The organism is Bifidobacterium moukalabense DSM 27321 (assembly GCF_000522505.1).
Taxonomy (GTDB): domain Bacteria; phylum Actinomycetota; class Actinomycetes; order Actinomycetales; family Bifidobacteriaceae; genus Bifidobacterium; species Bifidobacterium moukalabense.
The window spans coordinates 56,618-287,303 of the sequence record NZ_AZMV01000004.1 but is presented as its reverse complement, the minus strand read 5'-3'; the positions used below and the strand labels follow the sequence as shown (position 1 = coordinate 287,303).

The 230,686-nt window shown below is 59.3% G+C and carries 199 protein-coding genes, 9 tRNA genes and 7 pseudogenes (2 of these 215 cut by a window edge); 73 read left to right on the top strand and 142 right to left on the bottom strand.

What is annotated here, in order from left to right; all coding sequences use genetic code 11:
* The 3 genes in view from BMOU_RS05300 to BMOU_RS05290 are tightly spaced (at most 33 nt apart) and all read right to left on the bottom strand, a layout consistent with a single transcriptional unit that may run on beyond the window.
* On the bottom strand, positions 1 to 195 hold the start of the coding sequence (locus BMOU_RS05300) for a hypothetical protein (protein WP_034875491.1). It extends 414 nt beyond the left edge of the window; 195 of the gene's 609 nt are visible here — the first part of the coding sequence; its start codon is at positions 193 to 195; the stop codon falls past the left edge of the window.
* Positions 164 to 739: a hypothetical protein gene (locus BMOU_RS05295; RefSeq protein WP_034875489.1), complete on the bottom strand. Its 576-nt coding sequence runs from the start codon at positions 737 to 739 to the stop codon at positions 164 to 166. The genes BMOU_RS05300 and BMOU_RS05295 overlap by 32 nt, the downstream gene beginning before the upstream one ends.
* 33 nt (positions 740 to 772) lie before the next feature.
* Positions 773 to 1,540, bottom strand: coding sequence for a hypothetical protein (locus BMOU_RS05290; RefSeq protein ID WP_034875487.1), 768 nt, complete (start codon positions 1,538 to 1,540; stop codon positions 773 to 775).
* Between the two features lie 300 nt (positions 1,541 to 1,840).
* Here BMOU_RS05290 and BMOU_RS05285 point away from each other — a divergent pair, with 300 nt between their 5' ends.
* Complete coding sequence (locus BMOU_RS05285) at positions 1,841 to 3,262, top strand: flotillin family protein (protein ID WP_200864825.1); 1,422 nt, start codon at positions 1,841 to 1,843, stop codon at positions 3,260 to 3,262.
* Between the two features lie 428 nt (positions 3,263 to 3,690).
* On the opposite strand, the gene BMOU_RS05280 is transcribed toward BMOU_RS05285, so the two are convergent.
* Positions 3,691 to 4,281, bottom strand: a complete 591-nt coding sequence (locus tag BMOU_RS05280; protein WP_081738500.1) for a TetR/AcrR family transcriptional regulator — start codon at positions 4,279 to 4,281, stop codon at positions 3,691 to 3,693.
* Positions 4,282 to 4,476: 195 nt separating this feature from the next.
* On the opposite strand from BMOU_RS05280, the gene BMOU_RS05275 reads away from it, so the two are divergent.
* Both BMOU_RS05275 and BMOU_RS11400 read left to right on the top strand, forming a co-directional pair.
* Positions 4,477 to 5,259, top strand: coding sequence for an alpha/beta fold hydrolase (locus tag BMOU_RS05275; RefSeq protein ID WP_200864824.1), 783 nt, complete (start codon positions 4,477 to 4,479; stop codon positions 5,257 to 5,259).
* 16 nt (positions 5,260 to 5,275) lie between these two features.
* Positions 5,276 to 5,605 (top strand): hypothetical protein, encoded by a 330-nt coding sequence (locus BMOU_RS11400; RefSeq protein WP_200864823.1) that lies wholly within the window; start codon positions 5,276 to 5,278, stop codon positions 5,603 to 5,605.
* Between the two features lie 221 nt (positions 5,606 to 5,826).
* Here the strand turns inward: BMOU_RS11400 and BMOU_RS05270 are convergent.
* Positions 5,827 to 5,903: transfer RNA gene (locus BMOU_RS05270), tRNA-Pro, on the bottom strand.
* A 182-nt stretch (positions 5,904 to 6,085) separates the two neighbouring features.
* Between BMOU_RS05270 and BMOU_RS05265 the strand changes: the two genes are divergently transcribed.
* The 6 genes from BMOU_RS05265 (at position 6,086) to BMOU_RS05240 (ending at position 13,803) form a co-directional block, all read left to right on the top strand.
* On the top strand, positions 6,086 to 7,534 hold the full coding sequence (locus BMOU_RS05265) for a UTP--glucose-1-phosphate uridylyltransferase (protein ID WP_034875485.1): 1,449 nt from the start codon (positions 6,086 to 6,088) through the stop codon (positions 7,532 to 7,534).
* A 139-nt stretch (positions 7,535 to 7,673) separates the two neighbouring features.
* The gene (locus tag BMOU_RS05260) at positions 7,674 to 9,587 is read left to right on the top strand and encodes a helix-turn-helix transcriptional regulator (RefSeq protein WP_034875483.1); all 1,914 of its coding nucleotides are present in this window, start codon (positions 7,674 to 7,676) and stop codon (positions 9,585 to 9,587) included.
* Between the two features lie 12 nt (positions 9,588 to 9,599).
* Entirely contained in the window at positions 9,600 to 9,917 is a 318-nt protein-coding gene (locus BMOU_RS05255) for a hypothetical protein (protein WP_034875481.1), read from the top strand.
* A 19-nt stretch (positions 9,918 to 9,936) separates the two neighbouring features.
* Positions 9,937 to 12,543 carry a DEAD/DEAH box helicase gene (locus BMOU_RS05250; RefSeq protein WP_034875479.1) on the top strand — a complete coding sequence of 869 codons (2,607 nt, stop codon included), beginning with the start codon at positions 9,937 to 9,939 and terminating at the stop codon, positions 12,541 to 12,543.
* Between the two features lie 94 nt (positions 12,544 to 12,637).
* The gene (locus BMOU_RS05245) at positions 12,638 to 12,985 is read left to right on the top strand and encodes an RNA polymerase-binding protein RbpA (protein ID WP_003841738.1); all 348 of its coding nucleotides are present in this window, start codon (positions 12,638 to 12,640) and stop codon (positions 12,983 to 12,985) included.
* 104 nt (positions 12,986 to 13,089) lie between these two features.
* Complete coding sequence (locus tag BMOU_RS05240) at positions 13,090 to 13,803, top strand: HAD hydrolase-like protein (RefSeq protein WP_034875477.1); 714 nt, start codon at positions 13,090 to 13,092, stop codon at positions 13,801 to 13,803.
* A gap of 147 nt (positions 13,804 to 13,950) precedes the next feature.
* Here BMOU_RS05240 and BMOU_RS05235 read toward each other — a convergent pair whose 3' ends face one another.
* The 5 genes from BMOU_RS05235 to BMOU_RS11700 form a co-directional block, all read right to left on the bottom strand.
* Positions 13,951 to 14,334 (bottom strand): hypothetical protein, encoded by a 384-nt coding sequence (locus BMOU_RS05235; RefSeq protein ID WP_034875474.1) that lies wholly within the window; start codon positions 14,332 to 14,334, stop codon positions 13,951 to 13,953.
* A gap of 77 nt (positions 14,335 to 14,411) precedes the next feature.
* Positions 14,412 to 15,032, bottom strand: a complete 621-nt coding sequence (locus tag BMOU_RS05230; RefSeq protein ID WP_034875472.1) for a MerR family transcriptional regulator — start codon at positions 15,030 to 15,032, stop codon at positions 14,412 to 14,414.
* Positions 15,033 to 15,133: 101 nt separating this feature from the next.
* Positions 15,134 to 15,571, bottom strand: a complete 438-nt coding sequence (locus BMOU_RS05225) for an FHA domain-containing protein (protein ID WP_033488966.1) — start codon at positions 15,569 to 15,571, stop codon at positions 15,134 to 15,136.
* A 61-nt stretch (positions 15,572 to 15,632) separates the two neighbouring features.
* Positions 15,633 to 15,833, bottom strand: coding sequence for a hypothetical protein (locus BMOU_RS05220; RefSeq protein ID WP_034875468.1), 201 nt, complete (start codon positions 15,831 to 15,833; stop codon positions 15,633 to 15,635).
* A 98-nt stretch (positions 15,834 to 15,931) separates the two neighbouring features.
* The gene (locus BMOU_RS11700) at positions 15,932 to 16,063 is read right to left on the bottom strand and encodes a hypothetical protein (RefSeq protein ID WP_268744945.1); all 132 of its coding nucleotides are present in this window, start codon (positions 16,061 to 16,063) and stop codon (positions 15,932 to 15,934) included.
* Positions 16,064 to 16,499: 436 nt separating this feature from the next.
* Here BMOU_RS11700 and BMOU_RS05215 point away from each other — a divergent pair, with 436 nt between their 5' ends.
* The gene (locus BMOU_RS05215) at positions 16,500 to 16,877 is read left to right on the top strand and encodes a hypothetical protein (protein WP_235143713.1); all 378 of its coding nucleotides are present in this window, start codon (positions 16,500 to 16,502) and stop codon (positions 16,875 to 16,877) included.
* A gap of 827 nt (positions 16,878 to 17,704) precedes the next feature.
* On the opposite strand, the gene BMOU_RS05210 is transcribed toward BMOU_RS05215, so the two are convergent.
* From BMOU_RS05210 to BMOU_RS05195, 4 genes are all read right to left on the bottom strand, one after another.
* Positions 17,705 to 17,780, bottom strand: a tRNA-Val gene (locus tag BMOU_RS05210).
* A 46-nt stretch (positions 17,781 to 17,826) separates the two neighbouring features.
* Positions 17,827 to 17,898: transfer RNA gene (locus BMOU_RS05205), tRNA-Val, on the bottom strand.
* Positions 17,899 to 17,941: 43 nt separating this feature from the next.
* A tRNA-Cys gene (locus tag BMOU_RS05200) sits at positions 17,942 to 18,012 on the bottom strand.
* A gap of 27 nt (positions 18,013 to 18,039) precedes the next feature.
* Positions 18,040 to 18,112, bottom strand: a tRNA-Gly gene (locus BMOU_RS05195).
* Positions 18,113 to 18,341: 229 nt separating this feature from the next.
* Here BMOU_RS05195 and BMOU_RS05190 point away from each other — a divergent pair.
* Complete coding sequence (locus BMOU_RS05190) at positions 18,342 to 19,163, top strand: PAC2 family protein (RefSeq protein ID WP_034875464.1); 822 nt, start codon at positions 18,342 to 18,344, stop codon at positions 19,161 to 19,163.
* 104 nt (positions 19,164 to 19,267) lie between these two features.
* Here the strand turns inward: BMOU_RS05190 and uppP are convergent, their stop codons facing one another.
* Positions 19,268 to 20,149, bottom strand: coding sequence for an undecaprenyl-diphosphatase UppP (gene uppP, locus BMOU_RS05185; RefSeq protein WP_034875462.1), 882 nt, complete (start codon positions 20,147 to 20,149; stop codon positions 19,268 to 19,270).
* Positions 20,150 to 20,294: 145 nt separating this feature from the next.
* Here uppP and BMOU_RS05180 point away from each other — a divergent pair, with 145 nt between their 5' ends.
* The gene (locus tag BMOU_RS05180; protein ID WP_034875461.1) at positions 20,295 to 21,086 is read left to right on the top strand and encodes a fructosamine kinase family protein; all 792 of its coding nucleotides are present in this window, start codon (positions 20,295 to 20,297) and stop codon (positions 21,084 to 21,086) included.
* Between the two features lie 105 nt (positions 21,087 to 21,191).
* Here the strand turns inward: BMOU_RS05180 and dnaJ are convergent, their stop codons facing one another.
* The gene (dnaJ, locus tag BMOU_RS05175; RefSeq protein ID WP_034875459.1) at positions 21,192 to 22,340 is read right to left on the bottom strand and encodes a molecular chaperone DnaJ; all 1,149 of its coding nucleotides are present in this window, start codon (positions 22,338 to 22,340) and stop codon (positions 21,192 to 21,194) included.
* A 52-nt stretch (positions 22,341 to 22,392) separates the two neighbouring features.
* Positions 22,393 to 23,535 (bottom strand): heat-inducible transcriptional repressor HrcA, encoded by a 1,143-nt coding sequence (gene hrcA, locus BMOU_RS05170; protein ID WP_034875457.1) that lies wholly within the window; start codon positions 23,533 to 23,535, stop codon positions 22,393 to 22,395.
* Between the two features lie 374 nt (positions 23,536 to 23,909).
* On the opposite strand from hrcA, the gene tkt reads away from it, so the two are divergent.
* Together tkt and tal are read left to right on the top strand one after the other, a co-directional pair.
* Entirely contained in the window at positions 23,910 to 26,018 is a 2,109-nt protein-coding gene (gene tkt / locus BMOU_RS05165; protein WP_034875455.1) for a transketolase, read from the top strand.
* A gap of 90 nt (positions 26,019 to 26,108) precedes the next feature.
* The gene (gene tal / locus BMOU_RS05160) at positions 26,109 to 27,212 is read left to right on the top strand and encodes a transaldolase (RefSeq protein ID WP_034875453.1); all 1,104 of its coding nucleotides are present in this window, start codon (positions 26,109 to 26,111) and stop codon (positions 27,210 to 27,212) included.
* Between the two features lie 92 nt (positions 27,213 to 27,304).
* On the opposite strand, the gene BMOU_RS05155 is transcribed toward tal, so the two are convergent.
* From BMOU_RS05155 to BMOU_RS05090, 14 genes and pseudogenes are all read right to left on the bottom strand, one after another.
* A complete protein-coding gene (locus BMOU_RS05155) occupies positions 27,305 to 28,846 on the bottom strand; it encodes an aminotransferase class I/II-fold pyridoxal phosphate-dependent enzyme (RefSeq protein WP_081738499.1) in 1,542 nt (513 codons plus the stop codon).
* A gap of 158 nt (positions 28,847 to 29,004) precedes the next feature.
* Positions 29,005 to 29,865, bottom strand: a complete 861-nt coding sequence (locus BMOU_RS05150) for an HAD family hydrolase (protein WP_235143712.1) — start codon at positions 29,863 to 29,865, stop codon at positions 29,005 to 29,007.
* A gap of 80 nt (positions 29,866 to 29,945) precedes the next feature.
* The gene (gene secG, locus BMOU_RS05145) at positions 29,946 to 30,194 is read right to left on the bottom strand and encodes a preprotein translocase subunit SecG (protein ID WP_003840168.1); all 249 of its coding nucleotides are present in this window, start codon (positions 30,192 to 30,194) and stop codon (positions 29,946 to 29,948) included.
* Positions 30,195 to 30,305: 111 nt separating this feature from the next.
* On the bottom strand, positions 30,306 to 31,100 hold the full coding sequence (tpiA, locus tag BMOU_RS05140; protein WP_034875451.1) for a triose-phosphate isomerase: 795 nt from the start codon (positions 31,098 to 31,100) through the stop codon (positions 30,306 to 30,308).
* A 122-nt stretch (positions 31,101 to 31,222) separates the two neighbouring features.
* On the bottom strand, positions 31,223 to 32,428 hold the full coding sequence (locus BMOU_RS05135) for a phosphoglycerate kinase (RefSeq protein WP_034875449.1): 1,206 nt from the start codon (positions 32,426 to 32,428) through the stop codon (positions 31,223 to 31,225).
* A 130-nt stretch (positions 32,429 to 32,558) separates the two neighbouring features.
* Complete coding sequence (gene whiA / locus BMOU_RS05130; protein ID WP_034875447.1) at positions 32,559 to 33,509, bottom strand: DNA-binding protein WhiA; 951 nt, start codon at positions 33,507 to 33,509, stop codon at positions 32,559 to 32,561.
* 150 nt (positions 33,510 to 33,659) lie between these two features.
* Positions 33,660 to 34,598 carry an RNase adapter RapZ gene (rapZ, locus tag BMOU_RS05125; RefSeq protein WP_034875444.1) on the bottom strand — a complete coding sequence of 313 codons (939 nt, stop codon included), beginning with the start codon at positions 34,596 to 34,598 and terminating at the stop codon, positions 33,660 to 33,662.
* The gene (locus BMOU_RS05120) at positions 34,598 to 35,545 is read right to left on the bottom strand and encodes a shikimate dehydrogenase family protein (RefSeq protein WP_034875443.1); all 948 of its coding nucleotides are present in this window, start codon (positions 35,543 to 35,545) and stop codon (positions 34,598 to 34,600) included. The genes rapZ and BMOU_RS05120 overlap by 1 nt, the downstream gene beginning before the upstream one ends.
* A gap of 63 nt (positions 35,546 to 35,608) precedes the next feature.
* The gene (uvrC, locus tag BMOU_RS05115) at positions 35,609 to 37,930 is read right to left on the bottom strand and encodes an excinuclease ABC subunit UvrC (RefSeq protein ID WP_034875441.1); all 2,322 of its coding nucleotides are present in this window, start codon (positions 37,928 to 37,930) and stop codon (positions 35,609 to 35,611) included.
* Between the two features lie 2 nt (positions 37,931 to 37,932).
* Positions 37,933 to 40,867, bottom strand: a pseudogene (gene uvrA / locus BMOU_RS05110) (excinuclease ABC subunit UvrA).
* A gap of 107 nt (positions 40,868 to 40,974) precedes the next feature.
* Entirely contained in the window at positions 40,975 to 44,466 is a 3,492-nt protein-coding gene (locus tag BMOU_RS05105; protein ID WP_235143711.1) for an ATP-binding protein, read from the bottom strand.
* Positions 44,463 to 45,170: a DUF4194 domain-containing protein gene (locus BMOU_RS05100; protein ID WP_034875439.1), complete on the bottom strand. Its 708-nt coding sequence runs from the start codon at positions 45,168 to 45,170 to the stop codon at positions 44,463 to 44,465. Before BMOU_RS05100 ends, BMOU_RS05105 begins: the two co-directional genes overlap by 4 nt.
* Positions 45,171 to 45,173: 3 nt before the next feature.
* Positions 45,174 to 46,688, bottom strand: coding sequence for a DUF3375 family protein (locus BMOU_RS05095; protein WP_034875437.1), 1,515 nt, complete (start codon positions 46,686 to 46,688; stop codon positions 45,174 to 45,176).
* Positions 46,689 to 46,868: 180 nt separating this feature from the next.
* Positions 46,869 to 48,095 (bottom strand): MFS transporter, encoded by a 1,227-nt coding sequence (locus BMOU_RS05090; RefSeq protein WP_034875738.1) that lies wholly within the window; start codon positions 48,093 to 48,095, stop codon positions 46,869 to 46,871.
* A 494-nt stretch (positions 48,096 to 48,589) separates the two neighbouring features.
* Between BMOU_RS05090 and BMOU_RS05085 the strand changes: the two genes are divergently transcribed.
* Positions 48,590 to 48,958 carry a cupin domain-containing protein gene (locus tag BMOU_RS05085; protein ID WP_034875435.1) on the top strand — a complete coding sequence of 123 codons (369 nt, stop codon included), beginning with the start codon at positions 48,590 to 48,592 and terminating at the stop codon, positions 48,956 to 48,958.
* A gap of 52 nt (positions 48,959 to 49,010) precedes the next feature.
* Here BMOU_RS05085 and BMOU_RS05080 read toward each other — a convergent pair.
* Both BMOU_RS05080 and BMOU_RS05075 read right to left on the bottom strand, forming a co-directional pair.
* Positions 49,011 to 49,086 (bottom strand) — tRNA-Gly (locus tag BMOU_RS05080).
* Between the two features lie 112 nt (positions 49,087 to 49,198).
* Positions 49,199 to 50,206 carry a VanZ family protein gene (locus BMOU_RS05075; RefSeq protein ID WP_034875433.1) on the bottom strand — a complete coding sequence of 336 codons (1,008 nt, stop codon included), beginning with the start codon at positions 50,204 to 50,206 and terminating at the stop codon, positions 49,199 to 49,201.
* Positions 50,207 to 50,525: 319 nt separating this feature from the next.
* On the opposite strand from BMOU_RS05075, the gene BMOU_RS05070 reads away from it, so the two are divergent.
* The 3 genes from BMOU_RS05070 (at position 50,526) to BMOU_RS05060 (ending at position 53,579) form a co-directional block, all read left to right on the top strand.
* The gene (locus tag BMOU_RS05070) at positions 50,526 to 51,188 is read left to right on the top strand and encodes a YczE/YyaS/YitT family protein (RefSeq protein ID WP_034875431.1); all 663 of its coding nucleotides are present in this window, start codon (positions 50,526 to 50,528) and stop codon (positions 51,186 to 51,188) included.
* A 159-nt stretch (positions 51,189 to 51,347) separates the two neighbouring features.
* Positions 51,348 to 51,734: a DNA alkylation repair protein gene (locus tag BMOU_RS05065; protein ID WP_235143710.1), complete on the top strand. Its 387-nt coding sequence runs from the start codon at positions 51,348 to 51,350 to the stop codon at positions 51,732 to 51,734.
* A 219-nt stretch (positions 51,735 to 51,953) separates the two neighbouring features.
* Positions 51,954 to 53,579 carry a malolactic enzyme gene (locus tag BMOU_RS05060; RefSeq protein ID WP_034875429.1) on the top strand — a complete coding sequence of 542 codons (1,626 nt, stop codon included), beginning with the start codon at positions 51,954 to 51,956 and terminating at the stop codon, positions 53,577 to 53,579.
* Between the two features lie 104 nt (positions 53,580 to 53,683).
* Here BMOU_RS05060 and BMOU_RS05055 read toward each other — a convergent pair whose 3' ends face one another.
* From BMOU_RS05055 to BMOU_RS05045, 3 genes are all read right to left on the bottom strand, one after another.
* A complete protein-coding gene (locus BMOU_RS05055; RefSeq protein ID WP_051428920.1) occupies positions 53,684 to 55,288 on the bottom strand; it encodes an ATP-binding cassette domain-containing protein in 1,605 nt (534 codons plus the stop codon).
* A 91-nt stretch (positions 55,289 to 55,379) separates the two neighbouring features.
* Entirely contained in the window at positions 55,380 to 55,772 is a 393-nt protein-coding gene (locus BMOU_RS11570; protein ID WP_235143708.1) for a GNAT family N-acetyltransferase, read from the bottom strand.
* 55 nt (positions 55,773 to 55,827) lie between these two features.
* Positions 55,828 to 56,433, bottom strand: a complete 606-nt coding sequence (locus BMOU_RS05045; RefSeq protein ID WP_034875425.1) for an isochorismatase family protein — start codon at positions 56,431 to 56,433, stop codon at positions 55,828 to 55,830.
* 255 nt (positions 56,434 to 56,688) lie between these two features.
* Here BMOU_RS05045 and BMOU_RS05040 point away from each other — a divergent pair, with 255 nt between their 5' ends.
* Both BMOU_RS05040 and BMOU_RS05035 read left to right on the top strand, forming a co-directional pair.
* Positions 56,689 to 57,405 (top strand): AAA family ATPase, encoded by a 717-nt coding sequence (locus BMOU_RS05040; protein ID WP_034875424.1) that lies wholly within the window; start codon positions 56,689 to 56,691, stop codon positions 57,403 to 57,405.
* An 82-nt stretch (positions 57,406 to 57,487) separates the two neighbouring features.
* The gene (locus tag BMOU_RS05035) at positions 57,488 to 59,089 is read left to right on the top strand and encodes an ABC-F family ATP-binding cassette domain-containing protein (protein ID WP_034875423.1); all 1,602 of its coding nucleotides are present in this window, start codon (positions 57,488 to 57,490) and stop codon (positions 59,087 to 59,089) included.
* 32 nt (positions 59,090 to 59,121) lie between these two features.
* Here BMOU_RS05035 and BMOU_RS05030 read toward each other — a convergent pair whose 3' ends face one another.
* Both BMOU_RS05030 and BMOU_RS05025 read right to left on the bottom strand, forming a co-directional pair.
* Positions 59,122 to 60,147 (bottom strand): cation diffusion facilitator family transporter, encoded by a 1,026-nt coding sequence (locus BMOU_RS05030; RefSeq protein ID WP_034875422.1) that lies wholly within the window; start codon positions 60,145 to 60,147, stop codon positions 59,122 to 59,124.
* A gap of 85 nt (positions 60,148 to 60,232) precedes the next feature.
* Positions 60,233 to 60,946 (bottom strand): GDSL-type esterase/lipase family protein, encoded by a 714-nt coding sequence (locus BMOU_RS05025; protein ID WP_034875734.1) that lies wholly within the window; start codon positions 60,944 to 60,946, stop codon positions 60,233 to 60,235.
* A 216-nt stretch (positions 60,947 to 61,162) separates the two neighbouring features.
* Between BMOU_RS05025 and BMOU_RS05020 the strand changes: the two genes are divergently transcribed.
* On the top strand, positions 61,163 to 62,284 hold the full coding sequence (locus BMOU_RS05020; protein WP_034875421.1) for a 5-methyltetrahydropteroyltriglutamate--homocysteine S-methyltransferase: 1,122 nt from the start codon (positions 61,163 to 61,165) through the stop codon (positions 62,282 to 62,284).
* Between the two features lie 65 nt (positions 62,285 to 62,349).
* On the opposite strand, the gene BMOU_RS05015 is transcribed toward BMOU_RS05020, so the two are convergent.
* The 4 genes from BMOU_RS05015 to bsh form a co-directional block, all read right to left on the bottom strand.
* Positions 62,350 to 63,108 (bottom strand): carboxymuconolactone decarboxylase family protein, encoded by a 759-nt coding sequence (locus BMOU_RS05015; RefSeq protein ID WP_034875420.1) that lies wholly within the window; start codon positions 63,106 to 63,108, stop codon positions 62,350 to 62,352.
* 69 nt (positions 63,109 to 63,177) lie between these two features.
* On the bottom strand, positions 63,178 to 64,227 hold the full coding sequence (locus BMOU_RS05010; protein ID WP_034875419.1) for a zinc-dependent alcohol dehydrogenase family protein: 1,050 nt from the start codon (positions 64,225 to 64,227) through the stop codon (positions 63,178 to 63,180).
* A gap of 41 nt (positions 64,228 to 64,268) precedes the next feature.
* Positions 64,269 to 64,739, bottom strand: a complete 471-nt coding sequence (locus BMOU_RS05005) for a MerR family transcriptional regulator (RefSeq protein WP_081738497.1) — start codon at positions 64,737 to 64,739, stop codon at positions 64,269 to 64,271.
* Positions 64,740 to 64,959: 220 nt separating this feature from the next.
* A complete protein-coding gene (gene bsh, locus BMOU_RS05000) occupies positions 64,960 to 65,910 on the bottom strand; it encodes a choloylglycine hydrolase (RefSeq protein ID WP_034875417.1) in 951 nt (316 codons plus the stop codon).
* 267 nt (positions 65,911 to 66,177) lie between these two features.
* Between bsh and BMOU_RS04995 the strand changes: the two genes are divergently transcribed.
* Positions 66,178 to 66,250: transfer RNA gene (locus BMOU_RS04995), tRNA-Asn, on the top strand.
* Between the two features lie 95 nt (positions 66,251 to 66,345).
* Here BMOU_RS04995 and BMOU_RS04990 read toward each other — a convergent pair.
* Complete coding sequence (locus tag BMOU_RS04990) at positions 66,346 to 67,047, bottom strand: ABC transporter ATP-binding protein (RefSeq protein ID WP_034875416.1); 702 nt, start codon at positions 67,045 to 67,047, stop codon at positions 66,346 to 66,348.
* A gap of 92 nt (positions 67,048 to 67,139) precedes the next feature.
* Here BMOU_RS04990 and BMOU_RS04985 point away from each other — a divergent pair, with 92 nt between their 5' ends.
* The 4 genes from BMOU_RS04985 (at position 67,140) to BMOU_RS04970 (ending at position 71,543) form a co-directional block, all read left to right on the top strand.
* Positions 67,140 to 68,936, top strand: coding sequence for a bifunctional ADP-dependent NAD(P)H-hydrate dehydratase/NAD(P)H-hydrate epimerase (locus BMOU_RS04985; protein WP_034875414.1), 1,797 nt, complete (start codon positions 67,140 to 67,142; stop codon positions 68,934 to 68,936).
* A gap of 82 nt (positions 68,937 to 69,018) precedes the next feature.
* Complete coding sequence (locus BMOU_RS04980; protein ID WP_034875413.1) at positions 69,019 to 69,792, top strand: gamma-glutamyl-gamma-aminobutyrate hydrolase family protein; 774 nt, start codon at positions 69,019 to 69,021, stop codon at positions 69,790 to 69,792.
* A 68-nt stretch (positions 69,793 to 69,860) separates the two neighbouring features.
* The gene (locus tag BMOU_RS04975) at positions 69,861 to 70,496 is read left to right on the top strand and encodes an HAD family hydrolase (RefSeq protein WP_034875412.1); all 636 of its coding nucleotides are present in this window, start codon (positions 69,861 to 69,863) and stop codon (positions 70,494 to 70,496) included.
* Positions 70,497 to 70,619: 123 nt separating this feature from the next.
* On the top strand, positions 70,620 to 71,543 hold the full coding sequence (locus tag BMOU_RS04970) for a LysR family transcriptional regulator (RefSeq protein WP_034875411.1): 924 nt from the start codon (positions 70,620 to 70,622) through the stop codon (positions 71,541 to 71,543).
* 60 nt (positions 71,544 to 71,603) lie between these two features.
* On the opposite strand, the gene pyrE is transcribed toward BMOU_RS04970, so the two are convergent.
* The 8 genes from pyrE to BMOU_RS04930 form a co-directional block, all read right to left on the bottom strand.
* On the bottom strand, positions 71,604 to 72,299 hold the full coding sequence (gene pyrE / locus BMOU_RS04965; RefSeq protein ID WP_171001970.1) for an orotate phosphoribosyltransferase: 696 nt from the start codon (positions 72,297 to 72,299) through the stop codon (positions 71,604 to 71,606).
* Between the two features lie 25 nt (positions 72,300 to 72,324).
* Complete coding sequence (locus BMOU_RS04960) at positions 72,325 to 73,278, bottom strand: dihydroorotate dehydrogenase (RefSeq protein ID WP_034875409.1); 954 nt, start codon at positions 73,276 to 73,278, stop codon at positions 72,325 to 72,327.
* Positions 73,279 to 73,282: 4 nt separating this feature from the next.
* On the bottom strand, positions 73,283 to 74,098 hold the full coding sequence (locus BMOU_RS04955) for a dihydroorotate dehydrogenase electron transfer subunit (RefSeq protein ID WP_034875408.1): 816 nt from the start codon (positions 74,096 to 74,098) through the stop codon (positions 73,283 to 73,285).
* A gap of 69 nt (positions 74,099 to 74,167) precedes the next feature.
* Positions 74,168 to 75,130 carry an orotidine-5'-phosphate decarboxylase gene (gene pyrF / locus BMOU_RS04950; RefSeq protein WP_034875407.1) on the bottom strand — a complete coding sequence of 321 codons (963 nt, stop codon included), beginning with the start codon at positions 75,128 to 75,130 and terminating at the stop codon, positions 74,168 to 74,170.
* Entirely contained in the window at positions 75,130 to 76,548 is a 1,419-nt protein-coding gene (locus BMOU_RS04945; RefSeq protein ID WP_034875406.1) for a dihydroorotase, read from the bottom strand. Before BMOU_RS04945 ends, pyrF begins: the two co-directional genes overlap by 1 nt.
* A 3-nt stretch (positions 76,549 to 76,551) precedes the next feature.
* Positions 76,552 to 76,977: an aspartate carbamoyltransferase regulatory subunit gene (locus tag BMOU_RS04940; RefSeq protein WP_034875405.1), complete on the bottom strand. Its 426-nt coding sequence runs from the start codon at positions 76,975 to 76,977 to the stop codon at positions 76,552 to 76,554.
* Positions 76,977 to 77,939, bottom strand: a complete 963-nt coding sequence (gene pyrB, locus BMOU_RS04935; protein ID WP_171002086.1) for an aspartate carbamoyltransferase — start codon at positions 77,937 to 77,939, stop codon at positions 76,977 to 76,979. The genes BMOU_RS04940 and pyrB overlap by 1 nt, the downstream gene beginning before the upstream one ends.
* Positions 77,940 to 78,072: 133 nt before the next feature.
* Positions 78,073 to 78,771, bottom strand: a complete 699-nt coding sequence (locus BMOU_RS04930) for a pentapeptide repeat-containing protein (RefSeq protein WP_034875401.1) — start codon at positions 78,769 to 78,771, stop codon at positions 78,073 to 78,075.
* A 117-nt stretch (positions 78,772 to 78,888) separates the two neighbouring features.
* On the opposite strand from BMOU_RS04930, the gene BMOU_RS04925 reads away from it, so the two are divergent.
* Positions 78,889 to 79,161: a hypothetical protein gene (locus BMOU_RS04925; RefSeq protein ID WP_034875399.1), complete on the top strand. Its 273-nt coding sequence runs from the start codon at positions 78,889 to 78,891 to the stop codon at positions 79,159 to 79,161.
* A 57-nt stretch (positions 79,162 to 79,218) separates the two neighbouring features.
* Here the strand turns inward: BMOU_RS04925 and BMOU_RS04920 are convergent, their stop codons facing one another.
* The 3 genes from BMOU_RS04920 to metE form a co-directional block, all read right to left on the bottom strand.
* Complete coding sequence (locus BMOU_RS04920) at positions 79,219 to 82,311, bottom strand: bifunctional [glutamine synthetase] adenylyltransferase/[glutamine synthetase]-adenylyl-L-tyrosine phosphorylase (RefSeq protein WP_034875397.1); 3,093 nt, start codon at positions 82,309 to 82,311, stop codon at positions 79,219 to 79,221.
* A gap of 94 nt (positions 82,312 to 82,405) precedes the next feature.
* Positions 82,406 to 83,245 carry a methylenetetrahydrofolate reductase [NAD(P)H] gene (metF, locus tag BMOU_RS04915; protein ID WP_034875395.1) on the bottom strand — a complete coding sequence of 280 codons (840 nt, stop codon included), beginning with the start codon at positions 83,243 to 83,245 and terminating at the stop codon, positions 82,406 to 82,408.
* Positions 83,246 to 83,262: 17 nt separating this feature from the next.
* Positions 83,263 to 85,569: a 5-methyltetrahydropteroyltriglutamate--homocysteine S-methyltransferase gene (metE, locus tag BMOU_RS04910; RefSeq protein WP_034875393.1), complete on the bottom strand. Its 2,307-nt coding sequence runs from the start codon at positions 85,567 to 85,569 to the stop codon at positions 83,263 to 83,265.
* A 190-nt stretch (positions 85,570 to 85,759) separates the two neighbouring features.
* Between metE and BMOU_RS04905 the strand changes: the two genes are divergently transcribed.
* The gene (locus BMOU_RS04905) at positions 85,760 to 86,131 is read left to right on the top strand and encodes an acylphosphatase (protein WP_235143707.1); all 372 of its coding nucleotides are present in this window, start codon (positions 85,760 to 85,762) and stop codon (positions 86,129 to 86,131) included.
* A 483-nt stretch (positions 86,132 to 86,614) separates the two neighbouring features.
* Here the strand turns inward: BMOU_RS04905 and BMOU_RS04895 are convergent, their stop codons facing one another.
* The 9 genes from BMOU_RS04895 to lepA form a co-directional block, all read right to left on the bottom strand.
* Positions 86,615 to 87,172: a SixA phosphatase family protein gene (locus tag BMOU_RS04895; RefSeq protein WP_034875389.1), complete on the bottom strand. Its 558-nt coding sequence runs from the start codon at positions 87,170 to 87,172 to the stop codon at positions 86,615 to 86,617.
* 87 nt (positions 87,173 to 87,259) lie between these two features.
* The gene (locus BMOU_RS04890) at positions 87,260 to 88,315 is read right to left on the bottom strand and encodes a tRNA (adenine-N1)-methyltransferase (protein WP_034875386.1); all 1,056 of its coding nucleotides are present in this window, start codon (positions 88,313 to 88,315) and stop codon (positions 87,260 to 87,262) included.
* An 88-nt stretch (positions 88,316 to 88,403) separates the two neighbouring features.
* Positions 88,404 to 89,252 carry an ABC transporter ATP-binding protein gene (locus BMOU_RS04885; protein WP_171001953.1) on the bottom strand — a complete coding sequence of 283 codons (849 nt, stop codon included), beginning with the start codon at positions 89,250 to 89,252 and terminating at the stop codon, positions 88,404 to 88,406.
* A 121-nt stretch (positions 89,253 to 89,373) separates the two neighbouring features.
* Positions 89,374 to 90,618: a glycogen synthase gene (gene glgA, locus BMOU_RS04880; protein WP_034875382.1), complete on the bottom strand. Its 1,245-nt coding sequence runs from the start codon at positions 90,616 to 90,618 to the stop codon at positions 89,374 to 89,376.
* Positions 90,619 to 90,774: 156 nt separating this feature from the next.
* Complete coding sequence (locus BMOU_RS04875; RefSeq protein WP_034875380.1) at positions 90,775 to 91,236, bottom strand: DUF2975 domain-containing protein; 462 nt, start codon at positions 91,234 to 91,236, stop codon at positions 90,775 to 90,777.
* Between the two features lie 187 nt (positions 91,237 to 91,423).
* Positions 91,424 to 92,971 (bottom strand): glutamate synthase subunit beta, encoded by a 1,548-nt coding sequence (locus tag BMOU_RS04870; RefSeq protein ID WP_034875378.1) that lies wholly within the window; start codon positions 92,969 to 92,971, stop codon positions 91,424 to 91,426.
* Between the two features lies 1 nt (position 92,972).
* A complete protein-coding gene (gene gltB / locus BMOU_RS04865) occupies positions 92,973 to 97,544 on the bottom strand; it encodes a glutamate synthase large subunit (RefSeq protein ID WP_034875730.1) in 4,572 nt (1,523 codons plus the stop codon).
* Positions 97,545 to 97,735: 191 nt separating this feature from the next.
* A complete protein-coding gene (gene hemW, locus BMOU_RS04860; protein ID WP_034875376.1) occupies positions 97,736 to 98,956 on the bottom strand; it encodes a radical SAM family heme chaperone HemW in 1,221 nt (406 codons plus the stop codon).
* On the bottom strand, positions 98,956 to 100,836 hold the full coding sequence (gene lepA, locus BMOU_RS04855; protein WP_034875374.1) for a translation elongation factor 4: 1,881 nt from the start codon (positions 100,834 to 100,836) through the stop codon (positions 98,956 to 98,958). The genes hemW and lepA overlap by 1 nt, the downstream gene beginning before the upstream one ends.
* Before the next feature lie 156 nt (positions 100,837 to 100,992).
* On the opposite strand from lepA, the gene rpsT reads away from it, so the two are divergent.
* Entirely contained in the window at positions 100,993 to 101,253 is a 261-nt protein-coding gene (rpsT, locus tag BMOU_RS04850) for a 30S ribosomal protein S20 (protein ID WP_003840264.1), read from the top strand.
* 173 nt (positions 101,254 to 101,426) lie between these two features.
* Here rpsT and BMOU_RS04845 read toward each other — a convergent pair whose 3' ends face one another.
* From BMOU_RS04845 to BMOU_RS04835, 3 genes are all read right to left on the bottom strand, one after another.
* Positions 101,427 to 102,164 carry a trimeric intracellular cation channel family protein gene (locus BMOU_RS04845; RefSeq protein ID WP_034875371.1) on the bottom strand — a complete coding sequence of 246 codons (738 nt, stop codon included), beginning with the start codon at positions 102,162 to 102,164 and terminating at the stop codon, positions 101,427 to 101,429.
* A gap of 207 nt (positions 102,165 to 102,371) precedes the next feature.
* Positions 102,372 to 103,499: a branched-chain amino acid aminotransferase gene (locus tag BMOU_RS04840; RefSeq protein WP_034875369.1), complete on the bottom strand. Its 1,128-nt coding sequence runs from the start codon at positions 103,497 to 103,499 to the stop codon at positions 102,372 to 102,374.
* Between the two features lie 224 nt (positions 103,500 to 103,723).
* Positions 103,724 to 104,329, bottom strand: coding sequence for a 50S ribosomal protein L25/general stress protein Ctc (locus BMOU_RS04835; RefSeq protein ID WP_034875367.1), 606 nt, complete (start codon positions 104,327 to 104,329; stop codon positions 103,724 to 103,726).
* Positions 104,330 to 104,590: 261 nt separating this feature from the next.
* Here BMOU_RS04835 and BMOU_RS04830 point away from each other — a divergent pair, with 261 nt between their 5' ends.
* Positions 104,591 to 105,589 (top strand): alpha/beta hydrolase, encoded by a 999-nt coding sequence (locus tag BMOU_RS04830; protein ID WP_034875365.1) that lies wholly within the window; start codon positions 104,591 to 104,593, stop codon positions 105,587 to 105,589.
* Between the two features lie 12 nt (positions 105,590 to 105,601).
* Here the strand turns inward: BMOU_RS04830 and BMOU_RS04825 are convergent, their stop codons facing one another.
* On the bottom strand, positions 105,602 to 106,015 hold the full coding sequence (locus tag BMOU_RS04825) for a GNAT family N-acetyltransferase (protein ID WP_034875363.1): 414 nt from the start codon (positions 106,013 to 106,015) through the stop codon (positions 105,602 to 105,604).
* A 95-nt stretch (positions 106,016 to 106,110) separates the two neighbouring features.
* Positions 106,111 to 106,239, bottom strand: a complete 129-nt coding sequence (locus tag BMOU_RS11695) for a hypothetical protein (RefSeq protein ID WP_268744944.1) — start codon at positions 106,237 to 106,239, stop codon at positions 106,111 to 106,113.
* Between the two features lie 220 nt (positions 106,240 to 106,459).
* On the opposite strand from BMOU_RS11695, the gene BMOU_RS10995 reads away from it, so the two are divergent.
* Positions 106,460 to 107,539 carry an AraC family transcriptional regulator gene (locus tag BMOU_RS10995; protein WP_081738496.1) on the top strand — a complete coding sequence of 360 codons (1,080 nt, stop codon included), beginning with the start codon at positions 106,460 to 106,462 and terminating at the stop codon, positions 107,537 to 107,539.
* Here BMOU_RS10995 and BMOU_RS04815 read toward each other — a convergent pair.
* The 4 genes from BMOU_RS04815 to BMOU_RS04800 form a co-directional block, all read right to left on the bottom strand.
* A complete protein-coding gene (locus BMOU_RS04815) occupies positions 107,441 to 108,169 on the bottom strand; it encodes a LysE family translocator (RefSeq protein WP_034875359.1) in 729 nt (242 codons plus the stop codon). The genes BMOU_RS10995 and BMOU_RS04815 overlap by 99 nt on opposite strands.
* Before the next feature lie 176 nt (positions 108,170 to 108,345).
* Entirely contained in the window at positions 108,346 to 111,018 is a 2,673-nt protein-coding gene (locus BMOU_RS04810) for a bifunctional amino acid transporter/iron-containing alcohol dehydrogenase (RefSeq protein WP_034875357.1), read from the bottom strand.
* Positions 111,019 to 111,106: 88 nt separating this feature from the next.
* Complete coding sequence (locus BMOU_RS04805) at positions 111,107 to 111,697, bottom strand: cytidylate kinase-like family protein (protein WP_034875355.1); 591 nt, start codon at positions 111,695 to 111,697, stop codon at positions 111,107 to 111,109.
* 50 nt (positions 111,698 to 111,747) lie between these two features.
* The gene (locus BMOU_RS04800) at positions 111,748 to 112,965 is read right to left on the bottom strand and encodes an aspartate aminotransferase family protein (protein WP_034875353.1); all 1,218 of its coding nucleotides are present in this window, start codon (positions 112,963 to 112,965) and stop codon (positions 111,748 to 111,750) included.
* 312 nt (positions 112,966 to 113,277) lie between these two features.
* Here BMOU_RS04800 and BMOU_RS04795 point away from each other — a divergent pair, with 312 nt between their 5' ends.
* Positions 113,278 to 114,441: a PucR family transcriptional regulator gene (locus BMOU_RS04795; RefSeq protein WP_034875351.1), complete on the top strand. Its 1,164-nt coding sequence runs from the start codon at positions 113,278 to 113,280 to the stop codon at positions 114,439 to 114,441.
* A 119-nt stretch (positions 114,442 to 114,560) separates the two neighbouring features.
* Here BMOU_RS04795 and BMOU_RS04790 read toward each other — a convergent pair whose 3' ends face one another.
* The 3 genes from BMOU_RS04790 to BMOU_RS04780 all read right to left on the bottom strand — a co-directional run bounded on the left by BMOU_RS04790 (position 114,561) and on the right by BMOU_RS04780 (position 115,946).
* The gene (locus tag BMOU_RS04790; protein WP_034875350.1) at positions 114,561 to 114,932 is read right to left on the bottom strand and encodes a fluoride efflux transporter FluC; all 372 of its coding nucleotides are present in this window, start codon (positions 114,930 to 114,932) and stop codon (positions 114,561 to 114,563) included.
* Positions 114,929 to 115,357, bottom strand: coding sequence for a FluC/FEX family fluoride channel (locus BMOU_RS04785; RefSeq protein ID WP_034875348.1), 429 nt, complete (start codon positions 115,355 to 115,357; stop codon positions 114,929 to 114,931). The genes BMOU_RS04790 and BMOU_RS04785 overlap by 4 nt, the downstream gene beginning before the upstream one ends.
* A gap of 181 nt (positions 115,358 to 115,538) precedes the next feature.
* Entirely contained in the window at positions 115,539 to 115,946 is a 408-nt protein-coding gene (locus BMOU_RS04780; RefSeq protein ID WP_034875346.1) for a cupin domain-containing protein, read from the bottom strand.
* Positions 115,947 to 116,113: 167 nt separating this feature from the next.
* Here BMOU_RS04780 and BMOU_RS04775 point away from each other — a divergent pair, with 167 nt between their 5' ends.
* Positions 116,114 to 117,139: an aldo/keto reductase gene (locus BMOU_RS04775; protein WP_034875344.1), complete on the top strand. Its 1,026-nt coding sequence runs from the start codon at positions 116,114 to 116,116 to the stop codon at positions 117,137 to 117,139.
* A 113-nt stretch (positions 117,140 to 117,252) separates the two neighbouring features.
* Here BMOU_RS04775 and BMOU_RS04770 read toward each other — a convergent pair whose 3' ends face one another.
* The 3 genes from BMOU_RS04770 to BMOU_RS04760 all read right to left on the bottom strand — a co-directional run bounded on the left by BMOU_RS04770 (position 117,253) and on the right by BMOU_RS04760 (position 121,814).
* Positions 117,253 to 118,650, bottom strand: coding sequence for an MATE family efflux transporter (locus tag BMOU_RS04770; protein ID WP_081738495.1), 1,398 nt, complete (start codon positions 118,648 to 118,650; stop codon positions 117,253 to 117,255).
* A gap of 72 nt (positions 118,651 to 118,722) precedes the next feature.
* The gene (locus BMOU_RS04765) at positions 118,723 to 119,748 is read right to left on the bottom strand and encodes a LacI family DNA-binding transcriptional regulator (RefSeq protein ID WP_034875340.1); all 1,026 of its coding nucleotides are present in this window, start codon (positions 119,746 to 119,748) and stop codon (positions 118,723 to 118,725) included.
* Between the two features lie 2 nt (positions 119,749 to 119,750).
* A complete protein-coding gene (locus BMOU_RS04760) occupies positions 119,751 to 121,814 on the bottom strand; it encodes a glycoside hydrolase family 31 protein (protein WP_034875338.1) in 2,064 nt (687 codons plus the stop codon).
* Positions 121,815 to 122,002: 188 nt separating this feature from the next.
* Here BMOU_RS04760 and BMOU_RS04755 point away from each other — a divergent pair, with 188 nt between their 5' ends.
* On the top strand, positions 122,003 to 122,671 hold the full coding sequence (locus tag BMOU_RS04755; protein ID WP_034875728.1) for a TetR/AcrR family transcriptional regulator: 669 nt from the start codon (positions 122,003 to 122,005) through the stop codon (positions 122,669 to 122,671).
* 154 nt (positions 122,672 to 122,825) lie between these two features.
* Complete coding sequence (locus BMOU_RS04750) at positions 122,826 to 124,076, top strand: MFS transporter (RefSeq protein WP_034875336.1); 1,251 nt, start codon at positions 122,826 to 122,828, stop codon at positions 124,074 to 124,076.
* A gap of 168 nt (positions 124,077 to 124,244) precedes the next feature.
* Here the strand turns inward: BMOU_RS04750 and BMOU_RS04745 are convergent, their stop codons facing one another.
* Genes BMOU_RS04745 through BMOU_RS04735 form a run of 3 tightly spaced genes read right to left on the bottom strand, consistent with a single transcriptional unit; the run spans position 124,245 to position 127,151 of the window.
* Positions 124,245 to 125,690 (bottom strand): NAD(P)(+) transhydrogenase (Re/Si-specific) subunit beta, encoded by a 1,446-nt coding sequence (locus BMOU_RS04745; protein ID WP_034875334.1) that lies wholly within the window; start codon positions 125,688 to 125,690, stop codon positions 124,245 to 124,247.
* Complete coding sequence (locus tag BMOU_RS04740) at positions 125,691 to 125,996, bottom strand: NAD(P) transhydrogenase subunit alpha part 2 (RefSeq protein ID WP_003809446.1); 306 nt, start codon at positions 125,994 to 125,996, stop codon at positions 125,691 to 125,693.
* Positions 125,997 to 126,005: 9 nt separating this feature from the next.
* Entirely contained in the window at positions 126,006 to 127,151 is a 1,146-nt protein-coding gene (locus BMOU_RS04735; protein WP_034875332.1) for an NAD(P) transhydrogenase subunit alpha, read from the bottom strand.
* A 249-nt stretch (positions 127,152 to 127,400) separates the two neighbouring features.
* Between BMOU_RS04735 and BMOU_RS04730 the strand changes: the two genes are divergently transcribed.
* Positions 127,401 to 129,437: an AMP-dependent synthetase/ligase gene (locus BMOU_RS04730; protein ID WP_034875330.1), complete on the top strand. Its 2,037-nt coding sequence runs from the start codon at positions 127,401 to 127,403 to the stop codon at positions 129,435 to 129,437.
* Between the two features lie 241 nt (positions 129,438 to 129,678).
* On the opposite strand, the gene era is transcribed toward BMOU_RS04730, so the two are convergent.
* From era to BMOU_RS04700, 6 genes are all read right to left on the bottom strand, one after another.
* Positions 129,679 to 130,680: a GTPase Era gene (era, locus tag BMOU_RS04725; protein WP_034875329.1), complete on the bottom strand. Its 1,002-nt coding sequence runs from the start codon at positions 130,678 to 130,680 to the stop codon at positions 129,679 to 129,681.
* A complete protein-coding gene (locus BMOU_RS04720; protein WP_034875327.1) occupies positions 130,673 to 132,094 on the bottom strand; it encodes a hemolysin family protein in 1,422 nt (473 codons plus the stop codon). The genes era and BMOU_RS04720 overlap by 8 nt, the downstream gene beginning before the upstream one ends.
* 32 nt (positions 132,095 to 132,126) lie before the next feature.
* Positions 132,127 to 132,672, bottom strand: a complete 546-nt coding sequence (gene ybeY, locus BMOU_RS04715) for an rRNA maturation RNase YbeY (protein ID WP_034875325.1) — start codon at positions 132,670 to 132,672, stop codon at positions 132,127 to 132,129.
* Positions 132,662 to 133,804, bottom strand: a complete 1,143-nt coding sequence (locus BMOU_RS04710) for a PhoH family protein (protein ID WP_034875322.1) — start codon at positions 133,802 to 133,804, stop codon at positions 132,662 to 132,664. The genes ybeY and BMOU_RS04710 overlap by 11 nt, the downstream gene beginning before the upstream one ends.
* Positions 133,805 to 133,845: 41 nt before the next feature.
* Complete coding sequence (locus BMOU_RS04705; RefSeq protein ID WP_034875320.1) at positions 133,846 to 134,181, bottom strand: histidine triad nucleotide-binding protein; 336 nt, start codon at positions 134,179 to 134,181, stop codon at positions 133,846 to 133,848.
* A 74-nt stretch (positions 134,182 to 134,255) separates the two neighbouring features.
* Positions 134,256 to 135,053 (bottom strand): 16S rRNA (uracil(1498)-N(3))-methyltransferase, encoded by a 798-nt coding sequence (locus BMOU_RS04700; protein ID WP_034875318.1) that lies wholly within the window; start codon positions 135,051 to 135,053, stop codon positions 134,256 to 134,258.
* Between the two features lie 119 nt (positions 135,054 to 135,172).
* Between BMOU_RS04700 and BMOU_RS04695 the strand changes: the two genes are divergently transcribed.
* The 3 genes from BMOU_RS04695 to glgC all read left to right on the top strand — a co-directional run bounded on the left by BMOU_RS04695 (position 135,173) and on the right by glgC (position 137,579).
* Positions 135,173 to 135,260: transfer RNA gene (locus BMOU_RS04695), tRNA-Leu, on the top strand.
* Between the two features lie 59 nt (positions 135,261 to 135,319).
* Entirely contained in the window at positions 135,320 to 136,186 is an 867-nt protein-coding gene (locus tag BMOU_RS04690) for a TrmH family RNA methyltransferase (protein ID WP_034875317.1), read from the top strand.
* A gap of 148 nt (positions 136,187 to 136,334) precedes the next feature.
* On the top strand, positions 136,335 to 137,579 hold the full coding sequence (glgC, locus tag BMOU_RS04685; RefSeq protein WP_034875315.1) for a glucose-1-phosphate adenylyltransferase: 1,245 nt from the start codon (positions 136,335 to 136,337) through the stop codon (positions 137,577 to 137,579).
* Between the two features lie 76 nt (positions 137,580 to 137,655).
* Here the strand turns inward: glgC and BMOU_RS04680 are convergent, their stop codons facing one another.
* From BMOU_RS04680 to aroC, 11 genes and pseudogenes are all read right to left on the bottom strand, one after another.
* The gene (locus tag BMOU_RS04680) at positions 137,656 to 138,246 is read right to left on the bottom strand and encodes a metal-sulfur cluster assembly factor (protein WP_034875314.1); all 591 of its coding nucleotides are present in this window, start codon (positions 138,244 to 138,246) and stop codon (positions 137,656 to 137,658) included.
* Positions 138,247 to 138,367: 121 nt separating this feature from the next.
* Positions 138,368 to 138,919: a Fe-S cluster assembly sulfur transfer protein SufU gene (sufU, locus tag BMOU_RS04675; protein ID WP_034875312.1), complete on the bottom strand. Its 552-nt coding sequence runs from the start codon at positions 138,917 to 138,919 to the stop codon at positions 138,368 to 138,370.
* Between the two features lie 6 nt (positions 138,920 to 138,925).
* Positions 138,926 to 140,200: a cysteine desulfurase gene (locus BMOU_RS04670; RefSeq protein ID WP_034875310.1), complete on the bottom strand. Its 1,275-nt coding sequence runs from the start codon at positions 140,198 to 140,200 to the stop codon at positions 138,926 to 138,928.
* Positions 140,197 to 140,976, bottom strand: a complete 780-nt coding sequence (gene sufC, locus BMOU_RS04665) for a Fe-S cluster assembly ATPase SufC (RefSeq protein WP_034875308.1) — start codon at positions 140,974 to 140,976, stop codon at positions 140,197 to 140,199. The genes BMOU_RS04670 and sufC overlap by 4 nt, the downstream gene beginning before the upstream one ends.
* 20 nt (positions 140,977 to 140,996) lie before the next feature.
* Complete coding sequence (gene sufD, locus BMOU_RS04660) at positions 140,997 to 142,220, bottom strand: Fe-S cluster assembly protein SufD (protein WP_034875306.1); 1,224 nt, start codon at positions 142,218 to 142,220, stop codon at positions 140,997 to 140,999.
* Positions 142,221 to 142,225: 5 nt separating this feature from the next.
* Positions 142,226 to 143,680: a Fe-S cluster assembly protein SufB gene (gene sufB, locus BMOU_RS04655; RefSeq protein ID WP_137648276.1), complete on the bottom strand. Its 1,455-nt coding sequence runs from the start codon at positions 143,678 to 143,680 to the stop codon at positions 142,226 to 142,228.
* Between the two features lie 201 nt (positions 143,681 to 143,881).
* Positions 143,882 to 145,543, bottom strand: a complete 1,662-nt coding sequence (locus BMOU_RS04650; protein WP_034875302.1) for a CTP synthase — start codon at positions 145,541 to 145,543, stop codon at positions 143,882 to 143,884.
* Between the two features lie 126 nt (positions 145,544 to 145,669).
* Positions 145,670 to 150,783, bottom strand: a pseudogene (gene pulA / locus BMOU_RS04645) (type I pullulanase).
* A gap of 389 nt (positions 150,784 to 151,172) precedes the next feature.
* Complete coding sequence (locus BMOU_RS04640; protein WP_034875300.1) at positions 151,173 to 151,622, bottom strand: type II 3-dehydroquinate dehydratase; 450 nt, start codon at positions 151,620 to 151,622, stop codon at positions 151,173 to 151,175.
* A 31-nt stretch (positions 151,623 to 151,653) separates the two neighbouring features.
* Positions 151,654 to 153,273: a bifunctional shikimate kinase/3-dehydroquinate synthase gene (locus tag BMOU_RS04635; protein WP_034875727.1), complete on the bottom strand. Its 1,620-nt coding sequence runs from the start codon at positions 153,271 to 153,273 to the stop codon at positions 151,654 to 151,656.
* A gap of 12 nt (positions 153,274 to 153,285) precedes the next feature.
* Positions 153,286 to 154,479: a chorismate synthase gene (aroC, locus tag BMOU_RS04630; protein WP_034875298.1), complete on the bottom strand. Its 1,194-nt coding sequence runs from the start codon at positions 154,477 to 154,479 to the stop codon at positions 153,286 to 153,288.
* Positions 154,480 to 154,499: 20 nt separating this feature from the next.
* Between aroC and BMOU_RS04625 the strand changes: the two are divergent.
* A pseudogene (locus BMOU_RS04625) lies at positions 154,500 to 154,996 on the top strand (prepilin peptidase).
* 14 nt (positions 154,997 to 155,010) lie between these two features.
* Here BMOU_RS04625 and mltG read toward each other — a convergent pair.
* The 6 genes from mltG to BMOU_RS04595 all read right to left on the bottom strand — a co-directional run bounded on the left by mltG (position 155,011) and on the right by BMOU_RS04595 (position 160,821).
* On the bottom strand, positions 155,011 to 156,192 hold the full coding sequence (mltG, locus tag BMOU_RS04620; protein ID WP_034875296.1) for an endolytic transglycosylase MltG: 1,182 nt from the start codon (positions 156,190 to 156,192) through the stop codon (positions 155,011 to 155,013).
* A 12-nt stretch (positions 156,193 to 156,204) separates the two neighbouring features.
* A complete protein-coding gene (gene ruvX / locus BMOU_RS04615; protein WP_034875294.1) occupies positions 156,205 to 156,660 on the bottom strand; it encodes a Holliday junction resolvase RuvX in 456 nt (151 codons plus the stop codon).
* Between the two features lie 10 nt (positions 156,661 to 156,670).
* Positions 156,671 to 159,349 (bottom strand): alanine--tRNA ligase, encoded by a 2,679-nt coding sequence (gene alaS, locus BMOU_RS04610; RefSeq protein WP_034875292.1) that lies wholly within the window; start codon positions 159,347 to 159,349, stop codon positions 156,671 to 156,673.
* Positions 159,350 to 159,437: 88 nt separating this feature from the next.
* Positions 159,438 to 159,674 (bottom strand): hypothetical protein, encoded by a 237-nt coding sequence (locus tag BMOU_RS04605; protein ID WP_034875290.1) that lies wholly within the window; start codon positions 159,672 to 159,674, stop codon positions 159,438 to 159,440.
* A complete protein-coding gene (locus BMOU_RS04600; protein WP_034875288.1) occupies positions 159,674 to 160,060 on the bottom strand; it encodes a DUF948 domain-containing protein in 387 nt (128 codons plus the stop codon). The genes BMOU_RS04605 and BMOU_RS04600 overlap by 1 nt, the downstream gene beginning before the upstream one ends.
* A gap of 86 nt (positions 160,061 to 160,146) precedes the next feature.
* Positions 160,147 to 160,821 carry a histidine phosphatase family protein gene (locus BMOU_RS04595; RefSeq protein WP_034875287.1) on the bottom strand — a complete coding sequence of 225 codons (675 nt, stop codon included), beginning with the start codon at positions 160,819 to 160,821 and terminating at the stop codon, positions 160,147 to 160,149.
* A gap of 53 nt (positions 160,822 to 160,874) precedes the next feature.
* Here BMOU_RS04595 and BMOU_RS04590 point away from each other — a divergent pair, with 53 nt between their 5' ends.
* The gene (locus tag BMOU_RS04590; protein ID WP_034875285.1) at positions 160,875 to 161,252 is read left to right on the top strand and encodes a phage holin family protein; all 378 of its coding nucleotides are present in this window, start codon (positions 160,875 to 160,877) and stop codon (positions 161,250 to 161,252) included.
* Positions 161,253 to 161,364: 112 nt separating this feature from the next.
* Here BMOU_RS04590 and rpsD read toward each other — a convergent pair whose 3' ends face one another.
* The 5 genes from rpsD to BMOU_RS04565 form a co-directional block, all read right to left on the bottom strand.
* Positions 161,365 to 161,991, bottom strand: a complete 627-nt coding sequence (rpsD, locus tag BMOU_RS04585; RefSeq protein ID WP_003841914.1) for a 30S ribosomal protein S4 — start codon at positions 161,989 to 161,991, stop codon at positions 161,365 to 161,367.
* Positions 161,992 to 162,246: 255 nt separating this feature from the next.
* Positions 162,247 to 163,056 carry an ABC transporter ATP-binding protein gene (locus BMOU_RS04580; RefSeq protein WP_034875281.1) on the bottom strand — a complete coding sequence of 270 codons (810 nt, stop codon included), beginning with the start codon at positions 163,054 to 163,056 and terminating at the stop codon, positions 162,247 to 162,249.
* 2 nt (positions 163,057 to 163,058) lie between these two features.
* Positions 163,059 to 164,270, bottom strand: coding sequence for an ABC transporter permease (locus tag BMOU_RS04575; RefSeq protein ID WP_034875280.1), 1,212 nt, complete (start codon positions 164,268 to 164,270; stop codon positions 163,059 to 163,061).
* A gap of 1 nt (position 164,271) precedes the next feature.
* Entirely contained in the window at positions 164,272 to 164,670 is a 399-nt protein-coding gene (locus BMOU_RS04570) for a DUF4418 family protein (RefSeq protein WP_034875279.1), read from the bottom strand.
* A gap of 93 nt (positions 164,671 to 164,763) precedes the next feature.
* Positions 164,764 to 167,352, bottom strand: a complete 2,589-nt coding sequence (locus BMOU_RS04565) for an ATP-dependent helicase (RefSeq protein ID WP_137648277.1) — start codon at positions 167,350 to 167,352, stop codon at positions 164,764 to 164,766.
* Between the two features lie 186 nt (positions 167,353 to 167,538).
* On the opposite strand from BMOU_RS04565, the gene BMOU_RS04560 reads away from it, so the two are divergent.
* From BMOU_RS04560 to BMOU_RS10705, 12 genes are all read left to right on the top strand, one after another.
* Positions 167,539 to 168,120, top strand: a complete 582-nt coding sequence (locus tag BMOU_RS04560; protein WP_034875278.1) for a xanthine phosphoribosyltransferase — start codon at positions 167,539 to 167,541, stop codon at positions 168,118 to 168,120.
* A gap of 39 nt (positions 168,121 to 168,159) precedes the next feature.
* Positions 168,160 to 169,536: a nucleobase:cation symporter-2 family protein gene (locus BMOU_RS04555; protein ID WP_137648172.1), complete on the top strand. Its 1,377-nt coding sequence runs from the start codon at positions 168,160 to 168,162 to the stop codon at positions 169,534 to 169,536.
* Positions 169,537 to 170,471: 935 nt separating this feature from the next.
* Positions 170,472 to 171,773, top strand: coding sequence for a hypothetical protein (locus tag BMOU_RS04550; RefSeq protein WP_051428919.1), 1,302 nt, complete (start codon positions 170,472 to 170,474; stop codon positions 171,771 to 171,773).
* A complete protein-coding gene (locus BMOU_RS10725) occupies positions 171,770 to 172,966 on the top strand; it encodes an HNH/ENDO VII family nuclease (RefSeq protein WP_051428918.1) in 1,197 nt (398 codons plus the stop codon). Before BMOU_RS04550 ends, BMOU_RS10725 begins: the two co-directional genes overlap by 4 nt.
* A gap of 11 nt (positions 172,967 to 172,977) precedes the next feature.
* Positions 172,978 to 173,367 (top strand): SMI1/KNR4 family protein, encoded by a 390-nt coding sequence (locus BMOU_RS04540; RefSeq protein WP_034875276.1) that lies wholly within the window; start codon positions 172,978 to 172,980, stop codon positions 173,365 to 173,367.
* A 597-nt stretch (positions 173,368 to 173,964) separates the two neighbouring features.
* Positions 173,965 to 174,123, top strand: coding sequence for a hypothetical protein (locus tag BMOU_RS11320; protein ID WP_161631972.1), 159 nt, complete (start codon positions 173,965 to 173,967; stop codon positions 174,121 to 174,123).
* Between the two features lie 479 nt (positions 174,124 to 174,602).
* Complete coding sequence (locus BMOU_RS11215) at positions 174,603 to 174,797, top strand: hypothetical protein (RefSeq protein WP_051428917.1); 195 nt, start codon at positions 174,603 to 174,605, stop codon at positions 174,795 to 174,797.
* A 5-nt stretch (positions 174,798 to 174,802) separates the two neighbouring features.
* Positions 174,803 to 175,267 carry a hypothetical protein gene (locus tag BMOU_RS04535; RefSeq protein WP_051428916.1) on the top strand — a complete coding sequence of 155 codons (465 nt, stop codon included), beginning with the start codon at positions 174,803 to 174,805 and terminating at the stop codon, positions 175,265 to 175,267.
* A 3-nt stretch (positions 175,268 to 175,270) separates the two neighbouring features.
* Positions 175,271 to 176,437: a hypothetical protein gene (locus tag BMOU_RS04530; protein ID WP_034875275.1), complete on the top strand. Its 1,167-nt coding sequence runs from the start codon at positions 175,271 to 175,273 to the stop codon at positions 176,435 to 176,437.
* Positions 176,438 to 176,506: 69 nt separating this feature from the next.
* On the top strand, positions 176,507 to 176,857 hold the full coding sequence (locus BMOU_RS10715; protein ID WP_235143706.1) for a DUF262 domain-containing protein: 351 nt from the start codon (positions 176,507 to 176,509) through the stop codon (positions 176,855 to 176,857).
* Entirely contained in the window at positions 176,835 to 177,242 is a 408-nt protein-coding gene (locus BMOU_RS10710; RefSeq protein ID WP_051428914.1) for a hypothetical protein, read from the top strand. The genes BMOU_RS10715 and BMOU_RS10710 overlap by 23 nt, the downstream gene beginning before the upstream one ends.
* Positions 177,243 to 177,303: 61 nt before the next feature.
* Positions 177,304 to 177,516, top strand: coding sequence for a hypothetical protein (locus BMOU_RS10705; protein WP_137648174.1), 213 nt, complete (start codon positions 177,304 to 177,306; stop codon positions 177,514 to 177,516).
* A 423-nt stretch (positions 177,517 to 177,939) separates the two neighbouring features.
* On the opposite strand, the gene BMOU_RS11565 is transcribed toward BMOU_RS10705, so the two are convergent.
* The 3 genes and pseudogenes from BMOU_RS11565 to BMOU_RS04510 form a co-directional block, all read right to left on the bottom strand.
* Positions 177,940 to 178,254 (bottom strand): site-specific integrase, encoded by a 315-nt coding sequence (locus BMOU_RS11565; protein ID WP_235143732.1) that lies wholly within the window; start codon positions 178,252 to 178,254, stop codon positions 177,940 to 177,942.
* A 223-nt stretch (positions 178,255 to 178,477) separates the two neighbouring features.
* Positions 178,478 to 178,606 (bottom strand): annotated as a pseudogene (locus tag BMOU_RS11815) (tyrosine-type recombinase/integrase); the annotation flags it as partial.
* 30 nt (positions 178,607 to 178,636) lie between these two features.
* The gene (locus tag BMOU_RS04510; RefSeq protein WP_034875272.1) at positions 178,637 to 178,843 is read right to left on the bottom strand and encodes a hypothetical protein; all 207 of its coding nucleotides are present in this window, start codon (positions 178,841 to 178,843) and stop codon (positions 178,637 to 178,639) included.
* 198 nt (positions 178,844 to 179,041) lie between these two features.
* Between BMOU_RS04510 and BMOU_RS04505 the strand changes: the two genes are divergently transcribed.
* Positions 179,042 to 179,371, top strand: a complete 330-nt coding sequence (locus BMOU_RS04505) for an XRE family transcriptional regulator (RefSeq protein WP_137648175.1) — start codon at positions 179,042 to 179,044, stop codon at positions 179,369 to 179,371.
* A gap of 221 nt (positions 179,372 to 179,592) precedes the next feature.
* Here BMOU_RS04505 and guaA read toward each other — a convergent pair whose 3' ends face one another.
* Complete coding sequence (gene guaA / locus BMOU_RS04500) at positions 179,593 to 181,155, bottom strand: glutamine-hydrolyzing GMP synthase (protein ID WP_034875270.1); 1,563 nt, start codon at positions 181,153 to 181,155, stop codon at positions 179,593 to 179,595.
* Between the two features lie 456 nt (positions 181,156 to 181,611).
* Between guaA and BMOU_RS04495 the strand changes: the two genes are divergently transcribed.
* The 3 genes from BMOU_RS04495 (at position 181,612) to BMOU_RS04485 (ending at position 187,277) form a co-directional block, all read left to right on the top strand.
* The gene (locus BMOU_RS04495) at positions 181,612 to 184,089 is read left to right on the top strand and encodes a phosphoketolase (RefSeq protein WP_034875268.1); all 2,478 of its coding nucleotides are present in this window, start codon (positions 181,612 to 181,614) and stop codon (positions 184,087 to 184,089) included.
* A 168-nt stretch (positions 184,090 to 184,257) separates the two neighbouring features.
* Complete coding sequence (pta, locus tag BMOU_RS04490) at positions 184,258 to 185,958, top strand: phosphate acetyltransferase (RefSeq protein ID WP_034875266.1); 1,701 nt, start codon at positions 184,258 to 184,260, stop codon at positions 185,956 to 185,958.
* Positions 185,959 to 186,047: 89 nt separating this feature from the next.
* On the top strand, positions 186,048 to 187,277 hold the full coding sequence (locus BMOU_RS04485) for an acetate/propionate family kinase (RefSeq protein ID WP_034875264.1): 1,230 nt from the start codon (positions 186,048 to 186,050) through the stop codon (positions 187,275 to 187,277).
* A 120-nt stretch (positions 187,278 to 187,397) separates the two neighbouring features.
* On the opposite strand, the pseudogene aroA reads toward BMOU_RS04485, so the two are convergent.
* A pseudogene (gene aroA, locus BMOU_RS04480) lies at positions 187,398 to 188,751 on the bottom strand (3-phosphoshikimate 1-carboxyvinyltransferase).
* 195 nt (positions 188,752 to 188,946) lie between these two features.
* Positions 188,947 to 189,020: transfer RNA gene (locus tag BMOU_RS04475), tRNA-Pro, on the bottom strand.
* Positions 189,021 to 189,126: 106 nt separating this feature from the next.
* Between BMOU_RS04475 and BMOU_RS04470 the strand changes: the two genes are divergently transcribed.
* A complete protein-coding gene (locus BMOU_RS04470; protein WP_034875262.1) occupies positions 189,127 to 190,296 on the top strand; it encodes a hypothetical protein in 1,170 nt (389 codons plus the stop codon).
* 79 nt (positions 190,297 to 190,375) lie between these two features.
* Here BMOU_RS04470 and glgX read toward each other — a convergent pair whose 3' ends face one another.
* From glgX to BMOU_RS04420, 10 genes are all read right to left on the bottom strand, one after another.
* On the bottom strand, positions 190,376 to 192,499 hold the full coding sequence (gene glgX, locus BMOU_RS04465) for a glycogen debranching protein GlgX (protein WP_034875260.1): 2,124 nt from the start codon (positions 192,497 to 192,499) through the stop codon (positions 190,376 to 190,378).
* Between the two features lie 99 nt (positions 192,500 to 192,598).
* Complete coding sequence (locus tag BMOU_RS04460) at positions 192,599 to 193,228, bottom strand: NUDIX domain-containing protein (protein ID WP_034875258.1); 630 nt, start codon at positions 193,226 to 193,228, stop codon at positions 192,599 to 192,601.
* Positions 193,229 to 193,230: 2 nt separating this feature from the next.
* Entirely contained in the window at positions 193,231 to 194,136 is a 906-nt protein-coding gene (locus BMOU_RS04455; RefSeq protein WP_034875256.1) for a Nif3-like dinuclear metal center hexameric protein, read from the bottom strand.
* A gap of 21 nt (positions 194,137 to 194,157) precedes the next feature.
* Positions 194,158 to 197,010 (bottom strand): DNA polymerase I, encoded by a 2,853-nt coding sequence (polA, locus tag BMOU_RS04450; RefSeq protein WP_034875254.1) that lies wholly within the window; start codon positions 197,008 to 197,010, stop codon positions 194,158 to 194,160.
* Positions 197,000 to 197,776: an ANTAR domain-containing response regulator gene (locus tag BMOU_RS04445; RefSeq protein WP_034875252.1), complete on the bottom strand. Its 777-nt coding sequence runs from the start codon at positions 197,774 to 197,776 to the stop codon at positions 197,000 to 197,002. Before BMOU_RS04445 ends, polA begins: the two co-directional genes overlap by 11 nt.
* Positions 197,777 to 197,982: 206 nt before the next feature.
* Positions 197,983 to 199,110 (bottom strand): low temperature requirement protein A, encoded by a 1,128-nt coding sequence (locus BMOU_RS04440; protein WP_034875250.1) that lies wholly within the window; start codon positions 199,108 to 199,110, stop codon positions 197,983 to 197,985.
* A 206-nt stretch (positions 199,111 to 199,316) separates the two neighbouring features.
* Complete coding sequence (locus BMOU_RS04435; protein WP_034875248.1) at positions 199,317 to 200,033, bottom strand: TraX family protein; 717 nt, start codon at positions 200,031 to 200,033, stop codon at positions 199,317 to 199,319.
* On the bottom strand, positions 200,030 to 201,556 hold the full coding sequence (locus tag BMOU_RS04430) for an ABC transporter permease/substrate-binding protein (protein WP_034875246.1): 1,527 nt from the start codon (positions 201,554 to 201,556) through the stop codon (positions 200,030 to 200,032). The genes BMOU_RS04435 and BMOU_RS04430 overlap by 4 nt, the downstream gene beginning before the upstream one ends.
* Complete coding sequence (locus BMOU_RS04425; protein WP_051428911.1) at positions 201,544 to 202,314, bottom strand: ATP-binding cassette domain-containing protein; 771 nt, start codon at positions 202,312 to 202,314, stop codon at positions 201,544 to 201,546. The genes BMOU_RS04430 and BMOU_RS04425 overlap by 13 nt, the downstream gene beginning before the upstream one ends.
* A 103-nt stretch (positions 202,315 to 202,417) precedes the next feature.
* Positions 202,418 to 203,404 (bottom strand): zinc-binding dehydrogenase, encoded by a 987-nt coding sequence (locus tag BMOU_RS04420; protein ID WP_235143705.1) that lies wholly within the window; start codon positions 203,402 to 203,404, stop codon positions 202,418 to 202,420.
* Positions 203,405 to 203,869: 465 nt separating this feature from the next.
* Here BMOU_RS04420 and BMOU_RS04415 point away from each other — a divergent pair, with 465 nt between their 5' ends.
* Entirely contained in the window at positions 203,870 to 204,625 is a 756-nt protein-coding gene (locus BMOU_RS04415; RefSeq protein ID WP_034875244.1) for a C40 family peptidase, read from the top strand.
* A gap of 51 nt (positions 204,626 to 204,676) precedes the next feature.
* Here the strand turns inward: BMOU_RS04415 and BMOU_RS04410 are convergent, their stop codons facing one another.
* The 5 genes from BMOU_RS04410 to BMOU_RS04390 all read right to left on the bottom strand — a co-directional run bounded on the left by BMOU_RS04410 (position 204,677) and on the right by BMOU_RS04390 (position 210,607).
* Entirely contained in the window at positions 204,677 to 205,477 is an 801-nt protein-coding gene (locus BMOU_RS04410; RefSeq protein WP_034875242.1) for an alpha/beta fold hydrolase, read from the bottom strand.
* 94 nt (positions 205,478 to 205,571) lie between these two features.
* Positions 205,572 to 206,162 carry a TMEM175 family protein gene (locus tag BMOU_RS04405; RefSeq protein ID WP_034875241.1) on the bottom strand — a complete coding sequence of 197 codons (591 nt, stop codon included), beginning with the start codon at positions 206,160 to 206,162 and terminating at the stop codon, positions 205,572 to 205,574.
* A gap of 302 nt (positions 206,163 to 206,464) precedes the next feature.
* Entirely contained in the window at positions 206,465 to 208,219 is a 1,755-nt protein-coding gene (locus BMOU_RS04400) for a 1-deoxy-D-xylulose-5-phosphate synthase (RefSeq protein WP_034875239.1), read from the bottom strand.
* A 203-nt stretch (positions 208,220 to 208,422) separates the two neighbouring features.
* A complete protein-coding gene (locus BMOU_RS04395) occupies positions 208,423 to 209,427 on the bottom strand; it encodes an aldo/keto reductase (protein ID WP_034875237.1) in 1,005 nt (334 codons plus the stop codon).
* Positions 209,428 to 209,812: 385 nt separating this feature from the next.
* Positions 209,813 to 210,607 carry an SDR family NAD(P)-dependent oxidoreductase gene (locus BMOU_RS04390; protein WP_034875235.1) on the bottom strand — a complete coding sequence of 265 codons (795 nt, stop codon included), beginning with the start codon at positions 210,605 to 210,607 and terminating at the stop codon, positions 209,813 to 209,815.
* A 600-nt stretch (positions 210,608 to 211,207) separates the two neighbouring features.
* Between BMOU_RS04390 and BMOU_RS04385 the strand changes: the two genes are divergently transcribed.
* Positions 211,208 to 212,560 (top strand): site-specific integrase, encoded by a 1,353-nt coding sequence (locus BMOU_RS04385; protein WP_051428910.1) that lies wholly within the window; start codon positions 211,208 to 211,210, stop codon positions 212,558 to 212,560.
* A 105-nt stretch (positions 212,561 to 212,665) separates the two neighbouring features.
* On the opposite strand, the gene BMOU_RS04380 is transcribed toward BMOU_RS04385, so the two are convergent.
* From BMOU_RS04380 to BMOU_RS11555, 3 genes are all read right to left on the bottom strand, one after another.
* The gene (locus tag BMOU_RS04380; protein ID WP_051428909.1) at positions 212,666 to 212,998 is read right to left on the bottom strand and encodes a type II toxin-antitoxin system RelE/ParE family toxin; all 333 of its coding nucleotides are present in this window, start codon (positions 212,996 to 212,998) and stop codon (positions 212,666 to 212,668) included.
* Positions 212,991 to 213,191, bottom strand: a complete 201-nt coding sequence (locus tag BMOU_RS04375) for a hypothetical protein (RefSeq protein WP_034875233.1) — start codon at positions 213,189 to 213,191, stop codon at positions 212,991 to 212,993. The genes BMOU_RS04380 and BMOU_RS04375 overlap by 8 nt, the downstream gene beginning before the upstream one ends.
* 104 nt (positions 213,192 to 213,295) lie before the next feature.
* Positions 213,296 to 213,949, bottom strand: coding sequence for a TMEM43 family protein (locus BMOU_RS11555; RefSeq protein WP_235143704.1), 654 nt, complete (start codon positions 213,947 to 213,949; stop codon positions 213,296 to 213,298).
* Here BMOU_RS11555 and BMOU_RS11550 point away from each other — a divergent pair.
* Positions 213,939 to 214,190 carry a hypothetical protein gene (locus BMOU_RS11550; protein ID WP_081738493.1) on the top strand — a complete coding sequence of 84 codons (252 nt, stop codon included), beginning with the start codon at positions 213,939 to 213,941 and terminating at the stop codon, positions 214,188 to 214,190. The genes BMOU_RS11555 and BMOU_RS11550 overlap by 11 nt on opposite strands.
* A gap of 256 nt (positions 214,191 to 214,446) precedes the next feature.
* On the opposite strand, the gene BMOU_RS04365 is transcribed toward BMOU_RS11550, so the two are convergent.
* From BMOU_RS04365 to BMOU_RS04360, 3 genes and pseudogenes are all read right to left on the bottom strand, one after another.
* Positions 214,447 to 215,085 (bottom strand): class I SAM-dependent methyltransferase, encoded by a 639-nt coding sequence (locus BMOU_RS04365; protein WP_051428908.1) that lies wholly within the window; start codon positions 215,083 to 215,085, stop codon positions 214,447 to 214,449.
* Positions 215,086 to 215,180: 95 nt separating this feature from the next.
* Positions 215,181 to 215,267 (bottom strand): annotated as a pseudogene (locus tag BMOU_RS10975) (Fic family protein); the annotation flags it as partial.
* Between the two features lie 41 nt (positions 215,268 to 215,308).
* A complete protein-coding gene (locus BMOU_RS04360; protein ID WP_034875231.1) occupies positions 215,309 to 215,743 on the bottom strand; it encodes a hypothetical protein in 435 nt (144 codons plus the stop codon).
* Between the two features lie 222 nt (positions 215,744 to 215,965).
* Between BMOU_RS04360 and BMOU_RS04355 the strand changes: the two genes are divergently transcribed.
* Together BMOU_RS04355 and BMOU_RS04350 are read left to right on the top strand one after the other, a co-directional pair.
* Complete coding sequence (locus BMOU_RS04355) at positions 215,966 to 216,223, top strand: DUF4160 domain-containing protein (protein ID WP_235143703.1); 258 nt, start codon at positions 215,966 to 215,968, stop codon at positions 216,221 to 216,223.
* 16 nt (positions 216,224 to 216,239) lie between these two features.
* Complete coding sequence (locus BMOU_RS04350; protein WP_034875227.1) at positions 216,240 to 216,488, top strand: DUF2442 domain-containing protein; 249 nt, start codon at positions 216,240 to 216,242, stop codon at positions 216,486 to 216,488.
* Here the strand turns inward: BMOU_RS04350 and BMOU_RS11810 are convergent.
* The gene (locus BMOU_RS11810; protein WP_235143702.1) at positions 216,481 to 216,831 is read right to left on the bottom strand and encodes a hypothetical protein; all 351 of its coding nucleotides are present in this window, start codon (positions 216,829 to 216,831) and stop codon (positions 216,481 to 216,483) included. The genes BMOU_RS04350 and BMOU_RS11810 overlap by 8 nt on opposite strands.
* A gap of 315 nt (positions 216,832 to 217,146) precedes the next feature.
* Here BMOU_RS11810 and BMOU_RS10970 point away from each other — a divergent pair, with 315 nt between their 5' ends.
* The 6 genes from BMOU_RS10970 to BMOU_RS04320 all read left to right on the top strand — a co-directional run bounded on the left by BMOU_RS10970 (position 217,147) and on the right by BMOU_RS04320 (position 223,290).
* On the top strand, positions 217,147 to 217,335 hold the full coding sequence (locus tag BMOU_RS10970; RefSeq protein WP_235143701.1) for a hypothetical protein: 189 nt from the start codon (positions 217,147 to 217,149) through the stop codon (positions 217,333 to 217,335).
* A gap of 1 nt (position 217,336) precedes the next feature.
* Positions 217,337 to 217,714, top strand: coding sequence for a transcriptional regulator (locus BMOU_RS04340; protein WP_034875225.1), 378 nt, complete (start codon positions 217,337 to 217,339; stop codon positions 217,712 to 217,714).
* Positions 217,715 to 218,279: 565 nt separating this feature from the next.
* A complete protein-coding gene (locus BMOU_RS04335; protein WP_034875223.1) occupies positions 218,280 to 218,660 on the top strand; it encodes a MobC family plasmid mobilization relaxosome protein in 381 nt (126 codons plus the stop codon).
* A gap of 2 nt (positions 218,661 to 218,662) precedes the next feature.
* Complete coding sequence (locus tag BMOU_RS04330) at positions 218,663 to 220,291, top strand: relaxase/mobilization nuclease domain-containing protein (protein WP_034875220.1); 1,629 nt, start codon at positions 218,663 to 218,665, stop codon at positions 220,289 to 220,291.
* A 42-nt stretch (positions 220,292 to 220,333) separates the two neighbouring features.
* A complete protein-coding gene (locus BMOU_RS04325) occupies positions 220,334 to 221,365 on the top strand; it encodes a PcfB family protein (protein ID WP_034875218.1) in 1,032 nt (343 codons plus the stop codon).
* An 11-nt stretch (positions 221,366 to 221,376) separates the two neighbouring features.
* Positions 221,377 to 223,290 (top strand): hypothetical protein, encoded by a 1,914-nt coding sequence (locus BMOU_RS04320; RefSeq protein WP_034875216.1) that lies wholly within the window; start codon positions 221,377 to 221,379, stop codon positions 223,288 to 223,290.
* 148 nt (positions 223,291 to 223,438) lie between these two features.
* Here the strand turns inward: BMOU_RS04320 and BMOU_RS11540 are convergent, their stop codons facing one another.
* Positions 223,439 to 223,576 (bottom strand): hypothetical protein, encoded by a 138-nt coding sequence (locus BMOU_RS11540; protein ID WP_160118290.1) that lies wholly within the window; start codon positions 223,574 to 223,576, stop codon positions 223,439 to 223,441.
* 335 nt (positions 223,577 to 223,911) lie between these two features.
* Here BMOU_RS11540 and BMOU_RS04310 point away from each other — a divergent pair, with 335 nt between their 5' ends.
* Positions 223,912 to 224,445 carry a hypothetical protein gene (locus BMOU_RS04310; RefSeq protein ID WP_051428906.1) on the top strand — a complete coding sequence of 178 codons (534 nt, stop codon included), beginning with the start codon at positions 223,912 to 223,914 and terminating at the stop codon, positions 224,443 to 224,445.
* 14 nt (positions 224,446 to 224,459) lie between these two features.
* On the opposite strand, the gene BMOU_RS04305 is transcribed toward BMOU_RS04310, so the two are convergent.
* Positions 224,460 to 224,681, bottom strand: coding sequence for a hypothetical protein (locus tag BMOU_RS04305; RefSeq protein ID WP_034875213.1), 222 nt, complete (start codon positions 224,679 to 224,681; stop codon positions 224,460 to 224,462).
* A 188-nt stretch (positions 224,682 to 224,869) separates the two neighbouring features.
* Here BMOU_RS04305 and BMOU_RS04300 point away from each other — a divergent pair, with 188 nt between their 5' ends.
* The 3 genes and pseudogenes from BMOU_RS04300 to BMOU_RS04290 all read left to right on the top strand — a co-directional run bounded on the left by BMOU_RS04300 (position 224,870) and on the right by BMOU_RS04290 (position 227,400).
* Positions 224,870 to 225,205: an aminopeptidase gene (locus BMOU_RS04300; RefSeq protein WP_235143700.1), complete on the top strand. Its 336-nt coding sequence runs from the start codon at positions 224,870 to 224,872 to the stop codon at positions 225,203 to 225,205.
* Positions 225,202 to 225,561, top strand: a complete 360-nt coding sequence (locus BMOU_RS10700) for a hypothetical protein (protein WP_051428905.1) — start codon at positions 225,202 to 225,204, stop codon at positions 225,559 to 225,561. Before BMOU_RS04300 ends, BMOU_RS10700 begins: the two co-directional genes overlap by 4 nt.
* Positions 225,558 to 227,400 (top strand): annotated as a pseudogene (locus BMOU_RS04290) (VirD4-like conjugal transfer protein, CD1115 family). Before BMOU_RS10700 ends, BMOU_RS04290 begins: the two are co-directional and overlap by 4 nt.
* Positions 227,401 to 227,423: 23 nt before the next feature.
* Here BMOU_RS04290 and BMOU_RS11745 read toward each other — a convergent pair.
* The 3 genes in view from BMOU_RS11745 to BMOU_RS04275 are tightly spaced (at most 13 nt apart) and all read right to left on the bottom strand, a layout consistent with a single transcriptional unit that may run on beyond the window.
* A complete protein-coding gene (locus tag BMOU_RS11745; RefSeq protein ID WP_034875212.1) occupies positions 227,424 to 227,960 on the bottom strand; it encodes a hypothetical protein in 537 nt (178 codons plus the stop codon).
* Between the two features lie 13 nt (positions 227,961 to 227,973).
* On the bottom strand, positions 227,974 to 229,743 hold the full coding sequence (locus BMOU_RS04280) for a lytic transglycosylase domain-containing protein (protein ID WP_034875211.1): 1,770 nt from the start codon (positions 229,741 to 229,743) through the stop codon (positions 227,974 to 227,976).
* 5 nt (positions 229,744 to 229,748) lie between these two features.
* Positions 229,749 to 230,686 carry the 3' end of a VirB4-like conjugal transfer ATPase, CD1110 family gene (locus tag BMOU_RS04275; protein WP_051428904.1) on the bottom strand. The gene runs 1,441 nt beyond the window's last position, so the window shows 938 of its 2,379 coding nt (coding positions 1,442–2,379); its start codon lies off the right edge, out of view — the gene reads right to left on this strand; its stop codon occupies positions 229,749 to 229,751.

Sequence of the window (230,686 nt, the reverse complement as noted above, 5' to 3'; positions counted from 1 at the left end):
CGCCTGCTTCGCGGCTTGCAACCAGTCGTTGCCGTTGTATTGGTAGGCGGCGACTTGTGCCTCAAGTTCCGGCCATGTCTTTTTCAAGGTGGCGGTGTTGGCCTCATCGGTCGTGTAGGTTTCACCGTTTTCGCCGGTGAGCGTGATGGTCACACCCAGTGCCTCATGGTTGTTGAAATGCCGCTCGACCTGCATGACATCGTTTTTCCGGGCGGCGATGATATTGTCCAATTCGCTGGTCTGCACGCTGTACACCGAGTCGTCGGAATTTTTTATAGTTGTCATATTTCAGAAGAATGGCCGCGTAGTCGAGAATGTACTTCTTGGTGCTGTCGGACCATTCCATCTGGTTTTGCTTGATGAATCCATCCGCATCGGTCTCGATGGCGCTGGTGACGCTCTCGGAAAGATTATGAATGTAGTCGATGGCGTCCTGGTAGGTGGGACGTTCCTTGATGTTGTACCACAGGTCGATGCTTCCGGCTTTCGGCTTGTTGTCGTCGCTCTGCATCCTGCTTGTGGCCTCATCGATGATGGCGCTGGACCTCTGGCTGATGTAGAGGGTCAGTCCGCCGAAAAGAAGCACGATGATGAGTACCGGCACCATGATGACGCTGATCACAATCGCCGCGACGCCGCCGCCGCTGATGCGCTTGTACGGCTTGCGCGGTGGCTGGTTGTATGGCTGTTGCGGCGGCCATACGTAAGGCGATGGCCGTCCGGGTTGCTGTTGCGTCATTCCATTCTCCTTCACTCGGTTTTGTGAGTCCGCTCAGTTTTGTGAATCGTCTTCGCCGCTGGCGCCGTCGCCTATGGTCTCGTTCCAGTGGGCGAGCGCGTAGTCGATATCGGCTTGGGAGAAGCCGGAATACTTCAATCCCGAGGTGATGAACTTCCTGTCGTTCTTCTCTGATGGATCGTTGTATTTGAATCCGCTGATTTCCGCACGACGCAAGGCGTTTCGACCCCAGTTGGCATTGATGTTGTTCAATGCCCATGTTGCGGTGGGCTCATCGAACTCGCCTATGAGCGTGGAGCAGACGCCTGATCGTGACTCGCCTCGGTGTTCATCCGCCAGTCGCTCCGCTTCACGCAATGCCTTATCGGAGTCCAGACCCGTGGTCGGCTGAGCATTCGCGGTAGTGCACCAGGAGCTTCGCGCCGTAGTGGTGAGCGCCTGTTCCTCGTGCCTTACCGTATGTCCGAGCATGATGGAACAGGAAACGCACATGCCAATCATCAGCAGCACGATGACGCCGAGAACGATATACGGTATCTTGGTCGTCGGCTGCTTGGCCGCGACCTGCGGCGGATGCGTGGAGTATGTGTACGGGGTTTGCGGGTACTGGTTGTACGGCCTTTGCCCGTAGGCATTCCATCCCTGCTGGTTCGTGATGGGCCGGCCGTATTGGTCTTGGATCGGCTCACCGTGCTGGTTGAACTGTGGCGGAGCCGCGGTTTGCGGCGGTACGTTCGGATTGTCGTGGGGAGGATTTCGCCGATGTCTCTGCTGTTCGCTGTACTGCCCGTAGTCGCCCATGTGCTTTCCCGTTCTTCGTCGCCCTCGTGGTAGTGGCCTATCGAAAGGTCATCAATCGTTAGTTTAGGATATCTTACTATTTCTAGGAGAAAATCTCGGAAAAACATTCATTTAAACACTGAAAGACAAAAGGATTATCTAGGACTTATGTCCGTCGCATATACGGGGGTGCCCGTTTCACTCCGGTGTATGGTGAAGTGTATGCCCTGCTCATGCGGGCATACCGGGCCTGAATCCCTACGCTCTGCCGGTTGCATTGGTCCCCGCACATGCGGGGCGTTCCGAAGAAAGGAAAAGAAGTTGCCGACAGCACTGATAATCGGCGTGGTCGCCGTCGTTCTCATTATCGTTCTCGCCACTGCGAGCTACAAGGTGTGCCCGGCCAACAGGGTCATGGTCATCACCGGTCCAGGCGGACGCCGCTTCGTATCAGGCGGCGCCGCATTCATCATCCCGTTCATCATGCGGGTGGACTGGCTGAGCTTGGGAGCCGTCCAGTCCCTGCTGAAAACCGACACCCCGATTCCGACCAAGGACGCGATCCTCATCGACGTGAACGCGGTCGCCAACTTCCAGATCGCCTCCGAAACCATGACCATGGACGAAAACGGCAAGCGGATCAAGGCACTGGAGAACGCGGCCAAAAACTACCTGAACCAGTCGAAGGACAAGATGGAGAAGGACGTGACCCAGGTCCTTCTCGGCAAACTACGTGAGGTCATCGGCAAGACCGAGCTGAAAGAGCTGATGGAGAACCGTGACACATTCGCCACCACGGTTGCCGAAAGCGCCAAAATCGACATGGAACGGCTCGGCCTGCAACTGACCACCTTCAACATCCAGGACTTCACCGACCGGCAGAACGTCATCGTCAACATGGGCGCCGAAATGGCGGCGGAAATCCAACGGAACGCGAAGCTCGCGGCGATTAGGGCCGAACAGGACGTGGCCATCCGCCAGAACGAGCTCGACCTGAAGAACGCGGAACTGCAGACCGCCGCGGACAAGGCGAAGGCCGAAGCCGACGCGGTCAGGGGAATCACGGCCGCCGAACAGTCCAAGACGTTGAAGGTCAAGGAGCAGGAGGCGGAAATCGCCGCCGCGGAAAAGAGGGCCGTACTCGCGCAGCGCAACGCCGAGGTCAAGGAACAGGAGCTGAACGCGACCGTCCGCAAGCAGGCCGAAGCCGACCGTTATGCCACCGAGCAGAAGGCCGACGCGGAACTCTACGCGACACGGAAGAGCGCGGAGGCCGAACTGTATCGTCGCCAGCAGGAGGCGCAAGCCACCCAGGCCACCGCAGACGCCGACGCCCACGCAACCAGCGTGCGCGGCAGCGCGGAGGGAGAGGCGGCACGCGCCAGGGGCGTCGGCGAAGCCGAAGCCATCCGCGCCCAAGGCGACGCGTACAACAGCATGAACAACACGTTCATCCTCGCCCAGCAGTACATTGCCATCCTGCCCGAAATGGTCAAGGCGGCGGCCGAGCCGCTGACCAAGGTCGACCACATCACCATGTACGGAGACGGCAACGGCACCAGGCTGGTCGGCGAAACCGTCAATAATGTGAGCCAAATCAGTGAGGGACTGTCACAGTCCCTGGGCATCGACCTGAAAGGCTTGTTGAACAGTGTCGTGGCGGGACATGCGGCGGGCGACGCGCTGAAACAGTCCGCGCCAAAGCCCGTGTCCGAATCGGCTTTGGACGCCCATGGTCTCTGATATCCGGTCCATGATCCGGACCCGGGCGGGCACCTCCTCCACATGCGTGAGGGGTGCCCGCCTTGGCATACAGTCGGGCGATCCTGCGCCTTTGCTTTTCGTACCGGCCGGAGCCGGAGCCTTTGCGCTGGCGGGAGAGTTTCCTTTGCTGCCGCCGGAGTGCTTTGATCCGATGTGACGGTTCCTTCGGGTTACGGATGCGGCGGCGTTCGCCGTCATCGTAGACGATGCTGCCGAGCTCGCCCCAATAAATCCATCGTGGCTTTTCTGTCGAATGGCGCGTAGTCCTGTTCCTTGACCTGGGTGACGAAGCTGACGTACCAGCGGCCGCTTGGCTTATGGATGACGGTGCATGAGGACGGTTCGGACGGCGATCCGTACTCCATTTCGTTTCCGAAGAGGCTTACCGATGCTTATAGTGCAGCGAATCAGGCGGGGCGTTTTCTATTGGGCATTTGAAAAACCTTGATGAGTTCGCCGAGCGCCCTAAAGATATCATCGGCGATTTCAGAAGAGCTCTTAGGATTCTCTTCCATAATCCGATGGATAATAATATTGGAATAACCACCGACTGTGAAATAATACATATCATCCAAGGAAAGATCAGGCTCATCCGCCCTGATACGCTTCCATACGGCGCTTCCCATATACATTCGCTCGTTCACCCGATTGAAATTCTCTATCAAGCGGTAGTGCCTACGATCCCTGATCAATAGTCTCAATCGTTCCCTATTCTTGAAAAAATAATCAAGATTAATGATCATCATCTTCTTAAGTGATGTTTGTCTTATGATCTCATCTTTCAGTTGATAGTATCTCGTAACGAATTGATCATAATAAAATTCCAAAATGTCATCTTTATGCTTGAAATAACGGTAAAACGTACGCTTGGAGACTCCCGCCTCATTCAATATTTCATTCAACGTCAACTCATCAAACGTGTTATCGGGCAACAGCGTAAAAACAGCGTCCACAATCTTCGTTTTGGAGGTCTCTATTTGCCACTCCTTGCCATTCATTCTCCGTTTCCTCCTTCTACTCGGCGTCATTATTTCGTGTTACCACCTGTATAGCGTACAGCCGCAAAATTCCGATTCCTGCCGCCACTTTCGGATCGGATCAGTGGCTCTTGTAAGGTCAGAACTTGTATCTCGCCACGCATTCGTTACTGTGTTGATACGTCTCCATCGTAACGAATGCCAAAGAGGAGCGGTATGACCATCGAAAAATACACAGGAATCGAAAATTTCGATTTTCAGATTCTCAGACTGACGGGTGAATTGAAAAAAAGATATCCGACCATCGCGGAAGATCTTGAAACGATCCGTCAGATTGACCATGATTTCGAAACATGGTATCAATGGTGGTCCCAAAGAGCGGAACATTACCGATCGATAGGGCAATTCGAAATCGCCATGACCTATTATCGGGCCAGCCTATTTTATCTTAACTTTGATGACACCCGCAAGCAAGAAACCTATCTAAAATATAGGGATTGTCTTGAATTATTCCACAGCAATGACGGATTCCAATTTCACCGCATCCCCTACTCCAATGGCTATTTGCCAGCCGTCTTCATTCCCAAGGAAAACGCCACGAAAACTCTTCTGGTAATAGGTGGGTCCGATTCCTATATGGAGGAACTGGTGTCTTGGTTCCTGCCTCTGCAAGAAAACGTGGACTATAACCTGTTACTATTCGATGGCCCCGGTCAAGGTTCCGTCCCCTTCCAAAAACTTTATTTGGAGGCGGATTATGAAAAGGTCGTCAAACAGGTTCTGGACTATTTTGCATTGGAGGAGGTGGACGCCATCGGCCTTTCCTGGGGCGGCTACTTCGTTTTGAAGGCGGCATCACGTGAACAACGAATCAATAAATGCATCGCCTTTGACATCTTCTACTCCGCAATGGATACCCTCAAATTGCAAACAAGTCCGGTGGAATATTCCTTGCTGAATATAGGTCTCCTGCTCAAACAAAAAAACGCTCATCAATAGGGTGATCGGCCGAAGAATGACGAACGATCTCAACTTAAGATGGATGGTGCAGCATGGCCAGAACATAACGGGGCAGACCAATCCGTTCGACATGATAAACCAGATCAAACGGCATAACATCTCGCCCTATCTGGAACTCATCAAGCAGGACTGCCTGCTACTGGCGGGAAGCCATGATATGTACGTTCCGAGCTATCGGCTCAAAGAGATGGAAGCACGGATGGTCAATGCCAGAAAGCTGACGACACGCCTGTTCACCGAAGAGACGGGCGGCGTTCTACATTGCCAGATCGACAATATCAGCGTCGCCTTTGAGGAGATACAGAACTTCCTGACCAGCAAATGAACGAGGAGCGGAATCGCCGGCCACTCGCACGAACCGGCGATTCCGTTCTGCCATCGAATAGGCCAGACAAGTCAAAAAGGCCCTATACACCTATACACGCAAGGCCGATAAGCATCCGCCAAATCCAGGCAAAGCAAGAGCGGAGACTGCCCAAACTTGCCCAAACATACGCAAACGGCGGCATTCCGAAGGTCCTGAAATCGTTGGAATTCCGCCGTTTTTGGTCGGACCAGCGGGATTTGAACCCGCGACCCCTTGACCCCCAGTCAAGTGCGCTACCAAACTGCGCTATGGTCCGAACGGTGCAAAGCACCAAGTGAGAAATTTAGCATATCTCCTGGTGATTTTCAAACGCAACGTGTCGCGCAGATGTCGTACGTGTGTCATTTGTGATGAATCGCACACCGTCGCGTGGTCATTTACCCCCGATAACCGTGAGGTGCCGTAAGATGGCTACACTGTTACTAGAGATGATGCCCGATGCGGAAGGGAACCACATTGACTGAGGACGTATTCGAACAGTCCGCCGTAAAGATGCGGGAACACGGAATGACCGATATGGCCATCGCCCAGTTCAAACGCCTGTATGAGGTCTGGCGTAACGAGGAGGCCAGCAGCTGGATTCGTGAGGATGAGGTCGAACCGCTTACCGGCGTGCCGAGCTTTCATGACGTGTACGAGACCATCAACCATGACAAGGCGGTCGACGCCTTCGCACAGACCGCCTTCCTGAAGCTCAACGGCGGCCTTGGCACCTCCATGGGCTTGGATTGCGCCAAATCATTGCTACCGGTACGCCGACATAAGGCCCGTCAGATGCGTTTCATCGACATCATCATCGGTCAGGTGCTCACCGCCCGTACCCGTCTGGGCGTGGAGCTTCCACTCACCCTGATGAATTCCTTCCGTACGTCCGACGACACCATGAAGGTGATGCGGACCAACAAGAAATTCCACCAGGATGAGATTCCGATGGAAATCATACAGCACCAGGAGCCGAAAATCAGCGCCAAGACCGGTTCACCGGTCTCATTCCCCTCGAATCCCGAACTTGAATGGTGCCCGCCGGGGCATGGAGACCTGTTCTCCACCGTGTGGGAGTCAGGCCTGCTTGACAAGCTCGAGGAACGGGGCTTTAAGTATCTGTTCATTTCGAACTCCGACAACCTGGGGGCACGTCCCTCGCGTACGCTCGCCCAGCATTTCGAGAATACCGGTGCGCCGTTCATGATCGAGGTAGCCAAACGCACGCCGGCCGACCGTAAGGGCGGCCACATCGTACGCGATAAGACGACCGGACGTCTTATGCTGCGCGAAATGAGCCAAGTGCATCCCGACGACAAGGATGACGCACAGAACATCGACAAATATCCGTACTTCAACACCAATAGCATCTGGGTGCGCATCGATGCGTTGAAAGCCAAGCTTGCCGCGTATGACGGCGTATTGCCGCTGCCGGTGATTCGCAACAGGAAGACCGTGGATCCCACCGATCCGACCAGTGAACCGGTCATCCAACTGGAAACCGCCATGGGTGCAGCCGTCACGCTGTTCGACGGTGCGACCTGCGTGTGCGTGGATCGTATGCGTTTCCTGCCGGTCAAGACCACGGACGATCTGTTCATCATGCGTTCCGACCGTTTCCATCTGACCGACCAGTATGAGATGGAGGACGGCAACTACATTTTCCCCACGGTGCATCTCGACGCGCACTACTACAAGAACATCCATGATTTCGACACACGTTTCCCGTATTCCGTGCCTTCGCTTGCCGCCGCCAATTCGGTGACCATCGAAGGGGATTGGACCTTTGGCAGGGACGTCATGATGTTCGGCGACGCGCGGCTTTCCGATCAGGGTGAGCCGAGCTATGTACCGAATGGCGAATACGTTGGGCCGCAAGGCGTCGAGCCGGATGATTGGGTCTGAAACAAGGCTATGCCCAACACGAAAAACGTTGTTTTTTCGTAAATTGAACGCGATATACGCGAAAACCCTCTATCATGGAATGAGGTGTGGCATGTGGACCACACACTTACAACGAAACGTTAACGAGACGTGAGGACTAATGGCAGAGGGCAGTAACGGAAGGCGGCGTTTTTCCGACAAATGGGGCAAGCACGAGCTCGACGTATTGGCCGTGTTGTCTTCAGCTTTCCCGCAATGGCTCACCTCCCGTCAGATCGCCCAGCGCGTGAAGGCGTACGCCGATTCCTACGGCGAGCTGGCCGACCAGGCGGCGAAGGCGGCATTCGCCAAGCAATTTCAGCGCGACCGCGCCAAACTGGCCGCCATGGGCATCGCCATCGAATCCCGACAACCGGAATATTCTTCGAAATCCGAAGGCCAGGATTTCGCTTCGTATCGTCTGCAATTGGGCGATGAGCCGCGTGTTCGGCTGCGTTTCGCGCAGGAAGACCTTCCCGTGCTTGCCGCGGCGAACTATCTGGCTCGTTCCATGTCGATTTCCTCGACCCCCGTGCAGCAGGTGCAACACACCTCCCGTACGGCACCGCGTGTGCCTCAGACCCCGATTCCGGGTCTCGGGCTTGATTCCATCGCTCCGGGCCTTGGTACGCAGGCCATTCCCGACGAACTCGTCAAGGTGGTCGATCAACGCCGTTTCGCCGCAACCGTGGATGTCGACGGCGAGCATCTGAATGTCGCCTACACCGATTCGGATGACCTGGCCATGTTCGTGCTCAGCCACCCGGGTGCATGCATCGTGAGCCCGCAGGAGGCCGTTGATGCGTTCAACCGCCGTCTGAACGCCGCGACACAGTTCCAGCCGGCCGATGAATCCGCCGGTGCCAATCGCTCCACCGTCGTCTCTCCGGAAATCAGCCGCAAGAGCGCGGATGATGACGAATCGGAGGAAGGCAAGGGCCGCCAGAAGAAGAATTCCGCGTTCCAGACCGGCAGCGAAGTCGACCGCAGATTGCGTCTGATGCTGTTCCTGTCGGCGCATCTCGGCGAGGAATACTCGTTGGAGGAGCTTGCCGAACGTTTCATCGGCAAGCCGAAATCCGATGATGAGATGAAGAAGTACGTCAACGTCATCCATAAGGACATCAACACGCTTACCACGGTGTCGGATGATGGTGAAATGGCGGGTAGCCAGTTCTTCGATATCGATTGGTCCCTGCTGGATGCCGAAGGCATCGTATCCGCCACGAATTCACTGGGGCTGGAGCGCCTCGCCGGCATCTCCCAGCAGTATCTGAGCATGCTGACCGCTTCGGTGAGCTATCTGGCGCATTCGCCGCTGTTGCCGGATAGGCAACGCAGCCAGGCTGAATCCTTGTATCGTCGTCTGCGCCAGCACGTCGAGCCAGGTCAGATGCCTTGGCTCAGCCTGACCGGCTATGAAATGGAACCCCGCAGCTTCTCCATCGTCAAGAACGCCATCGCAAAGGGTGCCCTGCTTGACATGGAATACACCGATGGTGCCGGAAACACCCGTCGCAAGCTTGTCGCCCCCGACAAGATCTTCGTCGATGAAGGTGTGTATTTCGTTGCGGTATGGACCGACGTGGCCAATGCCGCGCCGAAGGACAGGCTGCGGTTCGTCAGGAAAGACACCACCATCAATAAGGCCAATGGCAAGCCTCGCATCTGGCAGGTGCTGCGCATCTCGCGCATTGAGAAGGCCGAGTTGGTCGAACCGATCGAAAAGGTCGATATTCCGGATGTGCCAGTATCCGAGCTGCGTAAATGGAGCTTCGATAACGGCACCGCAGCCGTGTTCATCACCAATCAGTCCGATCTGCCATTCATCGACCGTCTTCCCGGCGCCACCGTCGAGCAGTGCGGGGATGGCAAAAAGGTGCATCTGATTGTCTCCTCCGATTCTTGGTATGTCGCCTTCTGCATCGCACATGCCCGTCATATCACCGCGGTTGCGCCGGAGACCCTGCGCACGATGATCGTCGCGCGAGCCCAGCATGAGCTCAGCATCGGCGGTCATGAGAACGAAGACTGATCGGAGAACGACATGCCTTGGTGGATCTGGCTTCTGCTTGTTCTGTTCATGCTGGCAATGATCGTCGCGGGATGCATCTATGTGGTGTTGCACGGCTATCATGCGTTCAAAGACATTGCGCAGGTGGGAGGCCGTGTCGGCGAACGCTTCGGGGCCATGCAGAATACGCTGCCCGAGGAGGAGGCGAATTCCGCGCCTTTCTTCACCAGACCATTGCAGGATGCCGCGAATCGCTACGTAGACGCCCATGCTCAGGTCATCAAACGTCGCGAGGCGAAACGTGAGCGCCATGCCGCTCAGTGGGGTCGCTGGAACCACTTCAACGATTAAGCAATACCTATAAGGAATCATGACTCATCATCGTCACCGGCACAACGGTTCCGTGGATGCTGCAAGCACCGACGAGACCATGAAGCCATCACCGGCACAACGCTATGCCGCATTCAAGCAGACCCAACGCAGGCAGGCCACGGTCGCCGCGCGATTCGCGCAGTCCATGCCATTCGAGCTTGACGATTTCCAGATGGAGGCCAATGAGGCGCTGGAATCCGACAGCAATGTGCTGGTGGCCGCTCCGACGGGAGCGGGCAAGACAGTAGTTGCTGATTTTGCCATATATCTAGCTCAGGAACGTAATGTCAAGGCGTTCTACACCACGCCGATCAAAGCGCTGAGCAATCAGAAATACCACGATCTGGTGGATCAGTATGGGCCGGATAGGGTGGGCCTGCTCACCGGAGACACGTCCATCAACTCCGAAGCCGACATCGTGGTCATGACCACCGAAGTGTTGCGCAACATGTTGTACGAGCACTCCATGACACTTGGGGCGCTGCGTTATGTGATTCTCGACGAAGTGCACTATCTTGCGGACCGGTTCCGCGGACCGGTATGGGAAGAGGTGATTATCCATCTGCCGCAAAGCGTGAAGATCATCGGTCTTTCCGCCACGGTGTCGAATGTCGAGGATTTTTCCAGTTGGATAGCCTCAGTACGAGGGGATACCAAGCTGGTCGTTTCGGAGAAACGCCCCGTTCCGTTGGAGCAGCACGTACTCGTGCAGGCGGATGACCGCACCGAGCCGGAACTCATTGACCTGTATCGCCGTGACGCGAACGGCGATCAGACCGTCAAGCTCAACGCGCAGCTGATGAATCGTCTCGACCAGCTCGATCGCCAGGCGGCACGCAGGCAAGGGGAGCAGCGCCCCGATAGGCGCAGGGGCAAGGGAAAGGGCACCTGGCGAGGGCAGGAACCCTCCCATAAGGCGGAACGCCATACCCCCAAGCGCTGGGCCGTGGTCGACGAGCTGAACTTTCTCGATATGCTGCCCGGCATCTATTTCATCTTTTCCCGTAATGGCTGCGATCGGGCCGTCGAACAATGCATCAACGCCGGATTGGAGCTGACCGACGGCGATGAGGTGCGCCGCATCCGACGTATCGTCGATGAGATGATTGAGGGTCAGCTCAGCCAGGAGGATCTGAAGGCCCTGCATTTCTCGCAGTTCCGTTTCGCGTTGGAGGAGGGCTTCGCGCCGCATCATGCCGGCATGATCGCCCTGTTCCGTCAAATCGTCGAACGATTGTTCGAAGAGGGGCTTGTCAAAATGGTGTTCGCCACGGAGACGCTGGCCTTGGGCATCAATATGCCAGCGCGTTGCGTAGTGGTCGAAAAACTTGAAAAATATGACGGCACCGGGCATGTCGGCCTCACACCGGGGGAGTTCACCCAGTTGACGGGCCGCGCGGGACGCCGTGGCATCGACACCATCGGCCATGCCGTGGTTGTCGATCATCACGGCTTTGTACCGGCCACCGCCGCCGCGTTGTCCAGCAAACGTGTATACCCGTTGCATTCCAGCTTCAGACCCACCTTCAATATGGCCGTCAACCTGCTGAACTCCAGTGACTACGAAACGGCCCGCGTTACGCTTGATCATTCGTTCGCGCAATGGGAGGCCAATGAATCGGCCTGGCGGCTCGAAGCCCAGATGGATGCGTTGACAAAGGCCCTGGAAGGTTACGAACGTGCCTTCACCTGCGAATTCGGCGACTTCACCGATTTCATGCGTCTGCGCATGCGCTTGAGCGAACTGGAGAAGAACGAACGCCGTCGGCTCAAGCATGAGGTTTTTCGTACCCAGAACGAACGCAGCCATGCGTTTATGGATCTTGATGCGAAGATCGCGGCGATGCGCAAGTTGGATCGCAACCATCCGTGCCGCAAATGCCCCGATCTGCAGCAGCATCTCAAATGGGGGCATCGTTGGGCGCGTGAGATGCGCGAGCTGGAACGCGTGCGGCATCGTTACGAATCACGCACCGGGTCGGTGGCGCGGCAATTCGACCACATCTGCACCGTGCTGGAGGAACTCGGCTATCTGGAATACGGCTCAGCTCAGTCACAGCACGTGGACTACCGACTGACCGAGCATGGTCAGCTGTTGCGCCATCTGTACAGCGAACTTGATCTGGTGCTGGCGCAGGCGATCGATGAAGGGGCCTTTGAAGGTCTTGACGCGCCTGAACTGGCCAGTGTCGTATCGTCACTCATCTATGAGGCACGCGGGGGGAGCGGGGGAGAGCCACGCCATTATCCCGGCGGCATCCAAGGCAACGTGGCCGTTTGCGCGGCGCAGCTGCGCGGCATACACGCGAAGATCGCCATGCTGTGCGAAGACCATGCCCTTGATGAGCCCAGGCCGCTCGATTTCGGCATCGCCGACATCGTCTACGAATGGGCCCGGGGCGAGAGCCTGTCGCATGTGTTGTACGGCACCGACCTGACCGGAGGTGATTTCGTGCGCAACTGCAAACGATTGGCCGATGTACTTCAGCAGATCGCCGTCGCCGAACCGTATCTGGCGGAACATGCCGGAACGCTGGCCACGGTGGCCAGACAGGCAATGGAAGCCGTGAATCGTGGCATCGTCGCGTATTCAGGAGTCGACTGACACCCGTCCGAACACCAGAGTCATTGGAATAATCAACACGTCCGAACTGTTCTGTAGCGTAGACAGAGCAACGATTCAAGGAGGCAAAGGCAATATGGCAGAACGCAGTCTGCGAGGCATGAGCATCGGCGCGAAATCGCTGGAATCCGATGACAACGTGGATTTCGCGGCACGCAATGACATCGCATATGTATGTCCGAAAGGCCACCGAACCATTCTGCCTTTCGCTGAAGGCGCCGAAGTGCCCGACGAATGGGAATGCCGCTGCGGTGCGGTAGCGCATCGTGAAGGCGACGAGGATCGTCAGGCCGATGAAATCAGCAAGCCGACCCGCACCCATTGGGATATGCTGCTGGAGCGTCGCAGTGAGGACGAACTCAAGACCCTGTTGGAAAAGCGTCTGCAGATGCATCGTGACGGCTGGTTCCCGGATTACGAGTGACCTGCGGTTGAACAACACCTGAACGCCCTGCCCGGTCATCACGGCCGGGCATAATTATTGCCTGTATCACAACACAATCAAGGAACCAGAGGAGAACAAACCTCATGTCTGAACACCCGATGAAAGTCGTACTGCTCGATCTCGACGGCACATTGACCAAATCCGACCCGGGTATTATCGGCTGCGTGGTCAGAGCCTTCCAGGAGATGGGGTATCCGGTTCCCGATGACGACGAACTGCAACGCTTCATCGGTCCCGCCATCAGCGAATCCATGCAACGCAACGGCATTCCGGACGATGAGCTCGACAGGGGCGTGGCGATCTATCGTAGATATTACGCCGACGAAGCGGTGTTTGACGATCCCAACAATCCAGGGCAGAAAGTGCCAGGTCGCCTCAACAACACCATCTATGGCGGCATTCCCGAACAGCTCGCCAGGTTGCGCGCGGACGGATACCAGCTGGTCATCGCCAGTTGCAAACCGCAGTACCAATGCATTCCGATTTGCGAACATTTCCATCTCGATACCATGGTCGACGGCATCTATGGAGCCAGCAAGGATAATTCCCGCCTCGACAAGGACCAGGTGATTCGCTGGGCGTTCGATCACATCGGCTATGACGAGTCCGCCGGAGACAAGGCTTTGATGGTCGGCGACCGCTGGACCGATGCCGACGGCGCAAAGGCGTGCGGTTTGGACTGCCTGGGATGCGGTTGGGGCTACGCCGAACCTGGCGAGTTGCAGAAGCACGGCGCATATCGCATCATCGACACCGTGGATGAATTGGCTCAGGCCGTCGAGGAGTACTTCAACTAAACTACCGATAATGTACGTTATGTCAGAAAACAATCTTTGATCGGTCTCTTCATGATGTAGCCCGGTTATATCGGCACGTCCCTTCGGACTTTGCCCGACATAACCGGGCGTTTTCTTGCGGTCTCGCCTCGCTGGCCGCAGACATCATCATTCGGATTCGTCGGCAGGCTTGCCGGTCTGGTTGAGTCTGCGTTCCATTTCGCTTTTCATGCCTTTTCTGGCCTGTAGGTACATGAACGCCAGCTCGGCGGCGATCAGCGCAATCATAACCGCTGCGGACGGCCATCCCAGATGTTCGTAAAAGCGCTGGAATCGCATCGCCATGTTTTCCCTGAATAAGGAATACAGCGGGTATGGCAACGCCCCGATCACCAATGATGTGAAATGTAATCCGATAATCGACCAGCGCACCGGGTATACCGGGCGGTCCTTATGCGAGAACAGGCCGCCACGAATCGAACAAATCGAACAAATGTTCACTGCTATGACGGCGGCGATGATCCAAAGCAGAGCCGGCAGAATATCGAGCATGCGCCACTCCCCTGATGTCTATCTCATAACCATTCGATTGCCTAGGCTGCCATCTTACACAAGGCCCATGGTCACATCTATCTACCGACGGCCCTGGCCTTACGTTGCGCCTCAAGTTTTTTCCGCATGCGCATGGCCGCAATGTCATCGATTGGCCGTTTGCCGTCCATACCGGTCTGCAGTTTCGTCAGGTCGACATATTCCTCATGTTCCAGCGCATCCCTGATCTGCCGCCACAACGAGCCCACGGACACCCCGAATATCGCCTTACCGCTTTGCAACAGCTCGATCATCTGCTCACTGGTGGTGCATTCATGTACTTCCTGACCATCGCACATGATGGTAATGCCCTCCAGCTGTTCGGTCGTACGCTGTGTGAGGAATCCGATGGCCGTGGTCACGTTCTGCAGGTTGATGCCGGCATCCAGCAGTTTCTTGGAGACCGCCAGAACCACCACATCCTTAAACGAATACAGTCGCCGTGAACCGGATCCGTGCGAAGGCGTAATGGATGGTTCCACGATCTGCTTTCGTGCCCAGTAGTCAAGCTGCCGATAGGTGATCCCTGCCACCTTCGACGCCACGGTGCCACGATAGCCTCGTGTGACTTCCTGCATATCGGCCACGGGAAACAACTCCCCCTGTACCACATGCGGCGCGCGCAGACGCAACTGCGTTGTTGACTCTGCATCACTCATCGCGTTCTCCCTATGAACATATGGCTACGCCCATGAGCATTCGTACGAAGCCCATGGGCGCGATGCTGCTGTTCACAGTCTATCCCGCAACATGCGGGATATCAGGCAATGACGGCGGAGTTGGTGAAATAGACCAGGCGAAACTTGCCGATCATGATTTCATCGCCATTGTTCAGCTGCTTCTGGTCGACGCGTTGGCGATTCACGTACGTACCGTTCAGGCTGCCGGCATCAATGACGGAATACGCGCCATTGACCCTGCGGAATACGGCGTGGGAACGTGAAACCGTGGAGTCATCCAACAGAATGTCCGCACGCGGATCGCGGCCCACGGTAATCTCATCTTCATCGAGCAGATAGCGTGAACCGGAAACCGCTCCCCTGGTTGAAATCAGCAACGCCGTGCCATCGGACAGACGCATGATCGTATCGAGATCCTCCTTTGTCAGAGGACGATCGCCAGTGGAGGTTACCGGTACAGTGATTGCAGGAAGACCGATGATGGTCGTTTCGCCTGCGCTTGGAATCGGATCAGTCATACTCGCCATTCTATACATTCCCTTTGCAAATAGCCTGCATTGTCTGGGCCATGGTCACGAATCATACACTGCTTTCACGCGCCGCCTTGTCGATGATCGACACGAACTCGTCATGCGGCAGCATATCGTCATAACTACGCCAACGACGTTCCAGCTCCTTGTTCGCTTCGTCGTGTTGCTTGCCTCCCAGTGTGGCGTAGGCCTTCAGCTCGTTCGGGCCCATATCTTTGACTGGTTGGTTGAGATTCAACGATTCGTTCATAACCGCCCATTCTAATGCCGCGAACCATACCAAAACATGAAAATCGCCTGACGGCACCAAATGTGCCGTCAGGCGATCGAACGGATGTGCGACTAGTTTCAGCGCTGCTGATCGAGCATCTCCTGCAGGGCCTTGTTTACCGACGGAGAGCCGGCGGCCATGGACAGGGTGTTGATGCCGCTCATTTCGAAACCGCGCTTGATCGCGGAGAAGATCTTGTTCTTGTTCATGTTGTGTTCCTCGATTCCTATTAAGACTGTCTGTTATCGATCACCGATGTCGGTTGTGTTGTGAAGCTGCGTGGCGGACCGGTTCAGCGGTTGTTGAGCAGCTCGTGCAGAGCCCTGCCCGCAGCCGGAGTGTTGACCGCCATCAGACCGTTGATTTCGAAACCGCGCTTGATCGCGGAGAAGATCTTGTTGTCGTTCATGTTGTTTCCTTACTTGTTTATATTCTGTGGCGCACCCTGCGCCCCGCTATCTTCTGTTGTGTACGTTGTCCACTATAGAGGCCCATTCGGTGAAAGTCATGGTCTCTTCGTTCGATTTATTGTATTTTCGTCGGTTCTTCTTGACATTTAGCAAAAGAAAAGGTCGGAAAACTCCGTGGCCCATTCCAGTCCGAGGTCGAGGTTTCACCGGTCATATACCAGCGTGCGATCGCAACATGTTCGATATAATTCAAATATTTCCTGCAAGGAGAGTCAAAAACCATAAAAGGTCAGGAAAACATGTCATGAAAGAGTATTTCCGCTACTACACTCCCGTACTGGTTCTCATGGGCATCTCCTTGCTCCTGTTCCTTGCGGGAGCCGGGTTGGAGATACTCTTCAAAGAGGTCTGGAACAACATCACTGGTTTGGAGATGGATGACATGGGAGGCTATACGTTTCTTTTCTCGGCACCACTGATAATGATGGGAGCCCTTTCGGGTTTCCTGCTACGCCGCGCGTCACTGCTGCTCCTGATCATATCCGGATTCGTCTTCTGCATCATGACCCTCACACGTCTCTACAAGCGTCATCGGAACAGGAACGGCCGATAGGCGAACCTCGAGTCGCGGATGACCACATCCCTTTGTTAATCGACAGGATTATGCTGCCAGCGAGTTCACATGCGCAATCATCCGAAACGACCGAATATCGAATGCCGTCATTGGCATGAATCGGGATCCAGATACATGCCAACCGCCATGTTCCACAGGCTCGCGGCGATATGGACGTCCACATCGGCACCGCCTCTGCCGTGCGGCAGAAACCTCCTCGGACACCGGTATCTCCAAGCAGGGCGCCCGTGCGAGTCCCTGCAGCGTTCCACAATCGGACGGCGATGGCATTTCGGGCAAGGCAGCAACACCCGCGGCAATGCTTCGGAAGTTTTCCCGTCCATAAGTGACTCTCCTGGGCTTTGTCTTCTATATACAACAAGGAACACATGGAACGGTACCCGCCCCAAGGTGGAGTCCGTTCCCGCCTTGGCCTGTTGGGAACAGTCGGAAGACCTCTCCTGAACCAAAAGACCGTGCCGAACATGAACATACCGTTTTTTCGACGCAAGGAGGAACACTGTTCGCTATAGGCGTGGGCATGTGGCGGATGGGTGCCTTGCGGACAGGGACTCAGCCGCCGACCGGCAATCCTGTCCGGCTATATTTCACGTGGCTATATTTCACGCCTTCCGTCGCGACCCCCAACCAGTCGCAGTACCATCCAGGTGTTCCGCTGGCCATCCGACGTGCTCGTACCCATCTATCAGCCCGAAATGCGCATCGGAATCTGGTTGCCGATTTCCAAAAGCTGTCATCCATGTACAAGGAGACGCTCTGACGAATAATGTAGTTCCAACAGAAAAGCCGCCCTCAAGGACGGCCCATGGTGGGTGATATAGGAATCGAACCTATGACCCCTTCCGTGTGAAGGAAGTGCGCTAGCCGCTGCGCCAATCACCCATGTTGATTTATAAGGAGTCTTGATTTATAAGGAGTCAGACTCCAGTGGGCGATACAAGATTCGAACTTGTGACCCCTTCCGTGTCAGGGAAGTGCGCTACCTCTGCGCCAACCGCCCGGGTCGTATTCACTTCACAGAACAGATGGTCCTGTTTCATGAGAGGTGGGTACGAGAGTCGAACTCGTCTATACGGCTTTGCAGGCCGCTGCCTAACCGCTTGGCTAACCCACCACAAAGGTCGACATATCGGAACCTTAGAGCGGACAACGGGACTCGAACCCGCGGTCTCAACCTTGGCAAGGTTGCGCTTTACCAACTAAGCTATGTCCGCATGTTCCCTGCAGTATCACTGCCTGAGCACGAGTATCTACTATAACCACATCCATGTGATTTGCAAGTCAGCGTGTCGCATGGCGAAATCCCATATCCCTAACACCACCCTTGAAGTGAGGAATGGAAATCGTGAATCCTTGTGTTTCAGGCTATTCACCGATGGCATAAGCATTCTGCCACCCCACGATTTCGCGCTACATTTATTCCTATGTGTGAAGGAGCCGAACATGACTAAGACGATAATGCTTGCTGCGTTCGAGGGGTGGAATGATGCCTGCCAAGCGGCCACGAACGTCATTCGCCATCTGGTCTCTCGTTATGATTCGCAGGAGGTGCGTCATATCAACGACGAGGGCTTCTACGATTACCAGGTCGCCCGTCCGATGATCTACTCGGTACAGGGTCATCGACGCATCATCTGGCCGCAGACCACTTTTTACGACATCACGGTCTCCCCTGAACTGCACTTTCTTGCGCAAATAGCCCCGGAGCCGAACTACCGATGGGAGGAGTATTGCCGGAAGACGCTGCGTATAGCCGAGGATTATGATGTGAACGAAGTCGTGACCATAGGCTCCATGTTCGCCGATTGCCCGCATACCAGACCGCTTCCGCTGGACATATCCAAGGGTGACTGCGAATGTGAGCTCGACAAGAGATACAACGGTCCGATCGGTATACCCAACATCCTCGATGCGATTGCCGCCGACGGCGGTTTCTCCACCACTTCGATGTGGGTATCGGTTCCGCAGTACTTCAACAACGTTGAATGCATGCAGGGCACCTTGGAACTGATCCACGCGCTGTCCATACTGCTGGAGCAGCCCCTTAATGAGGGAGACCTCGCCAGAAAGGCCGCCCAATGGCGCAAGGAAGCCGATGACATGGTCGAAAACATGCATACCGGCGATTACATCCGACAGCTTGAACACGAATATGATCTCAGTGTCAAGGCCCAGGAGATCACATCGAACGGCGCTCCAGCCTGCGAACAGCTCATCCGTGAGGCGGAGGCTTTTCTTAAGGACCAGCCTTTCGCCGGATACTGATTCGATCCGCGCCCGCAATGGCGGAAGATACAGACATGGAAAGGTCCCGACCACCTTACGATGGTCGGGACCTGTGATATCCGGGCGACTGCGACGCGGCACGGCTAGGCCGCGGTCACCTCCAACGGGGAGATGACACCGCAGATCAGCAGCAGCGCCACGATCACCGCAAGCGCGATGCGGTAGATGGCGAAGGCCTTGTAGGAAAAGGTGGATACGAACTTCAGGAAGCCGATGATCACCACATAACCGACGATGAAGGCCACTATGGTGGCTGCGATGGTGGCGCCCCAGCCGGGGAACATGCCCGCATCGCCTGCAGCCACATCCTTGACCGCGGAGACTGCCTCGAGAATGCCTGCGCCGAATACGGCCGGAATGGCCATCAGGAAGCTCACACGCACGGCCGCCTCACGGGTATAGCCCATGGCGCGGCCGAAGGTAATGGTGCCACCGGAGCGGGAGACTCCAGGAATCAAGGCAAGCATCTGGCCGATGCCGAAAACCAGGGCATCCTTCCAGGTCATCTCCTCCATGGTCTTGATCTGCCTGGCGCGGGCGTCGACCACCCACAGCAGCACGCCGAACAGTGCCAGCACGGTCACGGTGATCCATAGGTTGCGCAGTGAGGTCTCGATGACATGCTTGAACAACACGCCTGCGATGAGAATCGGCATGGTGCCGAGAATAATGAACCAGCCCATCTGCGTGTCACGGTTATGTGCGCCCATACGGCTCCTGAAGTCCTTGCCTTCCCTGCCGAATAGGGAACCGAACCATGCGCCGAGGATACGGATGATGTCACGGCGGAAATACAGGATTACGGCTAATTCCGTGCCGATCTGGATGATGGCGGTGAAGGCCGCACCAGGGTCCGACCCCAGCATCAGATCACCGATGATGCGGATATGCGCACTGGAGGAAACCGGCAGGTATTCGGTCAGTGCCTGCACCAGTCCCAGAAAAATCGCTTGGAAGAAATTCATGAACCCTCTTTATGTGTTCGTCTGTTTTCCGAGCACCAGCGTAGCGAATGGGGTCTAAATTTCCCATCGATTTCACAGGGTTGTCTCAATCCGCGCACACAATGGGAGCATCAATCACAACCAATGCGATACCAAGGAGCATGACATGGGGAAATATCGCAAAAGCAGGGCATTCAGTCCGGACGGCTTCTTCGAATGTGAGGGCCGTGGCCTTCAATGGCTTGGCGAGGCGCATTCCCACGGTGGTCCCCGCGTGGTCGAAGTCTACGATTGGGGCAAGGATTTTCTTGATATCGAACGCGTGAACGCCTGTTCCCCCACTCCCAAGGCAGCCTATGATTTTGGTGCCTCTCTGGCTCGTATGCACGACTTCGGAGCGGAGTTCTTCGGCTCGGCGCCTGACGGTTATACGGGTACCTGTTATTTCGGCCCATTGCAGGATCCGGTTCCCATGGATTGCGGCACTTGGACCGACCCGGCCACCTATCTGGCGGAAGGCCGCCTTCGCCCGATGGTCGAACTCGGCATTCATCGTCGAGAACTCACCGATGCCGATATGGATCTGACCGAAGAGGTGATTCGAGCGCTCCCTGAAATCCTTGGCCGTGCGGCCATGGATAAGCCGGCGCGGGTACATGGCGATCTCTGGAGTGGCAACGTGATGTGGACTGCCGACTCCGGTTCCGTCGAAGCCGTATTGATCGATCCTGCCGCGCATGGTGGTCATCGTGAGGAGGATCTTGCCATGCTTAATCTTTTCGGTATGTCCTACCTCACCGAGATTCTGGACGGCTACCAGTCGGTGCATCCGCTGAAGGCAGGTTGGCAGGAGCGTATCACGCTGTGGCAGCTGTATCCGATTGCCGGCCATTGCGTCTTCTTCGGTGGCGGATATGTCAGCCAATATCGTGCCATGTGCAGGTCGCTGCTGCGATGAAACACACCGTACCGTTTACATAAAAGGGTGTTTCGGAACATGTGTTCCGAAACACCCGGATATGTTTAGGGCCCCTTTTTAGGGCCCCTTTGGAAAATCCGTACGCTAGCGCAACGCATCCTTGAGCTTGGAGAAGAAGCCCTTTTTCGTTCCGGCGGTTGGGCGCGCGCTTTGCGACACATGGGATGCACCCGAATCATGGCTGGCAGCGAACCGTTCCATCAGGGAACGCTCGTCATCACTGAGCTTGGTCGGAATCTGCACCACGACATGCGCCACGAGGTCGCCACGGTCGCCATTGCCGTTCATATGGGTAACGCCGAGATTCCTCAGGGTCACGGTATCCTCCGGCTGGCATCCGGCGGGAACGCTGACGGACTGCGGGCCATCGAACGTATCGATCTCAAGGTCATGGCCCAATACGGCCCAGCTCATCGGCACCTGAATCCAGCAATGCAGGTCATCGCCGTCACGTGTGAACGTGTCATCCGACGAGATGCGCACATCGACATACAGATCGCCCGCAACGCCGCCGTTCTCGCCGACTTCGCCCTGATTGGCAAGACGAAGTCGCGTGTTGTTGCCGATGCCTGCGGGAATGGAGACTCCGACATTGCGCGTGGTACGCACACGGCCATGCCCCAGGCAGGAGGGACATGGGTTTTCGATGACGGTGCCGTGCCCCTCGCAACGTTCGCAGGGGGCGGTGGTCATCATCTGGCCGAGCATGGTCCTGACCACACGTTGTGCAAATCCCTTGCCATGGCATTCAGGGCATTGTGTCGGCTGGGTGCCTTTCTGGCAGCCCGTACCGGCGCATTCCTGGCATAGGCCGAAGGTGTTGATCCTCACATGCGCGGTGTCGCCGAACACGGCCGTCTTCAGATCGATGGTCACATTGGCCAGGGCATCACGACCGGGCTGGGTACGCGGACGTGGCCCCGCCCCGGTGCCACCGCCGAAGGCGCCGCCGGTGAAGATGTTCAGGAAATCCCCCATGTCCCCGAATCCGGCGCCTCCAAAGCCTCCTGAGCCGCCGTTGGGGTCGTTCGGATCGACGCCGGCATCGTACATCTGCCGTTTCTGCGGGTCGGACAGCACCTCATACGCGCTGTTGACCTCCTTGAATTTGTCTTCGAATTCCGGCCCCGCGATATCGGGATGATATTTGCGGCTCATCTTGCGATAGGCCTTCTTGATCTCATCGTCACTGGCAGATCGGTCAACGCCCAGTACTTCGTAGTAATCCGTCACAGTCGTTCTTTCTCCCTATTGGTTCCGCGTGTCATTGTGCCATAAGGCGGGGTCAGTCGTTCGTATGGTGTTCATCGTGTGCAAGAAATGCCGTAAGGTAACGGGCGACCGCCCTGACGGCCGCCATGGTGGTCACGTAATCCATATGCGTCGGTCCGATGGACCCAACGAATGCCACCGGTTCTGAGGTGGCTGCCGTCTGGTCGCCATCGACATTGCCGTAATCGTCGTTCCCGCCGTGGCCATCAGCATCTGGACTGCCTGCGTTTCCGGCATTGCCGGCGGAAGTACGGCCGTAGCCACTGGTGACCACCGAGGCGTGCAGCAATCCCGGTGTATGGGTCTCCGAGCCGATGGCCACACCGACCCCATCGGATTGTGTGGTTTCGCTCAACGAGCTCATCAGTTTCATCAGCACGACCTGCTCCTCCAATGCGTCGAACAGTGGCGCCAGGTCGGCGACAGTATGCTGGTGCGCCAGCTGCGACGTGCCTGCCATATACAGCTCTCCCGCACGTTCGTCATCCGCCATGCCGTCGAGGGCCCGCGCCAATGCCTCCGTCAGAGCGCTGATGGAACGGTATTCGCTACGTGACTCCATCTGACGCACGCAATCGGCGGTCTGGGCCAACGAGACCCCGGCGCATTGCGTGTTGATCTCATTGACCAGATGGGCGAGCGTGGTCATATCCGGCAAATCGACGATGTTGAGGATATGCTGGGCCACGCGCCCGGTATCGGTGATGACCACCGCCAGCAACGTGGTAATGGAGACCGGCACGATTTCGACATGCCGTAACGTCGACTTGGACAGCGACGGCGCCGCGACCACCGCCACCTGCCCGGTGATCTGTGCAAGCAGGCGCGCCGCACGTTGCAACGTATCCTGAAGATTGACCGACCCCGACAGGAAACTGTTGATGCCTCGGCGCTGCGCTTCGGACAACGGCATGACGGTCGCCAACCGGTCCACGAAGTAGCGGTATCCCTTTTCCGTAGGGATCCTGCCTGCCGAGGTGTGCGGCTGAATCAGATAGCCCTCATCCTCCAATGCGGCCATATCGTTGCGCACCGTCGCCGAGCTCACTCCCAGATCGTGGTCTCTGGTCAGCGTGGTCGAGCCGACGGGTTCCTGCGAACGAATGTAGTCCTCAACAACGGCGCGCAGCACCAGCATGCGTCTCGACTGCGCCATGCATCCCCCTTAATATAAAAGAATAAGCATATACGGCATGATCGAACAGGATTGGAACGTGCCGCCTCACGATAAATCTCCTGATACTGTTTTAGCACTCCCGGCCCCGGAGTGCTAATCGTTCGCTTCGGGAGTATTGCCGCCATATCCCCCATACTCGTTCTTCCCGAACGATCGACGCATCCCCAAGCGAACAGCGCAAACGCACGGGAATGTTCATTGTGAGCGTTAACAGAACACAACTTACCAAAACACGCCAAAATTTCACTGCTACGTCACCTCACATCGCTACTATGGAATACGCAATGTGAGGGCGTCAAGCGCTCGGCACAAGCCGGATACGCGGCCCGACCAATTGGAAGGAAAGTAATCCTATGACCGAATTCAAGGAGACCGAGCTGGACGAGCGCGCCATCAAGATGGCCAAGGTCCTGTCGGCCGACGCGGTTGAGCGTGCGGGACACGGCCACCCGGGTTCCCCCGTTTCCCTGGCGCCCATCGCCTACACCCTGTACCAGCACTTCATCAAGCACGATCCGAACGATCCCAAGTGGGAAGGTCGCGACCGCTTCATCCTTTCCGGCGGCCACGCCTCCCTCACCCAGTACGTTCAGCTGTACTTCTCCGGCTACGGCCTGACCCTGGACGATCTGAAGAACTTCCGCGGCGGCGCCGACACCCGCACCCCGGGCCACCCGGAGTACGGCCTGACCCCGGGCATCGAAATGACCACCGGCCCGCTGGGCCAGGGCTTCGCCTCCGCCATCGGTTTCGCCTATGGCCAGCGTTTCGAACGCGGCCTGCTCGATCCGGAAGCCCCGGAAGGCGAATCCCCGTTCGACCACAACATTTGGGTCATCTGCGGTGAAGGCGACATCGAAGAGGGCATCTCCGGCGAAGCCGCATCCCTTGCCGCCAACCAGCAGCTGGGCAACCTGACCGTGATCTTCGATGCCAACCGCATCCAGATCGAAGGCGACACCAACCTGGTGCTGGCCGAGGATGTGCTCAAGCGCTTCCAGGCCTACGGTTGGTACACCGACGAGTTCAGCTTCATCCAGCCCGATGGCTCCTACAAGGAAGACGTCGACGGACTGGCCGAGACCATCGCCAAGGCACAGGCCGCCGCGCCGAACCAGCCGAAGCTCATCAAGGTCGACACCCTGATCGCATGGCCGACCCCTGGCAAGACCAACGATCCGTCTTCCCACGGTTCCAAGCTGGGCGCCGAGGCCGTTGCCGGCCTCAAGAAGCTGCTCGGCTACGATCCGGAAGAGTCCTTCCACGTCGACGAAGAGGCGCTGGCCCACGCCCGCAAGGTCGCCGAGCGCGGTCTCGAGGCCCACAAGGAATGGGACGAGAAGTACGACGCATGGCGCAAGGCCAATCCGGACAAGGCCGCGCTGTACGACCGCATCAAGGCCGGCGAACTTCCGGAGGGCTTCGACAAGGCCATCGATGACCTTGAGGCCACCTTCGAAGTCGGCAAGGGTGTCGCCACCCGTGGCGCCTCCGGCTCCGTGCTGAACGCCATCGCCGCTGTCATGCCGGAACTCTGGGGCGGCTCCGCCGACCTCGGCGGCTCCAACAAGACCGATCTCAAGGGTGCCGCCACCTTCGCCCCGGAGGAGTGCGCCACCAAGCAGTGGCCGAACTGCAACAAGTATGGCCGTCAGCTGCACTTCGGCGTGCGCGAGTTCACCATGGGCACCGTCACCAACGGCATCCTTCTGGGCTCCCATACCCGTCCGTTCGGCGGCACCTTCTTCATGTTCTCCGATTACGAGCGTCCGGCTGTGCGTCTGGCCGCCCTCATGGAGATTCCGAACCTGTACGTGTGGTCCCATGATTCCGTCGCCGTCGGCGAGGATGGCCCGACCCACCAGCCGATCGAGCATCTGGCCTCCTTCCGCGCCATCCCGCAGCTCGAGGTCGTTCGTCCGGCCGATGCCTATGAGACCGCCGAGGCCTACCGTGCATTCTTCGAAAAGAAGAACACCCTCCCGACCGCTATGATCCTGACCCGTCAGGGTGTCCCGGTTCTTGCCGAGACCGCCGAGAAGGCCAAGGAAGGCGTGAAGAAGGGTGCCTATGTACTCGTCGACACCGAGGGCACGCCGGATGTCATCATCATGGCCACCGGCTCCGAGGTCCAGTGGGCCGTCGCCGCCGCCAAGACCCTGGCCGGTGAAGGCGTCAAGGCCCGCGTCGTGTCCGTGCCGTCCCTCGAGTGGTTCGAGGAGCAGGATGCCGAATACAAGGAAGCCGTGCTTCCGGCCGCCGTCAAGGCCCGCGTCTCCGTCGAGGCCGGCGTTGCCATGCCGTGGTACAAGTACCTTGGCTCCTACGGCAAGCCCGTTTCCATCGAGCAGTTCGGCCTGCAGGGCGACGGTGCTCAGAACATGATCGATCTGGGCATCACCGCCGAGCACGTGGTAGAAGCCGCCAAGGCCTCCATCGCCGAAGTCGAAGCCGCCAAGTGATGCACCGGGGAGGGATACGAAGCCTGTATCCCTCCCCTTTCACCGCAAAACACAAGATTTGATCCAAATAGGTATCAAGGAGAAATAACAATGACTGAAGCAACTCAGCGCACCTCTGACTCCGGTGTCTCGATCTGGCTGGACGATCTGTCCCGCACCCGTATCGAGTCCGGCAACCTGCAGGAGCTCATCAAGGACAAGAACGTCGTTGGCGTCACTACCAACCCGTCCATTTTCCAGAAGGCTCTGAGCCAGGTCGGCCCGTACGACGCCCAGCTCAAGGAGCTCGGCAAGGTTGACGTTGAGACCGCCATCCGCGAGCTCACCACCACTGACGTGCGCAACGCCACCGACATCTTCCGTGAGGTCGCCGAGGCCACCGATTTCGTTGACGGCCGTGTCTCCATCGAGGTGGATCCGCGTCTGGCCCACGAGACCGAAGCCACCGAGAAGCAGGCTGTCGAGCTCTGGGAGAAGGTCAACCGTCCGAACGCCATGATCAAGATCCCGGCGACCCTCGAAGGCCTGCCGGCGATTACCGCCACCCTGGCCAAGGGCATCTCCGTCAACGTCACCCTGATCTTCTCGCTCGAACGCTACGAGCAGGTCATCGACGCCTTCATCGAGGGTATCGCACAGGCTGACGCCAACGGTCACGACCTGAAGCACATCGGTTCCGTCGCCTCCTTCTTCGTCTCCCGTGTGGATACCGCCGTCGACAAGCAGCTCGAGGAGATCGGCTCCGACGAGGCCAAGGCTCTCGAGGGCAAGGCCGCCATCGCCAACGCTCGCCTCGCTTACGAACTGTTCGAGAACAAGTTCGCCAACGATCCGCGTTGGGCTGCCCTCGAAGCCAAGGGCGCCAAGAAGCAGCGTCCGCTGTGGGCCTCCACCGGCACCAAGAACCCGGCCTACTCCGATTGCGTCTACGTTGACGAGCTCGTCGCTCCGTTCATCGTGAACACCATGCCGGAGAAGACCCTGAACGCTCTTGCCGACCACGGCAACGGCGCTCCGACCATCAAGGGCACCTACGAAGAGTCCCACGCCATCATGGCCAAGCTCGCCGAGCTGGGCATCGACTTCAAGGCTGTCACCGACAAGCTGGAAGCCGATGGCGTCGCCGCCTTCATCAAGTCCTGGGATTCCGTTCTTACCGACGTCCAGGCCGGCATCGACCGCGTCAACGGCTGAATCATTCGCTGATACGGTACCGTTTATCCGGTAGATAACGATTGACCCCATCCACAATGGATGGGGTCAATCGTTATCCGGGCCGTTCCGTATCAGTCCTGATAGTAGGTGCTGAAGAAGTCGGAAAGCTCACCGATGGTCTCCCGCAGCATGCCCATGCGAGGAAGATACACCACACGGAAGTGATCCGGCCGCTGCCAATTGAACGCGCCGCCATGGCTGATCAGGATATGCTTGTCATGCAGCAGGTCAAGCGCGAACTGCTCGTCCGAATGAATGTTGAATCTCTTCACATCGATTTTCGGGAAAATATAGAATGCCGCCTTGGGCTTGACAGCCGTGATGCCCGGAATCTCATTGAGCATGTCATAGACGAGATCACGCTGATCACGGACCCGGCCGCCAGGCACAAGATAGTCCCTGACGCTTTGATGCCCGCCCAAAGCCGTCTGTACGATCGACTGCGCCGGCACGTTCGAGCACATGCGCATGTTGGCCAGCATGTTCAGGCCCTCAATATAGTCCCTGGCAATGCGTTTGTTGCCACTGAGAATCATCCAGCCAACGCGCCAGCCCGCAATCATATGCGACTTTGACAGGCCGGAGAACGTCACGCAGAACAGATCCGGGGCAAGCGATGCGATGGAGACGTGCTCCAGACCGTCCATAACCAAGCGATCGTAGATTTCGTCGGAGAAGATCATCAGCTGATGCTCGCGCGCGATTTCGACAATCTGCTCAAGAATCTCCTTCGGGTACAGTGCACCGGTCGGATTATTCGGGTTGATGATGACAATGGCCTTCGTCCGATCGGTGATTTTGGAGCGCATGTCCTCGATATCCGGATACCATTCGGATTCCTCATCACAGGTGTAGTGCACGGCGGTGCCGCCGGCCAAGTTCACGCAGGCCGTCCATAACGGATAATCCGGAGAGGGGACCAGCACCTCATCACCGTTGTCGACCAAGGCTGATAGTGACAGATTAATCAGCTCACTGACGCCATTGCCGGTATAGATGTCGTCAATCGACACATTCGGGAGGTTCTTCAGCTGCGCGTATTGCATGATGGCCTTGCGTGCGGAAAACAGGCCTTTCGACGGCGAATAGCCTTCCGTATCGGGCAGTTGCTGCGACATATCGTAGACGACCTCGTCCGGCGTACGGAATCCGAACGGGGCCGGATTGCCGATATTCAATTTCAGAATATGCGTTCCAGCGGCTTCCATGCGTGCAGCCTCATCAGCAACCGGTCCACGAACGTCGTAGAGCACATTGTCAAGCTTGTGAGATTTGGTGAATGTACGCATGGTTCTTCCTTCTGTTGACTGCGTTTGCACGGACGCGGCATCATCATGCCGGGAACCGTTGAAGACCGGTTCAGGCAAAACGGCGATATTCTGGTCCATTGGAACGTCTTCTCCCATCAGCCACTGCTCATTCACCTGCAGAAACCCCGCAAGAAAACGGGCGATGTCAGCACGAGGCACGGTTTTCCCGCTTACATACTGACTCATGTGGCTTTTACCGAGCTTGATATTGAACTTTTCCGCGGCATGTACGAAATCAATCTGCTTCACCTTGCGAAACGCCATGGCGCTACCCAGTCGAGTGGAAAATGATGCGCTTGTCATACCGATCCTTTCAGTTCAATTCGATCAAGCATTAGTTCAAAAGTTTAGCACTAGATCGAAGGTGAATTCTCGGAAGTTCAATTCAAGACATGTATTTTCCGTAAACGAATTCCATGGAAGTTCAATCCAAGGTTTCTCGGCGGAAGTCCATGAGGAGTCTACAAAAGATGGCGTTCAATCCATTGCGCCACACCGTCATCGTTATTCGATGGACAGATTTCATCGGCGATCTTCAGCACATCGGGATTGGCATTGGCCACGGCCACTCCCCTGCCCGACTGCTGCAGCATGGAGATATCCACCAGATCGTCGCCGAATGAGACCGTCTGTGATAACGGTGCGGAGAAGTGGTCGGCCAGAATGGTCAATGCATGTTCCTTGTTGGCATCCGGGCTCATCAGCATCCACAACGTGCCTTCCGAGATATGCACGTCGAAATCCGTGGGGATGAGTTCGCGCACACGATTCCACTGTTCCGGATTCGGAAACAGTATCAGTTTGTCGGCGACGCCTTCCGGAACATCATTGAAATCGGTATACCGCCAAGTCTGCGTCTTCCAGTATTTGGTGACATCGAAATTCGTGTATCGGACGTCATCCATGACGATACCGACTTCCAAACCGGGAAGTTCCTCAAGCAGATACCTGCAAACCTCACATGCCCGCTGCGAGGAGAATCCGATTTTCATCAGATGACCGTCCTCGGGAAGTATACCGGAGGTGAGCATCTCATAATCCGAAACGGCGGGGTTGAAATCGATCAGGGCACCATTCAGATAGGCGACGGCATCGACCGGCAGTCTGTCCACGAACCGCAATCCGGTACTGACCGGTCGGGCCGTTTCGACCACGAATCTTACGCCGGCATCATGCAGTCGATTGATGCTGTCGATGGACCGTTGCGTCAGAAAACGTTCCTCGAAGGTTGCGCCATCATGCAACAAGGTACCGTCAAGATCGGCCACGACCATGGCGGTCATGCGGCTGCGTTCGGTGTTCAAAGCGGTCACGTCAGTCATTCCTTCATCCATTACGGAGGGCCAGAACGAATTTCGGCCCATGACCGTATGCCAGTCATGGGCCGAAACTATGCGGATTTTCAGATGAGATTGAACTTCGTCATCAGACCGAGAGCGATGATGATGGCCACCCACAGCAGCGCGATGATGACGGTCCAACGATTCAGATTCTTCTCCGCCACTCCGGAGGAACCTGCATTTTGGGTGAGGCCACCACCGAACATGTCGGACAGACCGCCGCCCTTACCCTTGTGCATGAGAATCAGCAGGGTGAGCAGCAAGCTGAAAATGACAAGAACAATCTGCAGCACAAGCTTGACGATGGCCATAGCGGACACGAGTGAACCTCCAGTTCGTAAACACTGTTGCTAACAATACCGCATGGTGTTGAGAAAATCGAATATTGACCACGCCTATCGGAATATGAGGGCGAATATGCCCTAGGCGGTCGCCTCAAGGGTCAGGCGGCAGATTTTGGTCAGTTCGTCCACTTTCAATGCGGCACCGCCGATGAGGAATCCATCGACATCCGGTTCACCGATGAGTTCGACCGCATTCTTGGAAGATACCGATCCGCCGTAGAGAATGCGCACCGTATCACCGACCGTGGTGCTGAACGTCGCCGTAAGATCGTCTCGAATGGCCTTCGCCGCGTCCTGCGCGGATTGTGGCGTGGCGACCATTCCGGTGCCGATGGCCCAGACCGGCTCATAGGCCACGATCAATCGTGAGGCCTCCTCATCGGAGAGGTCACGCGTGACGTCATGTACCTGTCCGACGGCGAAATCGAGCTCGATGCCCTTACGACGTTCCTCGTAGCTTTCTCCCACGCATAGGATGGGTTGCATGCCGGCCGCCAGTACCGCGCGTACCTGATCGACGATGTTCGCATCGTCCTCCGGATGGTATTTACGGCGTTCGGAATGCCCGACAATGACGTACGAGCATCCAAGATGCGCAATCATATCCGCGGATACGTCACCGGTGAACGCGCCCTGTGATGTGACGGACACCGCCTGCGCGCCATAACGAATCCTGAGCTTGTCGGATTCCACCAGCACCTGCACGCTACGCAACGAGGTGAAGGACGGCATCAGTGCGACTTCGCAACGCTTGTAGTCGAAACGCGCGTCACGCAGCTTCCAGGCCAGCTGTTGCACGAAATAGGTGGCCTCGAGATGGTCGAAGTTCATCTTCCAATTGCCCGCGACCAGCGGAATACGCCGTGATGTCATATGACTATCCTATTCCCTGCCTGTGTTGTGAGGATGGTTGTTCGGGATACGCACAAAAAAGAGCGAAATAAGAGGTGCCCTCCCACCGAAAGATGAGAGAGCACCCTTCATGATCCATGAAATCAGTCGAGCACCTTCAGACCCGGCAGTTCCTTGCCCTCGAGGAATTCGAGGGAGGCGCCGCCACCGGTGGAGATGTGGGAGAAACCATCCTCCGGGAAGCCGAGGTTACGCACCGCGGAAGCGGAGTCACCGCCGCCGACGATGGTGAACGCACCGGCCGCGGTGGCGTCAACCAGGCCCTGAGCCACGGCTTCGGTACCGGCCGCGAAAGCCGGAACCTCGAACACGCCCATCGGGCCGTTCCACACGACGGTCTTGGAATCGACGATCTTGTCGTGGAAGAGCTTCTGGGAGTCCGGCCCGATGTCCAGGCCCATCTTGTCGGCCGGGATGGCGTCGGCGGCTACGACTTCCGGAGCGATGTCCTCATCGGACTTCGGGAAGACCGGGTTCACGACGATATCGGTTGGCAGCACGAGTTCGACACCATTCTTCTCGGCGCGCTCGATGTAGCCCTTGACGGTCTCGACCTGGTCCTCTTCCAGCAGGGAGGTGCCGACCTCAAGGCCCTTGGCCTTGAGGAAGGTGTAGACCATGCCGCCGCCGATGACCAGACGGTTGGCCTTGTCGAGCAGGTTCTCGATCACGCCGAGCTTGTCGGAGACCTTGGAGCCGCCGAGCACGACGGTCAGCGGACGTTCCGGTTCGACGGTGGCGCGGGACAGGGCCTTGACTTCCTTCTCGACCAGCAGGCCCGCAGCGGCAGGCAGATCGGCAGCGACGTCATAGTTGGAGCCCTGGGCGCGGTGCACGACGCCGAAACCGTCGGACACGAAGGCCTCGCCGAGAGCGGCGATCTTCTTGGCGTAGGCGGCGCGTTCCTCTGGATCCTTGCTGGTCTCCTCCGGGTTGAATCGTACGTTCTGCAGCAGCACGACATCGCCGTCGTTCATTGCGGCGACCTTGGCCTGGGCATCCTCACCGTAGGTGTCGGAAGCCAGCGGAACCTCAATGCCGAGCAGCTCGCCAAGACGGGCGGCGACCGGTGCGAGGGACAGCTCCGGCACGACCTTGCCCTTCGGACGACCGAGGTGGGCCATCAGAATGACCTTTGCGCCTTCTTCGCGCAGAGTCTTGATGGTCGGCAGGGCGGCCTTGATGCGACCGTCATCGGTGATCGTGGTGCCGTCCAGCGGAACGTTGAAATCAGCGCGGACCAGAACGCGCTTGCCCTTGAGATTTCCAAGATCCTTAAGTGTCTTCATGTATTTCCTTTCCTAGCCGCAATAAGCATGGAATGGCCATATTGCCACTTCTGAATCATACAAGCCCAAACGAACAAAAACACCATGACGTTCGAAAACGTGCATGGTGTCGTGCATGATGTTCCGGAGCTCAGGCGTCCTGCCGACGTGCCTTTTCGGTCTTTTCGGCGAGCTGAAGCAACCGGCGGATGCGGCCTGCGATGGCGTCCTTGGTGATTGGCGGCTCGGCAAGACGGCCCAGTTGTTCCAAAGAGGCATCGGCATGGTCGAGACGCAGCTGGCCTGCGGACTTGAGATTGTCGGGAATGTCATCCCCGAGAATCTCAAAGGCCTGGCGCACCTTGTCGCATGCCTCGGCGGCGGCCTTGGCGCTACGACGCATGTTGGCATCGTCGAAATTCGCCAGGCGATTCGCCTTGCCGCGCGCCTCACCGTCGGAGCGCTTGCCGGTCCACTCACGGGCGGAATGGGGCGCGCCCATCAGAATGAGCATGCGCTCGATCGCGTCGGGATCACGCAGCGTCACACGTTCCGAACTGCGCAGACGACGGGACTTCGCCGTGATGCCCAGACGTCGTGCCGTGGACACCAGGGCCAAGGCGGCTTCATGATTCGGGCATACGATTTCGAGATAGCTGGCCTTGCCCGGGTCGGACAGTCGGCCGTTCGCCAGAAAGGCACCGCGCCAGGCGGCCTTGATCTGGGCGATCTTGCCGTTGATGATTTCACTGGGCAGTCCGAGCACCATGTTCTTGGTGTAGCGGCTGTACAGACCGGTCTGCAGAACCAGAGCCGCGCTTCCCTTGGGGACTCGGATCACGAAGCGCTGGACGATGCCTGTCGGGGTCTGTCTGGAGACCGGGGTCAACGTGGCTTCATGGCCGTACAGGTTCTTGATGGTGTCCCGCAACCACAGAGCCGCATCCTTGGAGTCAAGCTGAGCCTGCACCAGAACATGATGGTCCACCGTGTGCAAGCCGTTGCCGAATCGAATCATCGAAGTGGCCTGCGCCTTTTTGGCGATGGGCAATTCGTTGTCGATTGCGGCCAGCTCGCTTTTGACATCATCCAGAAGAGCCAAGAGCCAACCTCCTACTTTCCTGTTCTTCCCAAAATTTCAGGCGAGTCGCGGGGTGATTCCGCACTGCCACCGGCTTACTGTGATACCGAATATCTTGGACAATCACCGTGTGTTTTCACTATGTTCGGACGCTACATTCTCATCATACGGTCATTTTTCCGCAGAGCGCTTATCGAGTTCACGTGCGGAGACGGTGACGGAAAGTCCTCTCGTACGCAAACGCTTGGCAAGGGCCTCACTCATGGCCACGGAACGATGCTGCCCGCCGGTGCACCCGATGGCGATGGTGACATAGTGCTTGTCCTCCTGGGCATATCCCTCGATCGCCACCGCGATCGCCTTCTCGTAGGCATCGAGGAATTCCCCGGCCCCGTCGCTGGAAAGCACGTAATCGCTGACCGGCTGGTCCCTGCCCGTCATGGAACGCAGCTGCGGCACCCAGAACGGATTCGGCAGGAAACGGACATCAGCCACGAAATCGGCATCAATCGGAATGCCGTATTTGAACCCGAAGCTGAAAATGTGCACGGAAACGGTGGTGGGACCGGAGCCGAGCATGGCCTCATACAGTTTCGTCGACAGTTGGTGGATGCTGAGCTTGGAGGTATCAATGACGATGTCGGCACGTTCCTTGAGGTTCTCCAGCAGATCGCGTTCCTCGAGAATGCCGTCGATCAGACGGTTGCCCTGCTGTAGCGGGTGCGGCCTACGCACCGATTCGTAACGTTTGATCAGCACCTCGTCGCTGGCATCGAGGAACAGGATGCGCGTTTTGACGCCCAAATCGTCCAAATGGCTCAGCACCGCCGACAGATCATCGAAGTAGTCACGGGAACGCACGTCGATCACGGCCGCCAACTTGTGGATGCCCGACCCGGCCGTGGTCATCATGTCAACCAGCGGCACCAGCAATTTCGGCGGCATGTTGTCGACCACATACCAGCCCATATCCTCCACGCTGTCGGCCGCATGGGACCGGCCGGCCCCGCTCATACCGGTGATGAGCAGCACCTCGAAGCCTTCCGCCGGCGCGGCGGCGCTGAAATGGGTTCCCGCCGACTGCCTGTCGATCTCGTTGTCTTGTGCCATCACAGCGCCTCCTCAAGTGCCGCACGCATCGCATGTTCCAATCGTTCGCCCTGCTCCATATCGATGGCGTCGCTCGTCGACGGATCGCCATCCCACACACCGGTCATCAGCAGCACTTGGATTACGGCCTGATACAGCAGCATCTCCTCACCGCCAATGGAGTACCCACCTTGCCTTCTCCATGCCTGCATGAGCTTGGTCGGGCGCGGGTCGTAGACGACATCCAGCAGCGTGCCATGCACGACGGGACCGTTTTCCGTCAGGGTCGCCGCAATACCGTCGGCTGCCAACCCCGGAATCGTATTGATCGCCACGCTTGCCCCGGCCAGGGCATCCAAGGCATCATCCATGGTGACGATGTCGATGGGGTGCCCGCCCGGAAGGAATTTTCTTGCCAGAGGTTCCAGTTCCGTGTTCTTGCTGGGATGTCTCGCCACCACTGTGATGTGGCCGATTCCGGCCATGGCCGTACATGCGGCCAACGCGGAGGTGGCGGTGTTGCCGTTGCCTATGATCACGGCATTGTCCGCATGGTCCGCGGGCGTATTCGGTCTCCGCATCCGATATGAGTGCTCGAATGCCATCCGGATGCCCGGCACGTCCGTGTTGTACAGCCTGATATGCGGGAGATCCGCATCTCCGTCCCGATTCGGTCGGGTCCAGTCGAAGATGGCGGTGTTGGCGACTTTCAGCTCTTTCGCCCACATATCGGATGGTTCGCCGTACGGTTGAACCGTCTTTTTCAGTGGCATGGTCAGACTGAGCCCCGCCCAACTGGGGTCAAGGGATCGCAGGAAATCCTTGAGATCGCCCTCCCCCACCTCGTGTCTGCCATAGAACCAGTCCTCGAGTCCCATCGCGCGATAGGCTGCATTATGCAGCACGGGGGAAAGGGAATGCCCGATGGGCTTCCCCAGAACGGCACAACGATGATTCACGTTCGGCATGTTCCCCTCCTTGACGTTCACCCTTATGCTAACAACTTCGCCGTCATTTCGTGCCGACCGATCTTATTTCGTCCCATCTTTCGGAATGCCTTCGGATTGGTTCCGGCCTCGGTCGCGCGCATGCAGGGCACCGTATATCGATTCCGCCTTGGCATTCCCGATGCCCTTGACCTGTTTGAGATCCTCGATACCCGCCTCGCGCATGGCACGGACCGAGCCGAAATGATTGAGCAATCGTTTCTGATAGGCTTCCCCGATACCGGGAATATCGTCGAGAGCGGAACGCAATGCTCCCCTTCTTCGGCTTTGGCGATGATAGGTGATGGCGAAACGATGTGATTCGTCACGTACGCGCTGTAGCAGGTACATGCCTTCGGATTGGCGCTTGAGGATGATCGGATAGTCATCGTCAGGCATCCAAACCTCTTCAAGGCGCTTGGCCAAGCCGCAGACGGCCACATCGTCGACACCGCAATCCTTCAGGGCACGGGCGGCCGCCATGACCTGCGGCTTGCCGCCATCAACCACCACGAGATTCGGTTTATAGGCAAAGTGACGGCGATCCGTGTTCTGCTGGACGGGTGCGTTTCCTAGGTCGGCGTTCCCGGAGGCCTGGGATGTCTGCGCCGCCTTTTTCTCATTATCCATGCTTTCACCGGTATCGCCCGCGATATTGCCGTGACGGAATCGACGGGTCAATGTCTCATACAGCGCACTCAAGTCATCCAACGCGCCTTGGCCATCCGCACCACGGATGGCGAACCTGCGGTACTCGGACTTCTTCGCGATGGCATCCTCGAACACCACCATCGAAGCGACCTGGAAGGCGCCGCCGACGGTGTTGGAGATGTCGTAGCATTCGATGCGCAGCGGCGCCTGTTCGAGGCCTAACGCCTTGGCTACATCGTTCATGGCCGTGGTTCGTGCGCCCATATCGCTGATACGACTCATCTTGCTGCGCTGCATCGCCTGCCGGGCATTGTCGCAGGCACGGTCCATAAGCTGCTTCTTGTCGCCGCGGCTGGCCACACGAATGGTCACCGCCGATCCGCGCAGGCCGCTCAGCCATTGCTCGAGATCTTTGCGTCGCGCCGGTTCGATCGGCACGATGACCTCCCGCGGCACCGGCGCGATTGGTGCAAGCAGATCGGCCCGACCGGTCTGTTCCTGCCGTTCGTTACGTTCACGGGTGGCCTGCGCGCGAGAGATGGCGTCGGTGGCGGTCACGGATTGTGTGGACCCGATGGCATTGCGTTGCTCGGAAATAACGGTGCCGCCCTGAGCCATCGGCTCATGCCGAATGTTCCGGCTCGCCTCTCCCGTCGCGTCCGAATACACCTGCATGATCAGATCGGCGATCAGTTCCTCATCGCCGATGTCCTCCACACGTTCCACGCTCCAGTTACGTTCTCCTCGGATGGATCCGGCGCGCACGAAGAACGCGTGCACGGAAGCCTCAAGCTCGTCCGATTCGATGCCGAAGATGTCGGCATCCACATCGGAGTCGAACACCACGGCGTTCTGTTCGATGACAGTCTGCAGCATCTGAATCTGGTCACGCAGCCGGGCGGCTTTCTCGAATTCGAGTTCGGCACTGGCCTCCCTCATCTCTCGCGTGAGCTGCGCGATATACGATTTACCGATTCGCCCGGTAAGCACGCCGACAAGCTGCTCGCTCATTCTGCGATGCTCCTCCACCCCGATACGACCGACGCAGGGCGCCGAACATTTGCCGATGGAGGCCAGCAGACATGGACGGTTCGTGACCTCGGCCTTGTGATAGACGCTGTACGAGCAGGTGCGCACGGGAAACGTCTTCAGCAACCGGTCGAGACTGTGCCGCAGATCCCATACCTTCGCGTAGGGGCCGAAGTATCTGGTGTCTCGACGCTTACGGCTGCGGGTGACCCATACGCGGGGAACCTGTTCCCCCGACGAAATCGCCAGATACGGATATGTCTTGTCATCGCGGAACACCACGTTGAACCGTGGGTCGAACTCCTTGATCCATGTGTATTCCAGCGTCAACGATTCCAGTTCGGTGCCGACCACGGTCCATTCGAGGCTGCGTGCGGTAAGCACCATGGTCTGTGTGCGTGGATGCAGCTGGTGGAGCGGCTGGAAGTAGTTGGTCAGGCGATTGCGCAGGTTCTTCGCCTTGCCGACATAGATGACGCGACCTTCGCCATCACGCCATTTGTATACGCCCGGCAATGCCGGGATATCCGAGGTTTTCGGCCTGAACAGGTCACGTGTGTCCCCCAGCAGAGGGGCTCCGTTCCTGTTCACCCCACCGCCAGCATCCTCCGCGGTGTACGGAACGTCACCTTGCAGGTTCGCGGCCGTTCTCCGCCAGACCTCCGGACTGTGCTTTTCGATCATCATGTTCACAGCATGCCGTTAAGGAACCTGCCGGTCCAGGACCGTTCGCACTGGGCGACCTGTTCCGGCGTGCCCTCGGCGATGACGGTACCGCCACCGTCCCCGCCTTCGGGTCCCAGGTCTACGATCCAATCCGCGGATTTCACCACATCGAGATTATGTTCGATCACGATGACGGTATTGCCTTTGTCCACCAATCCCTGCAGTACGAGCAGCAGCTTACGCACATCTTCGAAATGCAGGCCCGTGGTGGGCTCATCGAGAATGTATACGGTTTTGCCGGTGGATCTGCGCTGCAGTTCGGTGGCGAGCTTGACGCGCTGGGATTCGCCACCGGACAGCGTCGGGGCCGGCTGCCCGAGACGGATATACCCAAGGCCGACCTGCACCAATGTATCGAGATACCGCGAGATGGAGGGGTATGCCTTGAAGAACCGCGCGGCCTCCTCGATGGGCATATCAAGCACATCGGCGACGGATTTGCCGTTATACTTCACCTCGAGCGTCTCACGGTTGTAGCGCTTGCCATGGCACTCCTCACAGTCGACGTATACATCCGGCAGGAAGTTCATCTCGATCTTCAGCGTACCGTCTCCATGACAGGCTTCGCATCGGCCGCCCTTGACATTGAACGAGAACCGTCCCGGCCCGTAACCCCGCACTTGCGCCTCGGGCGTTTTGGCGAACAGGGTGCGGATCTTGTCCCATACGCCGGTGTAGGTGGCGGGATTGGAACGTGGAGTGCGTCCGATCGGGTTCTGATCGACATGAATCACCTTGTCGCACTGGCCCACGCCCTCTACGCGGGTATGCTTTCCCGGTACGATACGTGCGCCGTTGAGTTTATTGGCAAGCACAGGATAGAGAATTTGATTGACCAGCGTGGACTTGCCCGATCCGGAGACGCCCGTCACGCAGGTGAACACGCCTAGGGGGAAATTCACCGTCAGATTCTTGAGGTTGTTCTCGCGAGCCCCGACAACGCGCAGCTGTTTGGTCCTGTGTGTTTTCCGACGTGATTCGGGCACTGCGATCTTGCGGCGTCCGGCGATGTAGTCGCCGGTGATGGATCTCGGCGCGTTGACGAGTTTTCTGGCGGGGCCGGAATATACGACCTCCCCGCCATGCTCTCCGGCGCCTGGGCCGATATCGATCACCCAGTCGGCGTTGGTGATGGTGTCTTCGTCGTGTTCGACGACAATCAGCGTATTGCCGAGATCACGCAGATGATGCAACGTGGCGATCAGACGCTCATTGTCACGCTGATGCAGACCGATGGAAGGCTCATCGAGCACGTACATCACGCCGACCAGACCGGAACCGATCTGCGTGGCCAGGCGAATGCGCTGCGCCTCACCGCCGGACAACGTCTTGGCGGCACGCGACAACGTCAAATAGTTCAGGCCAACGTCGTTGAGGAAGCCCAGCCGTGCGCGGATCTCCTTGACCACCTCTCCCGCGATCTGCGCGGCGGAGCCTTCGAGCCGCAGGTCGTTGATCCAGTCAAGGCTCCTTTCGGCCGCCATGTCGCACACATCCGCGATGGATTCGCCACCGACGGTGACGGCCAACACTTCCGGGCGCAAACGGCGGCCGTGGCAGGCCTGGCAGGGCACCTCGCGCATGTACGATTCGTAGTACTGCTTCATCTGGTCGGAATCGGTCTCGTCATGGCGTCGCATAAGTGTGCGGACCACGCCTTCGAAACCGGTCGAATACTCGCGCATGCGGCCCCATCGGTTGCGGTATGAGACCTGCACCTTGAAGTCACGGCCATACATGATGGCGTGGCGGACCTCCTCCGGAAGCTTCCTCCACGGAGTGTCCAGGTCGAAGCCCATCTCGTCGCCAAGGCCTTCGAGCACGTGACGGTAATATTCACCGGTCCCTTTGGTCAGTCCCCAGGGTTCGATGGCACCCTCATTGAGGGTCTTGTCGGGGTCGGGAATCACCAATTCCGGATCGATTTCCAGCTTATAGCCGATACCGGTGCACACCGGGCATGCGCCATATGGGGCGTTGAACGAGAAGGTGCGGGGTTCGATCTCGTCAAGTTCCAGCTGATGTCCATTCGGGCATGCTCGCTTTTCGGAGAATGGCTTACGGCGTTCAGGATCGTCCTCATCCAAATCGACGAAATCGGCGACGATCACGCCTTTGGCAAGCTTCAACGCGGTCTCCACCGAATCGGTCAGTCGCTGTCGAATACCGTCTTTGACCACCAGACGATCCACCACCACCTCGATGGTGTGCTTCTTTTGCTTGGTGAGTTTGATATCGTCCGACAGTTGCCTCATCTCACCGTCGATGAGGGCTCGAGCGTAACCGTCGCCACGAAGCAGCTCCAGCAGATCCTCGAACTCGCCTTTTCGGCCACGTACCACCGGCGCAAGTATCTGGAATCGCGTACGTTCCGGATACTTCAGCAATGTATCGACCATCTGCTGCGGGGTCTGCGCGCTGACCAGCGAACCGCATTCCGGGCAGTGCGGAATGCCGGTCCGGGCGAACAGCAATCGCAGGTAGTCGTATATTTCGGTGATGGTTCCGACGGTCGAGCGCGGATTGCGGTTCGTGGTCTTCTGATCGATGGAAACCGCCGGGCTCAGGCCCTCTATGAAATCGACATCGGGCTTGTCCATCTGCCCGAGAAACTGGCGCGCATACGCCGACAACGATTCGACATAGCGACGTTGACCTTCGGCGAACAGCGTATCGAATGCCAGCGAGGACTTACCCGAGCCGGACAGACCGGTGAATACGACCATGCGGTTGCGCGGAAACTCCAGATCGACGTTCTTGAGATTGTGCTCGCGAGCGCCTTGGATGACGATCTTGAGATCGTTGGGCAGGTGTTTCAGATCAGCTATCAGTGAACCGTTTTCGGCTTTCATCGGCGCTTTTTTTGATTTCTCGTGCGAGGAATGCGTCATTGGTCATGACGCGTTCCACTACGACTTCGCCGTTTGTTGCGTTCGTTCGCTTCGCAGCCACAACGATCCTCCGCTCGCTTATGTTCAGGTTCCAGCTTTCAAGGATACCCCATTTCAGGACTGCATTAGAACGTCTGTTCGAAATCTTTGGTCTGGTCCGGCTGCGGTTTCGGTCTGAAGCTCGGCCTCTTGATCGGCGATGTTTTCGGATGTGAGTTCCTGTAGGAAGGAGCGGCTGGTTTCCGGATCCTTGTATGCCACGTACGCTTTGGTGGATACGCCGAGGATTTCGGCGGTCTTGCTTTCCGGTGCGGATACGATGACTTGGAAACCCAGTCGCGGCAGTACGTTGAGTGCGCGTTGCGTGTATCGGCCGTCGGCCTTGATGAGCGCTTCGTCGAGGAATAGGGTCGTGTATGTGGGTCTGCCGGTCATGTCGCCGCCGAGCAGGTAGATGAGTGCTGCGCCGTAGATGAACGATGTCAGTTCCTGCAGGGCGCCACCGGATTTGCCGCCGGTGGAGCTGATGCGCTCGTCGGGTCCGTCGTCATGATGCACGATGGCGTAGAACGTGCTTCGCGCACGCGGGTCGAGGTTGCGTGCGCCGTAGCTCCTGATGCCGTTCACGTCGCGTACCTGTTCCAGTTCCTGACGAATCCGTTCGATGAGCGTGGCGCAGGAGGCGAATGCCTTGCGTGTGGCATCGGGGTTGTCCTTGTCGTTTCTGAACCATTCGTCAAGCTTGTTCAGTGTGGCTTTCAGAGATGAGGCGAATGCACGTTCGATGGGGCGGAATTCCACGTCGATGGACAGCCTGCCGCCGCGTGGACCGAATTTCTGCTCGGCAAGCATGCCGTTGATGCGTTCAAGCTGGTCCTTGACGTCTTCCTGGTCGGTTGTGAGCGCACGGTTGAGTTGCAGGAAATTTTTGGTGAGTTTGTCAAGGCTGTTGACGTACTCCTCGTCGGTTGCCTCGCGCGTGACGAGCATCTGCAGGCTGCGCAGCTCCTCAAGATAGAATCGGTAATCCTCGATGCCGCCTGTCACGGAATCATCGTCGGGAGCGTACCTTTCCAGGTAGGAGGCCATGCTCTGCTCCACGACGGTACGCAGCTCCCCCGCACGTTTGCCCAATGCCGCGTTCCGCTCGCGCATGGCGCGTTCCATGGCATGTCCGACGCGCGTCCCGAACGAATGCTCGCCGGCCTCGTCGTTCCCGCCGGCGATCAGTTTCGGTCTGTCCTCGGCATGGACCACACCGCCGAAGCATCCCTCATATGCGTCGGCCAGAGTGTTCGATACATCGCCGGATAGCGCATCATCGTCAAATTCGATGTCCTCATATGCATCCAGCCATGCGTGTTCGGCATCGACCGTCGCCTGGGCCAGTTTCATTTCGTTTTTTGCGTGGTAGAAGCGGGCATTCGCCTCGTCAAGCAGCCTGTCGATCTCCTTTCGTCGTTCGGTAAGCTGCGTCAGTTCAGGATTGCCTTCAATCTGCTCGATCCGCCGTTTCAGATTCTCGACAAGCGTTTCCGCACCGACCACATCGATTTTGCTCCACGTCATATTCGCGACCAGATCCGCGAGATTCTTTTCCGCATGCATCAGGTCGATGCTCTTGCGAGCCATGTCGCAGCGACGTTCGGTATCGGACAATCTACGATCTGCTTTGTCAAGCTGTTGCTTCAATTCCGTCAGATAGTCTTCGTTGACGAAACCGATGATCGGATTCATGCCCTTGGTGCCATGGAAACCATGCGCACCGGACTTGATCTGACCATCCACCTGCACCTGACGGCGTTCATGTGCGGCATCGTCGATCGTCTCCACGCACAATGCATCCAAACGGGTCGAAGCGGTCTGTTTCTTCAGCCAGCCGGAGAACGGCGAATCCTCACGATACTGCAGTTTCGACGACATCCAACCGTCATTGCCGGCGAATTCATAACTCTTGTCCACATCCACGAACCGCCAAGTGCGCCGGGTCATCAGCGACGGATCGATCGCGCTGACCTTCGCCGCGAATCCTCGCTCATGTCGTCCATCGACAAGAATGGTCTGCGCAATCGGCGCATACGTGACGTTCATGGCGGTGCGCCACTGTTCGTCGCACTCGCGTACGTCCATCAACTCCGCCACATACGGCAATTCGGTCGGGTCCAGGCCCACCGCCTTCGCAATCAGCGCACGAGCCTCGTCCATCGCCTGGGTGATGCGGGTCCTTTGCCTGCGTTTGCGATCGTAGTCCCGACGTAGCTGCGCACATTCCTGATTGGCGGCGGCACGCTCGCCGATCAGGCGATCCCGCTTGGATTCCAGTTCCTCCATGCGTTCGTCGAATGTTTCCATGGATTGGGCCAATGCGTCACGCTTCGCGTTCCAGGAGGCCTCGTCGGACGGCAATGCGCCTTCGACGCCCTCGAATTTCACGGCGATGCTTTGACGCTGCGAGCGCACATCCCGCATGTCACGTCGGGCGCGTTCCAGGTCATCGTTCAGCCGTTGCAAGGTTCCGCCGTCAATGCCTTTGATGCGTTCGACGACGGCTTCGCGTTGCCCGTTCAGATCGGCGATCCGCTCCTGTGCCTCATGCAGGTCGCGTTCCTGCTGCTTCACCTTGCGTTCGGCGGCGGGCAGTCCGGCTCGTACTTCGCTGGCCATGCGCGAGCGCGTCCATAAGGTCAGGGTTTCGAGGCCTTGCCGGCTGTTGGGATTCACGGCTTCGTATTCGCGTACCTGAGTCAGGTGTTTGGCGTATGCGTCGTATTGGGTTTGGATGTCTTGGAGTCTGGCGACGCGTTTGGCCTTGTCCTCCATGCTATGGAAGTTGGCGTTGAACCGATCGTAGTCGTCGACGGTGTCCTGTGCGAGTCTGAGCGCTTCGGGAACGTCGAGAACGCCTTGTTTGAAGATGTCGTCGAGCCGTGATGGCGCGTCTGCGGATTGGATTTTGTGCAGGAGTCGGCATGCTTCGGCGCTCAGGCCCATCTCCTGCCAGATGTATGCGTGGAATGCGCTGGCATTGGGGAATATGCTGCAATCCGGATACGCTTTCCTGAACATGTTGGGGGTGAATGGCGTATCGCGGTACTGGTCCATGTTTCGCGGATCGATTTTGCGATTCCATGCGATATAGCGGCGACGTACCTCATCCTTGCCGTCTCCGGCGGACAGATAGAGGAATTTGCCGCAGGAGAGCATGCCCCCGTCGGTGCGGTTCACGTATGTGTCGACGATGGCGCCCCATACGGCCTGCGGCGTACCGGTGGCGTCACGCCCTCGCAGGAAGATCGGCGTTTCGCCGTGTTCGCCGTCGCTGATGCCGATCATGCCACGCAGGTACGTGTAGTCATTGCGTTCGGAGCGACCGGAGTTGGATGCCTTGTTGTAGGGTGTGCCGGTTGGGTACAGCAGTGAGATCTGTGCGTCGACGAGGGTGGATTTGCCGGATTCGCTGGCGCCGGCCAACAAGGTGATGGGCGATTCGGCATCGATGGACGGCCTGAATTCCTGATAGCCGTCATAGGAACCCCAGTTGACGATCTGTCGGCTTTCCATCATCCAACAGTCGGCGACGATCCTCATATCGTTTCCTGTCATCATCGCTCCTCTTCGTCGATCGTCGTATCCTCATCGAATATGGATTCCGACGTTTCCGCATGCGCATCGTCCGTCATGGCCTCCGCTGTCACACCGAGCCACTCGTCAGCCAGCCGCCGGTCGAGTACGATCGGCACCAACGGCGTGATCGCAAGCATTTCGTCATCATCCGTCGGCTCGAGATAACCGTAGGTCGTCATGCGAGAGATCGCGGCGGCGATCTTCTTCGTCGTACCCTCTTCGTCGTTGCCGCCCGCAAGATAGCCGGCACCTGTGGCGAGCGCGGCGCGGATCTCGTCGCGGCTGACCTGCCAGTCGGCCACAGGGGTCTTCTGGTTCTCGTATTCGAGCACGTGGATGCGCAGGAATGCGAGCATGGCCGCATCCTCGCGGCTGAGGCTTGCGCGGGTTTTGAGCGAACGGATGTTCGTTTCGACGCCGCCGACGGGTGCCGCATACATGACGTGGTATCTCTCGTTGGATACGAGTCGGAGCATGTCGTTGTTCAGGGAGCGTTCGACGGCTTCGAGGTTGTCTTTGACCAGGTTGAACAGTTCGCCGGAGATGTAGCGCTCGCGTTTCAATGCGATGGCTGCCATGCGGGCGTCGGAGCTCATGTCGCCGGTGTCGCCGTCGAACAGTGCGGGCTGTTCGACGGGTGGGAATGACCGTTCGATTTCCGTGGTTTCGTTTGCTTCGTCCGTCATTCCTTATTTTTCTCCTATGATGTCGTCAAGTGTTGCCGTGGTGGTGAGGATTGGTTGGGTGCGCCATGTTCTGGCGGTGCCGTCGAGCGATATGCAGTTCCAGGTGGCGTATGCCGTGTCGTTTTCGGTGCGTAGTGCGCTGAGGAAGCCGATGATTTCGCTCTCTCGCCGTTCGTTTTCGGGCAGTTGGTTGAAGCTTGCCGCGAAGTCGACGCGTGTACCGTCGGCGGTCATGACCGGATTGCGGTTGATCAATCCGGCCATGTGCCGCAGACGTGGTCCGCATACTTCGATCATGGCTTTGAGATCGGGCATTTCGACCGTTGGCCGACCGTCAACCAGTTCCGCAATGGTGTTTCTTACCATCGGTTTCGCTGGCTTGGTGGGCAAGGTCGCGATTTGCGCGAGTCCGGTGTCGGTATGGTATGGCCGGTCCGTGGCGTTCGGGTTCGTCTTCGCTTCGGCGCTGGCTTTGGCGAACAGCTGGTTCAATGTGGCCAGCATGGTGCGGTAGCGGGTGTCGGTCTGCTGGCGGACGAGGCGGCTGATCGCCTCGTCCGAGGCGCGCGTTTGCCTGCGCACATCCTCGATGCCGGAATAGATGCGTTCAAGTTCGGCGCGGACCTGGCCGAGCAGCGCGCCCGGTTCGCCGTCCAGATACGGGTTTCTGGCGATATCGCGCACGGCGTCGTCGATTTCCTGGCGTCCTTCGTCGGTGACGATCACCTGGAACGCGTCTTCGAAGCGTCTGCCACTGTCGGATTCGCGGAACGACTTGCGGTATTCGTCATGATAGGCGGTAAGGATGCCTTCCACGCTCATGGCGCCAGCCTGCATGCGACGGCGGAGCGCGTCGCCGTTGTCGCGTTCGGCAAGCGCCAGCTCACGTAGGTCGATCGGCACGCCCCGAAGTGTGTTGTGGATGACGTTGATGATGTCGCCAACCTGTTCGGAGGTCAGTCTTTCGATGGTTTCGTCGTGTTCGAGTTCATCGATTTGCCTCTGACGTTCCCTGATGTCCTTTTTGAGCAGTTTGATGCGTTCTCGCGGGTCGGCGGTCAGCTGCATGCGTGCGTGCTCGATTTCCATGATGATGCTGTTCGCCTGCGCGCCGGACAGCGCCTGTGTGGTGTCTTCCAGCCGGTTCAGCGCTTCGATCGCGCGATGCGCACGTGCCGTCAGACGGTACAGGTAACGGTGCGAGGCGACGTCCAGCGAATTGGCGAGCCAGGCGTATTCATCGTCGCCTTCACGGGTCAATTCAAGTACGATTGCATGCGAGGCCTGTCTTGGCGTCTGATCGTCCTTCAGCATGTAGTCGCCGGTCTCGATCAGGCGTGACAGACTGCGGGAGATGCGCTCCTCCAGCACGTCACGCGGTAGTTCACCGGTAAGCGGGTCGAACGAGGACCGCAACAACGCAACGTACAGCATCGAGTTATTGCGCAGCAGAAGCCTCAGCACCCCGGTCTCATATATGGGCCGGAGCCGTTCCAGCTCCCGTCTCACGTCAGCCACGGCAATCCGCCCTTTCCGTATTCAGCCGTCCAATGGTCCAAGCTCCCATTGTAGGCGAGAACCAGTTCGGGCCGTGGATTGTCAGGGCGATCAGGGATACGGACTGCGAACGTTAGCGGGGCCGTCCCCTGATATCGGAAACGACCCCGCCGCCACGCATGCCTGATTCGATCCGGATGCCTACTCGAGGGCGGCGCCCTTCTTGTCCGGCACGAAGAACATGGCGATGAAGGCGACCACGTAGATCAGGGAGATCGTACCGATCGCGAAACCGAAACCATGGCCGGTGGCGATGGCCGCGATGGCGACCGGACCGAAACCACCGCCGATGAAACGGCCGGTGTTGTACAGTGCGGTCTGCGCGGTGGCGCGCAGTTCGGTCGGGAACAGTTCGGAGATCAACGCGCCGTAGCCGCCGATCATGCCGTTGGCGAACATGCCCATGAGGAAGCCGCCGATCAGCAAGGCGTTCGGATCCTTGAGCTGGCTGTAGATGACGACCATGACGGCGGCGCCGATTTGAAAGATCCAGAAAGCCGGACGGCGGCCCAGATGATCGGCGAGGAAGCCGAATACGGAAATGCCGAGCATCATGCCCAGCACGGTGACCGCGGTCCACAGGCCGGTGGAGGTCAGGCTCAGCTTGAGTTCGGTGTTCAGGTAGCTCGGCAGCCAGGTCATGATACCGAAATAGCCGGCATTCTGCACGGTGCACAGCACGATGATGGCGATGGAATATTTCACCCGTTCCGCGGTGGCGAACAGTTCTCGCAACGAACCGTGTTTCTCGTCGTTCCCGCGATGTTTGAGATAGATCGGAGGTTCCGGAACGAACACACGGATGAGAATCGCAACGATGGCCGGAACGATGCCGATGGCGAACAGGCCTCGCCATCCGAACGACGTGATGATCGGCGCGGACAGGAGTGAGGCGAGCAGTACGCCGACCTGAAAGCCCAGACCGACGCCGGAAGTCGCGCGGGCGCGGCGTTCGGGTGAGGATGCCTCGGCCGCGATCGCCATGCCGATGCCGAACTCCGCACCGATGCCGACGCCGGCAAGGAAACGGCACAGCGCCATCATAAGGAAATTCGGGGCGAACGCCGATGCCAGCGTAAACACCCCGAAGAACACCACGGAATAGGTCAGCACACGAATGCGACCGTACTTGTCGGCCATTCGGCCGAACACCAGACCGCCAAGGAACGCGCCCGCCAACGTGATGGTCGTCAACATGCTGGCGGTGGTCTTATCGATGTTGAAACTGGCCATGATGCCTGACATCGCGAAGCCGAGAATCATCAGATCGAGGCCATCGAGCGCGTGGCCGACTGCGGACGAGAACACGGCAAGGCCGGCATAATGCTTCATGCCGCTGGCCTTGTCCACGTCCTCCTTCTCTGCCATGAACACAATTGCTCCCCTCTTACTCGATTTGGGTAAATCTCATCAAGGGTAAGGCAAGGGGGAGTCATGGCATGGCGGACACCGAAAAAGCCATGAAGAACGGCCGGCATGGGAGACATCCCACATCGTGGGCCGAAGACACGGAATGTCTCACGTACGGTTGGATCGACTCACCCGATACTCATACTCATGAGCTGCGCGGCGTACTTCTCGACGAGCTCGCTGTCGCGTTCCGTCCACACATGGCTCGCGGAATCATCCGGTACGAAATCAATGTCCTCGTTCATTGCAACAGCCTCCATGGTTCACGTTCCGGCATCGTTGCCGAATTCACAACCATCATCAAGTGTCCGACGTGGACACCACCTTTTCAAGAGGGTATTCACATCGTGGTCGGCCCATGGCGAAATACCGTTTCCCAGCTGATTGAATTCGTTTTCGAACACGCATGTCTGACGCTACTATGGGCGTATCCAATCTCAAGGAGCGAATATATGAGCAATGAGCAAGTATCCGGGCAGGAGCCGATCGAACTGGGATTCATCGAACATCTCGAAGACATGATCAGCGTGCAGGAGGGTTCCACGGTTTCCCGCACCGTCATGCAGCAGGAGGGCGGCAATGTGGTGCTCTTCTCCTTTGATGCCGGTGAGGAGCTCAGCGAGCATACCGCCGCCATGCCCGTTTTCGTACAGACCCTGAAAGGCCGCCTCAAGGTGACCGGCAATGGCAGGACCGTGGATCTGGTGCCCGGCGGGCTGGCCTACTTCCCCACCCGCATTCCGCATGCGGTATACGCCGAGGAACCGTCCATCATGATGCTGACCATGATTACGCCGGCACGGAACAACGTCGGCGACTGATCGGAAATGATCCGAAATACAGGAAAAGCTCCCTCATGGGGAGCTTTTCGTTTGGAGCGGACAACGGGACTCGAACCCGCGGTCTCAACCTTGGCAAGGTTGCGCTTTACCAACTAAGCTATGTCCGCATGCGTTCCCACCGCGGTGGACAACGAGTCAGTAATATACCCGAGCCATAACGGGGGGCGCAAACCTCGGCGTGTCGCATCCTGCCCGGTCCTGTGCCCCTGATGTTCCCACTCAGATAAGGTCATACGGCATGCACTTCTTAACGAACCAGAAAATCACCAAGGCCACGACCACCAACAACTGCCAAAGACCAAGCACGATCGCCCCGAACGTCGCCAGGTACAGCACCACCGCACGTACCGCATAGAAGGCGGCCCGTCGCCAACCGAAACGCATCGTCGTCTCGACGGTCATGCGGGTGAATCCGCCGCCGAGCGTACGCCCAGCACGGAACCATGGAACGATCACCTCGAAGACCACGTACATCGCGATGGTGGCATACAGGGTATCGCCGATGCTCATCGATTCGATGGACCGTGCGCCGAAAACGAACAGCAGCATATGAATCAGCAGGCTCACCGACAATGACGCGACCTCGATCAGTACGAGATCGATCATCAATGCCACGGATCGGCGTAGAAAACCCGGCTGAGTGGTGATGGCGCTCGGTTCGATACGCTCGTCCGGCACGATCCTGTTGAACAGTCCGGCAAGGGCGAAGCCGATAAGCGCGCCGACGGTATTGGTGATCAGATCATCGACATCGAACAGACGGTAGGAACAAGGGTATAGGCCCCAGTCGCCCGTCAACTGCGTGGTTTCGATGAGCAGCGAGCAGCAGAACGCGGCCGGAGCCGCCAGAACAAGCCTCCATCGGAAGGTGCGTTTCATAAAGAAGCCAAGGGGCATGAAGAATACGATGTTAAGCGCAATCTGCAGAATGCCGACGATGCCGGCCGACCGAATGTCGTGAACGAATTCGAAAGGGTTGAGTTGCGGCTGCAGATGATGGGTGGCGCAGTAGGCCGCTGGATGCTCCGGCATCGGATACGTGGTGAAGCATACAAGCGCCAATAGGTACAGCACAATCAGATATGCGGTCAGCGCCGACGTGAACCGGATGCGGTTATCCCGATGGTACAGCAGTGCGAGCACCGGCAGCGTCAATATGAAGGAAAGGAACGGCCATAGCATGACCGCCAACATGAATGGTCGGGTGAAACTCTCGATGAACGCCATCTTGGATTATTGCCTCCGTCCGCTCTTTTTCGCATCCCCTATGTGATTCATATTTCCGTATTCACGATAGGCAGTCCGACCGCCTTTTCGATATCGTTCGTCGGATTCAGTTTTCAGCTGATCGGCCATGCCCCCTCATTCCCAAGTATGAGTTCGACCGCACCTTCCGCCCCGCCTATCGGTAACGGTGGCGCGTTACGGGCATCGGTGTCGAGACGGTTGCCTACGTTCGGTTTCGGCCATACGCCGGATCCGCATACGCAAGTCAGGCTTCTGCATCGTCCGCGCGCATCCGAAGGATCAAGAGGGAAAGGATCATATGAATCATCTGCTGCGTCGTTACCTGTATTTCATTCTGGGAGTAGTGATCAACTCCTTCGCCATCGCCTTCATCACCAAGGGCGATATGGGAACTTCGCAGATTTCCAGCGTGCCATACGTGCTCAGTCTGAAATATCCATTGAGTTTCGGCGCGACCACGTTCATCTTCAATCTGCTGTTCATCATCATGCAGATCGCCTTGCTGAGACGTGATTTCCGCCCCGTCCAACTGCTGCAGGTGGCGGTCAACCTGGTGTTCAGCCTCATGATCGACGTCAGTATGAATCTACTTGGCTTCCTCGATCCGACCGCCCTGTGGGAGCGACTGCTGTGCGTGGCGGTCGGCTGCGTCATCCTGGCGTTCGGCATCGTGATCGAGGTTTCCCCCAACGTGCTTATGGTGCCCGGCGAAGGTATCGTCCATGCATTGTCCACCGTCACCAAAGTGAGGCTCGGCACCACGAAGATCATCTTCGATGTGACGCTGATAGCCATCGCCGTGGTCCTTTCCTTCGTGTTCTTCGGGGGTCTTTGCGGCGTAGGCATGGGAACCGTGGTCTCCGCATTATGCGTAGGCCCCGTCATCAACTGCATCAATCGCTGGTTCAGGTTCCCCGCCCGTATCCGTGCGCTCTCCTTGGTCACGGACCGTAACCGTTAGGTCCTCTTTCGGCATCCCGCACCGCCTTCGCCCATCAAGGCCACGGAGAAATAGAATGGTGAGGTGTTCAACCCGTGTAAGGGGGGGGGGCAACGGATCAGCGAAGAGATTCAGGAGGCAATCGTGGAGTGTGAGGCGATAACCCGCCATTTGCATACCTTGGCCGACGCATCCTACAAGGCCTTCAACGCCAGGTTGATTCCGAACGTGGCTCCGGAGACGATGATCGGCATTCGTCTCCCGCGATTACGTAGCTATGCCAAGGAACTGCTGCAATCGGACGAAGACAATGGCACCCATGTTGTGAAGGATTTCCTCGGAACTCTTCCGCACGCATTGTTCGAGGAAAACATGCTGCACGCGATGCTGCTCAGCCTTGCCGCACATTCCACCGATGAGGCATGTGGGATGCGGCCATGGCCATGCTTCTCCCGGATGCTCCGGACAAGCTGCGTCTGGATGGCTGGACCCACAACAAAAGCATTCAGAAGGCTTGTGAATCACGTCGTATCACCAACGAACGGAAGTCGTATCTTCGGACCTTGAAAAGGGATCTCCCTCGGAAATAGGCGTGTACGCCACACCTGTCAGGGCCGATCACGGCAATTTGGCCTGGTGAAGGTTAGGCTGTCAGATTATTGCCGCGGATGACCCCGCCATAGCGCAGACAACCTTGATATAGTTCGATGCACAGTTTGCCGCTCCACCAAGCCCATGATTACGGAAAAGACATCATCGGCAACGGCAATGTCGTAGGAGGTTGTTATGACAACGGCTCAGAATATACTGAATGACCCATTTATGAACAAAGGCACCGCCTTCACGCTTGATGAGCGCGAAAAGCTTGGACTGGTGGGCGTACTTCCACCGTACGTACAGACGATCGAGGAGCAGGCTCAGCAAACATATCTCCAATTCCAGTCGAAAGGGACGAATCTGGAGAAACGTCTGTTCCTGATGGAGATCTTCAATACGAACCGCACCCTGTTCTATTATCTGTTCGCCCATCACCTCGACGAGTTCAATCCCATCGTCTACGATCCCGAGATCGCCGAGACCATCGAAAACTACAGCCATCTGTATGTGCAGTCGCAATATGCGGCATACCTTGACGTGGAGCATCCCGAGAATATCGAGACGACGTTGAGGAACGCGGCGGGCGATCGGCACATTCGATTGATCGTGGTCACCGACGCGGAAGGCATCCTCGGCATCGGAGACTGGGGAATGAACGGTGTTGACATCTCCGTGGGCAAGCTGATGGTGTACACCGCGGCGGCCGGCATTGATCCCGCTTCCGTATTGCCGATCGTCATCGACGCCGGCACCAACCGCCGGCAGCTGCTTGACGATCCGCTGTATCTGGGTACACGGCACGAGCGCATCAGGGGCGAACGATACTACGCGTTCATCGACCGGTTCGTACGGACCGCCGAACGGCTCTTCCCGCGACTGTACCTGCATTGGGAGGATTTCGGCCGCGAGAACGCCGCGACCATCCTGAACAAGTACAGGAATTCCATCGCCACGTTCAACGACGACATCCAAGGCACCGGCATCGTAACCCTGGCCGGCATTCTCGGCGCGTTGAACATCTCAGGCGGCAAGCTGACCGACCAGACGTACCTGTGCTATGGCGCCGGTACGGCAGGTGCGGGCATCGCCGAACGCGTCATGGACGAGATGATGGGCGAAGGCCTGTCACGTGAGGAAGCGCTGAACCATTTCTATATGGTCGACCGGCAGGGTCTGCTGTTCGACGACATGGATGACCTCACACCGCAACAGAGGCCGTTTGCCAGGAAGCGCTCCGATTTCAAGAACGCCGACCAATTGACCGATCTGGAAGAAATCGTCCGTACGATACGCCCGACCATTCTGGTGGGCACGTCCACGCAGCCAGGCACATTCACCGAGAATATTGTCAGGTCGATGTGCGAGACCTGCGAGCGCCCGATCATCTTCCCGCTGAGCAATCCGACTGAACTTGCCGAGGCGACCGCGCAGGATCTGATTGTCTGGTCGGAGGGCAAGGCGTTGGTCGCCACGGGCATTCCGGCCGGTAGTGTGACTTATGAGGGCGTTGAGCATGTCATCGGGCAGGCGAATAATGCGCTGATCTATCCGGGCCTTGGTTTGGGTATGCTGGCTTCCGAGGCGAGCTTGCTGACGGATGAGATGATTTCCGCAGCGGCGCATTCCTTGGGTGGCATGGTCGATGCGACCCAGCCGGGAGCTCCGGTGTTGCCTCCGTTCAAGGATGTTAGGCGGGTTTCCACCAGAATCGCCGAGGCCGTTGCCCGTAAGGCCCAGGAACGGGGCCTGTCGCGCACCGGCCAGACCGACATGGCGGCTGCGGTGCACGATATTCAGTGGGAGCCACGCTATTAAAGGCATGATTTGGCTTTGAGGCCTAGCATTGATGAAAGGCGGGCCTACGCGTCCTGATCACACGGAGCGCAAACCCGCCTTCGATAACATGGTCGTCGCCTGGCCTATCCGACCACTTGGTCGAGGAACCACTCGTCATGGCTGACCACCAGCAACGCTCCCGGATAGTCGGCAAGACATCTTGCCAGAGCCACCTTGGATTCCAGGTCAAGATGGTTCGTCGGCTCATCCATGACGATCAGCTGAGGCCGGTCAAGAATGCCCAAACACAACATGAGCTTGCGTAGTTCGCCCGGAGATGGCGCTTCGTTGGAAAGCAACTTATCCGGATCGGCGTTGAGCTGGGCGAAGGCGGCCAGCACCTGCGAGCGTTCCTTGCCCTGTAATGCGGCGAGTCGTCTCATGGTTTGAGAGAGCGCGGCTTCTCCTGTTTGCTGCCGGATGATCAGATGTGGCACGTCTTCCGGCATGCTGTCCAGCAATGCGTTAATCACGGTTGTTTTGCCGAGTCCGTTGGCACCGGTCAGTCCGATATGATCTTGCGGTCCGATGCTGAGTTTTGGTATGGCGACGCCCGGCATCCGTGGTTTTTCACCACTCATCTCTGGATTATGCGCGACCTTCCATTGATGTCCGTCGGCATGCAGTATGGATTGTGTTGGCGTTCTCGCGGTATCGTTCGAGCTGGTCACCCTGCCGCTGCCGAATATGATAATACCTTCCGTGAGATGCAGGAGCTCCTTTCTGTTGCTTGGCCGTATGTCGATCCAGATGTCGCCGTCGTAGCGTTTGGCCGCTACGGTTAGTGAATCCAGCGTGCGCTGTGCTCGTTCAAGACGCTTGTTCATTTGTCGGTATGCGACACCCGAAGCGGTATCGGTCTGTTTTTCGATCCATTTGTGGTGATCGAGGGCACTGTGATCTTTGCGGTCGATTTTCCACCCGTTGCGTTTGCGAGCATATGCGCTTTGCATGGCTTGATGCCGCTGTGCCTGTGCGGACCGCAGTCGTATGACTTCCTGCCGTGCCGCACGGATTGACTCCTCGTCTCCACGCAGTCTGGACGTCATCTGCTCATGTGCTTGCGTATATCCGCCATCATATGTGCTGATGACGGTGATGTTACGCCCACTGATGTGCTGTCGTTCGAATATGACGCATCGTGCACATGTAGCGTCAACCAGTGCGACATCGTGGGAGATTACGATGCCTATGCCCTGGTATTGGCGCATGGCTTCGACTATGGCCTTCCGTGTTTCACCATCAACGTGGTTGGTGGGTTCGTCAAGCACGAGCACATCGGGACGCGCTGTGATTGCGCAAGCGACCTGCAATCGTTTCGTTTCACCTCCGGAAAGCGTTTCATAACGGTAGGGCCAGTCATCGCCGATGTGTAGCGCGTTGCGTACACGCATGGTTTCGGGTGACCAGTCCGTGGCGAAGTCGTCGAGGTTCTTAGGCCTCACCATGTTGTCTTGTGGGCAGGTGGCGATAGTGAGTCTATGCGGGTCCGGGCTGATGCTGCCGGTGTCAGCGGGCAACATTCCGATGGCGATGTTCAGTAGAGTCGTTTTGCCGAGGCCATTGTCGCCGAGCACAGCGGTCCATCCTTGCTGGAAAGATGCGGACACGTGTTCGAACAGTGGTTCGGGCGTGGACGGATAGGTGTAAGAGATATCAGTAAGCGTGAGCATTGTTGTCCGGGCCATGTATGGGCTTCTTTCTCATACAGGCGCACTGCGGGTCTTCATTGTGAAAAAACGAACGAATACGGAACCGTGAAATGTGCATACGAGCAGGCTACGCGGCAGTGCGCTTCAACGCGCACGGTTCTGCCGACGGTATTCGTCGCTCGTTAGATACGCAATGTTCCGTTTCTCTTTCCCGAAAACCCTCTTGGCATATGGGAGGATTTAAAACATTTGACATATCCCATCGTAGCATAAGTAGGGTGCCAGCTCCCCTATGTTGATACTCGGGAAGCACTGCCACATCTTTGATGAGATATGCCATGGCGTAATCACCGAGGAGTCTGGCCATACCGATGGGCTTGCCATCATCAAAAATCATGAATCCTTGCAACGAGTGATTCAATGCAACCCTGATCTGTTCCAATCCGGGTGCATCCCATCCCACAGAACGATATATCGCCTCGAATTGCTCGGGTGTGGGCATTTTTCGTTCGATTTTCATTGGTCGCCCCTCCTAGTATTTGGGAGTCGGATTGATATCTGCTGATTGGGACCGATCAGTCGAGGATGATGTCGGCCTCGCTCATCCGCCGACGGGCTGCGATACCGAGTTCCTCACTGACCGGTTCGGTCAGGTTTTCGATGACATGCACTTCGAACCCCAGCTTTTTTGCGTCGAGAGCGGTCTCCTTGACGCAGTGCGATTCGGCCAGTCCGACCACATCGACCCGTGTGATGCCTGCGGTCTTCAACCCGTTGGCGAGTGTCTTGCCTGCGGCCATGGCGGCGGAGACTTCTTCGCGGGTGGGGATGCGGTCGGTGTTGTCCTCGAAGCCTTCGAAGCCGGAATATGAGGGCGAATACTGGCCCTTCTTGAAATGATGATCGATGTTCAATGCGGCGATGGCGGGATGCAGTTCGGCATTGGCGGTTCCGGCCTTGCCATGCACCGGCCAGGTATCCACGAAGTCAGGATGCTCGGACCAGTGGGTCCCCGGCTCGATATGCCAGTCCTGCGTGGTCGCGATATATGCGTACTCGCTCCGGTGTGCGTTCACATAATCCGCGATACGTTCGGCGACCGCATTGCCTCCCTGTACACCAAGTTCGCCTCCTTCGCAAAACGTCGGCTGCACATCCACCACGATCAAAGCCTTTGCCATGCTTCTTCCCTCCTGAATGGTTCCGACACCACTGTAGCGGATCGTTCACGCAAGTGGATGATTCGTTTCGTCCGCTGCGGCAACGCAATATAGCATCCTTCCCTGCGGACCGCCATATAATTTGAAATGGCGTATGCGTTATGCAGGAGAGCTATAGGGACATACGAAGCTGATGGAGTCGTTGCGTGCATCGAGTCACGCCACCGGTCTGTAAGTTGGTTCCGTCGGATGTGGAAGTGTGGTTTCGTAGGGAGCATGGACGATCTGATTGTGTCGGGACTGCGCATCGATTGGAGTATGCTGGCCGATTCATACGCCAGTCGAATCCCCTCGTTGCGTTCGCTTGACGAACTTGGATTCCATAAGAACGTCACCTTTCTGGTCGGCGAGAACGGTAGCGGCAAATCGACTCTGCTGGAGGCCATCGCCGTCGTCTGCGGCTTCAATGCGGAAGGAGGCACGCGCAACTACCGGTTCAGCACGTACGACGACACGTCAGACCTCGCCGAAGCGATGACGGTATACCGGCAACGTGCGATCGGCCCATCCAGCTTTTTCCTGCGTGCGGAAAGCTTCTTCACGTTGGCGACGCAGGCCCGTGAGTACGGTCGCGGCTACGACAACATGTCTCGTTTGCACGAGATGTCGCACGGCGAAGGTTTTCTGGAGATTCTCCTGTCCCGCACGGGAAGGGGCCTCTATCTTATGGATGAACCCGAATCCGCACTTTCGCCGCAACGACAGTTGACTCTGCTGGAGCACATGCACCGTATGGCGAACGGCGGATCGCAATTCATCATTGCCACCCATTCACCGATCCTGCTCGGCCTGCCGGATGCGGGAATCCTGTCATTCGACGAAACCGGCGTCCATCCCTGCGATTATGAGGATACGGACAGCTACCAAATCACCAAGGCCTTCATCAATCGTCGCGAATCGTTGTTCCGGCATCTGTTTGAAAATGAACCGTGAGGCGGCCGGGAACGGTTGCGGGTGTTCGCTATGATATTCGATTGGCGTTTGAAGGAACATGAAAGACTAGAGGTATTACGGCATGGCGATTGAAGCGCAGGAGCTTGAGATTCAGATCGGCGCACGCACGCTGCTGCATCCCACCAACTTCCATGTCGCCAAAGGCGACAAGATCGGTCTGGTCGGCCGCAACGGCGCCGGCAAGACCACGTTGACCCGCGTGATCACCGGCGATATGCTGCCCACTGCCGGCAAGGTGCGCGTTTCCGGCAAACTCGGCTATCTGCCGCAAGACACGCATGCCGCGGATCCGGAGCAGACCGCGCTCGACCGCATGATGAGCGCGCGCGACATCGCCACCATCATCAGGCGCATCCGCAAGGCCGAGAAAGACATGACCGATCCGGATCCGGACGTCATGACCAAGGCCATGAATCGCTACGACAAGGCCATGCAGGATTTTGAAAAGGCCGGCGGCTATGCGGCGCAGTCCGAGGCGACCGCGATGGCGGCGAGCCTTGGCCTGCCGCAGGATGTGATGGGCCAGCAACTGGGCACGTTGTCCGGCGGACAGCGACGCCGTATCGAGCTGGCGCGTATCCTGTTCTCCGATGCGGATACGCTGATCCTCGATGAGCCGACCAACCATTTGGACGCCGACTCCATCGAATGGCTACGCGGTTACCTGAAGAAGTATGAGGGCGGGTTCCTGGTCATCTCCCACTCCACCGAACTGCTTGACGAAGTGGTGAACAAGGTGTGGCACTTGGACGCGCAACTCGGCCAGATCGACATGTACTCCCTTGGCTGGAAGGCATACCTGCACCAGCGTGTGGTCGATGAGGAACGTCGCCGCCGCGAGCGCGAAGTTGCCGAAAAGAAGGCCGAACGCCTGATGCAGCAGGGCATCCGCCTGCATGCGAAGGCCACCAAGGCCGTGGCCGCGCAGAATATGATGCGCCGTGCGGAAAAACTGCTGGAGAACACGTCCGAAGCGCAGAAGAAGGAAAAGGTGGCGGATATCCGGTTCCCGGAGCCGGCGGCATGCGGCCGTACGCCGATCATGGCGAAGGACATCTCCAAGGCGTACGGTTCGAACATCGTGTTCGCCGGCGTGAACCTGGCGATCGACAAGGGTTCGCGAGTGGTGATTCTGGGCTACAACGGCGCCGGCAAGACCACCACCCTGCGTCTGCTCGCCCATTTGGAGGATCCGGATACCGGCTCCGTGGAATATGGTCATGGCTGCAAGATCGGCTATTTCGCGCAGGAACACGACACGCTGGATCTTGATGCCACCGTGTTGGAGAATCTGATTCATGTCGCGCCGGAGCTGAATGACACACAGGCTCGTTCCATTCTGGGTTCGTTCCTGTTTTCCGGTGATGATGCGCTGAAACCGGCCCGTGTGCTGTCGGGCGGTGAGAAGACCCGATTGGCATTGGCGACTCTGGTGACTTCACGTGCGAACGTGCTGCTGCTCGACGAGCCGACCAACAATCTCGATCCGGCTTCCCGCGAGGAGATTCTCAAGGCCATCGCCAAGTATGAGGGCGCGATCGTGCTGGTCACGCACGATGAGGGCGCAGTGCAGGCGCTCAACCCGGAGCGTGTGCTGCTGATGCCCGATGGCGACGAGGATTTGTGGAACGATTCGTATCTGGAACTGGTCGCTGAAGAGTAGCGGAGCTTTTCTTCCATCGGCCAGCCGGCAGGCTACGCCTGCACGTGCCTGGCACTGTAGATGTCAGGTTCCACGTAGATTTCGAAGTTATACCACGGCAGCGCGTTGCGTACGGCCTGCTCGATCTTATCGACGGTTTCGACGTCGTAGTCGCGATCGAGCTTGCTGGTCTGCACCTTGACACACAGCAGGATGTCGTCTTCCGACATGTGCACGGTCTGCATGTTCAATAGCCGTTCCACGCCCGGTGTGGTGGTGACCGCGTTGACGATTTTCGTACGGGTATCCGGTTCCACTGCCTCGCCGATCAGCAACGAACCCGATTTGAACGCCAGCAGCAGCGAGCCGGCGATCAGCACAAGGCCGACCATCAGACCGCCCAACGCATCGAACGTCTCATTGTCAAGCAGAATCGCAAGTCCGATGCCGCCGCCTGCGAAGCCCAGGCCGATCAGGGCGAGCGTATCCTCCATAATCACCGAAGCAAGCTCAGCGGATTTGGTGTGGCGCCAGAACCGAAATATCCCCATACGCGGGGTGTCCGTGCGGTCCATGCGCTCATTGGCCTCCTTGACACTCTGGTGCAGACCGTAACCTTCGAGAACCGCACTGATTACCACCACGACGAATGCGACGAGCAATTCCATCCGGTTCACGTCACGCAATGCCGGGTTCTCAACGATGGCGATGAGCTTCTTGACCGCTTCGGACGTCGAGAAGAATCCGCCGACGAAAAACAGCAACGTGGCCACAACGAACGATGCCAGATATTTGGCGCGATACAGGCCAAACGGATGGTCGACATCGGTTTGGCGCCGGGAGAACCGGCCACCGGCCATCAGCACGATTTCATTGGAACAGTCGGCGATGGAATGTACGGATTCGGACAGCATGGCGGACGATCCGGTGAAGAACGCCGCACAGAGTTTCGCAATGGCGACGCCGATGTTCGCGCCCAGTGCCGCCTTGACGGCCGCACCCTGATGCTCGGCTTCCCGCACCTCCCCCGGCCTGTCCATGTCGATACCGTCATTTGCGGGGTCGTGCGACTCGCTCATTGCCTTTCCATTCCTTACGATGCGGTTGGTTGTCAGTCCCATTCAATCATGAGTACCGGTCACGACGTCGCATTTCCTTCGAATATCAACCGAGACGGGCCTTCAACCAGTCCCCTGCCATCGTTGCGGTGCATTCGGCCATGTAGGAGTAGCCATAGTCGCTTGGATGGAAATTATCATGCGCGTAGAAGCGTTCCTGATCGGCGTGCACATCTTCATGGGTCATGTCGAGGAACAGCACCTGCTTCTGTTCGCAGATGGCTTTGCTGGCGGCGGTCTGCTCGTCGGTCATATGCTCGATGACCTGACGCAACGCCTTGCCAAGGGATGGACTGCGATAAAGCTGCCCGGCACTGAACACGATGATGTTGTCGCTGAGCGTTTTCGCCTCGTCAATGGTCGAGGCCAGATCGGTCCGCCATTCCCCCAGACTCCGTCGCGCCATCAGGTCATTGGAGCCGGCGCACAGCACCAGTAGATCGGCCCCGCCTTCGACCTCCGGCAACAGGCGATAGCGCACACGGCGAATGGTGGCGCCGAGCCTGCCATGGGATTCCCATGTGACGGAACGATTCAGTACACGGGAGAAGACGATGGCCAGATCCGGCGCGAATCCGTGTGCCTGGTCATCGACACCGCAGCCGGCGATCATCGAATCGCCGATGGCCACCATGCGCAATGGCATCGAATGCGTATCCCCTTCGACCATGATGGTGCCGAAACGATCTCCGGGCGGTTCCTGATCAAGATGGATGCTGTGCTGGGCCCACCAGGCTTCCGCCAGTGCCAGAACGTTCATGAAGAACTCCTCGTGTTCGATGTCCTGCATCGCATCGTAGTCGCATGCGGGAACAGTGACGGCCGAAAACCGACGGATCGCTCAGGAATGACCGTCTTCATTACGCCCGATGGGAATCATCGCCATCTCACATGCTTGACGGCGTATTCACTCGCTTCGGGGGAATTGGATAGTCTTCTGTAGGTATTGTGACAGCAGCACCTGAAGGAGCATTCAATGGCGTATTCCCATAGCGCACCGTTCCATGCCGACGTGGTCGGCTCCTACTTGCGTCCGGACGAACTTAAGACGGCCCGAGCCGACTTCGCCGCCGGCAGAATCGACGAGGCCATGCTCAAGGCCGTGGAAGACAGGCTCATCACCGACCTGGTCGCCAGGCAGAAGGCGGCAGGCCTGCATGTCATCACCGACGGCGAATTCCGCCGCGGTTGGTGGCATTTCGATTTCATGTGGGGCCTCAACGGCGTGGACCATGCCGCGGCCGCACACCGTGTCGCCTTCCATGATGAGGTCACCCCGGCCGACACCGCCACCGTCACCGGCAAAATCGACGGCCACGGCCACCCGTTCATCGAACATTTCAAATTCGTCAAGCGATTCGAGGATGGCGACACCGTGGCTCGTCAGACCATGCCGTCTCCCGCCCAGACCCGCTTTGTGCTCACCGGCAACGCCTCCGCCTATCCGTATGACGCATACTATAGGGATGATGACGAGCTGACCGGCGATATCGTGGCCGCCTATCGGCAGGTCATTGCGGATCTGTATGCCGCCGGTTGCCGCAACGTACAGTTCGACGACTGCACGTGGACCCGTCTGTGCGACAGGAGCGTTCGCGAACGCCTTGGCTGGAGTGACGAGGACGCCCTGCGCCTGCAGCAGGAGAACCTCGATGTCATCAATGCCGTGATCGCCGGTCAGCCGGAGGACCTGGTTATCACCACCCACGTGTGCCGTGGCAACTTCCATTCCACCTGGCTCTCCTCCGGTGGCTATGCCCCAGTGGCGTCCAAGCTGTTCGGCGAGGAGAACGTGGACGCCTACTATCTCGAGTTCGATGATGACCGTTCCGGCGATTTCGAACCGCTCGCCAAGGTTTCCGGAGACAAGAAGGTTGTGCTTGGGCTGATTACCTCCAAGAAGCCAGAGCTTGAGGACCGGCAGACCATCAAGGATCGCATTCAGGAAGCCAGCCGGTACGTTCCGCTGGACCGCCTGTGCCTGTCCACACAGTGCGGTTTCGCCTCCACCGAAGAGGGCAACAAGCTCACCGAGGATCAGCAGTGGGCCAAGATCGCGCTCGTGCGGTCCGTCGCCGAGGAGGTCTGGGGCGAGTGACCCCTATCATTGCGGGAGGGCCATCCGGCTTAGTCGGATGGCCCTCCCGCAATGTGCCCCTGGGGCTAGTTCCGCGCAGCCTCGTTGATGCAACGAATCGCATTCAACGTACGTGGATAACCGATGTATGGCATACATTGAGAGACCACGGCGATCAGGAACGATTTCTCGTTTCCGACGGCCATGTTCGCCTTGGCGTGCGAGGTCAGCTGCGGTTCGCAACCGCCCTGCGCGGCAAGGAAGCACAGCGTGATCATCTCGCGTTCGCGGGTATCGAGACCACCGCGCGTGTAATAGTCGCCGAAGCAGTTGTCGGCCAGCCACTTGTTGATGTGACGGGTCTCCTCCGGACCGGATTGCGCGAAGCCCCGCATGCCTTCACCGAAAATCTCGATCTGCTTGGCCTCGCCCGCCTCGGCACGCGTCTCCGGCGTGGTGGTGCCTTGCGCTTCAAGCGGCAGGTGCACATTGGCCGCGCCAAGGAAGTTGTTGAGCTTCCTCAGGAACGGTAGGGTTCTGCCGAATCCGCAGTAGGCGGTGGCCTGGTACACCATCTCCTTGATGGCCACGGACGTCAGTCCGGTCTCATAGGCGACCGGAAGCATCATTTCGAATGCTTCGATGCCCTGACAGCCGACCAATATGGCGAGAATCGCCAAGGAGCGCGTCCTGTCATCCAGATCGGGGTGATTGGCGCCCGGCTCGTTCACCACCTCATCGTAGGCGAAGTCGGAGAACAGTCCGATGAATTCCGGATCCGTCTCGGACAGTGTCCTGTCATTGTTCCAGAAGGCGTTCATCTTCTTGTGCAATTCCTCAAACATATCTACCTTTCGTAGTGTTTCCGTCCGTGAACACTGTATCGCCCGAATAGCAACGGGGCCGGTGAACGATCAGACTTCGCTGACGCGCAGCAGCGACTTGACGGTACGGCGTTCGTCCATGGCCGCATATGCCTCCTGGATGCCGTCGAGCGTATATTCGGCGGTGTAGACGATACCTGGATTGATGGTGCCGTCAAGCACCTCCTTGAGCAGTCGCCGCATGTCGTAGGTGCGCACCGGTGCCGGGCCTCCGCGCAGACCGACGTTGCGGAAGAAGAGTCCGGGAATGTCGGCTTCGACGTCATGCGGCAGACCGACGCGACCGACCACCGCACCGGCACGCGCCACCTTCATGGCCGTGTCGTTCGACAGGGCGGAGCCGACGCACTCGAGCACCGCATCGGCACCATAGCCGTCGGTCATCTCCAGCACCTTGGCCACGGCCTCGTCACCGCGCTCCTCCACAAAATCAGTGGCTCCGAACTTGCGGGCGATCTCCTGGCGATCGGCGTGATGGCTCATGGAGATGATGCGGGAGGCACCCATCAGTTTGGCGGAAAGCACCGCACACAGACCGACCGCACCGTCACCGAACACGACCGCGGTATCCCCTGGCTTGACTTCGGCGGAGGCCGCCGCATGATAGCCTGTCGACATTACATCGGACAGGGTCAGCAGCGAGGCGAGCATTTCGTCGGAGAAGCTTTTGGCGTCGCCCGGAACGACCACCAGCGTGCCGTTGGCCTCCGGCACGCGTAGGTATTCGGCCTGGCACCCCATGCCGTCACCGCTGCCGAAATAGCCGCCGTGCGGGCAGCTGGATTCGAATCCGGCCTTGCATACCGGGCATTTGCCGCAGCTGAACGGGAACGGCACGATCACGAAATCGCCCGGCTTGGCGATGGTGACATCCGAACCGACGGATTCGACCACTCCGATGGCCTCATGGCCGGTCTGGCCGTCAACGTCATGGCCGCCGTCACGGTAGAACCATAGGTCGGAACCGCATACGCAGGCGCGAACCACTCGGATGATCGCATCGCTCTCCTCTACGATGGTCGGTTTCGGGCGATCCTCGCACGCCATTTGCCTGACGCCTTTATAGATTGCTGCCTTCATGTGAATACTCCTTTGTTGTTGTGATTGGCCCATATATTCCGTCATGAACCGGTTTTGGCGTGTTGCTGCCGTTTGACGGTTTCGATGATGTCCTTGTTCTCTTCGAGCAGTCGCCCGGCCTCATCTTCGTGGCCTTCGGCGATGGCCCGCCAGTAAAGCGTCTTGAACGCCACATAGGCTTGCTGCATGCGTAGCGCCTCCGCTTTGGCGGCAAGTCTGATGGACTGTGCGTCGAGCAGCTCCATCTGCCTACGTGCACCTTCCACGCCTTCGAAACGGTTCTTGAGATATTCTCGCATGGATTCCAGCGGCATGCCAGTCGCCGCAAGACACGAGATGGTGACCAACGACTGGATGTCGTTGTCGGAATAGGCGCGATGTCCGGAACTCGGATCACGTGCGATCGGATCGATGATGCCGATCTGCTCATAGTAGCGCAACGTCGATTCGGGAAGTCCCGAAAGCATGGACGCCTCACGAATCGAATGCCACGTGGTTGTTGCAGTGCTCATATCTCGCACTGTACGAACTTCAAGCACTCGAAGTCCACTCGGTGTGTTGCACGCCTTCGGCGGGCCGTCCATCGCCATGCCCGGACGGTTCGCCTGGTTTACATATAAAAAAGAGACCGGACAAGAACATTGAGATTTCAACGATCTTGCCCGGTCTCTCGAGCTTTATCCGCAAGGTATGGGCGTTTGCCTCCCATCAGCAGAAAACCAGCGAAAAGGATTACTTGGCGGTGATCAGCTCGGTGGAGTCCATGTCGAAGTCGGCCATGGCGTAGGAGCGGATGGCCGGATCGTCATAGGTGTTCATGTAGTAGGTCTTGGTCTTGGCGGAGTAGCCGCTGGTAAACAGCGTGCGTTCGAACTTGCCGTCGGCCATCTTGGCGCAACCGTCGACCATCTGCACGCTGCCGAGGGTGTGGAACAGACGCGACACGTTGGACTTCTCGTCGGCCTGCTGCGGATAGTGGGTGTTGGTGTAGGCCACGCGCACGAAGCGGGACGGGGAGCTCACATCTCCCGGGATGCCGTGCATGCTCACGCCGGCGCCCCATGCGGTCAGCTCGGCCTTGCCCCAAGTGGTCGGTTCGGCCATCTCGTTACCGACGCACATGTAGTTGCGCAGGTTCTCCATGTGGAAGTCGAAGGTCGGCTGGTTGGTGAGCACGTCCACGTTGTCATGATGGATGTGCATGCCGTCGGCCATCTGCTCGACGACAATGCTGCGGGTGCTGTCGCCGATGAGCCAGTGCAGCAGCGATTCCTGCTGTCCGGGCACGATCTGGGAGACGAGAGTCACGTTCTTCAGGGCCTCTTCGACCTCGTCGACGGTGTTGAAGTTACGGGCAACCCACAGCGGGAACTCAAAAGTGGCCACATTCACGGTGCCGTCGACCGGTTCGTGGGCGAAGGACGCATAGCCCGGGAAGTTAAGTCCTGCGATGGCAAGTCCGTTCTCGTTGGCGCAATCGAAATACATCGGCTTGTCGGCCATGACCACACCGACACCGATCACCGCATTCGGTTCGGCCTTGGCTTCGGCGCCGAACACATAGTCGTACTTGTAGGCACGTGGGGTGGCCAGGATGGTCTCGCCATAAGAGAAGCTCCAGTCGAGATTGCGGCCGAAATACATGTTCCCTTCCGCATCGGAGAAACGAACGCCAGTGCACATAAGGGACTCCTTCCATTTGCTTGTCATTATCTGTTGGTGCGTTCATGGTACCCCCGGACTCTTGATGAGCGCCGTGTTTTTGCCAACGGATAAACCACCTTTCCCGCAATGGATCCAGCGAAGTCGCACGGCATCCCGCAACCCGCTGCGTTCACAGGTGAGAGCGCATCACGACACGGCGAACACGCGCACGATTTGCATGAATGACGGATATGTGTATTATGTATGACTTGTGCACGGAAGCAATTCCGGAACAGGACAGCACATTCCTGCGTAGCTCAGTTGGCAGAGCATCCGACTGTTAATCGGACGGTCACTGGTTCAAGCCCAGTCGCAGGAGCAAGTCGAAGCCCTTGGATTTCCAAGGGCTTTTCTGTTTTATCAAGCCCCGCCACGTCTACGCCGTACGCCACGAAACCGTCCGGACGTCATCGGCTACCATTCGAGTTCCTGAATGCTCATGGGGTGCTCGTTGGTCTCGACCGCGGTGACCCTGCCGTCATGCATGCGGATCACCCTGTCGGCGATCGGCGCGATCGCCGAATTATGCGTCACGATCACCACCGTCGCGCCCTTCTCGCGACTCATATCCTGCAAAATCCGCAACACCTGCTTGCCCGTGTTGTAATCCAACGCGCCCGTCGGCTCATCACACAACAGGATCTTCGGATTCTTCGCCACCGCACGCGCGATCGCCACGCGCTGCTGCTCGCCACCCGACAACTGCGCCGGAAAATTATCCACACGGTCGGCCAGCCCCACATCGGTCAGGGCGACGATCGGATCCTGCGCATCGCTCACAATCTCCGAAGCGAGCTCCACGTTCTCCTTGGCCGTCAGATTGGCGACCAGATTGTAGAACTGGAACACGAAACCGATGTCGGTACGCCGATAGGCCGTCAACTGCCTGGGCGAGTAGTCGGAGATGTCCCGCCCGTCGATGACGACCCTGCCCCCGGAATTGGTATCCATGCCGCCCAGAATGTTGAGCACCGTGGACTTGCCGGCACCCGACGCTCCCAGGATGATCGCCAGCTCGCCCTTCTCGATGCCGAAACTCACATCATCGTTCGCAACGATGGTCGTGGATCCCATTTGGTAGCGCTTGAAGCTATGCACCATTTCGATATACGCCATTGCCCTCTCCATTCCCGAATTCGCCACGAGACGCAATACGGCTCCAATTGTACGTACTAGAGTAGGGAATATCGTTATTGCAAGGAGGGATTATGGATACCGCCAATGAAGACGACCGCCTGCAGACGCTCCTGTACGGAGCCTACGATTCCGATACCGTACGTGAGATGGAACGCCCGCTGCTTGACGATGGCGTTCCGCTGATGCGCATGGCGGCCTCCGCCGCGGCGCATGTGACGATGGATCTGCTTGACGATGAGGACCTGGCCGTCGAGGATGCGCGCGTGGCCCTCTTGGTCGGTGCCGGCGATAACGGGGGCGACGGCCTCTATGCGGGTGCGGAGCTCGCGCAGGAGGGCGCGCAGGTTACGGCGATCGCCGTCGGCCGGTCCCTTCATGAAGAGGCCTTCGCAGCGTTCGTCCATGCCGGCGGACGCGTGCTCGTACTTGATCCCGCCGCCGACATTCCCGGTTGCACCACCGGCTTTTCCGCGGGCGAGGCCGGGGAGAGACTGCAGGCCGCAATCGAGTATGCGCAGGGTTCGCATGTGATTCTCGACGCGATGACCGGTATCGGTGTTTCGGGTGCGTTGCGCGGCATTGCCGGGACGATCGCGGCTTCGCTGGGCTTGGATGGCGAGCTGCCCGACCGTCCCGCCCTGCCGAATAACGAACCATCCGCGGATTTGCCGTTGGTGGTGGCGATCGATACGCCCTCCGGCGTGGGCGTGAATGATGGTTCGCTGCCGGGTCCGTATATTCCGGCGGATGTTACGGTGACGTTCGGCGCGATGAAGCCATGCGCGATGGTGCCGCCCGCCTCGTATGCGTGCGGCAAGCTGATGCTGGTCGATTTTGGTTTTGATGTGGATGAGACCGTACCGTTCGCGGAGATGACGGACGGTGATTTCGTCGCCGATTCGATTCGTCTGCCACAGCTTGCGGACGGCAAGTATTCACGTGGCGTGGTCGGGTTGGTGACCGGTTCGAACCGTTACCCGGGCGCGGCGGTGCTGTCGGCGAGATCCGCCGCACGTACGGATTCGGGCATGGTGCGGTATCTGGGGCCGCAGCGTGCACAGGATATGGTGCTCGCAAGCCTGCCTGAGGCGGTCGTCGGCAAAGGTCGTGTGCAGTCCTGGGTGGTCGGTTCAGGCGTTCCTTCAGGCGATGACGAGGCCGCCGATGAGGATATGCAGCGTGAGACGATCGCCATGCTGTTGAAGCATTATGCGTTGGGACGGCCCGATGCCGGCGAGGCGTCCGTGGCATCGGACGAGCGTGCGCATGCGATGCCACCGATCGTGGTGGATGCAGGCGCGCTGGACCTGTTGCCGGAGCATGTGCCGGCCCAGGTGGTCATCACGCCGCATGCCGGTGAGCTGACACGGCTATTGACACGCCTGCGCACCGACGATGATGCCGCCGACGGGCTCACACTCACGCAGGTGCAGGCCAATCCATTGCGTGCGGCCATCGAGGCGCATGAGCTGACGGGCGCCACCGTACTGCTCAAGGGTGCGGTCACCATTGTGGTCGGCACCGACGGCGAAGGCGCGAACCGCATCATCCTGTCCGGTCGTGCGCCGGCCTGGCTCGCGACGGCCGGCGCAGGCGATGTGCTGGCGGGCATGCTGGGCGCGTTGCTTGCGCAGCAGGACGATATGCTTGCCGACGATCCGGCGTTGGTGCCCGAGGTCGTCGCCGCGGCTGCCTACATGCATGGCCTGGCTGCGGCATTCGCATCGGAATCCGAGCAACGTGGATGGCATCGTCCTGAGATCTACGGCCGTTCCAAGAAGCAACGTTTCGGAACGGTCGGCCATCCGATCATCGCCAGCGATGTCATCGACGCGATTGCGGGAGCCTTCACGGAGCTGGTTCAGTAACACGTTCCGCCGATATCCGAAATACAACGGTCTTATGCTGTGGCCAATTACAGCATAAGACCGTTGCGGAAAGGCGGCCCTCATGACGAAACGTCCGATCATCGGCATCACTCCCCTATTCGACTATAAACGCGACAGCCTATGGATGCTGCCCGGTTATATGGACGGCGTCGAAGAGGCCGGCGGATTGCCCCTGATGCTGCCCTTGACGGCCGATGCGGGTGAGATTCGACGATTGGCCGACCTGTGCGACGGCATACTGTTCACCGGAGGTCAGGATGTGGATCCCGCGATCTATGGCGGGGAGATCACTCCCGAATATCAGGCCATGGAACCGGAGTTGAGCGCCGAACGCGATGCGATGGAACCACTGCTGCTTGATGCGGCGATTCGTCTTGACAAGCCGGTTTTGGGTATCTGCCGCGGCATCCAGCTCATCAACGCCCGCCTTGGGGGCACGCTGTGGCATGACCTGCCAAGCGAGCATCCGAGCGATGTGGAGCATCATATGAAACCTCCGTATGATGTGTTCGGCCACATGGTGACGGTCGAGCCTGGCACCCCGATGGATGCCATGCTGAACGCTCTGCCGCAATCCGATATGGATGCGAAGAGCATGCATCGTAACGTTGACGGCGGCTGGACAATCGCCGTCAACAGCTACCATCATCAGGCCGTCAAGCGGATTGCGCCGTCGCTCAGACGTATGGCCATCGCCGAGGACGGCATCACGGAGGCCGTGTACCGGCCGGGATCGCGATTCCTGTGGGCCGTGCAATGGCATCCGGAATTCCTGCACGAGGTCGATGCCCGCAGCCGTGCGATTTTCTCCGCCTTGGTCAACGCAGCGGCCTGACGCCGGTGGTTTTCCCGTTACGCTACACTGACGGAAGGCAGATACATGTTTTACGAGAAGGATTCCCGATGACCAGCGCAACCCCCGCCATTACCGACGTCATCTTCGATTTCTGCGGAGTCGTGGTCGATTGGCAGTCTCGCGCGGGGCTGGAAGGACACTACCCACAGGAGCTGGTGGATCGCATCTGCTCGGATGACGACGAGTTCGGCTTCTTTGACTATGAGGATCGCATGGACCATGGCGCTTCCCTGGCCGAGGTGCTGCCAAGCGTCGAGCAGGACCACGGCAAGGAGATTGCCGACATCTTCGAGGATTACATCACCCGGTACGGCGATTCCCTGGTCCGTCTGCTGCCCGGCTCGGAACGGCTGCTGCGTGACCTGAAGGCCGCCGGATATGGCGTGTGGGGCCTGACGAACTGGTCATACGAGACCATTCACTTCGCATTCGAGAAATTCCCCCAGCTCACGGAAATTCTCGACGGCACGGTCGTGTCGGGCGAAGAGAAGATGTTCAAGCCGAACGCCGACTTCTACGAGCTGGCACTGCGGCGTTTCGGCATCACGGCCGAGAGGTCGGTATTTTTCGATGACACCGCGAAGAACGTGGATGGGGCCAACAAGGTGGGCATCCACGCCTTCCGCTTCGTCGATGCCGAACGGGCCCGCAGGGACCTCGCATCCCTGGGAGTGCGGCTCTGACCGTTCGGACGCAATCGATCAAGCGCGATTGCGATGCGCCATCCGCAATGCGACGTCCACAATGCAGAAACCAAGCGTTATAAATCGTATTTTCGTGAATGCCCGCTTATATAATCTGGGTTTATGACTCTCCTACAGTTGAAGTACATCGTCAAAATCGTAGAGTGCGGCTCCATGAACGAAGCCTCGCACGAGCTGTACGTGTCGCAGCCGGCATTGAGCTCCTCGGTGAAGGAACTCGAGAACGAGCTGGGCATCGAGATCTTCACCCGCTCGTCCCAAGGCATCGCCCTGACCGTGGACGGCGCGGAATTCCTCACCTACGCACGTCAGGTGCTTGACCAGGCGTCCCTGCTTGAGGAGCGCTATAAGAACGCGAAGCCACGCAAGCAGCTGTGCTCCGTGTCCACGCAGCATTACATGTTCGCCGTCGAAGCGTTCGTGGAGATGATCAGCTCCATCAAGTCCGACGAATACGAGTTCACGATCCGTGAGACCCGCACGAAGGACATCATCAACCAGGTGGCCAACATGCTGTCGGAGATCGGCATCATCTACCTGTCCGATTTCAACAAGGACGTGATCGGCAAGATGCTGCGCGAGAAGCATCTTGAGTTCCATCCGCTCTTCCGCGCGCCGTTGCACGTGTTCATCTCGCGCAACAATCCACTGGCCGGCAAGAAGAAGGTCACGATGAACGATCTGAAGCCGTTCCCGTTCATCCAGTACGAGCAGGGCGAAGAAGGAAGCTTCTTCTTCGCCGAGGAGGCGGTCTGGCCGGAGTACTCCCCCAAACAGATCAACGTAACCGACCGCGCCACGATTCTGAACTTCATCATCGGTCTGAACGGCTACACGGTATGCACCGGCATCGACAACGGCGACCTCAACAACGAGAAGATCGTGACCGTACCGCTCGACACCGATGAGACGATGCTCGTCGGCTGGATCACCAACGAGCGTGCAAAGCTCTCGAAGGCCGCCGAAAACTATCTGGAAAAACTCAAGTCGGTCGTCGCCGACCACGGTTACAACCTCATCGACTGAACAGGAGATTCTCCCTCATAATGAGGGAGAATCTCTCATATCCGGCGTATGCCGAAGCGCTCAGGCGCCGTACCGTTCCAGATAGGCGTCGGCGGCGGCCTTGATCTCCGGCGTGACATACGGGGTGCCGTCGGCGGTTTCGATGTGACGGCCAGCCTCGAAAATCTCTTTCACGTTGGCGATGGCGAACACCGGGAAGCCGAATTCGGCTTCGACGGCCTTCACCGCGGAGATATCGGAATCCTTGGTCTTCTCCATACGGTCCACGGACAGCACCAAACCGACCACTTCGACGTTCGCTTCGGCCTTGAGCTTCGGAATGACCTCACGCACCGCGGTGCCGGCCGTCATCACATCATCAACGAGCAGCACCTTCATGCCGTCGGCCAGCTGGGTACCTACCATCATGCCGCCGTCGCCGTGGTCCTTCCTCTCCTTCCGGTCGAAGGTGTAACCGACCTCCATGCCGTGCCCGGCGGTCAGGGCGATGGCGGTGGAGACACCCAGCGGAATGCCCTTATATGCCGGACCGAATACGGTATCGATATCCTTCGGCAGATTGCCGGACTCGATTTCGGATGCGATCTTCTCAGCATAGAATGCGCCGAGAGTCGCGATCTTCTTACCGTCGTCGAAGGCGCCGGCGTTGATGAAGTATGGGGACTTACGGCCGGATTTCAGCGTGAACTCGCCGAACTTCAGCGCCTTGGATTCCAGCAGGAACTGGGTAAAACGATGGTCGATGGATTCCATAATCACTCCTTCATGCGGTGAACGGTCGTTAACGCCAGGTCTCGCCCCCGGCAAGCTTGTCGGCCAGTTCGGGGCGTGTATCAAGCAGGTCGTCGAGCTCTCGAGCCACGCGCAGCGGCGCGGTCGGTTCGAACAATGCGGCCGCACCGACCTCCACGGCATTGGCGCCCGCATACAGGTATTCGAGCGCCTTCTCACCGGAGTCGATACCGCCGATGCCGATGATCGGAATCCCAGGCAGCGCGGTGCGTACGCGCCATACCGCGGCAAGGCCCACAGGCAATACGGCCGGGCCGGACACGCCGCCGGTCACATGCGTGATGACCGGTTCACCGGTACGGATATTGATGCGCATGCCGAGCAGCGTGTTAATCAGGCTTAATGCATCGGCGCCGCTTTCCACGGCCGCTCGTGCCGGAACGGTGATGTCGGTGACGTTCGGGGTGAGCTTGACGATCATCTTCTTATCGGTGATCCTGCGCAGGCGGGTGATCAGACGGCTCAACGCCACCGGATCGGTGCCGACGCTCATGCCGCCGGCGGATACGTTCGGGCAGCTCACGTTGATTTCCAGCATATCGGCCGGCGAATCGTCGAGCTTGGCCACGACCTCGGCATAATCATCGTCGCAATGACCCGCCACGTTGGCGATCACGGTCGCGTTGATGGCCTTCAGTTTCGGTAGGTCGTCTTCCAGATAGTGATCGACACCCGGATTCTGCAGGCCGACCGCGTTGATGTTGCTGGATGGCCCTTCGGCGGTACGGATGCCCGGGTTGCCCTCCCATGGCACCGGTGAAACGCCTTTGGTGGTGACCGCGCCAAGCTGGCTCACGTCGTAGAACCAACGTACGGCCGCGTATTGGAACGTACCGGAAGCGGTGGCGACCGGGTTCTTCCACGGAACGCCCGCCACCTTGGTGGAATGTTTCCACTCATGCCGTTCGTACAGATTTCCGTGCTGCATGCTGTCAGTCGTCATGCTCTCACTCACCCCATCCCAAACGTTCGCGCGTGAACACCGGCCCATCGGAGCAGACCTTCAGTCGTCCGTCCAGCGTGTCGACCGTGCACAGCACGCACGTGCCATAGCCACAGCCCATACGCTGTTCGAGGCTCAGCTGGCATTCGATGCCATGCTTGGCCGCCCACGCCGCCACGGCCTTCATCATCGGCAATGGCCCGCAGGACAGAATGGCTGGCTTCAGTTCGCCGTTCATGAGTTCATCCGAAATGCGGTCAAGCAGGGTGATGACGTTGCCTTCGGATTCGTCGATGCTATACACCGAATCGGCGTATCTGCCAACGTATTCGTCACCGAAATGCACGTTGCGGTAGCCGAACACGGCGGTGCTCGTCGCGCCTGGCGTACCGGCGATGGCCTGTGCGGCCCTCACCAGCGGCGGCACCCCAAGACCACCGGCGACCAGCACATAGTTGGCCGGCTCCTTGGTGTTGAACGAGTTGCCCAGAGGCCCCATCACACGTACGGTATCCCCGGCCTGCAGCCTCGCGAATTCAGCGGTGCCCTTGCCGACCACGGCGAACATCAGGCTCACTTCGTCGCCGTTGACCTCGGCCACGCCGAACGGACGCGGCATGAGTCTGGTCGGGTCGTTGGAATATACGTCGACGAATTGTGCGGGCCTTGCGTGCCCCGCAATGTATTCGTCACGGAAGGTCAGGCGATAGACGCCGTCGGTCAGCTTCCGATTGTCGACGATCTCGACCGTATGGCGGCTCGGAAAGAAGCCGGCCTGGGTCGCCTCGGCGACAGTCGGGGTGAACGTTGCGGTGGTCATGAACTCCCTCTCTATTACGTTCGTTTGCGTTCTTATGATTGATGGTTGCGTTTTCCGCGGGTCGTCCGTTTACGGAAGCACCGCACGAAGATCGTCTCGCATGTCCTTCGCCGCGGTTCTCGCCGATTCGGCGACGAGCTCCAATGCATCGTCGGCGCTCATGGATTCGGAATATCCGCCGGACCTTTTCCATGCGCCGATGATGCCGCGGGATGAGTTGACAAGCGCACCGGAACCGTCTTTGTCGAACATGCCGGCCACGCCCTGCGCGGTACCGCCCTGGGCACCGTACCCCGGCACCAGGAAGAAGGTGTGCGGCATGCGGGTCCGCAACGCCTTGCCTTCTTCAGGATGGGTGGCGCCGACGACCGCGCCTACGCGCGAGTAACCGTCCCTGCCGATGGTTTCGCCTCCCCAGCCTTCGACCAGATCGGCGACATGTTCGTACACGCGCTCGCCGGATGCCAGTTTCAGCTCCTGCAATTCGCTGCTGGACGGATTGGAGGTGCGCACCAGCACGAATATGTCCTTATCCGCCGCGGTCGCCGCCTCGACGAACGGCGTGATGCCGTCGGTGCCAAGATACGGGTTCACGGTCACGGCGTCTTCGTGCCACGGGTCGAACGGGATCTCCCCCGTCGCCACACCGCTTAGATGATGCGCGTAGGCCGCCGCCGTGGATCCGATGTCGCCGCGCTTGACGTCGCCGAGCACATACAGGCCCTGCTGCCTGGCGTATTCGCAGGTCATGGCGTATGCATCAATACCCGCCGGACCGAGCGCCTCATACATGGCGATCTGCGGTTTGACGGCAGGTACGATGTCGGCCACGGCATCGATGATGGCACGGTTGAATTCGAAGAAGGCGACGGACAGCTGCATGGCGGGCGCTTCCGAGGGGTCTTCGACCTGTTCGGCGATTTCATCGGCGAAACTCGCCACAACCTGCGCCGGCACGAGGGCTTCGGTCGGGTCGAGGCCGACGACGCTCGGGTTCTGCTTGGATTCGATCGCTTCGATCAGACGGTCCATCAGTCCTCCTTGTTGATGCGGCTGAAAGCCAGTTTCGAGCCGATGATGGTGGCAAGAGGGCGGCCGGTGACCTGCCATCCGCCGAATGGGGTGTTGCGGGCCGAGGAGTGGAATCTCTCCGGATCGACGGTCCACTCCTCAGCGGTGTCGAGCACCACCAAATCTACATTTTCGGGGTGTGTGACCTTGCCGAGGTCGAGCACGCGCTTGGTGTCGGAATCGCCTGGAACCGCATCAGCGTTCTCGTCAAGCAAAGCGGCCGCATCGGTCTTATCGTGGCCCATCAGTTCGGCTGGACCGGTCGACATGAGCTCGATGAGTCGCTCATCGGAAATGTGGCCTCCGTCGACGAGCACCTTGTGGCACACGCCGTAGGCGCATTCCAGGCCGATGATGCCGTTCGGGGCATCAAGGAAGCCGAGTCCCTTCTCCTCCATGGTGTGCGGCGCGTGATCGGTGGCCAGAAGGTCGACCGTACCATCGGCTACGGCGGTGATGGTGGCCCGCCGATCGGCTTCGGAGCGAAGCGGCGGATTCATCTTGGCGAGCGTACCGTATTCCAGCAACGCCTCATCGCATAGGGCGATGTAATGCGGCGCGGTCTCGCAGGTGATCGGCAGGCCCTCGGCCTTGGCCCTGCGAATCGTCTCGAAGGAGATCGCGGTGCTGACGTGCTGGAAGTGCACGTGCACACCGGTCGTGCGTGCCATTTCGATGTCACGTTCAACGATCTTCAGTTCGGTATCTTCCGGGATGCCGGGCACCCCGAGCCTGCGGGAGACCGGCCCTTCATTGACCGCACCGGTGTCATGATGCTCGCAATGCTCGATCAGATACAGACCGGATTCCTTGACATTGGCGAACACCTGATCAAGAATCCCAGGGGTTACCGCGGATCCGTCATCACTGATGGCCGTCACTGGATGGGCCAGCTGATAGGCGTCTTTCCCGGCGTCGCCATGACCTGGCAGGTATCCGATCCAATCGGCCGGTTCGGTCGCCTCCCTGCCGGCGCGTCCCTTGGAGGCGCATACGCACAGATCATAGCGAACCGGCAGCTTCACACCATGGGCCGCTTCGTAATGCTGCAGGTAGTCGATGACGGTATCGTAACCGGCATCAAGCACCTCGGATGCGCCTGGCTGGCCGGCCTCGACCTTCACTCCATCCATGGCGGGAACGGTGTTCGGCATGATGAGCACGTTCGTGTAGCCACCGGAGGCCGCCGCCGCACAGCCGGAAATCATCGACTCCTTGTAGGTCTGCCCCGGATCGCGGAAATGCACATGCGGATCCTCGAATCCGGGCGCGATGGTCATGGCCGAGGCGTCAACGGTCTCATCGGTGTCGGACGGAACGATCAGGTCGATGACTTCGCCGGTGTTCCAAACCTTGATGTCATGAAGAATGAGGGCCATGGGTCAGAACTTCGCTTCCTCGTCACAGTAATCACAACGGTATTCCTGACGGTCGGAATGCACCAGATGGAACATCTGCACGGCCGGTTCGGTGGTAGTCACGCAACGCGGATTCACGCACTTGATGATGTTGACGACATGTTCCGGCAGGGTCGGCTTCTTTTTCTCGACGATCCTGCCGCCACGCACAATGCCCACGGTCGCGGTGCGGGCCACGAGCCCCAGCACGTCGAGGTCGATGGCGTCCACTCCGCTTTCATCTTCGATCTTGATGATGTCCTTCGTGCCATACATATGGCTGTCGGTGTTCATGATCAGCGCGAGTTTGGTTTTGGACGGATCGATCTTCAGGTATTCAAGCACCTTGAGCGCGGTGCCGGCCGGCACATGATCGATGATGATGCCGTTTTGAATGCTGGTGACTTCCATCAGACTGCAACCTCCTCGGATTCAAGCGGTTCATATCCCGGCAGCCTGTCGCCGACCACCGAGCTTTCCAATGCCATGCGCATGAGCATGCCGTTCTTGACCTGCTCGAAGTAGGCGGCACGCGGATCGTCATCGACTTCAACGGCGATCTCATTGACTCGCGGCAGCGGATGCAGCACGGCCATGTCCTTCTTGGCGAGGCTCATCTTGGCCGCATCGAGGATATAGGTGTCACGCAGGCGCAGGTAATCGTCCTCGTTGAAGAACCGCTCCTTCTGCACGCGGGTCATGTACAGCACATCAAGGTCGCCGATCACGGAGGCCAGGTCCCTGACCTCCACGTAGGAGCAGGAGTCGGTGGCATCGATGCGATCGAGCACGTAGCGAGGGGTCTTGAGCTCGTCGGGGCTGATAAGCACGAAGTTCACGTTGCCGAAGCGGCACAGCGTTTCGATCAGGGAGTGTACGGTACGGCCGAAGGTCAGGTCGCCGCACAGGCCGACGGTCAGGTCGGTGACGCGGCCGAAACGCGATTGCAGGGTGGCCAGATCGGCGAGGGTCTGCGTCGGGTGCATATGCCCGCCGTCGCCGGCGTTGATGACCGGCACGGAAGCGGCGCGGGAGGCCACGAGTGCGGCACCCTCCTTCGGGTGACGGATGGCGACCACGTCAACATAGTTGGAGACGGTCTTCAGGGTGTCGGCGATGGTCTCGCCCTTGGTCACGGAGGCGAGCTGGGCGCCGGCGAAACCGATCACCTTGCCGCCGAGCCGCAGCATGGCCGTTTCGAAACTCAGGCGGGTGCGAGTGCTCGGTTCATAAAACAAAGTGGCGAGCACCCTGCCTTCACAGGTGTGCGCCACTTCCTTGCGATGGGAATCGATGTACTGCGCCTTGTGCAGCATCTCCCGAATCTGCCTGACGGACAAATCATCGAGGGTGATGACACTTTTACCGATCATCGGCGTCTCCACCGCCGGTTCGAGTACTGAGGACAACGGCTCACCTTTCATGCAACTTGTGGTTGAAGGTGGCCACCCGAAGTGACCTAGCCAACTATAGCCTGAGCCGCTGACCCTCCCGTTCACCGCGTGTTCACGATTCGTCGCCTTCGGGATCCTCCAGGCGGATGCCGAGACCGGCCGCGAAGGAGCTGGCAAGTTGGGAGATCTGGTCGACGAGCATGGTGGTACCGCGCAATCCGGCGACGTCGTGGATCTCCTGCAGTTTCGCACCACGCAGATCGACGTCGCAGGCCACGGCATGCTGCAGATTGACGGCATGGACCGCGGTACCGGGAAACGCCACCCGTTCCAGCACCGCGTCGACCGCATCGAAATCGTCAATCGCACAATCCCGGAAGACCACATCACGCCATTTGGCGCCGCGCAGATTAAGATAGCCGAATCGGCAACCGGTGAATATGACGGACCGGGCCCTGCAATCCCAAGCATCGCAGGCACCGAATCGGCAGTTTTCAAAGGTGCCTGAGAATACGGACGCGTTCACGAACGACGAGTGCACCATGCCACAGCCGGCGAATCTCGTGCCGGTGAAGGTCGCATGGTCGAACAACGCCGTTTCGAACGTCAGATTTTCCAGAGAGCAGTCCAGAAAGGCGGTCAGCGTCCAATCCGAGATTTCATCGACGGCATGCTGCCCTTCAATGCGGATGGTGTCATAGGAGCCTTCCGGCTCGATCGCGCTCATACGCATCTCGGTCAGTGCGGACGGCATCCTCAGCACGGGAACGCGAGGGGCGACGGTCTTCTTTGCATGAGAATCAGGGAGCATCACAACCTTCTCCATCCGATACGGCGACACTCACCAGTGTATTCGGATGGCCACGCGCTCAAGGCTTATCTATAGGCTTATAAAAAGAATGTCAAGCCTCGGCGGGAGTATCGACCTATGAACAACGCAAGCAATTCAACGAAGAAACCCGTTTCCAAAAGCGCGATTGCGGCGATAACGTTCGCCTTGGTATCCGTTCCGCTTGCATTCGGCAAGCCGGTGCTGGCGAGGTTCTTCTGTTCGATTTTCGTGGACGTGTCCATCGTATTCGCCGTCATCTCACTGGTGACGGTATTCGGCACGCGAAAGCATGGCAATGGGACGCTCGCCGTCTGCACCGCCGTTTTCGTGACGTTGGTGGCCGTTGTGCTGTCGATGTACGTGCACTGACCGGCCTGATGCCTTAACGGCATACGGCCAGCCGGCACTTGGCATGCCCCTGAGTCGCTAGGCAAGCCCGTAGAACAGTCGCTCCATCACGTCCCGGCTCTTACGCATCACGGCGAGCAGATCGTTTTCGAAATGCTGACCGCGGTTCGCATCATAGCCCAGGTAGACCGCGATGCCACCGAGCGAATACGTGTCATCAGGCAGAATGTCGGCCTGATTGACGCGCCCGCTCCACAGGTAGCTGCCGTTGCGGGCCGCAGTGCACATGCGCCACGCCTTGCGTAGTATGACGGCGTCTCCGGCATCGACTAATTTGCGACGTTCCAGCTCATCAAGCGCCTCCAACGTGCCGTTGACGCATAGGTTCACGTTCTCCCCCGCATGCTGCAATTGCAGCAGCTGGATGGTCCACTCCACATCGGACAAGCCTCCCTTGCCGAGTTTCAGATGACGATCCCTGCGCACGCCTCGTGGCAGGCGCTCGGCCTCCATGCGAGCCTTGAGCTTACGGATTTCGGCGATCTGCGTCTCGGTCAGATCCATCTTCGGATAACGCAGCGGGTTGGCGATATTGACGAGGAAATCCTCGGCCAGTGCCGCATCACCGGCGGCATATCGGGCGCGCAGCAACGCCTGATGCTCCCACGTGCTCGCCCATGAACGATAATATTCCTCGCATGAAGCGTAGGAGCGCACCAGTGGGCCGTTCTTGCCTTCCGGACGCAGATCCATGTCGAGCTCGATCTTCGGCTCGAAGGTGGTGGGGCCCTGCAGGATGGCGCGCAAATCCTCCTGCACCTTGCGCGCGAACAGGTTGGCCTGGCCATCATCAGCCCCTTCGGCCTGACGGTAGATGATGATCACATCGGCGTCGGAACTGAAATTCACCTCCCTGCCACCGTAGCGCCCCATACCGATGACGGCGATTGCGGCCGGCGCCTCGTCAAACCGCATTTCGTCAAGCTGATGGCGGATGGCCCATCGCAACGACGCTTCGATGATGGCGTCATACACGTCGGTCATACCGGCCAGTGAGGTCGCATCATCGATTACGCCACTCATCCAGGCCAGACCGATGCGCTCGATCTCATGCCTGCGCATCGCACGCAGCGAGTTCGCGAAATCGTTGATGCTGCCCGCATTGCGTTCCAGTGTGGCCTTGGTCTGCGTGTCGAGGCTTTCACGTGTGCGGGGTCTGAGTTCCTCATCATTGCCAAGCCAGGTGACCGATTCAACCGATTTGTTGAGTGCGTCGCCGAGGAACCGGGAATTCGAAAGCACGTGGCACAGACGTTGCGCCGCAGAGGGCGAATCACGGAGGAATCCCAGATATTCGCTTTCCGTACCGAAGTTCTCCTCAAGCTTGCGCCAGTTGAGCAGACCCATGTCGGGATTCTGCCCTTCGCCAAGCCATTGCAGCACGGCCGGCAACAGGATCCGGTTGATCTTTGCGGCACGGGATATGCCGGCGGTAAGAGCGACGACATGGCGCATGGCTGCGTCCGCATCGGCGAATCCTATGGACTCGAAACGTTCGTGCGCGGCCTTCTCCGACAGTTCGACCTGCTCATCCTCCAGACCGGCATTGATCGGCAGCATCGGACGATAGTAGATGTCCATGTGCAGATGGCGTACTTCGCGACGGGTCTCGTCGTATTTGTCGACGAGCTCCTCGGGATGCAGATGGAAGGCACGCGCCAGTCTACGCAGTTCAGGGTTCCGGTTCAGCTCGTCCACGTCGATGTCACGCTTGCGTTCGATGCCGCCAAGGCTGGCGGTGCCGAGATCCGGGAACAGGTGCGTGCGCTTCAGGGCCCACATCTGCTGGCGATGCTCCATCACGCGTTCGAAACGATAGTCCCAGGAAAGCTTTTTCGCCTGCCTACGCGATACGTATCCGCCATCGGCCAACGCCTGCAACGATTCCAGTGTGGAACGGGTGCGCAGCGATTCGTCGGAACGGCCGTGCACAAGCTGGAGCATCTGCACGGTGAACTCCACATCGCGCAGGCCCCCACGACCGAGCTTGATCTCACGATCCTTGAGCGGTGCGGGGATGAGGTCTTCGACCCGCTTGCGCATCCGCTGGCAGTCATAGACGAAGTTGTCACGTTTGGACGCGGTCCATACGAACGGCCGCGTCATGTCCATATAGGCGTTGCCGAGTTCGGGATCGCCCGCAACCGGACGGGCCTTAAGCAATGCCTGGAACTCCCAGTTCTCCGCCCACTGCTCATAATAGGCCTCATGCGATTCGAGGCGGCGTACGAGCGGACCGTCTTTGCCTTCGGGTCGCAGACCACCGTCGATCTGCCACAGGGTCGGTTCGGCGACACCCATGATCACCGACTGGCATACGCGCTGCAGGGTGGTGGCCATTTTGGTGCCGACGCGGTTAAGCGTCATACCGTTGGTATCGGGGTCGGCAGGCTCCACCACATAGATGAGATCCACGTCGGAGACGTAATTCAACTCCTGCGCACCGAGTTTGCCCATGCCGATGATGGCGAAACGGACATGCTCGCTGCCTTCGACCTCATTGCGGGCGATGGCCAACGCACCTTCGAGCGCCGCATCGGCCAAATCGGACAGTTCCTGGCTGATACGCGGCTGAATGGTGGTGGGGTCGGCCTCCATGGCATCCTGCACCATGATGGACGCCAATTGTTTGCGATAGGTCCGGCGCAGTGCCGTCGCCGCATCGGCCAGTGGAAGACCGGCTTTGGGCATGGCGGATTCCTGCGGGTCGGCCCCCACCGCTTCAAGTACGTGCGCCCGCCGCTGCGAGTGGTTGTACAGGTGGCTTTCGCATGCGTCATTGGCGGCGGCCGCGACCAGTTCCGGTCTGAAACGCATGAGCTTGCCCATTTCGTCGGAGACGCCGAGCACGATGATGAGTCGGGTGAATCCCTCTTCGCTCGTCACGATGTCATCGAAGTTCCCGCCTTGGCTTTGCAGCGCCTTGATGATATCGACGAGGTTACGAAGCGCCACGTCGGGATCGCAGGAACGTTCCAGCGTACTCATCAACAGCTGCAGTCGATCGTCGCCTACACCATTGCCCTGCAGTTCCTGCAGGAACCCGCGTGCCTTATCGAGATCCTGCAGTCCTGCGCGAATCAGCTCGCGCACCCCAAACGTATGTTGCATAGAACCCATGGTATTTAATATAGCGTCGACGATGACGTAGGGGCGGTCACGATATGCTCGCGCCCGCCCCCGGTGTTTGTTGCATCGTCTGAAGTCAGACGAAAAATGGTTTGACGTTGGACCAGATGCGCCTGCTGACGCAAGGGTGGTTCATCGTATACAAGTGCACGCCGTCGACGCCTCGTGCCACCAGATCGCTGATCTGCTCGGAGGCGTAGGCGATGCCGGCCTCCTTGAGTACGGTGTTGTCACCGCCCCACCTGTTTAGCATGACCTCCAGCTTTTCCGGCACGCAGGACTGGCAGATTCGGGCCATACGACGTACGGATCCGGCGTTCATCACCGGCATGATGCCGGCCTCGATAGGCACCTCGATTCCGGCCGCACGCGCCTTGTCAAGAAAGCGCAGGAAATCCTCATTGTCGTAGAACAGCTGCGAAATAAGGTGCGTGACGCCGGCATCGACCTTCTTCCTGAGATTGTCGATGTCGTCTTCCAGTGTGGCCGACTGTGGATGCTTCTCCGGGTAGCAGGCTCCGTAGATCTTGAGATTCGGGCGCTCCTCACGAATATAGGCCGCAAGGTCGCTGGCATGCTCGAAGACGCCGGCCGGCTCCGCGCCCTCCACGCGGTCGCCGCGCAGGGCAAGCACGCCGGAGACCTTCGCTTCGTCAAACATGTTGAGCGCCTGATCGACGTCGTCCTTATTGAGGTACTGTGCGGTCAGGTGGGCCACGCAGGGTATGCCGTATTCGCCTACGGTATTCGCAATGCGCGCGGTGAGCGTACGGTCGGATGATCTGCCGGTGCCGTAGGTCACGGAAATGAAATCGGGGTCCAACCCCTGCAGGCCATCCAATGTATCGTAGATGGTACCTACAGGGGAGGTTCGCTTCGGAGGGAACACCTCAAGCGAAAACAGTGGTGAATGCATGGGATGCTTCCTGCACCTTACCTGGCGAGCTTGGTGCGTACGGCCTTGGCCGCGGCCACAAGATGTTCGAGGCTTGGCCAGGTTTCGGCGTTGCCACGGGTCTTCAGACCGCAATCCGGGTTGATCCACACCTTTTCGACGTCCATCTTCTTCAGAATCTCGTAGATGCGCTCCTCGATCTCCTGCTCGGACGGGATGCGCGGCGAGTGGATGTCATAGACGCCAGGGCCGGCCTCGGTCTCGAAGTTGGCGTCGTGGATGGCGTCGAGCACCACAAGGTCGCCGCGGGATGCTTCGAAGGAGATCACGTCGGCATCCATGGCATCGATATCCTTGATGATGTCGTTGAACTCCGAGTAGCACATGTGGGTGTGGATCTGCGTGGTCGGCTTGACGGCGGAGTGCACCAGGCGGAAGGCCGGAATGGCCCAGTCGAGGTACTGCTTATGCCAGTCGGTCTTGCGCAGTGGCAGCTTTTCTCGCAAGGCGGCCTCGTCGATCTGGATGACCTTGATGCCGGCGGCCTCGAGATCGAGCACTTCGTCGCGGATGGCGAGAGCCAGCTGTTGGGTCTGCTGTTCGTGGGTGATGTCCTCACGCGGCCAGGACCAGTTGAGGATGGTCACCGGGCCGGTGAGCATGCCCTTCATCACATGGTCGGTGCGGGACTGCGCGTAGGCGCTCCATTCCACGGTGATCGGATTGGCGCGGGATACATCGCCCCACACGATCGGAGGCTTCACGCAACGGGTGCCGTAGGACTGCACCCAGGCGTTCTTGGTGAACAGGAAGCCGTTGAGGTTCTGACCGAAGTATTCGACCATGTCGTTGCGCTCGAACTCGCCATGCACAAGCACATCGAGGCCGATCTGTTCCTGATGCCTGATGCAGGCGTCGATCTGCGACTTCATGAACTCGTCGTACTCACCCTTGGTGATTTCGCCCTTGCGCAGCTTGGCGCGTTCGGCACGCACCTCCTTGGTCTGCGGGAAGGAGCCGATGGTGGTGGTCGGCAGCAGGGGCAGGCCGAGGGCTTCGCGCTGTTCCCTCTGGCGTTCGGCACGGGCCGGCTGACGAACGAAATCGTCGGCGGTCAGCGCTGCGAGCCGGTCGGCGACGGCCTGATCGGCGGCGACACGGGTGCCGTCGAAGAGTGCCTGGTTGGCTTTGAGTTCGGCGGATGCCTTCTTCTCATCCTCGCTGGCGTCCGCGAGCACAGCGATTTCATGCAGTTCATCGAGCTTTTCGACGGCGAAGGCGAAGTGCTTGCGCACGTCGGCGGCAAGGCCATCCTCGCCTTCGGTGCTGAACGGCACATGCAGCAGTGAGCTGGCGGTGGAGACCGCCACATTGTCGGTGACCTTCTTCAGCGCATCGACCAGACCGAGGCTGACGGCATAGTCGTTACGCCAGATGTTGCGTCCATTGACCACACCTGCGAAGATGGTGGTGCTCTCGGCGACGCCGTGCTTTTCGACGGCGGCGAGATTCTCGTCCTTGCCTTCGTTGAGATCCAGTCCGACGCCGTCGAAGCCAAGCAGATTCACGGTCTCGTAAATGTCTGCGATATGCCCGAAGTAGGTGTTGAGCAGGACCTTGATCCCGCCTTCGCGGGCGGGCAGGATTTTGGCGTACAGGGACTTGAACAGTTCCACGTCGCCCGGATCCTTGTCGAGCACAAGATACGGTTCGTCGATCTGGACCCATTCCGCGCCGAGTCCGGCGAACTTGGAGATGATTTCGGCATAGACCGCAGCGACCTTGTTCACGAGACCCTTGTCGTATTCGAGCTCTTCGGCCTGCGGGTTGCGGGCGAGCTTGAGGAACGTGTACGGGCCGATGAGCACCGGCTTGGTGGTGATGCCGAGTGCCTTGGCCTCAGCGAACTCATCGAACGGCTTGGTGCTGTTGAGCTTGATATCGGTGGCCGCATCGACTTCCGGCACAAGATAGTGGTAGTTGGTGGTGAACCACTTCTTCATCGGCAGAGCGGTCACATCGCCCTTGTCGCCCTGATAGCCACGGCCCATCGCGAACAGGGTCTCCTCCGGATTATCGAAGGCGAGACGCTGATAGCGTTGCGGGATGACATTCAGCAGGATGGCGGTGTCAAGCATCTGATCGTAGTAGCTGAAGTCATTGCTGGGGATCAGGTCGACGCCCGCATTCTGCTGCAGCTTCCAGTGCTTGGTGCGCAGCTCCTTCGCCGTGGCGCGCACTTCGTCAAGGGTGGCGTTGCCCTTCCAATACGCTTCAATGATCTTTTTCAGCTCGCGGTTCTGACCGATGCGTGGAAAACCGGAGACGGAAGTGAGAGCGGACATGAATCCTCCATCCGACATGAACAATGCAACCCGCCCAAACTATCACAGAAAGCCCTGCTATAAGGCATTAGGAAAATTTGAATGTCGTTATAGATCGGCCTTATATCAGGGATGATCCCGCGAAACGAATGCGACGAATACCATGGTAGCGTGGCTCACAAGAATCGCATTTCCTGAGGAGGGTGCAACGGTGGAGAAGGTCACGGCGGTGCGGACCATGAAACAGGAGATCGAAGAACGGCGTGCGGAGGAATCCGATGCGCAGATGGCCTCGCAGTCCGGACTTTTCCGCATGCGCGCCACTGTGTCGGGCATGGTGCAGGGTGTGGGATTCCGTTATTTCACCGTCATCGCCGCACAGAGACTGAACATCACGGGATGGGTGCGCAACATGCGCGATGGCAATGTGCAGCTGGAGGCTCAGGGATCACAGCAGGCGTTATTCGCCATGTACGAACGGCTCAGCGTGGGACCGAGGTGGAGCCGAGTGGAGCATGTGGCCACCGAGTGCATCCCCGTGCGGCATGGCGAACACGAATTCCGCGTATTGCGCGATGAATGATGCGATTGACGCCAATATAGGAACATGGAGGATTTCCTTCTTCGATTACCGGACACCGGTACAATCCAAAGCATACGGAGAAGGGATTGCCCATGTCGGATCGGAAAGCGGCAACGGTCGCGACACAAGCTGCCATATCGAAAAATTCAAAGCAGACGAAGGGAGAGAACGAATCAAAGCGTCCTGATTTTACAGGCACTTACTATCTCTTCCGACAGATCGACAAGGTCTATAGGCCGAACGAATATATCTTTACCCGAATCCATAAAGGCATATATAACGGAAGGTACATTGCTTTTTTGTTCTTCCGCTATTCATCAACAAATGTTTCCGAAGAATAAGGGAATGGCAAATTCCAAAGTGGACGCTCGAGCAAGGTCGCATGTATCTTCTGGAAAAGGATCTCAAGGGGATGAGGGAAGAGATCGATTATCTTGAGACCCAGTGGAATTCGGAATCCTCCGAGTCGGTAGAAGAACCAAGTTAGTCGAAATCCTTGGCGGCGAGCAGGGCGATAAGCTCGCCGCTGTGCAGCTGCCACTGGCTGAACGGCTCGTTCGAGCCGAACACGGCGATCGACGCCGGAGACATGCCCAGGTTCAACAGGTCGAGCAATGTCGGATCGGATTCGGAGCTGGCAATCCATTGACATGCGATCGATACGGTCGGCTCATGCCCGAGAATCAGCAACGTACGACGCTTCTCCTTGGTCTGCGCAAGCTCATCGAACACGGACTGCACGCCGCCTTCGTACAGGCTCTGCCGATAATCGACTTTCGGGTCATCGCCGAACACCTTGAGCATACGGTCACAGGTCTGACGTGCACGGGTCGCACTGGAACACGCTATACGATCGGGAGTCAGTTTGAAGGCCGCCAATCCTTTGGCCACAGCCTTCGCCTGCTTGCGACCCTTATCGGTCAGCTCACGGCCGGCGTCACCGCCATTGCCGAATGGCTCGGTTTTGGCATGACGCATCACCATCAGCACGTATTTGTAATCCTTGGCCTTTTTGGCAACCTTCTTCAGGCTTGTTCCCATGGCCGCATGCTCCCATCCTTGGTTCAGGCCTACAACGGCACCCTCTACATGTCTCATTGTCGCAGAACACGAGGCATGACCCGCGCATTACCCGCCGATTACGTTCACCTGCGCGTCGAGGTCGCGCAGCACCTTGCGCAGCTTGCGATCGGAAATGTCGCGTAGTTCGAGGTCTTCGAGCTGTTCCGCACGTTCCTCGGCACTCAGCGAGTCGATGTCGGTGGTCGTGTCCTTCGTGGCGCGGTCGCGCTTGCGCAGCGCCTGGAATCCCGGGGCCATGGCGCGTGAGATCATCAGGAAGCCGGTGTGGCCGATCATCTGGTGGTCAGGGCGAATCGCCAGCCCCTGCGCCTTCCAGTTGCGCTCCATCGTCTCCTGGATGTCCGGTTCGGTCCAACAGCCGGCCTCGCGCAACGCTTCGGCCAGTCGGCTCAGCTGCGTGGTGGTGGTCACATACGCCACCAGCACACCGCCGGGGGCCATCACACGATATGCCTGTTCGAGCCGGTTCCACGGGTCGAGCATATCGAGCATGATACGGTCGAAAGAATGCTCCGGCAGGCCGGCTGCGACCGAGTCGAAATCACCGGTCCTCAGATTCCACCATGCAGGGCGTTTGCCGAAATAGATCGTGGCGTTGGCTTCGGCCACACGCGCGAATTCAGAACGCATCTCGATGGTGGTCAGGCTGCCGCCCTCCCCCACCGCATCCAACAGATTGATGCTCATGGCACCCGAGCCGGCACCGGATTCAAGCACATTCATGCCGGAGCGGATGTCGCCGAGCTGGATCACCTGTGCGATGTCCTTCGGATACATGATCTGCGCGCCACGTGGCATGGACAGCACATAGTCGGCCAACCGAGGACGCATCACGGCGAATTCCCAGCCGCCGATGGCACGTGTGCCCTTCCACGGCTTGTTGGCGTCGCGCTCGGGATGTTCCCGGTTGATCTGCGCCTCGCGTTTGGCGCTGACCGTCACGATCACGGAGCCTTCCGTCCGTCCGATCACATCATCATGCAGGATGATGCCATGCGATGTCTGCGTTACTCCGCCCGGCACAAGCTGGTCGGTGATCTTGTTGGACCTACGGTCCGTGAACTGCACTTTCTCGCCGGCCTCAAGCGGTCCTCGACGCATCAATCGCTCCTTCATGGTGTTGCCGATCGTTCCGGATATTCATGCTACCGTACGGCGGACGTGCCGTTGGCCGGTGCGCTTGCCCGTTTCATGCCGCGTAGGCGTTCCAGCGTCCGTTCGCATGCGTGACCTGCAGCTCGAGACCGAACACCTGGCTGAGCCGTTCGGACGTAAAGCCATGTTCCAAGTCGCCGGTGTAGACGATGGTTCCCGGCGCCGGGTCGCTGCCGGCCACGTTATCCGCGTAGGCGTCCGCCTCATTGCCGGTGATGCGGCCCATAATCGCCACATGGTCGAAGCCCTGCGGAATCTCCTCAAGTCTATGCGTAACCAGCAGCACGGCACGATCGGATTCCTCCGCGCCGATGCGGCTCAGCGCACGCAACGCGATTTCCCTGCCTCCCAGGTCAAGGCCCGTGGTCGGCTCGTCGAGGATCAGCAGGTCCGGATCGGACATCAGTGCACGGCAGATGAGCACGCGGGTGCGTTCACCCTCCGAAAGCTTGAACATCATCTTGCCTTCAAGGTATTCGATGCCGAATTCACGCATAAGCGAGCGGGCCTTGGCATAGTCCTCGTCCGTGTAGGTATCGCGCCAGCGTCCGGTGGTGGCGGTCAACGCGGTCACAATCGCGTCGAGTGGATCCTCCTGCGGGGGGAATGCACGAGCCAGCTCGGCCGAGCTCAGGCCGATGCGGTTGCGATAGGAGAACACGTCGACTTTGCCCAGACGGTTGCCCAGGATGTCGACGGTGCCGCAGGAGGGGAATCCCCGCGTGCTCATCATCTGCACCAAGCTGGATTTGCCGATGCCGTTGGGACCGAACAGCACCCACTTCTCACCCTGTTTGATTTCGAGATTGACTTTGGTGAGAATCACACGCCTGCGACGGCGGAATTCCACGTCGGCAAGCCTCAGTGCGATGTTCCCGGTCATGTTTCGCTTCCCTCCCTGCTGATGTGATTGTGTCATATGAAACGCCTCCTGCCAGCATAGTGCGTTGGCGGGAGGCGTTGCTTCCGATCGCCTATCTATCGATCAATCGAATGCGATCCGCTCACTGCTGTTCGGCGAGCACATCCTCGTAGACCTTGACGGTCTTGTCGGCGATGGATTCCCAGCTGAAGTGGTCGCGGGCCCGTTCGTAGCCGGCCTGGCCCATCTGCTTGGCCTTGTCCGGATCGGCCATGATCCTGTTGATGGCATCGGCCATGTCATGCACGAACTTGTCCGGGTCGGTCGGGGTACCGGTACCGTCATGCAGCTGATCGATGGGCACCAAATAACCGGTCTCGCCGTCGACCACGACTTCCGGAATGCCGCCGGTGGCGGAGGCGACGACCGGCAGGCCGCAGGCCATGGCCTCAAGATTCACGATGCCGAGCGGCTCGTAGATGGACGGGCAGATGAACGCGTCGCAGCCATGTTCCAGGGCGTTGAGTTCCGGTTTCGGCAGCATCTCCTCGATCCAGATGATGTTGCCGCGCTCCTCATCGAGCTTGGCGAAGGCGGTCTTGACCTCCTCCATGATCTCCGGAGTGTCCGGAGCACCGGCGCACAGCACGATCTGAATGCCCGGATCGACGAAGTGCAGCGCCTTGAGCAGATACGGCAGGCCCTTCTGCCGGGTGATGCGACCGACGAACAGCAGAGTCGGCTTGCCGCGATCGATGTCGTAGCGTTCGAACACCTTCCATCCCGGGTCGTCATCAGCCGGGGTCTCGAACTGGCTCATGGTAATGCCGTTGTGCACCACAACCACCTTGTCGGGATCAAGATTCGGATAGGCGGTGAGGATGTCCTCACGCATGCCCGCCGATACGGCAATCACACGGTCGGCGTGCTCATAGGCGTCTTTCTCCGCCCAGGAGCTCAGATTGTAACCGCCGCCGAGCTGCTCACGCTTCCACGGGCGGAACGGTTCGAGCGAATGCGCGGTGATGACCAGCGGGGTGCCGTGCAGCATCTTGGCAAGGTAACCGGCCAGGCAGGCATACCAGGTGTGTGCGTGGATGATGTCGGCGTCAACGTCGTTGGCGATCTGCAGGTCGACGCCGAAGGTCTTCAGTGCGCCGTTCGCACCTTCCAACTCCTTCGGAACGTCGTAGCCCACGACCTTGAGCGAACCCTTCGGGTCATTGCCGGGAATGGCGGGGACATCGGCTTCGGCACGTGGACCGTCGAATGCACGGACGGTCACGTCGACGCGTTCCGCCAGCACCTTGGAAAGTTCTTCCGCATGTACGCCTGCGCCGCCGTACACCTTCGGTGGGTATTCTCGGGAAAGGATGTCAACCTTCATATCTGTACTCTCCTCTTCGAGTCAGGTAGTCGTTCCGTGTTCCACTTTAGGCCAAGACAATGCAAAACGCACGACTGTTGCATTCGTGTCACAACAATCGTGCATCTTTTCATAATCAGCCGCAACGTTTCAGAAACGTTTGCAACGCTTCTCCTGTCAGACGGCGGTGCCGTTCTGGTCAAGGTTCGGGTTGTGCTTCGGATTGCCGGCGGTGAAGAACAGGCTGACCACGCCAACCGCAAAGACGGCGGAAACCGTGGCGATGAGCCACATCGGATGCTGCGGAAGCCACATGACCACGAAGAAGGCGATGGCCGACAATGCGATCAGCGCCCAGCTGATCACGCGGAACCACTGGCGGGTGGAATGCGGAGCCTTGAACATCTTCGGATTCGTGTAGTCCGGATTGGTCGTCAGCAGGTTTTCCACCTCGTCGATTTTGCCGCCGGTCGGCTTCCACGGACCGTCGGTCCCCTCCCGCAGCCTGCGGGACTTCTCCTGCAACTGGTATTCGTCAAGCATTCCGGAGCGTGCACGGCCGTGGGTCTGGTCATACTGCTGCGGCACTCCCCTGCGGTTCTGCTTGGCCTGGGCTCGACGTTCTGCGCGGTTTGGCATTGAAGCACTCCTTTGTTACGTGTTGCTGCATGCCACTTTACCGCACACCTGCCGCTTTCCTTGTCCTCAGCACGCCATGTGGTCAATCTTGGGCGATTCAGGTTCGCAATACGGCGGGGCGGCCTCCCATCATGGTTCAGGAAGGCCGCCCTGTTGCGACTACGTTCGCCGATTATCGCATTGCCGTTCAGCGCGGCAACATCATCGGCCGTTTGGATGCGACGATCGGCGCCGGCAGTTCGGTGGAACCGGTGAGGTACTCGTCCACGGCGGCCGCACAGGAGCGGCCTTCGGAAATGGCCCACACCACGAGGCTCTGGCCGCGGCCGGCGTCGCCGCAGGCGAAGACGCCGTCCTGGGAGGTGGCGAACTTGTCGTTGCGCGCCACATTGCCACGACCGTCAAGCTTGACCGGCAGCTGATCCACCAGCGTGGAGGTGTCCGGATGCAGGAAGCCGACGGAGATGAGCACCAGGTCTGCCGGGATGACACGTTCGGTGCCCGTCTGGCGGGTGAACGGTCCGTTCTCACCGGGAGCGACATTCACGACCTTCAGACCGGTCACGTGGCCGGTCTCGTCCGACACGAAACCCTCGGTGGCTGTGGAGTTCTCCACCGTGACCCTGGCCTGTTCCTCCTCGGTGCCGATGAAATTCACCGAATCGGTGCTGTAGACGTATTCGGCACGCTGAGTCTCGAAGCCTTCATCCATGGAGGTGGTCTTCTGGTACAGGCGCGCGAAGGTCGGCCATGGCTGGCCGTCCGGGCGCTCGGTCGGCTCCTGAGGCATGATCTGCAGCACGGTGACGTCTTTCGCCCCCTGGCGGATGGAGGTGCCGAGACAGTCGGAACCGGTGTCGCCACCACCGATGATCACGACATGCTTGCCTTCGGCGGTGATGTCGTTGACCGGCTGGACTCCGTACACGCGACGGGTGGCATCGGGCAGGAAGTCCATGGCGAAGTGGATGCCCTTGAGCTCACGGCCCGGAATCTTCATATCACGCGGCACCGTAGAGCCGATGGCCACCACCACGGCGTCGTAGCGGGAGCGCAGGTCATCCCAGGAGATATCCTTGCCGATCTCCACGCCGGTGCGAAATACGGTGCCTTCGGCCTTCATCTGCTCCACGCGGCGGTCGATGAGTCGCTTGTCGAGCTTGAAGTTCGGGATGCCGTAACGCATCAGACCGCCGATGGCGTCATCGCGCTCGTATACGACCACGGTGTGGCCGGCGCGGGTGAGCTGTTGGGCGCAGGCGAGTCCGGACGGACCGGAACCGACCACTGCGACCGTCTGGTCGGTCAGTCGCTGCGGAGGCAATGGCTTGACGTAATCCAGATCCCACGCCTGATCGATGATCGTGCATTCGTCGTTCTTAATCATCGTCGGCGGCTGGTGGATGCCGAGCACGCAGGCGGACTCGCACAGTGCAGGGCAGATACGGCCGGTGACTTCCGGGAAGTTGTTGGTTTCGGACAGACGGTTGTATGCGTCCTCCCACTTTTCCTGGCGTACCAGATCGTTGAACTCCGGGATGATGTTGCCGAGTGGGCAGCCGTTCATGCAAAACGGGGTGCCGCAGTCCATGCAGCGGGCCGCCTGTTCGGTGGTCCACGGCTGCAGGCCGGATTCGGCGTGGACATCGAACCAGTCCCTGATGCGCTCCTCAATGGGGCGTTCGGCTAGTTCGCGACGGGTACGGACCTTCAGGAATCCACGAGGATCTCCCATGTCAGCGCGCTCCTTCCATAACCTGCTCGTACACCTGTTCCCAGACGCCGGGCGTATTGAAATCGATGTTGTTCTCCTCGGCGTCCCTCATCGCCTTCTGCATGGCGAGGAAGTGCTTCGGAACGATGTGGGTGAATCGCCCGGCATTGTTCTCCCAGTCGGCGAGGAGGTCTTCCGCGAAGGCGGAGCCGGTCTCTTCGGCATGCCTCTTGACGAGACCATGCACCAGTTCGTTCGTCTCGGCATCGAGTGGCTCGAACAGCAGCGCGCCGTTGGTGGCGGCCGCAGGATTGACCTGCTTCATGTCAAGGTCGAGCACGTACACGTTGCCGCCGGAGAAGCCCGCGCCGAGGTTGCGGCCGGTGGAACCGAGAATCACGACGGTGCCGCCGGTCATGTATTCGCAGCCATGGTCGCCCACGCCTTCCACCACGAAGGTGGCGCCGCCGTTGCGTACGCCGAAACGTTCGCCGGCGCGGCCGGCCACGAACATCTGGCCGGAGGTTGCGCCGAAACCGGTCACGTTGCCTGCGATCACGTTCTCATGCGGATCGAAGGTGATGCCCGATTCCGGACGAACCACCATGCGACCGCCGGACAGTCCCTTGCCTGCATAGTCGTTGACTTCGCCATATACGCGGATGGTCTCGCCGTGCGGGATGAACGCGCCGATGGACTGGCCGCCGGCGCCGTGGAACGTCATGTCGATGGTGTCGTCCGGCAGGCCTTCCTCGCCATAGCGTCTGGTGATCTCATAGCCGACCATGGTGCCGAGCGTACGGTACACATTGCGGATCGGCATCTCGATGCGCACCGGCTCCTTCTTGTCAAGGGCCGGCATGGCAAGCTCGATGAGCTTGTTGTCGAGCGCCTTATCGAGCTCATGATTCTGCTCGATGGTCCGGTGCAGGATGGTTCCCGGAATCGGCCCCGGTTGCATAAGCACGTTGCTCAGGTCGATGCCATCGGACTTCCAGCGCCTGATGGCCTCGTTCTGGTCGAGGCATTCGACATGGCCGACCGCCTCCTCCAGCGTGCGGAAGCCGAGCTGGGCGAGCAATTCGCGTACTTCTTCGGCGATGAACATGAAGAAGTTGACGACATGCTCCGGCTTGCCCGTAAAGCGGGCACGCAGTTCCGGGTCCTGGGTCGCGATGCCCTGCGGGCAGGTGTTCTTCTGGCAGGCGCGCATCATGACGCAGCCTTCGACGATCAGCGCGGCCGTGGCGAAACCGAATTCCTCGGCGCCAAGCAGGGCCGCGATCACGACGTCGCGGCCGGTCTTGAGCTCGCCGTCGCACTGTACGGTGATACGGGAACGCAGACCGTTCAGCACCAGCGTCTGCTGGGTTTCGGACAGGCCGATCTCCCATGGGGTGCCGGCATGCTTGATGGCGTTGAGCGGTGCCGCGCCGGTGCCTCCGTCGTAGCCGGAGATCAGCACCACGTCGGCATGGCACTTGGCGACGCCGGCCGCGATGGTGCCGACTCCGAATTCGGAGACGAGCTTGACATGGATGCGGGCCTTCGGATTGGCCATCTTCGCATCGTTGATCAGTTGCTTGAGATCCTCGATGGAGTAGATGTCGTGATGCGGCGGCGGGGAGATGAGCTCCACGCCCGGGGTGGCATGACGTACCTTGGCGATCCACGGCGGAACCTTGGCGCCCGGCAGATGTCCGCCTTCACCCGGCTTGGCGCCTTGGGCGAGCTTGATCTGCAAATCGGTGGCGTGCACGAGATAGTCGCTGGTCACGCCGAAGCGGGCCGATGCGATCTGCTTGATCTTGCTGTAACGCAGCGGATCGTTGATACGGTCCTCGGATTCGCCGCCTTCACCGGAGTTGGAACGCGCTCCGATGGTGTTCATGGCGATGGCGAGGGTCTCGTGCGCCTCCTGGGAGATGGAGCCATAGCTCATGGCACCTGTGGAGAATCGCTTGACGATCTCGCTGGCCGGCTCGACCTCGGAGATATCGATCGGCTTACGGTCGGACTTGAACTTCATCAGGCCGCGCAGCGTCATCAGGCGGTTGGAGGTGTCGTTGATGTGGTTCGAGTACTTCTTGAACATCTCGTAGTCGCCGCGTTGCGTCGACTGTTGCAGCAGGAAGATGGCCTCCGGATCGTTGAGGTGGTCCTCGCCAGTGCGACGCCATTTGTATTCGCCACCGGTACGTAGGTTGCGGTGCGGACGGGCGGTCCACTGGGTCGGATAGGCCACGCGGTGGCGGATGGCCACTTCTTCGGCGAGCTCGTCGAGGCCGACGCCACCCACACGGGAGGTGGTTCCGGTGAAATATTCGTCGATGACGTCCTTGTTCAGACCGATGGCCTCGAACAGCTGGGCTCCACGATAGCTCATGATGGTGGAGACACCCATCTTGGCCATGATCTTGAGCACGCCGGTGGACAGAGCGTCGGTCAGGTTCTTCACGGCGGTTTCGGCGTCCACGCTGAGATAGCCCTTACGCGCCAGATCCTCGACGGACTCGAAGGCCAGGTACGGGTTCACGGCCGCCGCGCCATAGGCGATCAGCAGCGCCACATGATGGACCTCGCGCACATCGCCGGCTTCGACCACCATGGAAATCTGCGTACGGGTGTGACGGCGCAGCAGGTGGTGCTGCACCGCTGAGGTAAGCAGCAACGACGGGATCGGACCCCAGGCGTAGTTGGAGTCACGGTCTGAAAGCACCAAGAAGTTGGAGCCGTTTTCGATGGCTTCGTCGATTTCCGCGAAAATTTCGTTCAGTCGTTCCTTCAGCGCCTTGCCACCGCCGGCGACCTGATAGAGGCCCTTGACGATGAACGGCCTATAGTATCCGCCGAGCGGCTTGGCCCGGTCGAGACGCTTGAGCTGCGCCATTTCGTCGGAGTTGAGCACGGGAAGCGGAATGAGGATCTTCTTGGCATGCAGCTCGGAATCGGCCAGCAGGTTCGGCTCCGGGCCGATGGCGGATTCGAGGCAGGTCACGATCTTCTCCCGCTCCCAGTCGAGCGGCGGGTTGGTGACCTGCGCGAACTTCTGGGTGAAATAGTCGAACAGCATGCGGCTACGGCTGGACAGCGCGGCCATAGGCGCATCATTGCCCATGGATCCCAATGGCTCCTTACCGGTGTTGGCCATCGGGGCAAGCAGGAGCTTCAGATCCTCTTCGGTGTAGCCGAAGGCGCGCTGGCGGCGCCGCACGGACTGGCCGGAGTGGTTGACATGCTCACGTTTGGGCAACTCGCTCATTTCGACGGAGTTGCCTTCCACCCACTGACGGTACGGGTGCTGGGAGGCAAGGGTCTTCTTGATCTCCTCGTCCGGGATGATACGGCCGTCATTGGTGTCGACGAGGAACATCCTGCCCGGCTCGAGGCGGCCTTTGGATACGATATGTTCCTCGGCCACCTCCGGCAGCACGCCGGTTTCGGAGGCGAGCACGATATAGCCGTCGTCGGTGAGCTGCCAGCGGCCCGGGCGGAAACCGTTGCGGTCGAGCAGTGCACCGACCTGCGTGCCGTCGGTGAAGATGATGTGCGCCGGGCCGTCCCACGGCTCGATCAGCGTGTTGTTGTACTCGTAGAACGCCTTGACGTCCGGATCGAGCTGGTCGTTCTTTTCCCACGCCGGCGGCAGCATCATGGAAATGGCATGGGGCATGGAACGGCCGGCCAGGTGGAGCAATTCGAGACATTCGTCGAAGGTGCCGGAATCGGAATAGCCCGGGGTGGCGATCGGCAGCAGCGGCTTGAATTCGCCGAGCAGCTCGGAGCTCAGTCGTCCTTCGCGGGCGGACAGCCAGTTGCGATTGCCCTGAATGGTATTGATCTCGCCGTTGTGGGCCAACTGGCGGAACGGCTGGGCCAGCGGCCAGCTCGGGAACGTATTCGTGGAGAAGCGGGAGTGCACGATGGCGATCTTGGCCTTCATGCGCTCGTCGGACAGGTCCAGGAAGAAGGGCTTGAGCTGCATGGTGGTGAGCATGCCCTTGTAGGTGATGGTGCGCGCGGACAGGGATGCGAAATAGATGCCTACCTCATGCTCCACACGCTTGCGGATGCGGAAGGTCCTGCGATCCAGTTCGATGCCCGCGAGCTGGCTTTCCGGGTCGGCCACGACCAATGTCTTGAACGCCGGCATGCTGGCAAGAGCCTGCAGGCCGAGCCCGTCCGGATTGGTCGGTACGACACGCCATGCGAGCACTTCGAGACCTTCTTCGCGCACGATCCTGGCGATGGCCTGCTCCTGCTGGCCGGAGGTGGCGATGTCACGGTCAAGAAACGCGATGCCGGCCGCATAGTGGCCTTCCTCGGGAAGCTCCACGCCCACGGTGGCGCGCATGAACTCGTCAGGCATGCTCATGAGGATGCCCGCACCGTCGCCGGTGTTCTCTTCGGCTCCGACGGCGCCACGATGGTTCAGGTTGACGAGCACCTCGATGGCATCATCGACGATTTTGCGTTCCGGACGCTTGTTGAGGGTGGTGACCATACCCACGCCGCAGGCGTCGTGCTCGGCGCCAGGATCATACATACCTTGGGAATCATGGATCGTGAGATCTAATGGGGCGTGGAAAGTCACCGAAACCACCTTCAATGTTTTTGGGCAAGAAAAGTCTTGCGGTTCTTTAGTGCGTGGTTTAGAATACCCTGTCCCTATGTCGTTGACGTTGCGGGTGTCCATATAACGAATCGACGGTATTGTCAATACCCACGTGCGGATTCTCCACCAAGCGTGCCGGAACGCTTTCGCCTCACCGCTACGGAATGGTGTCAGCCCAATGTTTCCAGGAGTTTGGTGATGATGGTGTCGTTGAGCAGGCGTCCGCGAAGCGTGGGAACTGCACGATGATGTTCGATGGTGACCAGACCGTCATGCTCCAGTTCACGCCATGTGGTTTCGGTGATGGCGCCGCCGAATTGCGTGATTTCAAGACCTTCTCGAATGCGCAGGCCGAGCATGATGGTCTCTTCGAGGTTCTCTTCGGCGGTGATGCTTTCGCTGCCCGCCCATGGGATCCTGCCTTCGTTGATGGCGGTGCCCCACAGATGTGGATGCGCGATGTCCCATGATCGAAGGCCGGACGTCGCCTCGGTGTTTCCGCCGCCAATCAGGCAACGCCCGTCAGGGGGAACGGGAACATGGGCGGGAGGAGCGGCGTTGTAGTGGGAGTGGGCTCCGGGGCCGAGTCCAGCCCAGTCGACGTTGCGCCAATAGCCGAGGTTATGCCTCGATTCATAACCGGAACGCGCCCAGTTGCTGATCTCATACCATTCGAGTCCCGCTGCGGACAGCAGCGAATCGGCGATTTCGTACTTGGTGGCCTCGTCATCGTCGTCCGGAGTCGGCAACGTACCGGCCGCGATCCGTCGGCCCATCGTGGTGTTCGGAGCCACGGTCAATGCATATGCGGAAATGTGGTTGACGCCCAGATCGATGGCCGTGTTCACGGAGGTACGCCAATCATCGAGGCTCTCTCCCGGCGCGCCGTAGATCAGGTCGACGCTGGAACGCATGCCGGCCTTGTTTGCTGCCGCGATTCCGGCGGCGACGTTGTCCGGCGTATGCGTGCGGTCCAGCGTTTTCAGGACATGCGGTACCGCGGATTGCATGCCGAAGGAGATGCGGTTGAATCCGCCGTCGGCAAGTTCGCGCACATAATCGGCGTCTACCGTATCGGGGTTCGCCTCGGTGGTGATTTCGGCGTTATCGGCGATTCCCCACGTCTTGCGCACCGCATCCAACATATTCACCAAGTCGGCGGCCTTCAGGATCGTCGGCGTGCCGCCGCCGAAGAAAACGGTACCGGCCGTCGGTTCGGCGATGCCGTGACGCTCCTGCCATTCACGCACGATCGCCATCTCACGGATCACCATGTTGGCGTAATTGCTGCGGGACGCGCCCGCGCCCATGTCGATGGCGGTATATGTGTTGAAATCGCAATATCCGCAACGCCTCATGCAAAACGGCACATGAATGTAGACTTCGAACATCAGCCTTCGGTCTTCTGGGCGGCGCGGATCTTGTCCTTCGTGTCGCGGTCATTGCCGGCGTCACCGGTGGACAGGGCGGCGATGAACGCCTCCTGCGGCACCTCGACATGCCCGAGCATCTTCATGCGCTTCTTGCCGGCCTTCTGCTTTTCCAACAACTTGCGCTTACGTGAGATGTCACCGCCATAGCACTTGGCAAGCACGTCCTTACGCAGGGCCCGGATGTTCTCACGGGCGATGATGCGTGAGCCGATGGCCGCCTGGATCGGAATCTCGAACTGCTGGCGGGGAATGAGCTCACGCAGCTTCTTCGTCATCATCACGCCATAGGAGTATGCCTTGTCGCGGTGCACGATGGCGCTGAAGGCGTCGACCTTCTCGCCCTGGATGAGGATATCGACCTTCACCAGATCGGCGGCCTGCTCGCCGTCCTCATGGTAATCAAGCGAAGCGTAGCCCTTGGTGCGGCTCTTCAACTGGTCGAAGAAGTCAAACACGATTTCGGCGAGCGGAATACGGTAATGCATCTCCACACGATCGGCGGAAATATATTCCATGGTGCCCATCTGGCCACGATGGTCCTGGCACAGGTCCATCACGGCACCGATGAACTCCTTCGGTGTGATGATGTCGGCGGCGACCATCGGTTCGACGATCCTCTTGATCTTGCCATCCGGGAATTCGCTCGGATTGGTCACGCGGTGCACGCTGCCGTCTTCGGCGGTGACTTCATACGGCACGTTCGGCGCGGTGGAGATCAGATCGAGGTTGAATTCACGGCTCAATCGTTCGGTCACGATTTCCATGTGGAGCAGGCCGAGGAAGCCGCAGCGGAAGCCGAACCCCAGGGCCACGGAGGTCTCCGGCTCATAGATGAGGGCCGCATCGTTGAGCTTGAGCTTGTCGAGTGCCTCACGCAGTTCCGGGAACTGGGCGTTATCGATGGGGAACAGACCGGCATAGACCATCGGCTGCGGATCGCGGTAGCCTTCCAGCGGTTCGGTGGCCGGGTTCGCTGCGGAGGTGATGGTGTCGCCGACCTTGGACTGGCTGACGTCCTTGGCGCCGGTGATCACGTAGCCGACCTCCCCGGCGCCAAGGGCCTTGGTCGGCATCATATCGGGGCTGATCACGCCGATTTCGATCGGATCGTGGGTCATGCCGATACCCATCATGTGCAGCTTCTCACGGGAATGCAGCTCGCCATCGACCATACGGATATACGTGACGATGCCACGGTAGGAGTCGTAGACGGAGTCGAAGATCAGCGCGCGGGCAGGAGCGTCCGGATTCCCCTTCGGGGCCGGTATATCGGTGACGATGCGGTCAAGCAACTCGGCCACGCCCTCGCCGGTCTTGCCGGAGACGCGCAGCACATCGGATGAATCGCAGCCGATCAGTCCGGCGATCTCTTCGGCATGCTTGTCGGGTTCGGCGCTCGGCAGGTCGATTTTGTTCAACACCGGAATGATGGCCAGATCATGGTCGATGGCCATGTACAGATTGGACAACGTCTGCGCTTCGATGCCCTGCGTGGCGTCGACGAGCAGTACGGCACCCTCGCATGCGGCCAACGCGCGAGAGACCTCGTAGGTGAAATCGACGTGGCCCGGGGTGTCGATCATGCCCAGCGTGTACTCGGTACCGTCGAAGGCCCATGGCACGCGCACGGCCTGCGATTTGATGGTGATGCCGCGCTCCTGCTCGATGTCCATGCGATCGAGGAATCGATCGCGCATCTCACGTTCCGGCACGATGCCGCTCAGCTGCAGAATGCGGTCCGCCACCGTCGACTTGCCGTGATCGATATGCGCGATGATGCAGAAATTGCGGATCAGCGACTGATCGGTGAAACCGGGCTGGTTGTGCTGCTGGCCCACGCCATCCTCCTCCTGAAATACGTGACGCAAACGATTCTAACTGCTAGTATCGGCAGTGGACGCTGCGACACTCCTAGGTCCGCTGGCGATTTATCCGCGCGCTATGTTATCATCTTCGTTTGTATGTCCTTATAGAAAACGTCGTTTGGAGTAATAGTGGCAAACATCAAGTCGCAGAAGAAGCGCGTTCTCACCAACGAGAAGGCCCACAAGCGTAATGTGGCAGTGAAGTCCGGTCTGAAGACCGCCGTTCGCGCCACCCGCGAAGCCATCGCCGCCGGAGATAAGGCCGCCGCCGAGGCCGCCTACAAGGTCGCAGCCCAGAAGCTCGACAAGGCTGCCGGCGCTGGCGTGATCCACAAGAACCAGGCTGCCAATCGCAAGTCCGGTCTCGCCGTGGCCATCAACGCTCTCTGAGCCGCATCAGCCAACAGCTAACGGAGAAGCCCCACAGGACAACCCTGTGGGGCTTCTCCGTTATTGTATGGGTCCCTCATGAGGTCGGCTCCATCGGCGATCCCCTTATCATCCTCTCTCTGATGAAGAGGAAAGTGCCATGGGCCTGGCGGAGGAAGATCGGGAATCACGCACTACCGGCGTTCGCTCTTGTCGTCCTCGTCCGGATGGACGACGGGCCGCTTCAGGTACTTCGATTCACCCGGGAGATAGGTATTGTGGCGTATGAGCGCCCCTGGCAGCTGGATATCGAAGATTTCGGACACCAGACGCATACCGACCACAAGCAAGACGATAAGCACATCAAGCACAACCTCCGCCGGGAAACCGACGATGCCGGCGTTCACGCCTTTGCATACCAGCACGGTGAGCACGCATCCGACGGCGGATGGCACTGCGTACCAGTGCTTGTCGCGAATCACCACCGGCACTTCGTTGATGAGCATGTCACGGATCAGTCCACCGCCCAATGCGGTGAACATACCCAGGAAGATCGACGTGGTGCCGGACATGTGGTACATCATGGCTTTGCTGGTGCCATTGACGGCATAGAGTCCCAGCGCCAGCGCGTCCAACGACAGCATGGACCATTTGAGCCTGTTGATCTCCGGATGCGCGATGGCCACGGTAACGGCGGCAAGCAGCGCCGTAAGCACCAATCCCTTGTCGGAAACGCCCACCGGTGGCAGCTCGCCAAGCAGCACATCGCGGATGATGCCGCCGCCCAATGCGGTCAGCCAGGTCGTAACGAGAATGGCGAAGATGTCGTACCCCTTACGCACGGCCGCCAATCCTCCGACCATGCCGCAGAAGAAGGTCGCCAGATATTCGATTCCGACAAAGAACCCATTGCTCTCCAGCGCCACTTCCATGCCCTTTCCTTCCCTCGCGAAGTTCTTTCGATCAACTGTAAAAATACCATAGCCGCAAAGGTGGCGTTCACTGCAAAAGAGCCGGAGGGCGGGATATGCGCCGTGCAACCGCACAACCTCGGCCTGAGTGGACCGGAGCGTGTTGCATTGACGTATATCCCGCCCTCCGGCGGTCTACGCACCGTCAAAAAACGGTCTTGTCGAAGATCAGCAGACCTTCCACATCCAGTTGTGCGGATCCTCGATCTCGCCGAGCTGGATGCCAAGCAGCTGGTCGCGCAGGGCGACGGTGAATTCGCCGGAGCCGCCGTCCGCGACGGTCACGTCGAACTTCTCGGACTTGAAACGACCGATCGGGGTGATGATGGCCGCGGTGCCGCAGGCGAACACTTCGGTGACCTCGCCGGACTTGATGTCTTCGAGCAGCTGTTCCAGGGCGATCATGGTCTCGACCACGTCGTGGCCGTTGTCCTGGATGAGCTGGATCAGGGAGCGGCGGGTCACGCCCGGCAGGATGTTGCCGGTCAGGGACGGGGTCTCCACGTGGCCGTCCTTGTGTACGACCATCATGTTCATGCCGCCGAGCTCCTCAAGGTAGGTCTTGGTCGCGGCATCCACAAAGCAGACCTGCTCGCAGCCGTGGTCCATGCCGGTATATTCGCCGAGCAGGGAGGCCGCATAGTTGCCGCCGCACTTGGCGAAACCGGTGCCGCCTGGGCCGGTGCGGAACCACTTGTCTTCAACCCAGATGCTGACCGGCTTCACACCGCCCGGGAAGTACGGGCCGGACGGGGAGGCAATTACGCAGTAGTCCACCTCATGAGGCGCACGTACGCCGAGGAACGGCTCGGAAGCGAACATGAACGGACGCATGTACAGGGTGTATTCACGGCGGGACGGAACCCAGTTCACATCACGCTTGACGAGAGCGGCCACGGAACCGATGAAATCGTCGATCGGCAGTTCCGGCAGGTACAGACGCTTGGCGGAGTTCTGGAAACGCTCGGCGTTCGCATCCGGACGGAACAGCCAGGTGGAGCCATCGGCATGGCGGTAGGCCTTGAGGCCTTCGAAGCATTCCTGCGCATAATGCAGCACGGATGCGCCCGGATCCATCTTCAGCGGCGCGTACGGTTCGATGCGACGGTCGCTCCAACCCTCACCCTTGGTCCAGGTCATGTGGGCCATGTTATCGGAGAACACCTGGCCGAAGGCCGGCTTGTCGATGAGCTCGGCGCGCTTGGCGTCGGATGCCGGGTTGTCGTTCGGGAGCACGGTGAACTTCTCGGCGAGCTTGTCGAGCTCCGCCGGATCATGATGATTCTGTTCAGTCATTCTTCACTTCTTCTTGTGCATCAGCCGCTTTCACGGCATGCGGATGGTGATATGCCGGCGCTTGTGGCACCGGCTCTGGTTAGTACTCTCTCACACCGCAATCTCAATCGATAACCATCGTTCGCGATATGAGATGGCACGAAATGATACGGAAACAAAGGAGTCCGCGCATGTTATCTACACGCGCGGACTCCTTTTTTTCAGATGTTTATGAAAGAGCCGTCTCACTCAGCGTCGGCGGACTCGGCCGCGGCATCGGCGGCGGCCGGAGCGACCTCGGCTGCGGCGTCTTCCGGCACCTCGACGGTGACGACGGACTCTTCCGGATCGTCAACGTCGAGCACGACGCCTTCCGGCAGCACGACATCCTTGGCGAAGACCTTGGCACCGTCGGTCAGGCCATCGACGTTGACCACGATCTTCTCGGGCAGGTTGGCGACATCGGCGCGAACCTTGAGCTCCTGAATGTCGACGAATGCGACGGCGGCACCCTTCGGGGTACCTTCGACGAACACCGGCACCTCGACGTCGATCTTCTCGCCGGCCTTGACCTCATAGAAATCAACATGCTCGACGATACGCTTCACCGGGTTGCGCTGCACGTCCTTGACGATGGCCATCTTGGTCTGATCGCCGTACTTGATGGTGAACAGGGCGTTGGTGTGGCGCAGGGACAGGGTGGTCTCCTTCATCGGCAGCTGCACGAAGACCGGGTCTTCGCCGCCGGCGTACACGGTGGCCGGGATCAGCTTGGCGACGCGCAGACGGCGGGCAGCGCCCTTGCCGAACTCGGTACGAGCGGCGCCTTCGAGGGTAATGGTGGTAGCCATGATCAAAACTCCTTGATGTTCGTTTCTTCTGTTTCGGCGCATCAACGAGCCGCGAAGACACTCAGGGAGTGAACTCACACGCCGAGTCGATTACGGAAGCCATATGCTTCCCTCGCCAAGACAACAGTCCTTAAGTATACACATCGATCTGACAACGCGTGTTCGACACCGGAAAACCGCGGAACGCACGTACAATCGAAAACAGTGATCATCATACGCGAACGCGGAACGAATACACGGAATCAAGGAATCGAGGCAGCAATGAGGCGCACCCATTCTGACATCGCCCGTACCATCTGCATTGCGGCGGGGGCCGCGACCGCGGTGTTCGCCGGAGCACTGGCTGTTTCCGCGAATACATTGTTCAGGTTCGCCTTGGATTCGCAGTACGGGAAGTCCATGCTCCGCCAGTCACCCTCGGATGATCCGGAGCGTGGGCGCCTGATGAATTCCGGTGAGGCGCGCGAGGCCGGCATGTGGTTCGCGGAGACCAAGCAGCCGGTCACCATCACGAGTTTCGATGGGTTTACGCTGCATGGCTGGCTGTTCGACCCGGATTGCGTGAACCCGAAACCGCATCTCTATGCGATCTGTTGCCATGGATACACCGGCGAACCCGCGGAGATGGCGAAGTGGGCGCATCGTTTTGCACGTCTCGGTTTCACGGTTCTGGTCCCGGCCCAACGCGCGCATGAGATGAGTGAGGGACGTTATACCGGCATGGGCTGGCTGGAGCGCAATGACCTGCTCAATTGGATTCATCTGATCATCGAAAGCGACCCGGAGGCACGCATCCTGCTGCACGGCAATTCGATGGGCGCCGCGACGGTGATGATGACCGTCGGCGACCCCAGACTGCCCCGTAATGTGGTTTCCGCCATCGAGGACAGCGGCTATGCGTCGGTAAGACTGCAGTTCATCGATACGGTCCGTGCGATGTTTCATCTGCCGAGGCTGCTCGCTGCGATGTGCGTGGATGCCGCCGGACTCGTCTGCAAATACAAGGCCGGCTACGACTTCAACGATGCGTCAAGCATGGAGCAGCTCCGTCATGCGACGATTCCGATGCTGTTCATCCATGGCGACGCCGACACATTCGTATCCCCACGCTTTCTGGATATGAACTTCAACGCCTGCTCAAGCCTCGACCGTGAGAAGGTGCTGGTGCCCGGCGCCGACCATGTGATGAGTTCGGCAGTGGCGCCGGACCTATACTGGCGCAAGGTCGAACGATTCGTCAGACGAACGTTCAAACTGTAGGATCCGCCTGTTTCAGCGCCTTTCGCCGGGATTGCAGATCTGCATGGCCACGCCGTCCTCCATGATCCGGAATCCGTGCCTCTGGTAGAACGTGGCGTTTTTGCTCTCCTCGGGCATGACCTCGATATACAGGTAATCACGATACCTGTCTTTGACCATGCCGACCAGATGCCCGGCGATGCCGTGACCCTGATATTCCGGATCCACAAGCACGTAGTGCATGTAGGCCACCATCTCGGTATCGTCGAGCACGCGTATCAGCCCTGCCAGACGGTCGCCGTCCCAAGCCGTGAATACGGTGGACGAGCCCATCAGCGCCTTGTGCAGGCGCTCCGGATACTCTCCCGACACCCAACCGACGGAACGGAACAACCGTTGCGTCTGTTCCTTGGTGAACTTCTTCTCATCGGTATACGTAATCTGCATAGCCTGAACGATAGCGCGCATATCGTTAAGGGGGCATTACCGTCCTAATATGCGGAACCTGTCATGACTGGAAGGCATGGAGGGAATCAATGCCCCTACGCACGGTACCAACGGGCGAACCACATACCGTCATCCCAACCGGCTCCACGTTCAAGCATCCAACCATGTACGCAGGCGAGATAATGGTTCAGCAGTCGGTCACAGATCATGGTGAAACCATGCATGGCAATCAGCTCCAATCAAAAACGGCCGAGTGCAGGCAATTGAGGTATCGCACTGTCACTGTCGGATTTTGGTATTCGTTTGATCTTCGTCGCTGCAGCTGAAGATACCTATTATCGTACAATCCATTACTGTTTCATGGCATGCATTTATATCGTTTCCGATTGCCGTACTATCAAAATCGTGCATCCATCATCATGAGGTCGGCGTAGGATTCCTACCATGAGCGAGGATTTCCAACCGATCACCGTGTTCTCGGACCTGTCCGAACAGGTGCACTACAACCTGCCCGGCCTGCCGTTGTACGCGCATCGTGACCCGATGTCGCGCTATCGGGATTTCCGCTGTTCGCGCCACTGGCATCGTGACCTGGAATTCCTGCACGTCATCACGGGCGAGATCTCCTATTTCATCAACGGGCGCATCGTGGCGCTGCGGGCCGGAGAGGGCATCATGGTCAATTCAAGCCGGCTGCACTACACCTTCTGCCCGGACCGGCGCGAATCCTGGTTCACCTGCGTGGTGGCAGGTCCTGCCCTATTCGAACGGCTCTCCCCCGACATCGCACGGCGTGTTGAGCGGCGGACCGCACAGAACATGGATGACTACATCACATTGACCAACGAGACGGCATGGCAGCGCAAGGCCCTGCAATCCATCGACGATATCGTCGCGCTGATGCCGAACGCCACCGATGCCAGCCCGCTACAGGCGGTCGCCCAAGCGATCGCCCTATGCGACACCGCCCTGGAGCATTTCCACCTTGTCGACGATGCGGGTACGCCGGAATATGCTTGCGAGCAGCGCAACCGGTTCGCAGTGCTCGCCATGACCGGTCTGATTCAACAGCGCTTCAGCGACCCACTCACGCTGGATGATATCGCCTCGGCGGCCTCGATCAGTCGAAGCCAGTGCTGCATGCTGTTCCGCAGGTACGTAGGCAGCACGCCAAACGAATATCTCATCGAGCAGCGCATCGAACATGCACGTGCGCTGCTTGCCGAAACCGGTATGGGAATCAATGAGATCGCCAAAGCCTGCGGCTTTTCCTCACCCAGCTACTTCACCAACGTCTTCCGCAGACGCTGCGGTGCGACGCCAAGGGCTTTCCGCACCATGCAACGAGACGATACGACCAGCGGGAATCCGCTTTCGCCACATACCGACCGTTACGACGATTATGGGATGAGCCGTGATCTTCCGTCAGGCGGTGTGGCTTCGCACCACGTCGAGGATGGTTGCGCCGCCAAGCAGGGCCATGACGCCACCGGTAACGATGGAAAGGATGCTTTTGCCGCGTGAACTGGTGAGTTTGGCGGAGAAGGTGGCGGCCGCACAGGCCACAACGGTGAGGATCACGCCGCCTTCGACGGCATGGATCAGGCCGAGCGACAGACCCATTTGGAGATTGCCGACGCCGGACACGAGGAACTGCGGGATGACGGCTATGTAGAAGACGCCGATTTTCGGATTGAAAAAGTCGGTGAGGAATCCGCGCCACCATGATGAGAAGAGGCTCGGCCTGGGCGTCGGCGCGATCAAGGCCTGTGCGGCGGATTCCGTGGATGCGGCTGGATCATCGGTGGATTCCCGGGTCTGCTTTGCAGCCCGCCCCGTTACGATCCCGAGCCTTCGCCTCACCCAATCGGACATGCCGGACATGCTCCACGCCAAGTAGAACAGATACAGGCCGCCGATCACACGGATGATGTCGTAGGCCAGCGGAAATGCGGAGATCAGCGCGGCAAGTCCAAGCGAAGCGGCGACCGCCCACACGAGCACGCCGCACTGGATGCCGAATCCCGCCATGATGCCATTGCGGCGACCGTAGTGAATCGCCTCGTTCATGGTCATCACCATGTCAAGACCGGGAACCATGGCCATGGCTCCCGCCAGCACCGCGAATCCCAGCAACGCCTGCATGTATGTCATGGCACTCCTCCCGTTGACGACGTACTCCACTATGCCATCACGGAAAGTCATTTTCCATACGCGAACAGCGTGATGCCCCCCACCGGTTCCCCGGCGGGGGGCATCACGACCTCATTCCCCGCTCGCCCAGGGAGGCCTCATCGGCCGTCCATCGACGAATCGACGCGATCGAACACTCAGAGCATTGACTCGTACAGCTTCTCCAGCGATTCCTGCGTGGTGACGAGCTTGGAGCCCGGAGTGTTCACGAGATTGCCCGGCGAAACCTTCTGGGCGTTCTGCGCAAGCCACGAGATGTCCTTCTTCTCGATGCCGAGATCGCCTAGCGTCACGTTGAGATCAAGATCCGCGAGCAGTCTCTTCACTCGTGGCGCGCAGTCCTCGGCGGTGAATCCGCCCAGGACCCTCGCGATACGACCGTACTTGAAACGGTTGTACTGATAGGTCGCTTCGATGGCGAACGGTTCGATGGCGGCCAGGCCCTTGCCGTGGGTGGCGTTCTTCAGACCGCTGACCGGATGTTCCATGGCGTGCGCCAGAGTGATGCCGGCGGTGTTGATGACCATGCCGCCGATGGTGCCGGCAAGGCAGACCTTGGACCACTGTTCGTCGGTACCCTCGCCGCGATACAGGCTCACGATGTTGTTGGCGATGAGCGGGATCGCATATAGGGCGAGCGCGTCGGTGAACGGCTGCGCATTATTGGCGGTGAACGCTTCGATGCAGTGGCACAGCATGTCGCAGCCGTTGGCGGCGATCACACTGCTCGGCATCGTGCGCATCAGGTCGGGATCGACGATGGATGCGGTGGCCACGAGCGCCGGGCTACGCAACGACTTCTTGTCGCCGTTCTCCGGATTGGTCATGACGGCGAAGCCATTGGCTTCGGATCCGGTGCCGAAGGTGGTCGGCACGAGGATGAGGGGCAGGGCCTTGTCGGAGGTGCGCTCACCATAGATGTATTCGCTGACGCCGCCCTCGTTCTCGGCCATGAACGCAATGCCCTTGGCCGCATCCATGGCGCTGCCGCCGCCGAGGCCGATCACGACATCGACATGCCGGTCCCTGGCGAGTCGGGCACCCTCTTCGACCGTGGTGGTCAGCGGGTTCGGCGTGACCTTGTCGAAGAGCACGGTGGTCATGCCCACGCCCTCGAGCAGGCCGCGGACCTTGTCGTAGGTGCCGTTGCCCTTCACGGAACGCCCGCCGGTAACGATCATTGCGGTGGTACCGTGTGCGGAGGCGATCTTGCCGATCTCCTGCACCTTGCCCTGGCCGAACACCAGATTGATCGGCAGGAAGTAGCCGAAACCGTTCGCCCATTCGTCCGGGGCGCTGGCTTCGGTCGCGGCGAGGTTGACGACGGCGGAGGATTCGATGACCGCCTCTTCCTGTTCGCCGCCGTTGTCGAGCTCGCTGACGTACAGCTGCGCGTAATAGCCGAACTTGTCTTTGTACACCATCTTGCTGAAGATGAAGAACACGACGCCGAGTGCGGACCAGCCGGCGACCATGAGCCATTCCTGCGGGGCCAGGGTCACGCCGGTGCCCGGAAGGACGTACAGCAGGATCATGATGCCGGACATCAGCACGGCCATGGTGCCGATGAGCTTCCAGTGCTTCACCCGGTATGGGCGCACCATGTCCGGTTCCTTCACGTGCAGGATGATGAAGGACAGCGACACCATGCAATATGCGAGGATGCATCCGAAGTTGCCCGCGTCCACGACCCACACGAGCATCTTACGTCCGGCGAACGGCGCGAGCACGCTCAGGACGCCGACGACGATGATGGCGACATACGGGGTCTTGGCTTTGGAATGCAGCTTGGTGAAGAAACGCGGAATCATGTAGGACTCGGCCATGGAGTACATGGCACGGCTGCCACCGATCATGAAGGAGTTCCAGCTGGTAAGGATGCCGCACATGCCGGCGAGGATCAGCACCTTCGCCATGATGTTGCTGTGGAAGGCCGCCGCCATGGCGTCGGCGGTGACCAGGCCGGTGCCGTTGGCCGAGGCGGCAATCTGATCGCCGGTCATCACATAGCCCACGGAGAAGATCACCAACGCATAGAAGCTGATGCCCAAAACGATGGAAAGGATGAGAATCTTGCCGATCTTCTTGAGCGGCACGTTGATCTCCTCGGCGGCCTGCGGAATCACATCAAAGCCGATGAAGAAGAACGGGCTGACGGCGGCGACCTTGACGATGGTGGACATCATGCCGCCCATGCCCGAGCCTTCGAACATCTGGTCCTGCAGATTGGAGACGTCACCGGTGATCACGGATGCCGCGATCAGCAGGATGCCGGCCGCGCCGATGCACAGGGTCAGAATGTTCTGCAGCTTGGCCGCGATCTGCGCACCCATGATGTTGATGACGGTGATGAAGACGGCGAACAGCACGGCGGTGCCCAGCCATGTGGCATAGATGTCGAATCCCGCGACGGAGTACAGGTACCCCTGCAGGAAGTCCGGCCACACATAGGTGATGATGGTCGGCAAGGCGCACGCCTCGAAGCAGACGACACTCACATAACCGAGCACGATGGCCCAGGTGCAGACGAACGAGCCGATCGGACCCATGGCGCGCATGCTGAACACATGCTCACCGCCGCATTCGGGCATTGCCGGCGTCAGCTCGGCATAGGTCATGCCGATGAAAAAGATCATCACGCCACCGAGGATGAAGCCGAGCATGGCGCCGATCACGCCCGCCGTTCCGATCCAGTCGCCGGTGGAGACCACCCATCCCCAGCCGATCATCGCGCCGAAGGCGATCATCAGGATGTCAAGGGAACTGAATGACTTTTTAAATTCCGAAGTTTTCTTAGTTGGCGTTTCCATCGAAAGTTCCTTCCTCACGTAAGCTCTGCGATGGCGATTCAAGAGACGAAGAGGCCGCGCTCCCCTGAGTCACGGCCCCTGTGTCCGGTTATTCGTTCAGCATTTCGACGAGCATGAGCAGATACTGGCAGGTCTTCTCCCAGCCGAGCAGGCTGCTGTTGATCAGCAGGTCGCGCTGGCTCCGGTCGCCGCGATTGGTGCCGGTGATGTACTGATGCCTGCTGCGGTTCTTCTCGTCGTTGTAGCCGACGATCTCGCGCGCCTTCTTTTCGCTCACGGATTGGTTCTCCATGATCGCGCGAATGCGATCCTCCTCCGGCGCGTAGATGAAGATGTTGATCAGATCGTCCCTGTCCTGCAGCAGATAGTTGGCGCTGCGGCCGATGATGACGCAGGATGACTGCTCCGCCATCTTGTGCATGGCCTGGTATTGCAGGGAGATGACCTTATTCGTCAGGTTCGCGTAGCGCGGGCCGAGCGTCGTCTCGAAGGTATAGGGGACGTTCGTTCCCCTGTCGGCCTTCTCCACAAGCTCCTTGTCCACGTCCAGATCGTTGATGATCTTATCGACGAGGTCACGGTCGTAGTATTCGATGCCAAGCGCCTTGGCGAGCATCCTTCCGATCTCCGGACCACCGGCGCCGTATTCGCAGCCGATGGTGATGACCATGTGCTTCATACAGCTCCTCCTTTCATACGGGTATTGGATTTCGGCAACCGCCGGGCAGGTCACTCGGACAGCGCCTCGATGGTTTCCTTGATGATGGCGGTCGCCTTGTCGGCATCCTCTTCGGTGATGATCAGCGGCGGGACCATGCGGATGACGTCCTTGCCGATGGCCGTGATGAGCAGCTTGCGGTCGAGGCAACCATGCTTGACGTCCACGGCGTTGATGGTGCCGTCGAATTCGACGCCGACGAATAGGCCCTGGCCACGGGCTTCCTTGACATGCGGCAGTTTGGAAAGCTTATCGATGAAGTAGGCACCGACCTTCTTGGCGTTGCCCGGCAGGTCGCGGTCGATGATTTCGGTGACTGCGGCAAGCGAAGCGGCGCAGCAGACCGGATGGCCGCCGAAGGTGGTGCCGTGGGAGCCCATGGTGAAGGCCTTGGCCACCTCCTCCGTGGCGCAGATCGCGCCGATCGGCATGCCGCCGCCCATGGCCTTGGCCATGGAGACGATGTCCGGCTTGATGCCGTAGTTCATGTATGACATGAGCGCGCCGGTACGGCCCCATCCGGACTGTACTTCGTCGAGCAGCAGCAGGATGCCCTTCTCATCGCAGAACTCGCGCAGTCCCTGCAGGAATTCCTTGGTCGCCGGGTGCACGCCGCCTTCGCCCTGGACCGGCTCGACCATGATGCCGATGGTGTTCTCGTTGCAGGCCGCCTTGAAGGCTTCAAGATCGTTGAACGGAGCGTAGGAGAAGCCGTCGGTCATCGGACCGAAGCCGACCTGACAGGCGTTGTCCGGCTGACCGGTCGCGGACATGGCGCCGAAGGTACGACCGTGGAAGGATTCGCGGGCGGTGACGATATGGTACTTGTTCGGACCGTACTTCTCGACGCCGTACTTGCGTGCCATCTTGATCATGGCCTCGTTGGATTCGGTGCCGGAGTTCTGGTAGAAGATCTTGTCCATGCCGATGGCCTTGCAGATCTTTTCGGCGAGCAGCACCTGCGGCACGGTGTACGGATAGTTGAAGGTCTGCATCAGGGTGGCGGCTTGGTCCTGCACCGCCTTGACGACCTTTTCATTGCAGTTGCCGACGGAATTGACGGCAATGCCCGCATAGAAGTCGAGGTACGGGGTGTCGTTCTCGTCATACATGTAGACGCCCTTGGCGTGGTCGGCGAGGAAGTCGAAACGCTCGTAGGTTTCGATCATATAGGTGTCGACCTTGTTCTTGATGTCTTCGAACGTCAGTCCGGTGTCTTGCAGCCTCATGGTGCAGCTCTCCTTGTTTCTTGTGGTGAAAGGTCTGGAAGGGGCCCGCCCGGCCGTCGTTTCCGGGCCGGAACTGGGACTCATTATGTTTCCCCTTGGAACCGTTTCTCCAGTCGTCCAAGCCCAAATCCGATTGTGCTTGAGCACAATCGATTTGTCGTAACATGACCATGACCCCGAAAAGAAGATGAACGATTCGTAAAGAACGGTAATATAAGGCCATTATGATGACCCTCCAACACGACCATGCGCACGCGATGTCCATGACATCTCGAAACACACTGTAAAAGCTATATTTCACGGAGATTACACATGACTTTGGAGTTACGGGAGCTCATTGAGGACTGCCCGGATGTCCCCCTTTATCCAACCGCGGGCAAAGACGGACTCAGCCGTCACGTCACTTGGGTACATGTGCTGGAGTCCACTCAGATGATCGATTATCTGGCGGGCGACGAACTGATCCTCGTCACCGGCATCGCCTTGCAGGAGGATGGCGCGCTGCTCAACCATGTCAAGTCCCTGTATGAGCATCAGGCGGCGGGCGTCGCCCTTGACACCGGTCATTTCTTCATGGAGCCACCCGAGGATGTGGTGACCTTTTGCGAGGAACACGGCTTTCCGCTGTTCACCATCCCGAAGAGCGCACCGTTCGAAAACATCGCCCGTCCGTTATGCCGCCGCCTTGTCGAGGAGGAGACGAAGGAGCGCATGGTAAGCGCGGCGTTCCAAAACGCCATCTCCTTCCCCGACCAGCAGGAACTGTATACGGCGACGCTTTCGGAATTCCATTTCGAAATCGAATGGCGCTATGCCGTGGCGATCGTACAGGTCGAGAACTATGCGGGAGACCCGTATGCACGGCTGAATCTCATCGCCACGGAAATCAGGAAATACCTGCACAGGGATGTACGTTTCAGCACCGTATTCAGTGCCTGGAAACAGATCGTCATCGTCATGCACTGCGACGAGCCGCAGCAGCTGCGCAATCGGGGACGCGGCATGCTGACGATCGTCGAGCATGCGCTGCGCCGGCAGGAAACCGCCTCCATCGGCGTGGGCAAGCTTACCAAAAGCATACGCTGCGTCAGCAAAAGCCACCGTCAGGCGGCTTCCATCCTGAAACTGCAATCGCGGAAAAAACTGAAGGACCGCATCAACTTCTTCGACGACCTCGGCGCGTACCGGGTATTGCTCGGCATCGAGGATCCGGAAATCCCTCGGGAATACTATGAACAGATTCTGGGGCCGTTGGTCGAATACGACAAGGAGACCGATTCCGACCTGCTGGATGTGCTGCGATGCTATCTCAATCACAACGGCAGCGTGAAGGAGACCGCCGACGAACTGTTCGTGCATCGCAATACGGTGAACTACAAAATCGCCAAGGCTTCGGAGATTCTGTGTTTGGACCTGTCCCGGCTTGACAGCAGACTGCAGCTGATGCTCGCCTTCATGCTGATGGACATGATGTAAGTCGGCCACCCACCCTACGGGCGGACAGGCGGTCTACGGTCACATGCCGCCAATGGATATGCGACGACTGTGATGGCGGCGACGCATGGCCTGAATATGCGTCCGCCTCTCCCGCCGCATCATTCGGCGATCATGTATCCGCAGGCGACGGCGACCACCGGAACGATGGCGGACGCCACGAAGTATCCGACGAATGCCGCGATCCTGCCGCCGCGCAGCAGGGTGACGGCTTCGTTCATCATGGTCGAGAAGGTCGAGAACCCACCAAGGAAACCGGTGGCGAGCAGCAGACGGGAAGCCTGCGGCACGACGGAACGCATGGAGAGCCCGGCGACGACTCCCGCCAGAAAACCGGCCACCACGTTGATGACGAATGTGGACATCGGGAATGCCCTATGCCAGAGCGTCCTGATGTATGCATCGCAGATGTAGCGGGCGGAGGCGCCGATTCCACCGCATAGGCATACCAGAATCGGTAGGATCGCATTCATCGTACGGCCCCCTTCTCCTTGTTCGCGATATGCGAACCGACGCGGGAACCCGCATAGGCGAGCGCGAATCCGACAAGGAACGTCGCGGCGCAGTAGATGGCGGCGCCGGGTGCATCTCCTCCATGCAGCAACGTGAACTGCTCCAGGGCGAGCGTCGACATGGTGGAGAGCCCTCCGCACATGCCCATGCCGAAGCCGCGGTTCACGTATTCCTTGGCACGGCCCGTAAGCCGTGTGGAGCAGCCCAGCCAGGCGGATAGCGCCGCGTATATGAAGCAGGCGGTCATGTTCGCCGTGAACGTGCCAAGGTGGAACGTCCCGCAATCGGCGATGGATGAGCATGCGTACCGTAGACCGGTGCCGACGCATCCGCCGACGAACACCACGCCCATCAGATCCAGTCGAATGATGTGCCGTCGTGACATGCCCGCCAGTATAGTCACGCCTCCGACCGGGATCCGGCCCCCATGGACGTGCCGGCCGGGTCGGCGAATACGTAAAAGGGGGGCCATTCAAAGGCGAACATTTCGCGTTGTGCGAAAATGGATCTCCCCCGAACGACTTCCATAATGACGAAATGCTCGGTCTGGAAAGGAACGAAAGCGGTCAGGCAAGACGTTCGTACGACGCAACGTCAACCGGTTCGAGCCACTCGTTGCTCATGGTGGAAGGGTCACCGGCGGGCACCATGAATGCGAGGTGCGAGAATGCCTCACCCGGAGCGGCGCCGTGCCAGTGCTTGGTATCGGCCGGAATGCACACGGCCTGGCCGGCCTTGAGCTCCTTCGGCTCCTGCCCGTCGATCTGGTAATAGCCACGTCCGCCTACTGCGATGAGCACCTGCGCGCCACCGTGATGGATATGCCAGTTATTGCGGCACCCAGGCTCGAAGGTTACGTTGTGGATGGTGATTTCCGGGGCATCAAGCACCGGTGCCAGATAGCTTTGGCCAACGAAATACTGTGCGAAACCGTCATTCGGTTCGCCCATTGGGAATGTACTTGGATTGTTCATATCTTGTATTCAACGCCTGCGCGAAAAGAATGTCCAATGAGTGTCCGACATGCTTTTCCATGCCGTTTCTGCATGGAAACCGACGATATATAGGGCATTGGTTTCCTCAGGTCGAACATGCTAGCTTCGAATCATACCGGTTTCGATTATGAGCGAAGGAGCACGATATGGTCGATATGCGATACGCACCCTTGGGATGGTCCGGCATCCAGGTTTCCAAGGTCTGCCTTGGCGGCATGAGTTTCGGTGAGGCATCACCGGATTTCCACCAGTGGACCATCGATCAGGATGCCACCGAGCATGTCGTCGGGCATGCCATCGACAGCGGCATCAATTTCATCGACACCGCCAACTGCTATGCGTTCGGTACCTCCGAAACGTACATCGGCCGCGCGCTGAAGCGCCTGGGCATCAGTCGAGATAGGGTGGTTCTGGCCAGCAAGGTGTATTTCAACGATGGTCATTTGTCGAAGGAAGCCATCGCCCATGAGATCGAAGGCACCCTCCGACGACTGGGCACCGACTATCTGGATCTGTACATCATCCACCGCTTCGACTATGGCACGCCCATCGAGGAGACCATGGAGGCGTTGGACTCGCTCGTCAGGTCCGGCAAGGTGCGCGCGCTCGGCGCCAGTGAGATGTACGCCTACCAATTCCACAACATGCAGGCCGCGGCGGAGGCGAACGGCTGGACGAAGTTCACCAGCATGCAATGCCATTACAATCTGCTCTACCGTGAGGACGAACGCGAGATGATTCCCGTATGCCGCCAGTATGACGTGGCGCTGACCCCTTACTCCCCTATGGCTTCCGGCCATCTGGCGAGGCCGAAATGGAATTCGGATTCCAAGCGAAGCATCACGGATAATACGATGCGCAGCAAATATGACCGGGACATGGAGCAGGACCTGCCGATCATCAGGCGGGTCCACGAAGTGGCCGAGCGTCTCGGCGTGCCGATGGCCCGCGTGGCGCTGGCCTGGCATTGGGCCAGGGGCATTACCGCACCGATCGTCGGCTGTTCAAAGACGGAACGCGTGGACGACGCCATCGCCGCGCTCGACGTGCAGCTCACCGCCGAAGACATCGCCTACATCGAGGAACCCTATACCGCACACGAGCTGGTCGGCCCCCTGGCCCGCCCCGGCGAGCGCGCCCTGGCCGGCACCCTCGCCCCCAAGCACAGGTAGGCATACGTCGGCGGATGCCGGCCATCCATCAGGCATACCCATGCGGACGCATCCTTGACGGTTCCATGCCCTGGGCACCCGCCATATACGAATGAGGCGGGTCTTTCCGGCCTTCATTTCGCCGCGAATACGCCTCGACGCTTAAGCCACGCATAGAAACCGAGGCAGATGATCACCGACAGGAGCGAACCGGCCGGAGCGGCGATACCCATCGGGAACAGCGTGGTCGGGAAGAGTTTCGAGGCGATGTACGAACCAGGCACTCGTACCAGTGTGATGGCGATGATGTTGTGGATGAAACCGATGTACGAACGCCCGTATGCAGCGAAGAAGCCGGAGAAGCAGAAATGCACGCCGGCGAAGATCGCGTCGACGATATAGCTGCGGATGTATTGCGTTCCAAGCAGAATCACGGTGGCGTCAGTGGTGAACAGGCCCACGATGGAGCTCGCGGTCAATTCCACGATGACGGCAATGATGATGCCGTATGCAACGGTGATCGCCGTGGCGTATTTGAGCGTCTTCACCGCACGTTCCGGTTTGCCGGCACCGATGTTCTGCGCAGACACCGCCGAAACGGTGGCGAGCATGGAAGATGGTACGAGGAACAGCATGCTGATCACCTTTTCGACCACCCCGACGGCCGCGGCGTCGTTGAGACCGCGATAGTTGGCGATTACGGTGATGATGATGAACGCGATCTGAATGCAGCCGTCCTGCACGGCGGTCGGCACGCCGATCGTGAGGATGCCGCCGAGCATGTCGCGATGCGGACGCAGATTCCCCGCATGCAGGTGGATGCCGGTCCGCTTGTACCGGATGGCGACGAACGCCACGATCACGCTGATGGTCTGCGCGAGCGTGGTGCCGAGCGCCGCACCGGACGGTCCAAGCTGGAAATAGCCTATGAACAGGTAGTCAAGCGCGATGTTGCATACGCAGGCCACGGCGATGAAGTACATGGGACTTTTCGAATCACCCAAGCCCCGAAAAATCGAACTGATGATGTTATAGGCGACGATGAACGGAATGCCGATGAAGCAGATCGTCAGGTATTGCGCGGTACCGTCCACCGCCTCCGTCGGCGTGCCGATCATCGCGACGATGCCATCGACGCTGAGCAACAGCACGGCGGTAAGCACAAAAGCCACACCCGCAAACAACGTGATGGTGTTGCCGATGGCCTCAGCGGCCCGATCAAGCCGGTTCGCGCCTACGGCCCGACCGATGGTCACGGTGGCGCCCATGGCAAGCCCGACGATGACGACGGTGAGCATGTAGAGCACCTGGCTGCCGTTCGCGACGGCGGTGATGCCGTCCACGCCGATGAACTGCCCCGCGATGAACAGGTCGGCCATGCCGTACAGCGTCTGCAGGAAGTATGACAGCAGGTACGGCAAGGCGAACGTAATGATGGTTTTGAACACACTGCCGCTGGTCAGATTCTTCTCCATATGCCCCTCTTTGCCGTCATGATTTCCAGCAGCCAGATTAGCCCCTTCAACAGTCATGCGGTCAACTCGGGCGGCCCTGCATGCCCACTATGTGACACGTATTCTCAGCGACGCGGCCGATTCCAGCATCTACTCCGCACTGCCCCGTTCGATGATATGAAAATCGACCGTCACCGATCGCGGTTCGATAATCGCTTCCGAATCGGATTCGATCCTGCCGAACAACATATCCAGACTCGCCGCCGCCATATCCTGCGGACTGACGGACACACTGGTCAGTCCGGGGTTGGTGTAGACGCCATCCTCCAGACCGTCGAAGCCGATGATGGCAACATCGTCCGGCACGTCGAGCCCGCATTCGACAAGTGCACGCATGGCACCGATGGCGATCGGATCCGTGGCGCAGAACACCGCGTCGAAGTCATCGCGCTCGCCGAGTACGCGAAGCATGGTTTCATATCCGGCTTGCCGGTTCCATGCGCATGGAATGACATCCTTCGCAGGATCACAGTCCAGCGAGAGCTCGTTCAGCGTCTCGACTGAACCCTGCAATCGTAACGCCGCGGAATTCGGTGCCGTCTCGATTCGCTCGAGTCCGTTGGGCCACAAGCCGAGAAGAAGGATCCGCGAGCGCCCATGCGCATACAGATGCCGGATGGCCGCCGCGGTTCCTTCGAAGCATGGCGTGAACACACAGTCGACGCTTCCCCGAAGGCCGAATCCGTCGACGACCACCAGTGGATGGGTCTTGCCGAATTCGACGATTGGCGCATCCGTGCCACTCGGCCAACAGATGATGGTACCGTCGCACACCTGCATGGCCGCGCTGGATAGCATGCGCTTTTCGAAGTCGCTGGAGAAGCGGGTTTGCTGCAGTACGGTCTGATAGTCATGACGTTGTGCGATGTCGGAGACGCATGCGGCCAGCTCGGCTGGAAAGATCAGATCGAAATCGGAGACGGTGACGCCGATGATGTGGCTTTTGCCGGAACTCAGTTGTCGCGCCGCCAGATTCGGTCGGTAGCCGAGTTGCGCCGCGGCCGCCCGCACACGCGCTGCGGTTTCGGGTTTGACAATCGCCTTGCCGCGCATCGCGTTGGAGGCTGTCATGCGGGAGACTCCGGCGAGACGGGCCACATCATCCAAAGTAGTCATGGTCAGATCATACCGTTCAGCCCATGATCGGCGCCGTTGCGCGCGAATACCGGAATCACATCGAGCGGCGCTTCGACGGTGACGGTCCGTCCACCTTCGTGGTTGTTGCCGTCGTGCAGGTTTGTCCAAGTCGTTTCCGGACCACCCGGCAAATACACTTCGCGTGAACGCACACCGGATTCGGTGACGGGCGCTATCAGGAGATCCGGCCCGAACAGGTATTCGTCGGCGATGTTTGCGGCCTTGTCGTCGTCTGGAAAATCGAAGAACAGACCACGCACAAGCGGCTGGCCGCTCTCATGCGCCGCCGCAAACAGCTGGCGCGTATAGGGACGCATGGCCTCGCGCAGTTTGATGTACTTGACCATCAGCTTTTCGATGTCCTCGCCATAGCTCCACGGTTCGTTATCGGCACCGGTGGTGATGTGGTCGATGGGGTTGCCGATACGGTCGACGGTCGGTTTGCCTTCGATTTTGGTGTAGGGCACGCGATTGCCGTGGTTTCGCATGACCGGCGAGAAACAGGAGAATTCGCACCAACGTGCGTACAGCTCCTTGAATTCCTCGTCGTCCAGACCGCCGTAGTTGAACCCGCCCATGTCGGTGGTGAACCATGGGATACCGGCCGCACCCATGTGGATCGCACAGGTGATCTGCGCCCTCAGGTCATCGAAGGTGGAGTGCACGTCACCTGACCAGATGAGCGATCCGTAACGTTGTGAGCCCGCCCATCCGGCACGCGTGAGGTTCACGATGCCGCCCTCGCGGCCGATGGAAAGCTGCCCGTCGTAGAAGGTCTTGTTATACAGTTGCGGATACACGTTGCCGACCTTGCCCACCGGTCCGATATGGTACAGGTAGTGCGCGTAATCATAGTCACCGCCCCATTCCGGTTCGGCCTCGTCGAGCCAGAATGCGTCGACGCCGAGATCGGCATAGTTCTTACGGCATAATCCCCATACGAAGTCACGTGCCGCCGGATTGGTGGCGTCGAAGAACTGGCTATCACGCGGCCACCACATGCCCACGTCCTTGCCTTGGCGGGTTTTGGCGAGGTAGTTGTGGTGTCGCATCTCGTCATAGTTCTCGGATTGCACGTCGATCTGCGGCCAGATGGAGACCATGAGTCTGATGCCCATTTCGTGCAGCTCGTCGGCCATGGCCTTCGGATCGGGCCAGAATTCCTCGTCGAAGCGGAAGTCGCCCATAAGCGGCCAGTGGAAGAAGTCGATGACGATCAGATCGATCGGAATGCGCCTCTTCCTGAAGGTACGCGCCACATTCAGCAGCTCCTCCTGATTCCAGTAGCGCAATTTGCATTGCCAGAAGCCGAGGCCCCATTCGGGCATGACGGGAGCATGCCCTGTGGCGTCGGCATACTGGTTTTCAATCTGCGCATTGGTTCCGACAGTGATCCAATAGTCGATCTGGTCAGCGACTCCCGCCTTCCATTCGGTGCGGTTGTTACCGAAGGTCACGGAGCCGATCGCCGGATTGTGCCACAGGAATCCGTACCCCTTGCTGGAAATCATAAACGGGATGGACACTTGGGAGTTGCGGTGCGCCAGTTCCAAAGTGGAGCCTTTGAGGTCCATGACCGGCTGCTGGTATTCGCCCATGCCGTAGATATGTTCACCCGCGTTCGCTTCGAACATGACGGTGGGCGATTCCGCCCCGTCCATACGCGGATTGTGCGCGCGTGCACGCAGACGTAACGCGCCGCCATCAGTGCATTCGCGGAGCAGACTCTCACCGGTTTCGGTGTTGAGGAACGTCAATCGGCAGATGCTGACATCCGCGGACTGTTCGTATTGCTCGGCCCGTACCGTTACGAGGCCGTTCGTCAATTCCGCTCGATTGCCGGTGATGACGATCTTCACCTCTTGCGGGTCGGCCTTCGCTTCCAGCAACGCCCAATCGGCATCGATGACAGGCTGCATGAGCCTGGAGCGGACGCGCACGCTGTTCGTTCCCCACGGTTCGATACGAAGATATTCGCCGTCGCCGGTCCAATTCAGCGCGTTATCGTCGATGATGAAATTAACTCCGGTGTTTTCGCGTGTCATGATGTCGCTCCTTACAAGCCGCACGCACTTCATTGCCACAATACGAATTGTAGCGCTATAATTGTAGCGCTACAATTCGTGTGTCACGCTCTTCCGATCATCGATGCAACACCTGCATCATAATACCGACCGTCGGTATGTATAATGGAACCGACATCACGCACCAATCGTTCGGCAAGGCGGCATATATGGCACGCAACGCACATCCCGAGGCGACACGTCAGCGCATCCTCGACGCGGCACGAAAACTGTTCGCCAAGCATGGCTACGAACGCACCTCCATCCAAGACATCATCAACGAGCTCGGCGACCTGAGCAAGGGCGCAATCTACCACCACTTCCCCAACAAGGCCGCCATTCTCGATGCGCTCACCGAAGCCGATACAGCACAGGTCAATGCCGCCCTGCCCCTGGACGACGATTCCTTGTCCGGGCTGCAGAAGATCCGGCACTGGATGCTTGCCACCGTTGCCAATCGGGAGCACATGCTGTTGCTGAGGGACGCGTTCCCCCTGCTCAACGACCCGAAGATGCTATCCGAAAACCTCAAATATTGGCGCACCACGAATGCGAGCATGTTCCGTCAATGCATCGAGGACGGCATCAAGGACGGCTCCATCTCCACCCAATATCCAAGAGAGGCCTCCGAATTATTGGCACTGCTATCCAACTATTGGCTCGCACCGATGTTCTATCCGGCCACCGCAGCCGAACTGAAGCATCGCGTCCGATGCCTGCTGACCATGCTTGCCGCGATCGGACTGCCGCTGTTCGACCTCGACTCCCCCGAAGTCAACACGTTGGCGGAAGGCATCGCCCTGCTCGGCGCCGAACCGGAGCACCGCACCGAGCCATAATCGTCCACAACGGCATTTTCAGCGAACGGCACCATCAATGGTGGAAAGCCACCGCAGCATTCGGCATATCCTCTTCGACAGTACACGACTTCATTCTCGCAATGATACATACCGTCGGTCGGTATTAATCAAATCGTCATCGGAAAGGCATCCCATGCTTGGCACCACTCGCTCTCCCTTGCTCTCCGCCACGTTCGTCGCACTGGTCGCTGGCCAGGGCATCTCGTTATTCGGCAACACCATGCTGCGCTTCGCCATATCGATGTGGGTGCTGGACGCAACCGGCTCCTCAACGGCCTTCGCAGCGATACTCGCAATCTCCGTCATGCCAACGGTCGTCATCGGCCCGTTCGGTGGCGTACTGGCCGACCGCATCAACCGACGTACCATGATGGTGGGATTGGACGTACTGTCTGGTATCGTCACCCTTCTCTCATTGATCTGGATCGCTCGAATGGGATTCAGCATCACCGTCATTGCGGGTATGCAGATCATCCTGGCCGTTCTGGATGCCTTGGAGACACCGACCGTACAGGCGGCGCTCCCTCAGATGTTCAAACGCCATGGTGCGGGGACCCTGCGCCAAGGCATGGCCGTCATCAACCAGGTGCAGCAGCTGAGTAACCTGATGCCCAGTTTCATAGGCGGCATATTGTATGCGTTCTTCGGCATCCGTCTCATGATGGCCGCCACCGTGCTCTGCTTCGTGGCGGCGGCCATCGTCGAATGCCGCATCCGCCTCGAGCCGCCGCATGCCGAATCCGATGGGGAAAGGCAGCCTTCGCCCATTGCGGATCTGAGAAACGCCTTCCTGTTCCTGACCCATGAGCAACCGGCGTTGTTCAGACTGGTTGCGTTGTGTGCATGGTTGAATTTCATTCTGGTCGGTTTCAGTTCGATAAGCTTCCCGTTTATCGTACGTACCACACTTGGTTTCAGCGCGGCCGTCTACGGCACCTGCGATGGCATCGTCGGCATTGCGGGCATCGCAGGCACGTTCGCCGCCGGCATGTTCGCAACACGCCTGCATGCCCAGCACGCTTCCATGTCGTTATGGTTCGAAGGCCTTCTGATGCTGCCGCCAGCCGTCTCATTCATGATGCCGGTCAGCGTATGGACTCGACTGCTGGTGCTCACCGGATGTCTGGCGGCCGGCATGATCGCCGTTGATTTCCTGAACCTCATCATCTTCCCGACCATTCAATTCAAAACCCCCGAATCAATGACCGGCAAGGTGATGGCCCTGATCACCTCCGTGGCCACATGCACCCAGCCACTCGGGCAGATGGTGTACGGCTGGCTGCATGAATGGCTGCCGGTCTGGCTGATTCTTGTATGCTCGGCATTGGCGATTCTGCCGTTCGCCGTGATGGCGCGTCCGATGTTCGACAACCTCGAGTCATAACGCGGACACGAACGGTACGGACACGAAAAAGGTCCTTCCCACAGGGAAGGACCTTGCATGATCGGCTCATGCCGACCGGCTGGATGCATGTGCGGCATCGAGGAGTGTGGCTGAGACGCATAGGATGCGCCCCGGGGGAACAACGCCGATGACGTTCCGCCATGACGCCTAGTCGATCAGCTCCTTGACCGCGGCGACGACCGCCTGCAGGCTCGCCTTGGCGTCGCCAAACAGCATCTGCGTGTTGTCCTCGAAATACAACTCGTTCTGGATGCCAGCGTAGCCGGTGCCGCGGCCACGCTTCATGACCACCACGTTCTGCGCCTTGTCGACGTCGAGGATCGGCATGCCGGAGACCGGAGTGCCGGGTTTGCGCGCGGCCGGATTGGTCACGTCATTGGCACCGACGACGAGGGCGACGTTGGCCTGCGGGAACTGCGGATTGATGTCATCCAGATCGACGAGCTCCTCGTACGGCACGTTGGCTTCCGCAAGCAGCACGTTCATATGGCCCGGCATACGGCCGGCCACCGGGTGGATGGCGTAGGAGACCTCGACGCCGTGGTCCTTGAGAAGCACGCCGAGATCGGCGAGCTCGCGCTGCGCCTGCGCCTGGGCCAGACCGAAGCCCGGCACGAAGATGACCTTCTCGGCGTAGACCAGCTGCACCGCAAGGTCGTCGGCGGAAGTCTCCTTCATGGTGCCTTCCGGGCCCTCCCCGGCACCGGCGGCGGAGTCGGAGCCGCCGAAGCCGCCGGCCAGCACGGACAGCAGCGGGCGGTTCATGGCCTTGGACATGGCGATGGACAGGGTCACGCCGGCCGCGCCGACGAGGGCGCCGGCCACGATCAGGGCGATGTTGTTGATGGCAAGGCCGGACATGGCCACTGCGGTACCGGTGCAGGCGTTGAGCACGGAGATGACGACCGGCATATCGGCGCCGCCGATCGGGATGACAAAGACAAGTCCGTAGCACAGGGCGAACACGGTGGCGAGAATCGACCACAGCAGACGCTGCTCCGGCTGCACGCACAACATCACGAAGGAGGCGACGGTCAGGACGATGAATACGACGTTCCAGATGCTCTTGCCCGGCAAAGTGAGCTTCTTGATGAACTTGATGCCCTGCAGCTTGCCGGCGGCGATGAGCGAACCGGAGAAGGTGACGGAACCGATGACGATGCCCAGACCTGCGGTGATCAGCACCACGAGGGACGGCGTGCCGTCGGAGGTCAGGATGTCGTTCAGCGCCACGAGCGCGGCGGCGCCACCACCCACGGTGTTGAACACGGAGACCAGCTGCGGCATGTCGGTCATCTGCACCTTCTTGGCGGAGACCACACCTGCGACGGCACCGATGACGATGCCGACAATCAATACGACAACGGCCACGGAGTGCTTGAATCCATTGGAGACCTCACCTGCGAACAGTACGATGAACGCCATGACCACTGCCATGACCATACCGATGGCGGAGACCATGTTGCCCTTGCGAGCGGTCTTCGGGGAGTTCATCAGATGCAGGCCGATGACGAACATCACGGCGGCCAGCAGATAGACGAACCATTCGATGACACCGAGCGGAGTGCTCAGCATTTCGGCCAGAGTGCCCATTTACTTGGCCTCCTCTTCCTTCTTCTTGCCCTTGTCGGACTTGAACATCTCCAACATGCGATCGGTGACCACGTAGCCGCCGACGACGTTCATGGTGCCCAGCACGGCCGCCAGGAAGATGAACACCCAGGCAAGCGGGCTGGTGGCATGTGCGGCGACGATGACGACACCGGCGATGACGATGCCGTGGATGGAGTTGGCGCCCGACATGAGCGGGGTGTGCAAGGTGGCAGGCACCTTGCCGATGACCTCGACGCCGATGAGCAGCGCGAGGACGAACAGCGTGATTGCGACGACGATATCCATCGTTCCTCCTTACTCTTCTTCCTTCTTGGCTTCCTCTCCACGGCCGGCTACGACCATGGCGTTGTCAAGTTCCTCATTGAGATCGATGGCGAGTCCGCCGTCACGCACGAAATGCGCAAGCACGTCGGCCACATTGCGGCTCAACAGGTTGGATGCGGTGGTGGACACGCCACTGGCCAGATACGGCGCACCGATGATGGTCACGCCGCCCTCGGTCACTTGGGTGCCGACGACGGAACCTTCGACGTTGCCTCCCAAATCGCTGGCAGCGCAGTCGACGATCACGGCACCGCGATGCAGCCCCGCCACGCCGGCGCGGGTCAGCAGGACCGGAGGCTTGCGGCCCGGAACCTTGGCGGTGGTGATGACGATGTCGAACCCTGCGGCCTTCTGGTCGACGGCGGCCTGCTGCTGGGCCTGCTCCTCGGCGCTCAGCGCACGGGCATAGCCGCCCTCGCCCTGACCCTTGGAGAAATCAAGACCGAGATCCAGGAACTTGGCGCCCAAGGATTCGACCTCACCCTTGGAAGCCGGACGGACGTCATACGCGGTCACGACCGCACCAAGACGCTTGGCGGTGCCGATGGCCTGCAGACCTGCGATGCCGGCGCCCAGAACGAGCACCTTGGCCGGACGTACGGTACCGGCCGCGGTGGTCATCATCGGCAGGAAGGAACCGTATGCGTCAGCGGCGGCGATGGCGGCCTTGTAACCCATCACGGAGTTCTGGGACGTCATCTCGTCCATGGATTGCGCCGAACTCAGCTGGCGCGGCAGCTTCTCCATGGCGACGCCGACCAACCCGGCGTTCTCGAGCGCGGCCACATAACCGGCATCGGTGAACGATCCGAGCATGCCGATGATCCACGTACCCCTCTTCACGTGGCTCAGCAGCTCATTGCTTGGGCGATCGACGAAACCGAGCGCATCGGCGCGTGCAATCACGTCGGCGGCGGAGACGACCTGCGCACCGGCCTTGGCGTAATCCTCATCAACGTAATGTGACGCGACCCCTGCACCGGATTCGATCAGGCAGGCAACGCCTGATTTACGCAATCTCGTTACGATATCCGGTGTCAGAGCAACACGGGACTCGTGCTCGGAGGTTTCGTTAAGCACTCCGAAGGCCACGGTGGCTTCTGGTGTTTCAGCCATAGATGCCCTTTCTTCCTCATTAAAGAAATCTATTGAACAGATACAGCGCAACAGTGTAACGTAGGTCACACCTATCCAGAAGCGAAATTTCACCTGTCGAATACGGTGCGACTGTCGAATATGGCTCAAAACGGCGCAATCCTAACACTTCCCTACGCTACCGTAAGGTGACGTGTCGCGGTTGAGGGATTATCATTCCTACTCAGATACCAAGTCATTCATATATATAGTAGGGCCAAGGAGCATTACGTGTCTGTCATCACCTCGTTAAGCAAGCAAGCCGCCAATCTCACGCAGAAGGCGTTGCGTCTGGGAGGTGATTTCGTCCATCCGGTCAGCGACGACTCCGGTAACACCCCCGACTACAACGATCCCGACAACCTCATCTCCCCCGACGGCCACATCGACCTGCCGCATACCGCCGAGTGGGGCCCAGGCTTCCCGTCAACGACCTTCCTCGACCCCGAGACGGGTCTGCTGACCACGAAGACGGAGGGCAACCCGCCGTTGGACGACGGCATGTCCATCTACGACATCTACGCCGACCGCGCCGAACGCATGGGCGACGCGCCTCTCTATACCTATAAGGAGAACGGCGAGTGGGTCACCAAGACCGGCAATGAGGTGCTTGCCGAGATTCGCGAGACCGCGAAGGGGCTGCTGCACTACGGGCTGAAGAAGGGTGACGGCGTGGCCTTCATGTGCCGTACCTCCTATCAGTGGGATGTCTTCGACGCGGCGGTCATGGCCTGCGGCGGCGTGCTGGCGACCATCTACGATACCGATTCGGCCGAGCAGATCCGCAACATCGTGAACAATTCGGATGCCCGTCTGCTGGTCGTCGAAACCAAGGACATGCGCGACAAGGCCGACGGCGCGGAAGAGGAATGCCCGACGTTGGAGCATATCGTATGCTTCGAGAACGGCGGTCTGGATGAGATCAAGGCGTATGGTTCCGGCGTGAGCGACGAGGAGCTCGATGCACGCATCGACTCCGTCCAGAAGACCGACCTGTGCTCCATCGTATACACTTCCGGCTCCACGGCGGCTCCCAAGGGTGTGGAGATGACGCACGAGCATTACTGCACCACCGCGTTGAACCTGCCGGACTACATGCCCGACCTGCTGCACAACAGCAAGCACACCGTACTGCTGTTCCTGCCGCAGGCGCACTCCTTCGCACGTGCCATCAACTACATCTGCGTGGCCAGCCAGCTGCACATCTACATCGCGCAAGGCATCAAGACGCTGATCGCTGACCTGCAGGTGGCCAGGCCGACCGTGATGATCGTGGTCCCGCGTGTGTTGGAGAAGGTGTACAACGCGGCTTCCCAGAAGGCCGGTCACGGAGCCAAGGGTGTGGCGTTCGCCGCAGCCGTGGTCGCCGCGCAGAACTACATGAAAGAGGTCAGCGCCAAGGGCAGGGCCGGAGCGTTGTCCAAGGCGCGCCGGGCGGCGTTCGATCCGATGGTCTATGCCTCGCTGCGCGAAGTGCTCGGCGGCCGCGCCAAGTGGATCGTGGCCGGCGGCGCTCCGCTCGATCCGGAGCTGATGGCCTTCTTCCGCGGCGCAAACGTGCCGGTGTATGAGGGCTATGGCCTGACCGAGACCACCGCACCGTGCGCCTTCAATCCGGTGGGCGTGCCGTACCATCAGGGTTCCGTCGGCATCGCGTTCCCGGGCTTCGAGCTGCGCATCGCCGAAGACGACGAGATTCAGGTCAGGGGCACCGCGGTATTCCTCCGTTATCACAAGAACGAGGAGGCCTCCGAGGATTCCTTCACCGAAGACGGATGGTATGCCACGGGCGATCTCGGTCGCATCGATGACGACGGTTTCCTGTACATCATCGGCCGTAAGAAGGATCTGATCATCACCGCAGGCGGTAAGAACGTCTCCCCCGGCCCGATCGAAGAGGTCATTCAGCGTTGCGAATTCGTATCGCAGGCGTTGGTGCTTGGCGACAAGCGCCCGTTCATCTCCGCGCTGATCACGTTGGATGAGGAAGCGCTTCGTCCGTGGCTGGAAAGCAAAGGCCTCAACCGTGACATGCCGCTTGAGGAGGCCGCGAACAACGCGGCGGTGCGCGCCGAGGTGCAGAAGTGGGTTGATCAGGCCAATGAAGGGGTGTCCCGGGCCGAATCCGTACGTAAGTTCATCATCCTTCCGGAAGAGTTCACCCAGGAGAATGGTCTGATGACCGCGTCCATGAAGGTGATTCGTCCGAAGGTGATCAAGCGTTACTCCACCCTGCTCAACACCCAGATGTACACCAAGAAGAAGTAACCGTTCCCCGAATGGCGTTGGGATGTCTGCCATCGATCATCCCAACGCAACAATCGCCGTGGAATGTCGTTCCGTTGCGAAAGATACGAAGAGAATCGCGACGGAACGACATCATCGCATCTCGAAACGTCGTTGTGCGCAGGCCGTCATCATATTTCCTGCACATAACGACGCTCTTCGGCGGGAAAGCGGCACTTTGCCCGAGGGCCGCGAAGCGGATCCCAATCGGGTCACAAACGGATCAGAAGCCCAGCTTCTCGAGCTGCTTGGGATCCGACTGCCAGCCCTTGGCAACCTTGACGTGCAGGTCAAGCTTGGCCTTCTGGCCGACGATGCGGTTGACCGGTGTGCGCAGCTTCTTCTTGACGCGTACAAGATGTTCCGCCCCCTTGCCGATGATGATCGGCTTCTGGGAATCACGTTCCACATAGATGGATACGATCACCTGCGCCTTGCCGTCATAGGCCATGCCGCTATCGTTGTCTTCCGGATACTCGATGGAATCCACGACCACGGCCAGCGAATGCGGCAACTCGTCGTCCAGTTCCTCCAGGAACGCACCACGTATCAGTTCGGCGATGGTGTCTTCCGGACGTTCTTCGGTGATCTGCTCGGTCGGATACATCTGCGGGCCTTCCGGCATGTTCTCCACAAGCACGTTCCTGACTTCGGACAGATTGTCGTTCTTCAGCGCGCTGACAGGTACGATGTCGGTGAAATCGGCGAATTCGTTGATTTCGATGAGCTTGTCGATCAGTCCTTCACGGGAAAGTTCGTCGATCTTGGTGACGATGGCGATCAGCGGCACCTTCCACCTGAACGTACCATCATCACGCTTCACCGCGAATTCGGAGCGTAACCGGCTGAGAATGCGCTTATCGCCGGGACCGATCTCCTGATCGCCCGGCAGCAGGAACGCGATGGCATCCACATCAGCCAAGGACTCGTCGACCACATCATTCAGGCGCTGGCCGAGCAGAGTACGGGGGCGATGGATGCCGGGCGTATCCACCAAGACGATCTGCGCGTTGTCAGTGGTAAGAATGCCTCGAATGGCCTTGCGCGTGGTTTCCGGACGCGATGACGCGATGGCGATCTGCGTGCCGATCAGCGCGTTGATGAGTGTGGACTTGCCTACATTCGGGCGTCCGACCACGGCGACGAATCCAGAACGATATGGGACTGGCGCCGCGGAATCCGCGGGAATGGAGGTCGGGTCGGTCATATCGTGTGGGTCAGTCATGCTTGTCCTTGGAATCCTTATCGTTATCCGACGCCTGATCGGCGTCGCCGCTTGGTTCTTCGTTCTGGTGTTCAGTTTCGTCCACACCCTCGACGTGTGCGGGCTCCACCACAATGGTGGACACCTTCTTGCGTCGTCCGGCGGAATCCACTGCGGTCAGCCTGAGACCACGGGTCACCGCGGATGCGCCGACGATCGGCACGCGCCCCAACAACTTGGTCAGCAGGCCGTACACCGTGTCGACGTCGTCTTCGTCGATGTCGATCTCGAAGATCTCCTCGAGATCGGCGATCGGGGTGCGGGCCGGCATGCTCCACTTCTTCTCCCCCAGTCTCTCCGGCTCGGCATGCTGGGTACGGTCATGCTCGTCTTCGAGCTCACCCACGATCTGCTCGATGGTGTCTTCGATGGTGACCATGCCGGCGATACCGCCATATTCGTCCACCACGACCGCCACATGCTGACGCGTGCGCTGCATCTGGTGGAATAGATCGTCGACCGGCTTGGATTCCGGCACCAGCATCGGATCACGCACGATCGATTCCACATCGCGGGACAATGCGGCCGGGTTGAAGGCGGTCGCCCGCACCGCATCCTTGAGATAGGCGATGCCGACCAGATCGTCGACGTCCTCGCCGATGACCGGTACGCGTGAAAAGCCGGAACGTGAACAGAGTTTCAGCATGTTTTCCAGCGTCTCATCACGTTCGATGCAGATCATATCGGTACGCGGCACCATGATCTCGCGGGTCAGGGTCTCCGAGAGCATGAGCACGTTGCGCAGCATCTCGGAGACCTCCGGATCGAAATCGTTCGCCTCGACCAGCCGGTCGATGGTTGCGCGCCCCTGTTCGAGTTGGATTTTCTCCAGCTCTTCGTCGTCGGAAAGATCGCCGTTACGGCGTTTGGTGTCCTTCTGCCCTCCGATCTTGGCGAATGGCGTCAGCATCGTCGCGGCCGACACCGCATTGGCATGCTGAAGCATGATGTCCACCGGCTTGGATGCCCCGGCGCTTCGTGGGCGCACCAGCAACGAAATCACGGCCACGATCAATGCGAAAACGAACCCGCACAGCAGCTCGGACCACAGCGGGGTATCGAGCAGCGCCGCGATGCATGCCACCAGCACGCCGTCGAGCACATTGCAGGTGATGCGGAAGAACGCGCAGGATCCGGCGGTCGCATATCGGTCGGAGACCAGACGCTGCACCTTATGGATGCGTTTGACTTTCTTGTCTCTGATGAATGGCGAGATCTCGGAATCCGTCTGAATCTCAAGGATGAGATTGTTCAGGCTGGCCCTTGTCACACGCGCCACCGCGCCTTCGGTGGCGGCCATCGACAGCGACAGCCATACCAGCAGCAACGCCACGATGACCAGAACGGCGATGATGGCGATGGTCATGCCTTCCATGATTTGACAATACCTCACTCTGCTTGCATGGACTATTTGGCGATCTGCCGGCCCGAACCGTGCTCGCGGTCCCATTCGGCCAGCGCATCCGATGCGCCGGCGGGTAACGTCGCCTGTGAACCGACACCTTGCCGAAGCGCGAAGAACGTAAGCAGCAATTGCCGCTGCAGGCCGAACATCTGACGTTCCTGCTCCGGGGTCACATGATCGTATCCAAGCAGATGCAGGATACCGTGAATGGTCAGCAACATCATCTCCTCCATGGTGCTGTGACCCGCCGCGAGCGCCTGTTGCGCCGCGACCCACGGGCAGATCACGATATCGCCGAGCACGCCTTCCATGACGGTCCTTCCGTCTCCCGGCCGCAGTTCGTCCATCGGGAAGCTCATCACATCGGTGGGGCCTTCGAGATTCATCCAGCGCATGTGCAGCTGGGCGATGGGATCGGGATCCACGAACATGATGGTCAGGTCGGATTGTGTGCTGACGCGCATCTGGTCCATCACCCAGATACCAAGGTCCGAAAAGACCTTGCCGTCGATCTGCCAGATGGTTTCGTTCGTGACTTCAACGCTCATCGGCGTATTCGTTCCTTTCGGTCGTTTCGATCTCATTGCGGCGTTTACGGCCTTGTCGGCTGTGATCGCCGGCGATGGCGGCGTGCCGGTCGTAGGCCGCGACTATCTTGCCCACCAGGGCATGCCTCACCACGTCTTCCGGCTGAAGATGGGCGAAGGCGATGCCGTCGATGCCGTTCAGAATGCGCTCGATGGTGGCGAGCCCCGATCGGGGTACGGTAAGGTCGACCTGCGTCACGTCACCGGTGATGATCATCTTGGTGTTGAAGCCGAGTCGCGTAAGGAACATCTTCATCTGCTGTTCCGTGGTGTTCTGTGCCTCGTCGAGGATTACGAACGCATCGTTGAGCGTACGGCCGCGCATATAGGCCAGCGGCGCGACCTCGATGGCGCCGTCATCCATGTAGCGTCTCAACTGGTCGGCTCCGAGCATATCGGATAGCGCATCATATAGCGGTCGCAGGTATGGATCGACCTTCTCGTTCAACGTACCGGGCAGGAAGCCGAGATTCTCGCCGGCCTCCACGGCCGGCCGCGTCAGGATGATGCGGCGTACCTGCCGGTCCTGGAAGGCGCGCACGGCCTTGGCCACGGCAAGATAGGTCTTGCCAGTGCCCGCCGGGCCTATGGCGAAGGTGATGGTGTGCGATTCGATGGCGTTGACGTAGGCGATCTGCCCGGCCGTCTTCGCACGCACCGGCTTGCCCAGGGCGAACGTGATGACGCCCGGAACATGCGGCTTGCGCCGGTCGGCGCTTTCGTCACGGTTGACGGCCATGCCCTGCACATGCTCCTGCAGGCGTAATTCCTCCACCACGCGTCCATGCCCGGGATGGGATTGCCGCACAGGGTTCTTCAGCACGTTCTGGTCGAGCATGCGCCGCACGGTGTCGGCATCCATCGGAGCCGTGTATGCGGCCTGAATGATGTCGGCGAGCACGTCCTCGGCCTGCGCCGCCTGCGCTTCGGATTGTTTGGAACGTGACATGATCGCGATGCGGTTGCCCCGTACGATGATGGTCAGATCAGGGAATGCCCTTTCGACCTCGCGGAGTACCTCGTCGATCGGACCGAGGACCGTCACCGGGTCAAGTTGTTGGGGAATCGTGATGGTGCGTGTAGTGGTGGCCACAGAACCTCTTCTTATATTTGACGTTGGAAAGCGAAAAAGGACTACTCGTCGAGCTTTTCGCCGGTCAGCACATGGGCGTGCACATGGAATACGCTCTGGCCCGCATCGAGGCCGGTGTTGAAGATCAGACGGTAGGCGCCATGGAATTCATCGTCGGCGATTCGTTGCGCGACCTCGACCATGTGCGCCAGCTGACCGGCATCGCCGGTGGCCAGCTCGGCGACGTTCGCATAATGGGCGCGCGGCACGATGAGTACGTGCACCCTGGCCTTCGGATTGATGTCCTTGAACGCATAGGTGGTGTCATCCTCATACACCTTCTCGCTTGGGATTTCACCGGCAATGATCTTGCAGAACAGGCAATCCGAATCGCTCATGACGCTCCTTCGTTGTGGTTGCGGACCTTCACCTCCATGCTATTGCGCAACCGGGATAAACCCGTGCATTGGCGTCACACGAAACGGCCCAGTGCGCGGGCCAGCAGCGACAACGCGACGGGACCGGCCGTGGAGGCCCTCAGAATGTTGCTCCCCAGCACGCATGCTTCGGCACCCGCCTCGGTAAAGGATGCGACCTCGGTGTCACTGATGCCGCCTTCCGGACCGACCACCACGTAGACGGTTCGCCGACGGCCGTCCTCCAGACATCTGTCCGACAGATCGGCGATGTTCTGCTCGATTTGGTTCCAAGTCTTCGTGGCATCCTGATGCAGCACGACCACCAGGTCACCGTGCACGCAGGCACGTCTGCAGATGGCGACCACCTGCCTGCTGGTCACGCACTCCCCCAGTTCGGGAGTCCAGGAACGACGCGACTGCTCCGTCGCGGCTTCGAGCACCTGCCGCCATTTCCTGTCCGTACGGCCCGCCTTCCACTTGGCGATGGAACGGTCGGCCTGCCACGGAATCACCTCATCCACACCGATCTGCGTGGCGGTGTCGATGGCCTGCTCGTCATGGCCGCTCTTGGCCAACGCCTGCACCAACGAAAGCCTGATGGTCGGCTGGGATTCCCTACCGAATCGCAGCACTTGCGCGATACCCTGCTGCGCATCACGCAACACGGCATGGATGCGAAGCCCCTTGCCGTCGGACAGCTGCAGTTCGTCGCCATCCTTCAAACGCATGGCCTGAATCGCATGACGCCGCACCGAGGCGGGTAGCGTCAACTTCCAACCGGCATTGAGCTCGTCGCTATTCACCGGCACGTCATCATGTTCCGTGTCAAGCAGAAAAAGGGCATCAGTCATAGCTTCCGAGCCTATCATCACCCCATATAACGCCTGCAAAACAGGGCGACACGCCGTGATTTGCATGACTGGGATCAGCTGCTATAGTTTTCATTCGTTGCCGCGAGCAACAGACACCTGTCCGGGTGGCGGAATGGTAGACGCGCTAGCTTGAGGTGCTAGTGCCTATTTTATACAGGCGTGCGGGTTCAAGTCCCGCTCCGGACACCGGATAAACCCCTTGGAAACAAGGGGTTTTCTTGTCTCTAGCGAAAGCCGGCGAAGAAATGCAGTTCATCCATCTTGATTCCATCGACGACGACCGCGTCGCCGCCTACACCAATCTCACCGAAATCCAGCTGCGCAACAAACTGGAACCGAGCAAGGGACTGTTCATCGCCGAATCGCCCAAGGTGATCGACCGTGCCCTGGCGGCCAATCGCGAGCCGATATCCCTGCTGGTCGAGGAACCGTGGATCGAAGGCATGTCGGAGACCTTCGCCTTCATCGATGAGCGTTGGGGCGAAGGCATCCCCGTGTACGTGGCGTCTCCGGAACAGCTCAGGCGGCTGACCGGGTATCGTCTGCACCGCGGCGCGCTGGCCGCCATGAAGCGTTGGATCCTGCCAAGCGTCGAGGAGGTGTGCCGTGGGGCACGACGCATCGCGGTGATGGAGAACATCGTCGACCACACGAACGTCGGTGCGCTGATGCGTTCGGCTGCGGCCCTTGACGTCGACGCCGTGCTGGTCACCCCCTCCTGCGGCGATCCGCTGTATCGGCGGGCCGCACGCGTGTCGATGGGCACGGTGTTCCAGATTCCATGGACCCGCATCGGTGGCGACAACAAGCATTACTGGCCGTTCACCGGCATGGAGGAGCTGCATGATCTCGGTTTCACCACCGTGGCCATGGCATTGGAGGATGACTCCATTCCCCTGGACGAACTGGTGCGCAGACTCAACAACGGACCGTCCGAGCCCGATCACATCGACAGACTGGCGCTGATCTTCGGCACCGAAGGGGATAGCCTATCGCATCATACGATATCCCGCGCGGATCTCACCGTGAAGATCCCCATGAGCCACGGAGTGGACAGTCTCAACGTGGCCGCTTCGAGTGCCGTGGCTTTCTATTCGACCGCGATTCACTGAAAAGTCTTGAAAAAGTTCGAGACTCGCGGGGCAAAAGCCTTGCAAGTTGCAGAAAATATGCAATTATTGTGTGCGTAAGCGGTTTGCGAAGAAGCATTCCGACCGAAGATGTGCGGTGTCGATATGACGCTCTAAGAGAGGAGTTCTCATGGCGAAGAATCCGAAAATTCTTTCCATCGTACTTGCAGGCGGCGAAGGCACGCGCCTGATGCCCCTGACCCGGGACAGGGCCAAGCCGGCCGTTCCGTTTGGCGGTGTGTTCCGTCTGATTGATTTCCCATTGAGCAATCTGGTCAATTCCGGCTACATGCAGACCGTCGTGCTCACCCAGTACAAGTCGCATTCGCTTGACCGTCACATTTCGACGGTGTGGCGTTTCTCGCCGCTGCTGGGCAATTATGTCTCCCCCGTTCCGGCTCAGCAGCGTCTCGGCAAGCACTGGTACCTGGGCTCGGCCGACGCCATCTATCAGACCATCAACATCATCGAGGATGTACAGCCGGACATTGTGGTCATCGTCGGCGCCGATCACGTGTATCGCATGGACTTCCAGCAGATGGTGCAGCAACACATCGATTCCGGCGCGGAATTCACCGTGGCCGGCATCCGCCAGCCGATCAGCCAGTCCAACCAGTTCGGCGTGATCGAGGTCGATCCGGAACACCCGAACATGATCAAGAGCTTCCAGGAGAAGCCGCAGACCACCACCGGCCTGCCGGACGACCCGAACTCCATCCTCGCCTCCATGGGCAACTACGTGGCCAACACCGATGCCCTGTTCGAAGCGCTGTCGCTTGACGAGAAGGCCGAAGACACCAAGCACGACATGGGCGGCGACATCGCCCCGTACTTCGCATCCCGTAACGAGGCCGGTGTCTATGACTTCAATTCCAACGAGATTCCGGGAGCCACGCCGACCGACCACGCCTACTGGCGCGACGTGGGCACGTTGAGGCAGTTCTACGATGCGCATATGGATCTGATCTCCTATGTGCCGGAATTCAACCTGTACAACACCGAATGGCCGATCTATACGCTGTCCGGCAATCTGCCGCCGGCGAAGTTCGTGCATGCCGGCCGCGACCGTCTCGGCCACGCCACCGACTCGATTGTCTCCCCTGGCGTCATCGTCTCCGGCGGCGAAGTGCACCATTCCGTGCTGTCGCCGAACGTGCGCATCCATTCGTGGTCGCAGGTCGTCGATTCGATTCTGTTCGACAACGTGACCATCAACCGCCGTGCGCGCGTATACAAGGCCATACTTGATAAGAACGTCGTACTGACCGAGAATTCGACGGTGGGCATCGATACCGAGCATGATCTGGCCCGTGGCTTCACGGTCACGCCTGATGGCATCACCGTGGTCCCGAAGGGCACCGTCGTCGACGACTGACATGAACGCACAATGACAAGGCGTGTTCCCGGACTATCGGGAACACGCCTTGTCATATCATATAGCCGACGGAAAATCAGTATTTCGGCAGATTATCGAAGCTGAAACCGATGGCGGCCAGCTGTTCACGACCTTCCGGCGTGATTTTCTCCATGGTCCAGCGAGGTTGCCAGGTCCAATCGATGCGGAATTCCTCGACCAGACCCGCCAAGGTGCTGGCGCATTCGTCTTCGATCAGATCGGTCAATGGGCATGCCGGCGTGGTCAGTGTCATGGTGATGATGGCGCGGCCAAGTTCATCGATTTCAATGCCATAGACCAGGCCCAGATCGATCACGTCGATGCCGAGCTCCGGATCGATGACCTGATGCAGGGCTTCCTTCACGTCGGCAGCGGTCGCGCGGCCGATGTCGTCGACCGCCTTCAACGCGATGCCATCATCCTGCCCGTCCTCGCAGCCACAGGCCCCGGCATGGCCACCGCATCCACAGGCATCCTGCGACGTGGCTTCCTTATGTTCTATTTCCACCGGTTTACCGTCCTTGAATCCTTTGGCCAAATTGGGGTTAAGCATGACGCGACGCGCGGCGTCTTCGTCGTTATCCAAAGCCTTGGCCACGGAATCGAATACGGAGGCCTGCGGTTCGGGCACCAGATTTTCGCTCATTGTCGCTCCATTTACGCTTACAGGTAATGCTGTTGAGTAGATTATCGCTTCGGGGGCGGTTTGTCATCGGTGTTTCGTCCATCGCCAAACGTGGCTGACAAAACGCCGCTGCATCGACATGTCAGCTTTTGGCCGCCAGGGCTTTGGCCACGGAATCCTTCATGCCCTCCCACCCGAGCAACGCGCATTTGATGCGCATCGGGTATCGGGACACGCCTTGGAACACGATGCCGTCCTCCAGGGACTCCTCAGCCGCCTCATCATCCAGGCCCTTGCCTCGGGATTCCATAAGCCTGTGGAACGTTTCGGCCAGATGCATGGCCTCATCCACGCTCTTGCCTTCGACAAGGTCGACCATCACCGACAGGCTGGCCTGTGAAATGGAGCAGCCGTGGCCGTCCCATACCAGACGCTCGATGGTATGCGGCTCGCTGTCGGAGACCTCGACATGCACGGTCGCCTCATCGCCGCAGGTCGGATTGAACTGGTGGGATTCACCCGGCGTGCAGTATTCGTGGCTCGCCTGTATGGTGGACTCCCCTGCCTGCGAGGCGCCTTCCGATGCCAGATCAGGCGCAAAATGCTCCTTACCGTGCGGATCCCGTGCCGCTTCGAGAATGACCTCCTGGTACATCTGCTCGAGATCGCCGCCGGACATTGCAACATCATTCATACTGATTCACTTAACTCCAAAGAACGGACGAACCTGCTTCACCGCCTCGACGAGCGCCTGCGCATCCTCGACGGCATTATAGACGCCGCTGGAGGCACGGTTGGAGGCATACACGCCGAAATGCCGATGCACCGGCTGTGCGCAGTGGTGGCCGACACGGATGGCGATGCCTTGCGCATCGATGAACTGGCCGACGTCATGGGGGTGCACGCCGTCCACTTCGAACGCGACCGTCCCGATGCGATGCTCGTTGTCGCGAGGTCCAAGAATGCGTACGCCTTCGATGTCACCGAGCTTGAGCAGTTCGTCGGTAAGGGTCTTCTCATGCGCTTCGAGGCGCTCCATGCCGATGTTCATCAGCCAATCCGCAGCCACCCCGGCCGCCACGACCTGGGCGACCGGCTGGGTGCCGGCTTCAAAACGCGCCGGAGGCTCCATGTATTGCGCCTCCTGATCCATCCATGCAAGTTCCACCATGGACCCGCCGAAATTCGCCGGCGGCAGGGCCTCGAGCAGGTCACGCCTGCCATATAGAAAACCGACGCCGGTCGGACCGTACATCTTGTGCGCGCTCCATGCGGCAAAATCGACATCCAGCGCATGGAAATCGACCTTCAGATGCGGCACGGACTGGCATGCGTCAAGCACGAACACCGCACCCACTTCATGCGCACGCCTGATGATGGGTGCGATATCGGTGATGGCGCCGGTGGTGTTGCCCACATGCGTGACGGCGACGATTCTCGTACGTTCGGTAATCACCTCGTCGGCGCTATCGGAACGGATACGCCCCTCATCGTCCAGATCGAACCATTTCAGGATGGCTCCGGTACGGGCCGCCAGCTCTTGGAACGGCAGCAGCACCGAATGATGTTCGGCCTTGGATACCACGATCTCATCGCCCGGCTTCAGGGCGAAGCGTTTGGCCGCCGCCCCTCCGCGCCCGAGCGAGGCATTGCCGAAGGCCGTGGCCAGCAGATTCAGACCGGCGGTCGCGCCGGAGGTGACGACGATCTCCTCCCCGCCTTCCGTCGCGTTGGCGCCGACCAGCCGGGCCATCTTGGCACGGGCCTCCTCGAACGCCATGGTGCTGCGCGCGGCAAGCTCATGGGCGCCGCGGTGCACGCCGGCGTTGATCGTCCTATAGAATTCCGCTTCCGCATCAATCACGCATTGCGGTTTCTGCGCGGTCGCCGCGGAATCCAGATACACCAGCGGATGCCCGTGGATCCGCTGATCCAGAATCGGGAACTCCTTGCGAATCGTTGCGAAATCCGTCATGCCAGCGCGCTTTCGGGATCGGCATCCTCCGGCAGATATACGTCATAGCCGTTCTCTTCAAGTTCGTCGGCAAGCTCCGGGCCACCCGTCTTGACGAAGTGCCCGGCTGCGAACACATGCACGATGTCGGGCTTGATGTACTTGAGGATCCGGGTGTAGTGCGTGACCATGAGAATGCCGAACTGATTGGCCTCTTTGGCACGGTTCACCCCTTCGGACACGATGCGCAACGCGTCGACGTCAAGACCGGAGTCGGTTTCGTCAAGGATGGCGAACTTCGGCTTGAGCAGTTCGAGCTGCAGCACTTCGGCACGCTTCTTCTCGCCGCCGGAGAAGCCTTCGTTCACGGAGCGGGTGGCGAACTTCGGATCCATTCTGAGGCGCTTCATGGCCTCGGTCAGTTCCTTGGTCCATGTGCGGATGGCCGGGGCCTTGCCATCGACCTCGGTCTTGGCGGTGCGCAGGAAGTTGGTCATCGACACGCCCGGTACCTCGACCGGGTACTGCATGGCAAGGAAGATACCCGCCTTGGCGCGCTCATCAGGGGTCATCTTCAGAATGTCCTCGCCATCGAGCAGCACCTGGCCGGAGTCGACGATATACTTCGGATGGCCCGCCAGCGTGTAGGCCAGTGTGGATTTACCGGAACCGTTGGGGCCCATGATGGCATGGGTCTCACCGGAGTTGACGGTCAGATTCACGCCCTTGAGGATCGGCTTGATGCCGTCCTTGGTTTCGACGTGTGCGTAAAGATCCTTAATTTCAAGAGTTGACATGTTATGCTCCTACGATTCCCTTACTTCTCTTCCAATACCTGCGCCACCGCGTCGCTTTCGCCGCGCGTCAGACGCTTGTCGATGACGTTCATCAGATGTTCGGAGATGGAGGGGATGCCGATCTCCTCAACGAGCTCCCCGAAGAAGCCGCGAACCACGAGTTTGCGCGCCTCGACCTCCGGAATGCCGCGGGACTGCAGATAGAACAGCTCCTCATCGTCAAAGCGTCCAACGGACGATGCGTGCCCTGCGCCGATGATGTTGCCGTTCTCGATTTCGAGATTCGGTTCCGAATCGGCGATCGCGCCAGGGGTAAGCACCAGATTGCGGTTGAGCTCGTAGGAGTCGGTACCCGGCGCGGTCGGTGCGATCAGGGCATTGCCCACCCACGTGGAGTGCGCATCCTTGCCATCGAGCGCACCTTTGTAGACCACACGGCTTCTGCACTCGGGATGATTATGCACGATCATGGTACGGTGTTCGATGTGCTCGCCCGGATCCACGAAGTAGATGCCGAGCATGTTGAGATCACCCTGCTCGCCACCGAAGTCCTGATCCATGCGGATACGAACCACGTCGCCGCCGAGCGTCACCACGGAATGACGCAGCGAAGCGCCCTCCCCCATGTGGATGCGTTGATTGCCGATCTGCTTGGACCCCTTGTTCCACTCCTGGATGAACGTGGTGGAGATATGCGAATCCTTACCGGTGGAGATTTCCACGCCTTCGGCGATACGGGCGTCGCCGTCATGCTCCACGACCACATCGGCATGCGTATGGTCCGCGGCGATGACCACCAGATGGAAGGCATCCATGGCAAAGCCGTTGCCGTGGACCTTGACCAGCACCGGTTGCCCGATCTCACCTTCAAGCTTCAGCACTGTCGCCCGTTCGCCGGAATTCCATTCCACTGCGGAGACACGGTCATTCGGTTTGGAGACGATGCCCGTGCCGGCATCGCCCAATGCGACCCGGTCAACGGTTACGCCGTCGGCCAACGGCGACCCGTCGATCATGCTGACGGAGATATCGGTTTCATTGGATGGTCGGAATACGTCGAAGAATTCCTCGACACGTTCGACCGGCGTATAGCGCCAATCCTCCTGAGTGCGGTCCGGCCTGGCGAAGGCGCTCACTTCAAAGGAGCGCGGCGCGCGATCGGCCGAAGACGGCATGGCCGCCGGATTCGCATACGAATCATTCGGATCCGCAACGGGAATGTTGATTTCCTGAGTCTGTGCCATGGTGATCAGCCCACCGATCCTTCCATCTGCAGTTCCACCAGTCGGTTCAGTTCGAGCGCGTATTCCATCGGCAGCTCACGGCTGATCGGCTCCACGAAGCCGCGCACGATCATGCCCATGGCCTCGTCTTCGGAAAGGCCACGGCTCATCAGATAGAACAGCTGGTCTTCGGAGACCTTGGAGACGGTAGCCTCGTGCGCCATGGACACGTCATCCTCACGCACATCCACATGCGGATAGGTGTCGGAACGGCTGAACTCGTCAACCAGCAGTGCGTCGCATACGGTCGAGTTCGAGGAGCCTTCCGCACCTTCGACGATTTTGACCAGACCGCGATAGGCGGAGCGGCCGCCGCCTCGGGAGATCGACTTGGCGACGACTGTGGAGCTGGTATGCGGAGCGAGGTGGATCATCTTCGCGCCCGTATCCTGATACTGCCCCTTGCCGGCGAAACCGAGCGACATGGTGCTGGCCTTGGCGTACGGTTCGGCGAGGATGCAGGCCGGATATTTCATGGTGGCCTTGGATCCGATGTTGCCATCGACCCATTCCATGGTGCCTCCCTCACGCACGTAGGCACGTTGGGTCACCAGGTTGTACACGTTGTTCGACCAGTTCTGCACGGTGGTGTAGCGCACGCGGGCATGTGGCTCCACGAAGATCTCCACCACGCCGGAATGCAACGAATCGGTGGAATAGATCGGCGCGGTGCACCCTTCCACGTAATGCACATAGGAGCCTTCGTCCGCAATGATCAGCGTACGTTCGAACTGGCCCATGTTCGGGGTGTTGATGCGGAAGTAGGCCTGCAGCGGAATGTCGACGTGCACGCCCTTCGGCACGTATACGAAAGAGCCCCCCGACCATGCGGCGGTGTTCAGCGCCGAGAACTTGTTGTCGTTGCTCGGAATGCACTTGCCGAAGTATTTCCTGACGATCTCCGGGTACTTCTGCACGGCGGTGTCGGTGTCGACGAAGATCACGCCCTGATCGGCAAGCTCCTTCTGGATCGAGTTGTAGATGACCTCGGATTCGTACTGTGCGGCGACGCCGGAAACAAGACGGCTCTTCTCGGCTTCCGGAATACCCAGCTTGTCATAGGTGCTGCGAATCTCCTCCGGTAAATCATCCCAAGTCGCGGCCTGCTTGTCGATCGGCTTGACATAGTACTTAAAATCATCCGCGTCGAAATCCTTCAGATCGACGCCCCACTGCGGCATCGGACGATTGATGAAGTCACGGTACCCTTCAAGCCGTTTCTCCAGCATCCATTCCGGCTCGTTCTTGTCCGCCGAGATGGCACGCACCACGTTCTCGTCGATGCCCTTCTTCGCCGCTTCGCCGGCGAAGTCCGTATCATGCCAGCCATAGGTGTAGTCACCGAACTGCTGGATGATCTCGTCATCCTGTTTGATCTTGTCTTCGTTCACACGCGAACGATCAGCCACATACTGACTCATCTCCACGTCAGCCGCGGCGTTGGGCGCTTGGTTTTCTACCACCGTACGCTGCCTCCATTCACTGATTAATACCTATGACAACCTAACAGAATGCATGGCGAAATACTAGTGTCCCATTCGAAATTCGGCTCCCCACCGGCGTGATGTATATAACAAAACGGGGGGAGCCGATCAATCGACTCCCCCGAACATTCGGCTTATTCAGCGTGCCTGCTGGTGTTCAAGCGCGGCATTGACCAGACCGGCGAACAGCGGATGCGGCTTGGTCGGGCGGGACTTGAACTCCGGATGGGCCTGAGTGGCCACGAAGAACGGGTGCACCTCACGTGGCAGCTCCACGAACTCGGTGAGCTCACCATCCGGACTCTGGCCGGAGATGCGCAGACCGGCCTCACGCAGGCGGTCCTTGTAGGCCACATTCACCTCATAACGATGACGGTGACGCTCGGTGACGTGCGTGGTGCCGTACAGTTCGGCGACGATGGAGCCCTCCTCAAGTTCGGCCGGATAGGAGCCCAGACGCATGGTGTGGCCCATATCGCCATTGCCGGCGACGATATCCTTCTGCTCCTCCATGGTGGCGATGACCGGGTTGTCGCAGTCCGGTTCGAATTCGGAGGAATTCGCGTCCTCGATGCCGAGTACGTCGCGGGCGTATTCGATGACCATGGACTGCAGACCGAGGCACAGGCCTAGGGCCGGCAGCTTGTTCTCACGGGCGTAGCGCAGGGCGCCGATCTTACCGTCAATGCCACGGATGCCGAATCCACCTGGGATGACGATGCCGTCGACCTGATCGAGCGCGGCCGCAGCCCCCTCTTCGGTGGCGCACTTGTCGGCGGCCACCCATTTGACGTTCACCTTGGCCCAATTGGCGAAGCCGCCTGCCTTGATGGCCTCGGTGACGGACAGGTAAGCATCCGGCAGGTCGATGTACTTGCCGACGATGGCCACGTTGACTTCATGCTTCGGATGATGCACGCGTTCGAGCAGATCCTCCCACTCGTCCCAGTCGACGTCATGGAACGGCAGGCCGAGTTCACGCACGACATAGGCGTCAAGGCCCTCGTCGAACAGGGTCTTCGGCACATCGTAGATGCTCGGGGCATCCACGCAGTTGACCACGCCCTCGGAGTCCACGTCGCACATCAGGGAGATCTTGTCCTTGATGGACTGGTTGAGCGGACGGTCGGAACGCAGCACGAGGGCATCCGGGGAGATGCCGAGCTGGCGCAGCATCATCACGGAATGCTGGGTCGGCTTGGTCTTGAGCTCATGGGCGGCGGCGATGTACGGCACCAGGGAGACATGCACGAACATGCAGTTCTCGGCGCCCAGATCACGACGCACCTCACGCGCGGCCTCCAGGAATGGTTGGGATTCGATATCGCCGACGGTACCGCCGATTTCGGTGATGATCACGTCGACGTCATCGGAGGCCTGGGCGCGCATGCGGGACTTGATCTCATTGGTGATGTGCGGAATGACCTGCACGCACTGACCGAGGTACTCACCAGCGCGTTCCTTGCGCAGCACCTCCTGATAGATCTGACCGGTGGTGACATTGGCCTTCTGGCTCAGGTATACGTCGAGGAAACGCTCGTAATGGCCGATGTCAAGATCGGTTTCGGCACCATCCTCGGTGACGTAGACCTCACCATGCTGGAACGGATTCATCGTACCCGGATCCACATTGATGTACGGATCGAGCTTCTGCTGCAAAACCTTGATGCCACGGCTACGGAGCAGACGGCCGAGGGAGGAGGCGGTCAGGCCTTTGCCGAGAGAGGAAACAACGCCGCCAGTGACGAAAATATGCTTGGTAACGTGCTCTTGAGAATTGCCATGTTGTCTTCTAACCATGGAACTCCAGCCTATCATCGACGCATGACGCGGCGTGTTTCGCCCGCATAAGAAAGGTGGGGTCGTTTTCGTCACGACGACCCCACCCTACGGAGACGGAAGAATGCAGTCAGCCAATCATGTCGGCTATAGGCCGTTCTCCTTTCCGTGCACAATCAGCACGGTCCCGGAAATGAGAGCCAACAGCGTCGCCACCAGCATGATGCCGAATATGTCGGCACCGGTCGCGGCGATTCCATTCGGCGCGGCGGACGCGCTCTTCTTGCCGGACGACGGCTTGTCGGCGGATGGTTTGGCCGAATCGGGCTTGCCATTGTCGGCATTGCCATTGTCGGTCTTACCGTTATCAGGCTTGCCATTGTCGGTCTTACCGTTATCAGGCTTGCCATTGTCGGGCTTCTTCGCCGTATCGAGCTGCAATACGGTGGCCGATAGTGCACCGGCGGCATACGAGCCGCCCTTGTCCACGGTAACGGTGGCGGCATCGGCATTCACCTTGCCATTTGCGACCAGCGCCTTGTAGGAACCGGAGTCGAGCCCCTCTATCTTGGCGGCACCGGCATTGGCGTTGAAAATCACCACATACGTGCCGTTCTCGTCCTTGACCTGGTAGGCCACCACACCGTCGGCGGACTTGATCAGCCTGACGTTCCTGTCGATGTCGTCGTAGCTGGTCAGCCGTAGCGCCTTGATCTGCTTGCGCAGTCTGATCAGGCCCTTGACGTAGTCGACGGAGCCGGCATACTGCGTGGTGCGGTCCCAGTCGATGGCGTTCATCGCATCACCGGTGTTATAGCTGTTGCCGTTGCCGCCTTTGGTGCGCAGGAACTCCTGACCGAGCTGAATGGCCGGAACGCCTTCCGACAGGTACACGATGGAATCGGCGAGCTGGGCACGGGCCACGGTGGTGGCATCGTCATCCGTCGGGACGGAGGCGCGCAGCTTGTCGTACAGGGTCATGTTGTCGTGGATTTCGGCGTAGTTGACCACCTGACCGGCATCCGCGTAGCGATCCTGCGCATTGCCGTTCCAACAGGTCGTGGTCGCATCCGCCTCATAGCGGCATCCGAGCGCATTATGCGCGATGAGATTCTCCTGACCGGTCTTGCCGGAGACGAAACCCGTGTCGGCGTCGGAGAACACGGAACCCTTGATCCCATCGCGAATGGAATCGTTGAAGAAGGCGATGCCGTTGTTCTTGCCGTCGGAGGCCACCTCATAGGCATTCGGCTGAATGGTCATCTTGCTCTTGTCCATCGTGGTGTTCATATCCCAGCCTTCGCCGAGGATGATGATGGACGGGTCGATCTTGTCGAGCGCGGCACGGACCTCCTTCATCGTCTCGATGTCGATCAGGCCCATGAGATCGAACCGGAAGCCGTCGACGTTGTAGTTCTTGGCCCAGTAGGTCACCGAATCGACGATATACTTACGCATCATCCTGCGTTCGGAGGCGGTATCGTTGCCGCAGCCGGAGTTGCTGACGAGCGAGCCGTTGGCATCGTAACGGAAGTAGTAGCCCGGAACCGTCTTGTTGAACGAGTGGCTGGCCGCGTTGTAGACGTGGTTATAGACCACATCCATGATCACGCGGATGTCGTTGCCGTGCAGCTCCTTGACCATCTGCTTCATTTCGGTGACACGGGCGCTCGGGTTGCCTGGATCGGAGGAGTACGAGCCTTCCGGCACATTGTAGTTCTCCGGGTCATAGCCCCAGTTCTGCGCACCGGCGGCGTTGTAGCTCAGGTCGCCGGTCTCGTTGACGGAACCGTAGTCGTACATCGGCATGATCTGCACATGGCTGATACCCAGGGATTTCAGATAGTCCAGACCGGAGGTCGCACCCTTGGCGGTCTTCGTGCCGGATTGCACGACGCCGAGATACTTGCCCTGCCTGTCGGCGGAGATGCCGGAGTCCGGACTGATCGAGAAGTCACGGATGTTCATCTCGGCGATGGTGGCATCGGTGGTCTTGCCGAAGGCCGGCATGCGATCGCCTGCGGATCCCATGTCCTTCTTGGAAAGTACGACGGAGCGTTCGCCGTTGGCTACCGCGGCAGTGGCGTACGGATCGGCGGAGACGTTCACCGTACCGTCGGCGAAGGTGAGCTGATAGGCATAGGCCGTGCCGGAGGCGAGGTTCTTCACCTTGGCGCTCCATACACCCTTGTCGCCACTCGTCATGTCGATGGTCCTGTCGACTTCGGCATTCGGGTCGACGGACTTGTAGGTGATGAGCTTGACATCGGTCGCGGTGGGCGCCCACAGTTTGAAGGACGTCCGTTCGGACTTATGGACGGCTCCCAGATCATCGCCGTCGTAGGCGTTCTCCTTGTCGAAGCGGGCGGTACGGACAACGGAGCCCGCGACGGCATTCTGCGAACCGAAACCTTCGATTTCGACGGTGTACCTGCCGCGCATGTCAAGGTCCTTCTTCACCGTGATCTTCACAGTGTTGCCGTCGACGTCGATGCTCTCGACCGCAACGGCCTTGCCATTGGCGTCCTTGACGGAAACCGCACCCTGAAGATCGTCCGCGGAGACCTTCTTGGACAGTCTGGCCGACAGCTCCCGGTATTTGGAGATCTCGGCGGACTTCATCGACGCCCCCAACGACGGGCGGGATGTGTACACGACGGCGTCGCCGCTCATCAGCCACACTTCAGCCGACGCATTGCCGTCGGTGTCGAACACCAGGGCATCGGATGGGATCTTGTGGTCGGCGTCGTCGGGGTCCTTGGCGCTCCACGCGTCACCGCCGTACCTGCGCAGCATGCCGATGTCGGAGGTTCCGCCGGCATTGTAGTAGGTGTAGTTGGTGAACGAGTACTTCGCAATCTCGCCCCAATCGTCATGGGAGTCGAACGTGGCGTTCCCGCCTCCCCAGTTGGAGGACCAGGTCCAGATATCCCACTGCGGGTTCTTGACATCCGCATCGTTTGCATTGAAATAGAGTCCGTCGTCGCGGTAGTAGTGCACGGTCACATTCACCGTCTTGGCGGTACAGGCGTAGTCGGCCGGAGCCGAGTCGAGGGTCTCCACCGTGGTGGCCTCGCCCTTGTCTTCGTTCTTCGTGCCGTCGATCCACACTTCCGCGGTGCCGTCGGCGTTCACCACGGCCTTACGGTCGCCACCATATTTGTTCCAGCCATCGGTGGTGATGATGAAACCGAAATCGGCGTATTTGCCGGTGAAGGTGAACGATGCCACCTTGCCCCAGCAGTCGGTACCGTCGAAGGCGTGATGCTCGGCATTCATGCCGGTGCCGTTCGAGTCGGTGCCCCAGATGTATACGCCACGCTGGTCATCGGCGTCGGCCGGCCTGTAGTGCACGACAAGCCGGGTCTGGCCCTCCATGGATTCGGGGTTGCCTACGGATGCGTTCTGACCGGCCACGCCCACATGGGTGATGCCCGCGTCGGCATGGTAGTTGCCGCCGCCGCTCGGATTCTCCCAAGCATCGGTGTCGGCATCGTGGAACACGAAGTCGATCTTCTTGCCCTTGGTGTTGATGGTGGCGGTATAGTACCCCTGTGCATCCAAGGTCATGTCGGCTTCCGGCTGGTTCCAGTCATCGCCCAGACCGTAGTGGACCTTGGGGGTCTTCCAGTCGCATTCGCCGGCTTGTAGTAGATGGTGACGGTCTTGTCGGTCGCGCTCACCTCGTCATCCTGCTGGCCGATGTCCGGATCGGAAGGATCCTTGGCGGCGGAAGCCTGTGGATGCGATGTCTTGGTGGCGCCGGCGTACAGTGCGATGGCGGAATGCGCCGGAATCTTCGTCTCGACCTTGCCTCCCTTGACGGTTACGGTCTTGGAGCAGTCCATGACCGCATACACGTCGCAGTACTCGCCATCGGCGAGGGAAGTCGTGTAGCTTGCGTTCTTGTCGTCCTTGGAATTGTTGATGGCGATGAAGCCCTTGCCATCACGGGAGAACGCGATGTTGCTGTCGCCGTCGTCCTGCCAGTCGGTCACGGCGGCATCGCCCGCATAATTATGGAAGGCGATCATGCCGCGGGTGGAGGTCCACCGTTGTTCGCAGTTCCAATCGGAGGAATTGGCGGAGCATGCGCTGCCCATGTCGACATCCGGCACCTTGGTGTCGGTGGCGCCGGGTGCCCCGTTGTCGTTGACGTCCCACTTGTAGTCGGACAGCAGTCGCGGAGTGCCATAGTCATAGGCGAGCATGAACGCATTGGCCAACTGGAACCTGGAACCGTCCTTGTATGTGAGCGCGCCCTGGTTGCGGGCGGTGTCCCAATTGGTCACGAATACGTTGGCGTTCGCGGAGTCGATGTCCTTGTCAAGACGGTCCTTCAGGCCCTTGAGCTTGGCGATTTTGTCTTTGAAAGCTTGGTTCATCTCGCTTTTGAAGCCGAATTGCGTCACGGTGCCGTTCTGCAGGTAGTTGCTCGGCTGGATGCCGGACGCTTCGGAAGAGTTGCCGATGACTTCCTGAATCCAATAGATGTCATTCGCGTTCTTGCCGATCTTCTGCGCGAACTTCTCCTTGAGCGCCTTCATGCTGTTGGTATTGATGTGCTTGACGGCGTCCATGCGGAATGCACGCACACCGGCATTCCATAGCGATACGAGATAGTCGGATTGGATGTCCTGCACCTTCTCGCTTTCGGAATCGAAATCCCACATGGAGCTCAAGCGGCATTCCTGCACTTCCTGCTGGTTGGTGTAGTCGGATATGTTCCTTTTGCAGCCATGGAAGTCCGAATCGGTGATACCGCCCGGATATTGCGAGGTGGCGAATCCCGGATAGGTTCCGGTGGAACCGTTGTAGTCGCTGCCGGCCACGCCTTTCTGGTCTCCGGCGGCGACGTCGGAACCGGTGGTCTGATTGATCACGACATCGGCGATGATATCCACGCCGGCGGCATTGCACTGCTTGATCATGTTCTTGAATTCGGCCTCGGTGCCGAGTTTGGAATCAAGCTTGTAACTCACCGGTTGGTAGCTCGTCCACCACTGCGTGCCTTGAATGGACTCCTGCGGGGGCGACACCTCCACGTATGCCACGCCCTCAGGTCCATAGGTGTCGGTGCATTCCTTGGCGATCGTGTTCCAGCTTTGCTGGAAGGCGATGACCTGCACGTCTTTCTTGGCGCTTGTCCGTGCTTCTGGCTGGGCTTGGGCCAACGTCGGCGCCACAAGTGCGGCGCACGCCATGGCTATGGCGACGCCAATCGCCACTGCTCGGCCAGCCGGTCGATTCTGGACGACCATAACTCTCCGTTCTCATCATCGAGATCAGCGAACGGGCTCCACAGCAGAATCCCACCACTTGACAACGTATGCGTTATTTGTATTCGTAGATAACGAATAACCTAAGACACACTCCGCGATGAATGTGCATACGTTTGCATCCTAAGTTGCGCCCAATTGTAGCGGAAACGCTGCGTAAGGCAATGAAACAGCGTGACCCGTTGCGGTGTAAGCCGAAACCGAACCTCCCGCATGCAATCCGTCACAAACGGTCTCCCCCCGTTTATGCAATCCGGTCAGTGATATCCTGCAACATTTGCGCAAACACGGTTCTTTTTCATAAAAGGCCGGATGCCGTTTCCGTCGGCATCCGGCCATGCGACCGGCCATGCGACCGCATCGAAGACGACCTATTCGCTTTCAAGCAGGTGGGCGACGGCGTCGAGGGCGAGCTTGTACCCGTAGAAGCCCATGCCGGTGATGGTGCCGGTGGCCACCGGCGAGATTACGGAACGTTTGCGAAATTCGTCGCGTGCGGATGGATTGGAGATGTGCACTTCCATAAGCGGCAGGCCTTCGTCGATCACCATGTGCGCGGCGTCGGCCAGGCCATAGGAGTAGTGCGTGAAGGCGGCCGGATTCATAACGACCGGGGTCTTCTCGTCAGCCGCCTGATGCATCCAACCGATCATCTCGGCCTCGTCGTCGCTCTGACGCACTTCCACGTCAAGGCCGAGATCCCTGCCCCATTCGGCGCACAACCTGCGCAAAGCGTCAAGATCCTGCTTACCGTATACGTCAGGTTGGCGTACACCAAGGCGCCCGAGGTTCGGTCCGTTGACAACCACTACTTTGGTCATGATCACTTCCTTACGATTCTTACCTGCCACGCTACTGCCGAATGCGGCGGAAGGCCTCCTCGACGGCGTCCGCCGGCGGATCCTCAAGATGAATCGGATGGCCGATGCCGTCGAGAATCACAAAACGCAGCTTGTTGCCACGGGCCTTCTTGTCACGGTGCATGAGGGCGAGCACGTCATCCCACGCACCATTGTTCCACGAGGTCGGCAAACCTAGCGAGCCAAGCAGGGAACGATGGTAGTCCACCAGATCCCGGTCGATGTGTCCCAGCAGATGCGACAGCTCCGCGGCATAGACGCAGCCGACTGCGACGGCGTTGCCATGCCTCCAACGGAAATGCTCCAGCTTCTCGATGGCATGGCCGAGCGTATGCCCATAGTTGAGGAACTCACGCAGACCCGCCTCCTTGAGATCGGCGGACACGTGGTAGGATTTCACGCTCACGGTGCGCTCGATCAGCTCGGCGACGACTTCCTTCATGCCGGAATCGATGAACTTCGCGCCATCGAAGGAACGCAGCTCATCGGCGTGGCTTTCCAGAATGCCGAGGATTTCCGGATCCCTGATGAAACCGGATTTCGCAACCTCGCCCAACCCCTCGATGAAGATGTCATTCGGCAGGGAGGCGAGCGTTCTCATGTCGGCGAGCACACCGGCCGGAGTGTAGAACGAACCGACCAGATTCTTGCCTTGTGGGGTGTTGATACCCGTCTTGCCTCCTGTGGAGGCATCCACCATGGCCAGCAACGAGGTCGGGCAATTCACGTAACGGATGCCGCGCATCCAAGTGGCCGCCACGAAACCCGCCAGATCGGTGGCCGCACCGCCACCCAAGCCGACAATGGCGTCGGAACGGGTGAATCCCTCGTCTCCCAGTCGCTGCCAGATGCCGTTGGCCACTTCGATGGTCTTGCCGGCTTCGGCGTCGGGAATCACGATGTCATACACATCGTAGCCGCCCTGCCGCAACAGGGTGCGTGCACGATCGGAATGGCGCTGCACCGGCTGCGTATGGATAAGCGCCACCTTGGAGGGTTTGTCCCCCAATACCTGTGCAAGCCGGTTCATCGCACCTTCGCCGATGCTCACGTCGTAAGGTTCGATCGTGGCACCGGTGACGTGCACGGTTCGTTGAGCGATCATATCCATCAGCTTTCTCGCCGCGGCCTGCGGCGTCTGACCATGCGTGCGCACATGCGTGGTCGCGACCCGTCTGAATACCGGGTCACGTTCCCTGTACAGCCTCTTCCAACGTTTGTTGGCGTCGCCGTTGAGCATCGGGCGACCTCCGCCGCGGTTAGCTCGTTCCATGGCCTCCTTGGGGTCGGCCATCAGATAGACGACCTTACCCCCGTCGGCGATGTAGTCGCGAAGCCCCTCCTGAATGGACTTGGTCATCGGGGCGCCCCCGCCCAACGAGAAGATGCCATCGAAATCCTCAAGAATATCGAGTACGACGTCACTCTCAAGTTCACGGAACGCAGGTTCGCCATAGCGCTCGAAATATTCCGGAATCCTCATGCCGGCATCATGCTCGATCTCGCTATCGGCATCCAGGAACGGCAGATCCATCATCTGCGCGACCTCCCTGCCGACGCGGGTCTTGCCAGCGCCCATCATGCCGATGATCACGGCAACGGGTCTATGCATCGTCATGACGCATCACCTCATGTGTTCCGGCCAGGAGGCTAGGTAGTTCTCGGCGTTGCGTTTGGTCTCGGCTACGTTGTCGCCACCGAACTTCTCCAAAACATACGTGGCGATGGTCAGACGCACCATCGCCTCGGCCACGACCGCGGCCGCCGGCACAGCGGTGTTGTCGGAACGCTGGTTGATGGCCTGCGCGGCCTCTCCCGTGGTCACGTCAACGGTCTTCAGCGCCTTCGGAATGGATGGAATCGGCTTCATCGCGGCACGCACCACAATCGGCTGGCCGTTCGACATGCCGCCCTCGATACCGCCCGCACGGTTGCTCAGGCGCACGATGCGACCGTCCTCACCGACCACCATCTCATCATGGGCTTCGGAACCCGGACGCATGGCCTCAAGGAAGCCATCGCCGATCTCCACGCCCTTGATGGCCTGGATGCCCATGATCGCGCCGGCAAGAGCCGCGTCCAGTCGGCGATCGGACTCCACATAGGTGCCGAGACCAGCCGGAACGCCGTACACCACGACTTCGACCACTCCGCCTAGGGTGTCGGCGTTGTTCTTGGCCTCGTCGATGCGGGCGACCATCCGCTCTTCGGCCGTCTTGTCGAGGGTTCGTACCGGTGAGGCGTCCAACGCCTCCAAGTCCTCCGGCTTGGGCAGTGCGGCCTGCTGTGGGTCGGTGATGCCGGCGCCGCCGATGGACAGCACATGGCAGACGGTACGGATGCCGAGCGCCTGCTCGAGGAACCGCCCAGCCACCTCACCCAAAGCCACACGGGATGCGGTTTCACGTGCACTGGAACGTTCCAGCACCGGTCGAGCGTCGTCGAAGCCGTATTTGCGCATGCCGGTCAGATCGGCATGACCCGGACGCGGGCGCGAAAGCGGCGCATTGCGTCCCTCTCGGGGAATCTCGTGGTCGAGTGGGTCTGCGCTCATCACTTCCGTCCATTTCGGCCACTCCGTGTTGGCGATCTCGATGGCCACCGGGGAGCCGATGGTCTCACCGAAACGCACACCGGTGAGCATGCGCACCTTGTCCTGCTCGAATTTCATACGTGCCCCACGGCCATAGCCGAGACGACGGCGCGCCAGTGCGCCGACGATATCCTCGGTGGTGATGTGGATGCCCGCAGGCAGCCCTTCGATCATGGCGACCAGTGCTTCGCCGTGCGATTCGCCTGCTGTCTGCCAGCGCAACATGCCCTCTCCTTTTCTGCCGAATGCAACTAGTGGACTATCTTAACGGTATGTGGTACATGATTTGCCTGCCGAGTCTGCTTTGTGGACTGGCCGTCAGCGTTGAGGACATTCACGAGCGCCGTATTCCGCGCGCATGGATTGCCATGGGCTGCACGGCGCAGATCATGGTGAACATCATCTACGCCTTATCAGTCAATTCGCTGTTTCTCGCGTTGCAATCCCTGCTGTTCGCCGCACTTGCCGCGGTCCTGCAGTGCGCACTCGCCCTGATCAAGCCGGGCGCGCTCGGTTTCGGCGACGTGACCGTCACGCTGGTCATGGGATTGGGCGTAGGCATGGCCGGCCTGTATGCATGGTGCTGTGGTGGCTGCTCATCGCCGTCATCGGTCTGTTGTGGATCGCCCTCTGGACACGCTTCGACCCGCAGAGGCATACACGATATGCCGGTAGAACGCCGTTCGCCCCGGCGATCGTGTCGGCCGGGGCGATCAGCGTCATGGTCTGCGCTCTGCTGTAGCGCCCGGACCGCGGTTAATTGGCGTTCTCGTTATTGTTCTTGTATTCGTCGCGAATCTTCCAGAACTCGTCTTCGGTTTCGACGAACTTCGTTTCACCGGTCTTCAGATTGGTGGTCACGAAATACAGCCACTTGCCTTCCGGCGGGTTCATGGCCGCGGTGATGGCACCGTCTCCCGGATTGCTGATCGGAGTCGGCGGCAGGCCTTTGTTGATTCGCGTGTTGTACGGATTGCTGGAATCATTCAGCTGGTCGTCCGTCAGCTGGCTGGCGGAAATGCCCAGACCGTAGGCGACGGTGGTGTCCATGCCCAACGGCATGCCGGCATCGATGCGGTTGAGAATCACCCGTGCGACCTGCCCGTAGTATTTTTCGCTGCCGACTTCGGATTCGGCGATGGATGCGATGATCAGGATGCGCTCACGGTCGCTTCCCGTAGGCACGTCAAGCTTGTCAAGCTTGGCTATACGTGCCTCCACCATGGCCTTGATGATGTCTTCGGCCGATTTGTTCTGGGCATCATAGGTCCCCGGTTCGAACCAACCCTCGAATTTACCGCCCGCCTCGCTCGGCAGAATGCCATCGCCACCGCCATCGATGACGCTTTGGAATTCCGAGACATCCTTGCCGGAGGCCTGTGCGGCGGCGGCGATCACATCGGATACACGTTCGCCGGCACGCACCTCCACGAAGCCACCGGCCTGGCTTTGGTCGGAAAGGATCTTCACCACTTCGGAGGCCTTCATATGCGTCTTCAGCGAGTATGTTCCCGGATACAGCGTGGCGCTGCCGGCGGACACGGCATTGGTGAAGGCCGCGGTGGACTTCACGATGTCGGCCTTCACGAGATTCTGAGCAATCTCAAGGGCGCCTTGTCCGGATTCCACGGTAAAGCTCACGTCCTTATCGCCAGGGCCCGAATAGTCCTCTATCTGAATCTGCTCATCGGCGGTGTTGATCGCCTTCCAATGCTTCAGCATGCGAATGCCGAAGAACGATCCGACCGCAATCAGGGCGACCACTACGATGACCGCGATCAGTGTGATGATGCGACGGCGTTTGCGTTCCGTACGGCGCCTGCGCATGGCACGACGAGATTTCGGCGGTTCCGGAGGCAACGCCGATGCGAAGGTCTCCTGCACAGGTTCGACCCACTGTGCGTTATCGGAGAAAAAGTCATCAAGATGCTCGGCCATCGATCGTTCCTCTCACCTTTCTGCGCGGTCCAACGCCGTCTGCAGAATCACCACGGCAGACTGCTGATCGACCATCGGGCGATGCTTGCGCCCGCTGATCTGTGCGTCGAACAGCTGCTGGTGTGCGGTCACCGTGGTCAATCGTTCGTCAACTAGTTCAATCGTTGGAATGTCATTGAGCGGTTCCAGCCCGTCCTGCGCCGCCTCCTGCATTCTTTTCTCTAGATTAGCAGCCCAACGTCGCGCCTTCCTGGCGCTCTTCCCCGCCTCACCGTTCAAGAGCAACGGCAGGCCGACCACCACATGATCCACCGATTCGTCTTCAATGACGTTGATGACCTCATCCAGTGCGCGGAATGAATCCCCATAAACCCGAATATTGCCCGCGGGGTGGGCAAGGGTGAGCTCAGGATCGGACAGTGCAAGCCCGACCCTAGCATCACCCAAGTCGACTCCAAGCCATACCATGCCTGAAGTTTCAGCCCTTCATGGCCTGATTGACCAGAGCCTCGAGAGCGGCGTCGATCTTGGTGGCATCGGAGCCACCACCCTGGGCGAAGTCGGGCTTGCCGCCGCCACCGCCGCCAAGGATCTTGGAAGCGCCACGGACCAGGTCGCCCGCCTTGATGCCCTGCTTGCGTGCGGCATCGTTGGTGGCCACGGCGACCATCGGCTTGCCGTCCTCATTCACACCGGCGAGAGCCACGACGACCGGGACGTCCTCGCCAAGCTGACCCCGGATGTCGAGCACGGTCTTGCGCAGGGCGTCGAAGGAACCGAAGTGCTCCACGTTCTTGGAGGCCACCTTGACGGGAGCCTGAGAGGCCTTGGCATCGGCGACGATGGCCGGCACGGATGCGGCTAGCTGGCCCTCGTACATGGCGGCCAGACGGCGGTCGGATTCCTTAAGCTTGGCAAGCAGCGTGTTCACGCGTTCCGCCAGTTCGTCCGGACGCGCGTTGAGTTGGTCGGAAAGCTGGGAGACCAACGCATGCTCACGGGCATTGAATTCGTAGGCGCTCTGACCGACCAGCGCGTCCACACGGCGCACACCGGAACCGATGGAGGCTTCCGACATGATGTTGACGGCACCGATCTTGCCGACGTGATCGATATGCGTGCCACCGCACAGCTCACGGCTCCATCCATCCTCGCCGATGGAGACCACGCGCACGACATCGCCGTACTTCTCGCCGAACAGGTGCATGGCACCCAACGCAATGGCGTCGTCGAACTTCATCTCCTGCGTGGTGACGGACAGATTGTCGCGGATGCGGTCGTTCACCCGGGCTTCGACGGCATCCATCACGGACCTCGCCGGAGCCTTGGACCACTGGAAATCGAAACGCAGACGGTTCGGTGCGTCTTCCGAACCACGCTGGGTGGCCTGCGGGCCAAGCTCCTCGCGCAGCGCCTTATGCACCATATGGGTCGCGGTGTGGGATCGTGCGATGGCGCCGCGACGGTCAAGGTCGATGTTGGCGTTGACTTCGGCGCCCACGACCAGCGTGCCCTCAGTCAGACGGCACTGATGCACGATGAGGTCCTTGATCGGCTTCTGCACATCGTCGACTTCAAGCACGGCGCCGTCATCGGAGAGGATCTCACCCTGATCGGCGAGCTGACCACCGGCCTCCGCATAGAACGGGGTGCGGTCGAGGATGACCTCGATGTTGGCCGGACCGGTGACCGCGGGCACGGAGCCCTTGCCTTCCTGCATGATGCCGATCACACGGGCGCGTGCCGACATATCGGTGTAGCCCAGGAAGTCGATCGGCCGGGCAAGCGTCTTCTTGAAATCGTCATAGACGGACAGATCCACATTATGGCGCTTCTTCAGCGCATCGGCGCGGGCACGGCTCTTCTGCTCGGCCATGAGTTCACGGAACTTGGCCTCGTCGACCTTCACTCCCTGCTCTTCGGCCATTTCGAGGGTCAGCTCGATTGGGAAGCCGTAGGTGTCGTGCAACTTGAAGGCGTCATCTCCGGAGACGATGGTCTTGCCGGATTCCTTGGCCTTGCTCACGGCCAGGTCGAATATCTCGGTGCCGGCCTCGAGGGTGCGACGGAATGCATCCTCCTCGCCATAGGCGGATTCGGATACCTCGTGGAACGTACTCTCCAGCTCCGGATAGCTCGGAACCATGGCCTCCTTGGAGACGGGGAACAGGGTCGGCAGCACCGGATCGGTCACGCCGAGGGCGCGCATGGCCTTGACAGTGCGGCGCAGCAGTCGGCGCAGCACGTATCCACGACCATTATTGGACGGGCGCACACCGTCGGACATGATCATGAGGGCGGAACGCACATGGTCGGCGACCACGCGGAACTTGACATCCATGGCCTCGTCATCGCCATAGGTACGACCGGACAGTTTCTGGGCGGCCTCGATAACCGGGAAGACCTCATCGGTTTCGTAGATGTTCTGCTTGCCCTGCATCAGGTAGGCGAGACGCTCCAGACCGGCACCGGTATCGATGTTCTTGTTCTCGAGTTCCCCGACGATATGCAGGTCGGTCTTGGACTTGACGTTGTCGACCTCGTAGTTTTCGAACACGAGATCCCAGATTTCGATGTAACGGTTCTCGTCGGCGATCGGGCCGCCCTCGACACCGTACTGGGGGCCGCGGTCGACGTAGATTTCGGAGCACGGGCCGCCGGGGCCGGGGCCGCCGGTGGTCCAGAAGTTGTCTTCCATGCCCATAATCTGGATGTGCTCGGGATCGACGCCCTCGTTCTTCCACATCGATCGTGCTTCCTCGTCATCGGTGAAGGTGGTCATCCACAGCTTCTCCGAATCGAAGCCATAGCCGCCCTGGTCCTGTGGCGTGGTCAGCAGCTCATATGCATAGTGAATGGCCTCCTCCTTGAAGTAATCGCCGAAGGAGAAATTGCCGAGCATCTGGAAGAAGGTGCCGTGACGTGTGGTCTTGCCGACCTCGTCGATGTCCAGGGTACGCACGCACTTCTGATTGGAGGCCATGCGGCTCTTCGGCGGAGTCTGCTCGCCCATGAGGTACGGAATGAACGGAACCATGCCTGCGATGGTGAACAGGGTGGTCGGATTCGGCGAGATCAGCGACGCGGAAGGCACGATAAGGTGATCATGCTTCTGGAAATAATCAAGATAGCGCTTCGCGATTTCAGAAGTGCGCATATGAGATTGAGCTCCTTTATTGCCGAAGGACCCGATGCCCTCCGGACGTCTTGTACAAATGTTGCCTGAACGGACTGAAGCGCGAAGGTCAATCGACCTTGGCTGCATATTTGGCGTTGAGTTCAGCCTCACGGGCTCGACGTGCGGCATTGAACTCGTTGACCAGTCCTTCAAGCGTACGCACGGTCACGTGGTCCTGATCGGGGCCGAGCAGGAACTGACGCGCCACGTCGGGCGTATTGGCTTTGATATATGCCTGCGCCTTGGTGACGGCCACGATTCCGATGCACACGCCAAGGGACATCCAAAAGAGACGCTTGAACATCACTCCCCCTTGTTCTGGGCACGGTCGGCGGTTCGATTGTTCATGAAGGACTGTGCCGTGGATTTCAGAGCATAGACGGCCGAAGCGATCTTGATGACCGGCTTGCCGAGGAAGGACCCGTACAGATCGGTCAGGGCGCCGACGTTATTGGCCGTGGTCGAGGCTGCCTCGGAGATCTTGTTGACATCCTCCAGCGACTTGTTGACCTGCTGTACGGTGGTCACACTTTCGTCAAGCGCCGGAATCGCATGATCCCCGGTGTCCTTGACGGTCTGGGCGATCTGATCGAACAGCTTGCCCAGTCGGATCAACGGGTAGATCATGAAACCGGCAAGAATCGCAAACGCGATTGCCGCAATCAGACCGGCGATCTCTCCAACACCCATCATGTACCTCTTTTCAGTCCCACGGTGACCCGCGAACACAATACCCGGCTAACAGTAGTCAAATGCCCCGACGGAAGGCAAATCGTTCACTGGTTATATGAAATGACGGTCACGGCCTGATCGATTGGCCGTTCCGTGTCGAAATCAAGGCTGGTGACCGACCCGTTTGCCGGCCGTTCGCTCAGATCGTAGCCTTCGGGAGCATAACGATGCATCAGGCTCAGCAACGTGTTGCCGTGCGAGATCTGCAGCACATGATCGCCGTCCTTCAGCAACGGATTTGCGGCGATCAGCGAAAATCCCCCTTCGACACGTTCCCAGTATTCGGCATCGGACTCGGCGTCATGGAACGGATCGGCTTCCTTCAGAAAGTCACGAGTGGCGGCGAGACCGAACTTCGCCACGATATCGTTATATCCTTTGGCCTCATGGGGTCCACCGGCGGCCGTCCATGCAACGCCCATATCCTGCCCCTCGAAATATCCGTAGAACTGTTCTCGGAAATGCATGTCGCTGATCAATGCCGGGCGGGCATGCCCTGCCCGCTCATTCATATCGAGAATGCGCTGCGCGGTAATCTGGGCGCGCGTAGTGTCGGAACAATAGGCGGCGGCAAAATCGTAACCGCACAGCTTGGCTGCGGCCTTGTCGGCGTCGGCGAGGCCGGATTGCGTCAGCGGTGAATTCGACCAACCCTGCAGCCGGTTGTACCGATTGAAAAACGTCTGTCCATGGCGGACAAGATGGAGATGAAGCAACATGCTTTCATGCTACCTGTTGAGATGGGCGAAACGCATGCATTACGATTGGGATTATGAGTCATTTCATTTCACGTTGGCTGGTTTTGACCATCGCAGCCGCAGTCATGGTCGCCCTGTTGCCTGGCATGCATGCCGTCGGGGAACCCCCGATTCTTGGCATCGGAGCGTTCGCATTGTTCATGGCGCTGATCAATGCATCGATCAAGCCGATCGTGCACGCCATAGCATTGCCGTTCTCCATTCTGTCGTTCGGTCTGATCGCCTTGATCATCAACTGGCTGTTCATGCAGCTCGCCTCCTGGCTGGCCATGAGTCTGTTCGACGTAGGTGTCGTCATCGACGGCTTTTGGTGGTCCGTCATCGGTTCGTTGATCATGTCGATCGTATCCACCATCGTCGGCGGCATTGTCGGAGGCATCGTCGCGGACTGATCAGCACCTGCCGGAATCCCCGTAGACAGCAAAGAGCCTCGCGGCCATGACGGCGGCGAGGCTCTTGCTGTATGTCCTTATACTGTATGTTCTTACAGTATGTGAATCCAGATCAGCGGGCGTAGAATTCGACCACGTACTGGATGTTGACCTGCACCGGGATCTCCTCGGCTTCAGGCTTGCGAGTCAGGGTGGCCTTCAGGGAAGGCAGGTTGACGTCCAGGTAGCCCGGAACCGCCGGCAGCACATCGCGGTGCACACCTTCGGCAGCGATCTGGAACGGAACCATGGTCTGGCTCTTGGCCTTGACCTGAATGGTCTGGCCAGGCTTGACGCGGTAGGACGGGCGGTCGACGATGTTGCCGTCGACGAGAATGTGACGGTGAACCACGAACTGACGGGCCTGAGCGGTGGTGCGGGCGAAGCCTGCACGCAGGACCAGGGCGTCAAGGCGGGTTTCGAGATCGGTCAGCATGGCGTTACCGGTCTGGCCGGCGGTGTGGGTGCCCTTCTCGTAAGCTGCGCGAAGCTGCTTCTCGGAAATGCCATACTGAGCGCGAAGACGCTGCTTCTCGCGCAGACGCACTGCATAATCGGATTCAGTGCGGCGGCGGGTGCGGCCGTGCTCACCCGGAGCATACGGACGCTTTTCGAAGATGCGCTGAGCCTTAGGGGTCAGAGCGATGCCGAGGGCGCGGGAAAGGCGCACCTGACGGCGAGAACGCTGAACGTTCGTCATTGGTTTAATCCTTTGTTTGTTCTGTCGTTGTCTGAACGGAACGCGCGCCGATTGCTCGACCCGCGCTGAGCCAGCCTCTCCAGTGCTTCCCTCGCGGCAAGCGCGAACGGCAACCTCATAACAAGGTCGGCCGCCGACCCACTGATGGGCTAAGGCTCCAGACGGTATACGCCCTATCAGGCGCACACCAATCGTCAATGATACACATAGGGGCGGGACTATCGAGGATAGCCATGTTATTCGGCATGTCTCGTCCTATGCCTCGCTCAGCACTCCCCTATCCATGCGGAATACGTAATCCACGTACGCCAGGGCATCCGGATCATGAGTGACCATGAGCACCGCGGTACCACTGTTCGCGACATCTCTCAGCAATCGCATGACGATCGCCGTGCTTTCGGCGTCCAGATCGCCGGTCGGCTCGTCAGCGATGAGCAATTTCGGACGATTCATCAACGCGCGTGCGATGGAGACGCGGCGCATCTCGCCGCCGGAAAGCTCCTTCGGATAGCAGTCGGCCAGATCGGCGACCTCAAGCATTTCCAACAGTTCGCGGGCACGCCCGGCGAGACGGTCGGAAGACCGGGTGGCCGCATCCGTAGCGACGGGTGCCGCCGCGATCACATCCGGCAGGCCGTCATCCACCGGTGGTTGGTCCGAAGACGTCTCCTCTGCATCATCATCGGTTTCCTGCGAATCATCGTCATCGGTCGCGTGATTGCCGGGTTCAAGTACCGCCGGAAGAATCACGTTATCGATTACGGTGAGATTCGGCAGCAGGGTCTGACTCTGCGTCACGAATCCGATCACCCGGTTGCGTATCGCCGACATCTGCCTGTCGCGTAGGGCGACGATGTCTCGTCCATCAAGCATGATCGAGCCGCCGGTAGGGCGCAACAGCCCGGTAATGAGGTTGAGCAGCGTGCTTTTGCCGTTGCCGGAACGCCCGACGATGGCAATGAACTCACCCTCCCTCAGGATGAGATCCACATGGTCGACCGCCGCGAACGGTTTGCCTCTGCGCGTGAACTCACGGGTCAGATCATGCAACTCCAATACGTTCATGCTCACTCCCCCTCCCTCAACGTCAGATAGGTTTCCGGTGCGGACAGTTTCACCGCGGTGGCGATGGACGCGATCACGCCGGTGATCACCGCGAATGCGAAGCTCACCACGATCAGCAGCATCACGTTCCACACACCGGATTGCAGGTACGGCAGCTGCAACTGCCTGCCGATCAGCGTGCTGAAGGGGAGGATCGCCAGCGAGGCGAGCGCTATGCCGATCGCGCCGCCCAGTGCGCCGATCATGACTGACTCCCTGATGATGATGCCCACCAATGTGGAACGTGTGGCTCCCATGATGCGGTAGGCGGCGAATTCGCGCTTGCGCTCGTTCATGGCCGATGCGAACACCGCAAGCAGCACGATCAGTCCCATGAGCCAGAACACGGCCACGAAAATCGTTACGTATCGCACGATGACCATCAGATTGCTCTTCGTGGTTGCGGTGATGCCGCCCGGATAGACATAGCCAAGGCCCTTGAGCCCCGTTGCCTTCGCGATGTTGGAGGCGACCTGCTGGGCGGAATAGCCGCTCTTGACCTTGATCAGGATGGCGGAGACCGCTTTGTCGGCATATTCCTGCGGAATGGCGGGATGGCCCACCTTCGAGGAATAGGATACGACGTCGGGCACGGTGTTCATGTTGACGAATACGGAATTGTCGAGCGATGTGCCCGTATTGGCCAGCTGTGCGGCTACCGGGAATTCATGCCCGTACAGTTTGACGGTGTTGTTCCCGGACACGTTGATGCCGGCACCGGCTATGATCTGACCGTCTTCGAGTACGCCGTCGAACTGAGAGCCGATCCATGGGGTGATGACGAAGTCGGTCTGCGGATTGAAGCCGATAATCTGCACCTTATCGTCGCAGCATGCGGCGGCCAGTGACGAAATGTAGGTCTGTGCGGTGATTTCGTCGATGCCGTCGGCTTTGGACACCTCGTTCTCGATGTCGTTGGTGAAGTAGAAGGTACTCGACCCGCCATTCGTCAACAGCGCCTCGGCTTCGTTCTTCGTGTTCTGCGGGGTGACCATCAGATCGGCGCCCATACGCTCCTGCATGCTGTTCAGACCCGCTTCAAGATTCATCGACAGCAGGGAGCCGCCGTAAAAGGCGACGGTGAGCATGGTGACCACGATGACGAGGGCCGTGGTTCGAAACGGTTTGCGCCTAAGATTCGTCAGGGGCAAACCGGCAAGGGTGATATGGCTCATATCAGCGATGCTTCGAGGGCTTCAGATCGAGGTACGCGGCGATGACGGAGACAGTCGCGGTAAGCACGCCCAGCACGATCAGCGTTGGCAACGTGACCATGTGACAGTGCATCATCGCGCCCTTGCACACGCCGATCAGCACGGTCGGTACCAGAATCACCAGTACGCCAAGCACGGCATTGGCGATGTCCAGACCGGCGCGGGTGGCATCGGCGACGAACAGGCCGATGACCGCGAGCAGCGCGATGGCGATGCCGATGCCAAGTGACGCCTGTGCGGTGTAATGGCAGGCCATCGGCATATCCGTGACCTCGCACACATGGGCGAAGGTTCGCGGGGCGATGGCGACCAGCACCCCAAGAACAAACTGCGGGATGGCTGCGAAAAGTTTCCTGTTCATGGTTTCCTCTCAACAATATGGTCAGGCCAACGCCTGATTATCGCAGTGTTAACCATGAAAGAAAAGTCTTGACTTTTCCCGCATGCCGTGCTATTAGAGCTTCTCGATAGGCGCCACACGCAGCATCAGCCGCTTGACGCCATCCGTGCCGAAATCCACGGTGATAATGGAATTACGCCCTTTATCCTGCGTATCGACGATGGTGCCCAGACCATATTGGTCGTGGGTGATCCTGTCTCCGATATGGAAATCCGCGATATCGAGGTTATTATCCTTGCTCAACGCGGAGGCAGGGGCGGTTTTCGGCTTATCAAGCGCTTTCGGCTTGGTGTGGCGGGTGGTCACCTTGCCGGCTTTACCTGACCTTCCCGAACCGTAGGAGGATGAACCGTACGAGAACCGCGAACCGGAGCCGTACGTGGAACGGCCGGATCCATGGGAGGAGCCACCGCGGGAAGACGACGAGCCATACGATCTATCATGCGCGCCATAGCTGGAACCACCAAAGCTTGAGTTGCCGAACGATGAGGTTCCGAAGTCGTCATCATCGCCCCAACCGCCGAATTCATCGTCATCGTCGAAGCCGCTCCGCCAACCGCCGCGCATGCGCTCCATACCGGCTTCCTTGCGTTTCCAGTCGATGAGATCCTCCGGAATCTCGTCGAGGAACTGGCTTGGCATCATCTCGTTGGCCTGCCCCCATTGCGCACGCACCGCCGCGCGGGTCACATACAGACGCCGCTTCGCACGGGTGATGCCCACATAGGCAAGACGACGTTCCTCGGAAAGCTCGCTCGCGTCCTCCATGGCGCGTGAATGCGGGAAGGTGCCCTGTTCCATACCGGTGAGGAATACGACCGGATATTCCAGGCCCTTGGCGGTGTGCAGGGTCATCATCGTGACCTTGCCTGAGTCCTCGTTCTCGCCGGGCAGCTGATCGGAATCCGCCACCAGTGCGGTGGTCTCCAGGAATCCCGCCAATGTGGCGTCCGGCGTGTTCTGCTCAAACTCCGCAGCCACGGATTGCAGCTGTGAAAGGTTGTCCACTCGGGAGGCGTCCTGCGGGTCTTCGGAGCGTTGCAACTCCTCCAGAAGCCCACTTCTGGACAGCACTTCCGCCACCACCTCGGATGGCTTGGCATCGTGTTCCCTCGCAAAATCGGTCAGCTCATGCATCAGGTCGCGGAACGCGCCAAGGGGTTTCGCCGTTCGTCCGGTCATGCCTTCGATCCGGTCAAGGTGTTCGATACCGTCGAAGAACGTCGTGCCATGCCGGTCGGCATACATGGCGACCAAGCCTTCGGCCCGGGCGCCCAGCCCTCGTTTCGGCACGTTCAGGATACGCCGCATGTTCACGTCGTCGGCAGGATTCACGATGGCCTGCAGATACGCGATGGCATCCTTGACCTCCCTGCGTTCGTAGAACTTGGTGCCGCCCACCAGCTGGTATGGCAGATTGGCGTTGATCATCGCCTCTTCCAACGAACGCGACTGCGCGTTGGCCCGATACATAATGGCCATGTCGCTGTAGGCGACACCTTCCTCCGTATGCAATCTCGTGATTTCGGAGGCGATATAGCCGGCCTCCTGCTGTGCGTTGTCGGCCGCATAACCGATGATCGGATCGCCTTTGCCAAGCGCGGTCCACAGTTTCTTTGGCTTACGGTTCTCGTTCTTCGCGATCACCGCATTCGCCGCATCCAGAATGGTCTGTGTCGAACGGTAGTTCTGTTCGAGCATGATGGTCTTCGCGTTCGGGAAGTCCTCCTCGAAGTCCTGGATATTGCGGATATCGGCGCCGCGGAAGGCATAGATGGACTGGTCGGAATCACCGACGACGGTGATCCAGGAAGGTCCGACCTTTCCTGCGCCCGCGGCATGCGGATCGGCCTGTTCACCCGAATCGATGCCGGCGAGCTCACGTACCAACACGTACTGGGCATGATTGGTGTCCTGGTACTCGTCCACGAAGATGTAGCGGAACCTATGGCGGTAATAGTCGCTCGCCTGCGGGCATGTCCGAAGCAATTCGACGGTACGCATGATCAGATCGTCGAAGTCCACGGCATTGGCCTGGGACAGACGATACTGGTATTCGGCGTACACCACGGCGAACAGTTCCTCGACGTTGTCGAACCGTCCCATCTGGTAGCCGCGTTGTCCCGGCCTGTAATCGGCGGCATAGGTCTTGAGCTGGTCCTTCCACGAGATCAGCGAGTTCTTGTAGTCGGAGATCTTGCCGAGGATCATGCGTGGCGTATAGCGCTTCAGGTCGATGTTCAAATCGGCGCCGATCAGCTTGATGAGTCGTTCGCTGTCGGCGGTGTCGTAGATGGAGAATCCGGATTCCAGGCCGATCTGGTCGCCGTCGCGTCGCAGGATGCGCACACAGGCGGAGTGGAACGTCGAGATCCACATGTGTTCGGCCTCCGAACCGACGAGCGCTGCGAGACGTTCCCTCATCTCGGCCGCGGCCTTGTTGGTGAAGGTGATGGCGAGAATCTGGCTTGCCCAGATGCCATGCGCCAGAAGCCACGCGATGCGGCGTGTCAGCACACGGGTCTTGCCCGATCCCGCGCCTGCGCCGATGAGCAATGCCTGACCGTAGTACTTCACCGCTTCGCTCTGCTGCGGATTGAGATCCTTGATCAACGTTTGCGGATCGCACAAGACGGGTCCCATGTTCTGCTGCACCGGTTCCACTTTCCTTCCCGAAATCATTTATTCGCGGAATACATGTCTATCACACGCGCAGGTCAGGAAAGACGTCGGAATAGTCAATTGACGCGCGTATATTGACGCCATATGCGGCTCGCCGCATGCCATCCACCATGCTGCATTCGCAGCCGACAACACCTAAGGGGATTCATGAAGGAGCTTGAAGAGCGCATTCGCGAACAGGGTACCGTCAAACCGGGCGACGTGCTGAAGGTCGATGCCTTCCTCAATCATCAGTGCGACGTGGAGTTGTTCGATCATATGGGCGCCGCTTGGGCCAGGCATTTCCAGGGCAGGACCATCACCAAGATTCTGACCATCGAAGCGTCCGGCATCGGCATCGCCTGCGTGGCGGCCCGTCATTTCGGCAACGTACCGGTGGTGTTCGCCAAGAAGGCACAGTCCATCAACCTCGATGGCGACCAGTACACCACCACCGTCTACTCCTTCACCAAGCAGAAGGAGTTCCCTGTCATCGTCTCCAAGCGTTACCTCAACGAAGGCGATCATGTACTGCTTATCGACGACTTCCTGGCCAACGGCAAGGCGTTGAGGGGCCTGATCGAGCTGTGCCGCAAGGCCGGCGCCGTGGTGGAAGGCATCGGCATCGCCGTGGAGAAAGGTTTCCAGGGCGGCGGCGACAAACTCCGCGAGGAAGGCTATGACATCGATTCCCTGGCGATTGTGGAGTCGATGAATCCCCAGACCGGTTCCGTTGAATTCCGCGCATAATCGGTCCGATTCATACAATCGCATCGCGAACGCTCATTCATGACTAAGAGAGGATCTACTGTGAGCGAAGAGAAGAACACCGTGAAGAAGGGGATTTCGTTCGAGGCGTTGAGCAGCCTGGACGCGCCCGTATCGTTCTGGAGGGGCATTCCTTTCGGCCTGCAGCATGTCATGGCCATGTTCGTAGCCAATCTGGCTCCGATCTTTCTGGTGGCCTCGGCCGCCAAGATGAATGCCGCGCAATCGGCCACGATCATCCAAGCCGGTCTGCTGGTGGCCGGCCTGGGTACCTGCCTGCAACTGTATGGCGTGTGGCTGATCGGCTCCCGCTTGCCGATGGTCACGGGCATCTCCTTCACCTATGTCGCCGCCGCCATGTCGATCGCACAGAACCAAGGCTATGGCGCCGTCGCCGGCGCGGTCGTGCTCGGCGGCCTGCTGGAGGTCGTGCTTGGTTTGACGGCCAAATACTGGCGTCGTTTCGTACCGCCGATCGTATCCGCAATCGTGGTCACGTCCATAGGCTTCTCCCTGCTGTCCGTCGGTGCCACCAGCTTCGGCGGCGGCTCCGGGGCAAAGGATTTCGGCAGTTGGCAGAACCTTACGCTCGGCCTGATTTCGCTGATCGCATGCCTCGCCTTCCAGCTGCTGATGAAGGGCACCGCCAAGCAGCTGTCCGTGCTGTTCGGCCTGATTGTCGGCTATGTGGTTGCGATTGTCATGGGCAAGGTCGATTTCTCCGGTTTCTCGAGCCTACAGGTGGTATCGGTCCCCCACTTCATGCCGTTCCAGCTTGAATTCGACCCGGGTGCGATCATCTCCTTCGCCTTGCTGTATGTGGTTTCCTCCGTGGAGGTGCTTGGCGATACCGCGGCCCTCACCAAGGTCGGTCTCGACCGTCAGCCCACCGACAGGGAAACCGCCGGCGCCATCGCAGGCGATGGTCTGATCTCCTCAGTTTCCGGCCTGTTCGGCTGCCTGCCGCTGACCTCCTTCGCGCAGAACATCGGCCTGGTGGCCATGACGAAGGTCGTCAACCGCAAGGTGATTCTTTCCGGCGGTCTGATCCTGGTGCTGGCCAGCTTCGTGCCGGCCGTGGCGGAAGTGTTCAATTCCCTGCCGCAGGCCGTGCTCGGCGGCTGCACCATCATGATGTTCGGCAACATCATCCTGTCGGGCTTCCAGATGATCTCCGAAGCGGGGTACACGCAGCGCAACATCACCATCGCCGCGCTGAGCCTGACCATCGGCATCGGCTTCACGCAAGTCAGTGACATCTTCACCAACTTCCCGGCGCTGTTTCAGTCGATTTTCGCTTCCAACTGCATCGCGGTGGCGTTCGTAGTCGCCGTCATCCTCAATGCCGTGCTGCCAAGCGAGGAGCACTTCCTGTCCGCTCCGCAGCATCAGGGCTGATCCGAAGGTCCACTTTCCCGCCCCTGTTTGCAGTCATGTTCCGCGATTGCAAACAGGGGCGTGCCATATCCGGTTGATATCCCTCGAGTCTGCTCGTGTCAACGACTTTGACGACAAGGGGTTCCAGACCAGATGAACAATCAATATCTGGCCATGCATAACACTTTTCTTTTTCCCTTGGATTTTCGGTTGCCTTTTGAAACGAACCCGCTCCCCTATACGAACGTCCCAACCCCGATTGTTTCGGGGTTGGGACGCTTATTTACGCTCGATCATCGTCTGCGACAATCCATGTCGCCATGAATCCCACTACAGACAATCCGAGAGAAACTGCATGCCATTCCATCGAATGTTCTCGAGCGATCCGTCTGACTCTACGAAAAACGTGGTACATCGTTCCATAGAGTCAGACATTGTTTGGCCCTTCTTTATTCCCACTCGATGGTAGACGTTTTACGATGTTTGATCCTGCATATGAGGCGTGAGCCCTATTTCGAGTGTCGCCAAGTGCCGAAATTTCGTGACTTTGGCTTTTAGACAATCTCGGAGACAATTTTGGGACAAAATTTATACTCACGAGTAAACTCACACCCTTGAGTTTACGTTTTTGTCCCCAAAGGTTTTCAGACGCCTTGAAAACGCGTTTACGTAGGTCAATGACACGCTGTGATTTGTCCAACAAATTCAACTCTTAATCTAGTTGGACAAATGCACATCAAGCCCGAAACTGTTTAACGAGACATAAAAACCGAAGTTGCACAGCTGTGAGAGGGTATCCAGTTTTAGCTAGCCAAGGTATGCGCATTCGTGGAAATTGCGCACTTCGAGAAAATGTCGATGAACCCGCTTTCTGTTTCCGATTGTATATCGATTTATACGAGAGGACATATACACTCGGCGGTATACTAGGCCAACATATTGTTGGAAGGAAACCTATGACAACCAGCCGATTTGTTCGTGCTTTCGGGGCTTTCGCCGCCGCTTTTTTCGTCGCTTTGTTTTTACTCGCTATGCCGATGACAGCTTCGGCGGATGGGCAAAGCTTCACTCTTGGTTCCGTCGTGAACGCTGGATTGGACACCGGTTATTCTGAAAGCAACGAAATCAAAGAGTCGGATCCCCATTTCGGCTGGCAGTTAGGATCCTTCAACGTCAAAGGCTTCACGTCCGTTCAACGCAACGGCGAGTCGTTCACTTTCCTGAAAACCATCGGTGACAAAGTGTCGCTAAATTTCGAGCTATCCCAAGACATCAACCGTTTAAACGGGAATTCGTCGTTGACAATAGCGAATGACGAAAACGGCTACGACCAAGGGATGCAAATTAAAAAATCAGAACCTGGTTTTGGTCGCGGCACCCTCATCGTTCGCAAAACCGACTACCAGAACAACTCTTCTGATCCCCAGGTGTACAACGACTACTTTGCGGGCGTCACGGCTGGGGCTAACACTCAAGTCGATCTTTTCGAGGAAGGCGATTACGAAGTCGTTCTAGACTACGAGATCAAGAACGATGTGCACCATGTGGGAGGTTTTCTTTTCGTACCAGAAGCATCAATCTTCCCTAAGTACAACAATTACACCATCCGATTCAAGTTCTCCGTCCGAAACGGCAATACCATGGCGTTTCTCTTCGATGCGCAAAGCGGATCCGAGTTGACCAACGAATCGGTGGCCCCGAACGGCTTCTCTATCGACTTGGCCCGTTCGCGCTACCTGAATATAAACGTCAAGCGGGAGGTCTTGACCGGCAAGTCCTTTGACGTTCGATCCAACGCGCCGGCCAAGGATGGCGACAAATACACCGAAGAGGGCGTTTACACCATAACCTCCGAAAACACCTCAACGGGCCAAACAACGGAGAAGACCATTTACGTTGGCGGCGACCCCCAGCTGAAGGCTTATGCCGTTACGGGCTATTCCGTTTCTCAAATCAAAGAAATGGTCAATCAAGGTGCCGTGATAGGCGATGACGGATCTATAACATGGCCCGAATCGAGCAATCAAACAGAGACGCCCGTATCAAACGATTCATCCTCAGCGTCAACGACCAAGAGCGGCGGAGTCAATTTAACGCTCCCTCTTCTGATCGTCGCACTGATTGTTGTCGCGGTAATTGTTCTCGTAAAAAGCCGTTTCGCCAGAGCTGTCTCCCTCCCCGAATCGCAATCGCTCGCCAGTATCGACGGTGACGACTCAGTTGAGTTCGCAGTCGTTGACGCCAAGGATGACAGATGAAGAAGAAGCTTCTAGCCGTCTTGGTATCCGCGATGCTCGTGCTATCCGGATGCGGTGTTCCCACCCAGCAGAATTCAGCCGCCTCAGGTGATTCCGAAACGCGAGAGGGGAACCTCGAGGTTTCCTCCGCGCAGAACGGCGAATTCGCGAAGATGAGCGATGAGGGACTTCCCGAGTACATCCAGGATTCGGTTTACAATCAGGTTTTGAGCCAGGATTTTCCGGAAAGCGCGTTCGTTGAGAATGTCCAAGCTGTGTATATTTCGCAGGAATACATCGATGAGCTCACGTACAATTCCCAGTCCACCATCTTCTTCGGCTACACCATCGCAGAGCTCCAAGAGCAATTCCCGGGATCTAAATACGTTTACACGCTGGGTGAGGATGGACAGACATCCGTTCATGCTCTCCAAGATTACGATGATACGTATGACCAGGTTATTCGCAACGTTGCTGTTGGCGGCGGAGTCATCCTCGTCTGCGTTACAGTTTCGGTTGCGACCGCAGGGGTCGCACCTGCCTGCAGCATGGTATTCGCAGTTGCAGCCAGCACTGGAACGAAAGCAGCGCTCTCTGGCGCCGCGATCGGAGCCATAACCTCAGGAGCCGCTACAGCAATTCAAACAAATGGAGACGTTGAGGCTTCCATCAAGGCTGCTGACCTTGGCGGGAGCGAGGGTTTTATGCTCGGGGCAATCGGGGGTGCCATTGGAGGCGGAGCAGCGGAAGCCGCCGGCCTCAAGGGAGCAACACTGAACGGTTTAACCATGAATGAGGCCGCATCGATCCAGCGCGAATCGAAGTACCCGCTCGACGTAATCAAGCAGTTCAAGAGCGTTGATGAATACAACGTTTATAAAGATGCGGGACTCAAGACCGCAAACGTAAGCGGCAAGACCGCATTGGTTCAGGACATTGACCTTACAAGGGTCGATGAAAAGGGCTCGACGAATCTGCAGCGCATGCGGAAGGGTCAGGCGCCGCTCGATCCCAGCGGTGACTCTTACGAACTCCATCACATCAATCAGAAAGCGAATGGAACCCTAGCGGTTCTGAGCCAGGAGGAGCACAGAGGCAAAGGCGTTGCTCAAATTCTTAACACTACAGGTAAATCGAGCGAGATCGACAGGGACGCCTTTAAGATTCAAAAAAGGCAATTCTGGCGTGACTATGCATCCATAGTGGCCGGATAAGGGGTTAAAGCATGAATCGCAATTTCGAAGAGCTTGTTGAGCTGCCCGGCTTTTCGGGTTTCAAGCCAGCTTCCGAAACAGCAATCTTTGAGGCGGAGTCGGCTCTTGGCCTGCGCTTTGCTCCAGATTACCGAAACGCCCTTCTGGAATACGGCTGCATCGAGACGTACGGTCATGAGTTGACCGGGATCATAGACTCCAAAAGGCTGAACGTCGTGAATGCTACCGAGGATATGCGGTCAATCTATCAAGAGTTCAAGCCCGATTGCTACGTGATTGAAGATACCTACATCGATGGGATAATTATTTGCCAGAATGCTTCTGGCTCCGTTTTTCAGCTCGATTCGAGTGGCGCCGTTAGAAAAATCGCCTCATCGTTAATCGAATATCTTTCAGAGTGACAACTGCCATTTCGTCTCAGAGTCCCTCCTACTCTGCATAAATGCCCGCTGAACCTGCCGTTCATCTGCCTTGATCATCGTAAATCCGTAGAACTAGTCAAGTCGCTTGGTTATCTGGATACCATTAAGGCGGTAGACCTGGAAAGACGCCACTATCCCGCAGGTCGCCTTTAGTAAGCAAACCAGAAATGTAACCAGATAGGCGACCATGCCGACGTACACGATTGCCGGCCGCCGTGAATAGCCCGGCGGCACAACTGGATGGCATCTTGCACACAGGCACCCTGCTCATAGGGCGCCTGTTCTTGCTTTTGAAGGGACTAGCTGCGAGCTAATCGCCTACGATGGCGAAAATCGATGTCCTTCGACCAGCTTCCACGAGTCGGGGCGCGGTCACAAGACCAAGTCTATGTGGTGACGGCGCTCGCACTCCTGACGAAGATACATGACGAGTCGTCTGGGGTTCCGCCGCCAAGGCATGACGAAACGTCATCCCTTGAACCCCTCAACCATGACAAGGTGTCAGGAATACAGATGACGAGATGTCAGTCGATAAGGAGAAGAGATAACGAAGACTTCAGATAGAGGGAGCACATAATGGATGCCGGCGGTTTCATAACGGTCGAGGCTGCGAGGGCTGCAGGGCTGTCATTCACTGGGCGCGTCATCTGGGTCGCAAGCGTCGTGTGCCGCGCCGGCAAGATGCGGGAAGAGGGCATCGAAGACAAGCTCTGCGAGGAAATGCAAGACAAGTAAAGACTGCAATCGGAAAACCCGAGGCTTCGGGAAACCGGACCCTCGCTTCGTTTCGGGAGGAAGAAATTGCTGCTGTTGGGCTTGGCACTCATCGCGATAGCCGCCATCTTACTGGACGTAGGATTGGAGCCCGAGGAGACAATTCCCCCTACTCCGTGTACGAGATCCCGCTTGAGAGCATGAATGCGAGCGACGACGGGGAAGCGATCTCCGCCGAAAGTGCGAGGTTGTACTGAGAAGACCGACATTAACCAAGCCGGAGCCTTCGTGACCTCCAGCTATCAAACTATCAACTCCCACACCGTCGTCTACTCCACAGATTCAGTTGCCAACTGAGTAATTCGTGATAGCGATGTATTTTGAACGCCAATGGGCTGTTTGGATTTCCCACCTGTCGGCGGGTGTAAAATGACGTCATTCGAATACCGCTGTCTCTAGCAGTTTCGTCTCAATGTCCACTCGATTCCCAGGAGCCAAAGATGCCCAAGATCAAACTTCAGAATCTTCAGAAGGCCATCAACACCGGTAAATACGCCGTGGACGTCGGCAAGGAAGTGCTCCCTGTGCTCCAGCCCCTTATCGAGCAGTACGCGCCCAAAGTTGTCGAGCAGGTTCGGGACGCCGCAAACACAGCAGCAAAAAAAACAGTAAGAACGCAAAGGTCTCCTTCCTGAACAACATGCAGCTGAAAAAAGAGCTCAAAGAACAGAAGAAAACCAACGAAGAGAACCGGAAGAAGGCGGTTTCGTCCTCCTTGCCTCCCGTCTCCGCAAAGGAGTTCTTCAAGAATTTCGAGGCCAACATGTCGGATTCCAGCGAGCTGGATTCCGGATACATGGCCTTCACGGGCTGCTACGCGATAATCACCATGAAGTCCAAGGGAGAGAAGGACCTGTCCGCATACAAGGATGTTTTCGTGGGTTGTGGCTCTTCAGTTGGCCTGGCCGTCTACTCACAGCTGCGCGGGCTCGGAAACATCGACGTTTATGCCGATTTCAAGTTTAAGGAACCCATGTGGGTCCTGTCGTATCCTTGCAACGAAGACGAGATCGGCCCGGAATTCGCCGAATTGCTGCAAAATCTCAATGCGGCAGATTCCTATAACAAATGGGACCTTCAATCGCTCGTCTCCACAGAGGACTAAATCATGACAGCCGAAGACAAGAACCTAGCGGTCGTCAACGTTGAAATCGTGTCCGCCGATGACCTCGATGGAATGCAGGTGCTCGCCAAGGTCGATAAGGAATCGGCCGGAATAGACATTTTGGCCAAAGCAGACTCCGCTTTCCAGGTCGCCTCGGATGTTCTCGAATCCATCCCCGAGAAAGGCCTTTTTAAAGTTGAGGTACCCAATGGATTCACCATCCAAGACCTCGCGAAAGCTAAGGGCGACGAAGGTGCCTACCGAGCCGTCGTAAAAGGCTCCAACAACAAGATTGCCGGTCAGATCAAACTCAGGGAAGCCGGTAAGATCAACCCGACCCAAATTGCGGGTGCCGGCCTTGCAGCGGCGGCGATGGTCGTCGGACAAGCATACATGACCGAGATCAGCGATAGTCTGCACGGCATCGACGAGAAGCTCGATAAGGTCGTCTCGATGTTTGAAAACGAGCAGAGGGCAAAGCTCAACAACGCCTTGGATGTGGCCAGAACGTACTCTGGTTTATATGAGCACAACTTGAGGAGCCTCGAAGCCTTCCGAGCAGCTCGCAACGAGATCGAGAGGCAATACAACGAAGTCGGTGCGGTTGTTGATTGGATTACCCTCCAAATGGGCGACCTCGACAAAAGGGCAAGGGAAGCCGCGGCGAGCAAGAAGGAGCTGCAACCCCTCCTCGAAGAACTTCATTCCCGCGAAGAGCAGTTTGCCATGTGCCTTCAGGCTTTGTCTGCGCTGGGCATGACTCGCATGTACTACGACGGTGCGATGGATGAGCAAAGCGCTCTCATCGAAAAGGAACGCATAGTTAAAAAATCCCAAGGCTTCCTCGCAAAGCGAGCCACCGTTGCTGGGGTTATGGAGGTGAGGATTGGTGCCCTCAAAGGTGCGCCTCTAGCCATTCCTAGTGGCAACGACAAGAACCCCTTGAAGAACCTCACCTCGAAAACCCCACGGGCTGCCGCAAAGCAGAAGCTCCTTGAATCGAAGCAAAACATGCAGTCAGACCTTCGCAGCGCCGAAAAAAAGGTCAAAGCCAGCACAGAGAAATGTGAAGAGGGCATTAAACGCATCACAGTTGCGACCCATGCATCAAAGACCATTCTCACGGATGGTACAACCTGCTGGTTAGTCGAAGACGCCGAGGAAGATTAACGATACGATTCGAGAGGAAATTCGATGGCAAAGCCACTCTTCGAAGGGGTAGATCGACCGGTTGGAAACTTGGTTAGCGAGGTTATCGAGGCTAAGCGCAACAACGAGACGACCAGGTTCCGCCGCGAATACATCAGGCGCTTGAACGAGGCAAACGAGAATCGCGGACTGTCGAAACTCGATTACGAAGCCGAGGATGCCATGGAAGAGGGCATAAACGAGCTGCTCAACCTCGAGACCACCTACAACATCCCCATCCTCTCGATATCGAACAAGGCCGACGAGGAGCAGACGTCCAAGATATTCATCCGCGTGAACTCAGGCGGCACTAAGCTTAACGAAGGCGACTTCATCATGACCCTGTTCTCGGTTTACGAGCCGGCAACCAGGCAGAAGATTGAGGATTGGGTGCGAGGATAGCCGTAAGCAGGGCACCGGAACCTTCTACAATGCGCTGCTCACGGTAAAGCCAAGCCATATAATCAGGGCGACCGTCGGCGTCGGGTTCGGCCGCGGCAGGCTTCGCTATGCACGCCTCATCCTCAATGGCCGCGATTTGGAGACGAGCAAGACAAGCGTCGCCAAGCACGAGGAGAACTTCGCGAAATTCGGCTCCGCACTGGGCAAAGTGCTCAACCTGAACGACTGGCATGCATTCATCAACGCCCTCGGTGAGGCTGGATACGTAAACAGGGGCATGATCAGCTCCGAGAACACAATCCCGTTATCATATACAATCTACCTGCTTGCGAAGCACCGCTTTGATATGGCCGGAATCGAGTTGCAACGCGTGGCCAAGTGCTAGTTCCGCCATGGCTTCGTTTAGCAGATGTACACGGGGATTCGAGTCCGTCTTCGAGCAGCAGATGAACGCTTTGGAGGAGCTGTCGGATGCGGAGGCGTTCCGCCGCTGGCTCGACGGCGAGATTGCAGCGCGTCTGACCAATGACTACTTCAGTGTCACATTGCCAAACGAGTTCGAAAGAAACAAGGCCAGCGGCCCCGTGTGGAATGGCTTTCTAGCGGCTCAGGTGGCGCTCGGGTCGCACATTTTGCTTGGCACGGGAACCGTTGCGTAGCTCAAGTTGCCCGTTTGATTCTCTCGCCGCGAATCAGCAGTCAAAGACTCGACCCGCCTTGCAGGTTCGCGGATTGCTCACAGCAACAATTTCCTTGTCGGTCAGCTTGGCCATGATGTAATTGCTTGTTCGCCCCACAGGCTTCGGCCAATCGGGGGATCGGCTCGTATTCCTCCGGCATGCAGTGGAAAGCCATCGTCTTGTCGTGGATTCTCGCGTCGTTGGGGCAGGGCATGTTAGTTCTCCTTCTGTCGATCCAGAGCATTTACCATGTCTTGCTGCTTTGTCAGGAAAAGGTGTGCGTAGCAGTAGTGATGTCCACAGCCTCGTGGCCCACGTGCTCGACGATTGCCAACACACTGAACCCCATGCCAATGAGCAGGTTAACGTGGCTATGGCGCAAATCGTGCACGCATATGTGCTTCACGTCGACAGCCTCGCTTCCACATTTCTGCTCATGGCCCAAGTAGTACTTGGTCGCCTGTCCTCAGGTCCCAGATCCGCGCGCATGGCGATGAAGTCGGCCATCTCGTCGCGCAGAAACTTCGGCATCTGCACCTTACGCACGGAGTTCGGCGTCTTCGACGGCGTGATAACATCGCGCCTCTGCAGGCGCTGGTACGACTTGGTGATGGAGGGCGTTGAGTCCGCTAGATTGAAGTCGCCGGGCGTTAATGCCAACAGCTCGCCGTAGCAGATGCCCGTCCAGTACAGAACCTCGAACGCGTAGAAACTCAATGGCTTGTCCGATATGGCCTCGCTGAAACGCGGGTACTCGTCCTTCGTTCAGAACTTCATCGCGTCGGTAGTCTTCCCGCCGATCCTGTCCACACATCTTACCGGGTTGCCCTCCAAGCCGTAGAAGCATTCGGCGTGGTTGAAGCTGGTTGTTCAGCGTGCGAAGGCATGTGGGCTTGTAGTGGTTGCCTTTGGCGTCCACATGGTTGATGAGCTCGTTCTGCCACTTGACGATGTCCACGGGCTTAATCAGGCACATCAGTTTAAGCCCGAAGAACGGCAGGATCTCGCCGCTTATCATCCGCTCCTCGGAGAGCCAGGTGTGTTTGCGCAGGCGTCCCTGTAGTAGCACTGCATGTGCCAGGTTCCGGCATCCTTGTTCTTATGAGCGGGCATCTTCACCCACCTCCGGAAAGAATACACGCTCGAAGATGTCGCTTCGCATGCGCTCCTTCATGGCGAAGGCGCCCTTGGCGACGTCGCCTGGTTCACCTTGCGGATGATCTCGTAGGCGGTCGCCTTGTGGCCCCAGGCGCTCCACGACTTCCTGGACCCGCATGAAGCAGGGCCTTTTAGCTTGTCGTTGCATAACTTCTCCTTGGACGTACGTTTTTGTACGGTACTGCGATACGAAAAGCAGTCGTACGGAAACGTACTGTCAAGAGTTGAGCACGGATATGTACGGTATTAGAATATGCACGATTCATCTACGGAAAGGGGCCGTACATGGACATGGGCGGCAACATTAAGCGCTATCGTAAAATGCACCACATGACGCAGGGCAAGCTTGCAGAGAAACTACCTGCCGAGGGTGCCGTGCGTCACTACGAAAAACGGCATACGTGCCGTTAAGCCCGAGCTACTGCCACAAATCATCACCAAAGCGCTGGACGTCTCGCAATCCACGCTCAAGGATTATCAAGTGGAGTCCTATGCGGACCTCGTCGGCATGTTCCTGCAGTTGGAGGAAGAATACGGCCTGCAGCCGTCTGAGGATGGCATGGGCCTTTCAATCGACCCCAAGAGCAAGCACTCCCCGAAGCTTGCCTACGCATTCAGGGGATGGGGCCTAAAAAATGCACCGTATACTTCGGGAGTAGTTGCAAGGTGCATATAACGCTGTGTGCCGCCCTGTATCACTGCGTTCGAGCCTTGGGAATATGAAGCCGCATATCCCCAGTTCGGAGGCAAAGAAAAGTCCTCGACTCTTTCCAGAGCCGAGGACTGAATCAGCTCGAATATTCACCCGAATTGCAGGTGGTTTGGTGCTTACCGCGTACCCAGCGGCACTCGTCGGTACTCAGCGGGACAAAATCATCGCAGGCCGCCCCTTAAAAATTATTCCCACTCGATGGTCGCCGGCGGCTTGGAGGTGCAGTCGAGCACCACGCGGTTAATCTGGCGGCATTCGTTGGTGATGCGCGTCGAGATGGTGGCCAGCACGTCGTACGGAATGCGCGACCAGTCGGCGGTCATGGCGTCTTCGGAAGACACCGGGCGCAGCACGATCGGCGAACCGTAAGTACGCTCGTCGCCCTGCACGCCCACGGAATGCACGTCGGCGAGGAGCACGACCGGGCACTGCCAGATGTCACGGTCGAGACCGGCCTTCGACAGTTCCTCGCGGGCGATGGCGTCGGCCTCGCGCAGCAGGTCCAGACGCTCCTTGGTGATTTCACCGATGATGCGGATGCCCAGACCCGGGCCCGGGAACGGCTGACGCCAGACGATCTCGTCGGGCAGGCCGAGCTCGGTGCCGATGGCGCGAACCTCGTCCTTGAACAGGGTGCGCAGCGGCTCGACAAGCTGGAACTTGATGTCGTCCGGCAGACCGCCCACATTGTGGTGCGACTTGATGTTGGCTGCACCATCGCCACCACCGGATTCCACGACATCCGGGTAGAGGGTGCCCTGTACGAGGAACTTGACCTCCTTGCCGGAAGCGCCCGCCTCTTCGATGACCTGACGCTGCGCCTTTTCGAAGGTGCGAATGAACTTCTCGCCGATGATCTTGCGCTTCTTCTCCGGCTCGCTCACGCCCTTCAGCGCGGTGAGGAAGTCCTCGGAAGCGTCAACCGCGATGAGCTTGATACCCGTGGCCTCGACGAAATCGTGCCTGACCTGCTCGGCCTCGCCCTTACGCAGCAGACCGTGATCCACGAACACGCAGGTGAGCTGGTCGCCGATGGCCTTATGCACCAGCGCCGCGGCGACGGCGGAATCCACACCGCCGGACAGACCGCAGATCACTTGGGCGTCGCCGACCTTCTCGCGAATCTTCTTCACCTGATCCTCGATGATGCCGGAGGCATCCCAATTGTTCTGCAGACCGGCGCACTTGTGCAGGAAGGTCTCGATGAGGCGCTGCCCCATCGGGGTGTGCTTGACTTCCGGATGCCACTGCACGCCGTACAGTTTGCGGGATTCGTCCTGCATTGCGGCGACGGGGGCACCCTCAGTGTGCGCCAGCACTTCGAAGCCCTCCGGAGCGGTCTTGACTGCCACCCCATGGCTCATCCAGGTGTTCTGTTCGGCTGGGGAGCCTTCGAGCAGGCCTTCGGCCTCATCAATGGTGGTTTCGGTCTTGCCGTATTCGCCCAAGGCCGCCTTGTCGACATCCGCTCCCAACGCATAGGCCATGGCCTGGAAGCCGTAGCAGATACCGAGTACGGGGACACCCGCCTCGAACAGCTTCCTGTCCACACGCGGGGCACCGGGTTCGAACACCGAGGCCGGGCCGCCGGAAAGGATGATGGCCTGCGGATCCTTGGCCAGCATCTCATCGACCGGCATGGAATGCGGCACGAGTTCCGAATAGACATTGGCCTCACGCACGCGACGTGCGATCAGCTGGGCGTACTGGGCTCCGAAATCAACAACGAGCACAGGACCTGTCGCCATAACACTCTCCCTTGGATACGAGGTAAACAGAGACCGACAATAGTAATGGCTCCATTGTGGCGATGCTAGGCGACATTGGAAACGCTGTAAACACAGGGTGAACGAATCTCACAATTGCTCACTATGTTCGACTCAACACGCCGCGAGTGAACACTGCAAAACGAACGTGACCACGCACCCAAACCAGCTAAAAACCGTTGATATTGAGCCATTTATAACCCCTTTTTATGACATCGCGAGTATGCACAAAAGCCCCGATAAAAGCTCTCAGTTCGTATCAAAATAACAACATTTATGCACACAGTCGCAAAAAAAACAGCCAAAAGTCGCACCTCGCTCGTAATATGCTCAAGTGATTGGGAATGAACCAACCGCATAACCGCAAGGTTTTGCGAGGTTCAGGACCTAATGAAAATAAACAATCGCACAACACAGTGCAGGAGTACAGGAGTACACATGACGAGTCCTGTTATTGGCACCCCTTGGAAGAAGCTGAATGCTCCGGTTTCCGAGGAAGCTATCGAAGGCGTGGATAAGTACTGGCGTGCAGCCAACTACCTCTCCATCGGCCAGATCTATCTGCGTAGCAACCCGCTGATGAAGGAGCCCTTCACCCGCGAAGACGTCAAGCACCGTCTGGTCGGTCACTGGGGCACCACCCCGGGCCTGAACTTCCTCATCGGCCACATCAACCGTCTCATCGCTGATCACCAGCAGAACACCGTGATCATCATGGGCCCGGGCCACGGCGGCCCGGCTGGTACCGCTCAGTCCTACCTGGACGGCACCTACACCGAGTACTTCCCGAACATCACCAAGGACGAAGCTGGCCTGCAGAAGTTCTTCCGCCAGTTCTCCTACCCGGGCGGCATCCCGTCCCACTACGCTCCGGAGACCCCGGGCTCCATCCACGAAGGTGGCGAGCTGGGTTACGCCCTGTCCCACGCCTACGGCGCTGTGATGAACAACCCGAGCCTGTTCGTTCCGGCCATCGTCGGCGACGGCGAAGCCGAAACCGGCCCGCTGGCCACCGGCTGGCAGTCCAACAAGCTCGTCAACCCGCGCACCGATGGCATCGTGCTGCCGATCCTGCACCTCAACGGCTACAAGATCGCCAACCCGACCATCCTGTCCCGTATCTCCGACGAAGAGCTGCATGAGTTCTTCCACGGCATGGGCTACGAGCCGTACGAGTTCGTCGCCGGCTTCGACAACGAGGATCACCTGTCGATCCACCGTCGTTTCGCCGAGCTGTTCGAGACCGTCTTCGATGAGATCTGCGACATCAAGGCCGCCGCTCAGACCGACGACATGACTCGTCCGTTCTACCCGATGATCATCTTCCGCACCCCGAAGGGCTGGACCTGCCCGAAGTTCATCGACGGCAAGAAGACCGAGGGCTCCTGGCGTTCCCACCAGGTCCCGCTGGCTTCCGCCCGCGATACCGAGGCTCACTTCGAAGTCCTCAAGAACTGGCTCGAGTCCTACAAGCCGGAAGAGCTGTTCGACGCCAACGGCGCCGTGAAGCCGGAAGTCACCGCCTTCATGCCGACCGGCGAACTGCGCATCGGCGAGAACCCGAACGCCAACGGTGGCCGCATCCGCGAAGAGCTGAACCTGCCGGCCCTCGAGGACTACGAGGTCAAGGAAGTCGCCGAGTACGGCCACGGCTGGGGCCAGCTCGAAGCCACCCGTCGTCTGGGCGTCTACACCCGCGACATCATCAAGAACAACCCGGACTCCTTCCGCATCTTCGGACCGGACGAGACCGCTTCCAACCGTCTGCAGGCCGCATACGACGTCACCAACAAGCAGTGGGACGCCGGCTACCTGTCCGCTCAGGTTGATGAGCACATGGCTGTCACCGGCCAGGTCACCGAGCAGCTCTCCGAGCACCAGATGGAAGGCTTCCTCGAGGCCTACCTGCTCACCGGCCGTCACGGCATCTGGAGCTCCTACGAGTCCTTCGTGCACGTGATCGACTCCATGCTGAACCAGCACGCCAAGTGGCTCGAGGCCACCGTCCGTGAGATCCCGTGGCGCAAGCCGATCTCCTCCATGAACCTGCTCGTCTCCTCCCATGTGTGGCGTCAGGATCACAACGGCTTCTCCCACCAGGATCCGGGTGTCACCTCCGTCCTGCTGAACAAGTGCTTCAACAACGATCACGTGATCGGTATCTACTTCCCGGTGGATTCCAACATGCTGCTCGCTGTGGCTGAGAAGTGCTACAAGTCCACCGACATGATCAACGCCATCATCGCCGGCAAGCAGCCGGCCGCCACCTGGCTGACCCTGGACGAAGCTCGCGCCGAACTCGAGAAGGGTGCCGCCGAGTGGGAGTGGGCCTCCACCGCCAAGTCCAACGACGAAGCGCAGATCGTGCTCGCCTCCGCTGGCGATGTCCCGGCTCAGGAGATCATGGCCGCTGCCGACAAGCTCGATGCCATGGGCATCAAGTTCAAGGTCGTCAACGTCGTGGATCTGGTCAAGCTGCAGTCCACCAAGGAGAATGACGAAGCCATCTCCGACGCCGACTTCGCTGACCTGTTCACCGAGGACAAGCCGGTCCTGTTCGCCTATCACTCCTATGCCCGCGACGTGCGTGGTCTGATCTACGATCGCCCGAACCACGACAACTTCAACGTCCACGGCTACGAGGAGCAGGGCTCCACCACCACCCCGTACGACATGGTGCGCGTGAACAACATCGATCGCTACGAGCTCGTTGCCGAAGCTCTGCGCATGATCGACGCTGACAAGTACGCCGATAAGATCAACGAGCTCGAGGCCTTCCGCAAGGAAGCTTTCCAGTTCGCAGTCGACAACGGCTACGATCACCCGGATTACACCGACTGGGTGTACTCCGGCGTTAACACCAACAAGCAGGGTGCTGTCTCCGCTACCGCCGCAACTGCCGGCGATAACGAGTGAGCCTAGGCATTACCGCCTGATTGCTTGAATAAGACCCCGAGGGAATATTTCTCTCGGGGTCTTTACATTATGCACGTAAGATAGGCCTCAACACCCCCGAATCACATAGGTGCGCTCATGGCCGTTCACGCATTACAATTGCTGATGGTGTGAACAATGCAGTCACCCATGCACATGAATAAAGGAACAGGAGACACCGTGAGTCTTACCAGCGTCACCATCATCAGCCCTGAAGCAGCGAACGGCCGCAACGCCGTGGCTTTGGGAGTCGTCAAAGCACTGGCTTCCACCAAGAAAACCGCGGTGTTCCGCCCAGCCGTATGCCGTAAGGACACCTTCACCGACACATTGCTTGAAGCCAGCAATGCCGGTCTGACCCGCGAACAGTCCGTCGGCGTCTGCCCTCGCCGCGCACGTGAAGACAAGGCGGGTTCCCGTGCTGATATCGTCGCTGCATACACCGAAGCCATCGAGGCGGCACAGCCCGATGCCGTGGTCATCGTCGGCACCGATAAATCCCCCGTCAACGATCCCGCTCTCTTCGCCTTCAATGCCGATGTCGCCGCCGACCTGAAATCCCCTGTTCTTTTGGCCGTCTGCACCATCAACCGTACTCCGGAACAGGTGAGGCTTACCGTCGAGGCCTCCACCGCCACCATCGAAGAGGCCGGCACCAGGGTCGTCGGCGTGTTCATCACCGGGTGCAAGGGCGACCAGCCGGAGGCCCTGCATACTGAATTCGCGAATTATCCGGTTCCCGTATGGACGCTTCCCGCAGTCGATTTCAGTGAGGATGGCGCCGTCGAAAAAGCCTCCGAAGCGTTCTCCTTCAACGTCGACACCGCTGACCTTCTGACGGCGCTTGACGCACCGTTCGAAGCGCCAACCACGCCTTACGCCTTCCAGTACAGCCTGCTGGGCAAGGCGAAGGGCGATAGGAAGACCATCGTACTGCCGGAAGGCGAAGAGGACCGCATCCTCAAAGCGGCCGACTATCTGCTGGAACGCGACGTTGTCGACCTGATCATCGTCGGCGATGAAAACGCGATCCTGGCCCGAGGCGAGGAATTGGACCTGAGAGCCCTAGGCAAGGCGAAGTTCCAGGCCATGGATGACGAGCAAGTGCTCGCCCCCATGGTCGCCAAGCTGTGCGAGCTGCGCGCCAAGAAGGGCATGACCGAAGAACAGGCACGCAAGCAGCTGACCGACGCCAGCTATTTCGGCACCATGCTCGTGGTGCTCGGTATGGCCGACGGTCTGGTGTCCGGTTCCGTGAATTCCACCGCCAATACGGTACGCCCGGCATTGCAGGTCATCAAGACCAAGCCGGGCACCTCACTGGTCTCCGGCGCGTTCCTTATGTGCTTCAAGGACCATGTGGCCGTATTCTCCGACTGCGCCATCAATCTGAATCCAAATGCCGAACAACTGGCCGAAATCGCCATCCAGTCCGCCGAGACCGCCAAAGCGTTCGGACTGGATCCGAAGGTCGGCATGCTTTCCTACTCCACACTCGGTTCGGGCAAGGGACCGGACGTCGATCTGGTCGAAGAGGCCACCGCAATCGTCAAGGAGAAGGCTCCCGATCTTGCCGTGGTCGGTTCCATCCAGTTCGATGCCGCATGGTCGCCGGTCGTGGCGGCCGCCAAGGCCAAGGGCAATCCGGTCGCAGGCCATGTCAATGTGTTCGTGTTCCCGGATCTGTGCGCGGGCAACATCGGATACAAGGCCGTGCAACGCTCGTCCGGCGCCGTGGCGGTCGGCCCGGTGCTGCAGGGCCTGAATCGCCCGGTCAATGACCTGAGCCGAGGCGCGACAGTGCAGGACATCATCAACACGGTCGCATTGACGGCCATCGAGGCCCAGTAAACCGGCATTTTGTAGCAAGCAGCGAGTAATCTAAGGTTTTGGAAAGTCGCGCAAGCGGCACATCGATTAACACATGGAGGATGCCCACAATGGCGAAAACCGTCCTTGTCATCAATTCCGGTTCCAGCTCTATCAAGTATCAGCTGGTTGATCTTGAAACCGGTGAAGGTATTGCTTCCGGCCTGGTCGAGAAGATCGGCGAGCCGGTTGACGGCCACTACAAGCACGAGTTCAACGGTGAGAAGCATGAGCTGGAGGAGCCGATCCACGACCACGAGCAGGGCCTGAGGCGCGTGCTCGGCTTCTTCGATGAGTTCGGTCCGAAGCTGGCCGAAGCCGGCATCGTCGCCGTCGGCCATCGTGTCGTTCAGGGAGGCTCCCTCTTCCCGGATCCGGCTCTGGTCACCGACAAGACCATCAACCAGGTCAAGGATCTTGCCGTGCTCGCTCCGCTGCACAACGGCCCGGAGGCCAAGGGCGCCGAAGTCATGCGCTCCCTGCTGCCGGACGTTCCGCAGATCTTTGTGTTCGATTCCTCCTTCTTCTTCCAGCTGCCGAAGGCCGCCAGCACCTACGCGCTGAACAAGGAGATCGCCGACCAGTACCACATCCGCCGTTACGGCGCCCACGGCACCTCCCACGAATTCATCTCCTCCGTGGTGCCGTCCGTCATCGGCAAGCCCGCCGAAGGCCTGAAGCAGATCGTGCTGCACATCGGCAACGGTGCTTCCGCCTCCGCCGAGATCTCCGGCAAGCCGGTCGAGACATCCATGGGTCTGACCCCGCTGGAAGGTCTCATGATGGGTGGCCGTACCGGTGACATCGATCCGGCCGTCGTCTTCCACCTGATCCGCAACGCCCACATGAACGTGGACGAGCTGGACGCCCTGTTCAACAAGCGTTCCGGCATGATGGGCATGACCGGCTACGGCGATCTGCGCGAAGTGCATCGTCTGATCGCCGAAGGCAACGAGGATGCCAAGCTGGCACTCGACGTCTATGTGCACCGCATCGTCGGCTACATCGGCAACTACACCGCCCAGATGGGTGGCGTGGACGTGATCACCTTCACCGCAGGTGTCGGAGAGAATGACGACATCGTACGCAAGATGGTATGCGACAAGCTCGCTCCGTTCGGTGTTAAGCTGGACGAGGAGAAGAACGCGACCCGCTCCAAGGAGCCGCGTATCATCTCCACCCCGGATTCCGCAATCACCATCTGCGTCATCCCGACCAACGAGGAACTGGCCATCGCCCGCAAGTCCGCCGCCATCGCCGAGGCCGGCAAGGACACCTACGGCAACACCTTCTCCAAGTGAGATCGTTGAGGCGCTAGCTAAGAACGACAAAAGGGAATCCCTCCCGAACCATTCAGTTCGGGAGGGATTCCCTTTTTGCATCGCATCATCGCATTGTCCGATGCCGGATGCCACCGGCCGTCAGCCGAGCATGCCATTCCACATATGTACGAAGTCCGGCAGTGTCTTCGCCGTAGTGGCGACATTCCTGACCTCGATGCCACCGATGCGCAGTCCCAGCATCGCCGCAAACGTGGCCATACGGTGATCGGCATAGGTTTCCATGATGGCCGGCTTGAGAGCCTCAGCAGGCGCCGGCGTGATCTCCAATCCGTCGGGCAGCTCCCTCGCCTCTCCCCCCGACGCGTGTGATCTCGTTGACCAACGCCTCGAGCCGGTTCGTTTCGTGGCCGCGCAGATGGCCGATGCCCAGCATACGGGTCGGTTTGTCGGCAAACATCAACACGGCGGCGAGCGACGGTGCGATTTCGCCGGCGGCGGTCAGGTCGAAATCACCCAGGCCGTTGATATGGCCGTCACCGGTCACCTCACAATAGCGAATGCCATTCTCCTTCGGGAACGACACCTTGGCACCCATATGCCCGAGATAGCCCGGCAGCAATCCGCCCGGCTGAGTGGTGGTTTCCGGCCAACGGGGCACGCGTACGGTCCCTCCGGCGATCAATGCCGCGCCAAGGAACGGCGCTGCATTCGACAGATCGGGTTCGACGGTCACGGCATCCGGCAACTGCACGGCACCGGGCCGTACCGCCCATACGCGGGCCTCTTCGTCGGCCTGAACGTCCACGCCGGAACCCTGAAGATCGGCGACCGTCATACGGATATGCGGCAGACTTGGCGTCTTCTCCCCCGTATGATGTAGCTCCAGACCGCCCGGTACACGCGAGCCGATCAACAGCAGGCCGGAGATGAACTGCGACGAACCGGACGAATCGATGGGGACCACGCTCGGCGTCTCCTGCGTAGCCGGGTCAGGCGCAGGCGGAGTGATCGTGAACGGCAGACGGCCTTCCTCACCGCGGTATTCAATGGTCGCGCCTAACTGCTGCAAACCATCCAATACCGGCTTCATCGGACGGGCGTAGGCCTGCTCGTCGCCATCGAAATCGACGGGACCGTCGGCGAACATCGCCAGCCCCGGCACGAAGCGCATCACCGTACCTGCGAGTCCACAGAATACTTTTGTATTGCCTCGGAACCGGCCATCCGCAGGCGGAACAACCGTAACCGTGGTATCGGTAGCGGCATCGATCTCGCAACGTACGCCAAGCGCACGCAACGCGTCCATCATCAACTCAGTGTCCCGCGAGCGCAGCAAGCCGGCCAGGCGGACGGGTTCATGCCCTAGCGCGGCAAGGATGAGATAACGATTCGACAGTGATTTGCTGCCCGGCACCACCACGGTGGCGTTCAGGGGCTTGCCGGCGAACGGTGCCGGCCACAGGGTCTCTTGAGGTGCATTCATATCCCCCATCGTAACCAAAGCCTGCAGAAGACATCGTGTTTGTCTCGCCTTGGATGGCATAGTGAACGAGATTGGTGCGTTCCGCGAGCGCGGAATGGACGGCTGAAATCGAGGAGGTTATGCGGTCATTGTGCCCTGCTGTGCCCAAGGACAATGAAACCCGGAATCCTAGGTATTACAACTGTTGGAATTCCGGGCTTTTTGTCGGGCTGACAGGATTTGAACCTGCGACATTCTGCTCCCAAAGCAGACGCGCTACCAAACTGCGCTACAGCCCGTTCGTGTTCGAAACGCAATTTGCGCATGAGCACAAGGAACTATTGTAGCGTATGTTTGGACAACGACAGGCTAGAATGGCGAGTGGTTTAACAAGAAGGGGCGGATATGGGACGTCATCAACAGGCCGAGACCTCCGGCATCATCTCCTTCATGATCTGCGCTGTGGTCGCAGGTTTCGCCATGAGCCTGTACATGCAGTACGCTCCGGCCATCTGGCGCGTCAGCCAGCGCCTGTTCACCGTCTGTTCCGGCATCGTGGCCGCCTGTGGCGTGGTCTCCTTCAGTTTGGGCTATGCGCGCAAATCCCGTTCGCTCACACTGAAACATGGCTGGATGGTTCCAATCCGCCGTATATTCGAGATCCTGGCCCTTTCGATGGTTTACGCCTCCACGATCTTCGTCACATCATTCATGATGCTTTCCATCATCAACGGCATCATGGGCACACGCACGCTTAACGGCTATCTGTCGATGCTCTGCGCCGGCATAGCGGGTGTCGTGGGCTACATCACCTTCGTACAGGCGGAACTGATGGACGCCAAGACCATCGCCGCATTGCTGCCGTTCTTCGTAGTGTCGGGCGTGAGCATCGCCGGACTTACTTCGGACGATCCGTATTGGTATAACAACAACTTCTCCCAACTGGGCGACCGTACCACGTTCGCGGCGCGCATGTTCAACTCCACATTGATGCTGGCCGGCATCTGCATCATCATTATCAGCTACTTCGCGATCTCCGAGCTGATCACCACCAACAGGCTGCGTCGGGAATATGCGCGGCAGACCGGGTTGGACGAATCCCCCAGGCATTTCAGAGTGCGAATCCTGCTGTTGGCGTTCATGCTGACATTGGCCGGCATCGCCTTCATCGGCATCGGCATGTTCCGCTATACGCCTCATCCGATTCTGCATAACGTGTTCGCCCGAGGGCTTCCCTGCCTGATGAGCGTGCTGCTGATAGGGCTGCCTTGGCTCGCCCCGCAACTGTCCAAAGCGGTGTATGTCGTGTCGGATCTCGCGATCGCCGTCGGTGCCTTCGCCGGATTCCAGTGGCTGGGCGGGCACAATACGTTGACGAACGTCGAGGCGCTGGCAGGTCTGATGTTCCTCGGCTGGTTCATCATCTTCTCCCGTCAGATCGCCGCCATTGAGGCCGATCGCGTGCAGACACAGCTGGTGCTGGCGCAGACGGACGGAATGAAGAACGTCGAAGACGCTGTCGAGACGAACGCCATCATTCCGGGCATGACCTCACGTCTGGCCGCCGAACGCTGAGTACGTTTTCAAAAAGGCGGTGGGTCCGTCCATATTCGCGAATATGGACGGACCCACCGCCTTTGGTCATCCGTGACCGTTAGAACTCGTTTACCTTCTTATCCGGCTTCTTGTCGCTCATAAGCAGCAGGAAGCTCCTCGACTGCGCGGTGATCGCGAAACCGGCCTCATAGTTGAGTTCCGGCCCCTTCGGATTATGCGTGTCGATGACCAGACGCCATTTCCTGCCATACTGCTCATCCGGCAGGGTGAACATGATCGGCTCGTAATGCGCGTTGAAGATCAGGATGAAGTCGTTGTCGACCATCCGATTGCCGTACCAGTCGGTTTCCGGAATGTCCGAACCGTTCAGGTAGATCATCACCGAGAACGCGTGCGTATTCGACCAGTCGTCCATGTCCATGATGGAGCCGGTGTGGTCCATCCATTCGACTTGCGGAATCATGCTGCTGGCGTCGCCCGGCTCGCGCCCGGTGAAGAAACGACGGCGATGCAACACCGGATGTTCCAGACGCAGATGGATCAGTTTCGACACGAACTCGAACAGATCCTTCTGGGTATCGTCCAGATCCCAATTCGTCCAGGAGATCGCATTGTCCTGACAATAGGCGTTGTTGTTGCCCTGCTGGGTGCGTGCCACCTCGTCGCCGCCGCAAATCATGGGGATTCCCTGACTCAGGAGCAACGTGGCGAACATGTTGCGCATCTGCTGTTGACGCAGATCGTTCACATCCTTGATGGTGGTGGGGCCTTCCACACCGCAGTTCCACGAACGGTTGTTGCTTTCACCATCCCGATTGCCTTCGCCATTGGCCATGTTGTGCTTTTCGTTGTAGCTCACCAGGTCGTTCATCGTAAAGCCGTCATGGGCGGTGATGAAGTTCACGGAGGCGACCGGGCGTCGGCCGTTCATCTGGTACAGGTCGGAGCTTCCCATCAGTCGGCTGGCGAATTCCGGCAGCGTGGATGGCTGCGAACGCCAGAAATCACGCACGCAGTCACGATAGCGTCCGTTCCATTCCGACCAGCTGGACGGGAAGCCTCCCACTTGGTAGCCGCCGGAGCCGAGATCCCACGGTTCGGCGATGAGTTTGACGCGGGAGATGACCGGGTCCTGTTCGACGATGTCGAAGAATGCGGACAGTTTGTCGACCTCCTGGAACTGACGGGCCAGGGTGGCCGCCAGATCGAAACGGAAGCCGTCGACGTGCATTTCGGTGACCCAGTAGCGCAGGCTGTCGGTGATGAGCTGCAACGCATGCGGTGACCGCATCAGCAGGGAGTTGCCGGTGCCGGTGGTGTCGAAATAGTGTCGAGGATCATTGTCGACGAGCCGGTAGTAAGAGCCGTTGTCGATGCCCTTGAAGCTCAGGGTGGGACCACGATCATTGCCTTCGGCGGTGTGGTTGTACACCACGTCGAGAATCACCTCCATGCCGGCGCGGTGATACGCCTTGACCATGGATTTGAATTCGTTGACCTGCTCACCGCGCTGGCCGGAGCTGGAGTAGGCGTTATGCGGCGCGAAGAAGCCGATGGTGTTGTAGCCCCAGTAGTTGCTCAGTCCCTTCTGCTGGAGGAAACTGTCGTTGACGAACTGGTGGATCGGCATGAGCTCGATGGCCGTGATACCGAGTTTCTTCAGGTATTCGATGACCGACGGGTAGGCCAGACCGGCATAGGTGCCGCGAATATCCGCCGGTACATCCTTGTTGAGGTTGGTCATGCCACGTACGTGGGCCTCGTAGATGACGGAATCATGGTATGAGATATTCGGATGCTGGTCGTTGCCCCAATCGAAATACGGGTTGACCACGGCCGCTTTCATGGTGTGTGCGGACGAATCCAGCGTGTTCATGTTCCCTAGGTCGTCGGGACTGTCGAACCAGTAGGAGAACAGGCTTTCATCACCATCTATGTTGCCTTCGATGGCTTTCGCATATGGGTCAAGCAACAGCTTGTTTGGATTGCATCGCAGACCGCGCGACGGGTCGTATGGTCCGTAAACACGGTACCCATATCGTTGCCCGGGTTGAATGCCCGGCAGGTAGTTGTGCCAGACATAGGAATTCTGCTCGGTCATTTCGATGCGGGTTTCATTGTCTTCTTCGTCGAAGAGACAGAGTTCCACTTTCTGCGCAACCTGAGAGAAAAGGGCAAAGTTTACCCCTGCCCCATCATAGCTTGCTCCGAGTGGATACATCGAACCAGGTCTGATTTGCATACTTTTAAGTATCTCACGACTTCGCGTGAAATTGGCCTATCTGCGATTTTTCCGGCGATTGTGGTATGGCTCGAAGCTTTATGGCCTTGTATTCCCCTGCATTCGGCGAATCTGCTCATGCTGAATCGCAATCATCGAATTGGATGCGGTGATACGCGTCTTCCGTAGCCGCTCCCAGGTGATCCATGCGGATTCGACATGCTCGTCGGCATCGAAATGCCGTTCGACGGATTGCCAGGCGCCAAGATGGATGACCATGATATGGGCCAGCTCGTCGGTCATGCCCTCCGACGAGTAGAACTCCCCCACATGATCGAAGGTGATGTCGTCGCCGCCGGCGGGCTGCACTCCGGTTTCCTCGACGAGTTCACGCAGCGCGGCCTGTTCGACGTCTTCTCCATCATCGATGAGCCCGGCGGGAAGACCATAGGCGAACATATCGCTTCCGACGCGGTATTCCCGTTCGATCAGGTACAGGTCCCGTTCAAGGTCATGCACCAGCATGACCACGCAGGGTGCATGCCGCATGACCTGCCTGCGAATCACCGTCTGCCCGCCATGGTGCAGGTGAAGCGCGAGCCGCATATCCTCGACGCTGAAGATCGCCCCCTGGTACACCAACTCGCGACTCACCACCGTGACGGGACATTCCATATCGATGCCGTCACCGGAGCGTTTCAACGCCCTGTTCACTTCATCGGCGCTCATGCTCAGCGCTCCTGACCGCTTGACGGCAATACCAGGTTCCACGGATCGGTGTTCATGGAGATCCACCGTACGGCTGGAATGTCACCGGTGGTTTCCGCCACGGCGCGGGGTACATCGCCCATCGCGTATTGGAACCACATGGATTCGATGGCGCTATGAGGCGTGTTGATGAACGCGGGGCGTACCTGAACATCACCTTGGCCGATGAGCACCCCCTGGGCACGCATGGAAGATTCGTATCTGGCCTGTTCAATGGCATCCGTCACCGGATGGTGGCGCAGGTCGCTGGTCACATACACGTCCACTCCCGCGGCACGAACCTCATCGAACAATGAGTCTCCGGAACCGGGGAGCACGGCCACCGTATGCACCGGAGCATCAAGTTCGCCGCAAACCTGTACACCGAGTTCGGTATAAGGCAACGCATCCGCCACACGACGGGCGAAATCGCACAGAGGCATCGGTTCCGGCAAACGCCCCACACGTCCCAATCCGACCGCATGCTCGGCCTTCGCATCATCGATGGGCACCAGCGGGCGCTGATCCTCCAAACCGAACATATCGGCGGCCGCCTGACCGACACCCCGATATGAGGCGTCGGCGTTCGTATGCCCCACCCACAGGGCGCATCCCGCCTCATTGAGCTTGCGTACGATTTCGCCACGGAATCCGAACCCGGAAACGGTATGCACGGAATGGAAAAACAGCGGGTGATGGCAGATCAGCAGATCGGCATGGTTGGCGACGGCCTCGTCTATCACCGCCATGGAGGGGTCGGCCGCGAATGCGATATTGGAAACCTCATGCCGAAGATCTCCCACAATCAGACCGGGCTCGTCCCATTCCTCCGCATATCGCAGCGGGTACAGCGTTTCCAGTACGTCGACGACCTGTTTGAGGTTTGCCATTACATTCCTTCCTGATTGCGGTCAGTGCGCCGCAAGCTGCCAATCCGAGCCGATGCCGGTGGAGACATCCAGCGGCACGGCCATCGTCACGGCGTGTTCCATCGCGTCCCTGACCAATGTGGTGGCTTGCTCGGCCTCGCCGGGGGCGATCTCCACTACAAGTTCGTCATGGATCTGCAGGATGATGCGACTCTTCAGCCTCGCTTCGCGCAACGATTCCGCCGCACGGATCATGGCGATCTTCATGATGTCCGCGGCCGATCCCTGAATCGGGGCGTTCAGTGCGGCACGTTCGGCCGCATCCCGGACCGCACGATTCGGCGACTTCAATCCGGGGAAATACCTGCGACGGCCGTAAATCGTTTCGGTATAGCCCTTCTCGCGTGCGGTGGAGACCAGCGATTCAAGATACTCATGCACTTTGCCGAAGGTCGCAAAGTACTGGTTCCTCAACGACTCCGCCTCTTTCGGAGCAATCTTGAGCTGCTGGGAGAGTCCATAGGTGCTCAGACCGTAGGCCAGGCCGTAGCTCATCGCCTTGACGTGGCTACGCTGGTCCGAGGTGATCTCCTCGACGGGAATGCCATAGACCAGACTGGCCACATATTTGTGGAAGTCCCTACCGGAGCGGAATGCTTCGATCAGCGCCTCATCGCCGGAAAGATCCGCCATGATGCGCAGTTCCACCTGCGAATAGTCGGAGCTGAGCAATGACTCATACCCCTCCCCCGGCACGAATGCCGAGCGAATCTCCCGACCTGCCGCATTACGGTTGGGGATGTTCTGCAGATTCGGGTCCACGGAACTGAGTCTGCCAGTCGCGGCAACCGTCTGTTCGAAAGTCGTGTGGATACGTCCGTCACGAGGATTCACGGCATCGATCAGCGTCTGCACGATCTGTTTGAGTTTGTTGGTCTCGCGGTGCCTGAGCAGAGCGCCCAGGAACTGGTTCGCACGTTCGTTATCGATGGAATGCTCGTACAATGTCTGCAATGCGGCCGCATTCGTGGTGTAGGAGCCCGACTTGGTCTTCCTGGTGGGTTTCAGTCCCATGTCTTCGAACAGGATCTTCCGCAGCTGCTTGGGGCTTTGTAGATTCACACGTTCGCCGGCGCTTTCCCAGGCGATTTCCTGAGCCTGGCGCGCATCGGCTGCGAACTGGTCACGCATTCCGTTCAGACGCATCATGTCGACCTGGGCGCCTGCATGCTCCATGTCGTACAGCACCTTCGATACGGGCAGCTCGATGGACTTGAGCAGACCGAACTGTGCACGCTGATCCAGCAGGTCCGCCAGAACGCTCGCCAACGTATCGATGATGGCTGTATGCCGCTGCAACTCATCGACGTGCGTGTTCGAAGATTCCTCCATGTCATCTAGGTCAAGCGTGCCCTGCGTGGCTGCGGACCCCTGTTCCTCGAAGTGCAGGTCAAGGAAGTGGCCGGCCGCCTGTTCAAGCGATTCCGCATGGAAATCCGGATGCACCAGATACCCCGCCAACTTGGTATCGAACAACGGTGTCGGCAAAGCCATGCCCGCGGATTCGAGCAGATGCTGCTGTTCCTTGTAGCCGTGCACCACCATGGAACGATGGTATTCATCGAGCACGCGCTGGAGTTCGCTCGCGATCGAGTCGTCGATATGCTCGATCTGCGCACCTTGACCGTTCACCATCAGCATCAGCGACGTCATGACGGCATTGCCGGGCTTGGCATCGCCTTCGGCCTGCAGAACCCATGAATGGTTGACGGCATCGACGCATGTCGCGGTGCTCTCGCTGAAGGATCCGGCATCGATGGCCGGATTCGCGTCCTCATCGTCCCCATGCAGATGTTCATCGGCGGGTGGCATGTTCTTATCGACCCATGTGCGCAGATCGTCTCCATGGGTGATCGCCGTGACCTCCGGCATCACAAGCCGATTGGATTCCGCCTGGACCGTGGCGCCTGCCGCCGACTGGCTCGCGTTGAAGGTCTTCAGCACGCGATTTCTGGTGCGGACGCCGAATTCCAACGTGGAAAACAGTGTATTAAGCTGTGCGGCGTCAACGGTGCCGAAGGTCAGATCGTCAAGCGCCACGCCAAGTTCGAGGTCACGCACCAATGCGTTCACGGAACGATTCAACTTGACCTGTTCGATGTTCTCACGCAGGGCTTCGCCCTTCTTGCCGGTAATTTCGTCGGCATGCTCGATGATCTGGTCAAGTCCGCCATACTGGTTGATCCATTTTGCGGCGAACCCGTCGCCTACGCCCGGCACACCCGGAATATTGTCGGCGGTTTCACCACGTAACGCGGCCAGATCGGGGTACTGTTCCGGTGTGACATGGTATTTCTCCACCACCGCCTCAGGGGTCATATGCTTCAGATCCTTGAAATGATGGCCCGGATACAATACGGTGATGTTGTCGTTGATCAGCTGGAATGCGTCGCGATCGCCTGACAACACCAACGTGCGGTATCCGGCCTTGTCTCCCATGGTCGCCAGGGTGCCGATCACATCGTCGCCCTCATAACCAGGCTGTTCGATATAGGTGACGCCCAAGGCGGACAGCATCCTCTGAATCAAAGGCAGCTGACTGAGCAGATCCTCCGGAGCGGCCTCTCGCGTGCCTTTGTATTGCGGTAGCATCGCACTGCGGAAAGTACCGCCTTTGACATCGAACGCCACCGCCAGATGGTCGGGATGTTCGGTATCGATCACCTGCGCCAGCATGGTGGCAAAGCCCCACACCGCATTGGTGGCCTGACCGGACGAAGTGCTGAAATTCTCTACGGGCAAGGCAAAAAAAGCGCGGAACGCCAAAGAATGGCCATCAACGACCAATAGCGTTCCGCGTGAGGTGCCTTCCACAGTTGCTGTGTTAGCGCTCATCCTCTGCTTCCGACTTCTGTTCGCCATATTTGGCGATAATGGCCATGGCCAGGCGCTTCTTCGGAATGCGCTGATCCATGGAGGTCTTCTGAATCCAACGGAAGGCGCCCTGCTCGGAGAAGTCCGCCTTGTCCATCAGCAGGCCCTTGGCACGATCGACGAGCTTGCGCTCCTCAAGGGTCTCCTCGGCTTTCTTGAGCTGTTCCTCGGCCTTCTTGAGCTGCTCCTCGGTGTCACGCAACTTGGATTCGCTACGTTCCACGTTGTCGAGCAAATCGTTGATCTCCGCGAAACGGCCCATGGCCACTTCGAGCGCCGGCAACAGCTTGGACTCCTCGTATGGCTTGGTCACATATGCCATGGCCCCTGCGCCGGTAGCCTGCTTGACCAGATCCGGCTGGGAGAATGCGGTAAGCATGACAACCGGGGCGATGTTCTCATCGCAGATCACGCCGGCCGCGGTGATGCCGTCGGTACGCGGCATCTTCACGTCCATGCACACCACGTCCGGACGATACTTACGGGTCAGTTCGATGGCCTCCTCGCCGTTGGCGGCCTCGCCGACGACTTCGTAGCCATTGTCTTCAAGCATGGCGACCAGATCCATACGATTCACCGATTCGTCTTCGGCCACCACAACGGTACGCTTACGAGGCTCGCCCTCCTTGGTGGAGGCCTCTTCAGGCGCCGCAGCGGCCTTGAGCTCTTCGTCGGTGAGCACCTCGCTCACTTCAGCCGGATCCGTGGTCTTCTTCCTTGCAGCCATGTCAGTCTCTTTCCACTATCGCACCCATATAGCCGCTCGACGCCAATCCAACCTAGGCCCGGATTGATTCGATGCGTGGGTACGCGCCCCGAACGGGACTCGAACATCACCCTTGCAAGACTCAGATTCAATCCGCGTAAAGCCGGCAGCAGACGACCTTAGCCCGTCCGCTTCCTGATTCTTTCTGAAATGATAGTAGCAGCTGCCTATATATGCGTGTCGCGTAAACCAAGTCTGCGCTTGCGTTCCAACATGACGAAATTGCCGGCCGCGACCGTCAGCGCACCCGTCAGAACGCCATAACCGTTGCCTGGCCACGGCAGAAGCATCACCGCGCCGCCCACGAGCAAAAACATGACGGCAGCGGACCCATCCGTACCGGTGAAGGTCGTTCCCGAGCGATAATAGACGCTGTCCGCGTACATCGCGGCATAGAACACCGCCAGCGATGCCAGCATCAACACCGCCACGAACGTACGATTCGCAGACGAATTCTCCAGCAGCAACAGCGACACGGTCACCAGATTGACGGCCATGACGATGAGATAGTGGCTGAACATCAGTCTCAGGGCTCGATCCACGCGCCGTCGTTCGGACAGCACATGCAGCTGCAGCACATACCCTCCATACATCAGCGCAATGAGCAGGAACACCAATACCGGCCGCAGCGTGGGGCGGGCGGGATCGAAGAATCCCGTCATGCCCACGACGCCTTCGCCGAAGGTGATGATGGTCAGTAGCTCGAACCGTTCGGCAAGATGGGGAAAGTTGATAATGCCGTAGTCGAATCTTCCCCGCAGGAAGAACGGCAGGAACGCACCGCAGACCACCGCCGCCACATCGAGCCAGACCACGATCGCGCCCGCGCTCACAAGCGATGCCACGAACGCACACAGGTACAGCAGGCAGTCGACCAGCAGGATCGTAATGGAGTTGCGCGCCGCGGCGGCCCGTTCACCGCCTTCGGCCGCGTGCACGGCATACATGAGGGCCACGCACGCCAGCATCGACAGCATCGCCAGATTGAACGTCCCGGACATCTCATCCCACCGTCGTGAGATTGTGTTGGACATATACACGGCGGCGAACATGTTGGCCCCGGTCAGCAGATACTCCCACCAACGCCATTCGCCGTACCGGTTGACGTAATTGGTCAGATACAGCCAAGCCTGCAGAATCACCAGACAGACCACCAGCCAGCGCAGCAGGTCGGCGACCGGTATCACGCCGTGTTCGGGTTCCTCGACCAAGGTTGTCAGCCGTGAAATCGCGTACACGTAGATCAGATCGTAGAACAGTTCGATTAGCTCTACCTTTTTCTCCTCGATTTCCACAGTGGGGCCTTCCCCTTCACTTGTTCCAGTCCTTGCACAGGCCAGAATGCCGGGACCTCCCCATCCCTTCCGGGCCGACAGCCGTACCGGTCAAGTATACAGACGCACGGGGCCTCCCCTCCTTGGTCGCCGGCTTCGTCCATTGCATTCGTCGGAGGGCGAAATCGCGCGTAGCGGATTGAGGGACGATCGTTTCCCGCCAATGGTCATAGGAGCGTGCCGATGCCGTGAAGCACGGCTATGTGAAGCGGGTAGTACGCATAGAAGAACATCCGGTATGAATGTTCGCCTCGCCGCCCGTTGTATAAGGAGAGCAATGGCAAGGCCAAAAAGGAGCATGCCTGCACGCCGAGGGGTAGGCCTCCCGGAGCGATGCAGACGAGTGCGAGGCCGAAGGCCAGTCCGGACAGTCTCCGCTTCATGTCTCCGCCCAGCCAGGCCAGCACCGGCGTGAGCACGCCCCAGAATCCGTAGTCCGTTTCCAAACCCGGGACGATTCGCATACGGAACAGCAGGAAGCAGGCCGACAACAGCATGAGGAACATGGCGCACCACAATCCATCGGCCGGCACGCGTACCGGTAAGGCGGCGCGTGCCCTATCCAATGAAAGAATGAGCCCGATCGAGCAGGCGAAGGTGATCATGATCGACTGGTATAGGCTACCTTCGGCCAGATAGGAGGCACTGGAGCAGACCATGCCCACCGACAGCACGGCAAGCAGATAACGGGCCATGTGCCGGGTGTGGTCGCAGCCTTCGGCGATGAAGAACGCGAAAATCGGGAACGCGAGACGGCCTGCCATACGGAGGACCATGAAGTCCGGCAGAAGAAAGACACCGACATGGTCGAGGGTCATGCAGACAAGGGCTATGAGCTTCAACATGGTGGCGTCCAACGGCGGCCGCATCCTCATTCCGGTCATGATTTCAACAGCCCATGCCCCGTCAGATACTCCTTGGCCACCTGTGAGGCCGCACGTGCGCGGACCTTCACCTCGTAGTTCATCGTGCTCATTTCGTCGTCGCTGATACGCCCGGCAAGCTTGTTGAGCACCCGTTCCAGTTCAGGATGCCTCGTCAGCAAAGACGCCTTCATCAACGGGGCGCCCTGATACGGAGGAAACATGTGTTTGGTGTCCTTCAGAGCCACCAGATGATATTGGCTGATCTCCGCATCGGTGGAGTAGGCATCCACGATCTGTACGTCGCCGTTGGTCAATGCCTCATAACGCAGGGACGGTTCCATCGTCCTGACCTTGAGATCGAGCTGGTACACCCGGCGCAGACCACGGTTGCCGTCTTCACGGTCGTTGAATTCCAAGCTGAAACCGGCCAGCGCGGTATCCTGCACCTTGGATAGGTCCTCGATGCCCGCCAGATCGTGCTCTTCGGCGTAATCCTTGCGTACGGCCACCGCATAGGTATCCTCGAACAGCATCGGTTTGAGCAACACGAGATCGTCCTGGGACCGGATGCCTTTGCGGGCCTGCTCGTATACCGTTCCGGGATCCGTGGAAGTCGCGGGTCTGGTTTTCAGCAGACTTTCCACGATGGTGCCGGTGAATTCGGGGTAGATGTCGATGTCGCCGCGTTTGAGGGCCTCGTACAGGAAGCTCGTCTTGCCGAAGTTCGGTTTGACCGTCACCCTGAGGTCCGTGTTCTCCTCGATGAGCAGTTTGTACATGTTCATGAGGATCTCCGGTTCCGGACCGAGTTTGCCGGCGATGACGATGCTCTCACCCCGGTCCGTCCTGTCGGCGATCACCGCCGGCACATACGAAACGCCCAATGCCATGACCACAGCCACAGCCGCGGCACACAGACGACGCAACGGCAGTCGCTCCATCCAGCGGATAGCGGCATTGAATGCCATCGCCAGCACCGCCGCCGAGATGGCGCCGATGAGAATGAGCGCATTGTCGTTGCGATCGATGCCCAATAGGATGAAGGATCCCAAGCCTCCCGCCCCGATGAGCGCGGCCAGCGTCGCGGTGCCGATGATCATCACGGCGGAGGTCCGTATGCCTGCCACGATGACGGGCATGGCCAACGGCAACTCGAATATGCGCAGCTTCTGCCAATCGGTCATGCCGAAGGCGTCGCCCGCCTCCTCCAACGTGGGGTCGATGCCTTTGAGACCGGTGATGGTGGCCTGCAGAATCGGGAATAGCGCGTAGGCGACCAGCGCGATCACCGCCGGTGTCGCGCCGATACCGATGATCGGTATCAGCAGACCCAGCAACGCCAGTGATGGGATCGTCTGCACGATGCCGGTCACATGCAGTGCGGCCTCCGACGTCCTGCCATGCCGACGCAACAGGATGCCCAACGGTACTGCGATGGCCACCGCCAGCATGAGTGACAGCAACGAAACCTGCATATGTTCCAGTAGCGCCTGCGTCCAATCGGGGAATCGCTCCCGCCATGTCTCCATCAGTGTTCCCATGATGCAGCCTTCCCCCGTTCCTCCTCACGCCGCATCCGCGTGCCGATCCCAAAGAACTCCCGCACGAATGCGGTCGAAGGATTGCCCGTCACCTCCTTCGGCGCGCCCACCTGTTCGATATGCCCGCTATGCAGCACCGCGATGCGATCGGCCATGAGCAGCGCCTCGTCTATATCGTGGGTGACCAGCATGATGGTGATTCCCAGCGACTGGTGCAACCGCAGCGTCAGTTCCTGCAACTGCCTACGGGAGATGGGGTCAAGCGCGCTGAACGGTTCATCCATGAGCATGATGTCCGGCCCCGTCAGCAGGGCGCGTACAATGCCGACCCGCTGCTGTTCGCCACCGGACAACTCCCGGGGCATGCGCTGGAAGTATCGCGTAGAAGGCAGTCCCACCTCGTCAAGCAGATGACGGGCCCGCTTCTCCCTACGCCGCATATCCCATCCCTTGAGCCTGCCGGTCAGCATCGCGTTCTGACCGACGCTCAGATTCGGGAACAACGCGATCTGCTGCAACACGTATCCCATGCCCAGACGGAGCGTCCTGGGATCCATATCCCGAATGGATCTGCCGTCAATGCGGATATCGCCGCGGGAGGGGTCGACCAGGCGATTGACCATCTTCAACATGGTCGTCTTGCCGCTGCCGCTCGGTCCCACGAGCACGAACAATTCACCGTCGGCGATGTCGAGCGACACGTTATCGACCACCGCGGCGGTCCCATAATCCTTGCCCACCTTGTCGAACACAATCATCGAATTTCTCCCGGACCAGCCGATTCCCTGCCTTGGGCACGCCCACGACACGGATCCGCATCCGCGGGGCATTCACGGCGCCCATCCCGCCAGATAGCCATACTCATCGCTCCGTATCGTTGAGAACCACGGTCTTGCCGAAACCGCCCTCATGCTCCACATACTCATGAGCCTGCCTGATCTGGTCAAGGCCGAACACCCGTTCGGGTTCGGTGGGCACGTTCCAGCGTTCGATGAATGCGAACATATCCTGGACGGCCCGCTCATCGATATCTCCCGAATAGCAACCCGTGAGACGGATGTGATGCCGCAGGTCCATGATCGGGTCGAAATCGTCGATCGTCCATTGCCCGCCAAGCAATCCGGTGACGCATACCACGCCAGCCTGTCGCGTATGTGCGATGGAGTCGCGCAAAGTGGCCGGCCCCACCAGTTCGAGAATCCTGTCGAAGCGTTCGTCCGGCTCAATGTCCAGCGTGCCGTCGGCATCCAGGACGGTGCGATCGAAACCGACGGCCTGCAGCTGCCGTTCCTTACCCCAATGCCTTGTGGATGCTGTCAAACGCACGTCAGGATGACGGGCCTTGACCAGACGGGCGAAGGCCACGCCCACACCGCTGGATCCAGCCCTCACCAGCACATCGTCACCCGGTCGCATATCCAATGCGAGCATCGACTGGTAGGCCGTATAGTAGGTCTCAGGTATTGCCGCCAGGTTCCGCCATGGCAGATTCGTATGCACCGGATATATCTGTTCGTTGGGAATCAACGTGTACTGCGCATAGCCACCGTCGAACTGCCTTCCCATGCCTCCCATCAGCGAGACGACCGTTGCTCCCAGCGGCAGACGGTCCTCGTCAGTGGTACGTTCGATGATTCCGACGCATTCGATACCGAGAACACGGGGCAGGCGTACGTCGGGAGACAGTCCCTGCCGGGTGAAGATCTCAGAATGGTTGATGCCGAATCCCATCACTTTGACCAAGCTCCATCCGGCCCGCACCTGCGGTATTGGCATGCGTACCAGTTCGAGCGCTTCGGGGCCTCCAGGGTTTCGTAGAATCACCGCGGACATCTCTTCGTCAACCATGACAACCTCTTTTCCTTCCGGCCCACGCCCTACGGCATGGGAACGCATCGGTTGGTATGGCAACCGTACCAGCGCCCGGTTTATGGGGACCGTTTAGGGGCCCTAATCGGCCCGTCGTACCGAAGTGATGAGATCAAAACGCATTCGCGAGCGCCTCGAGGAACCGCCTCCGTTATGGCGTATGGTCACGGCCAAGAATCTGACATTTCTTTCCGTATAACGAACGGACCGTTTTGCCGGCTCCTCTTCACCCACGATCCGGTCTGCGACCGGACCGCCGACGAAGGGGGCAATCATGGCGTGTACTCTCCCCCTGATTCCGGTATGGCCCACCGCGCGAACGCCTATCATCGTTTGCAATAGGGCCCTCGGGCCATCCGAACGTTGACGGGGAGGTCAGCAGGAACGACTGCTACAATCATGCGCAACTTCAACATGATTCGACGTTATGCAAGGGGTGAACGAATGAGAGCATGCGGACAGGCCGCGACAGGCACACTGGCATTGTCCCTCATATTGTCCGCCGGTCTCTCCATCCCCGCCGACGCCGCCACCGTCACGTCCGACGACACCATCGTGTCGGTACGCTCCTTCCCTAAACAGTCCGCAGTCCATCGTGACCTGTTGGCGGAATCCGCCGACACCGATGTCGACACGGACACGGATTGGGGCGGCATCGAATCGTTGGACGTGCCACAGACCAAGTCGCAGGCGGAAAAGGACGCGGAGGCCACCGCCAAAGCCGAGGCCGAACGCCAACAGCAGGAGGCCCAAGCGCAGGCTCAGACGCAGGCACAGGCTCAACAGCAGACTGGCGAGGCAAGCCGGAGCGGCGAGCGCACCGAATCATCCACCATCACCGCTTCGGCGTCGAAGACTGGGCAGGCGGTCGCCGAATACGCCATGCAATATTCCGGCTATCCGTATGTGTACGGCGGTAACCAGCCGTCCGGGTGGGATTGCTCCGGTTTCGTCCAGTATGTGTATGCCCAGTTCGGTGTGAGCCTGCCGCGCACGTCCGGTTCACAGATGACGGTAGGTTCGCCGGTCGGTTCGTTGGCGGAGGCACAGCCGGGCGACATCATCGCCAATGGCCAGCATGCGGCCATCTATGTGGGTAATGGCATGGTGATGAACGCCATGAGTCCGTCACAGGGTACGGGATTGGCATCGGTGTCGAACGCGTTTTCCTCAGCGTACGCGATTCGTCGAGTCATCTGAAAGATGGAGGGTCGGTCTCCTGTTTACCGAAGATGAAAACCCTCCATCCCGTTATTGCAGTGTTGCTAAAAAAGAACGAATGCAATCATTCACGGCTTGCGGGTTATCCACATTCGCATTATGCGCGGCATCATTGATTATTTGCAGCGGATAATGTGTTCGCTTGGCCCACTCCCTGTTATAGTCTTTGACCTTTCCGGTCTTGTCTTTTTCTCCATAAATAAGTTGTACCGGACATGGGATTTCCAGATCGCAATTATCTTGAAGGAAACCTGCATATCCAAGTCCCATAAGATGGCATAATTCTCTTTTTTCATAAATCGAAAGCATCTGCATCATATTGTCATATGCTCTTTTTGAAACGGAGACTCGCTTCGCCATCGCCCTTTTCATCCAGCGAAGGGGATAACACATGGCCATCCACTCAATCCGCTTCAGAATCCAGATATCCAACTTGGAATAATACGTATGGCCATAAGGGGTGCTGTCGATTGAGACGAATCCTTTAACACGCTCCGGATATCGTTTTATAAAGGATTGGGAGAAATATCCACCTAAGGACTGCCCTACGAAGACTGCTTTGTCAATAGAGCATTCATTAATGATATCTCTGATATATTCAGAAGAATCCTCAAAATTAAATGTCTCAAATGGTCGGGACTTTCCATGTGCCGGGGCATCCCACGCCAGTACATTATGCTCTTCTTTGAAGCATGCTATTTGTTCTTCGAACATACTATGATCTGCGGTAAGTCCATGAAGAAAGAAGATCGTGTTTGCATTTTTATCTTCGTTTTTCGCATACCAATAGTGAATGACGCCTTTATGTGTTTTCAGAACCTTTTCCTTCATATGAGTCCCACCTCTTCCATCGCTCCTTCCAGTAGAGTCGCGTTCGTCTCCGTTGACCCACATAGTGAGAAATCACCCCTAAGAACCGGACGTTTCAGCGTTCCACGGCATTGACGGTATTGTCTTGGGCCAGCTGACTGGGAATCACCAGAACCAGCAAGGTGACGAGTACCGCGATGCTCGATGCCGGCGGGAAGAATGTGGCTGAGAGAACCAGTCCCACGATCTTCAGCACTATGTCGATGTGGATCCACCTTCGCCGGTGCAGCACGAGACTGCGCATCCCCTCCCCTCCGTTGATGAGACGCAGTTGCCTGTAGTACCCGAGTACGGCAACGGTGATCAGCAGCACCACTGCACCATAGAGGACCTGTATGGTCCTGTTCCAGAAGGCATCGGCGACCAGCTTCGTCGCATACGGGTAGAACGAGGAGAAAAACAACATGATGACGGCGCTCCATACCGTTTTCTGGTTGATTCGTTCCACCGCATGGTAGGAGTAATGGATGTTGACCCACATGGCTCCCAGCCAGAAGAACGACAGGGCGTAGGCGAAGAAGTTCGTACGGAGCGCCCATAGGCCGGCAAGGTCATATGTCTCCGGTCTGGGCAGCTCCAGAACCAGTATGGTCATGATGATCGCCAGAACCGCGTCCACGAACGCCCCCAGCCTGTCCTTCTCCATCAATCCAGTTCCTCCTTGTCGGCGCCGTAACTTTTCCGATCAGCGTATAACCGTTACGCTTGATTTCACTCTCCGCCGAACATAGGTGGACATCCTCGGGGGCTTCATCGCCATAAGGACCGATGACACATTCGCAGGCCGGAGAACGTCATCCAGCTCAACCGAACCACGGCCTGCCCTCCACTCACCATCGCCTGTCCTTTTGCCATCGAAGCACATTCCATGGCTTTCTTCACCAGAAAAAGCACCGAAGCCGGAAAATCCGTTTGGCATTGGCTATGGATATACGGCAGGTGGTGAAATCAGAGCGTTTCGGCGATCATCTCGGGATCGATACCAAGATCCTTGAGCAGTCGCCGTGAATCATAGCGGTCATAGAATTCCTTCTCCATGCCGTAGCTGATCACCTTCATGTCCGAATCCGCGTAGAACGCGCTGATCTTCTGGCCGAAACCGCCGTCCACTATGCCGTCTTCCAAGGTGACGATCCTATCATGGTCCGCTTTCAGGCCTTCCAGCAGTTCGGCATCGATGCCGGATGCAAACCGGGGATTGATCAGGGTCGGCTGTATGCCAGTACGACGTTCATACGCTTCCGCAACCTTCTTCCCTATCCCGTAGAAGTCGCCCAGCGCAAGAATCGCGACCTTGCTGCCGCGCTGTTCCACCTTGAATCTGTTCAGATCGGAATAATCCCCATCCACGGTCCTTTCGTCATCCGTGACCCTCCCGTGCGGCATCAGAATCATCACCGGATGGTCCTTCTGATCCACGGCCCACGACAGCATCGCCCGGTACTCCCGTCCGCTGGTCGGGGCCAGTACAACAAGATTCGGGATGTTGGAGAAGGCCGATATCGCGTAGATGCCAAGATGCGTGACATCATTCATCGCCATGACGGATGCATAGTTCAGAACGATGGTGACCGGCGTATTGTTGATGCAGACGTCCTGCGATATCTGGTCGAAGGCCCTCTGCATGAAGGTCGCCGCCGTGATGACGACTGGTTTGCCGCCGTTTTTCGCGATGCCTGACGCCATCGCCACGGCCTGCTCCTCGGCAATGCCCACATCCCGGTATTGGATTCCCAGTTCTTCGCGCATCTGCGGTGTCAGTCCGGCTGCGCCGGGCATCGCCGGAGTGACCACGATGAACGAACCATCCTTTTTCGCCTTGTCCATGAGATATGCGGCGGTCAGATCCGTGTACCTTTCCGTATCGCCGAAGGAGATGGCCGGCCTGCCGGTGTTCGGGTCGAATGGTGCCGTGTAGTGCCACGCCTCCTTGTTCTTTTCGGCAATCCCGTACCCCTTGCCTTTGACGGTGTTGATGTGCACCACGATCGGATGGTCGATATCCTTCACTTTCCTGAAAACATCAATCAGTCTCAGCACATCGTTGCCCTCGGCTTCATACACATAGTCGAGCCCCATCGCACGGAACAGGTTGTTTTCCGCCTGCCCATCGGTTTCGCGAAGCAGTTTCAGATTTTCGTAGAGCCCGCCATGCACCTCCGCGATGGCCTGCTGGTTGTCGTTGACGACGATGATGAAATTGCCCTTCATCTCCGAGCCCGCATAGTCCAGGGCCTCCAACGCCTCACCGCCGGACAATGCCCCGTCACCGATCAGCGCGATGATGTTCTCATGGCCGCCGAGCAGGTTCCTACCTTCCGCCAGGCCACTGGCAAGGGCTATCGATGTGGAAGTGTGGCCGACATTGAAGAAGTCGTGTTCGCTTTCCTCGGGGTTGGTATAGCCGGACACGTCCCGGAAACGTTCCGGATTCGTATAGGCCTCCGCTCTGCCGGTAAGAATCTTGTGCGGATAGCTTTGATGGGAGACATCGAAAACGAACTTGTCCTTCGGGGAGTCGAACACATAATGCAATGCGATCGTAGCCTCGACGACGCCGAAGTTCGGTCCGAAATGACCTCCGGCTTTGGAGATCCTGTTCATCAGCGCGTCACGGATATCCGCAGCGAGCCGGACCAGCTCCTCATCGTCCAGCGACTTGACATCCTCCGGCCCGTGAATCCTGCTCAACACCTCATACATGGGTTTCATCTCCTAAATCTTCATCGAGCGGACATTGAGAATCGCATCCGCCGATCCATACGGGACAGTGTATAGGGCTTGAGGAAAGGCATTCTCCGATATTTCCCGGCATTCCGGCTGAAGGCGTAATATCCAATTGTGCCCCGTCAGTCGGAATGCCGGGAAATACCGGGGGTTCCGACAACGATTCAAACTGCCGCCTATTATCTTCGATTCCAATTCGCCATGCTGCTGCCTTGCCGTTCCACGAATCCACGATGTCCGTGCACGGGAATTCGTGCGAGCCCTGCCTCCAATGCCGCAAACTCGCCATCGGTCAGATGCACGTTCCATGCGCCTAGGTTTTCTAGAATACGCTCCTGATTTTTGGAGCCGGGAATCGGCACCACATTGGGATACTTGTGCAACATCCAACTCAGGGAGATCTGCGCCTTGGTCGCGTTCTTACGCTCCGCATAGCTTTCCAGAAGGTCAAGGATCGGCTGGTTGGCTTCCATATTCTCCGTGCGTAGCTGAGGGACATATTTTCGCACGTCGTCGCTGTGGGAGAAGTCCGAGCCGGCCGTCACCTTGCCCGACAGAAATCCGCTGGCAATCGGGGAGAAAGGAACAACACCTATATCATGCGCAAGGCAATACGGAATGACCTCCTCCTCGACGCCGCGCTCCAGCATGGAATAGATATTCTGCACTGCCGAGAGCGGCGTCACCTCATGGGCCCGCCGGATCGTATCCGCATCCACCTGGGAAAGCCCCCAGCCACGGATCAGACCGTCCTGGACGAGTATTCCCATCACCCCGGCCACATCCTCCACGGGAATGTCCGGGTTGATTCGGTGCAGATAATAAACATCGACATAGTCGGTCCGAAGGCGATCCAGAGAAGCCGTCAGATGCTCCCTTACAACGACCTCCAGGCCCTTTGCGGAAACCTCATTGGTGTCCAGGTGCAGTTTCGTCGCCAAAACGACCGCCCTACGGAAGTCATGGACGGCCTCCCCTACGATACGTTCATTATGCCCCAGGACTCCCGGCCGAGGTCCGTAGGCCTCGGCGGTATCAAAGAAGGTGCAGCCAAATGCATAGGCTTTGCGAATGGCCTCGATGCTGTAGGCCCTGTCCGGAATCTCCCCATATCCATGGCTGAGACCCATGCAGCCCATGCCGATGGGCGATACTTCGATATTTCCTAGTTTGCGTACATCCATCTGTTTTCCTCCCGCAGATTTCGATGTGCATTTCTCTGAGAGCTTAGAGTCATCATCGACCCACGCAACCAAATCTTCGCTGCCTGCACGAGACTTAGGCGCCCAGGCTTCCAGCAGCTTTGCCCCTTGCGTCTCGATACGGGCCTTCCATCGATTTTACCCGCGCTCCCGTCGGCACCTACCCCATCCCGTAACAGCAAAGACCGGTCGCCACCCGCATGGCCGAGACCATGATCCCGCGCCAACACCGGAACGTGGCTACCGCGTCTTACAGGAAGGAGTATGAGGGAGTCCTCTCCGTCGTCCGGCCCGTCATGGCAAGCCATATGCGACCCTGTCTCCTCCGGAGGAATGCGCCTACCGGTGGCATAATCGGATTTTCCTTTTACTTGTCGGCGCTTCCTGCGATCTGCTGGTTGTAGACGAAGTTCAGCATGGCCTTCTTCGGGAACATCGGCGCCAGTGACATCATCGGCTTCTGCATTCCCGGAAGCCCGCTGATGACATTGAGCTCGCCTTTCAGCATACCGTTATAGCCATCCAGTGCGACCTGCTTGGGATCGACCGCATTGGAGAAGAGCTTGGTATCCGCAAGCCCTCCTGTATCGGCAAACCCCGTTCTCATGGCACCCGGCATCAAGGCGGTCACCGTTACTCCAGTACCCTGCAGCTCCCTCCAGATGGCATTGGACACACTGGTCACATATGCCTTGGTGGCATAATAGACCGCCTGGAGCGGACCCGGCAAGGTCGCCGCTGTAGAGCTGACATTTAGCACCTTGCCACTGCCGCGTTTCACCATGTCCGACAAGAAGAGCTTCATAAGCCTCGTAGGCGTTTCGATGTTGACGGCAATCATGGACATATCCTGCTCCATGGTGCGCTCCCTTGTAAAATCGCCTCGTCCACCGAAACCCGCATTGTTGATCAGAACATCGACCGTCCAGCTATTGCTTTTGCAGGTGTCGTAGATGTTCTGGGCCGCCTCCGGAGCGGAGAGATCCGCTGCGATCGTATGCACAGTCACGTGATACTTTTCTTCCACTTCCTTCGCCTGTGCCTCAAGCTTTGCCTGGCTTCTGCCGACCAGAATAAGGTCGCCGCCCCTTTCTGCATGAATGCCGACGAAGCATGTGCCGAGTCCGCCATAGGATCCGGTAATGAGTGCTGTGTTTACCATTTTGATTTCCTCCTTCGTTGATTCCTGTATCCGCATTTGTTTCTCGATATCGTATGTCTCGTTTTATCCGACAATCATAGACGGTGAATTGTCAGGCCGAGTGCAACGTCGCTGTGTAACAGCCTCATATGGTTCCTTCATCCAAGGCGTCATGTCCTGTGGGAAACCTCTCCCGTTAAATCTTCACATCCGTTCACTATCGCAGTGGGGCTTGGTGTAGCTGTCGATGACCTGCTTGACGAAAAACACTATCGGCAGGATCAGGAATTCCTGGAGAAGATACGCAGGACCGAGGCCGAAGGAAACGGGACGGCCCGGCGGGTGTCGCCCGCCCGAGGCCGTTCGTCGCGCCGGTGCCCCCGGTGGGGCTCGAACCCATGACCATAGGCCAGACCGACGAGCCTGGTCCCGTCATCCCCGACCCCGCCTATCTCCTCCTGCTTTACGTCATGACGATCACAGCCTGCATGCGCATCTCCCACAAAGCCTGAGCCTGATTCCCCGTTTCAGCCCGTCGCGAAAGCGTCTCCTAGGGTGACACATTAACCCAAGGAACATTTTCCGACGGGCTGTTTCTATAACCGGAAAAAGGACGGCCACATGGCAGAGAAGAGGAAAAAGAGACGCCAATTCGGGACCGTGCTGCTCAGAAGGAACCCCAGCGGCAAGACCCGGACATGGATCGGACGATACACCTACAAGGGAGTCCGTTGCCAACGCTCATTCGGCAGGGACGGCAGGATCCAGGCACAAAGCTGGCTCGAGGAGGAAAAGCTCCTCGTGGACCTTGACCGCCGCGGCATCCAAAAGTGGGTGCCATGGCCGGAAAGAAGGAAAAAAGGGACGACGCCGCATCTCACATTCGACCAATGGGCCGACCACTACATCGCCACCCACCGCCGAAAGGACGGGCAGCCCCTCACGGGCAGTTCAAAACGCAATCTCCGCGCCGACATCGCCCACCTGAGAGCGGCGTTCGGAACGACACCGCTCACGAGCATCACACCCGCGATGATCCATGAATGGTACGAAATGGAACATCCCGAAGGCCCATGGGAGTTCAAGAGGGAGCGCGAACGCCTCAAATCGATCCTGGAGGAAGCCACGAGACCAAGCGACGGAGCCTCTCCTCTCATCGAGACGAATCCTTTCATGCTGCCCATCCCACCGGATCCGGACCCCAAATCATGGCGGATCCAGCCGGTGGACGGCGAGACCTTGAGGATGCTATACACCGCAATGCCCGCATACACGCGGATCGCGGTCTACCTGGCCGCGATGGTCGGCGGGCTGAGGACCGGCGAACTGTGCGCATTGCAACGTGAGGACATCGATCTGGAGGAGCGTACCCTGACCGTCCGGTACAGCGTGAACCGCGGAGCGGATGATCTGGGCAGGAGCCGCCTGGGAAGGACGAAGACCCCTCACTCACGCCGTACCTGCCCCATTCCCGATCTGGTCATCCCATTGCTCAAGGAGCACTTGGACCAACTCGATCCGGACGATCCGATGCTGTTGCAGGCCAGACGCGGCGAGGTCATCGCCCAGACCACCCTGACCAGCCAATTGAAGAAGGCCAGGGAACGGATCGGACTGCACCAGGCCGTGACCTTCCGCACGCTTCGTGTCACCCACACGACACTGCTGATGCAATACGGCGGCACCGTCCGCGAGGCGATGGACGAGATCGGCGACCAGACCATGGAAGTGGTCCTGAAACATTACGCGCGCACCATCCCGGAACACCGCCGGCTGGTCGTCAACCGCATGGCCGAGGCCATGGCCCACGATGGCCACGAACCGGCGGCGGCCCTCAAGCCACCGGACGGTACCATGACCGACCCCGCGGATTCCGACGCCACCTATAAGCGTATCCGCGAATGCCTGGAGGAGCTCGCCTCCATCCTGGAAGACGCAATCAAGACGAATAATCAGGACGGAAGACGCGAATAGGTAAAAACAGGGACGCAATGATTACGTTTCCCCAACGGTATGCCGGCACATACCGATTCCGGCAAGTACCGACATACCGCGATATACGGTGGATGCCACGGATGACTATTCGGATTGACTCGTCGGCCATTCCCTGGAGTACCGTCCCGTGGACAGCTCCTCGTGGGTGCGGATCACCCGCAGATGTATCACGTCGCGCGGCGTCGGCGGATAGTACAGGACCAGCACATCATCGGCAAGATGGAATTCCATGCAGCCGTTGTACAGTCCTCCCGGATTGTCCAGCACATGCGGCCGGTAGGAGTCCGGAACCCGGCCGTTGGGCATCAGCTCGTCGGCGATCAGCTCCACGAGTTCGCGCGCCAGAGCCCTGTCGTATCGGGCCAGCCGTTTGAAGTCCTTGTCGAACTCCCTGGAATGCGAGTCTATCTCATACATCCTGCGACGTCTCGTCCATCAGCTTGCCGAAATGGTCACGCACCTCGTCAGGCGTGCGCATCACGGTCACGGCATCCCCTCCGGCCGCCACTCCGGCGAGATACGCGCTGATCATGTCCACCAGGTTGGACCCACGGGCCTTGGCCACCGCCTCCGCCTCGGCATATCCGGGCAGGGATTCGATCATCGTCATTTCCACACCTCCGTTTCGTCTGTATTCGCCATTCTACAATCATTGGCTGTGGCATTCCTAGGCGTGGAACATGGCCGTAGAATTTGTGGTTCTCGGGCAATCGATTACCGTGAATGGACCACGGGGAGGATGCCGTCGTTCATGAACAGGGCGATGTTCTCCCCGATCAATCGTCTGGGATCGGCTCCACGCCGATGATGGATGTAGGATTCCGCATGCCTCTCGATGCCGCCGTATTCGACGTCACGGTACTCCTCGACGATGATGTCGCCCCGGGAATATTCCTCCGTCTCCTGCTGCGCCTGCCAGGCGATCCACACACGGTTTCCGTCCTCCGCCCACCATTTCACCGGCCACGGGGTCCGGGCGAGACCGCCATTGATGACCGCATCATGCGACGGCGACGAAGAGACGGCCGGCATGGCCGCCATGGCGCGGCGTTCCGCCCTGGTGGGCCGGTCAAGCAGCCATTGGGCGAATGTGTAGACGATGACGCCGAGGACGATCACACCTATCGACCCCGCGAACGTCGGAATGAAATCCGGTTTGCTGTGGTCGTACCAGAACCATGCGATCACGGCTACGATCAGCGCGAGGCCGGCGGCGAGGCCGGCGATTTTCTGAAGCACGATCGCCAGGGTGCGGATGGGATGGGTGACCAGGCCTATCGCGAAGGCGATGAGCATTAGCAACGCCCAGATCACCACACCGATCGCGATGACGACCAGGTATAGGGCAAGCCCGTAGATGCCGAACATGATTTTCTTCCTTCTTCGCCTGCTTGATGTTCTACATTTTATACGTAAACGTCACTTTGGTCATTCTTTTTCCTCCCTGATCCTGATTTCGGGATCGCTCATCGCCCTGTTCATGAACGACACCATGCTTTTCCACTCATGCATGCTGGACGAATGGCTGCTCCCTCCCACAACCATCGAACGGACGTTCCGCAAGGTCCGCAATAGACTCATTTGCCGCCAACAAAAAATATCCCCATGACCATTCAAGCTGCGAGGAGATTCGTTTTTCTGTCGAGGAGTCACAGTGCATGAAACCAGCTCTCCGCCTTGTGGGCGAGGGGCCGGTTTCCAAAAGATGAGACTAGATGCGAATATCTACCGCTAGATGCTAAAAGAATGCAGTTGATGGTAATTAACCATATGCGGCTTGTCGGGTTAGGTTAGGTCGCCGCGAGGGCTCCCCGAAGAAGAGAGGGCCATGCCACAGGACAGAGTACGAAGCGGGGGTACGGGTGCTAGGACTGCACAGTGAAGGGCTTCGTCCACTCGAGGGAGTAGCGCCAGTAAAGACGCCTCCTGACAAGTGCGCCGGGGAGTCGCTCGCCTGCAACAGCGCGAATCTCACCCAGGGACTCACGGGGCTGGGCGACCCTCATCCCCTGGTAAGTACCCTCGTGGTGGAGCCATCCGGACATCCTCGCAGGGACAACCATGAGAGCGGAGAGCAGCCAGTCCGCGACGGTCCTGTTCGCGGACAGGCCGACGACGAGCAGTCTGCCGCCGGGCCGCAGCAGCTCCGCCATCCGAACGAGTGCCGTCTCGAGCGGCATGTGGTGCAGGCACGCGACGCAGGTTATGGTATCGAAGCTTTCCGGGGCAAAATCCTGGGTAGCCATGAAATCACCGCAGATGACCTTGCCGCTGTCTGCGACCCTGCCGGCAGCTATCCGCGCGGCGGCGGGATCCACCTCCACCCCCACGACGTGCTCGCATACCCCGGCCAGAAGCTTCAGGAGCGTCCCGTCTCCGCAGCCCACGTCGAGGGCGGATCCGCCCCTCAGTGCGGCGTCCGAGACCAGCTCGGGGTAGTACGCGGAGTTGTGGTTCCAGCGCAGCTGACACCCGCTGTCCTCTTCGATGACATGTGCGCCCATCTGCCCATGCCTCCTCGATCTCGCCGGGCCATGGCTGCCACGAAACAGATATCCAAGCAGTCAATGGTATCAGAGAGCCCTTCATCGCTGTTTCGGTTGGGCAGCTGGCGTCCCGTCCGACCGTTGCCGTCCATGAACGGATGGATGTTCTCGAACACCGCGTGGAAGCTGGCCGACCGAATGCTTCTCGGCGATGATCAGTCGCATCATGCATCACATCCGATCAGTAGTTGCCGGACGCCCATGAGGGGCGGCCGTCGTCCGAGTGATCCTGGCCCGCGTCCGTCTCGTTCTGCGGAGCGGTTTCGTCGTCTGCCGTCTGGATGCCGGATCCGGTTGTCTCCGGATCCGGTGCGGCGTCGGCTGCCGGTTCGGGTCCGGCGGCTGTGGGTTTCCTTCCGGCCGGGGCGGCGACGAGCCCGCCCTTCGCGTCGAACGCGATGTTCTTCTCCGTTCCGGTCATCGCCCACTTGTCCGCGGCGGTCCTCTGGCTCATTCCGGGGAAGGCCTCCTCGAGCTGCCTCGCCGCGTCGCGCAGCGCCTTCGCGCTCTTGCGGAAGTTGTCGAGTCGGTTGTCGAACTTCTTCGCCGCCGCCTCCTTGCGCTTGAACGACTCGCGTTCGTCGCGTAGGAGGTCATCCACGTAATCGGATGCCATGGTCATGTTCCTTTCCAGTTTCATCGGTTCCCGGCTTCAGGCCGGCTGTGACCATGGTCACGCGATTGGGCGCACGCCGGTTTGGACAGTCGGGCTCCGTTTCCGGCGATAGCCAAAGAGCACGAACCGGAAACCAGTCCGTCGTTCCCGCTGCGCACCGCGCACGCCAGGACCGAACACGAATATCCTAGAATGGAAGACAACGAAAGCAAGGAGGCAGATATGCCGGTCATCAGCATGTTCTTCGGAATCATCATCACCATGAACGCCGGCGACCACGTGCCGCCGCACGTGCATGCGAGATACCAGGGGCACGAAGCGGCGTTCACCTTCGACGGGCGGACGCTCAAAGGAGACCTCCCGCGCAAGCAACGCACGCTCGTCGAAGCGTGGATACTGCTGCACGCCGAAGAACTCGAAGCCGATTGGGAACTGGCCCGCAACCTCGAGCACCCGTTCAGGATCGACCCGCTACGCTAACAAGGAGGCAACGGACATGACCATCGACTATTCAATCAAAGTGACCCGGTGCGAACCCATGCCGGGATACAAGCTCAAAGTCACCTGCTCCGACGGGGCGACCGGAATCTTCGATATGTCCCAATACGTCGACCGCGGCATGTTCAGACCACTCAAGGACCCGCAGACGTTCGACCGTGTGCGACTCGCGTTCGGCGTGCCCTCATGGCCCGGCGACATCGACATCGCCGCGGAACGCGTCCGCTCCGACATGCAGATCATCTAACGACCCGTGCGACCCCGGCCGTCATCAAGACGGCCGGGGCCTTTTCATGCCCGTATGCACGACGGTCGCGCCCATCCGGCGGCGAGGCCGGCGATTGGTTTGGACATCCGGAGCGAGGGAAAAACGAAGAAGCCCCGCGGAAAAATCGCGGGGCTGCCATTTGCGTGTCGGCTCCGGTTGCCTCAGGCTCCGGCACGACGTCGTTCTCCGGTTCGTCGGAGGATTCGACGGGAGCGGTCTTCTTCCCGACCGGGGCGGCGACGAGCTCGCCCTTTGCATCGAACGCGATGTTCTTCTCCGTGCCGGTCATCGCCCACTTGTCGGCGGTGGTCGTCCGGCTCATTCCGGGGAATGCCTTCTCGAGTTGTCTCGCCGCCTCACGCAGCGCCTTCGCGCTCTTGTGGAAAGATTGTCGAATTTCTTCGCGGCCGCTTCCTCGCGTTTGAACGACTCGCGTTCGTCTCGCAATAGATCATCCACGTAATCGGACACCATGATCGGCGCTCCTCTCAATTCATCGGTCCCCGGCTTCAGGCCGGCTGGAACCATGCTCGCGCGGACCGGGCTGCGCCGGTTTGGACAATCGCAGCTTCTCCAATGGCGGCAGAATAAGTAAATACCACTTTACTTGTTAAGTAAATAGAGGTAGACTATATTTATGAGACGTAAGGAACTGGAAAAGCGGCTCAATCGGTTGGCCAAGGAACACAACGCCACCGCCATCTGGAGCGAAGGAGGCAATCACAGCAAGGTCGCCATCCAAGGCGTCGAGACCACCGTGCCCGCCACAGCGAGATCAACGAGCTCACCGCCAGGGGCATCATCCGCTACTTCGAAAGGAATCTGAAATGAGGGAACCAATGAACGTGACCGCCACCGCCGAACGTTCCGGCGGCTGGTGGGCAGTGGAGGTGCCGGAGATCCCCGGACTGTTCACACAGGCCCGGCGTCTCGACCAGATCGACGCGATGGTGCGCGATGCCGCCGGTATGCTCGGCCGCGAGGTCGGCACCGTCACCGTGGAGCCGAGGCTCTCCGAGCAGGACGAGCGCATGCTCGCCGAGCTGCTGGACGCGCGTAGGCAGGCCAGCGAGGCGCAGTCCCACGCCTCCTCGCTCACCCGCGCCACCGTGGACGCCCTGCGGGCCCAGGGCATGACCGTGCGCGACGTCGCCGACATCATCGGCGTCACCCCGCAGCGCGTCAGCACCATCGCCAACGCCTGAGCCGCATACGCCCGCCGCATCCGGCCTTCCGAGAAATTCCACGAGCCACTATCCCGGCCACGCCCCGCGGCCGGGATTTTTCATGCCCACATGCGCGGGACGTCACCGGCCGGCTAAAGGTGACGCGGCTCCCGGTCCGCCCCGTGTCGGGGAAAATCCCCGAACCCGGACGAGTCTCCTCCGCATCACGCAAACGGCGGCCCCGCGATTTTTCCGCGGGGCTTCTTCGTTTTTCCCTCGCTCCGGATGTCCAAACCAATCGCCGCCCTCACGACGGATGATGGGCGTAAGGAGCCGGATACTTCCCTCGATGCCATTGATGCAAGGAGCGAACCATGAACGCGATCATGCCACACGGCACGCCACGAAGGCGTTGCGCGGAATTGCTCCCAATCCATGAAATGGATATGGGAGTAGCAAGCGACGTGATTGGATATCCAATCACTCGATTCGCGGGGCGAATCGGCTTGCCCGGGAGACCCGGACCCCATGGTCGAGCAAGCTCTCCGGACCGCTTCGCGGCATCACAGACGACCCGTTTCCGCGTCCTTCTCGGAGGCGCGGAATGAGCAAGGCCGAAGGTAGAACGCACAGCGTCGAGAAGATCATCAGGTTCACACCGGATGAGTGGGAGCAGGTCCGCAAGCTGCACGGGAGGCTGACCAGGTACGCGCCGGAGTACCGTTCGTTCAGCTCCTACGCGCGCAGGATGCTGTCCGAACGGCACATCCACGTCACCGAGATCAGACCGCTGACCGACCCCGAACCACTCGCCCGGGAGATCGACCGGATCGGCGTGAACGTCAACCAGATAGCCCACTGGGCCAACGCGAACGAGCACATCAGCCCCGAGCAGGTGGCCGAGATCCTCGACTCGTTCGACCGCATCGAGCGCCTGCTCGGCGACCTGTTCGCCGACAAGCGCCAGGCCGAGGAAGCCACCTGATCATGGCCGTGGTCAGGCTCGGCAAACCCGTGAAATCGAATCTCGGAGGTCCCAACGGGGCGATGGCGTACATCATCGACCCCGCCAAGACCGACGGCGGCCGTCTGGTCGGCTCGAACTACGAGCGGACCGGAACGGACTATGACGCGCTTGCCGAACCCATGCTCGAGGACAACCGCAACTCGCCGCAAGGCATCCGGAGGAACAGCCGACTGGCCTACCACATCAAGATGAGCTTCAGCCCCGACGACCCCGTGACCCCGGAACTGGTGCACGCGCTCGGCATGGAATTCGCGCGCAAAATCACCGGCGGCGAATACCGGTTCGTGGTCGCCACGCACACCGACCGGCATCATCTGCACAACCACATCATGGTGTGCGCGGCCTCCCGATATGGGAAGCATCTGAAGGCCGAACTACCCAAGGACATCATCGACCAGTGGCGCGCGGCATGCGATGAGATCTGCAAACGAGAAGGATTGAACATCATCTTCAACCCCGTCGTGGAGGAGCAGGCGCGCAGGATGCGCGGCACCGAAACCGCATCAGAAAACAACGGGACGGCACCGGCACGTGATCCCGGACCCGCCGCCGAGACGTCCGGGCAGGGCACCGAGGCGCCGCCGCGCATTGCCCGGCGCAACGGGGACGGGGAGCCGCTGGAGCGCCGTTATGGCATGTCGATGGAGGAAATCTACACGGCCGCGAAGGGCAAGGGAGTCAAGGACAGGCTGCGCGTCCTGATCGATCTGACCACGGCCGGGGCGGAGAACTTCGAGGACTGGAAGGACATGCTCGACGTGCAGGGCGTGGACGTGAAGGTGCGCGGCGAACACTTCACGTTCACCGTCAAGGACACCGGTTTCAGGATCCGCGACGTCAGACTCGGCCAGGCATACGACATGACGAACATCATGGCGGGCCTGGCGAACACGCCCATCATCCCGATCACGTTCAACCGCAGGCTCGTCGCCAGGCAAACCAAAAAGACGATCACCGTGTGGCTGCCCGGCACCCACCGGCAGAGGAAGATCACGTTCGACGTGCGGCATCTCGTGGACGACGGAGGCTCCACATTGCGCGCGTTCATGCCCCGCGACCGCGACCAGATCATCCTCGACCGGAGCAACCGTTACGCCGGCAAGGCCATCACGCACGGACTGTACCAGTGGTTCGGCGAACCCACAAGCAGGCTCGAACCGCTCGCCACACCCGAACGGCTGCCGCTCAGATACGGGGTGAGCCCGGCCCAGCAACGCTACTACCAGGCGCAGGCGCGTCGCCTCGACCGATTGGGCGACGAGGCGAAGGCGTTGAACGCGGCGATCCGATGGACCAGGCTCGCGGACGGCGACAGCGCCAAAGGCCTGAAAATGCTGCGCGGGAAGGTGCGCGAATCGCACGACGAACTCCAGTCCGCCGTCATCGCATTGCACGACGCGATCCAGCAGGATGATCCCGACCTCGTGGTCGAGGCGCGCGGGGAAATGGAACGGCGCGAACACGCGTGCGACCGGTACGAGCGCGAACTGGCCGCCATCGAACGCGAGATTAACGCCACACGCGGCCGCGAACAGGAACGAAACGAGCGTTGCGACCAGCAACAACACAAGCGTGGACGGTCCATCTGAACCGTCCAGGGAACACCATCCAACGACAGAAAGGAAACCACGATGCCGATCGAGGAACAGGCGGAGGAGAAGATCCAGAACGCCGTCCAGACCATCATCACCGGAGGCGCGAGACTCGCGCTCCGGATCCCCAAGAGCGCGTTCCTCGCCCTGCTCCGATCCGGAGCGAAGCTCATCAAAGCGGGCGCGCACGCGGCGGGGGAAGCCGTGAAAAACAGGATCGACAGCGGCGAGATGTCCGAGAAACGATTGCAGAGGAAGAAGGGCGGCGACCTCCACGAGCTGCAACTCGACGACTCGACCATGCGCGGAGTGCAGCGCAGTCTCGGGGAAGCCGGCATCGACTACCACCTCGAACGCACGAACGACGGCCAGTACTTCGTCCATTTCGCCGGCAAGGACGAGGACCACATCCGTCACGCGGTGCAACGCGCGTTCAGGAACATGGGCATGGACGTCACCGACGACGACCTCACCGTCGAACGGCCGATCCAACAGGACCAGGCCCAGGGTCGGAACCGGGCCGATACGCCCGTACCGCGGGAGACCCGCGAACGGCCCGCCGTGCCGGACGTACGGCAACGCATCGCGTGGGACTCCGTGGAACCGGAGGTCATGGAGATGGCGGCGAGCACCGTCGCGGCCCGTCACCCCGAACTGTCATGGGGAAGCCTCATGGGCGACACCACGTGGAACGAGCGGACCGGCCGCGAATACGCGGACCGGATCATCGGCAAGGCGGCGGCGGACCGGACCCTGCACGACGAGTTCGACGGGATCCTGCGCGACGACTACGGGCAAGGGTCCCGGACCCGCGCGCAAGACCTCGGACAGGCGGCACCCGCCCGTCAGACGGCGGCGCAGCCGGACAGGACGGGCGCAGCGAAGAAGAGCCAATCCAGACGCATCATCGGCCCCAAGACGGAAGGAGGGGCGGAAGGGCCCAAGCCGATCCGGTCGAAGAAGGCGCTGCTCGCACGGTTCAGGACCAGGCTCAGCGAGAACCTCGCCAAGCAGAAGGCCGGTCCCCTGCCGTCACCCAGCCGCGACCTCACACCCCGCAAGGGCCGTTGAAGGGAAACGACATGGACCCGCAGGAACTCATCAGACGGACCGCCATCCACCAGGACACGATCAACGGGCTCAACGATCCCACACCGTGGCCGGTGAAATGGTGGGCACAGGCCGGCGACACGGTGTGGACCGCCGGCACCGCCACCTCCGCCGGCGCGGATTCGGCCGGCATGTACTACGAGCCGGGCGACATCATCGTGCACCGCAACGTCATCGACGGCGACCACACGCGAGTCACGGGCGTGTTCAACATCTATCCCGAACCCGGCATGGATCCCATGAAGGGGATGCTCCAAGGCATCCGCCGGTGGGACGGGACCGAGCCGGAACGTTGGGGCGAGGTCGTCCGACCGGGCGACGCCACGCTCGACGTGCCCGGCACCGGACGGACACTGCCGATGGGATGGGGCGCCAGCCTCGCCATGGCCGCATCCTCGGCCGGCGGGCTCGATCCCGCACTGCTCCAGGCAAGCCTGATGCAGGCCGCGCTCGAATGCGAGCCACGTCCCCTCGTGTTCCTCCAGGAGGACAACGGATACGACCTCATGGTCTTCTCATGGCACCGGAACGAGCAGGGACTCTACGACGCCAGGAGCTTCAAGCATCTGCAATACGACGATCTGGGCATGCAGGTGACGACCATCAGCCACAGCGAGACACCCGACACGTTCCCCGCGCGCGCGATGAGCGACGGGGAACTGCTCACCCAAAGCCGCATGGCCTTCGACGACTACCAAAGGCTGCGCGAGCATGACGCCGGACCCGACGGCCATGGGATCACCGGCCATGTGGCGCGCAGCGGCATCCTCAAGCCCGGTCTCGAACAACACCCGCTGCTCCATCTCGCCGACGGCAGACAGGCGCCGGAATGGGACGGGTTCATCGATGCGACCGCCATCGGCATCCTCGAAGGCAAGCCGTTCACCCGGCCGCCGATCCGCAGGCAGTCTCCCGCCGGCCAGGAACATCCGGCCGACGCCGCACCCGCGACGCGGAGGAACCCCTTGACACGCGATCGGTGGCCGAACGTGTGGGTGGCGAACCGGGCCGCACACCCATACGTGCTGCACGCGAGGGACGGGCGCGACTGGCCCAAGATGATCGTCTCCCTGCCCAAGGGCACCACCATCGACGGCCGGGACCTGTCCGGCTGGGCGACGGACCTGTTCATGAGCGCCAGGAACCGCAGCCAGAAAGACGGGGGCAGGGCGGTCAACCTACGGTTCAGACCCGGCATTCCTGTGGAACTGTTCGTCGGACGGGGCGAGGAACGCCGCACGATGGAAACGGATCCGGAGACCCTCGCGCAGGCGATCATCGACGCACGGTCCCGCACCCGCGACGCGGAGGAAACCCTTGACACGCGATCGGTGGAACTCGTCTCGAAAACGGTGGAGGAATCCTGGCCGCAGGTCGAACGCATGCGGGAACGGTTCGCCGAATACCTGCGAGCCGGCACCTACAGGCCACGGACCGCCCTCAAATGGGCACGCAGGCTCGTCGACCGCACGGCCTCGAAACCCGACGACGGGCAGTGGACCAGCCGTCAACGCCGCCAGGCGGCAAGACTGCTCCTCGACGAAATCACCAAGGAGGAAAACGAAAGGGAAAACCCCGGCCGGGAACACGCCGTGAACGGCCTCGCCGCCGTACGCCATGAATCCACGACGGCACGGCCGGCGGGAGAGCAAGGCGAGGAGCGGACGGGCCGGCCGGAACGGGCCGGCCCTCCGTCGCCGGAACCGACCAAGGCGGCCGGAGGAACGACGGAGCCCGAAACCGACGGCGCACCGGAAATGCGTCGCATCGATCCCAAAACGACGCTCGCACGGTTCAGGACCAGACTCGTCGGACATCTCGCCGAACTGAACGATACGAGCCATGATCCCGCGACGGCACCGGAACGTGGCCGGCGCGCCCTGTAGAACGAGCGGGGACGACGACGCCGAAAAAGGGCATCCGGCCACCCCTATGGTCCAGCCCCGGCCCGCCGGCCTTACGTCCAAACCGGAGACATCCGGAGGGACGGAAGGTGGAGACGGAACCCGACGGGAAAGGAACACGCCAATGCCATCATTGACCAGAAACGACATCAACCGCCTCCTCAGGGAGGATCCCAACGTCACCGACATCAGCCAGGGCGACGATCCCATGGGTGGACACATCGATGCCGTGCTCGTCGACGGCAGGGCCGTCGAAATCGTCTTCCACGACAACCCCGCATGGAGGCGGAGGGATGAGAGATCCGGACGGATCGAGGTCCTGTACCTCAACCGTCCGCAGACGGAATGGCGGTTCGATGACAACGATCTCGCCGGCCGGGAACACACGATCATCGACCCCGCAAGGCCAGGGGCCATCGAAAGGCTCATGCGGGCGTTGCATGACTGGGAACGTGAGGGAGGCCTCGCCGTCGGCCGACCCGTCACGTCAGGCCATACGGCACCCCGTCTCCTCCGGAGGAATACGCCTACCGGTGGCACAATCGGATCGGCCCCGGCTGGCACATCGAATACCGCTCCACGGCCGTCGACCGCGACCTCGCCATGCGCAGGAAAACGGATGAGGGCTACTTCACGCAAAAGATCGAGGAGGATCCTACCGTCCTCTACGAGGAGCACCGCAAGGCCGCCTGCCTGCGCGCCGGCCGCATCCTCGCCCGGCGGACGTCGGCCGACGTGGAGACGATCCGCTTGCTGCACACCATCGTGAACGAAGTCTCCGAGCACAGGCCGACCGATGACCTTGCCGCATACCGCATCTACCCGTCCGCCGATGCCATCCGACTGGCGGGCGACGGCCTTACCAGCATCGAAATCCTGGAGAAACGTGAGTACGGCGGCTGGGATCCCGACACGGACCCGCTCATGCGCATCAACGAGCAAGGCGACTGGACCGGCATCAGCCAAGCACAGGCCGACGGTCTCGTGTGGGCGAAACGCGAGGAAATCCTCGACCATGCGGCCTACGATGACAGCCTCTCCCCCGGCATCCTCCATCGTCTCGATGAGCTGGAGGGGAACCGGCCGGTCCCGGAACGGAAGCCGGAAAAGGGGAGTCGCCACGGCTTGAACCTATAGGCCGATGTCCACCCTCAGATATATTGACGCAACCAATCAGGCATATCCGGATCATCCACGGACCAGGACGCGATCGCATCCTCTTCACGGTCCCACGTGTTCTCGTGCCCGTCAAAGAACTTCTGCCTGTGACATTTGTATTTCACAACCATATCGCCTTCAAGCCTGTACTCGTTCCAGTAATAGTTCTGCCTGCCATAGCCCTTCCATTCATTCGTCCTATAGATCGTCGACATCCGTCGCTCCTTTTTCCTTCCGGCTCGCTTCGTTGCGAATCCAGTAAGTCGTAATGATACCGGCCGTACTCATCCTTCGCCTCCCTCCGCGTCATTCCGTCCAGGTTCGTCCAAACCGGAGGCATCCTGGGAGAACGAAGATGGAACATGGCAGGACACGTCGCCCACATATGTGAAGGAGCATCAGATTGACGAATTCGACGATCATGCAACGGCGGGAACCCGTGATCTGGTTCGAGGGCACGCTCATGAGGGAACCCCAGAGCGTGGGGGACGGACTCACATGGCTGCTCGAAACGCTGCCCGCCGTGAAAGGTCCCACGGGAAAGATCACCATCCGCGCCCGCGGCGGGGACCATACCGCCAACATCCGCCGGAACGCGCGCAAGGGAACCCGCCTGATCATCAAAGGCGTGGCGGGTGACGAAGGCTCGGGCATCGACATCGACGCCATCAGCCTCGCGTTCGGCCCCAGCCACGACGACCGCGACCGGTCCACGGCCGAGGAGGCCACTGGCCGATGAGCCGCATCATCGTGAGCCCCGTGAAACCCACGGAGGACGACATGGCGGTCTGGATCGACGCCGACCGCCACACCGGCAGGCTCATGACCCGGCTCATGGGCGACGGCGAGCCGATCTGCATCGACCTGACCGGCGACGGGCTGACCATCATCGCGCCTCTCCCCCGAACCACGGTCCGCGACACGGCTCCCACCGACGGCGCAACGCCATCCCCATCCGTTCCGAAGGACGCTCATGAGGGGACGATCGGCGACAGGGCGACGCTGATAAGCGCATTCAAAAGAAAGCTCAGGGACAATCTCGACCGGGCGGGCATGCCGTCCGCCGGGACGATAGGAAAAGAGTGCACGCAATGAAACGCATCAGGGGCATCATCATCAGGACGCTGACCATCCTCGCCGGCTTCTGGCTCGCCGACCTGGCCGCCGCACGCATCCAGGCAGGCATCGCCGCCGGACGGACGGCCCAACAGATCATGGATGACATGACGGCCATGCCGCGTCACCCGCTCATGCTCGGCTTCGACCGCACCAGCCTGCTATGCGGCCTCGCGGGAGCCGTGGCCGCGGGACTGTTCCTCCTCTACCGGTGGAGCATGGGCCAGCGCAACTGGCGCGATGGCGAGGAATACGGTTCGGCCCGCTGGTCCAAGCCGGAGGAGATGGCACCGTACACCGACGGCGACACCAGCGAAAACCTGCAGATGACGCGCACCGAGGGATTGAGCCTGGACACCCGGGCCACCCGCCGCAACCTCAACACGACCGTGCTCGGCGGCTCCGGTTCCGGCAAGACCGCCACACACGTCATCCCCAACATCCTCAAGGCCAACATGGACTACGCCTGCACCGACCCCAAAGGCGAACTCTACGGCATGACGCATGAGACGCTGCGGCGGCAAGGATACGAGGTACGCAAGCTCGACCTGGTGGACCTGACATGCGAGACCAGGTTCAACCCGATGCAATACATCGACCCCGCCAAACCCGACGTGTCGATCATGCGCCTGGTCACCAACATCATGGACAACACCAGCGGAACGGTCCGGAAGGAACACCGGACCGATGATTTCTGGGCCAAAAGCGAGCGAAGCCTGCTGACCGCGCTCATCGCGTTCGTCCACTACCTGCCCGACGACATCCTCCGGGACTGCCTGCACATCGACGCCGGCCAGACCCTCAACGCCGTGGCCGACCTGCGCGACCTGCTCGAAGCCAGCGAACAGGACGAGACCAGGGAAAGCCCCGTGGACGCGGTGGCCAGGACCGCCATGGAAATCTACGAGGAGACCCGCAGATCATGGCAGGACGAAACCTCCGACCACGACGATCCGGACCTTCGGGAGGCATGGCGGCTCGCACAGGGACTGTGCTTCGCCGCCCGCCAATACCGGCCCTTCACCCAGGGTGCGGGAGAAACCAAGAAAAGCATCATCATCAGCCTGGGCGTACGTCTCGCCCCGCTGACCGTCGGCGCGGTCAGGGAGATCCTCTCCGGCGACGACATCGGCATCGACCGTATCGGCGGCTACCGGGACGAGCACGCCGGCGGCTACCGTCATCCCGCCGGCAGGATCGCGATATTCCTCGCCCTGCCCGACGAGGACCCGACCTTCAACTTCCTGGCCGCGATCTTCTACCAGTGCCTGTTCGACAGCATCATCCGCCGCTGCCGCACCTATCCCGGCGAACGGCTCGCCACCCCGCTGCACTGCTTCCTCGACGAGTTCGCCAACGTCGGCCGCATCCCGAACTTCGACAGGCTCGTCGCCACGATCCGCTCCCGCCGGGTCAGCGTCAGCGTCATCCTGCAGACCATCGCCCAGCTCAAGGCCATGTACCGGGACTCCTGGGAGACCATCGTCGGCAACTGCGATTCGGTGCTCTTCCTCGGCGGCAACGAACAGTCCGCCACCGAATGGCTCAGCAAACTCCTCGGCAAGGAGACCATCGACCTGCGCACCACCAGCGACAGCAAGGGAGTATCCGGCAGCCACACCATCAACTACCAGCGCGCCGGCCGCGAGCTGCTCACCCCCCGACGAGCTCACCCAGCTCGACAACGACATGTGCATCTACGTACTGCGCGGACTGCACCCCTTCCTCAGCCGCAAGGCATGGCCCGGCACCGCCATCCCCAAACCGAAATCGACCCTCAGACACTCCAAGGGCCGGAAATCACCTCATGCACGATGATGCGATTACGGCCCTGTCGATTCTCACTTCGCGCTCTCCGCGCTCCGCGGGGCGGTGTCGCCGAGGGTCGTGTACGCGCCTTCGAGCGGCCCGTTGATGCCGGTGCACAGCCAGCCGGCGTCCGCATCCCACCGCCAGGTGAGCGTCCATGGGGATTCGAGGCCGGTGTGCACGCTGCATACCGCCGAGGAGCCGTCCCCCGTGTTCAGGGCGCCGGCGTATTGCACGTCGGGTTGTGCCGCGATCCGGTCGGCGGGGATGTTCAGGCCCTGCGCGTCGCCCGTGAAGTAGAGTTTGAGGAGTCCGGCACGGCCTTTCCCATGGCTGGTGTAGGCCTTCACGGCCTTGGGCGCGAGCGTTTCGCACACCTCCCGCGCGGCCGGATGCGCGGCCGCGGCCGATGATGCGGAGGTCCTTCCCCCGCCCGGCTCCGTGACGGATCGGTCCATGCCCGTACCGGCGGGTTTCATGAGGATGAACGTGAGGTCCACCGCCACCAGGAGGATGATGGCGGTGATCATGGCCGTGACGGTGAGCCTGTTGCGCCGGTGCTCGTCCATTGTCCTTTCCTTCCTAGTGGATGAAGCTGATGCCGTTTCCCATGGCGGCCAGGCTCTGCGCGGTGATGGTCTCGGTGACCACGCTCATCCAGCCGCGGCCGGATTGGCTGATCAGGATCGACCCGTCGGCATTGACGGTCTCCACGACCGCGACATGCCCGTAGGACGGGTCCGACCCGTGCACGCCGGGCTCGAAGCAGATCACGTCCCCCGCCTGCGGGCTGTCGGATACGGGATAGCCGAAACGGCGGGCGGAATCGTTCCAGTCGCCGCCGTTGCCCATGTACCCGTCGACGGGTTTGCCGATCTGCTTGCGGCGTACGGAAGCCCACCACGTGCATTGGAACACCTGGTAGGTGGTGTCGGTGGCCGGGATGCCCATGGCCGCGATGTCCACGTGATAGTTGTCCGACTGCATGACCAGGGGCTTGTCGAGAGTGCCCGCGGTACCGCCGGACGTGCCGTTGCCGTCGGTGTATTTGGCGATCAGGGCGAGGATGCGGGTCACATAGTTCCTGGTCTCGGTGAACGGTGGGATGCCGCCATACTTCGTGACGTTGCCCAGGCCGGCGTTGTAGGCCGCGATGGTCAGCTGCAGGCCGTCGCCGCTGATCCGTCCGGCCGCCTTCAACGATTCGACCTGGCCGGCCAGCCCGCACATGTAGTTGCCTTCGGACCAGATCTGATCGTGGGGGTTGTTGATGTCGGCCTTGCCGTCGCCGTCGCCGTCCTTGCCGCTCGATGCCCATGTGGATGGCATGAACTGTGCGATGCCGGTGGCCCCCACGGAACTCACCGCGTTCGGGTTCCATCCGGATTCCGCCTCGATCTGCGCGGCGATCACGGGCGGGGTGATCAGATCGCAGATCGAGCCGGCGCGGATCACGTCGGACTCGTATTCGCCCGGCACGCCCTTGACGCCCGTGGACGCGCTGGCGGTACCCGCCATGAACACGCCGAGGACGGACACGAGCACGACCACCACCGTCAGGATCGCGACGAGCAACGGGATGAGGGGCAGGCTGACCGCACCCATGATGGACATGATCTTGGCCGCTATCACACGGATGACGCGCGCCATGGCCCTTGCGGCGCGGACCGACGCGTTCACGGCGCTCTTCGCGCCGCGGACGGCCTTCACGGGGGCGCGCCGGTGCCGCCAGATGAACCTGGCGGACGAACTGACGCCCCTGACGCCCCTACGGCTCGCCTTGAACGCCAGGTCGCGCGCGGTGTTGCCGGCCTTGGACGCGATATCGTCGTCGCCGGCGGTCAGGCGGGCGTTGGCCTCGCCCACCCAGCCCAGACCGGTCGAACCAAGGGCCTTGGCCTTGCCCGCAACCTTGCCCAGGCCTTTGCCGATATGTCGGCCGATGCCGAGGCTCGCCTTGCCCTTGGCCGCATATCCGGTGATCCGCTCGGATGGTTTCACGTCCTTGACGAGCATGGGCCCGCCCGCATTCCCACCGGAAGCGGCCCCGCCGCGGCGGGCGGCTTTTTCCGCTTTCCTGGCCCGCTTGAGACCGGTCCTGTACGCGGCGACCATTTCACGTTTGCCGTGGGTCATGTGTCGGCTCGCGCCGGCCGCCACACCGCCCACGCCGTGCCTGGCGGCGTTCGCTCCGGACACCATGGCACGGGCGGCGAGCTCGGCGGCGGTATGGCCCGCCGTGTCGGCGATGTCCGACCGGTCCGCGCCGCCGTTCCACGCGTTCGATACGGCTCCCGCCGCCGTATGGGAGATCCGTTGCACACCCGGACGGCGTGCGTGCGTCCTGGACATCGAGCCTACCTCCTGTCATCGAAGCTGGTGGAATACAGGTTGTACAGGAGCCCGCCGGACGGGATCCGCCCGTCGAACGGCACATAGGCGTTGCCGATCTTCATCAGCCCCTGGCCGGGCATCACGCCGGTGAAGTACTGGCGCTGCTCCTCGGAGAGCTTCAACAGTTCGCACAACGAGTCGGCGTCGCTGCCGTTCTGGCTCAGCAGCATCAGGAAGTCGGAATTGGACAGCATCATGCTGGCGTCCTGGTCCAGGAGCAGCTCATCGATGTTCTGCGTGATGCCGGTCACGCCGAGACCATACTTGCGCGCCCTCTTGTAGATGTCCTTGAACTGGCCGGCCGAGTACTGGTTGCCGAAGAACCGGTGGAACTCGTCGATGTACAGCCAGGTGCGCCGGCCCGCGGCACGGTTGCGGATCACCCGGTTCCACACCTGATCGATGACGACCATCATCCCGAACGTACGCAGTTCGCCGGTCAGCCCGGACACGTCGAACACGGTGAGCCTGTTGGACAGGTTCACGTTGGTCTGCCCGTTGAATCCCGACAGGGAGCCGGAGGTGTAGCTGTCGAGCGCGACCGCGAGCTCGTGGCCCGCCGGTTCGCCGCTGCCGTCCAATGTCCTGCGCAGATCCTGCAGCGTGGGCTGCCAGGATCCCGCACCCGTGTCACGGTACGCGACATACAGGCTCAATGCGGCACGGTCGACGAGGCTTTTCTCGACCGGGTCCAGACCCTCGTTGCCGCCGATCAGGCTGCCGATCATGCTCACCACGTTGTTGGTCTTCTGCTTGACGGGATCGCCGTCGCCGGTCTCGTCCAACACGATGTCCAACGGGTTGATGCGCGCGCCGGAGCCGGCGCTGATCGGGATGATCTGACCGCCGAACGCCTGCGCGAGGGGCAGGTATTCGCGTTCCGGGTCGATGACGATCACCT

Bases quoted from the DNA above. Each gene is read 5' to 3' on its own strand.
- BMOU_RS04795 (WP_034875351.1), top strand. From the start codon at position 113,278: ATGACTTTGGAGTTACGGGAGCTCATTGAGGACTGCCCGGATGTCCCC.
- BMOU_RS04745 (WP_034875334.1), bottom strand. From the start codon at position 125,690: ATGGGCACTCTGGCCGAAATGCTGAGCACTCCGCTCGGTGTCATCGAA.
- BMOU_RS05215 (WP_235143713.1), top strand. From the start codon at position 16,500: ATGTTCGATATAATTCAAATATTTCCTGCAAGGAGAGTCAAAAACCAT.
- BMOU_RS04780 (WP_034875346.1), bottom strand. From the start codon at position 115,946: ATGAACAATCCAAGTACATTCCCAATGGGCGAACCGAATGACGGTTTC.
- BMOU_RS04310 (WP_051428906.1), top strand. From the start codon at position 223,912: ATGCGCAGGAAAACGGATGAGGGCTACTTCACGCAAAAGATCGAGGAG.
- era (WP_034875329.1), bottom strand. From the start codon at position 130,680: ATGACTGACCCACACGATATGACCGACCCGACCTCCATTCCCGCGGAT.
- BMOU_RS05155 (WP_081738499.1), bottom strand. From the start codon at position 28,846: ATGACAAGCGCATCATTTTCCACTCGACTGGGTAGCGCCATGGCGTTT.
- BMOU_RS04635 (WP_034875727.1), bottom strand. From the start codon at position 153,273: ATGCATAGACCCGTTGCCGTGATCATCGGCATGATGGGCGCTGGCAAG.
- BMOU_RS11745 (WP_034875212.1), bottom strand. From the start codon at position 227,960: ATGGACGAGCACCGGCGCAACAGGCTCACCGTCACGGCCATGATCACC.
- BMOU_RS05060 (WP_034875429.1), top strand. From the start codon at position 51,954: ATGACAACGGCTCAGAATATACTGAATGACCCATTTATGAACAAAGGC.
- BMOU_RS05235 (WP_034875474.1), bottom strand. From the start codon at position 14,334: ATGCTCGATATTCTGCCGGCTCTGCTTTGGATCATCGCCGCCGTCATA.
- BMOU_RS04720 (WP_034875327.1), bottom strand. From the start codon at position 132,094: ATGGAAGGCATGACCATCGCCATCATCGCCGTTCTGGTCATCGTGGCG.
- BMOU_RS04980 (WP_034875413.1), top strand. From the start codon at position 69,019: ATGACGAAACGTCCGATCATCGGCATCACTCCCCTATTCGACTATAAA.
- BMOU_RS05275 (WP_200864824.1), top strand. From the start codon at position 4,477: ATGACCATCGAAAAATACACAGGAATCGAAAATTTCGATTTTCAGATT.
- BMOU_RS04825 (WP_034875363.1), bottom strand. From the start codon at position 106,015: ATGCAGATTACGTATACCGATGAGAAGAAGTTCACCAAGGAACAGACG.
- BMOU_RS04810 (WP_034875357.1), bottom strand. From the start codon at position 111,018: ATGGAAACGCCAACTAAGAAAACTTCGGAATTTAAAAAGTCATTCAGT.
- sufU (WP_034875312.1), bottom strand. From the start codon at position 138,919: ATGAATGATGTTGCAATGTCCGGCGGCGATCTCGAGCAGATGTACCAG.
- BMOU_RS04550 (WP_051428919.1), top strand. From the start codon at position 170,472: ATGACAACCAGCCGATTTGTTCGTGCTTTCGGGGCTTTCGCCGCCGCT.
- BMOU_RS04415 (WP_034875244.1), top strand. From the start codon at position 203,870: ATGAGAGCATGCGGACAGGCCGCGACAGGCACACTGGCATTGTCCCTC.
- BMOU_RS05150 (WP_235143712.1), bottom strand. From the start codon at position 29,865: ATGACTGACGTGACCGCTTTGAACACCGAACGCAGCCGCATGACCGCC.
- BMOU_RS04940 (WP_034875405.1), bottom strand. From the start codon at position 76,977: ATGGAAGTCACCAGCATTCAAAACGGCATCATCATCGATCATGTGCCG.
- pyrF (WP_034875407.1), bottom strand. From the start codon at position 75,130: ATGGACCGTCTGATCGAAGCGATCGAATCCAAGCAGAACCCGAGCGTC.
- BMOU_RS05040 (WP_034875424.1), top strand. From the start codon at position 56,689: ATGGACGATCTGATTGTGTCGGGACTGCGCATCGATTGGAGTATGCTG.
- BMOU_RS04320 (WP_034875216.1), top strand. From the start codon at position 221,377: ATGGACCCGCAGGAACTCATCAGACGGACCGCCATCCACCAGGACACG.
- BMOU_RS04560 (WP_034875278.1), top strand. From the start codon at position 167,539: ATGAAGGAGCTTGAAGAGCGCATTCGCGAACAGGGTACCGTCAAACCG.
- BMOU_RS05255 (WP_034875481.1), top strand. From the start codon at position 9,600: ATGCCTTGGTGGATCTGGCTTCTGCTTGTTCTGTTCATGCTGGCAATG.
- metE (WP_034875393.1), bottom strand. From the start codon at position 85,569: ATGTCCGCTCTCACTTCCGTCTCCGGTTTTCCACGCATCGGTCAGAAC.
- BMOU_RS04390 (WP_034875235.1), bottom strand. From the start codon at position 210,607: ATGGTAAACACAGCACTCATTACCGGATCCTATGGCGGACTCGGCACA.
- BMOU_RS04680 (WP_034875314.1), bottom strand. From the start codon at position 138,246: ATGAGCGAAAATCTGGTGCCCGAACCGCAGGCCTCCGTATTCGATTCC.
- BMOU_RS04960 (WP_034875409.1), bottom strand. From the start codon at position 73,278: ATGACGACTGACAGCATGCAGCACGGAAATCTGTACGAACGGCATGAG.
- BMOU_RS05005 (WP_081738497.1), bottom strand. From the start codon at position 64,739: ATGAGCACTGCAACAACCACGTGGCATTCGATTCGTGAGGCGTCCATG.
- BMOU_RS04945 (WP_034875406.1), bottom strand. From the start codon at position 76,548: ATGGCCCTCATTCTTCATGACATCAAGGTTTGGAACACCGGCGAAGTC.
- BMOU_RS05055 (WP_051428920.1), bottom strand. From the start codon at position 55,288: ATGGCCCGGACAACAATGCTCACGCTTACTGATATCTCTTACACCTAT.
- BMOU_RS04405 (WP_034875241.1), bottom strand. From the start codon at position 206,162: ATGGAGAAGGACAGGCTGGGGGCGTTCGTGGACGCGGTTCTGGCGATC.
- BMOU_RS04640 (WP_034875300.1), bottom strand. From the start codon at position 151,622: ATGACCAAAGTAGTGGTTGTCAACGGACCGAACCTCGGGCGCCTTGGT.
- BMOU_RS04510 (WP_034875272.1), bottom strand. From the start codon at position 178,843: ATGCAACGACAAGCTAAAAGGCCCTGCTTCATGCGGGTCCAGGAAGTC.
- BMOU_RS04565 (WP_137648277.1), bottom strand. From the start codon at position 167,352: ATGGGACCCGTCTTGTGCGATCCGCAAACGTTGATCAAGGATCTCAAT.
- BMOU_RS05265 (WP_034875485.1), top strand. From the start codon at position 6,086: ATGCGGAAGGGAACCACATTGACTGAGGACGTATTCGAACAGTCCGCC.
- BMOU_RS04670 (WP_034875310.1), bottom strand. From the start codon at position 140,200: ATGACGGATTTCGCAACGATTCGCAAGGAGTTCCCGATTCTGGATCAG.
- BMOU_RS11570 (WP_235143708.1), bottom strand. From the start codon at position 55,772: ATGAAAATCGAACGAAAAATGCCCACACCCGAGCAATTCGAGGCGATA.
- BMOU_RS05135 (WP_034875449.1), bottom strand. From the start codon at position 32,428: ATGAAGACACTTAAGGATCTTGGAAATCTCAAGGGCAAGCGCGTTCTG.
- rapZ (WP_034875444.1), bottom strand. From the start codon at position 34,598: ATGGCACAAGACAACGAGATCGACAGGCAGTCGGCGGGAACCCATTTC.
- aroC (WP_034875298.1), bottom strand. From the start codon at position 154,479: ATGTTGCGCTGGCAGACAGCAGGCGAATCGCACGGCGAAGCACTGGTC.
- BMOU_RS05190 (WP_034875464.1), top strand. From the start codon at position 18,342: ATGACTAAGACGATAATGCTTGCTGCGTTCGAGGGGTGGAATGATGCC.
- BMOU_RS04495 (WP_034875268.1), top strand. From the start codon at position 181,612: ATGACGAGTCCTGTTATTGGCACCCCTTGGAAGAAGCTGAATGCTCCG.
- BMOU_RS05245 (WP_003841738.1), top strand. From the start codon at position 12,638: ATGGCAGAACGCAGTCTGCGAGGCATGAGCATCGGCGCGAAATCGCTG.
- BMOU_RS04470 (WP_034875262.1), top strand. From the start codon at position 189,127: ATGGGACGTCATCAACAGGCCGAGACCTCCGGCATCATCTCCTTCATG.
- BMOU_RS04805 (WP_034875355.1), bottom strand. From the start codon at position 111,697: ATGAAGCACATGGTCATCACCATCGGCTGCGAATACGGCGCCGGTGGT.
- BMOU_RS04485 (WP_034875264.1), top strand. From the start codon at position 186,048: ATGGCGAAAACCGTCCTTGTCATCAATTCCGGTTCCAGCTCTATCAAG.
- BMOU_RS04400 (WP_034875239.1), bottom strand. From the start codon at position 208,219: ATGTATGAGGTGTTGAGCAGGATTCACGGGCCGGAGGATGTCAAGTCG.
- BMOU_RS04605 (WP_034875290.1), bottom strand. From the start codon at position 159,674: ATGTTCAAGCGTCTCTTTTGGATGTCCCTTGGCGTGTGCATCGGAATC.
- BMOU_RS04360 (WP_034875231.1), bottom strand. From the start codon at position 215,743: ATGGCATCCGATTACGTGGATGACCTCCTACGCGACGAACGCGAGTCG.
- BMOU_RS04535 (WP_051428916.1), top strand. From the start codon at position 174,803: ATGCAGCTGAAAAAAGAGCTCAAAGAACAGAAGAAAACCAACGAAGAG.
- BMOU_RS10725 (WP_051428918.1), top strand. From the start codon at position 171,770: ATGAAGAAGAAGCTTCTAGCCGTCTTGGTATCCGCGATGCTCGTGCTA.
- BMOU_RS04785 (WP_034875348.1), bottom strand. From the start codon at position 115,357: ATGTCACGACGGCACATCATTCGACTGGATCTGATGGGCGTGGTGTTC.
- BMOU_RS04385 (WP_051428910.1), top strand. From the start codon at position 211,208: ATGGCAGAGAAGAGGAAAAAGAGACGCCAATTCGGGACCGTGCTGCTC.
- BMOU_RS04590 (WP_034875285.1), top strand. From the start codon at position 160,875: ATGAGTCATTTCATTTCACGTTGGCTGGTTTTGACCATCGCAGCCGCA.
- BMOU_RS05100 (WP_034875439.1), bottom strand. From the start codon at position 45,170: ATGACGGACGAAGCAAACGAAACCACGGAAATCGAACGGTCATTCCCA.
- BMOU_RS05015 (WP_034875420.1), bottom strand. From the start codon at position 63,108: ATGTTTGAGGAATTGCACAAGAAGATGAACGCCTTCTGGAACAATGAC.
- BMOU_RS04770 (WP_081738495.1), bottom strand. From the start codon at position 118,650: ATGACTGTTGAAGGGGCTAATCTGGCTGCTGGAAATCATGACGGCAAA.
- BMOU_RS05090 (WP_034875738.1), bottom strand. From the start codon at position 48,095: ATGGCAGAGAAGGAGGACGTGGACAAGGCCAGCGGCATGAAGCATTAT.
- BMOU_RS05035 (WP_034875423.1), top strand. From the start codon at position 57,488: ATGGCGATTGAAGCGCAGGAGCTTGAGATTCAGATCGGCGCACGCACG.
- BMOU_RS04895 (WP_034875389.1), bottom strand. From the start codon at position 87,172: ATGGGAACAAGCCTGAAGAAGGTTGCCAAAAAGGCCAAGGATTACAAA.
- uvrC (WP_034875441.1), bottom strand. From the start codon at position 37,930: ATGATGATCGAAAAGCACAGTCCGGAGGTCTGGCGGAGAACGGCCGCG.
- BMOU_RS05240 (WP_034875477.1), top strand. From the start codon at position 13,090: ATGTCTGAACACCCGATGAAAGTCGTACTGCTCGATCTCGACGGCACA.
- glgC (WP_034875315.1), top strand. From the start codon at position 136,335: ATGGCGAAGAATCCGAAAATTCTTTCCATCGTACTTGCAGGCGGCGAA.
- BMOU_RS05075 (WP_034875433.1), bottom strand. From the start codon at position 50,206: ATGGCGTTCATCGAGAGTTTCACCCGACCATTCATGTTGGCGGTCATG.
- BMOU_RS04650 (WP_034875302.1), bottom strand. From the start codon at position 145,543: ATGGTTAGAAGACAACATGGCAATTCTCAAGAGCACGTTACCAAGCAT.
- tal (WP_034875453.1), top strand. From the start codon at position 26,109: ATGACTGAAGCAACTCAGCGCACCTCTGACTCCGGTGTCTCGATCTGG.
- glgA (WP_034875382.1), bottom strand. From the start codon at position 90,618: ATGAAGGTTGACATCCTTTCCCGAGAATACCCACCGAAGGTGTACGGC.
- ybeY (WP_034875325.1), bottom strand. From the start codon at position 132,672: ATGAGCGTTGAAGTCACGAACGAAACCATCTGGCAGATCGACGGCAAG.
- BMOU_RS04735 (WP_034875332.1), bottom strand. From the start codon at position 127,151: ATGGCTGAAACACCAGAAGCCACCGTGGCCTTCGGAGTGCTTAACGAA.
- mltG (WP_034875296.1), bottom strand. From the start codon at position 156,192: ATGGCCGAGCATCTTGATGACTTTTTCTCCGATAACGCACAGTGGGTC.
- BMOU_RS11400 (WP_200864823.1), top strand. From the start codon at position 5,276: ATGACGAACGATCTCAACTTAAGATGGATGGTGCAGCATGGCCAGAAC.
- BMOU_RS04800 (WP_034875353.1), bottom strand. From the start codon at position 112,965: ATGAGGCTGCAAGACACCGGACTGACGTTCGAAGACATCAAGAACAAG.
- BMOU_RS05230 (WP_034875472.1), bottom strand. From the start codon at position 15,032: ATGAGTGATGCAGAGTCAACAACGCAGTTGCGTCTGCGCGCGCCGCAT.
- BMOU_RS05260 (WP_034875483.1), top strand. From the start codon at position 7,674: ATGGCAGAGGGCAGTAACGGAAGGCGGCGTTTTTCCGACAAATGGGGC.
- BMOU_RS04700 (WP_034875318.1), bottom strand. From the start codon at position 135,053: ATGACTGATGCCCTTTTTCTGCTTGACACGGAACATGATGACGTGCCG.
- BMOU_RS11810 (WP_235143702.1), bottom strand. From the start codon at position 216,831: ATGAGCCGGACGACCACCGCCGACAAGTGGGCGATGACCGGCACGGAG.
- BMOU_RS04325 (WP_034875218.1), top strand. From the start codon at position 220,334: ATGCCGATCGAGGAACAGGCGGAGGAGAAGATCCAGAACGCCGTCCAG.
- BMOU_RS04755 (WP_034875728.1), top strand. From the start codon at position 122,003: ATGGCACGCAACGCACATCCCGAGGCGACACGTCAGCGCATCCTCGAC.
- BMOU_RS04760 (WP_034875338.1), bottom strand. From the start codon at position 121,814: ATGACACGCGAAAACACCGGAGTTAATTTCATCATCGACGATAACGCG.
- BMOU_RS04425 (WP_051428911.1), bottom strand. From the start codon at position 202,314: ATGATTGTGTTCGACAAGGTGGGCAAGGATTATGGGACCGCCGCGGTG.
- BMOU_RS05070 (WP_034875431.1), top strand. From the start codon at position 50,526: ATGAATCATCTGCTGCGTCGTTACCTGTATTTCATTCTGGGAGTAGTG.
- BMOU_RS04870 (WP_034875378.1), bottom strand. From the start codon at position 92,971: ATGGGAGATCCTCGTGGATTCCTGAAGGTCCGTACCCGTCGCGAACTA.
- BMOU_RS04830 (WP_034875365.1), top strand. From the start codon at position 104,591: ATGAGGCGCACCCATTCTGACATCGCCCGTACCATCTGCATTGCGGCG.
- BMOU_RS04575 (WP_034875280.1), bottom strand. From the start codon at position 164,270: ATGAGCCATATCACCCTTGCCGGTTTGCCCCTGACGAATCTTAGGCGC.
- BMOU_RS04570 (WP_034875279.1), bottom strand. From the start codon at position 164,670: ATGAACAGGAAACTTTTCGCAGCCATCCCGCAGTTTGTTCTTGGGGTG.
- BMOU_RS04340 (WP_034875225.1), top strand. From the start codon at position 217,337: ATGAGGGAACCAATGAACGTGACCGCCACCGCCGAACGTTCCGGCGGC.
- BMOU_RS11320 (WP_161631972.1), top strand. From the start codon at position 173,965: ATGGATGCCGGCGGTTTCATAACGGTCGAGGCTGCGAGGGCTGCAGGG.
- BMOU_RS04740 (WP_003809446.1), bottom strand. From the start codon at position 125,996: ATGGATATCGTCGTCGCAATCACGCTGTTCGTCCTCGCGCTGCTCATC.
- sufB (WP_137648276.1), bottom strand. From the start codon at position 143,680: ATGAGTCAGTATGTGGCTGATCGTTCGCGTGTGAACGAAGACAAGATC.
- BMOU_RS04420 (WP_235143705.1), bottom strand. From the start codon at position 203,404: ATGGTTGACGAAGAGATGTCCGCGGTGATTCTACGAAACCCTGGAGGC.
- guaA (WP_034875270.1), bottom strand. From the start codon at position 181,155: ATGGCGACAGGTCCTGTGCTCGTTGTTGATTTCGGAGCCCAGTACGCC.
- BMOU_RS04845 (WP_034875371.1), bottom strand. From the start codon at position 102,164: ATGGAAGTGGCGCTGGAGAGCAATGGGTTCTTTGTCGGAATCGAATAT.
- tkt (WP_034875455.1), top strand. From the start codon at position 23,910: ATGACCGAATTCAAGGAGACCGAGCTGGACGAGCGCGCCATCAAGATG.
- BMOU_RS04430 (WP_034875246.1), bottom strand. From the start codon at position 201,556: ATGGGAACACTGATGGAGACATGGCGGGAGCGATTCCCCGATTGGACG.
- BMOU_RS05085 (WP_034875435.1), top strand. From the start codon at position 48,590: ATGAGCAATGAGCAAGTATCCGGGCAGGAGCCGATCGAACTGGGATTC.
- BMOU_RS05020 (WP_034875421.1), top strand. From the start codon at position 61,163: ATGGCGTATTCCCATAGCGCACCGTTCCATGCCGACGTGGTCGGCTCC.
- BMOU_RS04455 (WP_034875256.1), bottom strand. From the start codon at position 194,136: ATGGCAAACCTCAAACAGGTCGTCGACGTACTGGAAACGCTGTACCCG.
- BMOU_RS05105 (WP_235143711.1), bottom strand. From the start codon at position 44,466: ATGATGACAGGAAACGATATGAGGATCGTCGCCGACTGTTGGATGATG.
- BMOU_RS04920 (WP_034875397.1), bottom strand. From the start codon at position 82,311: ATGCAACATACGTTTGGGGTGCGCGAGCTGATTCGCGCAGGACTGCAG.
- BMOU_RS04815 (WP_034875359.1), bottom strand. From the start codon at position 108,169: ATGACATACATGCAGGCGTTGCTGGGATTCGCGGTGCTGGCGGGAGCC.
- BMOU_RS10970 (WP_235143701.1), top strand. From the start codon at position 217,147: ATGAGACGTAAGGAACTGGAAAAGCGGCTCAATCGGTTGGCCAAGGAA.
- BMOU_RS05220 (WP_034875468.1), bottom strand. From the start codon at position 15,833: ATGAACGAATCGTTGAATCTCAACCAACCAGTCAAAGATATGGGCCCG.
- BMOU_RS04975 (WP_034875412.1), top strand. From the start codon at position 69,861: ATGACCAGCGCAACCCCCGCCATTACCGACGTCATCTTCGATTTCTGC.
- hemW (WP_034875376.1), bottom strand. From the start codon at position 98,956: ATGTTCGAAGTCTACATTCATGTGCCGTTTTGCATGAGGCGTTGCGGA.
- BMOU_RS04750 (WP_034875336.1), top strand. From the start codon at position 122,826: ATGCTTGGCACCACTCGCTCTCCCTTGCTCTCCGCCACGTTCGTCGCA.
- metF (WP_034875395.1), bottom strand. From the start codon at position 83,245: ATGCATTCACCACTGTTTTCGCTTGAGGTGTTCCCTCCGAAGCGAACC.
- ruvX (WP_034875294.1), bottom strand. From the start codon at position 156,660: ATGGTATGGCTTGGAGTCGACTTGGGTGATGCTAGGGTCGGGCTTGCA.
- pyrB (WP_171002086.1), bottom strand. From the start codon at position 77,939: ATGATCGGTAAAAGTGTCATCACCCTCGATGATTTGTCCGTCAGGCAG.
- BMOU_RS04555 (WP_137648172.1), top strand. From the start codon at position 168,160: ATGACTAAGAGAGGATCTACTGTGAGCGAAGAGAAGAACACCGTGAAG.
- BMOU_RS11550 (WP_081738493.1), top strand. From the start codon at position 213,939: ATGCCGAACATGATTTTCTTCCTTCTTCGCCTGCTTGATGTTCTACAT.
- BMOU_RS04435 (WP_034875248.1), bottom strand. From the start codon at position 200,033: ATGACCGGAATGAGGATGCGGCCGCCGTTGGACGCCACCATGTTGAAG.
- BMOU_RS04530 (WP_034875275.1), top strand. From the start codon at position 175,271: ATGACAGCCGAAGACAAGAACCTAGCGGTCGTCAACGTTGAAATCGTG.
- BMOU_RS04280 (WP_034875211.1), bottom strand. From the start codon at position 229,743: ATGTCCAGGACGCACGCACGCCGTCCGGGTGTGCAACGGATCTCCCAT.
- secG (WP_003840168.1), bottom strand. From the start codon at position 30,194: ATGGCCATCGTCAAGCTTGTGCTGCAGATTGTTCTTGTCATTTTCAGC.
- BMOU_RS11555 (WP_235143704.1), bottom strand. From the start codon at position 213,949: ATGTTCGGCATCTACGGGCTTGCCCTATACCTGGTCGTCATCGCGATC.
- BMOU_RS04355 (WP_235143703.1), top strand. From the start codon at position 215,966: ATGCCGGTCATCAGCATGTTCTTCGGAATCATCATCACCATGAACGCC.
- BMOU_RS11700 (WP_268744945.1), bottom strand. From the start codon at position 16,063: ATGAACAAGAACAAGATCTTCTCCGCGATCAAGCGCGGTTTCGAAATG.
- BMOU_RS04925 (WP_034875399.1), top strand. From the start codon at position 78,889: ATGAACAACGCAAGCAATTCAACGAAGAAACCCGTTTCCAAAAGCGCG.
- BMOU_RS04365 (WP_051428908.1), bottom strand. From the start codon at position 215,085: ATGGGCGCACATGTCATCGAAGAGGACAGCGGGTGTCAGCTGCGCTGG.
- BMOU_RS04330 (WP_034875220.1), top strand. From the start codon at position 218,663: ATGGCCGTGGTCAGGCTCGGCAAACCCGTGAAATCGAATCTCGGAGGT.
- BMOU_RS04580 (WP_034875281.1), bottom strand. From the start codon at position 163,056: ATGAACGTATTGGAGTTGCATGATCTGACCCGTGAGTTCACGCGCAGA.
- polA (WP_034875254.1), bottom strand. From the start codon at position 197,010: ATGAGCGCTAACACAGCAACTGTGGAAGGCACCTCACGCGGAACGCTA.
- sufD (WP_034875306.1), bottom strand. From the start codon at position 142,220: ATGGCACAGACTCAGGAAATCAACATTCCCGTTGCGGATCCGAATGAT.
- BMOU_RS05120 (WP_034875443.1), bottom strand. From the start codon at position 35,545: ATGCCGAACGTGAATCATCGTTGTGCCGTTCTGGGGAAGCCCATCGGG.
- BMOU_RS04600 (WP_034875288.1), bottom strand. From the start codon at position 160,060: ATGGGTGTTGGAGAGATCGCCGGTCTGATTGCGGCAATCGCGTTTGCG.
- BMOU_RS04375 (WP_034875233.1), bottom strand. From the start codon at position 213,191: ATGACGATGATCGAATCCCTGCCCGGATATGCCGAGGCGGAGGCGGTG.
- BMOU_RS04885 (WP_171001953.1), bottom strand. From the start codon at position 89,252: ATGACCGGGAACATCGCACTGAGGCTTGCCGACGTGGAATTCCGCCGT.
- BMOU_RS05225 (WP_033488966.1), bottom strand. From the start codon at position 15,571: ATGACTGATCCGATTCCAAGCGCAGGCGAAACGACCATCATCGGTCTT.
- sufC (WP_034875308.1), bottom strand. From the start codon at position 140,976: ATGTCAACTCTTGAAATTAAGGATCTTTACGCACACGTCGAAACCAAG.
- BMOU_RS04690 (WP_034875317.1), top strand. From the start codon at position 135,320: ATGCAGTTCATCCATCTTGATTCCATCGACGACGACCGCGTCGCCGCC.
- BMOU_RS10995 (WP_081738496.1), top strand. From the start codon at position 106,460: ATGAGCGAGGATTTCCAACCGATCACCGTGTTCTCGGACCTGTCCGAA.
- tpiA (WP_034875451.1), bottom strand. From the start codon at position 31,100: ATGACATCACGGCGTATTCCGCTGGTCGCGGGCAATTGGAAGATGAAC.
- BMOU_RS05030 (WP_034875422.1), bottom strand. From the start codon at position 60,147: ATGAGCGAGTCGCACGACCCCGCAAATGACGGTATCGACATGGACAGG.
- BMOU_RS04335 (WP_034875223.1), top strand. From the start codon at position 218,280: ATGAGCAAGGCCGAAGGTAGAACGCACAGCGTCGAGAAGATCATCAGG.
- BMOU_RS04395 (WP_034875237.1), bottom strand. From the start codon at position 209,427: ATGGATGTACGCAAACTAGGAAATATCGAAGTATCGCCCATCGGCATG.
- BMOU_RS04890 (WP_034875386.1), bottom strand. From the start codon at position 88,315: ATGCGTCGAGGACCGCTTGAGGCCGGCGAGAAAGTGCAGTTCACGGAC.
- alaS (WP_034875292.1), bottom strand. From the start codon at position 159,349: ATGCGCACTTCTGAAATCGCGAAGCGCTATCTTGATTATTTCCAGAAG.
- BMOU_RS04460 (WP_034875258.1), bottom strand. From the start codon at position 193,228: ATGAGCGCCGATGAAGTGAACAGGGCGTTGAAACGCTCCGGTGACGGC.
- BMOU_RS04970 (WP_034875411.1), top strand. From the start codon at position 70,620: ATGACTCTCCTACAGTTGAAGTACATCGTCAAAATCGTAGAGTGCGGC.
- uppP (WP_034875462.1), bottom strand. From the start codon at position 20,149: ATGAATTTCTTCCAAGCGATTTTTCTGGGACTGGTGCAGGCACTGACC.
- BMOU_RS04840 (WP_034875369.1), bottom strand. From the start codon at position 103,499: ATGACTGAACAGAATCATCATGATCCGGCGGAGCTCGACAAGCTCGCC.
- BMOU_RS04705 (WP_034875320.1), bottom strand. From the start codon at position 134,181: ATGAGCGATTCGGATTGCCTGTTCTGCAAGATCATTGCCGGTGAAATC.
- BMOU_RS04445 (WP_034875252.1), bottom strand. From the start codon at position 197,776: ATGGCTGCAAGGAAGAAGACCACGGATCCGGCTGAAGTGAGCGAGGTG.
- BMOU_RS05280 (WP_081738500.1), bottom strand. From the start codon at position 4,281: ATGAATGGCAAGGAGTGGCAAATAGAGACCTCCAAAACGAAGATTGTG.
- BMOU_RS05025 (WP_034875734.1), bottom strand. From the start codon at position 60,946: ATGAACGTTCTGGCACTGGCGGAAGCCTGGTGGGCCCAGCACAGCATC.
- BMOU_RS04790 (WP_034875350.1), bottom strand. From the start codon at position 114,932: ATGAATGCGATCCTACCGATTCTGGTATGCCTATGCGGTGGAATCGGC.
- BMOU_RS04875 (WP_034875380.1), bottom strand. From the start codon at position 91,236: ATGCCAAACCGCGCAGAACGTCGAGCCCAGGCCAAGCAGAACCGCAGG.
- BMOU_RS05045 (WP_034875425.1), bottom strand. From the start codon at position 56,433: ATGGCAAAGGCTTTGATCGTGGTGGATGTGCAGCCGACGTTTTGCGAA.
- BMOU_RS04990 (WP_034875416.1), bottom strand. From the start codon at position 67,047: ATGGCGTATATCGAAATGGTGCATAGCTTCAAGCGCTACCAAATGGGA.
- BMOU_RS04930 (WP_034875401.1), bottom strand. From the start codon at position 78,771: ATGCTCCCTGATTCTCATGCAAAGAAGACCGTCGCCCCTCGCGTTCCC.
- BMOU_RS04410 (WP_034875242.1), bottom strand. From the start codon at position 205,477: ATGAAGGAAAAGGTTCTGAAAACACATAAAGGCGTCATTCACTATTGG.
- BMOU_RS11695 (WP_268744944.1), bottom strand. From the start codon at position 106,239: ATGCATGGTTTCACCATGATCTGTGACCGACTGCTGAACCATTATCTC.
- BMOU_RS04985 (WP_034875414.1), top strand. From the start codon at position 67,140: ATGGATACCGCCAATGAAGACGACCGCCTGCAGACGCTCCTGTACGGA.
- bsh (WP_034875417.1), bottom strand. From the start codon at position 65,910: ATGTGCACTGGCGTTCGTTTCTCCGATGCGGAAGGGAACATGTATTTC.
- BMOU_RS04765 (WP_034875340.1), bottom strand. From the start codon at position 119,748: ATGACTACTTTGGATGATGTGGCCCGTCTCGCCGGAGTCTCCCGCATG.
- BMOU_RS04305 (WP_034875213.1), bottom strand. From the start codon at position 224,681: ATGTCGACGATCTATAGGACGAATGAATGGAAGGGCTATGGCAGGCAG.
- BMOU_RS04835 (WP_034875367.1), bottom strand. From the start codon at position 104,329: ATGGCTACCACCATTACCCTCGAAGGCGCCGCTCGTACCGAGTTCGGC.
- BMOU_RS04955 (WP_034875408.1), bottom strand. From the start codon at position 74,098: ATGACCACCGCAACGTTCACCCCGACTGTCGCCGAGGCGACCCAGGCC.
- BMOU_RS04540 (WP_034875276.1), top strand. From the start codon at position 172,978: ATGAATCGCAATTTCGAAGAGCTTGTTGAGCTGCCCGGCTTTTCGGGT.
- BMOU_RS10700 (WP_051428905.1), top strand. From the start codon at position 225,202: ATGAGCCGCATCATCGTGAGCCCCGTGAAACCCACGGAGGACGACATG.
- BMOU_RS05180 (WP_034875461.1), top strand. From the start codon at position 20,295: ATGGGGAAATATCGCAAAAGCAGGGCATTCAGTCCGGACGGCTTCTTC.
- glgX (WP_034875260.1), bottom strand. From the start codon at position 192,499: ATGTATCCACTCGGAGCAAGCTATGATGGGGCAGGGGTAAACTTTGCC.
- rpsD (WP_003841914.1), bottom strand. From the start codon at position 161,991: ATGACGAACGTTCAGCGTTCTCGCCGTCAGGTGCGCCTTTCCCGCGCC.
- BMOU_RS04350 (WP_034875227.1), top strand. From the start codon at position 216,240: ATGACCATCGACTATTCAATCAAAGTGACCCGGTGCGAACCCATGCCG.
- pta (WP_034875266.1), top strand. From the start codon at position 184,258: ATGCACATGAATAAAGGAACAGGAGACACCGTGAGTCTTACCAGCGTC.
- BMOU_RS04595 (WP_034875287.1), bottom strand. From the start codon at position 160,821: ATGTTGCTTCATCTCCATCTTGTCCGCCATGGACAGACGTTTTTCAAT.
- BMOU_RS04380 (WP_051428909.1), bottom strand. From the start codon at position 212,998: ATGTATGAGATAGACTCGCATTCCAGGGAGTTCGACAAGGACTTCAAA.
- BMOU_RS05295 (WP_034875489.1), bottom strand. From the start codon at position 739: ATGACGCAACAGCAACCCGGACGGCCATCGCCTTACGTATGGCCGCCG.
- BMOU_RS05290 (WP_034875487.1), bottom strand. From the start codon at position 1,540: ATGGGCGACTACGGGCAGTACAGCGAACAGCAGAGACATCGGCGAAAT.
- BMOU_RS10705 (WP_137648174.1), top strand. From the start codon at position 177,304: ATGAACGCTTTGGAGGAGCTGTCGGATGCGGAGGCGTTCCGCCGCTGG.
- BMOU_RS05010 (WP_034875419.1), bottom strand. From the start codon at position 64,227: ATGAAGGCAGCAATCTATAAAGGCGTCAGGCAAATGGCGTGCGAGGAT.
- hrcA (WP_034875457.1), bottom strand. From the start codon at position 23,535: ATGGCGCAGTCGAGACGCATGCTGGTGCTGCGCGCCGTTGTTGAGGAC.
- BMOU_RS04775 (WP_034875344.1), top strand. From the start codon at position 116,114: ATGGTCGATATGCGATACGCACCCTTGGGATGGTCCGGCATCCAGGTT.
- BMOU_RS05250 (WP_034875479.1), top strand. From the start codon at position 9,937: ATGACTCATCATCGTCACCGGCACAACGGTTCCGTGGATGCTGCAAGC.
- BMOU_RS11215 (WP_051428917.1), top strand. From the start codon at position 174,603: ATGCCCAAGATCAAACTTCAGAATCTTCAGAAGGCCATCAACACCGGT.